Origin of the sequence: Pantoea rwandensis (assembly GCF_000759475.1) — a bacterium.
GTDB classification, from domain to species: domain Bacteria; phylum Pseudomonadota; class Gammaproteobacteria; order Enterobacterales; family Enterobacteriaceae; genus Pantoea; species Pantoea rwandensis_B.
Window position 1 is genome coordinate 3,906,808 of sequence record NZ_CP009454.1, and the last position, 230,686, is coordinate 4,137,493.

Consider the following 230,686-nt stretch of genomic DNA (forward strand, 5'->3'; position numbering starts at 1 on the left):
CGTGCTGATGCCTTCTTACGTCAACATCGGCGCTTACGTTGATGAAGGCACCATGGTTGACACCTGGGCCACCGTAGGTTCTTGTGCGCAGATCGGTAAAAATGTTCACCTGTCTGGCGGCGTCGGCATCGGCGGTGTTCTGGAGCCACTGCAGGCTAACCCAACCATCATCGAAGACAACTGCTTCATCGGCGCACGTTCTGAAATCGTTGAAGGCGTGATCGTTGAAGAAGGTTCAGTGATCTCCATGGGCGTTTACATCGGTCAGAGCACCAAAATCTACGATCGTGAAACTGGTGAAGTGCATTACGGCCGCGTGCCAGCGGGTTCAGTGGTGGTATCGGGCAACTTACCGTCTAAAGATGGTAGCTACAGCCTGTACTGCGCCGTGATTGTGAAGAAAGTGGACGCTAAAACGCTGGCGAAAACCGGCATCAACGAACTGCTGCGCACCATCGACTAAGTCAGACTTGAGTCAAAACATCCGCCAACGGGCCTGTATTCAGGCCCGTAATTTTTTCTTTACACTCTTGCCTTAACTACCTGCTTCGCGCCGCGAATTATCTGGTGCGTTTATTTTTCAAACAGTTCATAATCCGCGCCAGTTAACTCCGGTCGCGCACTGTTCATCCCGGTTTTTGTGTCTACAGTTGATTAAGTATGCCGTAAGCGTTCCGGTTGCTGCGTATCTGCCGCATCCCGAATGATGATGATAGTCCTGCGCGCTCACCCACTCTTAGATGGAATATAAACGCTATGTACGACAACCTGAAAAGCTTAGGTATCAGCTCTCCTGAAGACATCGACCGTTACAGCCTGCGTCAGGAAGCCAGCAACGACATTCTGAAAATCTATTTCCGCAAAGACAAAGGTGAATTCTTCGCCAAAAGCGTGAAATTCAAATACCCGCGTCAGCGTAAAACCGTTGTGGCCGATCACACCAGCCAGGGCTATAAAGAAGTACAGGAAATCAGCCCGAACCTGCGTTACGTGATCGATGAACTGGACCAGATCTGCCAGCGCGATCAGGTTGAAGTCGATCTGAAGCGCAAAATCCTCGCCGATCTGCGTCATCTGGAAAACGTGGTATCGAATAAGATCGCTGAAATTGAATCCGATCTGGATCAACTGACCCGCAACGGTCGTTAATTTCCCTCCGCGTTCCCAGGGCCAGCTTATGCTGGCCTTTTTTTTGCCTTGTTTCAGTTTTATCTGGGCCTGTTTCACCTATCTGAATTCATAATCCCTGGCTAGTATCGGGTTATGTCTGACTTCAGGTATAACAAAAACTATGCAATTCGCAGCCATCATCTCAGGACAGCGCGGTCTGGATGTTCATATCGCCGGTGACCTCGCGCAAAAAATTCTCTCAGGAACGCTTAAAGCCGGTGATGTTCTGCCCAGTGAAGTGGAACTGTGCAGCCACTTTGGCGTCAGCCGAACGGCCGTGCGTGAGGCGCTCAAACTGCTCTCTTCGAAGGGATTAATAGAATCGCGCCCCAAGCTCGGCACACACGTTCGCGACCGCACATACTGGAATCTGCTTGATGTGCAACTGCTGGAATGGATGCAGAGCATCGAATCTACGGCAGAGATGTATCAACAGTTTCTGGCCTTCCGTGAGGCTATCGAACCGCAGGCCGCCAGACTGGCTGCACTTCACGCCACGCAGGCTCAACGCACCGAACTTTCTCTGTTATTCCGCGAAATGATCGCTGTATGCGCGGCGAGTACATTCGATCTTGCTCGCTGGCTTGAGGCAGACAGTGCCTTTCATCGCCTGATCTTTCACTCAACGGACAACTGTTTTTACATCCCGTTCGGTAATTTGCTGGAAACCATCTTTAAATGCTTCTTTACCTGGCCTTCCAGCGCACAGGATATTTTTTTGGACGAACACCGTAAGATTTATGAAGCGATCATGATTGGTGATGCCGATGCTGCGCACAGGGCATCGATGAGTCTAATGCTTAACAGCACGCAGCCTCGGATATAACCTTCCCATCACCGATACGTGGGTGGCCGCGATAACAACCACACATCACGCAGCGCTTCTCTTTCCGCTCCGCGCGCTGCAGGGCTGGTATTGGCCGTCGATTGCGTTTCGATCGCGCGATGGATCCAACGCTGATAGCGGTCGCTGTTCAGGCTGTTATCTGTGAGCGTAAGAAGCGGAATCAAGCGCAGACTGACACGATCGCGATTTTTCCATGGCCAGGTTTTGCTGCTATCACTGAAAGGTGCCATGTAATCCAGCGCACTCAACAGCGAACCACCCTGCTGATGATAGTGCCAGAGATCGCCGGTTCCGCTTCGCTGTGACAACTGCGCAAGGCTCGTCAGTGCCTGCAAATTGAAATAGCTATAATGGAACGAGCGCGTGCGCGCCAGTTCCAGTGGCTGCGTTCCGTCCGCACGAATTTGCCCGGCGATTTTATCCTGAGCTAAAACCACCATCTGCTGAATGACCTGAGGTTGATACAAATACCACGCGATGCCCGCCACCTGAGCCGCATACCAACTGCCATGGTTATTGGGCGCATCACGCTCGCCTTGTGCCAACTGACTGTGCAATAGCCAGTCGAGATAATCGCTAAACCATGCCTGCAGTGCAGCCTGATCCTGTTGGCGCCAGCCGGGCGAATCCTGCAGTAGCTGCAGTGCATCCACTATGCGCGTGGCAAAGTAACGCCCATCCAGCACGCCGGTGTGGCGGCCCTCAGCCTTACCTGGCACGCCCTGAGCATAATTAAGATTGGGATTCATGCGGGTGGCGGGATCGATAAACCAGCTGCGAATCATCGATTGGGCTTTGGCTGCATAACGGGTTTCGCCGGAGAAATACCAGGCAAGCGCCAATGCCTGCACGTCTGCGGTGAAACGAGCCAGACGCACACCATCGCTTTGATCGTTTTTACTCGCCGGATTGACCGCACCATCACGACGTTCCCATGGCAAGCCATTGGGCTTGTCGGGATTCGGCCACCAGTAAGCACTCAGGCTGAGATAATCATGGCGGGAACCGCTGGGAGGTAACATCCCTTTCTGCGTCACGCTGGGATTGGGCTGTTTAAGCGCGCGATCGGCAGCCTGCTTGAGTTGCTGCCACGCCTGCTCAGTCTGTGGCGCAGCCTGATGATTTTGCAGCGCAGTTCGCGTCTGTTGCATCTCTTCGCCAGATAAAAAGGCCAGCGAAACGGCTTTGGCATGACAGGTCGCGGTCACCAGCAAGCCGGCCAACAGCCAGACCAGGCGCACATTCAATCGGGACATCTTCCTCTCCTGGCCATGCTAAGGGCTAGCTCTGTTCATCCAGTTGCAGCGCCACATACAGCAGCAATCGATCGTCAAAATTGCCGAGGTTCAATCCGGTCAGCTCGGAAATGCGGTTCAGGCGATACTCGAGCGTATTACGATGGATAAACAGTGCGCGTGCCGTGGCGCTTGGCTGCACGTTATGACTGAACCACGCCACCAGCGTACGCCGCAATAATCCATTATTATCATTGGCTTTGAGTTTCGCCAACGGACGCGCCAGTTCATTCGCTTGCCAGCCACCGCGTAGGCTATCCAGCAGTACGGGTAGCACCAAATCCTGATAGAAGAAGCTGCGCTGTTCCGGCATGCGCTGTTTACCCACCATCATGGTGGTGCGCGCCGTACGGTAGGAACGCGCAATACTGCCGGGACCGGTAAAGAAATTACCCAGCGCGATGCGCATTCGCACCTGCCCACTCTCTTTCATACGCTGTAATAACTGATCCACGCGACGGCGATGATCGTCTTGATCGTAACGGCCGTGGGCGTTGAGCGCCGGTTTCAACACCACCATTTCAGTGAGTGAGACGATAGCAATCAGGTTGTCACGATCCGGCGTTGTCAGTAGTGTTTGTAACTGCTGCAATTCCGACATCGCACTGTCAACGCCAAGCTGACCGCTGTCGACTTCCACCACCGCCACCACGCGCGGTTGATTGAGATCGATGCCCAGGCGCTGCGCCCACTCGCTCAACGCCGGTGAAAGCGTATCGCTACGAATCAGGTTCAGCACCAGCTCTTCGCGCAAACGGCTATCCTGCGCCAGCATGTGCAACAGCCGCGCTTGTTCCAGCATCATTTCGGCGGTCATACACACCAGTTCACCGTAATGACGCAGCGCTGCCGGCTGACCGGTCAGGCCAATTACACCGACAATCTCACCATCAATACGCAACGGCAGGTTGATGCCAGGACGCACGCCGTGCAGATGTTTCGCCACGGCCTCATCAATGTCCACTACCCTTCCCTGCGATAACACTAGCAGCGCACCTTCGTGCAATTCGCCAATACGCTCACGATCGCCGCTGCCAATAATACGGCCGCGTGCATCCATCACGTTGACATTACTGTCAATAATTTGCATGGTGCGGGCAACAATATCCTGAGCCAGTCGCGCATCGAGATGATAGGTGGCCATCAATCACTCCAGAGAAAGGGAAGAATTGACAGAATACGCATCCCACGCACGCCTGGCATTGTGCAACTGCACATAGCCGGATAGAGAATACGGGAATTGCGGTAGGCGTCACATTGCGAAACGGACATCTGCACAATGTGGACCACACTAAAATGGTGTTGATGCTAGCCAATGGCGCAGTTCTGCTGACAAAAACAAAAAAAGGCGAGCCGAAGCTCGCCTGTACTCAATTATCTAAGACTTACTGCATCAGCAGATAAAGGCTGCTGTCACCACGCTGCACGTTCAGGGCCAGCACAGACGGTTTGGTGTCGAGAATTTTGCGCAGTTCACCAAGGTTGGCAATCGCCTGCTGGTTAACGCCCATAATCACGTCACCTTTCTTCAGACCAATACGCGCTGCAGCACTGCCCGCCTTCACATTATCCACGCGCACGCCTTTCTGGCCGTTGCTGTCGATATTGCTCAGGTCGGCACCTTCAATGCCAGTGTAGATAGTGGCGGACTGCACTTTTTCCTGCGAACTCTGCTGCAGTTCAACCGTGATAGTCACCGGTTTACCGTCACGTAAAAGACCCAGCTGCAGTTTGGTGCCCACTGGCAGTGAGCCCACTTCTGCACGCAGCGCGGCAAAACTGGTCAACGGTTTGCCATTCATCGACACCACGACATCGCCGGCTTTAACACCCGCTTTTGCCGCTGCTGAGTTAGGCAGAACCTGGCTAACAAAGGCACCACGCTGGGCATCGACTTTCATCGCTTTCGCCAGCTCCGAGTTTAACTCGGTACCCATAATGCCCAGCTCGCCACGCTTAACCTGGCCATACTCGATCATCTGCGCCGTCAGGTTTTTCACCATCGCACTTGGGATAGCAAAGCCGATACCGATATTGCCGCCGTCTGGTGCCAGAATCGCGGTGTTAATCCCGATCAGCTCACCGTTCAGGTTCACCAGCGCACCACCAGAGTTACCACGGTTGATGGCGGCATCGGTCTGGATGAAGTTCTCGTAGTTCTCGACGTTGAGGCCGCTACGACCCAGTGCAGAAACAATACCGGAGGTCACCGTTTCACCGAGGCCATACGGGTTACCGATCGCGACCGTGTAATCACCGACGCGTAAGTCATCGGAGTCAGCGATCTTAATCGCCGTCAGGTTCTTCGCGTCCTGCAGTTGAATCAGAGCGATATCAGACTGCGGATCTTTACCAATCACTTTGGCGTCATAGCGACGGCCATCGCTCAGCTGCACCTGAATTTTGGTGGCGTTATCCACCACATGGTTGTTGGTGACGACATAGCCTTTATCGGCATTAATCACGACACCCGAACCGAGCGCACGGAATTTTTGCTGTTGGGTGTTGGCGCCGCCGTTGTCACCGCCCTGGCTACCATCACCGCCACCCTGGCACATTGGCGAGCTTTGGAATGGCGAACCGTCCTGGCAGAATGGCGAGTTATCACCAAAAAATTGCTGGAATTGCTGCGGCATGCGTGGGGTTTTCACCGTGGTGCTGCCTTCAACGCTAATACTCACCACGGAAGGCATCACTTTTTCCAGCATCGGCGCCAGGCTTGGCAACTGTTGGTTCGAGGAGGAAGCACTTTCCGCCGCGAAACTGACAGGGCTCAATGCCATGCCCAGACTAAGCGCCAGCGCACTTAACATTAATGTGCTTTTTTTCATTTGTCTGTGTCTCTCTAAGATTTACGGCCAGACCATTGCTGTGGTCGTGATGGTGAGATTAAGTTTTTAGCGCGAAGTTCCTAATGAAGTTTTGGGCAAAGGTAAAAATTTATTCTTCATCTTTACAAAACTCAGCTTATTCCACGGCCATCAAACGACGATACTCATCCCACGCATAATTGTCTGTCATCCCGCTGATATAGTCCTGAATCAACCGCGAACGATAATAACGCTCCCACAACAAGCGTTGATATTTATGCTCGACAATCAGTGCCCGCATCTGCTGCTGATAAGCTTTTCGATGTTTTCCTGAAAGCTTATGAAACAGTCGCGTTTCAATCGGATATTTCGGCAGAAAATCGTCGTTCATCAGCGTAGTAAATTGTTCATAATCCAGCAACATTAATGACTGATAGATTTCCAGCAGCCCTTTTATCACCCGATAGCCTTGTAATTCGAGCTGTTCAACTTCTGGATGATTAAATACCTGCTGGCGCGCCACGGTTTTAAATAATTTCAACAGACGGCCTTCATCACCGTCATCTTCCAGCAGCGCATGATTGAAATTCCCTTCAAAAATAGCCGGAAGGTTATCGACAAAACGGCGCACGGCATGGCTAACCAACACATTTTGCACGTTAACTCGTAATGACATGAAAAATTGATCGCTCAGGCTACGGCGTTTTTTCTGGTTGGCTTCCTTCCATGCCTCGCTCACTGTGCGACTGAACGCATCACCACTATTTACCGTCCCCCAGGCTTTAAGCAGAGACTTATACAAGGTCTCAACATCAAAAATGTCTTTTTCGACCGCGTCATCTAAATCGGCAATACAGTATGAGATATCGTCAGCGGCTTCCATAATCCAGGTAAGTGGATAGCGATGATGCTCTTTAATATGGGTGGCTGCGCGTAAGTCAGCCACATATTCACGTTCGGACAAATAAAAACCCGGTTTTTTCATCAGCACGCTAAATTCTGCCGGCTTATCGCCCTGCCACCATGCGGGGGCAGTATATTTTAAAATACAGGCCACCTGCGCATAGCTAAGATTGAGCTGCAGCAGCGTATGCACCAGGCGAATTGCCTGTGCATTGCCTTCGAAGTGGCACAAATCCTGACGAATCATTGCATTTAGCTGGTTAAAATCGGCGCGCTGATGCTCATCTGCCACGCCCGCCACCAGCGGGTCCACGAGTTCAAGAGGCAGGTTGTCGTCAAACCAGTCATTGATGGCGGCTTCACCAAAGTGACCAAACGGCGGATTACCCACGTCATGCAGCAGGCAGGCCATCTCAATCAGACTCTCAAACGCGCCTTCAAACTCATCCAGCCCGTAATGTGCCAGTCCGCCGCCTTGCGTTTTCAGGTATTGCAGGATCTCTTTGGTGATATAGCGCCCGGTTTGCTGCACTTCCAGCGAGTGGGTCAAACGCGAACGCACCGCTGCATTACGCTCCAGTGGAAATACCTGAGTCTTTTGTTGCAGACGGCGGATCGCGGCAGAATTGATGATGCGGCCACGGTCACTCTCAAAGTGCCGTGTAATAAAGTATTCGCCCTCAGGATCTTTGCGGCTGGTATAAGGGCGGGTGAAACTGATCTTATTTTTGAAATTGATCGGCGCCATCATTACCCCTTATTTTTTGGTGAATTCATCCTCTGCCAGCCATGGTAGACTATGCCTCACTTTTAAGCTTTACATCCATAACTACAGCGAGATTCTTTATGAAAGCAGGCATTATTGGCGCGATGGAGCAGGAAGTCACCCTGCTGCGTGACAAAATCGAAAACCGTCAGACGCTGACGCTGGCTGGTTGTGAAATTTATACCGGCACGCTGAACGGTGTTGAGGTTGCTCTGCTGAAATCAGGCATCGGTAAAACCGCGGCGGCGCTCGGCACGACCCTGCTGCTGGAGCTGTGCAAACCCGATCTGGTGATCAATACCGGCTCTGCGGGTGGTCTGGCCGCTTCACTGAAAGTGGGCGATATCGTGGTCTCCGATGAAGTGCGTTATCACGATGCCGACGTTACCGCATTTGGTTACGAACCGGGTCAGATGGCCGGTTGCCCGGCAGCCTTTGTGGCGGATGAAAAATTGATCGCCGCTGCAGAGCAGGTGATTAAGCAGCTGGATCTCAAAGCGGTGCGCGGTTTAGTGGTCAGCGGTGATGCCTTCATCAACGGTGCTGAGCCACTGGCACGCATTCGCACCACCTTCCCACAGGCGATCGCCGTGGAGATGGAGGCCACCGCCATCGGTCACGTTTGCCACCAGTTCAAGGTGCCGTTTGTTGTGGTGCGTGCAATTTCCGATGTCGCGGACAAAGAATCCCACCTGAGCTTTGATGAGTTCCTGGTTGTTGCCGCTAAGCAATCGTCGCTGATGGTGGAAAACCTGCTGGCACAACTGGCGCGTGGCTAAATATTGGCTTCTGGGGCTATTGCTGATCGGCAATAGCCTGTTTGCCGCTGCCCCGCGCGTTATCACGCTATCGCCCCATCTCACCGAACTGGCTTTCGCTGCAGGCATTACGCCGGTAGCGGTCAGCGCCTATTCAGATTTTCCGGCGCAGGCCCAACAGCTAGAGCAGGTGGCAAACTGGCAGGGCATCAACGTTGAACGCATCCTGCAACTGAAACCGGATGTGGTGCTGGCCTGGCGCGGCGGCAATCCGCAGCGGCAGATCGATCAACTGCAACGTCTGGGCATTAAAGTCGAATGGATTGATCCGCAGACCATTGATCAGATGATTGATGCGCTAGCAGCGCTCAAACCGTGGAGTCCACAGCCTCAGCAGGCGGCGGCTGCCGCACAGGCGCTGCGCCAGCAAGAGGATGATCTGCGTCAACAGTATCAACAACGCACGCCGATCCCCCTGTTTTTGCAGTTTGGTCAACAGCCGCTGTTTACTGCATCGCGTAATACGTTGCAAAACGAAGTGATCACGCTGTGTGGCGGTAAAAATATCTTTGCTGACAGTCGCGTAAGCTGGCCACAGGTGAGCCGTGAGCAAGTGCTGGCGCGTCATCCCCAGGCGATTGTGATTGGCGGTGACCGTGCGCAAGCCGCGAATATTGTGAAATTCTGGCAACCACAACTGGCGGTGCCGGTGATTGCCATTAACGATGACTGGCTGAGCCGACCGGGTCCGCGTATCCTGCTGGCAGCCAAACAGCTGTGTGCAGATTTACATCCGGCGAAAAATAGCACCAAAAAAGATTAAAGATTCGGCAAAAATTGTCGAAAATCAAAATACAAGGCACTGCGGCCACGTATGCTCGGTGCCCTTTTTGCGCAACGCGCAACTTTTGACTTCACCAGGAATTATCAATGACCAGAGCACTGCTCCTGGCCATAGGGCTCGCGATGGCTGCGCCAATTGGCGCGGCGACCTCCACCGGCTCTATTGCCGTCACGCTGACACTCTTTTCCCGCTGCGATATCTCGCGCCAAAGCGAACAAACATTGCCATCGATTGATTGTGGACGTCACTTCAGTGCACAGCCGCGCGTGACCGAAAGCGTGCTTAAACGCGATGCGAAGCGTCGTGAGACGTCACGATTAGTGACTGTTGAGTGGTAAAGTTCTGACCGCCAGAACGGCGGTCAGAAAAGGGATCAGATGCTGAAGGAAGAGCCGCAACCGCAAGTGGTTTTCGCGTTCGGGTTTGTCACGATAAAACGTGAACCCTCAAGACCTTCGGTGTAATCAACCGAACCGCCCACCAGATACTGCAGGCTCATTGGATCAACAACCAGCGCCACGCCCTGCTTTTCAATGGTCATGTCGCCGTCATTCATTTGATCGTCAAACGTAAAACCGTACTGGAAACCACTGCAACCGCCACCGGTGATGTACACGCGCAGTTTCAGCTCTGGATTTTCTTCATCCGCGATCAAATTTTTTACTTTTTTCGCTGCTGCTTCAGTGAATTGCAAAGGCAGCGCTGCTACGTCGTCACTCATGTTTTACTCCGGGTAAACGTCCAGGTCAGAAAACGACCTTAATTCCGCTATTATCTGCCAGCCGCCCAGTGCAATCAAGTACTGCGCTTGACACTGTGTGCCGCCTGCGCTGCGCTAAAGTATAGCTTTAAAAGGCTTTCGCACCTGCTTGCCTTTCTAATCAGGCGACTCTTCCCTTAGAATGGCGCCAGAATTTTTTTCCAGAACAGCAGGAGCCGAGCAATGAGTAAGTCAGAAAACCTGTATGCCGAAGCGCAACGCCTGATCCCTGGCGGTGTGAACTCCCCGGTACGTGCTTTTACCGGTGTGGGCGGTGTGCCGCTGTTCATCGAACGCGCCGACGGCGCTTATCTGTATGACGCCGATGGCAAAGCCTACATCGACTATGTCGGTTCATGGGGCCCAATGGTGCTGGGGCATAACAACGCCAATATCCGCAATGCGGTGATTGAAGCGGCATCTCGTGGTTTAAGTTTCGGTGCCCCAACCGAAATGGAAGTGAAAATGGCCGAGCTGGTGTGTGAGCTGGTGCCAAGTATGGACATGGTGCGTATGGTGAACTCCGGCACCGAAGCCACCATGAGCGCCATCCGTCTGGCCCGTGGCTTCACCCATCGCGATAAAATCATCAAATTTGAAGGCTGCTACCACGGCCACGCAGATTGCCTGCTGGTGAAAGCCGGTTCCGGCGCGTTGACCCTGGGCCAGCCAAATTCTCCGGGTGTTCCCGCTGATTTCGCTAAACACACCCTGACCTGCACCTATAACGATTTGGCGTCCGTGCGCGAAGCCTTCGAGCAGTATCCTGACGATATCGCCTGTATCATCGTTGAGCCGGTTGCCGGCAACATGAACTGCATTCCTCCGCAGCCAGACTTCCTGCCGGGCCTGCGCGCACTCTGTGATGAATTTGGCGCACTGCTAATTATCGATGAAGTGATGACCGGTTTCCGCGTGGCGCTGGGTGGTGCTCAGGCTTATTACGATGTGACGCCGGATCTGACCTGCCTCGGCAAAATCATCGGTGGCGGCATGCCGGTGGGCGCATTTGGTGGTCGTCGTGATGTGATGGCTGCACTGGCGCCAACGGGTCCGGTTTACCAGGCGGGTACGCTTTCCGGTAACCCGATTGCCATGGCGGCCGGTTTTGCTTGTCTGACGCAGATTGCTCAACCAGGCACGCACAGCACCCTGACCGACCTCACCACTCAACTGTCTGAAGGCTTGCTGGCAGCAGCAAAAGCAGAAAACATTCCGCTGGTAATCAACCACGTTGGCGGCATGTTCGGCATTTTCTTCACCGATGCCGAGAGCGTAACCTGCTATGCCGACGTGACAAAATGCGACGTTGAGCGCTTCAAGCGCTTCTTCCACCTGATGCTGGAAGAAGGCGTTTACCTCGCACCTTCTGCTTTTGAAGCAGGCTTTATGTCACTGGCACACAGCCAGGAAGATATTCAGCGCACCATTGATGCGGCACGCCGCAGCTTTGCGAAGCTGTAAGCCATTAGCGGGCGCCATGAATGGCGCCCCTACATTGATGTGCACGTCTGTCCCTTAGGCGCTGCTGCTCCGCATACACCTATTGCCGTAATTTGCGCATTTATCCTCAGCCGCCTTACAGACACCAAATGCCGTAGCTTGCGCGTTTATGCGCGACGCAACAGCCAGATAAAATACGGCGCGCCGAAGAAGGTTGCCATTAAACCTGCCGGGATCTGATCCGGGAACGCCAGCATCCTGCCGCACCAGTCTGCAAACACCATCAATCCGCCACCTAATAATCCCGCCATCAACACCTGCGGTAATGCGCGCCTGAACCCCAGCATGCGCACGATATGCGGCGCCATCAAACCGACAAAACTCAACGGGCCGATGGTCAAAGTCGCCGTGGCCGTTAACGCCGCCGCCAGCAGCAGCAGGGCCAGACGCGAACCCGTTAATGCCATCCCTGCTGAACGTGCCGTCGCACTACCCAGCGGCAGCAGTGTGAGCCAGCGGCTCGCCAGTGGCGCGAGCGCAATGAATACGATACCTACCATGGCGCTTTGCACTGCCTGCGACATATTGATGTTGTAAGTTGAACCGGAAATCCAGCTCAGCAGGCCGCCCATGCGCGGATCGCCACTCGCCATTAGCACCATCAGCAAGGTGACAAAGGCACTGTTAAGCGCCATGCCCGCGAGCAACATACGCTCCGGTGAGAAACCTCCGCGACTGGCGACCAGCATAATCACCAGCAGTGTCAGCGCCGCGCCTAATGCGCCAGCGGGCAGCAGCCACGCCACGGCGTCACCCGGCACAAAGAACATCATCACGACCACACCACAGGCCGCGCCGGAACTGATGCCTAACACTTCCGGACTTGCCATCGGGTTACCAGTGAGACGCTGAATCAACGCACCTGCCACACCCAGCATCATCCCCACGACTAACGCCGCCAGCACACGTGGTGCACGCCAGGGCAGCAGTTGATGTAGCATCTCGCCACTCACCCAGGTCCAGCTGTGTGCATCACGACCAAAGGAGATACCGATAACGCTCAGCAGCGCCAGCACCCCAAGGCCAATGACACACCACAGCACCACCTTTTGGCGTTCTGCCGGCACCTTGTCACCCATATTCATCGCCGGTGGAACCGAGCCGGTACGTAAACGCGGCAACAGCCACAGCAGAATCGGGACGCCAATCAACGCGGTGGCTGTGCCGGTGGAAACCTCACGCCAGTGGCTGGTCAGCCACAATACGCACTGATCGGCCAGCCACAGCAGTAAGGCACCAATCAGCGGAGCCAGCAGCATGCGGCTGAGTAAGCGACGCCCTCCGAGCATTTTCGCCAGCAGTGGTGCAAACAGCCCGATAAAACCGATAATCCCGGCGACGTTCACTAACTGCGCACTCAACAGAATCGCCAGAGCGAGTGCGCCGACGCGCGCAGCAGACAGTGCCAGACCGAGGTTTTTTGCTACGCCGTCATCAAGCCCCATGAGCGTCAGGGGACGCAGCAATGCCAGCGCCACGACAAAAGCCAGCAACAGACGCGGCCACAGCATGGCGACGTTGTGCCCATCCATCTGATTCAGTGCGCCGGTGCTCCACAGGAACATATTCAGCAGTTGGTCGTGATTAAAGATGGCAAAGATTTGATTCACCGAGCCGGCATACAGGCTCAGGACCAGCCCGGCGAGGATCAGCGTCACGGGTGACAGCCGTTTGCCCCAGGCCACGCCAAATACCAGGATGCCCACCAGCACTGCGCCCGCCATCGCAGCAAATTGCTGCGTCAGCTCACCGCCCGGCAAGTGCCAGAGCGTGGCGACCGTGATACCGAGCTGTGCGCCGGAAGACACACCCAACGTGGTTGGTTCCGCCAGCGGATTGCGCAGCACCTGCTGAAACAGTAAACCGGCCAATCCGAGACCTGCCCCCACCAACAGCGCCAGAGCCAGACGCGATAACAGGCTGTGATGGAAGACCACCTGTTGGATACTGTTGATGTCCGGCGCAAAGAAGGCTTGTGCCCACTGCGCCGTTGGCAGCGCGTCACGCAGATTGATAAAAGTCAGCGCCAGCGCCAGTAAAAACATGCTGCTTAGCAGCATCACAGGAAAGAGACGATGGCGCATCAGTGCGACTCCAGCGCGTGTTCCAGCACGCGGACAAATTTCAGTGCTGAATAGGTCGCGCCGTAATACCAGACGGCAGGCACACGCTTGAAGCGGCCCGCGCGGATAAACGGCAGCGCCTGCCACAGCGCAGTTTTCATCACCTGCTGCATGTCACGATCGTTATCGTGATCAAAACAGATCACCTGCACATCGCCGACATCGGCTAACCGCTCAAGCCCAACCACGGCACTGCCCCAGAAATTGGTTTCACCCTGCCAGGCGTTACTCAGGCCAAGGATTTCCATCACTTCGAGGAACAGACTGTTGGTGCCAAACGTGATGGCGTGACGGCTGTCCATCAATGACATCAGCAGCACCGGACGATCTGCCCAGGGTTTAAGACGCTCGCGCGCTGCCGCGAGCTGCTCATCCAGGAATTGCAGATGCTGTACCGCCTGCGCTTCCCGTCCCAGTCGGGCACCAAGCGCATGCAGTGATTTGCGAGCAGTACTTAACGGTTTGCCGTCCCCGCTATTCAGATCAAAGCCCATGGTCGGCGCGATGCGTTCGAGTTTATCCAATCCCGGACCGTAGCCGTTGGAGTGCAGAATTAAGGAAGGTTCGAGCTGCGTCATCAGTTCCAGATTGGGTTCGGTGCGCAGGCCGAGATCGATGGTGCTGGCGGATAGCATCGGCTCGCCAACCCAGATGTTGTAGTTACGCAAATCAGCCACACCGAGCGGCGATACACCGAGCGCCATCAGTAGCTCAACGGGTAGCCATTCCAGCGCCAGGATGCGCTGCAGATCGGGCGTTGCCGCACGCAATGGGGCTACGTTCATCAGTGGCGTCAGTGCCAGCGCCGTCAGCAAGCGACGGCGTGAAATGTCGAACATGGCGAGGCCTCAGTAAACAAAACTGACGGGAGCACCGCCTTGTGGATGGGGTAAGATGCCCATCGGAATACCGTAGATATTGCCCAGCACATCGGCCTGCATGATGACGTCAGGCCCGCCTTCCGCAATCATTTCGCCGCCTCGCAGCGCCACCAGACGGTCGCAATAACGCGCCGCCATATTGATGTCATGCAGCACGGCAATCACCGTTAACCCGCGCTCACGGCTGAGACGTTGAATCAGTGCCAGCACATCAACCTGATGGGCGATATCCAGCGCTGAAGTGGGTTCATCCAGCAGCAGGCAGCGGCTATTTTGCGCCACCAGCATCGCCAACCACGCACGCTGACGTTCGCCGCCGGACAGGCTATCGACTAGACGCCCGGCAAACGGTTTCAGTCCCACCAGCGTAATCGCTTCCTCTACGCGGTCGCGATCTTCCTGGCCATAGCGCCCAAGTGCACCGTGCCAGGGATAACGACCAATCGCCACCAGCTCACGCACCGTCATCCCTTCTGCCGCCGGTAACTGCTGCGGCAAATACGCCACCTGGCGCGCAAAATCTTTGCTGCCCCAGTTCTCCACCGCATCGCGGTTCAACAGCACCTGGCCTTCACTCGCCGCATGGTGACGCCCCAGCATTTTCAGCAAGGTGGATTTACCCGAGCCGTTGTGACCAATCAGCGCCGTCACTTTACCCGGCGCAAAGGTGAGTGAAAGTGGATGCAGCAACGTGCGCCCAGGCACGCGAAAGCTGACATTATCCAGCGTGAAGGTGGTTTCTTCGTGGTGCGGATGCTGCATGGTGATTCCTGGTTAATAAGCACAAAACCGATTTGATTCTGAAGGGGCGGCCCTGAGGCCGCCCAAAATCACAACATCTTCGTCCTGACGAATCAGAAGCGGAAGGTGGCAGTACCAACGATTTGACGTTCAGCGCCCCAGTAGCAAGCGTAATCACGGTAGCAGCTGGCAACGTATTCACGATCGAACAGGTTGTTGATATTAACACCCACAGAAGAGCCTGGCAGACCGAAACGGCCGAGGTCATATTTCAGCGCTGCGTCGACGGTGGTGTAACCCGCTACGTCGAAGTTTTGGTTTGAGTTACTGCCATTCTGCGTGTTCTCTGCATATAACCCTTTGCTTTCACCTACATAACGCACACCCGCACCCAGTGTCACACCTGACAATGCCGTTTCGTGGAAAGTGTAATCCCCCCACAGCGATGCCATGTGCTTCGGCACCTGCACTGGTGTTCTACCTTTCAGCACTGTGTCTTCAGTGTATTCGGCATCGGTATAGGTATAAGACGCCGTCATGTTGATGTTGGCGTTCAGTGCTGCCTTGGCTTCCAATTCAACACCGCGTGAACGGATTTCACCGCTCTGAATACTGGCAAACTGATGCGTTGGATCAGGATCGGCCGTAAGGTTCTTCGTTTTTGTCAGCTCATATACTGCTGCCGTCAAGACGACTGGACGATCTTTAGGTACATACTTCACACCCGCTTCATACTGTTTAGCGCGCGATGGGTCAAATGCCTGACCTCCCCAGGTTGAGCCTGAGTTAGGTATGAAAGCTTCGCTATAACTAAAGTAAGGTGCTATGCCGTTGTCGAAGACATAGTTTAGCCCTCCACGCCAGGTGAAGGCTTGATCATTTTGACGATCAACAGAACCGGCAACGCGATCATAAACGGAGGTCATAGCGTAATCGTAACGCCCCCCCAAGGTCAGCACCCAGCGGTTCCATTCCATTTGATCTTGAGCATAAAGGCCTGTTTGGCGCTGCTTATTTAGATGCTGATAAGGATCGGCATAGGGGAACGTGGTGTCATCACCATATTGCGGGTTGAAAGGGTTCAGACTATTGGCAGTACCGAATTGAGCATCAATATCATTACGCATGCGTTGGAAATCCACCCCAAGCAGCAAAGTGTGCTCAACGGCACCTGTATCAAATTTTGCCTGCGCCTGAGTATCCACGGAGAACTCATTCAGCTTCTCATCGGATAAGGCTGAGTAGCGAGTAATATTCCTGGCAGCTTCATTGTAACCAAAGCCGTAAATACTGCGATATCCGGTACGCATATCCGCATAACGCAGATTCTGGCGCACCGTCCAGGTATCGTTGAAGCTGTGTTCGAAGTTGTAGCCCACCATTTTGGTGTTACGCGAAATCTTATTGCTGTCTTCGCCTTCATCAAAGTTGGTGGGCAGTTTGTAGCTGCTGCCGTCCGGGCGGGTAATGCCGACCACGGTGCCCTGACGCGGCAACCAGCCGTAATAACCGGTTTCCGGCTCGTTCTGGAAATAGGTCAGCAAATCAAAGCGGGTATTGGCATCCGGACGCCAGCTGAACGAAGGCGCGATGGTATAACGCTTCTCTTTGTTCATATCCTGCTGCGCGTCTGCACTGCGAGCCAGACCGGTCACGCGATAGCTGTACACGCCGTCATCATCCAGCGATCCGCCGAAATCGAAGCCGGTAGAGAACAGGTTATCGGTGCCCATCTGGAACTGCACTTCACGCAGTGTTTCCTGCGTCGGGCGCTTGCTGACCAGTGACACCACGCCGCCTGGGTTGCTCTTGCCGTACAACACTGAAACCGGGCCACGCAGCAGTTCTGCACGCTCAAAGAAGTAAGGATCGATGGCAAACTCGGAGTAGTTGTCACCCTGCAGTTTCAAACCATCAAGATACTGGTTGGTGTTGGTTTCACTAAAGCCACGAATCGACAGCGCATCGATCACACTGGAGCTACCGCGGTTACCGGTCAGCACACCCGCCGTGTAATTGAACGCCCCTTTCACGCTGGTCACCGCGTGCATCGCCATCTCTTCCTGCGTCACCACCGAAACCGACTGCGGGTTTTTCTCAATGGGCGTATCCGTTTTCGTGCCGGTGGCACTGTGCTTAGCGGCAATGGTAGGAGCCGGGCCCCAGGCGCTTTCCTGCGCAACGGTGTTACCGCCATTGGCGGTCACCACCACGGTATCTTCTGCCAGCGCCTGCGCGCTCAGCGTACCCAGTGTTAAAGAAATCAATAAAGCGAGCGGACGACGGGAGGTCGCAGCACGCGCAGAACAAGGATTGAAATTTCGCGCATTCATAAAAAGGATCTCTCGAAAAAGGAAACGATGCAGGCGAATGAAAACGAGAATGATTATTAGACGCACGAATTTTAGGCGAAGTCCTGCAAGATCCGCAAGATGTAATGGCTGATGGCGGTGCGTTTGCGACCAGATCGTGCATATCCATGATCGCGAATAACAATCGTGCAGACGTAAAAAAGGGCGCCGAAGCGCCCTGTGCTTTCTGCAGCTAACTATTTGCTGCCGAACATATCTTTGATCCAGCCAGCTACGCCATCAGCATCTTTTTGCTCGTCCTGCGGCTGCTGAGGTGACTGCTGCTGCGGTTGCGACTCTTGCTGCTGTTGGATCTGCTGCTGCTGTTGCTGACACAGCGAGGCTGGATCCAACGTCCACACCGGCAGCGAACGCCAGGTGCTGCTGCCCGAACCACAGACGAAGTTACCGGCGGAATCGACATTCATCTGCGTAATATCTTCCGGCGGTGTCAACTGCAGCGGCATCGGGGCCTGGTTATCGAGATAGCGACGATAAATTTGCATCGCTCCGCTCGCACCATACAGCTTCGAGGTTTGGTTATTGTCGCGGCCCACCCAGGTGATGGCCACTTCTTTGCCATCAACGCCCGCAAACCAGCTGTCGATCAGATCATTGGTGGTACCCGTTTTACCTGCCAGATGGGCATTAGGATAACGCGCGCCCAGCGCCCGCGCCGTACCGTGATCGGCGACCTGCTGCATGCTGTACAACGTCAGATAAGCCGCCTGTGCCGGTTCGACACGCTGCGCCTGCGGGAAGCTCTGATACAGCACAGTCCCATCTTCCGCAATCACCGAGCGCACCGCAGAGAGATCTGCGCGGTTACCGCCACTGGCAATCGACTGGAATGCCTGAGCGACTTCAATCGGTGTCAGGTTCAGGGCACCCAGCAGCATCGCTGGCACCGGATTCAGCTGATCCTTCGGTACGCCGAGCTTCGTCCAGGTATCAACCACGGAATTCAGCCCTAACGTCATACCCAGATTAACCGTTGGCACGTTCATTGAGTTGGTCAGCGCATCCACTAACATCACTTTGCCACTGAAGCGCTTGTCGTCATTCATTGGTTTCCAGATCGATCCATTAGGCTGTTTCAGCGCAATAGGTTCGTCGGCAATCCAACTGTTCAGACGATAGGTATTGGGTTGGCCTAAGGCAGTGAGATAAGTCGCCGGTTTAGCCAGTGAACCGATAGAACGACGCGCCTGCAGCGCACGGTTGTAACCGGCAAACTGCGGATCGGCACCGCCCACCATCGCGCGCACTTCGCCGCTGAAGCGGTCAACCACCACCATCGCGGTTTCCAAATCCTTCAGACCGCGCTGTTTCTTCAGTGCCGGAATGCCATCTTCCACCGCTTTTTCTGCGGCATCCTGCGAAATCGGATCCAGCGTAGTGAAGATCTTCACGCCAGAGAGATCTTTCACCTTGTCGCCCAGTTTGGCCTGCAATTCGTTACGCACCATCTGCATAAACGCAGGCTGAGGCGTAATCACTCCGCCTTTCGGCTGCACGCCCAGCGGACGCGCTGACAGCATGTCGTACAGCTCCTGATCGATGACATTCTGCTGTTGCAGCAGACGCAGGACCAGGTTACGACGCTCCAGCGCCAGTTTCGGGTTGCGCCATGGGTTATAGAGTGACGCCCCTTTCACCATGCCGACCAACATCGCCTGCTGATCGAGGCTCAGCTCATCCACCGGACGACCGAAGTAATACAAACTCGCCAGCGGGAAGCCACGGATCTGATCGTTGCCTGCCTGACCGAGGTACACCTCGTTGAGATACAGCTCAAGGATGCGATCTTTGCTGTAGCGCGCATCCATGATCACCGCCATGTAAGCTTCACGCGCTTTACGCCAGAGTGAACGCTCGTTGGTAAGGAACAGGTTTTTCACCAGCTGCTGGGTCAAGGTACTGCCGCCCTGCACCGCTTTACCGGCGGTGATATTGGCAAGGAATGCACGACCAATCGAGTACGGGCTTATGCCGTCGTGTTCGTAGAAGTGGCGGTCTTCGGTCGCGATCAGCGTGCTGACCAGCAGATCCGGGAAGCCCGCGCGCGGCACGAACAGACGCTGCTCACCGTTCGGCGATTGCAGCATGGTGATCAAGCGTGGATCGAGGCGGAAGAAGCCAAAATCACGCCCGGTATCGAGGTTTTTGATCTCGCTCAGTTCGTTGTTGCTAAACGTCAGACGGGCGTTGATCTGCCCCTCTTTGCTGTCCGGGAAATCAAACGGACGACGCAGCAGATCGATGGTGTTGCCTTTGACGCTAAATTCGCCCGGACGGGTAATGCGCGACACTTCGCGATACTGCGTGCCTTCCAGCAGCGCAATCATCTCTTTTTTGTCGTACGACATCCCCGGCTCAAGGCTCACCATGCGGCCGTAAACAGCGGCAGGCAACTGCCACACTTTACCGTCGATGCGGCTGCGGATTTCAGAGTCGAGATAGATGCCCCAGGCAACCATCACTACCACAAAGACCAGGAAAAGCTTAATTAACCAGCCTAACCAACGACGTTTGCCGCGTGGCGGACGTTTTCCTTTCCCTTTACCTTTTGGTGGCACCGGTGTGCTCTCCTCATCATCTTCGTCAAAATCGTCCTGATCGATATCATCATCAAGCTCCCTGCGGCGACCCCGGCGCGCAGTGGTGCGCGGCGGCTTTGGCGCTTTTCCTTTACGCCCAATAGGTTCGCGATCGTTCCCAGACATGCTTTTATTCTCCAGGCATAGCTACGGCTGCGGCCGTTACTCTAACTGCTTTCTCGTGCTGCGCATGGCAGAACCCTCTGAATTCGATCCACAGCGTGTCACGATGAAAATTTCTTGGTGCGCCTTGTCGGTAAGGCGCTGGCCGGATCGTCGGGCCAGGGATGTTTGGGATAGCGTCCTTTCATCTCTTTTTGCACTTCTGGATACGCTCCCCGCCAGAACGCTGCAAGGTCACGGGTGATCTGCAACGGCCGGTGCGCGGGTGAGAGCAACTCCAGCACCAGCGGAATGCGGCCTTCGGCCACCGCGGGATTTTGCGCTTCCCCAAACATCTCCTGCATACGCACTGCCAACGCCGGAGGCTTTTCAGCATCGTAACGAATAGGCAGGCGACTTCCGGTCGGCACAGTGTAATGAGTTGGCAGCACAGTATCCAGCCGCTGACGTTGTGACCATGTCAGCAAATGTAATAATGCGCTGACAAGATTGACGCCCTGCAGACTCCTGAGATCGCGCACGGATCCCATCTCGGGTAACAGCCAGCGTTCAAGCGAATCGAGCAAGCTCTCATCATCCAGCGCTGGCCACGCCTCTTCCGGCAGCCAGGACGCGGCACAGTGCAAGCGCAAGCGCAGCTGTTCGGCTTCGGGGGTCCAGCCGAGTACCGAGAGCCCTTTTTCGCGGATCCAGCGCAACATCGCCGGGTGTAAAATCTCCGGTTCCGGTCGCGCCTGCGGCTGTGCTTTTAGGACCAGCGCACCCACGAGTTCCCGTTTCCAGGCGCGCAATGTCCCTTTCTCTTCATCCCATTCCACATCAATGCGCTGCGACACCAGTGCAGGACATTGCTGGCGTAACGCACTTATCTCTACCGGCAGCGCCAGTAACATGCGCGCTTCGGCGGCACTGGCGCCCTGTAACAGGGTCGGCGCGATTAACCACTCATAGCGACTCAGGCCATCCTGTTCATCCAGCATCGCGCCGATACCGTTAGCCAGCTGATAGCGTGCGCTGTCGCCTCGCCGCTGCGCCAGACGATCGGCAAAGCCTGCCACCAATAATGCGGGGAAAAGATCGGGATTGACGCGACCATCGCTGGCATTCAACCGTTGCTGCCATTGACGCGCGCGCCTTTGCCAATGCGGCTGTGGTCGATTAAGGGCATCGCGCAAATCTGCACTACCGTTGCGCGGTGGATCTTCCAGTATCGCCACCAGCAGAGCGGCACTGGCGATGGCATCGTGGCTCTGTGCCGCACACAGAATCGCCGTCAAACGCGGATCGCTGCCAAGCGTCGCCATTTTACGGCCGCGCGCGTTAAGCCTGCCGTTTTCTAATGCGCCTAAGCGCGTGAGCAAAGCCTGTGCCGCTCGCAAGCTGCGTGGCGGTGGCGCGTCCAGCCAGCAGAGCTGTGACGCATCCTGGCAACCCCATTGCAGCAAATCGATCTGCAGCGCGGCCAAATCGCTATTGAGGATTTCGGGTTCACTTTGCGCCGCTGCACGCATCGCCTGCTCCTGCGGCAGCAAATGCAGGCAAATGCCGGGTTCAAGACGCCCGGCTCGCCCGGCTCGCTGGGTCATGGAAGCCTGGCTGATGCGTTGCGTTTGCAGGCGCGTTACGCCGCTACGCATATCAAACTGTGCCGAACGCTCCAGCGCGCTATCCACCACTAAGCGGATACCTTCAATGGTGAGACTGGTTTCGGCAATGTTAGTGGCGAGCACCACTTTGCGGCGACCGGCGGGCGCAGGCAGAATCGCGCGACGCTGCGCATCCAATGAGAGCGCACCATATAAAGGAGAGAGATCCACGTCTTCACCGACGCGGGATTCCAGCTCGCGCTTCACGCGCTCAATCTCTGCCACGCCCGGCAGGAACAACAGCAGCGAACCCGACTCCTCACGCAGCAACTGCGCCACTTCTCGCGCCACCGCTTCGTCAAAACGCTGTTGCGGGTTGAGAGAGGCATAACGGCGTGTCACCGGAAAGCTGCGTCCTTCAGAGACAATAAAAGGCGCAGCAGGCAGCAGCTGACGCAACCGATCGTTATCCAGCGTTGCGGACATCAGCAGAATTTTCAGGTCATCGCGCAGCCCCTGTTGTACATCCAGCAGCAGCGCCAGTGCTAAATCGGCCTGCAGACTACGCTCATGAAACTCATCGAGGATCACCAGCGACACGCCTTCAAGCATGGGATCGCGCTGCAGCATGCGTGTCAGAATGCCTTCGGTCACCACTTCCAGTCGCGTATGGGGGCCGCAGCAGTTTTCGCCGCGCATACGGTATCCCACAGTGGCTCCGGGCTGTTCACCCAACTGATCCGCCAGGCGCTGCGCCACATTACGCGCCGCCAGACGACGCGGCTCAAGCATAATGATGCGCCCCGTCAGCACCGACTGCTGTAGCAATTGCAGCGGCAGCCAGGTCGATTTTCCCGCGCCGGTGGGTGCCGCCAGTAAAACTTGTGATGACTGAGACAATGCATCGAGCAATGCAGGCAGCACCTCACTTACCGGTAATTCACTCACACTTAACTCCCACTCTGCCTGTGCTAACATGGCGCGCATTGTAGCACTCAACGGCCACGTCACCATGTCGATACAACGTCTGTTTTTTGCCCTCGAACTGCCCGCGCCGCTCCAGCAACAGCTGGTACAGTGGCGTGCAGATCACTTTGCAGAAGAGGCAGGAAAACCGGTGGCCGCCGCCAATCTGCATCTGACGCTGGCGTTTCTGGGGGATGTCAGTGCTGAGACCTCGCAGCAGTTACAGCAGTTAGCTTCGCGCATTGTCCAGCCCGGTTTTAGCCTGGATTTGGATGATGCGGGGCACTGGCCGCGTCCTGGCGTCGTGTGGCTTGGCTGCCAACGTGCGCCGCGTGGCTTGTTGCAGTTAGCGAGCTTGCTGCGTGCGCAGGCGGCACGACACGGCTGCGCGCAGAGTGCGCAGCCTTTTCATCCGCATATCACCCTGTTGCGCCACGCCACACAAAAAGTGGCCTTACCACCGCGCGGCTTTCACTGGCGCTACGATGTCAGTGACTTTGCGCTGTTCTCATCGACTTTTAGTCAGGGACGCACCCGTTATCGGCGGCTGGCGCGCTGGCCATTGCCTTCTTCGTCAGGAGCCTGAATGCAGTTTGATCCACCGCTAAAACCCGCTCGTCTTATCGCGCGCTATAAGCGCTTTCTTGCCGATGTCGTGACACCAGAGGGTGAGACACTGACCATTCACTGCGCCAACACCGGCGCGATGACCGGCTGCGCCACACCGGGTGATACCGTGTGGTATTCCACTTCAGACAGCACCACGCGCAAGTATCCGCACAGCTGGGAACTGACCGAGACACAACAAGGCCACTGGATCTGTGTGAACACCCTCAGAGCCAATCAACTGGTGCGTGAAGCCTTAACCCTTGACGCGATTCCAGAATTGTCCGCTTACAGCCACTGCCAACCTGAAGTGAAATACGGTACGGAAAAAAGCCGAATTGACTTCCTGCTGCAAGCGGAGGGCAGATCAAACTGCTATATTGAAGTCAAGTCCGTCACCCTTTTACAGCAGGGTAAAGGCTTTTTTCCGGATGCGGTGACGGCTCGGGGACAGAAGCATCTGCGCGAACTCAGTACTATCGCGGCAGAGGGTCATCGAGCTGTTTTGTTGTTCGCCGTTCTGCATACGGGGATTGAGGACGTCTCCCCGGCGCGCCATATCGACGCACACTACGCAGAACTACTGGGACAGGCTCAACGCTGTGGAGTGGAAGTGTTGGCGTATCAGGCTCAGATTTCACCTGCTCAAATGTTACTCACTCAGCCCGTCGCCGTGACGATTAACGCAGAGTTGTAATATTTATAGCAATTTGCTGTGATAGGAATGTTCTGGCCGGTGCGCTAAATACGCTGTTCCTCACAGGCTTGTCAAGGTGCGAATATGAATAATTGCCAACCTTGACTGCTTCTGCTATTTATAGCGGCCTGTTTTTTCCCTGATGGGAATCGATATACCCCTTAATAATTCGCGTTGCAGGCAGTCGGTGGTCATTTAGCCAATGCACATGCAACCTGAAGTATGACGGGAAGGGCGTGTTATCCAGGAGAAACAACATGCAAGAAGGGCAAAACCGTAAAACATCGTCCCTGAGTATCCTCGCCATCGCTGGTGTGGAGCCGTATCAGGTGAAACCGGGCGAAGAGTATATGAACGACGCCCAACTGAGCCATTTCCGCAAGATTCTGGAAGCCTGGCGCAACCAACTTCGGGATGAAGTAGACCGCACTGTGTCACATATGCAGGACGAAGCTGCTAACTTCCCGGATCCGGTAGACCGTGCCGCACAGGAAGAAGAGTTCAGTCTGGAATTACGTAACCGCGATCGTGAGCGTAAACTGATCAAAAAGATCGAAAAAACGCTGAAGAAAGTGGATGACGACGATTTCGGCTACTGTGATTCTTGTGGTGTAGAAATTGGTATTCGTCGCCTTGAAGCGCGTCCGACCGCCGATCTCTGCATCGACTGCAAAACGCTGGCTGAAATCCGCGAGAAGCAGATGGCAGGCTAATGGCCGTGAGCAGACTGTCGCCGCACTGCCGGGAAAACCACTGTTTTCCCGACGTGCGGTGCACCTCAATATGACCGCACTCCTCTCCTCCTGCGTTGGGCGCTTCGCCCCCTCTCCTTCTGGTGATCTGCATTTTGGTTCGCTGATAGCCGCATTAGGCAGCTATCTGAGCGCACGTGCGCAACAAGGCCGCTGGCTGGTGCGCATTGAAGATATCGATCCACCACGGGAAGTGGCAGGCGCAGCCACGCGCATCCTGCAACAGCTGGAACACTATGGCCTGCATTGGGATGGCGACGTGTTATGGCAGTCGCAGCGCCATGATGCCTACCGGGAAGCGCTGAATTGGCTGCAACAGCATCGTCAAAGCTACTTCTGCACCTGCACGCGCAGTCGTATTCAGCAGCTCGGGGGCTTCTATGACGGCCACTGCCGGGAATTGCATCTCCCCGCAGAAAACGCCGCGCTGCGTTTGCGTCAGCATCGGCCGGTGTATGGCTTTGACGATCGCCTGCGTGGTCACTTAGCCGCCGAACCCTCGCTGGCGGAAGAGGACTTTATTATCCATCGTCGGGATGGGCTGTTTGCTTACAACCTGGCGGTGGTGGTGGATGACCATTTTCAGGGTGTAACGGAAATCGTTCGTGGGGCAGATTTGATCGAACCCACGGTGCGTCAAATCGCGCTCTACCAGCAGTTCGACTGGCCGGTGCCGGCATATCTGCACCTGCCACTGGCCATCAATGACGAGGGTAATAAGCTCTCGAAACAGAATCATGCGCCCGCTTTACCCGCGGGGGACGCGCGTCCATTGCTGGTGCACGCGTTGCGTTTGTTGGGTCAACCGATACTGGAGGGTTGGCAAGATGCCACCACGGAGCAATTACTGAAGCACGCAGTGGCTCGGTGGAGTATCCAACTGATCCCACAACAGAACGCGCGAATAGCGGATGAGGCGACATCGCCATTCCTAAATGGTTCGCAACAGGCTATGATTAGCCGCTGATTTATTAACACCCTTTTTATCACTGTCGAGGTGTCCCATTTTTACCCGAGTCGCAAATTTTTGCCGGAGAGTCCTCAAGCGTGACGAGGAAGCGCCTGAAGAGGTGGAAACTGAAAGTCTGATGACCGTCATTCCCCGTGAAAGCCATAACATCTCACGCAAAGATATCAGCGAAAACGCCCTTAAAGTGCTGTATCGCCTGAATAAAGCCGGTTTCGAAGCTTACCTGGTAGGCGGCGGCGTGCGCGATTTGCTGCTGGGTAAGAAGCCAAAAGACTTTGATATCACCACCAACGCCACGCCTGAGCAGATGCGTAAACTATTCCGCAACTGCCGCCTCGTGGGGCGTCGTTTTCGCCTGGCGCACGTGATGTTCGGTCCTGAAGTGATCGAAGTCGCGACCTTCCGTGGTCATCACCAGGAAGAAGCGGAAGACGATCGCAACAATTCCCAGCGCGGTCAGAACGGCATGCTGCTGCGTGATAACATTTTTGGCAGCATCGAAGATGATGCGCAGCGCCGCGATCTCACCATCAACAGTCTGTATTACAGCGTGGCGGATTTCTCCGTACGTGATTACGTGGGTGGGTTGCAGGATCTGGAAGACGGCGTGATCCGACTGATTGGCGATCCGGAAACGCGTTACCGCGAAGATCCGGTACGTATGCTGCGCGTGGTGCGTTTTGCCGCCAAGCTGGAGATGCGCATTGCCGCGGAAACTGCCGAGCCGATTCCGCGCCTGGCAACACTGCTAAATGACATCCCGCCTGCGCGTCTGTTCGAAGAATCCCTCAAACTACTGCAAGCCGGTTACGGATTCCGTACCTATCAGATGATGCGTGAGTACCATCTGTTCCAGCCGCTGTTCCCTACCCTGACGCGTGGCTTCACTGCCGAGAGCGACAGCCTGATGGAGAAAATGCTGGCGCAGGTGCTGAAGAACACCGATAACCGCATTCAGAACGATATGCGCGTCAATCCGGCCTTCCTGTTTGCCGCGATGTTCTGGTATCCGCAGCTGGAATCGGCCCAACGCATTGCGCAGGAAAGCGGACTGACCTATTACGACGCCTTTGCGCTGTCGATGAATGAAACGCTGGATGAAGCCTGCCGTGCGCTGGCAATTCCTAAGCGTATCACTACCCTGATTCGCGATATCTGGCAGCTGCAGCTGCGCATGTCGCGTCGTCATGGCAAACGCGCCTGGAAGCTGATGGAGCATCCTAAATTCCGTGCCGCTTATGATCTGCTGGCGCTGCGAGCCGATGTGGAAAACAACCGCGAACTGCAAAGCCTGACCCATTGGTGGGGCGAGTTCCAGGCGGCGGCTCCGGTCGAGCAGAAAACCATGATGAACACGCTGGGCGATGATCCGGTGGCACCGCGTCGCAAACCGCGTCGCCCGCGCCGTCGTCCAACCGGCCCACGCCGCGATACCAATAGCGCATCATGATTCGCGTTTACCTCGCATTAGGCAGTAATCTGGCCGATCCGCTGCATCAGGTTGATGCAGCGCTGGCCGCGCTTGATGCGATACCGCACACCTCGCGCGTTGCAACGTCTTCACTGTACCGCACACCACCGTACGGCCCGCCAGATCAGCCTGATTACCTGAATGCGGTGGTCGCGCTGGACACCACGCTGGAAGCTGAAGCCTTGCTCGATCATACGCAACGTATCGAGCTGGAGCATGGGCGCGTGCGCAAAGCGGAGCGCTGGGGACCGCGCACCCTCGATATCGACATCATGCTGTTTGGTCAGCAGACGATTCACACTCCACGCCTCACCGTGCCGCACTACGACATGCACAACCGCGCGTTTATGCTGGTACCGCTGCTGGAAATCGCGCCAGGCCTGCGCTTGCCCAACGGTCAGCCACTGACCGGCATCCTCGCCACGCTGGATCGCAGCACCATCCGCTTGTGGTCTGAGTAGGCAGCAATAATCGCACTACGGTCGTATCGCCTTTTCAATCAATCCAGTACACTGCGCGCATCAGAAAACTCTGGAGTGTGCGATGAAACCGACAACCATCACCCATCTACGCCAGCTCAAAGCCAGTGGCCGCAAATTTGCTACCCTGACGGCCTACGATTTTAGCTTTGCCCGCCTGTTTGCCGATGAAGGCATTCAGGTGATGCTGATTGGCGACTCCCTTGGCATGACCGTGCAAGGCCATGAAACCACATTACCTGTCACCGTGGCGGATATCGCTTATCACACCGCTGCCGTGCGCCGTGGCGCGCCGAATGCGCTGGTGATGGCCGACCTGCCGTTTATGAGTTACGCCACACCGCAGCAAACCTTTGATAACGCCGCTCAACTGATGCGTGCCGGTGCCAACATGGTGAAGCTGGAAGGCGGTGAATGGCTGGCAGACACCGTGCGTATGCTCACCGAGCGCGCCGTGCCGGTCTGTGGTCATCTGGGCCTGACGCCGCAGTCAGTGAACATCTTTGGCGGCTACAAGGTGCAGGGCCGTGATGAAGCGGGCGCTGAGCGTTTGCTGGCCGATGCACTGGCGCTGGAAGCCGCTGGAGCACAATTGATGGTGCTGGAGTGTGTGCCGGTGGCGCTGGCAGATCGCATCACCAAAGCGTTGAGCATTCCGGTCATCGGTATTGGTGCGGGTAACGTCACCGATGGACAGATTCTGGTGATGCACGATGCCTTTGGTATTACCGGCGGTCATATTCCAAAATTTGCCAAAAATTTCCTCGCGGAAACCGGCGACATTCGCGCGGCAATTCGCCAGTATATTGCCGACGTTGAGGCGGGCATCTACCCTGCCGCCGAACACAGTTTCCAGTAAATCAGGAGATTTGCAGTGCTGATTATTGAATCGCTGCCGATGCTGCGCCGAGAAATTCGTCGCTGGCGGCAGGAAGGCAAACGTATCGCGCTGGTGCCCACCATGGGTAACCTGCATGACGGCCACCTGACGTTGGTGGATGAAGCGCGCGAGCGAGCCGATATCGTGGTGGTCTCGATTTTCGTCAACCCGATGCAGTTTGAACGCGCCGATGACCTGGCGCGCTATCCTCGCACCTTACAGGATGATTGCGAAAAGCTTAATCGCCACAGCGTCGATTTGGTATTTGCCCCTGCGCCAGCGGATGTTTATCCCAAAGGGCTGGATAGCCAAACCTTCGTTGAAGTCCCCGGGTTATCATCACTGCTGGAAGGTGCCAGCCGCCCTGGTCACTTCCGCGGTGTTTCCACCATCGTGAGTAAACTGTTCAATCTGGTGCAGCCCGATATCGCCTGTTTTGGCGAGAAGGATTTCCAGCAGCTAGCCATTATTCGCAAGATGGTGGCTGATATGGGCTTCGATATCGAGATTGTTGGTGTACCGACCGTGCGCGCGCAAGATGGTTTGGCATTGAGTTCACGTAACGGCTACCTCACCAGCGAAGAGCGCGCGATCGCCGCCGGTCTGAGCCAGGTGATGAACAGCATGGCCGAGCGTCTGAATAACGGCGAGCGCCATGTCGAAGAGATTATCGAAACGGCCGAGGCCGCATTGCGTGAGAAAGGTTTCCGCCCTGATGGCCTGGCCATTTGCGATGCCGACAATCTGCAGCCGCTGACGGTAGATAGCCAGCGCGCCGTCATTCTGATGGCCGCCTGGCTGGGCAATGCGCGCCTGATCGATAATCAGCAAGTGGATCTGACGGAGTAATCTCCGTCGTTTAATCGCAGCTTAACAAGGTTATTCGTTATGATTCGTACCGTGTTACAGGGCAAACTGCACCGCGTGAAAGTCACTCAGGCAGATTTGCACTACGAAGGCTCCTGCGCCATCGACCAGGATTTTCTTGATGCGTCCGGCATTCTGCAATACGAAGCCATCGACATTTATAACGTCACCAACGGTCAGCGCTTCTCGACCTACGCGATTGCCGCTGAGCGTGGATCGAAGATCATCTCCGTCAACGGTGCCGCCGCCCGTTGTGCCTGTGAAGGTGACATCATGATCATCTGCTCGTATGTGCAGGTGGAAGATGAAGTCGCCCGTAGCTGGCAGCCCAAAGTCGCTTATTTCGAAGGGGACAACGACATGAAACGCATCGCCAAAGCGTTGCCGGTTCAGGTGGCTTGATACAACGGGGGCCATTAGGCCGCCCCCGTAAAACTTAAGTACGCAATCCGCGACCGCGCTGAATCAACGCATACACCAGTACGTAAAACACCACGATAAAGGCAATCAGCACTGACAGGGTAAACACCAGCGGCACATCATTGATGCCGAGGAAACCGTAGCGGAATCCACTGATCATATATACCACCGGGTTCAGTTTCGACACCGCCTGCCAGAACGGCGGCAGCAGCGTCAGCGAATAGAACACGCCTCCGAGATAGGTTAACGGCGTCAGCACGAAGGTGGGGATCAAGCTGATATCGTCAAAGGTACGCGCAAACACCGCATTCAGCAGGCCAGCCAGCGAGAACAGAATCGCAGTCAGCAACAGCGTCAGGGCCACCATTGACCAGGAATGCACGTGGAACGGCACAAAGAACAGTGAAATTGCTGTCACCAGAATGCCGACGCACACACCACGCGCCACACCACCACCGACATAACCAGCGATAATGATGTGCGTGGGCACCGGCGCCACCAGCAGCTCTTCAATATTACGCTGGAATTTAGCGCTGAAGAACGAAGAGGCCACGTTGGCGTAAGCGTTAGTGATCACCGCCATCATGATCAGGCCCGGCACGATGAACTGCATATAGCTGAAGCCATGCATATCGCCGATGCGTGAACCAATCAGATTACCGAAGATGATGAAATAGAGCGTCATGGTGATCACCGGTGGCACCAGCGTCTGAATCCAGATGCGGGCAAAACGGTTGATCTCCTTGGCCCAGATACTCTTAAGCGCCACCCAGTATAAATGTGTCATGCTTTCACTCCTTTACCCTGGGTCAGGCTGACGAACAGCTCTTCAAGGCGGTTCGCTTTGTTACGCATACTCAGCACCTGCACGCCCTGCGCACTCAGCTGGCTGAACACGCTGTTGAGCCCCTGCTCACGCATCACTTCCACTTCCAGCGTAGAGGTATCCACCAGACGATACTGGAAGCCTTCCAGCTGCGGCAGCGGGCTGCGCGGCGCCAGATCGAGGATGAAGGTTTCCGATTGCAGCTTCGACAGCAGGCCTTTCATCGAGGTGTTTTCCACCAGCTCACCGCTCTGAATAATGCCGATATTGCGGCACAGCATTTCTGCCTCTTCCAGGTAGTGCGTGGTGAGAATAATGGTGGTGCCTTTGATGTTGAGATCTTTCAGGAAGGTCCACATTGAACGACGCAGTTCGATATCGACGCCTGCGGTCGGTTCATCCAGAATCAGCAGTTTTGGCTCGTGCATCAGCGCACGGGCGATCATCAAACGGCGTTTCATCCCGCCCGACAGCATGCGTGCACGCTCGTTGCGTTTGCCCCATAGGTCGAGCTGGTTAAGGTATTTTTCCGCGCGCTTGTTGGCTTCAGCTCGCTCCACGCCGTAATAACCTGCCTGATTGACCACAATCTGCATCACGGTTTCAAACGGGTTAAAGTTGAACTCTTGCGGAACCAGACCCAGCTGGCGTTTCGCATTGACCACGTCTTTTTCCAGGTCATAGCCAAACACCCGCACGCTGCCGCCGGATTTATTCACCAGCGAACTGATGATGCCGATAGTGGTCGATTTACCCGCGCCGTTTGGCCCGAGCAGTGCGTAAAAATCGCCTGCCTCAACGTTGAGATCAAGCTTCTTCAGCGCCTGAACGCCGCCGGGATAGGTTTTGGTGAGCCCGGAAAGTTCCAGTGCATAAGTCATTGCGAATCCATACCCTGTTGTAGTGACATCAAAGCCCTATGAAATGATAGTGCGCTCACGCCGAGCATGCGGGGTTATTCAGAGATAACGAGTGAAAAATCAAAGATGAAGCGCTGAGCGATAACCCGCGACACTTTACCACTCTGCATGCGGCAGGGGAACGCAAGCGCAGCCCGTTAGTCAATGACTCGCGGGCTGCGCATCTTATCGCAGGCTGGCGGGATTAGCCTTGGAAGATTGTGCGGTTATTCACCGGTCGGGATAACTTTGCCAATATACGGCAGATGACGATAGCGCTGCGCGTAGTCGATACCAAAGCCGACCACGAACTCATCGGGAATGGTGAAGCCAACGTATTCCACGGTGACGTCCACTTCACGGCGCTCTGGCTTATCCAGCAAGGTGCAGATGGCCAGTGATTTTGGCTCGCGCAGGCGCAGGATCTCGCGCACTTTGCTCAGCGTATTGCCGGAATCGATGATGTCTTCCACGATCAGCACGTCTTTGCCGCGAATGTCCTCATCCAGATCTTTCAGGATTTTCACGTCGCGGGTCGATGACATACCGCTGCCATAGCTGGAGGCGGTCATAAAGTCGACTTCATGCGGGACATCGATGGCACGGCAGAGATCGGCCATAAACATAAAGGAGCCACGCAGCAGACCCACCAACACCATTTCGCTGCCGCTGCTGCGGTAGTGTTCGCTAATCTGCTTGCCCAGTTCGGCAATACGGGTTGCAATCTCCTGCTCAGAGATCATCACGTCGACGGTGTGTTTCATTGCATTCGCCTGGTTAAGGTTTTCAGAAAGCCACGAAGTCTATCATAGTCGAACCAACCTCTAACGCCGCGCACAGAACGCAAACGATACCGTGGCAAAATTTATTGCGCTGACCTTAACTACAGAAAACCCACCCGCACTCTTACCGGTATTCTCTGGAGACCCTATGGCCGCTTCATCCAGTAAAAAAACAAAGATTGGCACCCACGATCTGCATCCGGAAACGCAGATGCTTAATTACGGTTACGATCCGCGGCTATCGGAGGGCGCAGTCAAACCTCCTGTATTCCTGACTTCGACTTTTGTGTTCAACAGCGCCGAAGAGGGACAGGACTTTTTTGATTTCGTCGCCGGACGCAAGCAGCCGCCGGAGGGCAAGAGCGGTGGGCTGGTTTACTCACGCTTTAATCATCCCAACAGCGAGATTGTGGAAGATCGGTTGGCCATCTATGAACAGGCAGAAAGTGCCGCGCTGTTCTCCTCCGGAATGTCGGCCATTGCGACCACGCTGCTGGCGTTTGCGCGGCCAGGTGAAGTGATTTTGCATTCACAACCACTGTACGGCGGCACTGAAACGTTGCTAAGCAAAACGCTGCACGATTTAGAGATTAAAGCCGTGGGCTTCAGCGATGGCACCGATGAAGACAAAGTGTATGAAGCAGCCAAACTGGCGTGGCAGCGCGGTCGTGTAGCCCTGATTCTGATTGAGACGCCGGCCAACCCGACCAACAGCCTGGTGGATATTCAGCTGATGAAGCAGGTGGCAGATGTGATCACCCAGCAGCAAGGCTCGCGCCCGATTCTCGCCTGCGATAACACCTTGCTCGGCCCGCTGTTTCAACGCCCTTTGCAGCACGGTGCAGACTTGTCGCTCTACTCGCTCACCAAATATGTCGGCGGCCATTCGGATCTGATTGCCGGTGCGGTGCTGGGCAGCAAAGCGCTGGTGAGCAAGGTGCGATCGCTGCGCAGTGCCATCGGCACCCAGCTTGATCCGCACTCCAGTTGGATGATTGGACGATCGCTGGAAACGCTGTCGTTGAGGATGGAGAAAGCCGCCAGCAATGCAGATAAAGTCGCCGCGTTTTTACGCGATAACCCGCAGGTGGAAAAACTGCACTGGCTGCCCTATCTCGATGCGGATAGCTCCGCGGGAGAAACCTTCCAGCGACAATGCAGCGGCGCAGGTTCCACGTTCTCTTTTGATATCAAAGGTGGTCAGCCGGCAGCGTTTCGTTTTCTCAATGCCCTTGGGTTGTTTAAATTGGCCGTGAGCCTGGGCGGTACCGAATCACTCGCCAGCCATCCGGGCAGCACCACCCATTCCGGCGTGCCGCAGGAGGTACGCCAGCGTATTGGCATTACCGATGCCACGGTACGTTTATCGATTGGTATCGAACATGCTGATGATTTGATTGAGGATATCCGGCTGGCACTGGAAGCGGCTCAGGCCTAATTACTTGCCCGGCACGCGCACTGAGTGAATGGCGGCGTGACCACGCATCGGACAGCAGGATAAGGCTGCCCGATGTCCACGCTTGCACCCTGATGCTGAGCATTAAAATACGCCGCTTATGCCCTTGTGTTGCTCAATACCCTGCAGCGAAGCTGTTTTCGCTTCGCTGCTGTACGGCAATCACTTAGCCGACGGTAAAGCCCAGCATCATGCCGGTGTCTTCATGCTCCAGCAGATGACAATGCGCCATATAGGCGTTCTCCGCATTGGCAACGTAGTTAAAACGCACCAGCACTTCACTGCGCCAGCCGTTCACGCTCACCATATCTTTCCAGCCAGCACGATGCGGCGCTGGTGGCTTGCCGTTTTCTGACAGGATGCGGAACTGGGTGCCATGAATGTGGAACGGATGCAGCATGGCGTCGCCCTCACCAGAAATGGTCCATTTTTCCAGCTTACCCAGTTCGGCATTGAACATTGGCTTGGTCATATTAAACGCCTGGCCGTTGATTTTATTGCCGTTATGGAAATCATAAGCCGCCGTTTTTCCGTGATCCATCGGCATGCTGCCATGGTCCATCGTCATGGCGCCGCCGCTCATTTTCATGCTGCCATGATCCATCTGCATCGCCCCGCCCTTCGAGTCCATGCTGCCGTGATCCATTTTCATCCCGGCCATGGCTTGATGACCGTAACGATCCATCAGCGCCTGCATGCCTTGTTGATCCAGCTGCGGATCCATCATCAGTTGTAGCCAGCGACTTTGCACGCCTTCCACTGATGGCAGCGGCGGCAGATCCACCAGCTTATCCGGCATAGAACCACTCGCCATCACGCGCAGTGGCAGAATTTGCACCAGCGGCAAGGGTTGATCAAAGGGGGCCAGCGTCATGCCCATCTGCGTGACTGGCAGCGTCACCATGTCGAAGGTTTTGCCGTCTGAGGTATCAATCATCACTTCGAAACGCTCGCCAGGCAGCAGCGGCAGGCTATCCACTTTTACCGGCTCGGCCAGCAAACCGCCATCGCTGGCAATCACGTACATCGGGCGCTTATCACTGGTGGCGATATCCAGCGAGCGGGCATTGCAGCCGTTCAACAGACGCAGTCGCAGCCAACCGCGTGGCACCGCTTGCTGCGGATACTGCACGCCGTTGGTTAACATCATGTCACCAAACCAGCCCACCGCCGCGCGCATGATGTCGAGTTGGTAATCGATTTTTGTGCCGTCCTGGGTCAGCTGTTTATCCTGGAAGATCAGCGGCACGTCATCTTCGCCCCACTGCATCGGCAGACGCAATTTGCCGGAATCCTCGTCCTCTAACAGCACCAATCCCGCCAGCCCCTGCGCCACCTGATAGCCGGTTTTGCCATGCTGATGCGGATGGAACCAACAGGTGGCAGCCGGTTGATCGGGCGTAAAGGTCACCTGACGTGAAGCACCGGGCGCAATCAGTGCTTGCGGCCCACCATCGACATCGCCAGGAATTTCCAGACCGTGCCAGTGCAGTGTCGTTGCTTCCGCCAGCCGATTATGAATATTCACCGTAACGGCTTTCTCGCGCGGCAACCGCAGTGCCGGGCCGAGCAGACTGCCGTTATAGCCCCACGTCGGGACGGATTTGCCGTTCCATTGGCTGGTGCCACTCATCGCGGTAAGCGTGTACGCTCCGCGTGCATCGGGCTGCAAAATAGAGGGGATCGGTAACAGCGGGCGCGTAGCCGCCATTAATGAACGGCTCCACAACGGCAGCGCACCTGCCGCGCTGAGTGCGGCGGTCAACTTTAGAAAATGACGACGTTGCATATTCTTATCCTTGTCGTGAATAAGGGCACAGCGTAAACCTTTACCCTGCGGGAGGGTCAAGCCCCTTAACAGAATGCGCTGATAAAAACTGTGGGAATGCCCCATTTGGGCAAATTTAGCGGAATCCCTGCAATAACTGTGCTAACGTCAATTCATTGCCCCTTGTTGAGAATGATTATGACGAAAAGCATCAAGATCCTGCTGCTGGCGGGACTCCTTGGCTTCTCCTCCACCAGTTTTGCCCTGAGCGAATCCGAAGCAGAAGATCTGGCCGATCTGACCGCGGTGTTTGTTTACCTGAAGAACGATTGTGGCTATCAGGATCTGCCCGATGCGCAAATTCGCAAAGCGCTGGTGTTTTTTGCCCAGCAGAACCGCTGGGATCTGAGTAATTACAGCAACTACAACATGAAGTCGCTCGGCGAAGAGAGTTACAAAGATTTGAGCGGTATCGCCATTACCAATGACAAGAAGTGTAAGTCGCTGGCGCGTGACTCGCTGAGTCTGCTCGCTTACGTCAAATAGCCCGCCATCCCGCTCTGCTGCTGAAGATTTGACCGTGCAACCACGGTCATATTTCGCTATGCTTTTTCCCCTAATTTCATGGCGATGACATTCGAGGAGAGCCCCATCATGGCCCAGAATGAAATGTGGTATGAGACGCTTCATGCCGGATTTGGACAGTATTTCACGGTAGATAAACTGCTCTATCGCGACAAAACGGCGCATCAGGATCTGGTGATCTTTGAAAATGCCGCTTTTGGTCGTGTCATGGCGCTGGACGGTGTGGTGCAAACCACCGAGCGCGATGAGTTCATCTACCACGAAATGATGACCCACGTGCCAATCCTGGCGCACGGCAAGGCGAAACGCGTGCTGATCATTGGCGGTGGCGATGGCGCCATGCTGCGCGAGGTCTCACGTCACCAAACGATTGAACAGATCACCATGGTTGAGATCGATGCCGGCGTGGTGAGTTTTTGCAAGACGTATCTGCCCAATCACAGCGCCGGTGCCTATGACGATCCGCGTCTGAACCTGGTGATTGATGATGGTGTGAATTACGTCACCCAGACGCAAGATAAGTTCGACGTCATTATTTCCGATTGCACCGATCCCATCGGTCCCGGCGAAAGTCTGTTTACCTCCGAATTCTATGCGGGCTGTAAACAGGCGCTAAATCCCGGCGGAATCTTTGTGGCACAGAACGGCGTCTGTTTCCTGCAGCAGGAAGAAGCGATCAACAGCCATCGCAAACTCAGCCACTACTTCTCTGACGTCAGCTTTTATCAGGCGGCGGTCCCCACCTATTACGGCGGTATCATGACGTTTGCCTGGGCAAGCGACAACGAGACACTACGCCAGTGGGATGCAGCCACCCTGCAATCACGCTTTGACGACGCTGGCCTGCGCTGCCGCTACTACAATCCCGCGATTCATGTCGGTAGCTTTGCCTTACCGCAATATCTGCTGAATGCCTTGTCGTGTGAGGAGTGACGAAATTGCAAAAGCTGAAACTACACGGCTTCAATAATCTGACGAAGAGCCTGAGTTTTTGTATTTACGATATTTGCTACGCTAACAGCGAAGCCGAACGTGATGGCTACATCGCCTATATTGATGAGCAATATAATGCGAATCGCCTCACCGAAATCCTGACTGAAACCTGCTCTATCATTGGTGCCAACGTGCTGAACATCGCGCGTCAGGATTATGAACCGCAGGGTGCCAGCGTCACGATTCTGGTCAGCGAAGAGCCGATCAACCCGCAGGATATCGACAAATCTGAGCATCCGGGTCCGCTCCCCAATTCGGTGGTGGCGCATCTGGATAAGAGCCATATTTGCGTGCACACCTATCCAGAAAGCCATCCTGAGGGGGGATTGTGCACCTTCCGCGCCGATATCGAAGTCTCCACCTGTGGCGTGATTTCGCCGCTTAAGGCACTGAATTATCTGATTCACCAACTGGAATCTGACATCGTTACCATTGATTATCGTGTGCGTGGTTTTACCCGCGATGTGAATGGCCTAAAGCACTTTATCGATCACGAGATCAATTCGATTCAGAACTTTATGTCCGAGGATATGAAGTCGATGTACGACATGGTGGATGTGAACGTCTATCAGGAAAATATCTTTCACACCAAGATGTTACTGAAGGAGTTTGACCTGAAATATTACCTGTTCAATACCAGGCCTGAAGAGCTCAGCCCGCAGGAGCACAAGCGCATCACCAATCTGCTGTGGAAAGAGATGCGTGAAATCTACTACGGCCGCAATATTCCGGCGACGGGATTGAAGCTATCGTAGTGGGCGGCGATTAACGCCCGATGCACAGCCTGCGCAAGCAAATGTCGTTGCAGGGCTAGCACTGGGTTATATCTCTTGCTGAAGGGTCGCCATTGATGGCGACCTTGTTGCATCAGGCTGTCAGCTGCAAACCAATGCCACGCTCACGCAAAGCGCGACAAACTGCGTCGTCGAGACGCGCATCCGTCACCACATCGGTCAAACTATCAATCGGTGCGGCGCAGTATAGCGACCAGGAACCGTACTTACTGCTGTCAGCCAGCAGGATGCGGCGGCGTGCATTCGCCAGCAGATCCATCTTCAGACCGGCTTTATCTTCCGTCGGCGTGGTAATACCGCGTTCGATACTCCACGAGTTACAGCTGACAAAGGCGATATCCGGATTGATGCCGCGCAGCAGGCGTCGGCCATGCTCACCAATACAAGACTGGCTGGAGTCATCAATACGGCCACCAATAATAGTGGTTTCAATCTGCTTGAATTCAGACAGGAACAGCGCGATATGCAGGTCTGCGGTGATGACTCGCAGTTGCAGATGCGTGAGCTGGCGCGCCAGTTCCAGCATGGTGGTGCCAGCATCCAGCACGACGGAGTCACCCGACTGCACATAGCTGGCGGCAAACTGCGCGATGGCCTGCTTCTCTGCCAGATTACGCTGCATTTTTTCCAGCGTGGTCGGCTGCGCAGGAATAAAACGATTGAGCGTCACTCCGCCATGGCTGCGGCTAATGACGCCTTCCTTGTCGAGCTTGATCAGATCGCGGCGGATCGTCGCCGGTGAAGCCGAGATCGCACTCACCAGCTGTTCTACAGTGACCAGATTATGACTTTTCAGATAGTCCATAATCTGGTCGAGACGGCTTTGTCCCTTCATATTTCCCTATGCTAGCTGCATCGCGAGTTTAATGGAGATCGCCATGCTCGCAGAGTTCGCTTTACCTGTCCAGGCGATATCAAACGCCGTACCGTGGTCCGCGGAAGTACGGATAAACGGCAGGCCAGCGGTGATATTGACGCCATCATAAAAGCCTAATAATTTCAGAGGGATGTGCCCCTGGTCGTGATACATCGCCACCACCATATCGTACTGACCTTGCTGACACTGTAGGAACACCGTATCCGGCGGGCACGGGCCATAAACATCGATACCCTGCTCTTTCATCACTTTGATCGCCGGTGCCACGGTGGTGATCTCTTCGTCACCAAACAGGCCATTTTCGCCCGCATGCGGATTCACCCCGGCTACGGCAATGCGCGGCTTGTCGAAACCGACGCGGCGAAGGAAAGTATCCGCCATGCCGATCACCGTCTGGATACGATCGCCATTCAGGGTGTCGAGAAACTTACGCAGCGCGATATGCGTCGTGACGTGGATCACCTTCAGATGATCGGTGTACAGCACCATGGCGTAGTTTTTGGTGTTGGTCAGTTGCGCCAGCAGTTCGGTGTGTCCCGGATAAATGTGCCCTGCTGAGTGCAGTGCTTCTTTATTGAGTGGAGCTGTCGCGATCGCGTGCACTTCACCGGCCAGTGCCAGTTCGGTGGCGCGTTTCACACAGCGCCAGGCCAAATCACCGGCTTCTTTCTGCACCACGCCTGGTTTTAACGCTTCAGGATTGGCCAGCGGTTCATCGATAACGTTGATGATGCCCGGTGCGAAATGCGCGTCTTTGACATTATCCAGCACGCGTAATTCTGCCTGCGGCGTAATGTTCAATCCCATCACCCGACGCAGCGTGCTGGCACAGCCGACCACCACTGCCGGGATCCCCGCCAGGTCGCCTTCCGCTAACGCTTTAATGATAATCTCCGGGCTGATGCCCGCCGGATCGCCCATGGTCACCGCAATAATTTTATTCACTCGACTTCTCCTCAATGAAACGGATGGCTTCTACCAGGGTGTTTTCGTCACCAAAGCCACCCGCTTTGGTCATCACCGGCAGGTGTAATTCGCTATTTAGCAGAACCCCGTGCGGCACACAGCCCGCCACCAGGCCCTTAATCTGAAAACCACTGGCGCCGAGCGCCTGTGCGACGGCAATCGCCACGTCGCCGCCCGAAAGATACAACCCGGCAGGCAAGGCCTGGCGGCAAACGTTCTGGGTCAATTGGGCGAGGAAGTGGCAGATGCGTTCTCCCAGCTCCTGACGTGACACCTGATGTTGCTGACACAGCTGTTCAATCTCATGGCGTTGCTCTGCATGCTGTGTGGTGCGCACCACGCAGTGTGTGCCGTCGCGTAGGGCCTGTTGCATCGCCTGCTGCCACTCGACAGCCTGCGGCCACGCGGGCTGAGCAAACAGCTGACGGATATCAATATCGATAATGCGAATGTCACGTTGGGTCGCAAGGTGGGCGATTTGCTGCTGTGCGATGGCGCTCATGGAACCCACCACTGCCAGCACCGGCCTGGCCGGACGCGCCGCCAGATATTCGCCCAGGGCATCACCCAATCCGGAAGCGCCGGCCAGCAGAGGCCGTGTGGATAAACTCGCCGCCGCCGCCACGATCAGCGCAATGTCAGCATCCTGTTCGGCATCCAGCACCACCAGGCCCTGCTTACTGGCGAGCACTTGTGCCAGCTTGCCACTGCGCACCGTCGCCAAATCCAGGGTTTCACCGGCCAGATCACTCTGCATATGCAGGCGGGTTAACACATGGCTACTGGTCACCGGGGTTTTCGGGTCGCTGGCAAATTCGGTGTCCGTCAGACGCTGCAGATTGATCCATACTTCACCTTCACGCGTGGTGCGGCCCAGTTTCGGCACTGCGGGCACCACCAGCGCTAAGGTTTTTCCGCTGGCGTGTAACGCCGCTTCTATCTCTGCGCCCGGATTGCCACGTAGCGTGGAATCAATCTTTTTGAACAGCCAGCCATCCTGGGCAATCGCCTGATGCTGCTGCAATGCTAGCGTTGTACGATGCGCGGCTTCTGACGCGCTGACTGCACGGCTGTCGGTGCTGATGACCAGCACATCGGCGCTGTTAGCATCGTGTGGCGTGCGGCTATCAAACAACACATGCACCTTTGCACCCGCACGTGCCAACCCGCTGCCAGCGTCATTGGCACCGGTAAAATCATCCGCAATCACTAAGACGGGTGTTTTCCATGGCTGTGAAGTCATTCTCTTTCCTCTGCCGGCAGCTCGCCGTGTTGAGATTGATTATATTCAATCACGATTGATTATATGTGAGCAAGATCAAATTATTTGAAATCAATTTGTCCTATAAATTTAGGCACTGTAGTGACAGAACCCGCACTGAATGAGCAAAATTAATCATTTAGTACGAAAAAACCGCGATAAGGGTATGAAATGAATATCAACAGCACCGTGATCAGTGGCTTTCAGGCGCTTAATGACCTCAGCTATTTGCTGCAGGGTAAAGAAAAAGCGCTTCTGGTAACCGATAAAAATATCGAAGGCATTCCAGCGGTTCAGTCGCTGATCGCGCAGCTGAAGCAGCAGATCAGCAGTTTGAGCATTGTGAACAGCGTGCCACCCGAACCGAGCCAGCACGATGTCGCCGCCATTGTGGCCGCGTTACCCTCAACCGACATTGATCTGGTGATTGGCGTGGGCGGTGGCAGCGTGTTGGATGTCGCCAAACTGCTGTCCATTCTGTGCGTTGACGGTGCGCCGACACTGGATGCCCTGCTCGCCGGTGAGAAACCCCTGACCCGCACCACGTCACTGTTGATTCCGACGACTGCCGGTACGGGTTCCGAAGCCACACCGAACGCGATCCTGGCGATCCCAGAGAAAGAGACCAAAGTCGGCATCATTACTCCGGTGATGCTGCCCGATTATGTCGCACTGGTGCCTGAACTGACCACCAGCATGCCACCGCATATCGCCTCTTCCACCGGAATCGATGCTCTGTGTCATCTGATCGAGTGCTTTACCGCCACCGTGTCCAATCCGGTGAGTGATAACTATGCGCTGATCGGCATGAAAAAGCTGTTTGCCAGCCTTGAGACCACGATTGCCGAACCAGGCAACCTCGAAGCGCGCCTCAACATGCTGTGGGCCTCTTATTATGGTGGCGCATCGATTGCCCATGCAGGCACCCATCTGGTGCATGCGATGTCCTATCCGCTGGGCGGCAAATATCATCTGCCGCACGGTGTGGCGAACGCCATTCTGCTGGCACCCTGCATGCGCTTTGTGCGCCCCGCTGCGGTGAGCAAATTCGCGCAGGCCTACGATCTGCTGCCGGACGCCGATGCCTCACTGGATGAAGAGGCGAAATCGCACGCGCTGGTGGAGTATTTCGCCGCGCTGGTGAAACGTCTCAAACTGCCTGCCAGCCTCGAAGAACTGGGCATCGGCCCGGATCATCTGCCGTATCTGGTTGAAGCCGCGCTCGACGTGCAGCGCCTGATGAAGAATGTACCGATGAAAGTGAGCGCCGATGACGTACGAAACGTCTACCTGACGCTGTTTCCGGCTTTGAATCACTAAGGATTAATGAGGGCATCATGAGCAAGAAAATTCAGGGCGTATTAACCGCCATCGTCACCACCTTTGATAGCGAAGGTGCGTTTAATCCCGCGGCTCAGCGCCTGCAGGTACAACGTCAGCTTAGCGCCGGCAACGGTATTTTCTGTGGCGGCACCAATGGTGAGTTCTTTGTGCTCAACGAGCAGGAGAAATTAGCCGTCACCGAAACCTGTGTCGATGAAGTGAACGGCAGCGCGCCGGTTGTGGCACACATCGGTGAAATCTCCACCCGTGAAACCATCCGTCTCGGCAAGCAAGTCGCCAAACTGGGCGTGGATGCGGTTTCAGTGATCACCCCGTATTTCGTGCCGCTGAAGCAGGAAGAGTTGATTGCGCACTACCGCGCGGTAGCGGATGCGATTGAAGTGCCGCTGTATCTGTACAACATCCCTGCGCGCACCGGCAACACTTTGCAGCCGGAAACCGTGCGTGCGTTGGCTTCGCATCCCAACATCATCGGCATTAAAGACAGCGCGGGCAGCTATGAAAGTCTGAGCGGTTTCCTTAAGGCTGCCGAAGGCATGGAGAACTTCAACGTGCTGACCGGTCCAGATTCGCTGATCCATCGTGGTTTTGTCGAAGGCTGCACCGCCTGTATTTCGGGTCTCGCCAACGTGGCACCGAAAGAGATCAACGCCATTTGGGCACGTTTCCACGCGGGTGATATTGAAGGCTCGCGTCAGGCGCAGGAAAACATTACTGGCCTGCGTACCGATCTCTACAGCGTCGGTTTCCCGCCCGCTACCGTGAAGAAAGCCGTTTCACTGCTGGGTTCAGATGTGGGTAACAGCCGCTATGCGGTGAGCTTCTCTGCCGAAGAAGAGCAGAAGATCCGCCAAATCGTGAATCAGTATCTGCAGTAATGACCGATTGGGCAGCCTTTGCTGCCCGCTCCAACACCAGGATTGGGAAACGCTATGAAAGTTATCTGTACTTCACCGTCTTTCGCCAAATACGACGCTGCACCTATCAACACCCTGCAACAGCATGGTTTTGAGCTGATCACGCTGCCCGCCGATGCACCGCTCAGCGCGCTGGAACCGCATCTGGCCGAGACCGTGGCGATGATTGTTGCCTTCACCGATGTGAACGAAGCACTGCTGGCGCAAGCGCCTCAGCTGAAGATCGTGTGTAAGCATGGCGTCGGTGTCGACAACATCAATCTGGATGCCACCCGCGCACGCGGCATTTACGTCACCAATGTGCCGGATGCCAACAAACATGCCGTGGCCGATTTCGCCTTTGCCCTGATCCTCAACAGCGCGCGTCAGATCACTCAGGCCGCCATTGAAACCCGTGCCGGCAACTGGCCGCGCATCTTTGCCACCGACGTGTATGGCAAAACGCTGGGTATTATCGGCCTCGGGAATATCGGCAAACAGGTCGCGCTGCGTGCCAAAGGCTTCAATATGCGCGTGATTGCGTTCGATTTTTATCCGGATGAAAAATTTGCTGCCGAGCATGGCATCGAATTCGTCAGCCTCGATCAGTTGACCGAAAACAGCGATTTCATCACGTTGCACAAGCCGCTCACCGATAAAACCCAGAATCTGTTCGATGCTGCCCGCATCAAGCGCATGAAGAAGAGCGCTTTCCTGATCAATGCCTCACGCGGTGGCATCGTCAACGAACAAGATTTGTATCAGGCGCTGCTGGATAACGTCATCGCCGGTGCCGCTGCCGATGTCTTCGAGCAGGAACCGCTGGCGGAACATCCGCTGTTCACGCTCAGCAACTTTATCCCTACTTCGCATATCGCGGGTTACACCGACGGCGCCATCAGCGCGATTGGTGAACGCTGCGTTGCGCAGATTGTGCAGTGCATTAAACAGGGCGAGCGCCCGACAAATGTTATGAACGGGCTGGATTAATTTTCTCAAAACCCTACTTAATCCAAATTTTAATCCCCAGTCATGAATGCTGTAGCCAGTGATAAGGTCATTTACCCCCAGACGAGTGGGATAAATGATGGCCGTCAACGCCGCTATCGCACGAAGGACGCCGGGAAGGTGAAAAAATATTATGAACAACACCTCTCGCTCTACCCGCATTCGCTGGTGGATTGCTGGCCTGATGTGGCTGGCAATCGCCATTAACTATATTGACCGTACCGTACTCTCTGCGGCTGCCCCGCATTTGATCAAAGAGCTCGACATCAATCCCGAGATGATGGGCTTTATCATGGCAGCGTTTTTCTGGTCTTATGCGCTGTTGCAGATCCCGGCGGGCTGGTTCGCCGATCGCTTCGGTCAGAAAAAAGGTCTCGGTATTGCGGTGGCCTGGTGGTCAATTGCTACCATGGCTATGGGGCTGGCAACCGGCTTTAAATCACTGCTGGCGCTGCGTTTAGCGCTCGGCGTCGGTGAAGCCGCCGCGTACCCCAGCAACGCGGGTATCACCGCGCGCTGGTTCCCGGATCGCGAACGTGCCACGGTGTCAGGCCTGTTCGACAGCGCATCGAAATTTGGCGGTGCCGTTGCCATGCCGCTGATCGTGTTTATGATCGCCATGTTCGACTGGCGCATCACCTTCCTGGTGATTGGTTCACTCGGTGTGTTCTGGGTCATTGCCTGGTACTTCATTTATTCGGAAAACCCGGAAGATCACAAAGCGATCAGCCAGGAAGAAGTGCGCTTTATCCGTGATGGTCAGGCGCAGAAACACGGCGACAAAAGCGTCCGTCCGATGAAGTGGTACAAGTTGCTGCGCTACCGCAATATCTGGGCAATGTGCATTGGCTTCTTCACCATCAACTACACCTCATACTTCTTTATCACCTGGCTGCCGACCTACCTGGTGAAAGATAAAGGCATGGATTTCCTCAAAATGGGGATGGTGGCTGCACTGCCGTTGATTTGCGGCATGGTGATTGAAGTACTGGCGGGTTGGGCATCGGATCGCATGGTGCACAACAAGGTGCTGTCGCTGACCGCTACGCGCAAGCTGTTCCTGACCATTGGTCTGCTGATGGCACTGTGCATCGGTTTTGCCCCGTTCACTGACTCGGTATTTATGACCGTGCTGCTGCTGTGTATCGCTAAATCGGGCACCACCGTTGCGGCTTCTCAGGTCTGGGCGCTGCCAGGCGATGTGGCACCACAGAACAGCGTCTCCATTGTGGCTGGCCTGCAAAATACCGTTTCGAACATGGGCGGTGCCGTGGGTCCCATCATTACCGGCGCTATCGTCGGGGCGACAGGCCACTTCACCTGGGCGCTGGTGTTCTCTGCTGTATTAGTGGTTATCGGTATTGTTAACTACCTGTTCCTGATGGGTAAAGTTGAACCTATCGTGGATGAGGAACAGGCGCATCATCCACACTCCGTGGTCAGCGGCGCGTAAGTGCCAAACTCGCCGCATCGTCCTGATGCGGCGTTTCCCCTACAGAAAATAAAAAACAATTGGAGGCGACATGTCGCTGAATTCCAATGGATCACCTGCTGCATTTCAGGCAAGTAAAGCGAAAGGGAAATTTCGTTTCGTCATTCTCACGGTGCTGTCAGTTGGCATCGCCATCAACTACATCGATCGCGCCGCCATGAGTGTCGCCATGCCGTTTATGAGCCAGGAGTTGCACTTCTCGCCCACTGACAGCGGCTTATTGCTCTCGGCGTTTTTCTGGAGCTATGTGCTGTTCCAGCTGCCCGGCGGCTGGCTGGTCGATAAACTCGGTCCACGCATCACTTTTGCCGTCAGCAGCCTTGGCTGGGGTTTAGCCACCGCCGCCTGTGGCCTGGCCAGTTCTATTGCCGCACTGGTGGGCTTCCGCTTTGTGCTCGGCGCGGTAGAAGCCCCCAGTTATCCCGCCAGTTCTTCAACGGTAACACGCTGGTTCCCACGTCAGGAGCGCAGCTTCGCGGCGGCCACTTTCAACAACGGCAGTAAAATCGGCGGCACGCTGGCGATTCCGATTATCTCCTTCCTGATTGCGTTGGTCGGCTGGCGTATGACTTTCGTCATCTCCGGCGTGGTGGCGGTAGTGTGGGCGCTGGCGTGGTATTTGTGGTATCGCGATCCGCGCGATCACAAAACGGTGACGCGTGAGGAAGTGGAGTTCATTGAGGCCAATCAGGATCCACAAACCGGCGATCCAATGAGCGTGCGCCAGTTGTTGGGCCAACGTGCCGTACAGGCGATGATGGCCGGCTTCTTCTGCATTAACTTCGTTTCTTACTTCTTCTTTACCTGGTTCCCAACCTATCTGGTGGAAACCTTTCACTTGTCACTGATGAAATTCGGTCTGCTCGGCATGCTGCCTGGACTGGCGGCGATTGTGGGCGGCTGGTGTGGCGGGTTGCTGTCCGATTCACTGGTACGTCGCGGTTACTCGCTGAGCGTGGCGCGCAAGATCCCGCTGGTCGGCGGCATGCTCGGTAGCGCCACCATCGGTCTCGCGGCGTTCTCCCCCACTGTTGGCCTTGCGCTGGCAGCACTCTGCTTTGCCAACTTCGCCGCCACCTTTGCGTCTGCCGCGCTGTGGGCGCTGCCGTCAGATGTCGCGCCAAACCGCGCTAACGTTGCCACCATCGGCGGTATCCAGAACATGGCGGCCAATCTGGCCGGGATTATTTCGCCTATCCTGATCGGGGTGATCATGCAATACACGCACTCCTTTGTGATCCCACTAGAGATCGCCGGGGTGATCGGTGTTGTGGGGGCGCTGATTTACGCCTTCTGGCTGCCGCGTGTGCAGCCGATGGGCACCGAATCTGCCGCAGCACTGGAAGGCAACTTAAGGAGAGAAGTATGAATGCTCGCTGGAAGCAACGCCCGGCACAGGCGACCTGGGGGGATTTTGGTCCCGACGATCAGCTCGGTCGATTGAATCTTTTAACCGCGCAAAAGGTGCTGGAAGGCGTAGCCGAGGTAAAAACCGGACAAACTTTCTGCCTGAGTTTACCGCTCGATCTACCGGGCGGCACGGCGATGAATCCACGTCGGCCGCCGCCTCAGCTCAATGCGACACGCCGTGGCGAACATGCCAATATGACCTATCCGCTGTCGCGTGATAACCCGCTGCTCACCGATGTGATCTGTGATGATACCGTGACGCTGGCACTGCAATATTCGACACAGTGGGACAGCCTGGCACACATGGGGCAGTGGTTCGACGTCAACGGCAATGGCGAACCAGAGATGGTGTTTTACAACGGCTATAAAGCCAATGTGGATATCGTTGGGGAAACTGATTATCGCGGCGGTTGCGGCTGCGATCACGGCAGCCATTTGGGCGCGAAGAAACTCGGCATCGAAAATGTGGCGCAGCACGGCATGCAAGGCCGCGCCGTGATGATTGATATTAAACGTCACTTCGGCACCGAGCGGTTCGCCTTTGGTTATCAGCATCTGCAGCAAATTTTACAGGCAGATGGCATCGAGGTGCGCCAGGGCGACATGGTGTGTTTCCGCACCGGCATGGATGAAGCGATTCTGGCGATGCAGGGCGAGCCGGATATGACGTTTTTGAACAGCCACTTTGCGGGTCTGGATGGCAGTGATGAGCAGCTGCGCAACTGGATCGTCGAGAGCGACGTAGTGGCGCTGATTGCCGATAATCCGGCGGTGGAAATTTTACCGGCGCGCCCAATGAACGATGATTTTTATCCGTCGCATCCGCTGCATGATTTATGTCTGTTCAGATTGGGGGTGTATCTCGGCGAGCTGATGTTACTCAGTCCGCTGGCGGATTGGCTGGCGCAGCACCAGCGCCATGCGTTTCTGCTCACCGCCCCACCGTTGCGTTTACCGGGCGCGGTGGGATCGCCCGCCACGCCGGTGGCGACGGTTTAGGTTGTGAGCAGAGTTGTGGCAGATCGCTCCAAATAAAGCGATGATCAATCCAACAGGACAGAGAAGCCTCGCCCGAAGAGCAAAGCGTCCGCCACATGGATGTGGCGGTCGATCAGCATGGATGCGTGATTCCTTTGCGATCGGGCGGGGATTTTCTGGATCGAGCACCAAGCCCGGCAGCAAAAAAACAGCAACACAATTTACCAAGTGCGCATAAATGCGCACCCGACGAAAACAATACCAGGCTTGGCGTCACAGACTTTGACTACGACATGTACGTGTATCCAACTTACTTACCGGCGAGAAACTGCCGATAAGCCGCAATCACCGCCAGAAAATCTTCCACACCGCAAAACGACAGGCTCTCTTCGTCGTAATAGGTCATGCCCTCTTCCATGCCATCATCTTCCAGCGCCAGCTGGTTGGCACGGATCATCACCTCTTCTTCATCCAGCCAGATGGTGTACTCATGTCCGACACGCTGCCACTGATTGATGGTGCCCTTCACTTCCCGCGCTGCCGCTTCCACTTCATCCAGCAGGGCCAGATTATCGCTGACCTCTTCATTGAACCAGTGCCCCACCGCTTCGTGGTCCATCGACATACGTACTTTGACCTGCCCGGTCAAATCACGCAGAAATTCATACTCCATGGGTTTGCCTCGTGTAGCTAATGGCGCGACGTGCAGCACCGGTTAGGTGCATTTTGTGCGTAGCGCGCTGAATAAAGTGGGATCGCGCTCGCATTATGCCAGGTCATGCATGAGGAAAAAAGTGCACAAAAAAAGGGACGATTTTCATCGTCCCCTCTGCGTATTGCGTTTATTGATTAAACAGCGGTCTGGAAGATTACGCCGTCGGCTTTCTCAGTGTACTGACCCAGTTGGTCAAAGTTGAGATAGCGATAGGTATCAGCCGCCGTCTTATCAACCTGAACCATAAACTGCTGATACTCATCTGGCGTTGGCAGTTTACCCAGCAGGGATGCCACCGCAGCCAACTCAGCCGAAGCCAGGAACACGTTCGCGCCGGTACCCAGACGGTTCGGGAAGTTACGGGTTGACGTGGAAACCACTGTCGCACCGTCTTTCACACGCGCCTGGTTACCCATGCAAAGTGAGCAGCCTGGGATCTCAATACGCGCACCGCTCTTACCGAAGACGCTGTAGTAGCCCTCTTCCGTCAGCTGTGCGGCATCCATCTTGGTTGGTGGCGCAACCCACAGACGGGTTGGCAACTGGCCTTTATGCGCATCCAGCAGTTTACCGGCTGCACGGAAGTGACCAATGTTGGTCATGCAAGAGCCGATGAACACTTCATCGATCTTCTCGCCCTGCACATCAGACAACCAGCGTGCATCATCTGGATCGTTTGGCGCACACAGGATTGGCTCTTTGATTTCGGCCAGATCGATATCAATCACTGCCGCATACTCTGCATCCGCATCGCCTTCCAGCAGTTGCGGATCCGCCAGCCATTTCTGCATGCCTTCAACGCGGCGCTCCAGCGTACGACGATCGCCGTAACCTTCGGAGATCATCCACTTCAGCAGCACGATGTTTGAGTTGAGGTACTCAATGATCGGCTCTTTATCCAGCTTGATGGTACAGCCCGCCGCAGAACGCTCAGCAGAAGCATCGGTCAGCTCAAACGCCTGCTCCACTTTCAGTTTCGGCAGACCTTCAATTTCCAGCACGCGACCAGAGAAGATGTTTTTCTTCCCTTTCTTCTCAACGGTCAGCAGGCCTGCTTTGATGGCGTACAGCGGGATCGCATGCACCAGATCGCGCAGAGTGATGCCCGGCTGCATTTCGCCTTTGAAGCGCACCAGCACTGACTCAGGCATATCCAGTGGCATTACGCCGGTCGCAGCAGCAAATGCCACCAGACCAGAACCTGCCGGGAAGGAGATACCGATTGGGAAACGGGTGTGTGAATCGCCGCCAGTACCCACGGTATCTGGCAGCAGCATACGGTTCAGCCAGCTGTGGATAACGCCATCACCCGGACGCAGTGAGACACCGCCACGGTTCATGATGAAGTCTGGCAGAGTGTGGTGCGTGGTCACGTCAACCGGCTTAGGATAGGCTGCGGTATGACAGAATGACTGCATCACCAGGTCAGCAGAGAAGCCGAGGCATGCCAGGTCTTTCAGTTCATCACGGGTCATTGGACCGGTGGTGTCCTGAGAACCCACAGAAGTCATTTTAGGTTCACAGTAGGCACCCGGACGGATACCTTCAACGCCACAGGCACGGCCAACCATTTTCTGCGCCAGTGAGTAACCACGGGTGCTGGCAGCCGCATCTTTCGCCTGTACAAACACATCGCTGTGCGGCAGACCGAGAGCTTCGCGTGCTTTGGTGGTCAGGCCACGACCAATGATCAGTGGAATACGACCACCGGCACGGACTTCATCCAGCAGCACTTCGGTTTTCAGCTCGAAGGTCGCCAGCAGTTCGTCGGTTTCGTGATTGCGTACTTCGCCTTTGTAAGGGTAAACGTCGATGACGTCGCCCATTTCCAGACGGTCAACGTCGACTTCAATTGGCAGCGCGCCCGCATCTTCCATGGTGTTGAAGAAGATCGGTGCGATTTTACCGCCGAGGCACAGACCGCCGCCTTTTTTGTTTGGCACGTACGGAATGTCATCGCCCATGAACCACAACACCGAGTTGGTGGCGGATTTACGGGAAGAACCTGTACCCACAACATCACCGACGTAGGTCAGTGGGAAGCCTTTTTTCTGCAGTGCTTCGATCTGTTTGATCGGCCCAATGTTACCGGCATCGTCGGGTTCGATACCATCACGTGGGTTTTTCAACATCGCCAGTGCGTGCAGTGGAATATCCGGGCGAGACCATGCATCCGGTGCCGGAGAGAGGTCATCGGTGTTGGTTTCGCCGGTCACTTTAAACACGGTGGTGGTGATTTTTTCAGCCAGCTTAGGACGCTTCAGGAACCACTCTGCATCGGCCCAGGACTGGATAATTTTTTTCGCGTGGGGGTTACCCGCTTTCGCTTTCTCTTCGACATCGTAGAAGTTATCGAACATCAGCAGCGTGTGGGACAGGGCTTCAGCGGCAATCGGAGCCAGTGCTTCATCGTCAAGCGCTTCGATCAGGGCATGGATGTTGTAGCCACCCTGCATGGTGCCCAGCAGTTCAACTGCCTTTTCGCGAGTAACCAGAGGAGAGAGGGCTTCGCCCTTCGTGACAGCTGCCAGGAAACCAGCTTTTACATAAGCCGCTTCATCAACACCTGGGGGTACACGGTTGACCAATAGATCGGTCAGGAATTCTTCTTCACCCGCTGGCGGGTTTTTCAGCAGTTCAACCAGCGCGGCCATTTGGGAAGCATCTAACGGCTTAGGTACGATTCCCTGGGCAGCACGCTCGGCAACGTGCTTACGGTATTCTTCTAGCACGACGTTCTCCTCGCTCTCATTGTATAGCTTTCCGGTACACCCCTTGAGCTGTCAAACAGTAGGGTGAGGTGCCCGGTTCCGCGTCGGCCAGCATAGCAGCATTTCGGCTGATTGTTAATCTGTTTACAAAAAAGCAACATCCGTGCTTTATTTAGCAGATTTATCTGGAGATTGAGCGCGGTCACACAAAAAAGCAGGCCACCTGAGCCTGCTTTTTTGTGTTTTAGGAGCTAAAAATTAGCGATCGACCAGGGTGAATTCGCTTTCGTTGTAGCGCTCACCTTGAATGTTTTCTGGATTGAACAGCGTATCCAGGGCCTGAATATCTGCCGAATGAATGGTGAGAGCAGCCGCAGCACAGTTTTGTTCCAGATTGGCGATTTTGCTGGCACCAGGGATCGGCACAATATCCTCACCTTTCGCCAGCACCCATGCCAGCGCCAGTTGTGCTGCCGTCGCATCATAACCTGCAGCCATCTCTGAGAGCTGATTCACTAACTTCTGGTTATGCGTCTGTGCATCCTGCTGGAAACGCGGCAGGGAGCGACGAAAATCATCGTCCGCCAGCGTGGCCGCCGCCGGGAATTTGCCGGTGAGGAAACCTCGGCCTAAAGGACTGTAAGGGACAAATCCGATATTCAGCTCACGGCAGGTCGCAAGAAGCTCTTGCTCTGGATCGCGCGTCCACAGCGAGTATTCACTCTGCAGGGCGGAGATCGGATGCACCGCCTGCGCGCGGCGTAGAGTGGCGGATGAGACTTCGGATAAGCCGAGATACTTCACCTTCCCTTCACGCACCAGATCCGCCATCACGCCTACCACATCCTCTATCGGCACGGCCGGATCAAGACGATGCTGATACAGCAGTTCAATGGTTTCGACACCGAGTCGCTGGAGTGAACCTTCCACGGCGCGGCGGATATGCGCCGGTTCGCTATTGGCACCGGTAATGCGCTCCCAGCCCTCCCCATGATCGGTGATGCGGAAACCAAACTTGGTGGCGACCTTGATATCACTGCGGCCTTTGATCGCTTTAGCCAGCAACGTTTCATTGGTGAAGGGACCATAAACTTCAGCGGTATCGAGGAAATTGACACCGAGATCAAACGCGCGTGCCAGCGTATTCAACGCCTGTTTCTCATCATTCTGACCATAGGCAAAGCTCATGCCCATGCAGCCTAATCCTAACGCTGAAACCTGTAATCCCTGACTGCCTAATTGACGCTGTTGCATTGATTTATCCTCTTCGCTTACGGTGTTAATGTTATAAACCTCAGCAATCGCAGCAACAATTGTGCGATTTTCGTTGATTTAGTGAATGGAACTCAGCAATGAACAACTACCGTGCATCAATGCAGGAATTGGAGATGTTTGCCGCTATCGCGCAGCATCTGAGTTTTCGCAAAGCCGCTGAGGAGCGTAACGTGACGCCCTCCAGCCTGAGCCACGCCATGCGCAATTTTGAAGCGCGTTTAGGAGTACGGCTGTTACATCGCACCACGCGTAAGGTGGCACTGACCGAAGCCGGCGAGCGATTTTTGCTGCGCATCCAGCCTGCATTGGCCGATCTTTCACAAGCGGTGGATGAACTGAATGACTGGCGTAGCGATCCTCGTGGTGTGTTGCGCATCAGCATGCCGCGTTCCGCGGAGGCGCTGTTTTTTCAGTCCCTGATACTGCCGTTTGTGCAACGCTACCCGGAGATTACGCTAGAGATCGACAGCAATGACGCACTGGTCGATATCGTTGAGAGCGGTTTTGATGCGGGCGTGCGCTATGGCGATGTGCTGGCGCAGGATATGATCGCCCTGCCCTTTGGCAAGCCGATGCGGGCACTGGCGGTGGCCAGCCCGGCTTTTCTTGCGCAACATGGCGTTCCGCAGTTCCCGGCAGAGTTATTGCAGTTTCCCTGCATTGAAAGACGCTTTCCCAGCGGACGTCGTTATCGTTGGGAATTTTGGCAGGATGGGCGCAAACAGGAAGTGGCGGTAAAAGGCTCACTGGTGCTGGATAATAACGAGCGCATTCTGCAAGCGGCTCGCGCCGGATTAGGTATCGCCTTTTTGCATCAGGATGCCGTCCACACGGCTTTAGCCAAAGGGGAATTAGTTGAAATACTGGCTAATTATACCCAGGTTGAGGAAGGATTCTGGCTCTATTATCCCAGCAGGAAATACCTTTCCGCACCGCTCAGGCATTTTATTGACTGGATTAAAAATATTGAAAATAAATTAAGGTAACACCTAACACCTTTAACTAAAGGCGAATAATAAAACCGATAAATTTAATTGAAATTAAAGATTATTTAAACGTGAAATAAAAAGGAAATCGCGTAGACTGCCTGCGGGCGCTTGAGGCAATCTGCCTCAAGCATTATCAATTGAGGTGGGTTGTGGAAGGAGAAACTCATGCGGTCAATTTTCATCAACCGCACGAGCAGGCAACTACCCGAAACACCTAAGCAATGTTAGGGTAGTTGCTTGCTCGTGCTAATGCAAGGAGTAAGTGATTATGAAGTTATCATTCAGCAAGCTGATTATCGGCGGGCTCATGTTATTAGTGTTGTGCCTGGTGAATCGTAATACACTTTGTGAGTTACGATTTAAGATATTCGCTGCTGAATTATCTGCGGTAATGGCTTACGAAGTTAAGCAGTAAAACTTCAATAGCAGGGGTTCGCCCCTGCTATTTCCGGCAGGGCTTATGCGTTAGCTCCAGCGCCTTATTTATCTATTTAATTAAATAGAACCCGTAATAAAAAACGGCTCCATTAAGGAGCCGTTTCTTTATTTAGCACGAAAAATTATTTCTTTTTCGCTTTCGGGTTTGGCAGGTCAGTGATGCTACCTTCAAACACTTCAGCCGCCAGACCCACTGACTCATGCAAGGTTGGGTGCGCGTGAATGGTCAGTGCGATGTCTTCTGCATCACAGCCCATCTCGATCGCCAGACCGATTTCACCCAGCAGCTCGCCACCGTTGGTACCGACAATCGCACCACCGATGACACGGTGAGTCTCTTTGTCGAAGATCAGCTTAGTCATGCCGTCTGCGCAGTCAGAAGCGATTGCACGACCAGAAGCGGCCCACGGGAAGGTGGAAACTTCGTAGCTGATGCCTTTCTCTTTGGCTTCTTTCTCGGTCAGACCAACCCAGGCAACTTCTGGCTCGGTATAGGCAATAGAAGGGATCACTTTCGGGTCGAAGTAGTGCTTCAGACCAGAAATCACTTCTGCCGCCACATGGCCTTCATGCACACCTTTGTGCGCCAGCATTGGCTGACCGACGATATCGCCGATAGCGAAGATGTGCGGCACGTTGGTACGCAGTTGCTTATCGACGCGGATGAAACCACGGTCGTCCACTTCCACGCCCGCTTTGCCCGCATCCAGACCTTTGCCATTTGGCACACGGCCGATTGCTACCAGCACTGCGTCATAACGCTGTGCTTCAGCCGGGGCTTTTTTACCTTCCATTGATACGTAGATACCATCGTCTTTCGCTTCAACAGCGGTCACTTTGGTTTCCAGCATCAGGTTGAATTTCTTGCTGATGCGTTTGGTGAAGACTTTCACCACGTCTTTATCAGCAGCAGGGATAACCTGGTCGAACATCTCAACCACGTCGATCTCTGAACCCAGCGCGTTATACACGGTGGCCATTTCCAGACCGATGATGCCGCCGCCCATAACCAGCAAACGCTTAGGCACTTCTTTCAGTTCCAGCGCGTCTGTAGAGTCCCACACGCGTGGATCGTTGTGTGGAATGAAAGGCAGTTCGATTGGGCGAGAGCCGGCAGCGATGATCGCGTTATCGAAGTTGATGGTGGTTGCGCCACCCTCACCTTCCACCACCAGGGTGTTCGCGCCGGTAAATTTACCCAGACCGGTAACCACTTTCACTTTACGGCCTTTCGCCATACCGGCCAGACCGCCAGTCAGTTGAGTGATGACCTTCTCTTTCCAGGTACGAATCTTGTTGATGTCAGTTTGCGGCTGGCCAAACACGATGCCGTGCTCTTCCAGTGCTTTGGCTTCTTCGATCACTTTCGCAACATGAAGCAGCGCTTTTGACGGGATACAGCCCACGTTCAGACAAACACCACCGAGGGTGCTGTAACGCTCAACGATTACGGTTTCCAGACCTAAATCAGCGCAACGGAAGGCTGCAGAGTAACCTGCAGGACCTGCCCCAAGTACCACGACTTGAGTTTTAATCTCTGTACTCATCATGACCTCTTATTAGATTGCCGGCGGCCAGACGTAGAGCCTATCCCAGGCTCTGCATGCCCTAAATCCACCGGGACATTTCACCGCAAGAGTTTACAGAATTGTTAATAAACTGCCAACCGCGGCAACTCCGAATGCTTACAACAAGGCCGGCATTTGCCGGCCTTGGTTAACTTCACATCACCAGACGGCGAATGTCGGACAGTGTGTTGTTGATGATGGTGATAAAGCGCGCACCATCAGCACCGTCGATCACGCGGTGGTCGAAGGAGAGTGAGATTGGCATCATCAGACGCGGCTCAAACTCTTTACCGTTCCACACCGGCTCCATCGCAGACTTAGACACACCGAGGATCGCCACTTCTGGCGCATTCACGATAGGTGCGAAGTGCGTGGTGCCCAGGCCACCAAGGCTGGAGATGGTGAAGCAACCGCCCTGCATATCGCCAGCGGTCAGCTTGCCATCACGCGCTTTCTTAGAAATCGCCATCAGCTCACGCGACAGTTCAGTGATGCCTTTCTTGTTCACATCTTTGAACACTGGAACCACCAGACCATTTGGCGTATCGACCGCCACACCGATGTTGATGTATTTCTTCAGCGTCAGTCGTTGTGCATCTTCAGACAGTGAACTGTTGAAACGCGGCATCTGTTCCAGCGCAGCGGCAACGGCTTTCATGATGAACACCACAGGGGTGAACTTCACATCCAGCTTACGTTTTTCCGCTTCGGCGTTTTGCTGCTTACGGAACGCTTCCAGATCGGTGATATCGGTTTTATCGAAGTGCGTAACGTGTGGGATAACCACCCAGTTACGGCTCAGGTTAGCGCCCGAGATTTTCTGGATGCGACCCAGTTCCACTTCTTCGACTTCACCAAACTTGCTGAAGTCCACTTTCGGCCAAGGCAGCAGACCCGGCAGGCTTCCGCCGCTTGCTGCAGCAGCCGGAGCGGCTTCCGCACGTTTCACCGCATCTTTCACGTAAGACTGCACGTCTTCTTTCAGGATGCGACCTTTACGGCCAGTGCCTTTGACTTTCGCCAGATTCACACCGAACTCACGCGCCAGGCGACGGATCACCGGGGTCGCGTGAACGTAAGCGTCGTTCTCAGCAAACTCACCTTTCGCATCAGCTTTTGCTGCTGGTGCAGCGGCAGGTTTCGCTGCCGCCGGCGCTGGAGCCGCTTCCTGTTTCGCCGCAGGTGCCGCAGCAGCAGGCGCAGCGCCTTCTACTTCGAACACCATGATCAGTGAACCGGTGCTGACTTTATCGCCGGTAGACACTTTCAGCTCTTTCACGGTACCGGCGAATGGCGCAGGCACTTCCATTGACGCTTTGTCGCCTTCAACCACGATCAGTGACTGCTCAGCGGTGACTTTGTCGCCCACTTTGACCAGCACTTCGGTGACTTCAACTTCATCGCCGCCAATGTCTGGCACGTTGACGTCTTTCGCGCCACCCGCAGCAGCCGTGGCAGCAGCGGGAGCCGCTTCCTGCTTCGCGGCTGGGGCCGCAGCCGGTGCAGCACCTTCGGCTTCGAAGATCATGATCAGCGAGCCGGTATTCACTTTATCGCCAGTAGCGATTTTGATCTCTTTCACCACGCCCGCGAACGGTGCTGGCACTTCCATTGAAGCCTTATCGCCTTCAACGGTAAGCAGAGATTGTTCAGCTTCAACTTTATCGCCGACTTTCACCAGAATCTCGGTGACTTCAACTTCATCACCGCCGATATCAGGCACGTTCACTTCTTTACTTACTGCCGCAGCAGCAGGCGCCGGAGCGGCTTCGGCTTTTTTCTCTTCTGCTGCAGGGGCAGCGGCCGCGCCTTCAGCGTCGAAGATCATGATCAGTGAACCGGTATTCACTTTGTCACCGGTCGCGATCTTGATCTCTTTGACGACGCCCGCTTGTGGCGAAGGCACTTCCATTGAGGCTTTATCGCCTTCCACGGTGATCAGCGACTGTTCAGCTTCAACTTTGTCGCCCACCTTCACCAGGATTTCGGTGACTTCAACTTCGTCTGACCCGATATCCGGTACGTTAATTTCGATAGCCATTACTCTCTTACCTCTTAAGCCAGACGCGGGTTAACTTTATCGGCATCGATGCTGAATTTGGTGATCGCTTCTGCCACCACTTTCTTATCGATTTCGCCGCGTTTAGCCAGCTCACCCAGCGCTGCAACCACAACATACGATGCATCCACTTCGAAGTGGTGACGCAGGTTTTCGCGGCTGTCTGAACGACCGAAGCCATCGGTACCCAGTACGCGATAATCGCTTGAAGGTACGTAGCTGCGAACCTGTTCTGCGAACAGCTTCATGTAGTCCGTTGAGGCAACAGCTGGCGCTTCGTTCATTACCTGAGCGATGTACGGCACGCGAGGCGCTTCAGTTGGGTGCAGCATGTTCCAGCGCTCACAATCCTGGCCATCACGCGCCAGTTCAGTGAACGAGGTAACGCTGTAAACGTCAGAACCGATGCCGTAGTCTTTCGCCAGGATCTGTGCGGCTTCGCGCACGTGGCGCAGGATAGAACCTGAACCCAGCAGCTGCACTTTGCCTTTGCTACCGTCTACAGTTTCCAGCTTGTAGATACCCTTACGGATACCCTCTTCCGCACCCTGCGGCATCGCAGGCATGTGGTAGTTTTCGTTCAGCGTGGTGATGTAGTAGTAGATGTTTTCCTGCGCTTCGCCGTACATACGCACCAGACCATCTTGCATGATGACCGCAACTTCGTACGCGTAAGACGGATCGTAAGAGATACAGTTCGGGATAGTCAGCGACTGAATGTGGCTATGGCCATCTTCGTGCTGCAGACCTTCACCGTTCAGCGTCGTACGACCTGAGGTACCGCCGACCAGGAAGCCGCGCGCCTGTTGGTCGCCCGCCAGCCACATCAGATCGCCGATACGCTGGAAACCGAACATTGAGTAATAGATGTAGAACGGAATCATCGGCAGGTTGTTGGTGCTGTAAGAGGTCGCCGCCGCCAGCCAGGATGAACCTGCGCCCAGCTCGTTGATCCCTTCCTGCAGAATCTGGCCTTTCTCGTCTTCTTTATAGTAAGCAACCTGCTCACGGTCCTGCGGGGTGTATTGCTGGCCGTTCGGGCTGTAAATCCCGATCTGACGGAACAGACCTTCCATACCGAAGGTACGCGCCTCATCCGCAAGGATTGGCACCAGACGATCTTTGATCGACTTGTTCTTCAGCATCACGTTCAGGGCACGTACAAACGCGATGGTGGTGGAGATCTCTTTGTTCTGCTCTTCCAGCAACGGTTTGAACTCTTCCAGCGTTGGCATTTCCAGCTTCTCGCTGAACTCTGCCTGACGGGTTGGCAGGTAGCCACCCAGCTTCTCACGCTGACCGTGCAGGTAGTTATATTCGTCAGAACCTTTCTCGAAGGTCACATACGGCAGGCTTTCGATCTGATCGTCAGCCACTGGCACGTTGAAGCGATCACGGATGTAGCGAACGCCATCCATGTTCATCTTCTTCACCTGGTGCGCGATGTTTTTACCTTCCGCAGTGTCACCCATACCATAACCTTTGATGGTATGTGCCAGGATCAGGGTCGGCTGACCTTTGGTGTCCTGCGCTTTTTTCAGTGCCGCGTAGATTTTCTTCGGATCGTGACCACCACGGTTCAGGGCGAAGATCTCTTCGTCTGACCAGTCTTTCACCAGTGCTGCGGTCTCCGGGTATTTACCGAAGAAGTGCTCACGCACGTAAGCGCCATCACGGGATTTGAAGGTCTGGTAGTCGCCATCAACGGTTTCATTCATCAGCTGGATCAGTTTACCGCTGGTGTCCTGCTTCAGCAGTTCATCCCAACGCGCGCCCCAGATCACTTTGATCACGTTCCAGCCAGCGCCGGCAAAGATGCCTTCCAGCTCGTTGATGATTTTGCCATTACCGGTAACCGGGCCATCAAGGCGCTGCAGGTTACAGTTAATGATGAACACCAGGTTGTCCAGCTTCTCACGGGTGGCGATGGTGATCGCACCTTTAGATTCTGGCTCATCCATCTCGCCATCACCGAGGAAGGCGTAAACGGTCTGGTTAGACGTGTCTTTCAGGCCACGGTGTTCCAGATATTTCAGGAACTTCGCCTGATAGATCGCGTTCAGTGGACCCAGACCCATAGAAACGGTTGGGAACTGCCAGAAGTCAGGCATCAGTTTCGGGTGCGGGTAAGACGAGAGACCTTTACCGTGCACTTCCTGACGGAAGTTGTTCATCTGCTCTTCGGTCAGACGGCCTTCAAGGAAAGCACGTGAGTAGATGCCTGGAGAGATATGGCCCTGGAAGTAAACCAGATCGCCGCCGTCTTTATCACTGCGCGCACGGAAGAAGTGGTTGAAGCACACTTCATAAATGGTGGCAGAAGACTGGAAAGATGAGAGGTGACCACCCAGCTCCAGATCTTTCTTCGATGCACGCAGGACCGACATAATGGCGTTCCAGCGAATTGCGGAACGGATACGACGTTCAAGAGAGGTGTTGCCCGGATAGTCCGGTTCATCTTCAACAGCAATAGAGTTGATGTAGTTACTGATAGCCGACGCACCGCCAGCCACTTTCACGCCACCTTTGCGTGCTGCGTTCAATACCTGATCAAGCAGATACTGCGCGCGCTCAACACCTTCTTCACGGATGACCGATTCGATCGCCTGTAGCCAGTCACGAGTTTCGATCGGATCCACGTCATTCTGTAAACGTTCTGACATGGGGTGTGTTCCTTATCTGTGTCTAATACGTTGAATTATCAGGAGCCTGTCTGCTTGTGCTTTGCTTCTGGTTCACAGCACAAGTAAGACAGGCCCGTCGTTTATGTCCGCACGTTCGTTGCCGTGCGTTATTCCTTACGTTGCTGTAAACGACGCAGGGAGCGTTCACGACGGCTCTGCTCCCGACTTCTATCCAGCAAGATTTCCTCAATAAACGCCAGGTGACGATGGGATGCCTCGCGTGCTTGTTCTGGCTCACGAGCCACAATCGCCTCAAAGATACTGGCGCGGTGACCGCTCACTTTCGCCAGCATTTCCCGGCGAGCGTAAAGCAATTCGAAATTCTGACGGACGTTTTGTTCCAGCATAGGGCCCATGGAACGCAGCAAATGTAAAAGCACCACATTATGGGCGGCTTCTGTGACAGCGATCTGATACTTCATCACTGCATCTGCTTCGGCATCCAGATCGCCGCTATCCTGCGCCTGTTGGATGTGAACATGGCAGTCGCGGATACGCTGCAAGTCTTCATCCGTGCCACGTAGCGCCGCATAATAGGCAGCAACACCTTCCAGTGCGTGACGGGTTTCCAGCAGGTCAAACTGGGATTCTGGATGTTCGGCAAGCAGGCTGACTAAGGGATCGCTCATGCTTTGCCAGAGATTTGTTTGCACGAAGGTACCACCGCCCTGACGGCGTAGCAGCAGGCCTTTGGCTTCCAGGCTCTGAATTGCTTCGCGCAGGGATGGACGTGAGACATCAAACTGTTTCGCCAGTTCGCGCTCGGGGAGAAGCTTTTCACCTGGCTGGAGCGTCCCTTCCATAATGAGAGACTCCAACTGTTGCTCGATCGCATCGGAGAGCTTGGGTTGGCGAATTTTACTGTAAGCCATCTTCCCTTCTTATGTGAATACGTCCGGAGTAAATTGGTAATACCAATTGAAAAATGGTGCCCGTAAAGTAACAAAGTATTCACCTTGTGTCTATATGGCAGGCATCACACTTCCGGGGTATATCGCTGTTACAGCGCGCTAACTTACCGTGATAAAGGCATATATTTGCTACGTAAGTGAATTGTTAACAGATTTCACTTTTACCAAACCTTACACTGAGTTAGCCCTAAGCCTGACAGGCAAACATAAGGGAAAGCTATTCGTGTTTATTGATTTTTCATGTCAGAAATAGCGCGAGCGATACCTAGTGGATAGTGCTGCTTTTTCAGCCATCTCTCAGCACAAAAAGCAAAAGCAGGTGCAAAGCGGCGCGCTTATCACTATTCTGGTCGCCATGGTAGTTTCAGCATGCACACAGCACGCCAAATACCGTAAAGAAAAGAATACATTGCGTAAAACAGCCTTACAGTGCGCGCACTGCAGGTGCACAATAACAACATCACGAGGTTTGTATGGAACAACAGCATGGCGAATCGCTGCACCGCGGCCTGAAAAATCGCCATATTCAGCTGATTGCGCTGGGCGGTGCCGTGGGTACTGGCCTGTTTCTGGGCAGCGCATCAGTGATTAAATCGGCCGGCCCGGCCGTGATTCTCGGTTATGCAATTGCAGGATTTATTGCCTTTCTGATTATGCGCCAGTTAGGTGAAATGGTAGTGGAGGAGCCGGTCGCCGGCAGCTTCAGCCACTTCGCTTACAAATACTGGGGCAACTTTGCCGGTTTTGCCTCAGGCTGGAACTACTGGGTGCTGTACGTTTTGGTCGCGATGGCCGAACTGAGTGCCGTCGGTAAATACATCCAATTCTGGTATCCCGAATTCCCTACCTGGGCCAGTGCGGCGATCTTCTTCGTCGTCATTAACGCCATCAACCTGACCAACGTTAAAGTGTTCGGAGAAATGGAGTTCTGGTTCGCGATCATCAAGGTTGTCGCGGTTATCGGCATGATCCTGTTCGGCGGCTGGCTGCTGTTCAGCGGCAACGCCGGCCCGCAGGCCAGCGTAACCAACCTATGGAGCCAGGGTGGTTTCCTGCCACACGGTATGACCGGCCTGGTGATGATGATGGCGATCATTATGTTCTCGTTTGGTGGTCTTGAGCTGGTGGGTATCACGGCGGCTGAGGCTGACAATCCGCAAGAGAGCATCCCGAAAGCCACTAATCAGGTACTGTGGCGTATCCTGATTTTCTATATTGGTTCACTGGCGGTGTTGCTGTCATTGATGCCATGGACGCGCGTCACCGAAGAGACCAGCCCGTTCGTGCTGATCTTCCATGAATTGGGTGATGCACTGGTAGCGAATGCCCTGAACGTGGTGATCCTGACAGCCGCGCTGTCGGTCTATAACAGTTGCGTGTATTGCAACAGCCGTATGCTGTTCGGCTTAGCGCAGCAGGGCAATGCGCCAAAAGCGCTGCTCAATGTTGATAAACGCGGCGTGCCAGTTGCTACGATTCTGGTGTCTGCAGTCGCCACAGCGCTGTGCGTCCTGATCAACTACCTGATGCCGGGTGAAGCGTTTGGCCTGCTGATGTCACTGGTGGTTTCTGCGCTGGTAATCAACTGGGCGATGATCAGCCTGGCACACATGAAATTCCGCAAGAAGAAAGACCAGCAGGGTGTGACCACGCGCTTTAAAGCGGTGCTCTATCCGTTTGGTAACTGGCTCTGCCTGGCCTTCATGGCGGCAGTACTGGTGATCATGGCGATCACACCAGGTATGGCGATTTCTGTGTGGCTGATTCCTGTCTGGATCATTATCCTGGCAGTGGGTTACACCATCAAAAATAAAGTGCAAAAAGCCTAATGTATGCCCTTGCCCGGCGCGCCGTCGCCGGGCAAGCTTCTCGATCTGCCTCACACTTTTCTACGCCCACCTGTTTTGTCCATCTACGTGACCAATTGTTCCCCAGCAGGTTACTGATTTAACGCTGATAATTTCGTCTCACCTTGTCGCTGGAGACGAACAATGAAAGGCGCAGCACTCTCATTCAGAGAGAAACTGGGATACGGCATGGGCGATGCCGGATGTAATATGATCGGCGGCGCGATCATGCTTTTCCTTAACTATTTTTACACCGATGTGTTTGGCCTTGCGCCTGCGCTGGTCGGTACACTGCTACTTTCTGTTCGCGTGCTGGATGCGGTCACCGATCCGATTATGGGCGCCATCGCCGATCGTACTCAAAGCCGCTGGGGACGATTCCGCCCGTGGCTACTGTGGGTTTCCGTACCTTATGTGCTGTTCAGCGTGTTGATGTTCACCACCCCAGACTGGAGTTATGACAACAAAGTTATCTGGGCCTTTGTCACCTACTTCCTGATGTCGCTAACCTACACCGCCATCAATATTCCTTACTGCTCGCTGGGCGGTGTGATCACCAACGATCCCGGTGAGCGTGTGTCCTGCCAATCTTACCGCTTTGTGATGGTTGGCGTGGCGACACTGATTCTGTCGCTATCACTGCTACCGATGGCCGAGTGGTTTGGCGGTGACAATAAAGCGCGCGGGTATCAGATGGCGATGAGCGTGCTGGCGCTGATAGGTCTGGTGATGTTCCTGTTCTGTTTTGCCACGGTACGCGAACGGATTCGTCCAGCCGCGCCCAGTAATGATGATTTGAAGAAAGACCTGCGTGACGTCTGGAAGAACGATCAATGGGTGCGCATTCTCCTCCTCACCTTCTGCAATGTTTGTCCCGGCTTTATCCGCATGGCCGCCACCATGTATTACGTTACCTGGGTGATGGGGCAATCCACGCATTTTGCCACGCTGTTTATTAGCCTGGGTGTGATTGGCATGATGTTCGGCAGTACGCTGGCAAAAATCCTCACCGACCGCTGGTGCAAGCTGAAGGTTTTTTTCTGGACCAATATCGCGCTGGCGCTCTTCTCCTGCGGTTTCTATTGGATTGATCCTCACGCGACTGTGGCAGTAGTTGTCGCTTACTTCCTGCTTAATATCCTGCATCAAATCCCGTCGCCACTGCATTGGTCGCTGATGGCGGATGTCGATGATTATGGCGAATGGAAAACGGGGAAACGTATCACCGGCATGAGCTTTTCCGGCAATCTGTTCTTCCTGAAAGTCGGCCTGGCTGTGGCTGGCGCGATGGTCGGTTTCCTGCTCTCTATCTATGGGTATGACGCAAGCGCTCAACAGCAACAGCCTTCGGCCATCAACGGCATCATGCTGCTGTTTACCGTGATTCCCGGTGTCGGCTATCTGATCACCGCCGGTGTGGTGCGCTTGCTGAAGGTGGATCGCAAACTCATGCGCATCATTCAGGATGATCTTGCGCTACGCCGTGCCAACGCACGTGAATTATCCCCTGCCTCACTGACTGTCGCCCCGCAACCTGGAGAGATCAAATGAGCTGGCCAAATCCCTTTATTACCCAACGCGCCGATCCATTTATCCTGCGTCATGGCGCAGGCTACTACTTCGTGGCATCGGTGCCAGAGTATGACCGACTCGAAATTCGTCACGCTGACACGCTGAACGGCCTGATTGAGGCCGAAACGGTGACGGTGTGGCGTAAACCCGATACCGGACCCTTCAGTGCGTTGATTTGGGCACCCGAACTGCATCATATCAATGGGCAGTGGGTGATTTACTTTGCTGCTGCCCCAACGCGCGACATCAAAGATGGTCTGTTTCAGCATCGCATGTATGCGCTGGTGTGTGATGACAACGATCCGCTTTCCGGCCACTGGCAACCTGTTCGCCGTGTGTTTACCCCAATCGACTCTTTCTCGCTCGATGCGACGCATTTCGTGCATCAGGGCAAAAACTGGTATCTGTGGGCACAGAAGGATCCCGCTATTCCGGGCAATTCCAATCTCTATCTCGCGGAATTGCTGAATCCCTGGACGCTGAAAAGCGCACCGGTGATGCTCAGCCGGCCGGAGTATGAGTGGGAGTGCGCAGGCTTTAGCGTCAATGAGGGCCCAGCGGTTATTCAGCACGGCGATCGGCTGTTTGTCACCTATTCCGCCAGCGCAACTGATGAGAATTACTGTCTGGGAATACTCAGCATCGACATGATGGCCGATCCCCTCGACAGCACTGCCTGGCAGAAATCTGCGCGTCCAGTCTTCACCACCAGTTGGGAAAATCAACAGTATGGGCCGGGGCATAACAGCTTTACGCGGGACGAAAAAGGCAGGGATGTGCTGGTGTATCACGCACGGAATTACACTGAAATTGAAGGCGATCCGTTATGGGATCCGAACCGCCATACACGACTGAAGTACATCGAATGGCGTGAAGACGGCACACCGGATTTCGGTGTACCGCCAGCCGATCACACCAGCGTGCCGTAAATGGTCAGCAGCGCGACCACGACCACCAGCACTAACGATATCCGCTTCGCCAGCGCCACGGCCACCCGTGGCGTTTCCACTTTATCCATATGCGGATCGCGCGCCAGCGAGAACTGCGCCAGACTGGTCAACACCTGATATTGCGAACGATGCCGATCGCTTAGCGAAGCAAACCACGCAGGCAATGCCCGCTCACCGTGTCCTAACAGCGCATAAGCCACCCCCGCCAGACGCACCGGAATCCAGTCCAGCACGTGCAATATGCTGTCAACCCCAGACTGCGCACGCTCCAGAGGGGAGTGATGTTTTGCCAGCCAACTCTGCCAGGCGCGCAGGAAGGCATACCCCACCAGTAGCACAGGGCCGTAAGGCCCTCCCACCACAAACCAAAACAGTGGCGCGAGGTAAAAGCGGAAGTTAATCCAAATCAGCGCATTTTGTAGCTCACGCAAAAACTCACGCTCACTGCACTCAACGGGCACACCATGAATCAGTGTCAGTTCCGCTGCCATGGCCTGATGCGCCGCTTCATCATCGTGGCTGGCGGCTTTCAGGTAGCGATGATAGTGCAGACGCACAGAACCTGCGCCGATACACAACAAGCCCACCACAATCCAGAATGCCAGTTGTGCCACGCCAAACAGAATGCCTTTCAGGCTCCACACCAGCAGCCAGACAATCAGCATCGCGATGAGGGTCATCACTAACGTGCGCAGCAGTGAAAATCGCTGGCGTCCGCGAAACAGCGGCTCCAGACGATGATCCAGTTGCCAATGCTCACCCAATTTAAATAGGCGTTCCCAACCTAACACTAATAACAAGCTAAACAACGTCATACCTGCTCCTGCTGTTTCAGGGATTCTCCTGCCTGATAGACTCTTTATAGCGTATCCAGTCAAATGCGGGGCCTGGATCGGTTTTGCGCTGTGGCGCGATATCGCTGTGTCCGGTGATGCGTTCCAGCGTCAGCGGATAGTGCTTAAGCAACAAGGCCGTGACCTTTTTTAAGGTCTTATACTGCGCGTCGGTGTACAGCAACGTATCTGTGCCTTCCAGCTCAATGCCCATCGAGAAATCATTACAGTTTTCTCGCCCGGCAAATTGCGACACACCGGCATGCCATGCACGCTGATCAAACGAAACATACTGCACCAACTCACCATCACGACGAATCAGGCAGTGTGCCGCCACGCGCAGCTGCGCGATATCGGCAAAATAGGGGTGGGCATCCGGTGGCAAGGTCCCGGTAAACAATTGATCAATCCACGGGCCACCAAATTCACCCGGAGGCAAACTGATGTTATGAATAATCAGCAACGAGGGAATTTCATTTTCCGGTCGTTGATTAAAGTGCGGCGAGGGCACTTTGCGCGCGCTGGTGATCCAGCCATCTTCCAGTTTCATGCTCTAAATCCCAGGCAAAATCAGGCTGAGAATAACATGTTTCCCCTTTTCGGCTTGTGACTTAATGCGAACGGCGATAGTTGTTAAGGATACTAAACATTTCAGCTATCACGACTGGCAATAGGCCATAAATCAGGCTAAGGTGAGCGCAGTTAAATCCGATTAATGGAGTGGCATAAGCATGGCATCGCGTCGTTACGATCCCGATCATCGTCGTCAGGAACTGATTAAGCGTATTGAACAGGACATCCCCGAAGCCGTTGCGCGCGCACTTCAGGAGGATTTAGGTGGTGAGGTGGATGCTGACCGTGACATCACCGCCCTACTCTTGCCGGAAGATAAACAGGCCGAAGCACAGATCATCACGCGTGAACCCGGTGTTTTTTGTGGTAAACGCTGGGTACAAGAAGTGTTCATCCAACTGGGTAACAAAGTCGCGATTATCTGGCATGTTGAAGACGGCCAGCCCGTGGAGGCTGATCAGCTGCTGTTCGAATTGAAAGGCCCGGCTCGTCTGCTCTTAACCGCTGAGCGGACCGCACTGAACTTCGTACAAACGCTTTCCGGCGTAGCCACAGAAGTCAGTCATTATGTCGAGTTGCTCGATGGCAGCGAAACGCAATTGCTGGATACACGCAAAACCTTGCCAGGCCTGCGTACAGCGCTGAAATATGCCGTATTGTGCGGCGGCGGCAGTAACCATCGGCTAGGTCTTTCCGATGCCTTCCTGATCAAAGAAAACCATATTATCGCCAGCGGTTCGGTTCGCAAAGCCGTTGAGAAAGCGCTGTGGCTGGCTCCCGATGTACCGGTTGAAGTTGAGGTAGAGAGCCTGCAAGAACTGCAGGATGCGATTGATGCCGGTGCCGACATTATCATGCTGGATAACTTTAGCTTCGAGATGATGCATGAAGCCGTCCTTCTCACCGACAAACGTGCCCTGCTGGAAGTTTCCGGTAACGTCACGGAAGCAACACTGCCGCAGATAGCTAAAACGGGCGTCGACTTCGTTTCGGTGGGCGCTTTGACCAAACATGTGCGCGCCATGGATCTCTCCATGCGTTTTCGAGAACACTAATTTCCCTTCTCTTACCGCCGCCTCTGCGCGGCGGTTTGTGAGTTATCTTCCCATTTACTGTTACTTCTTCTGCAAACGCTGCGATTCATTACATCCTGCCTTCCAGCGTTAAACAGTCTCACTATCGCTTTCTGACGCCGTTTTCTACCTTAGCCGCTCCACAACCAGGAGCTGAATAATGGATAGACAACAAGGTTTTACCCTCATCGAACTGATGATAGTGATTGGCATTGTGGCCATTCTTAGTGCTATTGGCCTGCCCAGCTACCAAAATTATCTACAACGCGCCGCGCTGACTGACATGCTGCAAACCATGGTGCCTTATAAAACCGCCGTGGAACTCTGCGCAATTGAACGTGGCGGCCCCACTCAGTGCCAGGCGGGTACGGGCGGGATTCCTGCTGCCAAAGGTTCGCGCTAAGTGGCCTCGCTCAGCGTCGTGAATGGCGCAATCACCTTAACGGGTCAGGAGAGTCTTACCGGGTTGAGTGTGGAAATGACACCAATATGGAACACCACGGAAGGCACTCTGGACTGGCAACGCAGTTGCACCAGTACCAATGCCAGCCTGCGTGACAGCTGCCTTGAACAGTTCCGCTTCACCGATAAGGACACGCGCTGATGCCACAGCCCAACACCCCACTACAGATATTATGTGCACGTTACCAGGCTGTGATGCTTCAGCATGACGCGACATCACTGCGCGTCGCAGTGGCCGAGACACCCGATCCGCTGCTGCTGGAAGCCCTGCAATTCGCCAGCCAGTGCAAAGTCGAAGTCGAGTGCTGGCCTGCGGCACGACTGGAGCAACTCCTGCACAACCCTGATGACTCGGCGACGATACACGAACCGGCCGCCACCGAAACAGCGATTAATGCCGTTGAGCAGATTTTGCGTCAGGCGATCCAACGCCGTGCTTCTGACGTGCATTTTGAACCTCAGCAGCACGGGTTACGCGTCCGATTTCGTATTGATGGTGTTTTGCACAAGCTGTCACATTTGCCAGATGCACCAACGGCTGCGGTGCTTGCCAGACTGAAAATCCTCGGCGGGCTGGATATCGCCGAGCGTCGCTTGCCACAAGATGGGCAATTCACACTGAACCTTGACGATCAACAGGCCGCATTTCGCCTCTCTACTTTACCCATTAGTCACGGTGAGAAAGCCGTGGTGAGACTGCTGCAAAGTGAAAACAGCGCGATCACACTGGATAAACTCGGCATGCCGGTTGCCCAACTCCGGTTACTGAAGCACGCGCTGGCTAAACCTCAGGGACTGATACTGGTCACCGGGCCTACCGGCAGCGGTAAAACCTTCACTCTCTACAGCGGATTAAGCGCTCTGAATGTGCCGGATAAAAATGTCTGCAGTGTAGAGGATCCCGTTGAAATTCCTTTAGAGGGCATTAACCAGACGCAAATCCAACCGCGTAGCGGGCTCGATTTTAACCGTGTACTGCGGGCTCTGCTGCGACAGGATCCGGATGTGATTATGGTGGGTGAAATCCGCGATGCCGAAACGGCCAGCATTGCCGTTAAAGCGGCGCAGACCGGGCACCTGGTGCTATCAACATTGCACACCAATTCGACGGCGGAAACACTCACTCGTCTGCGACAGATGGATATTCCCGGTTACTTGCTCGGCCCGGCCTTACAGTTAGTCATCGCGCAGCGTCTGGTACGACGGCTCTGCGAGCACTGCCGCCAGCCAGCACAGGCCCTGGCACATCTGCCACACGACATTTGGCCTGGCACCTTACAAACCTGGCGCGCCCCAGGCTGTGACCACTGCTTCTCGGGCTATTACGGGCGTCTGGCGTTATTTGAGGTACTGCCGATGAGTAACAAATTACAAAACGCGATTTCAGCTGATATGCCGCTGGAGCACATTATCTCACTGGCCAGTGAAGGCGGGATGAAAACCCTGCTCGCCGCCGGGCTGGAGGCTGTGAGTCGCGGTGACACCTCCTTTGAAGAAGTTCAGCGGGTTGTGGGATTGGAGGATGGCTAATCTCTACCATTATCGCTGGCAGGCGCTGGACACCCAAGGTTCGTTACGGCAAGGAACCGCATTAGTTGCCAGTCAGGAAGTGCTCCTGCAGCAACTCTCAGATCGCGGTGTGCTGCCGGTTAGCTGGCAGCGTGGAAAATGCTGGCGCACGCGTGACTGGAAGTGGCAGCACAAAATTGACCTTATTCGTCAGTTGGCTACCTTGCTCAAGGCAGGATTGCCGCTGGCGGAGAGTTTGACCTTGCTGGCTGAGGGGCACCCGCATGCTGGCTGGCGCGAACTGCTTAATGAATTGCAACGTCGGGTCATGGCCGGAGAGCCATTTTCTTCTGCACTTCGCGCCTGGCCGCAGATCTTCCCTGCGCTGTTTCCGGCATTAATGGAAGTGGGTGAACTCACCGGTCAGCTCGATGAATGCTGTCGCCAGTTGGCGGTACAGCAAAGCAAGCAACAGCACTTGAGACAGAAAGTGGTTAAAGCTCTGCGCTATCCACTGTTTATCTTGCTGGTAACGCTGGCGGTGAGTGCGGGTATGTTGCTGTTTGTGCTGCCCGAATTTGTCTCCGTATATGCCAGTTTTGATGCCCCCCTTCCCGCCTTCACCGCCGCCGTGATGAGTCTGTCAGCGTTTTTACAACAGGCGGCGATCCCCCTGGCGCTAACGATAATGTGCATATTGTTCGGCGCAAGGTGGCTTTACCGTGGTTCCGTGCACTGGCAAATACGTGTTCATCGCTGGCTATTGCGTCTGCCGTTACTTTCAACACTCTGGCGGGGTGGTCAGCTCAGCCAGATTTACGCCGTCTTGCAATTAACGCAGCAGGCCGGACTCACTTTATTACAAAGCCTGCAAGCCGTTGAGGTCACGCTGGGATCGCCACTGTGGCGTGAAGCGATTATCGCGTTACAGCGGCATATCGCTGGCGGCTCACCACTGCATCAGGCTATGCAGCATCATCTGCTTTTCACCGCACTCTGTGCACAACTGATCCGGGTCGGTGAGGAAGCGGGGGCGCTGGATGTCATGCTGGCACGATTAGCGGAGTGGCATGAAGCACAAACGCTGATGAGGGCTGATGCACTGGCGGCTTCGCTCGAGCCCTTGATGATGATTGTGATCGGTGGAATTGTCGGGACGTTAGTGATTGCCATGTATCTGCCGGTATTTGGCTTAGGCGATGCGATTCGTTGACAGATGCGCGCGGTGCGCACCTGTCTTCAACCTTCAACCTTCAACCTTCAACCTTCAACCTTCAACCTTCAACCATCGATAATTGACCATCAGCCTTTAGCCATCAGCCATCAGCCATCAGCCATCAGCCTTTAGCCATCAGCCATCAGCCATCAGCCTTTAGCCATCAGCCATCAGCCATCAGCCATCAGCCATCAGCCATCAGCCATCAGCCATCAGCCATCAGCCATCAGCCATCAGCCATCAGCCATCAGCGCGTGAATACCCGATTTTCCTGTTCCGCCACACGAATAAACGTGGTGCGCTTTGTCAGTTCTTTAAGGCGTGCTGCCCCTACGTAAGTGCAGGCCGAACGCAGGCCGCCGAGGATATCCTTCACGGTTTCCTCCACCGGGCCACGCAGTGGCAGACGAACGGTTTTCCCTTCTGCAGCACGATACTGGGCAACACCGCCGACATGGCGTTTCATCGCGGATTCAGAGCTCATACCATAGAACAACATAAACTGTTCGCCCTGCTCTTCGACGACGTTCCCCTCGCACTCATCGTGCGCCGCCAGCATGCCGCCGAGCATGACAAAATCTGCCCCGCCGCCGAAAGCTTTCGCAATATCACCCGGCACCGAACAGCCGCCATCGCTGACGATCTGGCCGCCGAGGCCATGCGCCGCATCTGCACACTCAATCACCGCAGACAGTTGCGGGTAGCCGACGCCGGTTTTGACACGTGTAGTGCAAACAGAACCGGGACCAATACCGACTTTGACGATATCTGCGCCAGAGAGAATCAACTCCTCGACCATTTCACCGGTCACCACATTACCCGCGCAGATGGTTTTGTCTGGGAAACTTTCACGCACTCGTTGCAGGAACTCAACAAAGTGCTCGGAGTAACCATTGGCAACATCAATGCAGATGAAATTGAGCTGTGACGATAGGGCGAGAATCGCGGTGAGTTTACTGAAATCGGCTTCGGAGGTACCGGATGACACCATCACATGCCCGAGCACTGCGGCCGGTACGCGCTGGATAAATGCCTGCCAGGCTTCCACGCTGTAGTGTTTATGCACTGCAGTCAGAACATTGAAGCCCGCCAGCGCTTCGGCCATGGTGAATGTGCCCACGGTGTCCATATTGGCGGCAATCACCGGAACGCCGGTCCAGTTCAGACCTGAATGCTTGAAAGTGTAGGTGCGTTCGAGTTCAACCTCAGAACGGCTTTTCAGGGTGGAGCGTTTGGGGCGGATCAAAACATCTTTAAAGCCCAGTTTTAAATCTTCTTCAATACGCATAGCTGAGTGTCCTGGTTAGTGACGACGAACCGCAGTTCGGGTAGCGCTCACGGCTCCAGTGTCGTTATCATACGCGCCATTCGTTCCGCGACAAGACTGCGAATTTCACTTTATTTAAGCTACAATCCCTTAAATTTAGCTGAGAAAATTGATTGTGATCATGCTCTCATCTTATTGCGGCTGATGGTCGCCCAATGAAGACAATTTTGAGAGAACGCTATGCCTTTTACCGTTGCGCTCACCGGAGGAATTGGCAGTGGTAAAAGCACCATTGCCAATGCTTTCGCCGCGCTAGGCGTTGATATTATTGATGCTGATGTGATTGCACGAGAAGTGGTTGAACCTGGTTCACCCGCCCTGCAGGCGATCGTTAAACGCCATGGTGAGTCAATATTGACCGCCGAAGGAGCGTTGTATCGGGCACGGCTGCGCGAGATTATTTTTCAGCAGCCGAAAGAAAAAAACTGGCTAAATCAGCTGCTTCATCCTCTTATCAATGCCCGTACGCAGCAGCTAAAATTATTGGCAACGTCACCCTATGTGTTATGGGTGGTGCCACTATTGGTCGAAAACGGGTTACAGCATCAGGCTGACCGGGTTCTGGTGGTTGATGTGGATGAAGCTACGCAGTTGCGGCGTACTCAGCAGCGTGATGGCATCACACTTAGCCAGGCAAAAAATATTCTTGCCGCACAGGCCAGCCGCGAGCAGCGTCTGGCCTGTGCGGATGACATCATCGATAACAGTGGTACGCCCGAGCAGGCGTTGCCGCGCGTTGCTGAACTTCACCAGCGTTATTTACGCCTGGCAGCAACCGGACAGGATTAACATCATGAGTACAGTCGTTCTGTTTGAACACCCGCTGAATGAGAAGATGCGCACCTGGCTGCGCGTGGAGTCATTACTTAACCAACTGCATGAAACGGTGCCTGTGGTGAATTCCGTCTCTGCATTAGGGGTATTTCGCATCATTGGTGATCTGTTAGATATCTTTGAGCGCGGTGATATGCGTACCGAGCTATTGAAAGAGCTGGAGCGCCAGCAGCAGAAACTTCGCGCCTGGCTTGATGTGCCAGGTGTGGACGAACACACCGTCAGCAGCCTGCGTGATCGATTAAAACAGCAATCCAGCGAGCTGAATGCGGCACCACGTATGGGTCAGCAGTTGCGCGAAGATCGGTTGATTGGATTGGTACGCCAGCGATTGAGCATTCCTGGTGGCTGCTGCAGTTTTGATTTGCCGAGCCTGCATATCTGGCTGCACCAGCAGCAGTCCCAGCGGGATTCACAGGTTAACGGCTGGCTGGCGTCACTGGTTCCTCTGCGCAATAGTCTGACCATGATCCTCGATCTGGTGCGTCAGTCAGGCGTATTTCGCCATCAAACCAGCCTGAACGGTTTTTACCAGGATAATGCCGAAGGTTCGGATTTGTTGCGTCTCCAGCTCACCCTCGAAGATGCGCTGTACCCGCAGGTTTCAGGCCATAAAAGCCGTTATGCCATTCGATTCCTGCCACTGGACAGCGAGCGCGGTGAAGTGCCAGCCCGATTGAATTTTGAATTAGCGTGTTGTTGAGGTTGTTATGCAGGAAGAGATGATTACCGTACCTTGTCCCAACTGCGGTAAAGATGTGATGTGGGATGAACTGAGTCCGTGGCGCCCGTTCTGCAGCAAGCGCTGCCAGCTGATTGATTTGGGCGAATGGGCCGCTGAAGAGAAGCGTATTCCCAGCGATAGCGATCTGACCGACAGCGATGACTGGAGCGAAGAACAGCATTAATAAGAGATAAGGGGCTTACGCCCCTTCGCTTAAATTTCGTCAGCCACCAGGCGAGCGATAAGTTCGTGGTTGGCAGGAGGAAACTCTTCCGCGACTAAATCACGCTGTTCCACCCAACGCTGAGGCTGTCCTTCACGGCCGTACGGCTCACCGTTCCATCCTTCCACCAGGAAGAAGTGCAATGTGACGCGCAGATCGTCATAGCTATGATCGGCCAGACCAATCGCCTTCGCGGCTGTCACCTCAATGCCGGTCTCTTCCATCAACTCGCGTTTTAACGCTTGTTCAGCGGTTTCATCCTGTTCAATTTTTCCGCCAGGAAACTCCCATTTATTCGCCATGTAGGAGCTTGCCGCACGCTGGGCAAGGAAGATCTGACGGCTGGCATTGCGAATGATGCCCACTGCGACTTGCAGGTGTTTCATAAGCTGAATTCCGCTTTTAATTAATGAACGCTGATAGTAATGCAGTCGCCAGGCAATGTTAACTCTGTGGCGACGGCCAAAAGAAAAAGGAGCCCGAAGGCTCCTCGTTTATCAGGCCAGGCGGCCATGACACTGTTTGTATTTCTTACCGGAACCGCATGGGCACAAATCGTTGCGCCCTACTTTGCGCTCCCCACCCTGCGCAGCCAGCGCGGCGGCCGCAGCGGTTTCGTCATCAACGTGGCTCAGCTGTTGCTGCTGTGCCAGACGCTCAGCCTCTTCACGGCGTTGCTGTTCCATCGCTTCGACTTCCTCCGGCATGCGCACCTGTACTTTGCTCAGGGTGCTGATCACTTCATACTTCAGTGACTCCAGCATCGCCGCGAACATTGAGAAGGACTCGCGCTTGTATTCCTGCTTCGGATCTTTCTGCGCATAACCGCGCAGATGGATGCCCTGACGCAGATAATCCATCGCCGCCAGATGCTCTTTCCACAATGAATCCAGGGTTTGCAGCATCACGCCTTTTTCGAAGTTACGCATCATTTCAGCGCCAACCACTTCTTCTTTCGACGCATAGTTTTCATGCGCGCGGCTCATGATACGTTCACGCAGCGTTTCTTCATGCAGGTCCGGCTCTTTATCCAGCCATTCTGCAATCGGCAGATCCAGATCGAAATCGTTACGCAGGCGCTCTTCCAGACCAGGAACATCCCACATTTCTTCCAGCGACTGCGGCGGAATGTAGGTGTCGATGGTGGCTTTGAACACATCTTCACGGATGCTGTTGATGGTTTCAGACACATCAGACACGTCCAGCAGTTCATTACGCTGGCTGTAGATGGCGCGGCGCTGATCGTTCGCCACATCATCGTATTCCAGCAGCTGCTTACGGATGTCGAAGTTACGGCTTTCCACTTTACGCTGTGCGTTGGCAATCGCTTTGGTGACCCACGGATGCTCAATCGCTTCGCCTGGTTTCATGCCCAGTTTACGCATCATGTTAGATACGCGATCCGAGGCGAAGATACGCATCAATGCATCTTCCATCGACAGATAGAAACGGGATGAACCGGCATCACCCTGACGACCCGCACGGCCGCGCAACTGGTTATCGATACGGCGCGATTCGTGGCGTTCAGTACCAATGATGTGCAGACCGCCCGAAGCCAGCACCGCATCATGGCGCAGTTTCCAGGCTTCTTTGATGGCCTGAATCTGCTCTTCTGAAGGTTCATCCAGCGCTGCCACTTCGGCCTGCCAGCTGCCGCCCAACACGATATCGGTACCACGACCTGCCATGTTGGTTGCGATGGTGACTGCAGCAGGTTGACCCGCCTGTGCCACGATATCCGCTTCGCTAGCGTGGAACTTGGCGTTCAGTACGCTGTGTTTGATACCCGCGCGCGTCAGTTCGTTAGAGACCACTTCTGATTTTTCAATCGAGATGGTACCCACCAGCACCGGTTGACCGTTGGCGGTACAGGCACGGATGTCTTCGATGATCGCGTCGATCTTCTCTTTCTCGGTCATATAGACCAGGTCAGCCATATCTTTACGCACCATCGGACGGTTAGTTGGCACCACGATGGTATCGAGTTTATAGATCGAGCTGAATTCAAACGCTTCGGTATCAGCAGTACCGGTCATACCGGCCAGTTTTTCGTAAATACGGAAGTAGTTCTGGAAGGTGATGGAAGCCAGCGTCTGGTTCTCGTTCTGGATTTCCACGCCTTCTTTGGCTTCAACAGCCTGATGCAAACCATCAGACCAGCGACGGCCCTGCATGGTACGGCCGGTGTGCTCATCGACGATGATCACTTCGCCATCTTTCACGATGTAATCGACATCGCGAGTAAACAGCGCATGCGCACGCAGTGCAGCCGTCACGTGATGCATCAGCATGATGTTGGTTGGTGAGTAAAGTGACTCACCTTCTTCCATGATGCCCTGGCTCACCAGCAGCTCTTCAACTTTTACCAGACCACGCTCGCTCATGTGAGCCTGACGTGCTTTCTCATCCACCCAGAAGTCACCTTCACCCTGGAAGGTTTCAGAATCTTCCTTCTCCTGGCGCACCAGGTGAGGAATGATTTTATTCACTTTGGTGTACAGCTCAGAGCTGTCTTCGGCAGGACCGGAGATGATTAACGGCGTACGTGCTTCATCGATCAGGATGGAGTCTACCTCATCCACCAACGCGTAGTGCAGTTTACGCTGGACGCGTTCTTCCGGGCTGAACGCCATGTTGTCGCGCAGGTAGTCGAAGCCGTATTCGTTGTTAGTACCGTAGGTGATATCCGCAGCATAGGCTGCGCGTTTGGCCACCGCGGGCATGTTTGGCAGGTTGATACCGATAGACAGACCCAGGAACTCGAACAGTGCACGGTTGTTTTCGGCATCACGCTGTGCCAGGTAGTCGTTCACCGTGACCACGTGCACGCCTTTACCGCTCAGTGCGTTCAGGTAAGCCGGCAGTGTTGCCGTCAGGGTTTTACCTTCACCGGTACGCATCTCGGCGATGCAACGCTCATTCAGCACCATGCCGCCAATCAGCTGTACATCGAAGTGGCGCATACCAAACACACGTTTACTGGCTTCACGTACCGTAGCAAAGGCCTCAGGAATCAGGCTTTCAAGGCTTTCACCTTTCTTCAGGCGTTCACGGAACAGGTCGGTTTTGGCTTTCAGTTCGTCATCCGAGAGCTTGACGAAATCCGGCTCCATCTTATTGATGACATCGACAATTTTGCGCATACGGCGCAGGGTACGATCGTTACTGCTGCCAAAGACTTTGGTTAACAATTTGATTAACATGATAAATTTTTCTCAATTCAGCCGCATTCATGCGGTCTGGAAAATCTAAAACAGGATGTGGAAAATCGTTAGCTGTTAAGCAATGACAGGCCCGGCGCGGATGCCATGAATAGCAGCCTGCCAGTCAGCAGAAGTGTGAATTTGAGGTTCGCGATGACGCAGCGTTTCCTGCGGCTCTAATGCAATAGCGGGTTGAGCTGGCGATGTGAGTAGCGCCTGCAGCGAATCGATTAACGCCAGCTTTTGTGCCGCCAACGGGACTGTATGACTCTGTTCCGCTTCTGCAGGTGGCGTCATGCTAAATGAGAGGTGGCGAATGACCGTGCGAATGGCATGCTGATGCCAGTAATCGACATTGAAATTAGGTCGACGTGCACTTTCCTGCAGACGGATTAAATGATCGAAATGAACAACATTGCCGACAAACAGGCTGCTGATGGGTGAGTCTGTCGCCGTGGACTCCGCACTTTGCGCACAGGCAGGCAAGCCCAAACTGGCCGCCACCATCCCTAATAAGAGATGAGGCCAGAAGTAGCGTCTGCCTAATTGTCGCCAGCGTGAGAAAATCCCGATCACAACCTGTCCACAGTTAAATAAAGTAATGAAGCCGTTGCGGTTATCCGCGAACCTGCTCATATGAGCGCCAGATAATAGCACTTATGTGGGGCCAGGACACCAGTGATTAAAGGGCTTACGGGGGATTTCACGTTTATTTGTACAGGCTTTCGCCAGTGATAGCAGAGAATTGAGAGCGGTCTTGCAGGAATAAAAAACAGGCAATAAAAAACGGCAGCTTCCACTGACCGGAGAGGGTGTCAGGGAAACTGCCGTTTTTATGACTGACTTACGCCAGGACTAAATTTGGTGCTTTGAATGCCAGTGGCAGTTCAGCTTCGTCTTCGAAGGTTGCCCATTCCCAGGCTTCCTGCTTCGCCAATACCGCTTGCAGCAATTTATTGTTTAAAGCATGACCAGATTTGAACGCAGAGAAAGCGCCAATCACGTTGTGGCCACACATAAACAGATCGCCGATCGCGTCCAGCATTTTGTGACGAACGAACTCATCTTCAAAGCGCAGACCGTCTTCGTTGAGTACGCGGAAATCATCAAGACCAATCGCACAATCTAAGCTACCGCCCAGGCACAGGCCTTTAGACTGCAGATATTCGATTTCACGCATAAAACCAAAGGTGCGCGCACGACTGATTTGCCGAACAAACGCCTCAGCCGAGAAGTTCAACTGGTAACGCTGCGAGCTTGAGTCAATTGCCGGATGTTTGAAGTCGATAGTAAAGTCGAGTGAGAAACCGTTATAGGGTTTGATCTCGGCCCACTTATCGCCATCTTCAACACGCACCGTCTGCTTAACGCGTACGAATTTCTTCGCACTGTTCAGCTCTTCGACGCCTGCATCCATCAGCAAGTAGACAAAAGGCGCGGCACTGCCATCCATAATCGGGATTTCGGGCGCATCGACTTCAACAATGATGTTATCGATACCCAAGCCAGCCAATGCAGCATTCAGGTGTTCAACCGTCGATATACGCACGCCTTGATCATTCACCAGGCAGGTACTCAGCATGGTGTCGCGCACGTATTTTGCATCAGCCGGGAAATCAACCGGTGGATTCAAGTCAGTGCGACGATAGATGACCCCGGTATTAGCCGACGCAGGGCGTAAGGTCAGCGTGACTTTCTTGCCGGTATGTAAACCGACACCAGTCGCCTGAACAATACGTTTTAATGTCCTTTGTTTGATCATCGCATTATCTCGCAATATTACCCATCCGACCGCCAGTATAAATTACCAGCGGGCGAATACTTTAGCACAAAGAGCGGAGAATCCCAATTCTCAGGATATTCTTAGTCTGCCTGCTTACGCAGGAAGGCTGGAATATCAAGATAATCTGGCTCTTTATTGGACGATGCTGGCTGGTCGTTGACCACTTTCGCTGCCGGCTTCTGCTCCTGCGGCAACGGCGCCATGCCGTGCTGCTGGTAGCGATGATCCATCACTGGCTGCGAAGCCGGTTTGTTGGTCACCAGCGTAATTTCTGGACGTTTGTCCATGCCAATACCGGTCGCAACGACGGTCACACGCAGTTCGTCGTTCATCTCTGGGTCCAGAGAAGTACCGATTACCACGGTCGCGTTGTCAGAGGCGAAGGCGCGGATAGTGTTACCCACGGTTTCGAACTCATCCAGACGCAGGTCGAAGCCCGCCGTGATGTTGACCAGCACGCCGCGCGCACCAGACAGATCGATATCTTCCAGCAGTGGGCTGGAGATCGCCATTTCGGCTGCTTCTTCGGCACGGTCTTCACCGCACGCCACGCCGGAGCCCATCATAGCGTAACCCATTTCTGACATCACGGTACGCACGTCCGCGAAGTCAACGTTCATCAAGCCTGGGCGAGTAATCAGCTCGGCGATACCCTGCACCGCACCTTTCAGTACGTCGTTGGCTGCACCAAAGGCATCCAGCAGAGAGATACCGCGACCCAGCACTTTTAACAGCTTATCGTTCGGGATGGTGATCAGTGAATCGACATGCTTAGACAGCTCAGCGATACCCTGTTCAGCAAAAGCCATACGCTTTTTGCCTTCGAAGTTGAAGGGCTTGGTCACCACCGCAACGGTCAGGATACCCAAATCTTTTGCTACTTCTGCCACGACTGGCGCTGCACCGGTACCGGTACCGCCGCCCATGCCTGCAGCGATAAACACCATGTCTGCCCCTTCCAGTGCAGAACGCAGTGCTTCACGATCTTCCTCAGCTGAGGTACGACCCACTTCCGGGTTTGCACCCGCACCGAGACCCTTGGTGATACCGGTCCCGATCTGGATCGTCTGGCCAACCGCTGTCTTACGCAACGCTTGCGCGTCGGTGTTTACAGCGAAGAATTCTACACCTTCGATACGCTCGCGTACCATGTGCTCTACGGCGTTGCCACCGCCGCCGCCGACGCCGATGACTTTAATCACCGCGTCATTGGTTAATTCCATAGGTTCAAACATGATTTCTCTCCGTTATGTGCCTGTCGCCTGGAGATCATAAACATTGCCTGCATGATCTCCTTTTTCAAAAATTAAAACTCTTTCTTCAGCCAGCTATTGATACGTTTAAACCAGTTGCCCACTGAAGCACGTTTTTCCGTTTCTGCATCACCGTTCATGTGTGACTCTTTGCCGTAATGCAGCAGACCGACTGCAGTTGAGTAATACGGCTCCTGCGCATAATCCGTCAGGCCGGTGATGTTAAGTGGCTGACCAATACGCACCTGCGTATGGAACACACGCTGGGCGCAAGCGGCCAAACCTTCAATCTGTGCTGCGCCACCGGTCAGCACGATGCCTGCTGCCAGGTGGTGTTTCACGCCCTGCTGGCGCAGTTGCTCCTGCAGTTGCAGAATCTCGTCATTCACCAGATTCAGCAATTCGGTGTAACGCGGCTCAATCACTTCTGCCAGCGTTTGGCGTTGCAGACTGCGCGGTGGACGTCCACCGACGCTCGGCACTTCGACGTTTTCATCTTTGCCAACAATCGAACCCAGCGCACAACCATGGCGTACTTTGATCGCTTCCGCATCGGTTGGCGGTGTGCCGAAGGCATAGGCGATATCACTGGTCACCACATTCCCTGCATAAGGGATCACTTTGGTGTGACGCAGTGCGCCGCCGGTGTAAACCGCGATATCCATTGTACCGCCACCGATGTCAACAACACAGACGCCCAGCTCACGTTCATCTTCAGTCAGAACCGAGAAACTGGATGCCAGTCCGGCAAAAATCAGTTGGTCAACTTTCAGGCCGCAACGTTCCACGGCTTTAACAATATTTTTCGCCATATCATTGTGGCAGGTGATCAAGTGCACTTTCGCCTGCATACGCACGCCGGAAAGTCCCACCGGATTCTTGATGCCTTCCTGATAATCAATGGCATATTCCTGAGGAATAACATGCAGGATACGATGTTCATCGCGTACGCGTACGGATTTCGCCGTATGTACCACGTTCTCTACATCATCCTGAGTCACTTCCTCTTCCGAAATCGGAACCATCCCGATTTCGTTCTGACAACTGATATGTTTGCCCGATAAAGCAAGGTAAACCGACGAAATCTGGCAATCAGCCATCAGTTCAGCCTGGTCGATGGCGCGTTGAACGCATTTCACCACCGACTCAAGGTCATTTACGCCGCCTTTATCCATACCGCGAGACGGGCAACTGCCCACCCCAATAATGTTGACCATACCATCAGGCAGAATTTCCCCAACCAGGGCGGCTACCTTTGCGGTGCCGATTTCAAGTCCTACTACCAGTTTTCTGTCCGTTGCCTTGATCATTGTGGTTTAGCCTGTGCCTGGTTTTGTTGCTGATTACTGTCCTGTGGCTCCAGCGGGGCCGCTGCCCAGCCTACTGCGGCACCGGAGTCGTAGCGCAAATCGACATAGGTAATGCGCTTGTTCTGACTCTGGCCTTGCTGCAGCAGCTCCGGATAGAGCTCAATAAAACGGTTCAGACGCTTCATGGTGTCGCTGCGTCCCAGTTCGATGCGCACATCGTCGCTGGTCACTAACTGCCACGAGCGCCGCGCCGTCATCGACGCGACCTTCAGGGTAAACTTGCCGGCTTTGAGCACATCACTCATGGTGTGATAGCCCGCCAACACCTCTGTTTCACTGCCTTCCGGGCCATATAACATCGGCAATGTTTCTTTACCGATGTGACTGGCCGGGACGCTGAAGGAGACGCCATCGGCGTCTACCATGTGTGAGTCATTCCAGCGAGCCACCGGAACGTACTCCACCAGGTTAATCTTCAGCTCATCAGGCCACTGCTTACGCACACTGACCTGTTTGATCCAGGGTAAACGCTCAATCTGTTGCTGGATGATGTCCACGTTTTGCGACATAAACGTGCCAGGCGCACCGAGCGACAAAATGGCCTGGCGAATGTCATCATGCGTGGTGTAATGCGTTTCCCCGGTCACCACCAGCTTCGACAGCGGTAAACGCGACGCATCATTCATCCACTTCAGCACCATCAGCCCACCGGCGGCCATGATGCCCAACACAATCAGCAGGAATACGACGCCAAACAGTCGGGCACCGTTGCTACGCCCGGTGCGCGCACGCTCCTGGGGTTCGCGATTTCGTACACGTATCGCCGCCTGAGACATATCAGTCAGCCAGTTCCAGAATACGCGCCACCAGCTGCGGGAAACTGTATCCTGCCTGCTTCGCGGCCATCGGCACCAGACTGTGGCTGGTCATGCCCGGTGAGGTATTCACTTCCAGCAACTGGAATTTACCCTCAGCATCCGTCATCACATCGACACGCCCCCAGCCGCTGCATCCCAGTGCACGCCAGGCTGCCCATACTAACGTCTTCAATTCTGCTTCCTGCTCTGCACTCAAACCGCTTGGGCAGAAGTATTCAGTATCGTCAGAAATGTATTTCGCTTCATAGTCATAGAACTCGCTGGCGGTTTTTATTCTGATAGAAGGCAGAATTTCATCACCCAGAATGCCAACGGTATATTCCGCACCGCTCAGGAAGGCCTCAATCAAGACATCATTGTCGTGGCGAAACGCTTCATCCAACGCAGCAGGCAGTGCTTCTAACGTGTTCACTCGGCTGATGCCGACACTTGAACCTTCACAGCTTGGTTTCACAAACAGCGGCAGGCCGAGCGCATCGATTGCAGCCTGGGTTTGTGCATCTAAACCCAATTCCCGCTGCTGGCGCGTTAACCAAACAAATTTTCCTGATGGCAGTCCCCGGCCCTGCCACAGCAATTTGCTACGCAGTTTATCCATGGTGATCGCCGAAGCCATCACGCCGCTGCCGGTATACGGCAACTGGAGGAACTCCAGTACCGCCTGCAGCGTGCCATCTTCACCGCCACGACCATGCAGGGCGATAAAGGTTTTTTCAAAACCCTGTGCTTTGAGGTCCAGCACAGACACATCACGGGTATCCACGCCGTGTGCATCAATGCCCATCTCACGCAATCCTGCCAACACGGCACTGCCCGACATTAGCGATACATCACGCTCTGCGGAGGTTCCCCCCATCAGGACGGCGACTTTCTCAGCCATGGCGCACCTCCGTTTTCGCAGCTGGCTGCAACTCAAGCTCAGCCAGTTTGCGGGCGATTTTGCCGATATTGCCGGCGCCCTGCACGATGACCAGATCGTCACCTGACAACAACGGGGCCAGCGCTTCCGGCAACGCATCGTGCTCAGAGACCAGAATCGGGTCAACCTTGCCACGATGGCGAATCGCGCGGCACAGTGAACGGCTATCCGCGCCTGGAATCGGCGCTTCACCGGCCGGATAAACATCCAGCATCAGTAATACATCAACCTGTGACAGCACGTTAGCGAAGTCATCGAACAGATCACGAGTTCGCGTGTAACGGTGCGGCTGGAACACCATCACCAGTTTCTTATTTGGCCAGCCGGCACGGGCGGCTTTGATGGTGACGTCGACTTCCGTTGGGTGATGACCGTAATCATCTACCAGCATCGCGCTGCCTGGATTGCCATTGACCGCTGCGGTATCAAATTCGCCCAGCACATCAAAGCGGCGTCCAGTGCCCTGGAAACTCTCCAGCGCGGCCAAAATCGCGTTATCTTCAATGCCTTCTTCCGTCGCCACTGCAACAGCGGCGGCTGCGTTTAAGGCATTGTGACGACCCGGCGCATTCAGGGTCACTTTCAGCACCGGCTTGTCCTGACGAATCAGGGTAAAGTGCCCCTGCGCGCCACGTTGTTCATAGTTTTCGATGCGCACATCGGCGTCATCGCTGAAGCCGTACGTGGTGACCTGACGGCCCACGCGTGGGATCAAATCGCGGATCACCACATCATCCACACACATCACAGCACGTCCATAGAACGGCAGGTTATGCAGGAAGTTAATGAACGTCTGCTTCAGGTTCTCGAAGTCGCCCTGATAGGTGTCCATATGGTCCGCTTCGATATTGGTGACAATCGCCACCATCGGCTGCAAATGCAGGAACGACGCGTCACTCTCATCCGCTTCCGCAATCAGGTAACGACTGGTGCCCAAACGCGCATGGGTGCCCGCCGCTTTCACCAGGCCGCCATTCACGAATGTCGGATCCAGTCCACCTTCGGCATAAATACTGGTGACCATCGCTGTGGTGGTGGTTTTGCCGTGCGTACCGGCAACCGCGATACCATGACGGAAGCGCATCAGCTCAGCCAGCATCTCTGCACGGCGGATCACCGGGATACGCTGCTCGCGGGCCGCGACCAGTTCCGGATTGTCCTGTGCCACCGCTGTCGACACCACCACCACGCTCGCATCCGTCACGTTTTCCGGGCGATGGTTGAAATAAATGGTCGCACCTAACGAGGCCAGATGCTGGGTCACCGGATTAGGCGCCAGATCCGAACCGCTGATGTGATAACCTTCGTTCGCCAACACCTCGGCAATACCGCCCATGCCAGCACCACCGATGCCGACAAAGTGAATGTGCCGGACGCGACGCATCTCGGGCACAATAGAACGCAGTTTTGCCAATTGTTGTGTATTCATCTGTCTCAATTACCTGTTGATCTCATGTGTACCTGCATTCAGGTACAGCCGGTCAAACCGACCTATTGATTACTTCGCGACGCGTGCCACTTCCTGTGCAACCCGATCGGTTGCATCAGGAATCGCAACCTGGCGCGCTTTCTCAGCCATCGCCAGCAGCGTTGTGCGATCCCAGTGGCGCAACGTGTCCGCTACTGCAGTCGCGGTAAATTGCGGCTGCTCGAAAATTTTGGCTGCGCCCGCTTGCTCCAGCGGCAACGCATTCCAGTACTGCTGGCGGTCTTTATGCTGAAACGGCACAAAGATCGCCGGTAAACCTGCGGCGGCGACTTCGCTCACCGTTAAGGCGCCCGAGCGACACACCACCACATCCGCCCAGGCATAGGCCTCCGCCATATCATCGATAAACTCGGTGACCTTGTGCTGTGGCTGTCCGGCATCGCGATAAGCCTGCTGCACCATCTCCAGCGCACCTTTGCCGCTTTGATGCCAAATCGTGATGGCATCACCCAGTTCCGCGGCCACCTGCGGCACCGTTTGATTCAATATGCGTGCGCCCTGGCTTCCGCCAACTACCAGCACACGAATCGCACCGCTGCGTCCACTCAGGCGTTCAGCTGGCAGCGGCAGGGCCAACACATCGGTACGCACGGGATTGCCAACCACATCGGCTTTCGGGAATGCACCCGGAAACGCCTGCATCACTTTGGTGGCAATTTTCGCCAGCCATTTGTTGGTCAGCCCGGCAATGCCGTTCTGCTCATGCAGCACCACCGGGATACCGCAACTCCAGGCGGCTAATCCACCCGGGCCGGAAACATATCCGCCCATACCGAGTACCACGTCCGGCTGCCAACGCTTCATAATGCGACGCGCCTGGCGCCATGCATTGAAAATACGTACGGGTGCCAGTAACTGTGCTTTGACACCTTTGCCGCGCAAACCACTGATGCGGATAAAATCGATCTCAATGCCATGCTTCGGCACCAAATCCGCTTCCATTCGGTCAGCGGTTCCGAGCCAGCGCACCTGCCAGCCCTGTTCGATCAGATGGTGTGCCACCGCCAGACCAGGGAACACGTGCCCACCGGTTCCACCGGCCATCACCATCAGCCGCTTACTACTCATCGAGCACCTCGGGTAAACGCCTGCGCTTTTGCCAGACGCGTTTCATAATCAATGCGCAATAAAAACACGATGGCGGTCGACATGATGATCAGACTTGAGCCACCGTAACTGATCAGCGGCAGTGTCAGACCTTTGGTCGGCAGCATGCCTGCGGCCGCACCGACGTTAACCAGCGCCTGGAAGCTAAACCACACGCCAATTGAGCAAGCGAGGAAGCCAGAAAAGCGCTGATCGATCTCCAGAGCACGGCGACCAATCGACATCGCGCGAAAAGCCACGAAGAATACCATTAACAGCGCCAAAACCACACCGACATAACCCAACTCTTCACCAATGATGGAGAAGATAAAGTCGGTATGCGCCTCGGGCAGATACTCAAGTTTTTGCACCGAGTTACCGAGACCCTGGCCCCAGAATTCGCCACGGCCAAAAGCCATCAGAGACTGAGTCAGCTGGTAGCCGCTGCCAAAGGGATCTTCCCATGGGTTCCAGAAAGAGGTCACACGGCGCATACGATAGGGTTCAGCGATGATCAGCAGCACCACGGCAAAAATACCGGAGCCGATGATCGCCAGGAACTGCCACATTTTGGCGCCCGCGAGGAACAACATCGCCAGCGTTGTGACGAACAGCACTACCACCGTACCAAGGTCCGGTTGCGCCAGTAGCAGAACGGCCAGCACCACCATCACACCCATCGGCTTACAGAAGCCCCAGAAGTTGTTACGCACTTCTTCTACTTTGCGCACCAGATAGCTGGCGAGATAGCAAAACAGGGACAGCTTGGATAATTCAGCCGGCTGAATACGCAATGGGCCCAAGGCAATCCAACGCGATGCACCGTTAACCGAGCTGCCCACCACCAAGACAATCAGCAGCATTGCCACAGACGCCATCAGCATCACGTTGCTGTAGCGCTGCCAGAAATCCATTGGCACGCGCAATGTCACCAGCGCCATACCTACCGCCAGGGCAATATAAAAAGCGTCGCGTTTAGCGAAGTAGAACGGGTCTTCGTTAAGACGCTGGCCGACCGGCATCGACGCTGAAGTCACCATCACAAAGCCGATAATCGCCAAACCAAAGGTCAGCCACAGCAGCGTGCGGTCATACAGCACCACTGGCGCATCATCATTTTCACGGCCACCCATCACCCAATCGCGTAAACGCACGGAGAGGAAGCTGGCAATACTGGCACCCGGAATGCGCATCAGCTCAGCTCCTTCGCCAGTTGCGCGAAAATATCACCGCGCTGTTCAAAATTACGGAACTGATCGAGGCTGGCGCAGGCCGGTGACAGCAGCACCATGTCGCCCGCCTTCGCCTGAGGGGCAATCTGCTCCATGGCTTGCTGCATCGTTTCTGTGCGCGTAGCGATCTCAGGGCGCAATGCAGCCAGCGCATCGCCGTCGCGGCCAAAGCAATAGAGACGTACGTTGTCGCCCTGCAAAAAGCGCGTCAGCGAACTGAAATCAGCAGATTTGCCATCGCCGCCCATCAGCAGCCATAAGGTGCCTTTCACCTGCAAACCATTGAGTGCCGCTTCAGTGCTGCCGACGTTGGTGGCTTTGGAGTCATTGATCCAGCGCACACCGTTCGCTTCATGCACCAGCTGAAAACGGTGCGCCAGGCCAGTGAAAGTGGTTAACGCTTTCAGACTGGAAGCGCGCGGGATATTCACCGCATCTGCCAGCGCCAGCGCCGCCAGTGCGTTGGTGTAGTTGTGCTGGCCCACCAGAGTCATTTCATCAGTATTGAGCACCCTTTCGCCCTGCGCCCGCAACCAGGTGCTGCCTTGCTGCTGGGTCAGGTGATAATCACCCAGATTAATGCCAAAACTGACACATCGTGCATCAACACCACGCACGGGCATGGTCATACCATCATCGGCATTGACCACACAGACGCGGGCGTTTTCATAAATGCGCAATTTCGCCGCACGATACTGCTGCATGCCCAACGGATAGCGATCCATATGATCTTCCGTCACGTTGAGAATGGTGGCAGCCGCTGCTTGCAGACTGTAGGTGGTTTCAAGTTGGAAGCTGGAAAGTTCCAGCACATACAACTGTGCCGGAGATTTCAGCAGGGTTAGCGCCGGTAAGCCGATGTTGCCACCCACGCCAACCTGCCAACCTGCTGCACGGGCCATTTCACCCACCAGCGTGGTGACAGTGCTTTTACCGTTCGAGCCGGTGATCGCGACAATCGGAGCCTGAGCTTCACGGCAGAACAGTTCGATATCACCGACGATTTCGATACCGGCATCCGCAGCTTCACTTAATGCAGGGTGCGCCAGCGCGATGCCTGGACTGGCAACGATCAAATCAGACGCCAGCAACCAGTCGCTGTTGATACCGCCCACATAGCGTTCAACCGCCTCAGGCAACTTGTCGAGGCCAGGCGGAGACACACGGGTATCCATCACGCGAGGCGTCACGCCCTGCGCGAGGAAGAAATCAACACAGGACAGGCCAGTGATGCCGAGTCCAATGATGACGACTTTTCTGCCCCGATAGTCAGCCATGATTAACGTACCTTCAGCGTTGCCAGGCCAATCAGCACCAGCATCAGTGAAATAATCCAGAAGCGCACAATGACGCGCGGCTCCGGCCAGCCCTTCAATTCATAGTGGTGGTGAATCGGCGCCATGCGGAAAATGCGTTGGCCGCGCAGCTTGAACGATCCCACCTGCAGGATCACCGACAGCGTTTCAACCACAAACACGCCGCCCATGATCACCAGCAAAAATTCCTGGCGCAGCAGCACGGCGATGGTACCTAACGCGCCACCCAGTGCCAGTGAACCCACATCGCCCATAAAGACCTGAGCCGGGTAGGTGTTGAACCACAGGAAGCCAAGACCTGCACCGACAATCGCGGTACAGACAATCACTAATTCACCGGCATGGCGCAGATAGGGAATATGCAGATACTCAGCAAACTTCACGTTACCGGTCGCCCATGCCACCAGCGCAAAACCTGCTGCCACGAACACGGTTGGCATAATCGCCAGGCCATCCAGACCATCAGTCAGGTTGACCGCATTACCGGTGCCGACAATCACAAAGTAAGCCAGCAGCACATAGAACAATCCAAGCTGCGGCATGATGTCTTTAAAGAACGGCACCACCAACTGTGTGGCCGGTGTACCTTTACCCGCAGCGTAAAGCGCAAAAGCCACGCCAAGGGAAATCACCGACATCCAGAAGTATTTCCAGCGGGCAATCAGGCCTTTGGTGTCTTTGCGCACCACTTTGCGATAGTCATCCACAAAACCGATGATGCCGAAACCAATCAGCACCGCCAGCACGCACCACACATAAGGGTTGGATGGATACGCCCACATCAACACCGATACGGTGATGGAAGTGAGGATCATGATGCCGCCCATGGTTGGCGTACCGCGCTTACTAAAGTGCGATTCAGGACCGTCGTTACGCACCACCTGGCCTATCTGCAGCTTCTGCAGCCAGGCGATCAGGCGCGGGCCCATCCAGAGTGACAGGAACAGGGCGGTCAGCAGGCTGACAATGGCGCGAAACGTCAAATACGAGAAGACGTTAAAGCCGGAATAAAGTGCGACCAAATGTTCGGCCAGCCAGACTAGCATGTTCCTTTCTCCTGTAAGCTCTCGACGACCTGCTCCATGGCGGCGCTACGTGAGCCTTTAACCAAAATAGTGATGTCCTGATGTTGGGACAGCAATGCGCGTAAACGTTCAGTCAGCTCGGCTTTGGTGGCAAAATGCTCGCCTTTGCCGCTACTTTCACCGATCAACCGACTCAAAGTGCCGGTACTCAGAACACAATCAATACCTGCTGCCCTGGCGGCTTCACCCACCTGCTGATGGCAAGCTTCCGCTTCATCGCCCAGTTCGGCCATATCACCGACGACCATCACGCGGAACCCCGGCATATCGCCCATTACCTGTGCGGCCGCCGTCATCGAGCCGACGTTGGCGTTGTAGCTGTCATCCAGCAGCAGTTGGTTATCTGCCAGGCGTATCGGGAACAGACGGCCCGCTACGGGCTGCAGTGTTTTCAAACCGGTTTGGATCGCGCTTAGCGGGGCATCAACAGACAGTGCCAGCGCAGCAGCAGCAAGTGCATTCGCGATGTTGTGGCGGCCTGGCAGCGGCAGCGCAACATCGATATCCCCGCGCGGCGTATGCAAAGTAAACAGCGTGGCATCAGCGCGCAGCACGATTTCACTGGCACGGAATTCTGCATCCGCCATCGGCTGGGGTGAGAAGCGCCACAGCGTTTTATCGACAAACTGCGACTGCCAGTTAGCGAGGTCGTTGCTGTCCGCATTGACGATGGCAGTGCCGTGTACCGGTAGCCCGCCAAAGATTTCACCTTTGGCTTTCGCCACACCGGCCAGTGAACCAAAGCCTTCCAGATGCGCTGCAGCCAGGTTATTTACCAACGCCGTTTCGGGACGCACTAAATCGGTGGTGTACGCGATTTCGCCCTGATGATTGGCACCGAGCTCAATCACCGCGAACTCGTGTTCTGGGGTCAGACGCAGCAACGTCATCGGCACGCCGAAGTCGTTGTTCAGGTTGCCTGCGGTATACAGGGTTTCACCACACTGACGCAAAATGGCAGCGGTCATCTCTTTGACGGAGGTTTTACCGGATGAACCGGTCAGGGCTACTACACGCGCCTTCGATTGCTGGCGCACCCAGGCGCCGAGCTGACCAAAGGCGATGCGCGTATCAGCGACCACCACTTGCGGCACATCTAAAGGCAAGTGCTTACTCACCAGCAGCGCTTTGGCACCCTTGGCAATAGCATCCTGAGCAAAGTCATGCGCATCAAAACGCTCACCGACCAGTGCGACAAACAAGCTGCCATCAGCAACTTTGCGCGTGTCGCTGGTCACATCATTCAGCGTCAAATCAGCACCGTGCAGTTGACCGCCGCTGATTTCAGCCAGTGTTTTCAAAGAAACCGGAATCATGCCATCACCCCCAGTAAACGGGCGACGGTGTCGCGATCGGAGTAATCCAGACGACGGTTACCAATGATTTGATAATCTTCATGGCCTTTACCCGCCACCAGCACGATGTCATCAGCATTGGCCTGCATCACAGCGTTAGTGACCGCTTGCGCACGTCCTGCGACCACGCGGGCACGACCGGGATCGAGCAAGCCAGTCAGAATGTCATTCACAATCGCGGTCGGCTCTTCGCTGCGCGGATTGTCATCAGTGATCACCACGATGTCAGAAAACTGTTCAGCTATCGCGCCCATCAGTGGACGTTTGCCTTTGTCGCGATCGCCGCCACAGCCGAATACGCACCACAGCTTGCCTTTGCAGTGCAAGCGCGCGGCTTCCAGCGCTTTTTCCAGCGCATCAGGGGTGTGGGCATAATCCACCACCACTGTGGGTTTTTCTGGTGCCGTGAACACTTCCATACGGCCACATACCGGTTGCAGCTGTGCAGCGCTTGATACCAATGCCTCCAGCGGATAATCGAGCGTCAGCAAGGTGGCCAGTGCCAGCAGCAGATTGCTGACATTGAATGCGCCCATCAAACGGCTATCAAATTCACCGTCACCCCAGCTGGAGCTGAACTGGATGTGCGCACCGCCATCGTGATAATTCACCGCTGTGGCTTTCAGCCAGCGCCCACGACAGCCAGGCTGCAAGTTGTCATCCATGGTGACGGCAACGGCATCTGGCAGTTTTTCCAGCCAGCGGCGTCCGACCACGTCATCGGCGTTGATAATGGCTTCGCCAACCTGATGCTCAGAGAACAGCAGCCATTTGGCGGCTTCGTAGCCCTGCATATCACCGTGATAATCCAGGTGATCGCGGCTCAGATTGGTGAACACGGCAGCCGCGAAAGGCAATGCCGCCACGCGATGCTGCACCAGGCCGTGAGAAGAGACTTCCATCGCGGCCAGCGTGGCACCCTGCTCCACCAGATCATTCAATACATGTTGTACATCCACTGCGGAACCGGTGGTGTTTTCGGTGGCCACCAGTTGGCCATATAAGCCATTACCCACGGTGCCCATCACGGCACCGGTTTCACCCAGCAGATTGGCCCACTGCGCCATCAGCTGCGTGGTGGTGGTTTTTCCGTTGGTGCCGGTCACACCGATTAATTTGAGTTTTTCAGCAGGCTGCTTATAAAAGCGCCCGGCCAGTGCAGAGAGACGCTGCTGCAACTGCGCCAGGTAGATAACCGGGACGCCGTGCATCTCGCGGATATCTCCATCGCTGGCTTCGCCTTCGGCTTCGGCAATCACTGCCGCTACGCCCTGAGCAATAGCCTGCGGAATAAAACGACGTCCATCAGCATGATGGCCCGCCACGGCGATAAACAGATCGCCAGCAGCCGCAGCGCGGCTATCCAGTGTCATGTCACGGAGTGGACGCGCCGGCGCGCCCGGCACCCACGGGGCCAGTAAATCGCGCAGGTTACGATCGGTCACTTGGTTCCTCACTTCTGTTCTTCACCAACTCGTCTTTATCAATTGTCGGCAGCGCATCCGGTTCAATATTCATGGTGCGTAATACACCGCCCATGATGGCGCCAAACACCGGTGCAGAAACCGCACCACCATAATATTTGCCGGCCTGAGGATCGTTGATCACCACCACCAGCGCAAAACGAGGGCGACTGGCAGGCGCAACGCCTGCCGTGTAAGCAATGTATTTATTGACGTAGCGTCCGTCCGGTCCCACTTTTTTCGCAGTACCGGTTTTAATCGCGATGCGATAGCCCTTGATGGCGGCTTTGACCCCACCACCGCCAGGCAACGCCACGCTCTCCATCATGTGCATCACCGTTTTCACCAGGTCTTCCTGGAAAACGCGTTCACCCGCCACTGGCGGGTCAACTTTGGTGATCGACAGCGGGCGATTGATGCCGTAGCTGCCAATAGTTGCGTAGACTCGCGCTAACTGTAACGGCGTTACCATTAGCCCGTAGCCGAAAGAGAAGGTGGCCCTCTCTATGTCAGACCACCGTTGTTTTTGAGGGTATAAGCCACTACTTTCCCCGACCAGCCCCAAATTGGTCGGTTTACCCAGTCCAAAGCGCGCGTAAGTGTCTACAAGTGCTGAGGAGGGCATCGCTAACGCCAAACGTGAAACCCCGACGTTACTCGACTTCTGTAAAACCCCGGTAAGGGTCAATTCGTTGTAGCGCGCCACGTCCTTGATCTCATGACCATTGACGCGGTACGGCACGGTATTCAGTACGCTGTTCTCTTTCACCACACCACGCTGCAGCGCGGTCATCACCACCATCGGTTTCACGGTGGAGCCGGGCTCGAAGATGTCGGTAATGGCACGGTTGCGCATCACATCTTTCGGCGTGTTGGAGAGATTGTTCGGGTTGTAAGCTGGGCTGTTTGCCATCGCCAGCACTTCGCCGGTGTTCACATCCACCAGAACGGCAGTGCCTGACTCCGCCTTGTTGAAGGCTACGGCATTGTTCAATTCGCGGTAAACCAACGCCTGCAAACGCTCGTCGATACTGAGCGTCAGGTTGTGCGCCGCGCGGCTGTCCACGGAGGAGATATCTTCGATCACGCGACCATAGCGATCTTTACGCACCGTACGCTCGCCTGGCGCACCGGTCAGCCACTTGTCGAAGCTCTTTTCGATGCCCTCAATGCCCTGGCCATCAATGTTGGTAAAGCCGATCAGATGCGCAGTGACCTGACCCGCTGGATAGTAGCGGCGCGACTCTTCACGCAGATAAATGCCGGGTAACTTGAGCTTTTTGACGTACTCGCCAATGGCCGGATTCACCTGGCGCGCCAGATAGATAAAGCGCCCTTTGGGATTGGCATTCACGCGCGCGGCGAGTTGATCGAGTGGGATAGATAAGGCATCTGAGAGGGCTTTCCAGCGGCTGTCGAGTGACACACCGCCATGTTCCATCAGTTCTTTAGGGTCAGCCCAGATGGCATTCACCGGTACACTGACAGCCAATGGACGGCCAGCTCGGTCGCTGATCATGCCACGTGCAGTAGGAACAGATTGCACCCGCAGCGAACGCAAATCCCCTTCTTTCACCAGTTTATCCGGGCTGATGACCTGTAACCACGCCACGCGTGACAGCAATCCACCCAAAGCCAGTAAAATACAGCCGCACAGCAACGCAAAACGCCAGCTTATAAAGCTGGCCTTATCTTCCTGTTTTTTTAACTTCAGCGTTTTGCCTGCGCCGCTCATTGAGGTCTGCGATTCCTTATTTATCTCTGCACCACGATATTTTCCTGTGAAGGATCAACATGCTGCATCTGCAGCTTATCGGTTGCTATTCGCTCAACCCGGCTATGATCGCCGAGCGCATTCTCTTCCAAAATCAGGTTACGCCACTCGATATCGAGCGCATCACGTTCTAAAACCAACTGTTCGCGCTGCGCCGTTAACAGGCGCGTTTTGTGTGTGGTGGTGACCACTAACACCGAGGACACAAGCACCGCAATCAGTAGCAACACCGGGATCTTGCCGAATCGCAGCAGGTCACCGCCGATGACGCCAGGCAGGCTGTGTCGCTCGTTGCCAATCATGTCGCGGTCCTCTCAGCAATTCGCAGTACCGAACTGCGCGCGCGTGGGTTCTCGTTAACTTCCGCTTCGCCCGGAATCAGCTTGCCTAAGGTTTTCAACTCACGTCCGCCCAGCGCTTTAAGCTGGCTTTCGGTCATTGGAATACCCGCTGGAACTTGCGGGCCACGGCTTTGATCGCGCATAAAGCGTTTGACCAATCGATCTTCCAGCGAGTGGAAGCTGATAACCGATAAACGACCGCCAGGTGCCAGCACCGACATTGCCCCTTTCAGCGCGGTGTCGATCTCTTCCAGTTCGCTGTTGATCCAGATACGAATCGCCTGGAAGGTGCGCGTGGCCGGATGCTTAAACTTGTCTTTCACTGGCATCGCAGCAGCGATCACAGTGGCTAATTCCTTGGTGCGCGTCATTGGCTGTTCACGATTGCGCTCGACGATGGCGCGTGCGATACGTTTACCAAACTTCTCTTCACCGTAGGTCTTGATGACGAAGGCGATATCGGCTTCCTCGGCGTTCATCAGCCACTCGGCCGCAGACTGGCCCCGTGTCGGGTCCATACGCATATCCAGTGGCCCATCACGCATAAACGAGAAACCGCGCTCTGCGTCATCCAACTGCGGTGATGACACGCCAAGATCGAGCAATACGCCATCGATCTTGCCGGTGAGACCACGCGCTTCGACATACTCTGCCAGCGCCGAAAAGGGTCCGTGCACAATCGAAAAACGTGGATCCTGAATTTCAGCTGCGGCGGCTATGGCTTGCGGATCGCGATCGATCGCCAGTAACTGCCCCTTCTCGCCCAGTTGCGAAAGGATCAGACGTGAATGACCGCCGCGCCCAAAAGTGCCGTCAATGTAAATGCCGTCTTCCCTGATATTGAGGCCGTTAACCGCCTCATCCAGCAGCACTGTGGTGTGTTTAAAATTATCCTGCATAGCTATAGCGACAAGTCCTGCAACCGCTCAGATAAAGGCTCCTGAGCCGACTGTTCTGCGTCAATATCGTCCTTAACTTGTTGATACCAGGTCTGTTCATCCCACAGCTCAAACTTATTGAACTGTCCAACCAGCATCACTTCTTTGGTCAGGCTCGCATGTTGCCGTAGCGTATTCGCCAGCAACAAACGACCTGCATTATCCATCTGGCATTCACTGGCATGTCCTAACAGCAGTCGCTGCACGCGACGTTCATTCGGATTCATGCTGGATAAGCGCGCCAGTTTTTTCTCGATGATTTCCCATTCGGGCAGGGTATAAAGCAACAGACATGGCTGGTGGAGGTCAATGGTGCACACCATTTGCCCCTGAGACTCCGCGACAAGCAATTCACGATAGCGTGTTGGTACCGCCAATCGGCCTTTGCCGTCGAGATTGACTAACGTTGCTCCTCGGAACATGTCAGTCCTACCCCCCAATCACCCGTTTTCACCACTTTATCCCACTTTTTACCACGAAACGAGTTTACGGAGCCTATGAAATCCTTGTCAAGCCGCAACGACAAGTGAATATCACTCTTTACAAGGGTGAGAATTATTTAATGGAGGGCAATTAAGGGGAATGATTGGCAAAATAAGAAATTAACCTGATGAATAATGGAATAAAAATTTTCACGATTTGAAAAATGGCGAAAAATAAAGCGTTTTAATCGCAAAAGATAATTATCCCGGGATATGCGACAGCGGCTGCATTTTAGGGGATTTCTGAAAGGAAGCCCAGCACCATCGCGCCAGCTCTGCTACGCGTCACTGCTGAAGATGTAAACAAATAAGAAAATTCAGCACAGTTAATTCGTTAGGGAAAGTGGTGACTATTTACGCTTTTTTACCCCAGTCCTATGGCAGAAAAATATCTGGATGATTAATAAGTGCGGGCAGCGATCTGCCCGCGATTTCATTTCATACGTCGGCTTAATTGACCACGGCGGAATAAATTGCGGCGAATACGGGTTAATCCCGGCTTCGGTTTACGCGGTTCATCCAGCGAGGCCAAAACTAATTCCAGCACGCGCTCGGCGACATCGCGATGACGCTGCCCCACCGCCAGTACCGGGCACTCTAAAAAGTCCAGTAATTCGTGGTCGCCAAAGGTGGCGATAGCCAGATCAGTGGGCAGGCGGCCATCACGCTTCAGGGTGATATCCATCACGCCCTGAAGCAGACCGAATGAAGTGGTAAACAACGCATCCGGCATCGGATGATCTTCGAGGTATTTCTCGAACAGTGAGGCAGCCGCAGCGCGATCAAAGCTGTTGCAGTAGAGGTAATCCACCGTACGTTCATCGTCTTTCCACGCATCGCGGAAGCCCATTTCACGCAGGAAACTGACTGAAAGCTCAGGCAAGGCCCCAAGGAACAGCACGTTTTTCACCGGAAGCTGACGCAATTCAGCCGCCAGTGCATGCGCATCGTCCTGATCGGCACCGACCACACTGGTGAAGTGTTCACGATCCAGCGCGCGGTCCAACGCGATAATCGGCAGCGGATCGTTGATCCAGCGCTGATAAAACGGGTGTTCTGGCGGCAGAGAGGTCGAAACGATGATCGCATCCACCTGGCGCTGTAGCAGATGTTCAATACAGCGCATTTCATTGTCAGGCTGATCTTCCGAGCAGGCAATCAGCAGCTGATAGCCACGTTGACGAGCCTGGCGCTCCAGATAATTGGCAATGCGCGTGTAACTGGTGTTCTCAAGATCCGGGATCACCAGACCAATTGAACGCGTACGCCCGGCGCGCAGGCCTGCCGCAACAGCATTGGGGTGATAATTATGTTCACGCACCACCGCCATCACTTTTTCGACGGTTTTGTCGCTGACACGATACTGCCGCGCTTTGCCATTAATAACGTAGCTGGCCGTGGTGCGCGACACGCCCGCCAGGCGCGCAATTTCATCCAGTTTCACGATGACACCTTAATTCTGTTAAGCCAGGGCTGGGCAAATGTCCGCAGAGTAGCTATGGGTAAAACATTTGTAACATCTAACCGCAGAACACTACGCTGAGCAACCGCTTTTATCGGGCAGCACTCACAAGCGCATTAAATAAAAAAACCCGGCATTACGCCGGGTTAGCTTTGAAGCAGGATGATAACTCTGCGGAATTAACGCATCACACGATCGCCACGTGACACGCCCACAATCCCTGATCTCGCCACTTCAACGATCTCAGCAACATCGCGCACCGTGTTAAGGAAGGCGTCGAGTTTATCGCTGGTGCCTGCCAGCTGAACCGTGTACAGCGTTGGCGTCACATCGATAATCTGGCCACGGAAAATTTCCGCGCTGCGCTTCACTTCTTCACGGCCATACCCGCTTGCCTGAATCTTCACCAGCATGATTTCACGTTCAACGTAAGCACCCTGCCCTAACTCGCTGACACGTAACACGTCCACCAGCTTGTGCAGTTGCTTTTCAATCTGCTCCAGCACTTTTTCATCGCCGACCGTCTGAATGGTCATGCGTGACAGCGTGGGATCGTCGGTTGGCGCAACGGTCAGGCTTTCGATGTTGTAGCCGCGCTGTGAGAACAAGCCCACCACGCGAGACAATGCGCCGGATTCATTTTCCAGCAATACCGATAACACACGACGCATAATTAAGTCCTCTCCGTTTTGCTCAGCCACATCTCATCCATCGAACCACCGCGAATCTGCATCGGGTAAACGTGCTCGCTGCCGTCGATATTCACATCAACAAACACCAGACGCCCTTTCGCCAGGGTATCCAATGCCAGCTGCAGCTTCTCTTCTAGCTCAGCGGGGTGCGCGATGGAAATACCCACGTGTCCGTAGGCTTCGGCTAAACGCACAAAGTCAGGCAGAGATTGCATGTAGGATTGCGAGTGGCGGCCGGAATAAATCATATCCTGCCACTGTTTCACCATACCGAGGAAACCGTTGTTGAGGTTCAGTACCAGCACAGGCAAATCGTACTGCAGCGCAGTCGACAGTTCCTGGATGTTCATCTGAATACTGCCATCACCGGTCACGCAGATGACGGTTTCATCCGGCAGCGCCATTTTCACGCCCAGTGCAGCCGGTAAGCCGAAGCCCATGGTGCCAAGGCCACCGGAGTTGATCCAGCGACGCGGCTTATCAAACTGATAATAGAGCGCGGCGAACATCTGATGCTGACCGACGTCAGAGGTAACGTACGCATCCCCCTTAGTCAGACGCCAAATGGTTTCGATAACCGCTTGCGGTTTGATCTTGTCGCTGGTGCGATCAAATTCCAGACACTTACGGCTACGCCAGCCATCAATGGTCTGCCACCAGTCGCGCAGGCTATCCAGCTCTTGCTTCGCATCGCTTTGCGCCAGCAGTTCCAGCATCTGCGACAGCGTCTGCTTCGCATCACCCACAATGGGGATATCGGCGCTGACGGTTTTGGAAATCGAGGTCGGATCGACGTCGATATGCATGATGGTGGCGTTCGGGCAATATTTAGCCAGGTTGTTAGTGGTACGATCATCGAAGCGCACACCAATGCCGAAAATCAAATCGGCATTGTGCATGGTCATGTTGGCTTCGTAAGTACCGTGCATGCCCAGCATGCCTACACTCTGGCGATGCGTGCCAGGGAACACGCCGAGGCCCATCAGTGACATGGTGACCGGAATATTCAGCTGTTCAGCTAACTGCAGCAGCTCCGCCTCACAGCCTGACATAATCGCACCGCCACCGGCATAAATCACCGGCTTATGCGCGGCCAGCAGCGTTTGCAGTGCACGCTTAATCTGTCCTTTATGCCCCTGAATCGTCGGGTTATAAGAGCGCATGCTGACCGACTCAGGATAGACGTACGGCAGTTTGTTCGCTGGATTAAGAATGTCTTTTGGCAGGTCGATCACCACCGGGCCTGGGCGGCCGCTTGCTGCCAGCCAGAAGGCTTTTTTCAGCACGGTTGGGATCTCTTCGGCGTTTTTCACCAGGAAGCTGTGTTTGACCACCGGACGGGAAATCCCGACCATGTCGCACTCCTGGAACGCATCGTAGCCGATCAGTGAAGACGGCACCTGACCCGACAGAATCACCATCGGAATCGAATCCATGTAGGCCGTCGCAATACCGGTAATGGCATTGGTTGCGCCTGGACCTGAGGTGACCAGCACCACGCCGACTTCGCCGGTCGCGCGTGCCAGACCATCAGCCATATGCACTGCGCCTTGCTCGTGACGCACTAATACGTGGTCAATACCACCGACCGTTTGCAGCGCATCGTAAATGTCGAGCACTGCTCCGCCCGGATAGCCGAATACCTGCTTAACGCCCTGATCGATTAACGAACGGACGACCATTTCGGCTCCTGACAACATCTCCATTTTCTGCCTCCAGGCTTGAGGAACCGGATCCCGTGACGCGCATTGCCCCTGCGCCACTGGCACCCAGCCCCGTATTCGCCAGTTAAGATCAAAACCTTATGTTTATGCTCAGATGACAGAATTCATTTCTGCCTTCCAGGTACAGGGAATCTACTTGAGTTGATTCTTTTAAGAGTAGGTCGATTACCATAACCGCAGAAAACCCGGCCTGCAAACGACAGGACGCTGCGACAGGCTTATTTCGGCACAAAAGGCACTGACACGTGATAATCGCTCGCGAGGATTAAACTAATGCCATCCCACAACCACAGATGAAAATGCTGGTTTCATGATTATTTGCAGCGTGTTCTAAGAAATATGATTTTCATATTGCCTGGCCGGTTAGCCCACAATTTTTCCTGAATATTACTTTCTGGCGTGATTAACTTTAAAATCCGCTTCTTGCATGACATTGTGCTAAGCAACCCGCCAAATCTTGTTTTTATGATTGTACCGAAAACCCAGATAAACCCATTAAATTCAATGCATTAAAATTAATTCACTTTTATAAAAAATTTTTTAGGCTGTTTAAGCCATTATGCATGCCGCTAATTAATGCCAAAGCTCTGTATAGCGGGATATTCGCAGCAGATCACCCTTAACCTACAAAAGAAATACCCTTTCACTTAGGGTTGACTTCCCGCAGCAATCCCAGTATCAATATGTGCAGCACAAAATTTACGAGGTTTGATTCATGTTTCATTCTTTCCGCCTACTCGGTCTACTACTAAACGCATTCAGTTTGCGCGGTAGACTTGTGGGTGGAATCAATCACTGATTCGAACCTGAAGAAGTTTAAAGAACCCGCGCCGATGCGCGGGTTTTTTTATGCTCGTTACACCGGCGAAGTTGAGTTAAAGCAAAAGGAAGATGACCATGAGCCAGCAAGTTATTATTTTCGATACCACTCTGCGCGACGGCGAGCAGGCATTACAGGCCAGCCTGAGTGTTAAAGAAAAACTGCAGATCGCCCTGGCGCTGGAGCGTATGGGCGTGGATGTAATGGAAGTCGGTTTCCCTATCTCTTCGCCTGGCGATTTCGAATCGGTGCAGACCATCGCGCGCTCGGTGAAAAACAGCCGCGTTGCCGCCCTGGCTCGCTGCGTGGATAAGGATATTGATGCCGCCTACGAGGCCTTGCGTGTGGCTGAAGCATTCCGCATTCATACTTTCCTCGCCACTTCGCCAATGCATATCGCCACCAAATTGCGCAGTACGTTGCCTGATGTGATTGACCGCGCGGTAGCCTCGATTAAACGTGCCCGCAACTACACCGATGACGTTGAGTTCTCTTGCGAAGACGGCGGTCGTACACCGATTGACGATCTGTGCCGCGTGGTAGAAGCCGCGATTAACGCCGGCGCGACCACCATCAACATCCCGGATACGGTCGGCTACACCTTACCGCACGAGTACGCCAACATCTTCAGCCAGCTGCGCGAACGCGTACCGAACATCGATAAAGCCATTTTGTCCGTTCACACCCATGATGATTTAGGCATGGCAACCGGCAATGCCGTAGCAGCGGTGTTAGCGGGTGCACGTCAGGTTGAAGGCACCATCAATGGCCTGGGTGAACGTGCCGGTAACTGTGCGCTGGAAGAAGTGATCATGACGATTAAAACCCGTCAGCAGATCATGAATCTGCACACCAATATTCATCATCAGGAAATCTACCGCACCAGCCAGTTGATCAGCCAAATCTGCAACATGCCGATTCCGGCCAACAAAGCGATCGTCGGCACCGGTGCTTTCGCCCACTCTTCCGGTATCCATCAGGATGGCGTGTTGAAGAACCGCGAGAACTACGAAATCCTGACTCCGGAATCCATCGGCCTGCATAAAATCCAGTTAAACCTGACCTCACGTTCAGGCCGCGCTGCGGTAAAACATCGCATGGAAGAGATGGGCTACAAAGACTCCGACTACAACGTTGATGCTTTGTACGATGCCTTCCTGAAACTGGCCGATAAGAAAGGCCAGGTATTTGATTACGACCTGGAAGCGCTGGCCTTCATCAACAAACAGAATGAAGAGCCAGAGTATTTCCAACTGAACGAATTCAATGTGCAGACCGGTTCCAGCGTGACTGCTACCGCGTCTGTGCAGTTGGGCTGTGGCGAAGAGACCAAAGCCGATGCCGCGACCGGTAACGGCCCGGTGGATGCCGTGTATCAGGCCATCAATCGCATCACCGGCTTTGAAGCCGAGCTGGTGAACTACAAGTTGACGGCGAAAGGCCACGGCGAGAACGCGCTGGGTCAGGTTGATATCGTGGTGAACTACAACGGTCGTAAATTCCATGGCGTTGGCCTGGCGACCGATATCGTCGAATCTTCTGCCAAGGCTATGGTGAACGCCCTGAACAACATCTGGCGCGCCAAACAGGTAGAAAAAGAATTGCAGCGTAAATTTAAAGATCAGAAGGAAACGGTGTAACTATGACTCAGTCTTATCATATTGCGGTAATGCCAGGCGACGGAATCGGCCCGGAAGTGATGGCGCAGGCCATCAAAGTTCTCGATGCGATTCGCGCACGCTTCGACATGCGTATCACCACCAGCGAATATGATGTTGGCGGTATCGCCATCGATCGTCACGGTGAACCGCTGCCGCCTGCTACTGTGGCCGGTGCTGAGCAAGCCAATGCGATTCTGTTCGGCTCTGTTGGTGGTCCAAAATGGGAACACCTGCCGCCGGCGGGTCAGCCAGAGCGTGGCGCACTGTTGCCACTGCGTAAACACTTTAAGCTGTTCAGCAATCTGCGCCCCGCTTCCTTATATAAAGGTCTGGAAGCGTTTTGCCCACTGCGCAGTGACATCGCCGCACGCGGTTTCGACATCCTGTGCGTGCGTGAATTAACCGGCGGTATCTATTTCGGTCAGCCAAAAGGTCGTGAAGGTAGCGGTCCGCATGAGCGTGCATTTGATACCGAGGTGTATCATCGTTTCGAGATCGAGCGTATTGCGCGCAACGCCTTTGAAGCCGCACGCAAGCGTCGTAACAAAGTGACGTCAGTGGATAAAGCTAACGTGCTGGCAACCTCTGTGATGTGGCGTGAGATCGTCAACGAAGTGGCAAAAGATTATCCGGATGTGCAGCTGAGCCACATGTACATCGATAACGCCACCATGCAGCTGATTAAAGATCCATCACAGTTTGACGTGCTGCTCTGTTCTAACCTGTTCGGTGACATCCTGTCAGACGAATGTGCAATGATCACCGGTTCCATGGGCATGCTGCCTTCTGCCAGCATGAACGAAGAAGGTTTCGGTTTGTATGAGCCTGCGGGTGGTTCTGCGCCAGATATCGCCGGTCAGAACATTGCCAACCCGATTGCACAGATTCTCTCGTTGTCTCTGCTGTTGCGCTTTAGCCTGAATGCAGGTGAAGCCGCAGACAGTATCGAGCGTGCGGTCAGCCGTGCGCTGGAAGCGGGCCATCGTACCCGCGATTTAGCCGGTAACGGCCCAGCTGTGAGCACAGATGAAATGGGCAGCATCATTGCCGGTTTTATCGCTGAGGAAAAATAATAAAATGAAAAGCTTATACCAGAAGTTATTTGATGCACATGTCGTCCACGAAGCACCTAATGAAACCCCGTTATTGTACATCGATCGCCATCTGATCCATGAAGTGACGTCACCGCAGGCCTTCGATGGCCTGCGCGCGCACGGCCGCAAAGTGCGCCAGCCGTCGAAGACGTTCGCCACCATGGACCACAACGTTTCTACCCAGACCAAAGACATTAACGCGTCGGGTGAGATGGCGCGTATTCAGATGCAGGAGCTGATCAAGAACTGTGCTGAGTTCGGCATTCAGCTGTATGACCTGAATCACCCGTTCCAGGGCATCGTGCACGTTATCGGACCTGAACAAGGGATGACACTGCCGGGCATGACCATCGTCTGCGGCGATTCCCATACCGCAACCCACGGCGCATTCGGCTCGCTGGCATTCGGTATCGGTACCTCCGAAGTTGAACACGTGTTTGCCACCCAGACCCTGAAGCAGGGCCGTGCCAAAACCATGAAGATTGAAGTGCTGGGTGAAGCGGCACCAGGCATTACGGCCAAAGATATCGTGTTGGCGATTATCGGTAAAACCGGCAGCGCCGGCGGTACCGGTCACGTTGTCGAATTCTGTGGCCCAGCGATTGAAGCGCTGAGCATGGAAGGCCGTATGACGCTGTGTAACATGGCGATTGAAATGGGTGCGAAAGCGGGTCTGGTCGCACCGGATGACACCACTTTCGCTTACCTGAAAGACAAACAGTTCGCACCGAAAGGCGAGCAGTGGGATGAAGCCGTCGCTTACTGGCGTACGATGAAGTCCGACAGCGATGCCAAATTTGACACCATTGTCACTTTGAACGCGGCCGATATTGCTCCGCAGGTGACCTGGGGCACCAACCCAGGCCAGGTGATGGCGGTTGATCAGGCGATCCCAAATCCTCAGTCCTTTGCCGATCCGGTTGAGCGTGCTTCTGCCGAGAAAGCCTTGGCGTACATGGATTTACAGCCGGGTATCAAACTGACTGAAGTCGCTATCGACAAAGTCTTTATCGGCTCCTGCACCAACTCACGAATTGAAGATTTGCGCGCAGCGGCAGCCATCGCTAAAGGCCGTAAAGTCGCACCTGGCGTTGTTGCCATGGTCGTCCCTGGCTCAGGCCCAGTGAAGGCACAAGCCGAAGCCGAAGGTCTGGACAAAATCTTCCTGGAAGCGGGTTTTGAATGGCGTCTGCCGGGTTGCTCCATGTGTCTGGCGATGAACAATGACCGTCTGAACCCAGGCGAGCGTTGTGCCTCCACCAGTAACCGTAACTTTGAAGGTCGTCAGGGCCGTGGCGGTCGCACTCACTTAGTGAGCCCGGCGATGGCTGCAGCGGCAGCAGTAACCGGTCGTTTTGCCGACATTCGTGAATTGACTCAGGGAGCTTAAGCCATGGCGAACAAATTTACTCAACACACTGGCATTGTAGCGCCACTGGATGCCGCAAACGTCGATACCGATGCCATCATTCCAAAGCAGTTCCTGCAAAAAGTGACGCGCACCGGTTTTGGTGCGCACCTGTTCCACGACTGGCGTTTTGAAGATGATGCGGGCACCGTGCCAACCCCAGGTTTCGTGCTGAACAAGCCGGAATTTAAAGGCACCAGCATTTTGCTGGCGCGTGAAAACTTCGGCTGCGGCTCATCACGTGAGCACGCACCGTGGGCGCTGACCGACTTCGGTTTCCATGTGGTGATTGCACCAAGCTTCGCGGATATTTTCTATGGCAACAGCTTCAACAACCAGTTGCTGCCGGTGAAATTGAGCGATGAAGAAGTGGATGAGATGTTCAAACTGGTGGCCGCGCAGCCAGGCGTGACCTTTACCGTGGATCTGGAAGCGCAGACCGTCACGGCGGGTGATAAGTCTTACAGCTTTGAAATCGACAGCTTCCGCCGTCACTGCATGATTAACGGTCTCGACAGCATTGGTTTGACGCTTCAACACGAAGCGTCCATCTCCAACTACGAGACCACTCAGCCAGCATTCCTACGTTAATGCCCTTTTCGGTGCGCTTCAATGCGTACCGAAGAGATTCGCCCTGAATGCCTACCAAGTCGCCTTTGCTGGCGACTTTTTATTCATTGGGCATCACGCACGCGCGACGCCAGCCCCAGCGCCACAACCGCCATCGCTAATGCCAGCCAATACACCGATTCATGGCCAAAGCGCTCGCTCAGCGTGCCCTGTATCAATCCCGCAATAATCAAACCGGTGGATATCGAGGTGGTAAACATCGTGGTCGCCGCGCCCGCGCGTCCCGGCATGAGATCCTGAAACCACAACATGCCAATCCCGGCGACGATGCCGATAAACGCCGCGTTGAACAGCTGCAGCACCATCAATGCCGTGCGCGACTTGAACAACACCAGTCCGAGATAGAACAGGATCGCCGCCACTAGCGCTAACAGCACCAACTTGCGCTTACCAAAGCGTTTGGCATAGTGCCCAGCCAGCAGCATGATAGGAATCTCCAGCCCTGCCGCCGTCCCCATCAATAATCCCGCCAACTTTTCCGGCAGCCCCAGCGTTGAGCTGATATACAGCGGCATGTCGATGATATACATGGTGTTGCACGCCCACATCACCACGGAGGCGATAAACAGCATCCGCACCTGGCTATCTTTCCATGGGCTGAGCTGGGTCAATACCTGCTCTGGCGTCGCGGCCACGCGCGGTACCGATGGCAGAGTACGCCAAATCAACAGCATACTGAGCACGAAGATCGCCGCCGCTACGCAGAACAGCGTCACGAAGCCATAATTGAGGGCTAAGGCGAACGACAGCGGCGGGCCAATCACCCACGCCAGCGACAGTTGCGCACGCATCACTGAGCTGAACATCACCACTTCACGCGCCGACTGATCGGCATATTCCCGTGCCAGCGCAAATATCTGCGGTATTGCCACGCTGGCCAGTGCCGATAGCAACACCCCCACGCTGATCAGCGTCAGTAATGGCGATTAAAGGCAAACAGCAGCGCATTCAGTACCGCCATCAGGCAGCAAAATAGAATCAGATTGCGACGATCGCCACGATTGTCCGAACGCTTCGCCATTAGGAGGCTAATCACGATCCCAGCAATCGCGTTAATAGTAAAAAACAGCCCAACCCAAAACGGTCGCACCTGCACTTCCCGCGTCAAAAATAAACTGAGCGTGGGCGCCTGTAGAGCACCGGCGACGCCGGTCATAAACGACACCGCCATAAAAGAGAGATAAACCGGGTTGAGACGACGCTGGCGCGTTAACAGCGATTTCATGCAGAAATCCCTTTGCGGAGAAATGAGGCTAAGACAAAGAGGGTAGAAGATTTCACAGCAAAACGAAAAAAGCCAGCAGAGAAAACGCTGCTGGCGGTGAAATGCACCCTACTCAGAAAAGGCTCCACGTCGGCGGAACCGCTGGCAGAGCGCCATTCATTGCTGAATGCCTCCCGCTCTTCCATTACCTGGCAGTATGCCTCTAATATGGGGCAGGAAAAACTGAGCGATTCTGAGAAGGAGTTCCCCTTTTATGTCCTCTGCGCGACTGCAACAGCAGTTCATCCGCCTATGGCAAAGCTGCCAGGGAGTGGACCAGGAAACCACCTTAAGCGATCTGGCTGAACGGCTGCACTGTTCGCGACGCCATATGCGCAATCTGCTAAATGCCATGCAGGATGCGGGCTGGCTGATTTGGCAGGCAGAAGCCGGGCGCGGCAAGCGTTCTAGTCTGAGCTTCAATTACACCGGCTTAGCACTGCAGCAACAGCGCGCGGAAGATTTACTGGAGCAGGACCGCATCGAACAGTTGGTGCAACTGGTGGGCGATAAGAATCAGGTGCGGCAGATGATTGCGGCCCACCTCGGGCGTAGTTTTCGCCAGGGCAAGCATATCCTGCGCGTGCTCTATTACCGCCCGCTGCCCAATCTGCTGCCCGGCTCGCCGCTGCGTCGTTCGGAAACTCATCTGGCGCGACAAATCTTTAACGGCCTGACGCGAATAAATGAGGAAAAGGGGGAAATCGAAGCGGATATCGCCCACCACTGGCAACAAACCTCCCCGCTCAACTGGCGTTTCTTTTTACGACCCGCGATTCGCTTCCACCACGGCCGCGAACTGGAGATGGAAGACATCATCGCCTCACTGGAACGTGTCCGCAGTCAGCCGCTGTTCTCACATATCGATAAACTGCACTCTCCCGCGCCCTGGACACTGGATATTCATCTGACGCAGCCTGATGACTGGCTGCCCTGGCTGCTGGCCAGCGTCAGCGCCATGATCCTGCCGCGTGAGTGGCCGACGTTGCGCCATTTTGCCCGTCAACCCATCGGCACCGGCCCCTACAGTGTGGTACGCAATCAGCAGACGCAGCTGAAAATTGCCGCCTTTGATGACTATTTTGGCTATCGCGCGCTGATTGATGACGTGTCGATTTGGGTGCTGCCGGAAATCAGCGACGAGCTGGTGTATGCCGGCGTGAAGCTGCAGGGGGAAACCGCCGATGAGAAGTCAGAAGAGAGCCGTCTGGAAGAAGGCTGCTATTTCCTGCTGTTCGACCAGCGCTCAGAGCGTGGTAAGGATACCCATTTTCGCCGCTGGGTGAGCTATCTGCTCAATCCGATTGCCCTGCTCAACCATGCGGGTGTGGGCTATCAGCGCTACTGGTTCCCGGCATACGGTTTCTTACCGCGCTGGCACCATCGCCGCGATCTCACCCCGGCCGAAAAGCCTGATGGGCTAACGCAACTGACCATCAGCTGGTATAGCCATCATGTTGAGCATGAAGGTATTGCTAACGCCCTGCGCCCGTTGCTGGCTGAACAGGGTGTCGAACTGATCACGCGCGAGCTGAGTTATGAAGCATGGTTCGAAGGTGAAGGAGAGAGTGACATCTGGCTCGGCAGCGTCAACTTCACTCTGCCGCTCGACTACGCACTGTTTGCGCAGCTCTACGAATTGCCGCTCATGCATCACTGCGTTCCGATTGACTGGCACGCAGATGCACAACAGTGGCGACAGAAAGCCTTGCCTCTGGCCGAGTGGAGCAAACAGTTGGTGAACAGCGACTTTGTTCATCCGCTCTTCCATCACTGGTTAATGCTGGAAGGCCAGCGCAGTATGCGCGGTGTGCGGCTCAACACGCTCGGCTGGTTTGACTTTAAATCGGCCTGGTTTGCACCACCGGAGCTGTGACACTTTCGCGCTGTCACAGAAGTGTCTAAAATAAGCCGTTCTCAACGGGGTGCCCTGGTATCGGGCTGAGAGAAACCCGTCGAACCTGATCCGGCTCATACCGGCGTAGGGATTTGAGATGAGCGATAACTCAGATCCTTTGCGACTCAACTTTATCTTCTCCTCAAGGAGCGCAAAGTGTTAAACAAAGTCTTGCCCGTGTTGCTGTTGGTCTCTGCCCCGGTGTTAGCTGCCAAGCCTGTTCTTACTGTTTACACCTACGACTCGTTCTCTGCAGAGTGGGGCCCCGGCCCTGCCGTCAAAAAAGCCTTTGAAGCCGAGTGCGGCTGCGAACTGAACTATGTGGCGCTGGAAGATGGCGTGTCACTGCTCAACCGCGTGCGGATGGAAGGCAAAAACAGCAAAGCCGATGTGGTGCTGGGCCTCGATAACAACCTCGTGCAAGCCGCCGAAAAAACCGGCCTGTTTGCGAAAAGCACCGTCGACACCAGTAAATTGCAACTGCCTGATAGCTGGCATAACGACACCTTCGTTCCCTTCGATTACGGCTACTTCGCCTTCGTCTACGATAAAAACAAGCTGAAGAACCCACCGAAAAGCCTGAAAGAACTGGTCGAAAGCCCGGAAAAGTTGCGTGTGATCTATGAAGATCCACGCACCAGCACGCCGGGATTAGGCCTGCTGCTGTGGATGCAAAAAGTGTATGGCGATAAAGCACCTGACGCCTGGCAGAAGCTGGCACAGAAAACGGTCACCGTCACCAAGGGCTGGAGCGAAGCCTATGGCCTGTTCCTGAAAGGCGAAGGCGATCTGGTGCTGAGTTACACCACCTCTCCCGCTTATCACATCATTGAAGAGAAGAAAGATAACTACGCCGCTGCGCCGTTTAGCGAAGGCCATTATCTGCAAGTGGAAGTGGCTGCTCAGCTCGCTAGCAGCAAACAGCCGAAACTGGCGCAGCAGTTTATGCAATTTATGGTGTCGCCAGCCTTCCAGCAGACCATTCCGACTGGCAACTGGATGTATCCGGTGATCAAAAGCGATCTGCCTGCGGGTTATCAGTCGCTGACCGTTCCGGCGAATGCGCTGCAATATCGCTCAGCCGAAGTGGCCGATCATCGCGCTGACTGGATTCGCACCTGGCAACAAGCCGTTAGCCGTTAATGCCAGCCTGGTTAATTCCTGGAAGTGCCGTTGCGCTGCTATTGTGCGCAGTGGCACTGCTGGCGTTTGGTGCCTTAACGCTGGCCGCGCCCGTCACTGACTGGCGCGCCTTGCTCACTGACAGCTATCTGCATCACGTGCTGGCGTTTTCGTTTGAGCAGGCGCTGCTGTCCGCATTGTTCTCGGTGCTGCCATCAATTCTTCTGGCACGCGCGCTGTATCGCCGTCGCTTTCCAGGGCGCACGCTGCTGCTGCGTCTGTGCGCCATGACGCTGGTCTTGCCGGTTTTGGTTGCGGTATTTGGCTTGCTCAGTGTCTACGGTCGCAGCGGCTGGCTGGCTCAACTCTGCGCCTTAGCAGGACTCGACTACCACTTCTCACCCTATGGCCTGCAGGGCATTCTGCTGGCACACGTGTTCTTCAATCTGCCGCTCGCCACCCGCATGCTATTGCAGGCGCTGGAAAGTATTCCCGGCGAGCAGCGTCAGTCAGCCGCCCAGCTTGGCTTACGCGGGTGGAACCAGTTTCGTTTCGTCGAGTGGCCATGGCTGCGACGCCAGATTCTGCCCACCGCCGCACTGATTTTTATGCTGTGCTTCGCCAGCTTTGCCACCGTGCTGGCACTGGGCGGTGGACCGCGCGCCACCACGCTGGAACTGGCTATCTATCAGGCGCTGAGCTTTGATTACGATCCCAGCCGTGCAGCCCTGCTGGCACTGTTACAGCTTGGCTGTTGTCTGCTGCTGGTGCTGTTAAGCCAGCGCTTCAGCAAAGCCATCCCCACCGGCAGCCAAAATATTCGAGGCTGGCGTGATCCCCAGGATAGCTGGCATGCCCGGATCGGCGACACGCTACTGATTGTCTGTGCGCTACTGCTGTTACTGCCGCCGCTCGCTGCGGTGATCGTTGATGGCTTGCGCGGTGGTGTTGCAGGTGCGCTGCAACAACCCGCGTTATGGCAAGCGACCTTCACCTCACTGCGCATCGCCATCGGCGCCGGATTGCTGTGCGTGGTACTGACGATGATGTTGCTATGGAGCAGCCGTGAGCTACGGCAGCGCCAGCGCAATATGGCGGCACAGGCGATGGAACTGAGCGGCATGCTGATTCTGGCGATGCCAGGCATCGTGCTGGCCAGCGGCTTTTTCCTGCTGTTCACCGCCACCATCGGCCTGCCGCAGCGTGCCGATGGCTTAGTGATCTTCACCAATGCGCTGATTGCCATCCCCTATGCGATGAAAGTGCTGGAGAACCCGATGCGCGATATCAGCGCCCGTTACAGCCCGCTCTGCGCCTCACTGGGCATTGCTGGTATTCATCGCCTGAAACTGATTGAACTGCGCGCGCTGAAGCGGCCCATTGCGCAAGCGCTGGCGTTTGCCTGCGTACTGTCGATTGGTGATTTCGGCGTGGTGGCCCTGTTTGGCAGCGCCGATTTCCGTACGCTGCCATTCTATCTGTTCCAGCAAATTGGCGCTTACCGCGGCGCGGACGGTGCCGTGACGGCACTGCTGCTGTTACTGCTGTGCCTGTTACTCTTTACCCTGATGGAAAAACTGCCGGGTCGCCATGCTGACACTGAATAACCTCACTTACCTTTACCAGCATCTGCCAATGCGCTTCCGTTTTGAAGCCCAGGCGGGTGAACGTCTGGCAATCCTTGGTCCCAGCGGCGCAGGCAAAAGCACCTTGCTCAGTCTAATCGGTGGTTTTTTGCCAGTGAGCCAGGGAACCCTGATGATGAATGGCGTCGATCACACGCGCAGCGTGCCCTCTGCACGGCCAGTGTCGATGCTGTTCCAGGAGAACAATCTCTTCCCGCACCTGACAGTGCAGCAAAATATGGGGTTAGGTTTGCATCCGGGCTTGAAACTGACGCGGGAACAGCAACAACAGTTGGCCGCCATCGCTGAGCAGACCGGATTAGCGGAGATGCTGAACCGCTTGCCCGCGGAGCTTTCTGGTGGTCAACGCCAGCGTGTAGCCTTAGCACGCTGCCTGTTGCGCGATCGGCCAATCCTGCTACTGGATGAACCCTTCTCTGCGCTCGATCCGGCGCTGCGCGGTGAGATGCTGCAACTGGTGCGTTCGGTGTGCGAAAGCCGCAACATTACTTTGCTGATGGTGTCGCATAGCCTGGAAGACGCTCAGCAAATTGCGCCGCGCAGTCTGGTGGTGGTTGATGGTCGGATTTATTGGGATGGCAGCACGGCGAGCTTGATCAGTGGAGAGAGTGAAGCGGCTGCCATCCTTGGCGTGAAAAGGCCTTAAGCGAAGAACACCTTCCACAACAGATGGCGGAAGATGGGCATCATCGGGTGATACTGAATGGCGATAAATGCGGCCACGCCGATAACAGCGGCCAGCGGTGCCAGCCAGCGCAAGCGCGCCTGCGGCAGATATTTCGTTGCCCAGTCAGTGGTTTTACCACTGCGCCACCAGCGCCACATCAGCCAGCAGCCCATCCACATCAGCAACGCCACCAGCAACAGCAGCCACTTAAAATTGCCGCCTTGCGCGGCCTGCGGTACATCAATCGCCACACCGGCGAGGATACCCGGCATCAGATAAGCCGGGGGCCAGAGAATACAGCCAATCAAATTGGGCGGCAGGAATTTGCGCACCGGCAGCTCCAGCATGCCCGCCGCCAATGGAATCAACGGCCGCGTCGGGCCGACGAAGCGCCCCACCAAAATCGTAAACATGCTGTGTTCATGCAGCGCGTGCTCGGTTTTATCCAGCAGGCCCTGATACTTTTTCAGATATTTCCAGCGGTGTAATGGCCCCTGGAACTTCCAGCCGATGCCATACGAGACCCAGTCGCCAATCAGGCAACCGGCAAAACCCGCCGCCCAGGCAGGATAAAGGCCAATTTGTCCGCTGCCCACCAGAGCCCCAAGACTGGCCATTAATACGGTTCCTGGCAACAGCAATCCCACGAACGCCAGCGACTCAAGGAAGGTCACCAGCGCCACGGCCATCAGCGCGTACTCCAGCGATTGCGAAAACAGATGTTGAATCCAGGCTTCCATAACTATCCTCTGCGGAATATAGAGGCTGGATTGTCCGGAGCCAGCGCCGAACCGTCAAGGCAAGAATTGTAGAACGATGTTGACAGAGTGCTGACACTATCGCCACACGCAGGCACTGTATAAACATCCATGATATACTTCAGGCAATTCATTTCCCGGAGTTAACGTGACCGAACCGCGTGCAGGTTTTCTGCTTACCCGCCACTGGCGAGATACCCCAACCGGCAGCGAAGTGGTGCTGTGGCTGGCGACTGATGAGGGTCCACAGCGGCTGGTGCTACCGGCACAGGAGTCCGTGGCTTTCATTCCAGAAGAATTCCGCCAGCAAACCGAAACGTTGATCCGAGGCGAGCGGCATACCCGTGTGCAATCGCTCAAACTGAAAGATTTCCGCCGTCGTCCGGTGTTTGGTCTTTATTGCCGCAGCCACCGCCAGCTGCAAAACCTGGAAAAGCGGCTGCGGGAAAATGGCATCGCGCTGTATGAAGCCGATATCCGCCCGCCAGAGCGTTATTTGATGGAGCGTTTCATCACGGCACCGGTGTGGTTTAGCGGCGAGGTGCGCGGCGATAGCGTGGTCAATGCTCGTCTGAAACCGCATCCAGATTATCGCCCGCAGCTAAGATGGGTTTCGCTGGATATTGAAACCACGGAACACGGTGAGCTGTATTGCATCGGGCTGGAGGGCTGCGGTCAGCGCCAGGTTTACATGCTGGGTCCGCCCAATGGCGATGCCAGCACGCTCGATTTCGATCTCATCTATGTGGATAGCCGCCCGCAGCTGCTGGAGCAGCTCAATGCCTGGTTCGCTCGCCACGATCCTGACGTGATCATCGGCTGGAGCGTGGTGCAGTTCGATCTGCGCGTCCTGCAAAAACACGCCGACCGCTACGGCATCCCGCTGCGACTGGGCCGCCAGAACCAGGCGCTGGAGTGGCGTGAGCACGGTTTTAAACCTGGGGTATTCTTCGCACAAGCCACAGGACGATTAGTGATTGATGGCATTGAAGCGCTGAAATCGGCGTTCTGGGATTTTCCCTCTTTCAGTCTTGAGGCGGTGTCACGCCAGCTCCTCGGCGAAGGAAAAGACATCGACAACCCGTGGCAGCGCATGGAAGAGATCAACTGGCGCTTTGCCCATGACAAACCCGCGCTGGCGAAGTACAACCTGAAAGATTGCGAGCTGGTGACGCGCATTTTCCAGCATACCGCCATCATGCCATTTTTGCTGGAGCGCGCCACGGTGAACGGCCTGGCGGTCGATCGTCACGGCGGTTCGGTGGCGGCTTTTGGTCATCTTTATATTCCGCGCATGCATCGTGCAGGCTTCGTGGCACCTAACCTCGGTGAAGTCGCCCCCGAAGCCAGCCCCGGCGGTTATGTGATGGACTCACGGCCCGGACTGTATGATTCGGTGCTGGTGCTCGATTACAAAAGCCTTTATCCCTCCATTATTCGCACCTTCCTGATCGATCCCGTCGGTCTGGTGGAGGGGCTGGCGCATCCAGACGATGCCGATTCCGTGCCCGGCTTCCGTCATGCGCGCTTCTCACGCCAAACCCATTGCCTGCCAGCGATTGTGGAGCAGATTTGGCAAGGGCGTGAAGCAGCGAAACGCGACGGCAATCAACCTTTGTCACAGGCACTGAAAATCATCATGAATGCCTTTTACGGCGTGCTTGGCACCAGCGCCTGTCGCTTCTTTGATCCACGTCTTGCGTCTTCTATTACCCTGCGTGGCCACGCCATCATGCAGCAAACACGCGAGCTGATTGGAGCGGAAGGTTTCGATGTGATCTACGGCGATACCGACTCGACCTTTGTCTGGCTCAAAGGCGCGCACAGCGAGGCAGAAGCCGCCGCCATTGGTCATCGTCTGGCTAAACAGGTCAATGCGTGGTGGCAGCAACATCTGCAGCAGACTTACGGGCTAGAGAGCGCACTGGAATTAGAGTACGAAACCCATTTCAGTCGCTTCCTGATGCCGACCATTCGCGGTGCCGAGCAGGGCAGTAAAAAGCGTTACGCCGGGATGATTCGCAGCGACGGAACAGAGCGGTTGGTGTTTAAAGGGCTGGAGTCGGTGCGCACCGACTGGACGCCGCTGGCGCAGCAGTTCCAGCAAAATCTGTATGGCCGAATTTTCCGTGGCGAACCGTGGCAGGATTATATCCGCGAGACCGTGGCCCAGTTGCTGGCAGGCGAACTGGACGAATTACTGGTCTATAAAAAGCGTCTGCGCCGCCCGTTAAAAGATTACGAAAAAAACGTGCCACCCCATGTGCGCGCCGCGCGCCTCGCCGATGAGCAAAATCGGAAATTACAGCGTCCGCTGCAGCACCAAAATGGCGGGTCCATACGCTATGTGATGGCGACCGCTGGCCCGGAACCGCTGGAAGCGCGCACCACGCCGCTCGACTACGATCACTACGTCACCAGGCAGTTACAACCGGTGGCAGATGGAATTTTACCTTTCGTTGGCGATGACTTTGCTACACTTATCACCGGGCAGCTGGGGCTTTTTTGACAGGTGACGAATGCCCTGCCATCCAGTACCATAGCGCCCTTCCTGTTTCTCACCGCATAGACACCCTGACCAAACTCATGTTTGGCGGTGTTGTATTGCCTGAGTGCAGGTGAACTTCTTTATGGCATGTCAGAGAGTCGAGCTAAAAATATATGGTTTTTACACTGGGTCAGCGCTGGATTAGTGATACGGAAAGTGAACTGGGATTAGGAACGGTGGTGGCGATTGATACCCGCATGATCACCATGATGTTCCCGGCAACCGGCGAAAACCGCCTGTATGCCCGTAATGATGCTCCCGTCACCCGTGTGATTTTCAATCCGGGCGACACCATCACCAACCACGAAGGTTGGCAGATGAGCGTCGATGAAGTCCGCAACGATAACGAATTAATGACTTACATCGGCACGCGTCTCGACACCGAAGAAAGCGGCGTGGTGATGCGCGAAGTGATGCTGGACAGCAAACTGGTATTCAGTAAGCCTCAGGATCGCCTGTTCGCCGGTCAGCTCGACCGTATGGACCGTTTCTCCCTGCGCTTCCGTGCGCGTAAATACCAGAGCGAGCAGTATCGCCTGCCGATCAGCGGTCTGCGTGGCATGCGCACCAACCTGATTCCGCATCAGCTGCATATCGCCCATGATGTCGGCCGCCGTCATGCGCCACGCGTGTTGCTGGCGGATGAAGTGGGCCTGGGCAAAACCATTGAAGCCGGGATGATCATTCAGCAACAGCTGCTGGCTGGTCGTGCCGATCGCGTACTGATCGTGGTGCCGGAAACGCTCCAGCACCAGTGGCTGGTAGAGATGTTGCGCCGCTTCAACCTGCGCTTTGCCCTGTTTGATGACGACCGCTACACCGAAGCCCAGCATGACAGTGATAACGCCTTCGAAACCGAGCAGTTAATTATCTGCTCGCTAGACTTCGTGCGTCGCAATAAGCAGCGTTTGGAATTACTCGCTGATGCCGACTGGGATTTACTGGTGGTCGATGAAGCTCACCATCTGGCCTGGAGCGAAGAGGCACCCAGCCGTGAATATCAGGTAATTGAACAGCTGGCGGAAAAAACGCCTGGCGTATTGCTGCTGACGGCAACGCCGGAACAGCTGGGCCTGGAAAGTCACTTTGCCCGTTTACGTCTGCTCGATCCAAACCGCTTCCACGACTTCAGCCAGTTTGTGGCTGAGCAGCAGAATTATCGCCCGGTGGCTGATGCCGTCAGCTCATTGCTGGCCGATCAGGCGATCACCAAAGAAGAGATGAACCTGATCAATGACCTGATCGGCGAGCAGGACATCGAGCCGCTGCTGCAGGTGGCGAACAGCGATCGTGATGGCAAAGAAGATGCGCGCAAAGAGCTGGTCTCGATGTTGATGGATCGCCACGGCACCAGCCGCGTGCTGTTCCGTAACACCCGTAACGGCGTGAAGGGCTTCCCGAAACGCGAACTGCACCAGATTCGTTTGCCGCTGCCCGCGCAGTATCAAACCGCGATTAAAGTTTCCGGCATTATGGGCACGCGTAAGAGCGCAGAAGAACGCGCACGTGACATGCTGTATCCGGAAAAGATTTATCAGGAATTTGAAGGCGATAGCGGTACCTGGTGGAACTTCGACCCACGCGTAGAATGGCTGATGGGCTACCTGACCAGCAACCGTAAAGAGAAAGTGCTGGTGATTTGCGCTCAGGCCGCCACTGCGCTGCAACTGGAACAGGTGCTGCGTGAGCGTGAAGGTATTCGTGCCGCGGTGTTCCATGAAGGATTATCCATTCTGGAGCGTGACCGTGCTGCGGCATTTTTCGCTTCAGAAGAAGAAGGTGCGCAGGTGCTGCTGTGCTCGGAGATCGGTTCTGAAGGCCGCAACTTCCAGTTCGCCAGCCGCCTGGTGATGTTCGACCTGCCGTTTAACCCGGACCTGCTGGAACAGCGTATTGGTCGTCTTGACCGTATTGGCCAGATGCACGACATCCAGATTCTGGTGCCGTGGCTGGAAAAAACCGCCCAGGCGGTGCTGCTGCGCTGGTATCACGAAGGCCTGGATGCGTTTGAACATACCTGCCCGACTGGCCGCACCATCTATGACAGCGAATACAGCAAGCTGATTGAATACCTCGCCGCGCCAGAGAATCCGCAAGGGCTCGACGAGTTCATTGCAGAGAGTCGCAAACAGCACGACACGCTGAAATCGCAGTTGGAACAGGGTCGTGACCGTTTGCTTGAGCTGAACTCCAACGGCGGCGAAGCGGCGCAAGCGCTGGCGAACGCTATCGGTGAACAGGATAACGACACTGATCTGGTCAACTTCGCACTGAATCTGTTCGATATCGTCGGTATCAATCAGGAAGATCGCAGTGACAGCCTGATCGTGCTAACGCCATCCGATCATATGCTGGTGCCGGATTTCCCAGGTTTGCCGGAAGACGGCTGCACCGTGACTTTCAACCGCAACCAGGCGCTATCGCGCGAAGACACCCAATTCATCACCTGGGAACATCCGCTGATCCGTAATGGTCTCGATTTGATCCTGTCCGGTGATACCGGCAGCTGTGCATTATCACTGTTGAAAAACAAAGCGCTGCCGGTGGGTACGCTGCTGGTTGAGATGGTCTATGTGGTTGAAGCGCAGGCACCGAAAAGCCTGCAACTCACCCGCTTCCTGCCGCCAACGCCGGTGCGTTTGCTGATGGATCGTGCTGGCAACAACCTGGCAGGCAAAGTGGAGTTTGAAAGCTTTAACCGCCAGTTAAATGCCGTGAATCGCCATACCGGTAGCAAACTGGTTAACGCAGTGCAGCAGGAAGTGCACGAGATTCTGACGCAGGCCGAAAAAGTGGTGATTCCGGAAGCACAGGCGATCATCGCAGCGGCGAAAGTCGAGGCGGATGAGAAGCTGAGTGCCGAGTTGTCACGTCTTGAAGCGCTGCGAGCGGTCAACCCCAACATCCGCGATGATGAAGTTGAAGCGCTGGAAAGCAATCGCGAACAGGTGCTGGCAAGCCTCGGTGATGCGGGCTGGCGTCTGGACGCGCTGCGTCTGATTGTTGTCACGCACCAATAATTGCTGAAGGCCACTACGACATGTTGATGGAAGCCTACAATCCGCCGCTCGAACCCTGGCTACATATTCTGTATCAGGACGAGCACATTATGGTGGTCAACAAGCCAAGCGGGTTGTTGTCGGTGCCGGGCCGGCTGGAGGAGCACAAAGATAGCGTGATGACGCGTATTCAACGTGATTTCCCCCAGGCGGAATCGGTGCATCGACTGGATATGGCGACCAGCGGGGTGATCGTGGTGGCACTGAATAAAGCCGCAGAGCGCGAGTTGAAGCGGCAGTTCCGCGAGCGTGAGCCGTCAAAGTACTATGTGGCGCGCGTTTGGGGTCATCCAGCCGCGGAAGAAGGATTGATCGATCTGCCGCTGATTTGCGACTGGCCCAATCGCCCTAAGCAAATGGTGTGTTTCGAGAACGGCAAAGCGGCGCAGACGGAATATCAGGTGCTGGAGTACGAAGCCAGCCACAGTGCCCGTGTGCTGCTCAAGCCGATTACCGGGCGCTCGCATCAGCTGCGCGTGCATCTACTGGCGCTGGGTCACCCGATTTTGGGCGACCGCTTTTATGCCCATGATGAAGCGCTGGCAATGGCGTCGCGTCTGCAACTGCACGCGGAGTCATTAACCATTACCCATCCGGCGTTTGGCAATAGCATGACGTTCAAGCAGCCAGCAGATTTTTAATCTGCAGGTCATAAAAAAGGGCCGTCAATAATGACGACCCTTTCAGTTTACGCTCAATGTCTCAGACTATTTAAATCCCTTCTCTTTACGAATCAAATCGTAAGCTGCCTGAATCTCTTGCGCCTTCTGCTTCGCCATCTCCATCATTTCTGGCGGTAACCCTTTCGCCACCAGTTTGTCCGGATGGTGCTCACTCATCAGCTTGCGGTAGGCTCGTTTAATTGTGGTGCTGTCGTCACTGCTTTTTACACCCAGCACACTACAGGCATCATCCAGCGTCGGTCCGCGTTTCGCCTGTTGATAAGCACCGCCATATGAGGAGCCACCGCCACCAAATTGTTGCCCACCTTCCATCATGCGCAGGAACTGATCGAACTGTGCCCGCGAGATGCCCAGCTCTTCCGCAATCACATACAGCACCTGGCGTTCATTGGGATGCAGCGAACCATCCGCAAATGCCGCCTGAATCTGAATTTCCAGAAACATCCGAATCAGATCAAAACGGCCAAAGCAGGCACTGCGCAGTTCACGTAACTTATTACGCAGCGGATAGTCACTTTGTTTGCCTTCGCGGAAAGCGCGCTGTGCTGCCGTGCGGGCATCGCCATGCAGTTGCATACGATCCATAAATAAGGAGGCAATCTGGATATCTGCCTCGGTGACGCGCCCTTTTGACTTGGTCAAATGACCCATCACCTGAAAAGTGGTACTGAAAAACAGCGTCTGTCGCGCCTGATTATTGGCGAAATAGCCCTGTCCTTTTACGCTGCGCACTTTGTCAAACATATGACCAATGATCAGACCCAGTACAATGCCCCAGAAGCCTGCTCCGGAAAGTAAGCCGAGAGCCAGACCAATAACTTTTCCCCAGTAGCGCATAAACTCCTCAATTCGCCATGCTTGCGGCTGAAAATTGCATTATCATACCTTTCATTTACTTCAGTGCCTAACAGCAACGCGATCAGACAAGGATTAACACTGGCACAACGCCGGGCAGTAAGTTAGTCTCTGAGCCGATTGTCGGCATGATGCCCGTTCTCATGGAAATCCCGAACCGCGTATGAAAAAACAGATACCCACCCTGCTGGCAACCATGATTGGTGCAGCGCTCTACAGTCAGCAGTCATTCGCCGACGATCTGATGTCGCAATGTATGCTGGGCGTGCCGAGCTACAACCGTCCGCTGGTCAGCGGCGACACCAATTCGTTGCCTGTCACCATCAACTCTGACTCGGCCAAGGGTAACTACCCGAATGATGCGGTATTCACGGGCAATGTTGATGTGCAGCAGGGCAACAGCCGCTTACGTGCCGATGAAATGCAACTGCATCAGCGTCAGCAGGATGGACAGACAACGCCAGTGCGCACCGTGGATGCGCTGGGTAATGTGCACTATGACGACAACCAGGTCATCCTGAAAGGTCCGAAAGCCTGGTCCAATCTGAACACCAAAGACACCAACGTGTGGAACGGTGATTACCAGATGGTGGGCCGTCAGGGCCGTGGCGTCGCCGATCAGATGAAACTGCGCGGCAATAACCGTTATACCATTCTGGAAAACGGCAGCTTTACCTCCTGTTTACCGGGTTCCAACAGCTGGAGCGTCGTCGGTTCCGAAGTGATCCAGGACCGCCAGGAAGAAGTGGCGGAGATTTGGAACGCACGCTTTAAACTCGGCAATGTGCCAGTATTTTACAGCCCTTATATGCAGTTACCGATTGGCGATCGCCGTCGCTCCGGTTTCCTGATCCCGAATGCCAAGTACGGTAGTAATAACGGCTTCGAATTTATGCTGCCGTATTACTGGAACATCGCGCCGCAGGCCGATGCCACGATTACGCCGCATTACATGAGCAAACGTGGTCTGCAATTGCAGAACGAATTCCGCTATCTGACCGTGTTTGGTGCCGGTTTGATGGAACTGGATTATCTGCCTTCCGATAAGCAGTACGATAACGACAAAGCGGTGCGTGGCATCGCCGAAAATGATAACTCTGACCGTTGGCTGTTCTACTGGCAGCATGCTGGCGTTTACGAGCAACACTGGCGCTTCAACGCCAACTACACCAAGGTCAGCGACCCGTATTATTTCAACGATCTCGACTCGAAGTACTACAACTCCACTGATGGTTATGCGACGCAGAAATTCAGTTTTGGCTACGCGGATACCAACTGGGACGCCACGCTGTCGACAAAAGATTTCCAGGTATTTGGTAACACAGATTCGACTAACGTCTATCGTGCCATGCCACAGCTCGACCTGAACGCCTATCAGAACGATATTGGACCATTTGATGGCCACATCTACGCGCAGGCAGTGAAATTCACTAACGTGAATAGCAAAATGCCTGAAGCAACGCGTCTTCACATTGAGCCAACATTAAACTTACCGCTGTCTAATGGCTGGGCCAGCCTGGATACCGAAGCAAAATTCCTCGCAACGCACTATCAGCAGGACAATATTGATCGTTATAACAATAACGAAATCTCTAATATTTCCAGCAACGGTAACCAATTAGATAGCTCCGTCAACCGCACTCTGCCACAGTTCAAAGTGGATGGCCGTCTGATATTTGACCGCGATATGGATTGGGAGCCGGGTTACACGCAAACGCTGGAACCGCGTGTGCAGTACCTGTATGTCCCGTACCGTAACCAGAGCAATATCTATCCGTACGACTCGACTCTGCTGCAAACCGACTACACCGGTCTGTTCCGCGATCGTACTTATAGCGGCCTGGATCGCATCGCATCGGCTAACGAAGTCTCAACCGGCGTGACCACGCGAATTTATGATAACGATCTGGTTGAACGTTTTAACGTTTCTGTAGGTCAAATCTACTCGTTTACCCCGTCTCGTACCGGCGTAAACCAGACAAATGATGATGATGACACCGGCAGCCTGGTGTGGGCGGGTGACACCTACTGGAAAATCAGCGATCGCTGGGGCGCACGCGGCGGACTGCAGTATGACACCCGCCTCGATAACGTCGCCCAGGGCAACGCTATCCTGGAATACCGTCAGGATGCGGATCGGATGGTGCAGCTGAGCTACCGTTACAGCAGCCCGGAATATGTGGCACAAGCGTTGAACAACGCCAGCTTGCTGACGAACCCGATCTACAAAAACGGGATTTCACAAGTCGGTGCGACCGCGAGCTGGCCAATTGCTGATGCCTGGTCACTGGTCGGCGGTTATTACTACGATACCCGCAACAGTCGTCCGGCTGAACAACTGGTAGGCCTGCAGTACAGCTCGTGCTGCTACGCCATTCGTCTGGGTTACGAGCGCAAGATCAACGGCTGGGAAAACAACGACAGTAAGTACGACAACCAAATCTCATTCAACATTGAGCTACGTGGTCTGAGTTCTAACTATGGCTTAGGCACCAATGAAATGCTGCGTCAGGGCATCATCCCTTACCAGCGCGCTTTCTGATGTTGTGATATTTGACAGGCTATCCCGCAGTGCGGAAACAACAATGGATAAAGTATGAAGAACTGGAGAATGCTGATTCTTGGTGTAGCGATCACCGCTAACACTGCGTTCGCAGCCCCACAAGAGGTTGATAAAGTTGCTGCCGTCGTGAATAACGGCGTGGTACTGGAAAGTGACGTTGATAACATGATGCGCACCGTGAAATCACAGGCGCAGCAGGCTCATCAACAGTTACCTGATGACAAAACCTTGCGTCATCAGATCCTTGAGCGTCAGGTCATGGATGCCATCATTCTTCAGATGGGCGAGAAAGCCGGCTTGCAGGTCAGCGATCAGCAGTTAGATCAGGCCATTCAAAATATCGCCGCACAAAATAAGATGAGCATGGACCAGTTGCGTAGCCGCCTGGCCTATGACGGAATGAACTACAACGCTTACCGTGCGCAGATCCGTCAGGAAATGCTGATCTCTGAAGTGCGTAATAACGAAGTGCGCCGCCGTGTCACCATCCTGCCGCAGGAAGTGGATGCGCTGGCAACGCAGATTGGTTCTCAGAACACTCAGGGTACCGAACTGAACGTGAGCCAGATCTTGCTGCCGCTGTCAGAAAATCCGACGCAACAGCAGGTTGACGATCAGGAAGCGCTGGCGCGTCAATTAGTTGGTCAACTGAAAAGCGGTGCCGATTTCGGCAAAATGGCAGTGACTTACTCTGCCGATCCGCAAGCGCTGAAAGGCGGCAACATGGGTTGGGCAAAGATTGAAGAGCTGCCTACCCTGTTCTCGCAAGCGTTGAGCACCGCGAAGAAGGGTGACATTGTCGGCCCAATCCGCTCTGGCGTTGGCTTCCACATTCTGAAAGTGAACGACCTGCGCGGTGAGAGCAAAAACATCTCTGTCACCGAAGTGCATGCGCGTCACATTCTGCTGAAGCCTTCTCCGATCCTCACTGACGCGCAGGCACAAGCGAAGATCGAGCAGATTGCTGCAGATATCAAAAGTGGTAAAACCACCTTTGCCGCCGCAGCAAAACAGTTCTCTGACGATCCGGGTTCAGCCAATCAGGGCGGCGATCTCGGCTGGGCAACCCCGGAAATCTACGATCCAGCCTTCCGTGATGCGCTGCTGAAGCTGCAAAAAGGCCAGGTCAGCGAGCCGGTACACTCATCCTTCGGCTGGCATTTGATTCAGTTACTGGATACCCGCCAGGTTGATAAAACCGATGCGGCGCAGAAAGAGCGTGCTTATCGTCTGCTGTTCAACCGTAAATTTGCCGAAGAAGCACAAACCTGGATGCAGGAACAACGCGCCAGTGCTTACGTGAAGATTCTGGACAGCAATGGTCAGTAATTATCGTGTGGTGATCACCCCCGGCGAACCCGCCGGGATTGGTCCTGATCTTACCGTTCAACTGGCTCAGCTCGACTGGCCAGTTGAACTGGTGGTCTGTGCCGATGGCCATGTGCTGCGTCAGCGCGCCCAGCAACTGGGCTTACCGCTGACGCTGCGCGATTACCAACCGGGTGTTGCGGCACAAGCACAGCAGGCCGGTACGTTAACGCTGCTGCAGGTTGATACTGCGCAGCCGGTCACGCCCGGTGAATTAACCGTCGCGAATGGGCATTACGTATTGGAAACGCTGGCGCGTGCCTGCGATGGTTGCCTCAACGGTGAATTTGCCGCATTGATTACCGGACCGGTACACAAAGGCGTCATCAATGACGCCGGCATTGCGTTTACCGGTCATACCGAATTTTTCGCCGAACGCGCGGGTGGCGATCGCGTCGTGATGATGCTGGCCACCGAAGAGCTGCGTGTCGCCCTCGCGACCACGCATTTGCCGTTGAAAGATGTCGCTGACGCCATTACTCGCGACTGTCTGCATGAGGTCATTACGATTCTGCATCAGGATTTACAGCAGAAATTCGGTTTACCGCATCCCCATATCTTCGTCTGCGGCCTGAACCCGCATGCGGGCGAGAGCGGCCATATGGGCCGTGAAGAAATTGATACTATTATTCCGGCACTCGACGAACTGCGTCAGCAAGGTATTCAGCTCACCGGCCCGTTACCGGCTGATACGCTGTTCCAGCCGAAGTATTTACAGCATGCTGATGCGGTCCTGGCGATGTATCACGATCAGGGCTTACCAGTGCTAAAATTTCAGGGGTTTGGTCGCGCGGTGAATATCACCCTTGGCCTGCCCTTTATCCGGACTTCTGTCGACCATGGTACCGCGCTGGAATTAGCCGGTCAGGGCAAGGCGGAACCGGGCAGCTTTATCACGGCGCTTAATCTCGCCATCACTATGATCAAGAGCAGTAATGAATAATCGCGTCCATCAGGGGCATTTTGCCCGTAAACGTTTCGGGCAGAACTTCCTGAACGATCAGTACATTATCGACAGCATTGTCTCCGCTATTCACCCGCAGAAGGGAGAAGCGATTGTGGAGATTGGTCCCGGCCTTGGTGCCTTAACTGAACCGGTGGGCGAACGCCTTGATGAACTGACCGTTGTAGAGCTGGACCGCGATCTGGCTGCACGTTTGCAGACCCATCCGTTCCTCGGACCAAAGCTGACCATTTATCAGCAAGATGCCATGACTTTCGATTTCTCGGCGCTGGCGCAGGAGAAAGGTCAGCCACTGCGTGTCTTTGGCAACCTGCCGTACAATATTTCGACCCCGCTGATGTTCCACCTTTTCAGCTATACTGGTTCGATTAAAGACATGCACTTCATGCTGCAGAAAGAAGTGGTAAACCGTTTGGTTGCCGGACCAGGCAGTAAAGCCTATGGCCGCCTGAGCGTGATGGCGCAGTACTATTGCCAGGTGATTCCGGTGTTGGAAGTACCACCCGAATCCTTTACGCCTGCGCCAAAAGTCGATTCCGCCGTGGTGCGTTTGATGCCTTACCCAGAGCCGCCTTATCCGGTGAGCGATATTCGCCTGCTGAGCCGCATCACCACTGAAGCCTTTGGTCAACGCCGTAAAACCCTGCGTAACAGCCTTGCACATATGTTTACTGCGGGTGCGTTGGATGAACTAAACATTGATGCCTCGCTGCGTGCTGAGAATGTCACCGTGGCGCAGTATTGCCAATTGGCGAACTGGCTGGGTAATCATCAGGCTGAAACCCCGGAGAAATAAGTGTATGAGTGAACTGGCCCGCGTCTGTATTCATGTATTGAGTCAATATGTGGAATCACAATCCTTGCCCGACGAGGATCGTTACGTGTTTGCCTACACCATCACCATACGTAATCTGGGACGAAATAGCGTTCAACTGCATAGCCGCTACTGGCTTATCACCAATGGCAACGGTCGTGAGACTGAAGTTCAGGGGGAAGGTGTGGTTGGCGAGCAACCGCACATTGCCGCTGGCGGTGAGTATCAGTACACCAGCGGTGCGATTCTTGAAACCCCAATGGGCACCATGCAAGGTCACTATGTGATGATCGACGATGAAGGTGAAGAATTTCACGTCGACATTCCGGTGTTCCGACTCGCCGTGCAAACCCACATACATTAATCCCCCTCCGCCCGGCCTGTCCGGGCGGCGCGTTTTGATCGGACTGACGTAATGAGTACATACCTGATTGGCGATATTCACGGCTGTTATGACGAGCTACGTGCGCTGCTGGCGCAGGTTGATTTCGATCCGCAGCAAGACGAGCTTTGGCTCACCGGCGACTTAGTGGCGCGTGGCCCGGGTTCGCTGGATGTGCTGCGCTATGTGAAATCGCTGGGAGATTGCGTGCGACTGGTGCTCGGCAATCACGATCTGCATCTGCTGGCGGTTTATGCGGGCATCAGCCGTAACAAACCTAAAGATCGTCTGACGCCATTGTTAGAGGCGCACGACGCTGATGAACTGATCAACTGGTTACGTCGCCAGCCGCTGTTACAGGTAGATGAAGAGAAAAAGCTGTTGATGGCTCATGCGGGTATCACACCGCAGTGGGATCTCGACACGGCAAAACTCTGTGCGCGTGAAGTTGAAGCCGTACTGGCCAGCGACACCTATCCGCTGTTCCTGGATGCGATGTACGGCGACATGCCGAACAACTGGACGCCGGAATTGAGCGGATTGGCACGTCTGCGCTTCAGTACCAATGCTCTGACGCGCATGCGTTTCTGCTTCCCCAACGGTCAGTTGGATATGATTTGCAAAGAAGCCCCCAACTCTGCGCCACCGCCATTAAAACCCTGGTTCCTCGTTCCGGCCAAAATCGGCCGCGACTATACGCAGGTGTTTGGCCACTGGGCTTCGCTGGAAGGTAAAGGGACACCTGAACACATAATCGGACTGGATACCGGTTGCTGCTGGGGCGGAACGCTAACGCTGCTGCACTGGGAATCACAACGCTATTATGTGCAGGCCTCCAACCGCGAAAAGGCGATGGCAGAGAGTGCCGCCAGCGCACATCCGCCATTGAGCGACATGCATTAATAAATGCCCCGGCCAATTAACCATTGCCGCAGATCATAAACAAAAAGCCCCGCAAATTGAGCGGGGCTTTTTTTCTTTCGCCATAATCGATGGTGCTGAGATTTCCCGGTCGCCGAAATGGCGACACTACGACGATATGGCACAGTCTTCGTCAGGGGCGCATTGACGCGCACCGGGATAAACATCAACGGCGATCTAAAATCTCAAAGCAGTAGCTGTGCGAGTTTTGTGCATCGGCGTCATGAAACTCGCTAAAGGTCGATTGCCACTCATCCGGCTCGTAATCCGGGAATTGGGTGTCACCTTCGACTTCGGCATCAATGTGTGTGAGATACAAACGATCGGCACGCGCCAGCATCTGTTCGTAAATGCGACCGCCACCGATCACCATGACCTCTTCCACGTCTCCCGCCGCTTTCACTGCTTCGTCCAGTGAAGTCACCCAGGTCACGCCGTCATGGGTGCCAGGCTGGCTGCTCACCACAATATTTAAACGTCCCGGTAGCGGGCGGCCGATTGATTCAAAGGTCAGACGCCCCATAATCACCGGCTTATTCAGCGTATTACGTTTGAACCACGCCAAATCAGCAGGCAGGTTCCATGGCATGGCGTTTTCCATACCAATAATGCGATCGGCTGCCAGTGCTGCGATCAGACTAATCATGTTAAAAGACCTACAGGAAAAAAATTGGCGCCATCATACGTAAAGGCGAAAGTTTCGTCGATAGGCCGCCCCCGCTATTTGCGTAAAGCTCCTATGCGACCGCATTTTTGTTATTGGACAGAGTTTTACACCGACTTTCCCACCATACATGGAAATAGACGCCAGATTAGTCCAGCTGAACGCTACAACTCAGGGCGAAATGAGGCTTTGACGTGATGGAGTGTAAAGAAAACCGCACTGTCTGCGACAAAGAAAAACGGCTCCCGCAGGAGCCGTTGTCACTTCGATTAGAAATCGTAGCGCAGACGCACCAGGTTCATATTACCCAGTGATTTGTCGGTGCTTGAGGTGATCACGTATTCGTAGTCCACCTGGAAGCCGTAATCCAGTTTAGTGCTGATACCGACACCATTGTCGATACGTTTGTAGTTACGTCCATTGACGAACTCCAGACGGTCGCCCATGAAGTATGGCTGGATCGATTTAACCGCATACTGATCGATAGCGAATTTGTAGCCCGCGAAGTATTCAACGCCCCACGCATCATCTGCGAAGTAGTTGTTGACGTTCTTCACTGTGGTTGGGGAGAAGTTCTGGTACCAACCCGCACCGGCAGACAACGTCCAGCTATCAGGTTTCCAGCTCAGCGCGGTACCGTAGATGTTCTGGTTGTAATCTTTGTCATCGCCATTGGCCGCATTACGCATGGTGGCGCGCGTATAGTTCCACGCGGTGCCCCATGTTAAATCTTTCGTGATGTGGTAATCGATACCCAGTGAACCACCGCTCTTACGCTTATAGCGCAGGCTGTTGTTCTTCTGCAGCAGTTCATTATCTGCAAACAGATAAGATGCATAAACATCGACGTCGCCGAAGGTGTTTTTGTACTTCAGCATCTTACGTGAACGGTATGAACCGTCGTAATCGCCGTTGATACCATTGCCCGGTGCCTGAGCCAGCATGTCGTAGTCCCAGATATCGGTCTTCGCGCCAACCACATCATAGTAAACGCTGTTCTGCTGACCAAAGGTCAACTGACCCCAGGTTTTGCTTTTCAGACCGGTATACAGCTGGCGGCGCGTGGTGTTGTTCTGGCCATCGGCATAGTGGTGATCCCAACCCCACCAGGCCGGGAAGTTCACGCCCAGCTCGTAGTAGCTGACCCAGCTGATGTCATCAAACAGGTAGTAATCAGCGGAGAAACGGAAACGTGAACCGCCATCGTAGCCGTTACGTTTATACGATTGGTCACTGACACCAGCCTGATGCTGGAACTGAGGACGAATACTGCCGCCGACTTTGAAATCAAGACGACTAAGTGGATCGCCCGCCTGCGGATCCTGCTTCAGCAGGGTAATTTCCGCCTGGCTGGCGAGAGGCGCAGCAACTAATAACGCAGCCACTGCGCTGAGGGTGAAAGCACGCATTTTCATTTTTTATATCCCAGTTAAGGTGAGCGCTCTATTGATGAGCGCTCAAGATAGTACGGTGCGCTTACCGGGATCGTATTTATAAATTTGTGCGGATAATCCGAGGTGTAACCGTTATCGCATCAACTGATAAAAACTATGTCAAATCAATAGATTTTTCACACATAACCTTATTCAACCAATGATAAACAGGCGAAAAAAAACGGCTCCCGAGGAGCCGTTTTCAGTCGGTCAACTTATTGATTAACCTTTGATTTGCGCATGCATTTCCTGCACTGAAATCACTTTCTCAGTCGGGTCGGCATTCAACGCCATCGCCGTAGCAAATCCACCGTTCAGCGTGGTGTCATAATGCACTTTATATTGCAGCGCACTGCGGCGAATCAGTTTGGAATCTTCAATCGCCTGACGACCCGCGGTGGTATTGACGATGTAGGTGTACTCACCATTCTTCAGACGGTCCTGAATGTGTGGACGACCTTCATGCACCTTGTTAACCAGACGTGGGTTGATACCGGCTTCACCCAGCACCACAGCGGTACCGTGTGTGGCATCTAACTCGAAGCCAAACTTCTGCAGCTTCGCCGCCAGGTCGACGATACGTTTCTTATCACCTTCACGCACTGACAGTAGCGCACGACCGGTTTTCTTCATGTTGCTCTGCGCACCCAGCATCGCTTTGGCAAACGCCTCAGCGAAGGTACGGCCGACACCCATCACTTCACCGGTAGAACGCATCTCTGGGCCAAGAATCGGGTCAACACCCGGGAACTTGTTAAACGGCAGCACCACTTCTTTCACCGAGTAATACGGTGGAATGATTTCTTTCGTGACGCCCTGCTCAGCCAGGGTTTTACCTGCCATCACGCGCGCAGCCACTTTCGCTAAAGGTACGCCGGTCGCTTTAGACACGAATGGCACGGTACGCGCCGCACGTGGGTTCACCTCAATCAGGTAAACCTCGTTGTCCTTCACTGCGAACTGCACGTTCATCAAACCGCGTACGTTCAGCTCGAAAGCCAGTTTCTCGACCTGTTGACGCATCACGTTCTGAATTTCAGTGCTCAGCGTATAAGCCGGCAGTGAACAAGCGGAGTCACCTGAGTGAACACCAGCTTGTTCGATGTGCTCCATGATGCCGCCAATCAGTACGCGCTCACCGTCGCAAATCGCATCCACGTCGACTTCCACTGCATCATCCAGGAAGCGGTCCAGCAGTACCGGTGCATCATTGGAAACAGAAACCGCGGTCTGGAAGTAACGCTTCAGGTCGATTTCATCATAAACGATTTCCATCGCACGGCCGCCCAGCACATAAGAAGGGCGCACCACCAACGGATAACCGATACCTGCGGCTTTCTCAACGGCTTGCTCCAGCGTAGCCACGGTGGCGTTAGCCGGCTGCTTCAGGCTCAGGCGATCAACCGCCTGCTGGAAGCGCTCACGGTCTTCAGCGCGGTCAATCGCATCTGGGCTGGTACCAATCACGGGTACGCCTGCCGCTTCCAGCGCACGAGCCAGCTTCAGCGGGGTCTGGCCGCCGTACTGCACGATGACGCCTTTAGGCTTCTCGATGCGCACGATTTCCAGCACGTCTTCCAGCGTTACCGGTTCGAAGTACAAGCGGTCGGAGGTGTCGTAGTCAGTCGATACGGTCTCTGGGTTACAGTTCACCATAATGGTTTCGTAACCGTCTTCGCGCAGCGCCAGCGCCGCATGTACGCAGCAGTAATCGAACTCGATACCCTGACCGATACGGTTTGGACCGCCGCCCAGAATCATGATTTTGTCACGATCCTGGTTTGGATTCGCTTCGCACTCTTCTTCATAAGTGGAGTACATGTAAGCGGTATCGGTGGAGAATTCTGCCGCACAGGTGTCTACGCGTTTGTAGACTGGGTGCAGGTTGAACTGCTGACGCAGCTTGCGAATTTCGCTCTCTGCCACGCCTGCCAGGTTTGCCAGACGCACGTCAGCAAAGCCTTTGCGCTTCAGTGCACGCAGGAAATCGGCGTTCAGTGAGTTAACACCTTCACGCGCAACCTGCTCTTCCAGGCGCACCAGCTCTTCGATTTGCACCAGGAACCAGCGGTCAATGTTGGTCAGGTTGAACACGCCATCCACCGACATACCGGCACGGAACGCATCGGCGATGTACCAGATACGGTCAGAACCCGCATCTTTCAGCTCACGGCGGATGCGGGTCAGCGCTTCGGCATCATCCAGATCCACTTTCGGGTCGAAGCCGTTTGCACCGACTTCCAGACCGCGCAGCGCTTTCTGCATTGATTCCTGGAAGGTGCGGCCAATTGCCATCACTTCACCCACAGATTTCATCTGCGTGGTCAGGCGGTCATTGGCGCCAGCGAACTTCTCGAAGTTGAAGCGAGGAATCTTGGTCACAACGTAGTCAATTGACGGCTCAAACGACGCCGGCGTACGACCGCCGGTGATGTCATTCATCAGTTCATCAAGGGTGAAGCCCACCGCCAGTTTCGCGGCGACTTTTGCAATCGGGAAACCGGTGGCTTTGGAGGCCAGCGCTGACGAGCGCGACACACGCGGGTTCATCTCGATAACAACCAGACGACCATCTTTCGGGTTGACTGAGAACTGGACGTTAGAACCGCCGGTTTCAACACCGATTTCACGCAGTACCGCCAGCGAGGCGTTACGCATGATTTGGTATTCTTTATCCGTTAGGGTTTGCGCCGGTGCCACGGTGATCGAGTCACCGGTGTGGATACCCATCGCATCGAAGTTTTCGATTGAGCAGACGATGATGCAGTTGTCGTTTTTATCACGCACCACTTCCATCTCGTACTCTTTCCAGCCAATCAGCGACTCATCAATCAACAGCTCATTGGTAGGGGACAGATCCAGGCCACGCTCGCAAATCTCTTCGAACTCTTCGCGGTTGTAAGCGATACCGCCACCCGTCCCGCCCATGGTGAAGGAAGGACGAATGATGCACGGGAAGCCCACATCTTCAGCCACGGCCAGTGCTTCTTCCATGGTATGCGCAATACCAGAGCGAGCAGTACCCAGACCGATACTTTTCATCGCTACATCAAAGCGGCGGCGGTCTTCGGCTTTATCGATGGCGTCTGCGGTCGCACCAATCATGGTGACACCAAACTCTGCCAGTACACCCTGACGTTCCAGTTCCAGCGCGCAGTTCAGCGCTGTCTGGCCGCCCATGGTCGGCAGAACCGCATCCGGGCGCTCTTTTTCGATGATCTTACGCACCACTTCCCAGTGAATCGGCTCGATATAGGTCGCATCGGCCATTTCCGGGTCGGTCATAATGGTAGCCGGGTTGGAGTTCACCAGAATGACGCGGTAACCCTCTTCACGCAGCGCTTTACACGCCTGTGCACCGGAGTAGTCAAATTCACATGCCTGGCCGATAACGATCGGGCCAGCGCCAAGGATCAGGATGGATTTTATGTCTGTACGTTTTGGCATCGTGGGCTCCTGATTACTTCGCGTTAGAACGGTAAGCTTCGATCAGTTCGATAAAGTGATCGAACAGCGGCGCCGCATCGTGCGGGCCTGGGCTCGCTTCAGGGTGTCCCTGGAAGCTGAAGGCCGGTTTATCTGTGCGGTGAATACCTTGTACCGTCTGGTCGAACAGCGACACATGCGTGACACGCAGATTCGCTGGCAACTGGCTGTCATCAACCGCAAAACCGTGGTTCTGCGCGGTAATCATCACCACATTGTTGTCGACATCTTTGACCGGATGGTTGCCGCCGTGGTGGCCGAGTTTCATCTTGATGGTTTTCGCACCGCTTGCCAGTGCTAGCAGCTGATGGCCAAGGCAGATACCGAACACCGGAATATCGGTTTTCAGGAACGCCTGAATTGCATTGATGGCGTAGTCACACGGCTCCGGGTCACCAGGACCGTTCGACAGGAAGATGCCATCTGGATTCAGTGCCAGCACCTCTTCTGCGCTGGTTTTAGCCGGGACAACCGTCAAGCGGCAGCCACGATCCACCAGCATACGCAGGATGTTGCGCTTAGCGCCGAAGTCGTAGGCGATAACGTGGAACGGCAGCTCTGCAGCCGTTTTCTGCTCAGGCAAATCCCCTTCCAGGGTCCAGCTACCCTGCTGCCACGCGTAAGTTTCTGCGGTGGTCACTTCTTTTGCCAGATCCATTCCTTTCAAGCCCGGGAACGCCTGCGCCTTTTGCAGCGCCAGTGCCGCATCTGGATTATCACCCGCAATAATGCAGCCACTCTGTGCGCCCTTCTCACGCAGCAAACGCGTCAGTTTGCGCGTATCAATGTCGGCGATACCGACAATGTTATTGCGCTGCAAGTAAGCTGAGAGGCTTTCTTCACTGCGGAAATTGCTGGTGATTAGCGGCAGGTCGCGAATAACGAGGCCTTGAGCATGGATTTGGCTGGATTCTTCATCGGCGGCATTAACGCCAACATTGCCGATATGGGGATAAGTGAGGGTAACGATTTGGCGGGAATAGGAAGGATCAGTGAGGATTTCTTGATAACCAGTCATTGACGTGTTGAAAACGACTTCCCCCACTGCCGACCCCGTTGCCCCGATGGCCCGACCGTGGAATTGGGTTCCGTCTTCCAGAACCAAGAGCGCTGACTTAATCAAAACATCCTCCAGGGAATAAACAGTCACAATATTTGCATATTAATTCAAAATACATGCCCGAATCAATGCAAAATCCGCCTGAATGCTCGAATTTTGGCAAATTGCGCGCATTCTAATGATCGACCTTCAGCTTGTCTACCCTGAGTGGCTATTTTTTTGTATTTTTAAGGCTGTTGAATGTTAAAAAGCGAGAAAGGCGATAAAAGAGTGAGATAAGTGAGGAAAATAAACGGTTGCTAAGCGGCAATAATCGCAAACACGTGCTACCACGCATAAATTTTTGACCAAATGGTCAAAAATCGCATCTTACTGACTTCTTAATAGACATAAAGCTTTTAAAATGGCCATCACAAGACAAAACAACAACCAAGCCATCATTTTAATAAGTAAAATAAAGGGCAATGATCACATTGCCCTATTCAATCATTATCTTACCGATTGAAATAACCACATCACGATGGTTCACAACACTCACAACATCGATAAATCCAGCACATCTCGCATATCATAGAGGCCAGATTTCTTGTTCTTCAACCAACTTGCCGCCTTAACTGCGCCATTAGCAAAGGTCATGCGGCTGGAAGCCTTATGGGTAATCTCTACACGCTCGCCAATATCAGCAAACATCGCGGTATGCTCACCGACGATATCGCCCGCACGCACGGTCGCGAAACCGATGGTCTGTGCTTTACGCTCGCCGGTATGGCCTTCGCGGGCGTAGACCGCGTGCTCGTCTAAATTCCAGTTCATCGCATCGGCAATGGCTTCGCCCATCGCTAACGCTGTACCTGATGGTGCATCAACTTTATGACGGTGATGCGCTTCCACGATTTCAATATCAGCATAGTCACCCATCACTTTGGCCGCTTGCTGCAGCAGATTCAGCACCAGGTTCACTCCAACACTAAAGTTCGCGGCAAACACAATGCCAATTTCTTCCGCAGCAGCGCGAATCGCTTCTTTGCCCGCTTCATCGAAACCCGTGGTGCCGATCACCATCGCTTTTTGATGCTCACGGCAGAACGCCAGATATTCCAGCGTGCCTTCCGGGCGAGTAAAGTCGATTAGCACATCAAAATCATTGACGACTTTCAGCAAATCATCGGTAACGGTAATACCGGTTTTACCGATACCAGCCAGTTCACCTGCGTCAGCGCCCAGCAGTGAGGAACCGCTGCGTGCCAGTGCTGCGCCTAACGCGACACCTTCCGCTTGCTGCACGGCCTGAATTAAATTGCGTCCCATGCGGCCCGGCGCACCAACGATAGCAATGCGGATATCACTCATAATTATTCATTCCTGATACAAATCTATGCATGCAAAGCGTAAACAGGTTAACGGTCAGATAACAGTCACGCCACAATAAAAAAGGGATAATAAGAATTTTATGCCAGCCGCCAAACATTATCAGTAAAAGCAATCCCACCTGCTGGAAGTGGTCTTTTTGGCGACGACAGATAAAGAAAAGGCCGAACGATGTCGGCCTGATTCTGTTTCGGTAGCAAACGCTTACTGGACGTTGCGCACTTCGACACGCAACTCTTTCGGCACTTCAAACACAATGTTCTCTTCACGGCCAATCAGCTCAATCGCGGCTTCGCCGCCATACTCTTTCAAGCGCTGAATCACCTGCTGCACCAGAATATCCGGTGCCGAGGCGCCCGCCGTCACACCGATGATCTGCTTGCCTTTAACCCACTCTTCCTGAATGTCATCCGCTGAATCGATCAGCTTCGCCAGTTTCCCCGCGCGCTGTGCCAGTTCGGCCAGACGGTTGGAATTAGAGGAGTTTTTCGAGCCAACCACCAGCACCACTTCCGCATCACGCGCCAGAACACGCACGGCTTCCTGGCGGTTAGTGGTGGCGTAACAGATATCATCTTTGCGTGGGCCAATAATTGCCGGGAAGCGCTGACGCAGTGCATCAATCACATCTGACGTATCATCAACCGATAAAGTTGTCTGCGTCATGAAGCACAGATTGCCTTCGTCCTTAACGCTCAGCTTGAACACATCTTCCGGTGACTCCACCAAATACATGCCACCGTTGGGGTTGTTGTACTGCCCCATGGTGCCTTCCACTTCAGGATGTCCGGCATGACCAATCAGAATGGCTTCCACACCTTTACGGCTGGCGCGCGCCACTTCCATATGTACCTTGGTCACCAGCGGACAAGTGGCGTCAAACAGCATAGTGAGATTGCGCGCCTTCGCTTCCGCCCGCACCGCCTGAGAAACGCCGTGAGCGGAGAAGATCAGGATGGCATCGTCTGGCACTTCACTGATCTCTTCAATGAAGATCGCTCCCCGATCGCGCAGGCTACTTACCACGTAGCGGTTATGTACCACTTCGTGACGCACGTAGATCGGTGCACCGTACATCTCCAGCGCGCGCTCCACAATACTGATGGCGCGATCCACGCCTGCACAGAAACCGCGAGGGTTAGCTAACAGGATTTGCATCGCTGGCCTCCAGCACCGGGTCAATCTCCAGCACTTCAATTTCAAACTGAATGCGCTGGCCGGCCAACGGATGGTTAAAATCAACGGTGATAGAGTCACCGGAAATTTCACGGATCACACCCGGCATCTCGCTGCCACCTCTGCCGCTGAACAGCATGATGGAACCGACTTCAGGTTCGCCAGCATCTTTAAAGTCACGGCGCGAAAAGTACTGAACCAGGTCCGGACTGGTGCCACCAAAGGCATCTTCCGGTGCCAGCGTAAAGGCATGCTTATCGCCGACTTTACGTCCTAACAGTTCCTGTTCCAATGCACCCGACAAGCTGCCATCTCCCAGACGGAACAGCGCTGGTTTGCCGTTGGCGCGTGTGGATTCCGCTGTTGAGCCATCTTCCAGCTTCAGCGTGAAATGCACCAGCAACGCGCTATCGCGCTGTACGGACTCAGTCATTTGTTACCCTTTCTCTTTGACCTGTTTGTCTTTCGGCGTGAGGAATCCTTCCAGCACCACCAAGGCCGCACCAATACAGATGCCGCAGTCAGCGATGTTGAAGGTGGCAAAATGCCAGTCACCAACGTAGAAGTCGATGAAATCCACCACGAAGCCGTGATATGCACGGTCAAACAGGTTACCCAACGCCCCGCCGATAATCAGCGCGTAGGCAATATTGGTTAATTTGTTACTTGCACGGTTGCGATACATCATCACCACTAGCGCGACCACAATCGCAATCGCGATGCCGGCAAAGAACCAACGCTGCCAGCCACCTTTATCCGCCAGGAAGCTGAACGCCGCGCCATAGTTGTGCGCGTAGAACAGATTCAGGAACGGTATCAGCGGCTGTGTTTCATGCAGCATCATGTTGTTCATGATCCACTGCTTGCTGGCGAAATCGACCACGATCACCACCAGCACCAGCCACAACCAGCGCAATCCGGTAGAGCAGAGTTTACTCATCAGGCAAATTTCCGCACTTCACCGTTGCCGGCTACGTTGGTGTAACAACGTCCACAGACCGCAGCATGCTCCGGATTCTGGCCAACGTCAGTAGTGTAATGCCAGCAACGCGGACATTTCTCGCCTTCTGCTTTATGCAGTGCGATTTTCAGACCTTTCAGTACTTCGCTCTGCTGCGCTTCATCGCTGGCAGTGGCGTAATCCGCCACCGTCGCGCCGGAAGTCAGCAAGACAAAACGCAACTCATCGCCCAGCGCCTGCAGTTTAGCGGCCAGTTCAGCATCCGCGTAAAGCGTTACTGCGGCTTCCAGTGCGCCACCGATACGTTTATCGCTGCGCGCTTGCTCGATCACTTTGTTGACTTCGCCGCGCACTTTCAGCAGCTCATCCCAGTAGGCGTCATTCAGTGCTTCGTTATCCGCCAGACCAAACAGGCCTTCATACCACTCTTCAGTGAATACGTATTTAGCACGTTCACCCGGCAGGTAGCCCCAGATTTCATCAGCAGTGAAGGACATGATTGGCGCCATCCAGCGCACCAGCGCTTCAACGATGTGCCACAGCGCGGTCTGGCAACTACGACGCGCGAGGCTGTCACCTTTCGCGGTGTACTGACGATCTTTGATCACATCAAGATAGAACGAGCCCATTTCGATGGAGCAGAAGTGCATCAGACGCTGCACCACTTCATGGAAATCGTAGTTCTCGTAAGACTGGACGATGTCTTGCTGTGCAGCCAGCGCACGGCCAACCGCCCAGCGATCGACCACCACCATCTCTTCGGGTTTCACGCAATCGGTCGCCGGGTTGAAGCCCGCGAGGTTTGCCAGCAGGAAGCGCGCGGTGTTACGGATACGGCGATAACTGTCAGCGGCACGCTTCAGGATCTCATCGGACACCGCCATTTCACCGGAGTAATCGGTTGAGGCGACCCACAGACGCAAGATATCCGCGCCCAGTTTGTCCATCACATCCTGCGGAGCCACGGTGTTGCCGATGGATTTCGACATCTTGCGGCCCTGACCGTCCACGGTGAAACCGTGCGTCAGTACCTGACGATAAGGCGCTTTGCCTTTCATCGCCGTCGAAATCATCAGCGAAGACATGAACCAGCCACGATGCTGATCTGAACCTTCCAGATACATATCCGGCGCATGGCCGCCAAATTCTGGGCGCGCATCGACCACGGAGTAGCTGGTTGAGCCTGAATCGAACCACACATCCAGTGTATCCGGCACTTTGACGTAGTTGTCAGCGTCGTCGCCCATCAGATCGCGCGGGTCGAGATCCCACCATGCCTGAATGCCATCCTGCTCTACGCACTTCGCGACTTTTTCCATCAGCTCCAGCGTATCCGGATGCAGCTGCTCGGTCTCTTTGTGCACGAACAGCGCCATCGGCACGCCCCAGGTACGCTGACGTGAGATACACCAGTCTGGACGGTTCGCCACCATCGCTTCGATACGCGCCTGGCCCCAATCCGGGATCCATTGCACGCCTTTGATCTCTTTCAGCGACTGCGCTCGCAGGCCTTTCTGATCCATGCTGATGAACCACTGAGGGGTAGCACGGAAGATGATCGGGGTTTTGTGGCGCCAGCAGTGCGGATAGCTATGCAGCAGTTTTTCAACGTGCAGCAGTGCGCCTTTCTCTTTCAGCAGCTCAACGATCATGTCGTTGGCTTTAAACACGTTTACGCCGTCCAGCGTTGGATAGGTGCCTGGCAGGTACGCGCCATCTGGACCGACAGGGTTAGCGGTTTCCAGACCGTATTTCTGGCCGATCACATAGTCATCCGGGCCGTGTCCAGGTGCGGTATGCACTGCACCGGTACCCGCTTCCAGCGTAACGTGCTCGCCCAATACGACTTTTGACTGGATCTGCTCAAGGAACGGATGCTGGAACAGCTGCAGCTCAAGTGCTGCACCGTTGCATTCGCCCAGTACCGTCCACTCAGCGATGCCCGCGCGCTTCATCACGCTCTCAACCATCTCTTTGGCGAGGATCAAGCTGCGGCCTTCGATTTGCAGCAGCTGATATTCAAATTCTGGATGCAGTGAGATGCCACGGTTGGCCGGCATGGTCCACGGGGTGGTGGTCCAGATAACCAGAGAAACCGGGCCTTCAGAGGCTGCAACGCCAAACTTAGCGCGTACCGCATCAGCATCAACGGCGTTAAACATCACATCGATGGAAGGGGAGGTTTTGTCGTAGTACTCCACTTCCGCTTCAGCCAGTGCTGAACGGCAATCCATGCACCAGTGCACCGGTTTGGCGCCTTTGTGCAGGTGGCCGTTGCCAATAATTTTACTCAGCGCACGAATGATGTTGGCTTCAGTTTTGAAGTCCATAGTCAGGTACGGACGATCCCAGTCACCCAGTACGCCCAAACGGATAAAGTCTTTCTTCTGGCCTTCAACCTGCTCAGCAGCATAGTTACGGCAGGCGGCACGGAATTCCGCAGCGGAGACTTTCTCGCCCGGTTTACCGATCATCTGCTCAACTTTGTGCTCAATCGGCAAGCCGTGGCAGTCCCAACCGGGTACATACGGCGAGTCGTATCCCGCCATGCCTTTCGACTTAACGATAATGTCTTTCAGAATCTTGTTAACGGAGTGACCTATATGAATGCTGCCGTTCGCGTACGGAGGGCCATCATGCAAAATAAAGGTTTTTTTCCCTTTTTTGGCTTCGCGGATGATGCCGTACAGGTTGTCATCAGTCCAACGTTGCAGCATTCCCGGTTCGCGTTTGGCCAGATCGCCACGCATCGGGAACCCCGTTTCCGGCAAATTCAGGGTAGATTTATAGTCACTCATCAGATTCTCGGTTCCGTATTTCGGTCATTAAGCCGGTGCGTTAAGCCCAAAAAATTGGCGGGCCGTCACCACATCTTTCGCAATTTGTTCTTTCAACGCGTCCAGCGAAGCGAAACGCTGTTCGTCGCGAATCTTCTGTTTCAGCACCACCTCAATGTGGTGGCCATAAAGATTCATATGTGTGTCAAGCAGGTGAACTTCAAGCTGCTGACGCAGACCTTTTACCGTCGGACGTGTGCCAATGTTGGCCACGCCAGCGATGGGCTTGTCGCCCAGGCCTAACACTTCTACCGCAAACACCCCTTTCACCGGCGTTACTGTGCGGCGTAATGGAATGTTAGCGGTGGGGAAACCAATGGTGCGCCCCAGTGCATCACCGTGCACCACGCGCCCTGAAATGCTGAATGGATGGCCCAGCAGCGCTTCTGCCTGCGCAAAATCATCCTGTGCCAGTGCCTGACGTACCGCCGTGCTACTGATACGCGCACCGCCATCACAATAGGTCTGGGTGCTGATGACGTCGAAGCCATACTCGACACCGGCTTTCTGTAATAACAGGAAATCCCCCTGGCGACCAGCGCCAAAGCGGAAATCATCACCCACTGCGAGAAACTTCACGTTGAGTTTATCGACCAGCAGTTCAGCGATAAAACTTTGTGCGGAGTGTGCCGCAAAACGGCGATCAAAGCGGACGCAGAGCACCGCATCAACACCTGCCTGTTCGAGATACTTCAGCTTCTCGCGCAAACGCGTCAGGCGTGCCGGGGCTTTGTCACCGGCAAACAATTCAAGTGGTTGCGGTTCAAACAGCATCACCACCACCGGCAGATTGCGTTGACGTCCTTCAGCAATCAACTCCGCCATCAATGCCTGGTGGCCGCGATGTACGCCGTCAAAATTGCCAATGGTCAGGACGCAGCCGCGATGCTGCTCTTTCAGATTATAAATACCGCGGATAAACTTCATGGCTGACTCAAACCGGTGGAAATCGGCGGATTATACCCTTGAATGGCCTTCAGGTTAACCCGTCTGCGTGCCTTTCCTGCGTATGGTGCAGCTTAATGCGCACGCAACCCATTGCTCAGGCAGGTAATGAAGATTTTTAATGCGAAATACTGTATTCAGCGACGTGTTGCTGGTAGAATCCTGCGCCATCAATTACGTAATCAAGCGCCGTTGCTAAAACGACGCTTATTTGCACAAATCCATTGACAAAAGAAGGCGCAAAAGGCATAGTCCTCGGCCTTTGATTTGTCCATATAGATCACATTTGGGAGTTGGACCTTGGCTAATATCAAATCAGCTAAGAAACGCGCCGTAACATCTGAGAAACGTCGCAAGCATAACGCAAGCAACCGTTCAATGATGCGTACTTTCATCAAGAAAGTATACGCGGCTATCGCAACAGGCGACAAAGCTGCTGCGCAGAACGCATTCAACGAAATGCAACCAATCGTGGACCGTCAGGCTGCTAAAGGTCTGATCCACAAAAACAAAGCTGCACGCCATAAAGCAAACCTGGCTGCACAGATCACCAAACTGGCTTAATCGCCTGTTAGGTTATCGCTTTGTCGAAAGAACCGGCGCTTAGCCGGTTTTTTTATGCCTGCGATTTATGCTCTTCCCGTAAAGCCTTTTCCAGATGCGCATGAATGCGCACCCGACGACACCTTGTAAGGTCACCATTTATGGCGACCACAAGTTACCGTTTCTTAACGCAACTTCACTCGCAACAGTGTATAGCCAATCACTGCTGACAGTAGCGATCCACTCAGAATTCCCAGTTTCGAGAATGTCACCAGCTGCTCATGCGCGGCATCGAAGGCCAGCGAGCTGATAAATATCGACATGGTGAAGCCAATACCACAAAGCACACCTATCGCCATGATATCGCGAATGGTGGTACCGCCTGGCAACACTGCCAGCCGCCATTTCACCGCCAGCCAGCAGAACAGCGTGATGCCCAACGGCTTCCCAATCAGCAGCCCCAGAATGATGCCCAGCGGCTCTGGTGACAGCACATCGCCGAAGGTAATGCCACTCAGTGAAATCCCGGCATTAGCGAAGGCAAACAGCGGCAGGATCAGCCAGTTCACCCAAGGCATCAGACCGTGTGCCAGGTGCTCCGCAGGTGAATGCCCTTCTTTCTCTTCTAATGGCACAAAGAAACCGACCACTACGCCTGCCAACGTGGCATGCACGCCTGATTTCAGCACCGCCGTCCACAATACGATGCCCACTAACATATACACCGCGATGTTGCGTACACCACAGCGATTAAGGATAGCCAGCACAACAATTGCGCCTGCTGCCACGCTGAGCGACAGCACGGAAAGATCGCTGGTGTAGAACAGCGCAATAATCACGATAGCGCCGAGATCATCGATGATCGCCAGTGCCATCAAAAATACTTTCAACGCCGTTGGCACTCGGCTGCCCAGCAGTGCCAGCACGCCAAGCGCAAAGGCAATGTCGGTGGCGGTGGGGATCGCCCAACCGTTGCGTGCAATCGGATCGCCATGGTTAAAGAACAGGAAGATCAGTGCGGGCGCGACCATACCGCCCAGCGCCGCAATCACCGGGAAGATAGCCCGGTCACGGCTTGCCAGTTCGCCAGTAATCAACTCACGCTTCACTTCCAGGCCTATTACCAGGAAAAACAGCGCCATCATGGCATCGTTAATCCACAGCAACAGGTTTTTGCTGATATCCAGCGCACCAAAGCGAATCTGTACCGGTTCGGCGAGGAAAGATTGATAGCCACCGGCGGTAGACGGATTGTTGGCGAGAATCATCGCAGCGACCGCTGCCAGAATTAGCACGATACCGGTACTGGCATCGCTCTCAATGAAGCTCTTCAGTAAGCTTCGAAGACTACGGGGTTTGTTCACAACTCCTCCTGAGTAGGGACATGTCGCCCGGTAGTTTAGCGGCGGAATCATCTGGTTAAAAGCAGCTTATGGCTCGTTCATCGTACGATAAAGCCCTACAACTTAGCCTAGACCCTAGCCGAACCTTTCACTGCGCTTATTTTGATGACACCACAGGCGAACATAGCACAGAGATGAGGTGCACAATTAAAATCCTGCCTTGTGGCATTACAGCCATAAAAAAAGCGGAGAGTCGCCTCTCCGCTTTAGGGTGAACCATTGACCCGATTAGCGGGTCAGATCGTCAAAGAACTTTTTCACACCGTCGAAGAAGCTTTTGGAGCGCGGGCTGTTTTTCTCACCCGTTGGGCCACCAAAGCTCTCTTCCAGCTCACGCAACAGCGCTTTCTGTTTGTCGTTGAGGCTAACTGGGGTTTCCACCACCACACGACACAGCAGATCGCCCACCGCGCCACCGCGCACTGACTTCACGCCTTTACCGCGCATGCGGAACAGCTTGCCGGTTTGCGTTTCAGACGGCACTTTCAGCTTCACGCGACCATCAAGGGTAGGCACTTCGATCTCGCCGCCCAATGCTGCCATCGCGAAGTTGATCGGCACTTCACAGTACAGGTTGTTATCTTCACGCTCGAAGATCGGGTGTTTCTTCACCGAGACCTGAACGTACAGATCGCCCGCTGGCGCACCGTGTTCACCCGCTTCACCTTCGCCGCTCAGACGAATGCGATCGCCGGTATCCACGCCTGCCGGGATTTTCACCGACAAGGTTTTCTGGCGTTCAACGCGGCCATGACCATGACAGGCATTGCACGGATCTTTGATCACCGAGCCACGACCGTGACAGGTCGGACACGCCTGCTGTACGGTAAAGAAGCCCTGACGCATCTGCACCTGGCCTGCACCGTGACAGGTCGAACAGGTTTGCGGCTGAGTACCCGCTTTCGCCCCGCTACCGTGGCAGACATCACACTCTTCCAGGGTTGGAATGCGGATCTCTTTGGTCACGCCGCGTACCGCTTCTTCCAGCGACAGCTCCATGTTGTAGCGTAAATCGGCGCCACGGGCAGCACGCTGACGGCGTCCACCACCAAAAATATCGCCAAATACGTCGCCAAAGATATCGCTGAAGTCAGCACCGCCGCCGCCAAAGCCGCCGCCACCGAATCCACCACCGCCCATGCCACCCTGTTCGAAGGCTGCATGGCCGTACTGGTCATAGGCCGCACGCTTTTGCGCATCGGTCAGGACTTCGTAGGCTTCTTTAATCTCTTTAAACTTAGCTTCGGCTTCTTTATTGTCCGGGTTACGGTCCGGATGGTATTTCATCGCCAGGCGCTTGTAAGCCTTTTTGATTTCACGCTCATCTGCGGATTTAGAGACGCCTAAGATCTCGTAAAAATCACTCTTAGCCATTTTGTTCTGCCCTTAACATGATCGCACGGGCGTGGAGAGATCTCCTACGCCCGTGCTGGTTTCAACGGCTGTCAGGCCAGCCGTCGCGCCCGGTCAGGGGCAATTATTTTTTATCTTTAACTTCTTCGAATTCAGCGTCGACAACATCGTCATCTTTCTTTGCTGAAGCGTCGCCAGCATCTGCTGCGCCCGCCTGGCCTTGCTGCTGCGCCAGTTCCATCAGTTTGCCAGACACTTCCATCAGAGCCTGCATTTTGGCTTCGATTTCTGCTTTATCTTCGCCTTTCAGCGCGGTGTTCAGCTCGGTCAACGCAGACTCAATCGGTGCTTTGTCGTCAGCAGACAGTTTGTCACCGGCTTCATCCAACTGCTTACGGGTGCTGTGCGCAATCTGGTCACCCTGGTTGCGCGTCTGCACCAGCTCTTCGAACTTACGGTCAGACTCGGCATTCGCTTCTGCATCACGCACCATTTTTTCGATCTCTTCTTCGTTCAGGCCTGAAGAAGCTTTGATGGTGATCTTCTGCTCTTTACCGCTGTTCTTGTCCTTCGCAGACACGTGCAGGATACCATCGGCATCGATATCGAAGGTCACTTCGATCTGCGGCATACCGCGCGGTGCAGCCTGAATACCGTCGAGGTTGAACTGGCCCAGAGATTTGTTATCACCTGAACGCTTACGCTCACCCTGCAGCACGTGAATGGTCACGGCAGACTGGTTATCTTCAGCGGTTGAGAACACCTGGCTGTGCTTAGTTGGGATGGTGGTGTTCTTGCTGATCAGCGCAGTCATCACGCCACCCATGGTTTCGATACCCAGTGACAGTGGCGTTACGTCCAACAGCAGAACGTCCTTCACTTCACCTGCCAGCACGCCGCCCTGAACCGCAGCACCCACAGCAACCGCTTCATCTGGGTTCACATCTTTACGTGGCTCTTTACCAAAGAACTCAGTCACTTTGGCCTGAACCATTGGCATACGTGTCTGACCACCGACGAGGATTACGTCGTTGATGTCAGAAACAGACAGACCTGCATCTTGCAGCGCAACTTTCAGTGGCTCGATAGAACGGGTCACCAGATCTTCAACCAGTGATTCCAGCTTCGCACGGGTCACTTTGATGTTCAGGTGCTTAGGACCGGTTGCATCTGCAGTGATGTATGGCAAGTTAACGTCGGTCTGCTGTGCAGAAGACAGTTCAATCTTCGCTTTTTCAGCCGCTTCTTTCAGACGCTGCATTGCCAGTGGATCGTTATGCAGATCGATACCCTGGTCTTTCTTGAACTCTGCTACCAGGTAGTTGATCAGACGGCTGTCGAAGTCTTCACCACCGAGGTGAGTATCACCATTGGTCGCCAGCACTTCGAAGGTTTTTTCGCCATCAACTTCATCGATTTCGATGATAGAGATATCGAAAGTACCACCACCCAGGTCATATACCGCGATAGTGCGGTTGCCCTGACCTTTGTCCAGACCGTAAGCCAGTGCAGCTGCGGTAGGTTCGTTGATGATACGTTTTACGTCCAGACCCGCGATACGGCCGGCATCTTTGGTTGCCTGACGCTGTGCATCGTTGAAGTAAGCTGGAACAGTGATAACCGCTTCGGTTACCGCTTCACCGAGGAAATCTTCCGCGGTTTTCTTCATCTTTTTCAGCACTTCAGCAGAGATCTGCGGTGGTGCCATTTTCTGGTCTTTCACGTTCAACCATGCGTCACCGTTATCAGAACCGATGATTTTGTACGGCATGATTTTGATATCACGCTGCACTTCTTCGTCCTGGAAACGACGGCCAATCAGGCGCTTGATCGCGAACAGGGTGTTCTGCGGGTTAGTCACCGCCTGACGTTTAGCCGGCTGACCGACCAGAGTTTCGCCATCTTGTGTATATGCAATGATTGACGGTGTGGTGCGATCGCCTTCGGCGTTTTCAAGCACACGTGCTTTACCACCATCCATAACCGCAACACATGAGTTGGTTGTACCCAAGTCAATACCAATAATCTTACCCATCTAAACGTCTCCCACTTAAATTCTTTGTCAATTAGCGTTGTTAGCAGATGTGCGGTCAAACTGACCCTTTTCAACTGCTGTAACAGGCTTTTTTTGCTGCCTGCCATCACTCGATGACAACTAAATGGGGCCGCTTCAGAGCGCATCAAGGGTTAAAACTAAAATATTTTTAAAAAAATGCGGAAAAGAAAAAGGCGCTTACGCGCCTTGAGTTAAACATTTACCTGATTGAGCAGTGTCGATCGCTGTTTTTCGCTCTGTAGCCAGAGGCCGACCAGCAAACCAATCAACGCCAGCGCCAACACATACCAGGCGGGTGCCATCGGCGTGAATTGCATCATTAGCGTCACGCTAATGGGTGTCAGACCGCCGAAAATCGCATAGGCCACATTGTATGAGAAGGAGATGCCGGTGAAACGCACCGCCGCCGGGAACGCTTTAACCATCACAAAAGGCACCACACCCACCACGCCAACGCTCAATCCCGCCAGTCCATACCAGACAAACAGCATCTCCGGCGCACCTCCCAGTTGGTGGAAGAAGTTCCAGCTGAAGATGGCCAGCAGTATGGAGCCGCCAATCAACGTACGGGCCGCACCGAAGCGATCCACAACCCAGCCCGCGATGACGCAGCCGATCAGCAACATAACGGTGGCGACGCTGTTGGCCTGCAGACTCAATGCTGCGGGGATGCCATGCTGTTTCTGCATCAGCGTGGGCGCCATCAGAATCACCACCACGATGCAGGCCGAGAGCAACCAGGTCAGCAGCATCGAAATCACAATGCCGCGCTTATGGCTGGCAAGGATGGTTTGCAGCGGCAGCTTGTCAGACAGCGCTTTACGCTGCTGCATCTGCTTAAACACCGGCGTTTCGTGCAGCCAGCGGCGCAGATACATCGCCAGCAAGCCGAATAAGCCACCGAGGAAAAACGGAATGCGCCAGCCGTGATCGCGAATCGCAGCCGGTGAAAGTGTGGTGTTCAGCACCGTCGCCACTAGCGAACCCAGCAAAATGCCCGCGGTTAAACCCGCTGTCAGCGTGCCACAGGCAAAACCAATACGTTTTTCCGGCACATGTTCAGCCACGAAGACCCACGCACCCGGCACCTCGCCACCAATCGCGGCGCCCTGCAGCACGCGCATCAGCAACATCAAAATCGGCGCTGCGATGCCAATGCTGGCATAAGTCGGCAGTGCGCCCATTGCCAGCGTGGGTAACGCCATTAACAGAATGCTCAGACTAAACATCTTCTTGCGCCCAACTTTGTCACCAAAGTGCGCCATGATGATGCCGCCCAGCGGACGCGCCAGATAACCTGCGGCGAAAATCGCGAAGGTCTGTACCTGACGCAACCACTCTGGGATATCCGGTGGGAAAAATAGCTCGCCGATTACGGCGGCGAAGAAAACGAAGATGATGAAGTCGTAGAATTCCAGTGCCCCGCCGAGGGCGGCCAGCGACAGGGTTTTATAATCCTGGCCGTTGAGACGGCGCGTTGTATGTGCATCCATAGTCGTGCGGTATCCAGAGACAAAGTCAGTGTGGTTGTAAAGCTGGAGTTACTATACCGTCAATATTTCGCCACACCAGTATCGCTGAATTTTATGCCTGAAAACGGCGATTTTCAGACGTTTGTCTCACGCCTTGCACTTTTAGGACGAAATGCTGCTACCACTTCGGGATCGGTTTCCACGTAGGGCCCTTCCAGCAACTGTAAACAATAAGGTACAGCAGCAAAAATACCCGGCACTTTCACTGCACCATCTTCTGCTTTCAGCCCTTCCAGTGTCTCTTTGATGGATTTGGGCTGACCCGGCAGATTGAGGATCAGCGACTGTTTGCGGATCACCCCCACCTGACGCGAAAGGATCGCAGTCGGCACAAACTGCAGGCTGATTTGACGCATCTGTTCGCCAAAACCCGGCATCTCACGATCGGCGACTGCCAGGGTAGCATCGGGCGTAACATCGCGGCGCGCAGGGCCGGTTCCGCCGGTGGTCAGTACCAGATTGCAGAACAGTTCATCGACCAGTTCACAGATCGCCTGTTCAATCATCGGCTGCTCATCGGGTACTAAACGGGTTTCGATTTCAAACGGGGTAGTCAGCGCGGCGGCGAGCCAGCTTTCCAGCGCCGGAATGCCTTGATCCTGATAAATGCCATTAGCAGCACGATCGGAAACGGAAATTAATCCAATACGCAAAGTATCCATTGAGTTATCGCTGTGGTTGACCGCAAGGCGGCAAATAAAGAGGGATGCAAAGAGGATAATACAAAGCGGAGTCGAGGGAAAAGCGTAAAACCGTGGCGACAGCTGCCGCCACGGTAAATCACCTTACAGCAGTTCGGCGATCATCTTCTCAAGTTTGCCCTGATCGATGGCAAAGTTGCGGATACCTTCAGCCAGTTTGGTCACGGCCATTGGATCCTGGTTGTGCTGCCAGAAGAACTCAGCTTCGGTCATTTTCGCAGGGCGCGCTTTGACTTCACCGGTATAGCTCAGCTTGCGCTCAACCGCACCTTCGCTCTCTGCCAGCTCTTTCAGCAGGCCCGGAGAGATGGTCAGACGGTCACAGCCGGCCAGTTCGATGATTTCACCGATGTTACGGAAGCTGGCACCCATTACCACAGTTTCATAACCGTGCTGTTTGTAATAGTTGTAGATTTCCGCCACCGACACCACGCCTGGATCTTCATGCGCAGCGTACTCTTTCTTATCGGTGTTCTGCTTGTACCAGTCGAGGATACGGCCTACGAATGGCGAGATCAGGAACACGCCTGCTTCCGCACATGCACGCGCCTGCGCGAAAGAGAACAGCAGAGTCAGGTTACAGTTGATGCCTTCTTTTTCCAGCTGCTCAGCAGCACGGATGCCCTGCCAGGTTGAAGCCAGTTTGATCAGGATACGGTCGTTGCTGATGCCCGCATCGTTGTACAGCTTGATCAGGCTACGTGCCTTCGCGATGCTCGCTTCGGTGTCGTAGGAGAGACGTGCGTCAACTTCGGTAGAGATACGGCCTGGGATCAGTTTCAGAATTTCCAGACCAATGTTGACGGCCAGCTTGTCAGAAACCAGTGCCAGCTGCTCTTCTTTGTTGCTGCTCTGCTGACGTGCCCAGGTAATGGCTTCGTCAATCAGTTTGCGGTATTCAGGGATTTGAGCGGCGTTGAGGATCAAAGAAGGGTTGGTGGTCGCATCTTGCGGCTGATAAAGCTTCATCGCCGCGATATCACCGGTGTCGGCGACCACAGTAGTCAGCTGACGCAAGGAAGTAAGTTTGTCCGTCATGGTTCTCTTTCTCTTAGGTTGACTGTCAGGGTGTAAAAGGCTGTTGGGATAATATCACGCACAATTCAGTGCGCAACATCACGAAGTGCCTCATTACGATAGCGCTAACAAATGGGAGCGATTTGCCGATCCGTGCAGCTTTTTTGCTACACTCGTCGCAACTTAATTCCCATCAATCCCCTGTGAACAGGCGGGTCAACAAGGACAAACACGATGCTGATGGTTATCTCGCCAGCGAAGACACTGGATTTTGAAAGCCCGCTGGCGACACAGCGCTTTACGCAGTCAACACTGTTAGAAAAATCACAACAGCTGATCGATGTTGCGCGCGATCTTTCACCGGCGCAGATCAGTTCACTGATGGGCATCAGCGACAAACTGGCGCATCTGAATGCCGATCGCTTTAACCAGTGGCAGCCGCCCTTCACGCTCGACAATGCCCGACAGGCAATTCTGGCGTTTAAAGGCGATGTGTACACCGGTTTGCAGGCTGAGACGTTCAGTGATGCAGATTTCGATTTTGCCCAGCAGCACCTGCGCATGCTGTCCGGTTTATACGGCGTGCTGCGTCCGCTGGATTTGATGCAGCCTTACCGCCTGGAAATGGGCATCAAGCTGGCCAACCCGGCGGCAAAAGACCTCTACGGTTTCTGGGGTGATTTACTGACGCAGAAGCTGAATGACGCGATGGCCGAGCAAGGCGATGAGGTGCTGATCAACCTCGCATCCGATGAGTACTTCAAAGCGGTGAAGCCGAAGCAACTGAACGGTGAGTTGATCAAGCCGGTGTTCCTCGATGAGAAAAACGGCAAGTTTAAGGTGATCAGTTTTTACGCCAAGAAAGCGCGTGGCCTGATGAGCCGCTATGTGATTCAGAACCGCCTGAGCAAGCCCGAGCAGCTGAAACAGTTTGATGTCGATGGCTACTTCTTTGCGGCTGACGAGAGCAAGGGTAACGAGTTGGTGTTTAAGCGCCGCGAGCAGAAATAAAAAAAGGTCGCCAACAGGGCGTAATGCCGATCAGTTAAGACAAAAATGATCGGTTGAACGATCCAACAGTTCTGCAAGAATCCGTAATCTCTCAGGGATTACGGATTTTTTTATGCTTCTCAGTCAGGCTCTCGATATTGTTCATAACTTTACTCCTCAGGAGTTCTCGACGCTTTCTGATCTCCTTTCTCCTGAACTTATTGACGAGTGTCTCGCGGATACCGGGACAGTAACGTTACGTAAGCGCAGGTTGTCGATGGAAATGATGGTCTGGGCAGTGACGGGCATGGCACTTTTTCGCTCCCATTCGATGACTCAGCTCGTCTCACACCTGGATATCCTTCTGCCGGGGAAAAGGCCCTTTGTTGCGCCCAGCGCGGTTGTGCAGGCCCGGCAGCGATTTGGAGAAGATGTTATCCGGTTAATGTTTGAGAAAACGCAGCGCCTGTGGTTTGAAAAGACACCGCTGTCGCACTGGAACGGACTGACTCTGATGGCGGTGGATGGCACCGTATGGCGTACCCCTGACACACCAGAGAATGATGCCGCCTTCGGGCGAACGGCCAATATTAATAAGTGCTCTGAGTGGCCGCAGGTGCGAATGGTCTGTCAGATGGAAGTCACCAGTCACCTGCTGTCAGCAGCAGCGTTCGACAGCGTCTCAGCTGTCGGCGAAGCCGATCTTGCCGCTCAGCTTATCCCACAGACCCCCGACCACTCTCTGACCCTCTTTGATAAAGGTTTTTATGCGCTGGGTCTGCTGCACGCCTGGCAGTCAGCGGGAACGGAAAGACACTGGATGCTGCCGCTGCGCAAAGGAGCACAGTACCGTGTAATCCGTAGCTTAGGGGCCGGGCAGGCGTTGGTGGAATTACAGCTGTCGCCGCAGGCGAAGAAAAAATGGCAGGGTGCTGCGGACACGCTGACGGCAAGGCTTATCAGCAAAGAACTCAACGGAAAAACGGTTCAAATCCTGACATCCATGTGCGATCCCCTGAGGTATCCCAAAGCAGATGTCGTGGATTTATACGGCCATCGCTGGGAAATAGAGCATGGGTTCCGCGAGATGAAACAACACCTGCTGAATAATGAGCTGACGCTGAGAAGCAAAAAGCCAGAACTTGTGCGTCAGGAGCTGTGGGGCGTGGTCCTAGCCTATAACCTTCTGAGGTTCATGATGGCGCAGATGGCGTACAGCCTGAAAGGCGTGGAACCTTATCAGATGAGTTTTAAGCAGTCCGCACTGTATCTGAGAAGTCATCTGAGCCTGCTACCGGGCATCTCACCGGGAAAAATACCGCGGATAATGGAAGAGGTAATGGCGATGGCGCCAGGGCTGGTGCTGCCAGAAAGAAGAGTGCGGCATTACCCAAGGGCGGTAAAAAAGAAGCCGCAACGTTATCCGTTGCGGCCTCCATTAAGATCTTAACTGACAAGCATTACGCCAACAGGGCGACCTTCCTCTCTTTGACGCGCATCAATGCGCGCCTGTTTGCATCACTTCAGCAAAAACTTACGCAGCTCAGCAAAGTCTGCCGTCATATTATGCGACAGCAGTGGCAGCTCAGCGCGCTCTGCCAGTTCTTTCGGCAACGGCAGTTCCTGACCCAAAATCTCATCCACGCTCTCTTTGAACTTGGCCGGATGCGCAGTGCCGAGGAACAGACCGAATTCGCCTTCCTGCAGGTTGTCACGCAGCATGCGATAGGCAATCGCCGCGTGCGGCTCAGAGATATAGCCAATTTCCGCCAGCTCACGCATGGTAGCTTTGGTGGTCTCATCCGATACCGCGCCAGACACCAGATCGGTCAGGCGCCAGGTTTTACGACGGAACAGCTCTTCCACGCGCGGCCAGTTATTCGGCTGGCTGACATCCATGGCGTTCGACAGGGTTGCCACTGTCGCATTCGGTAGCCATTCACCGTTGCCCAGGAAGCGTGGCACGGTGTCGTTGGCGTTGGTTGCCGCGATAAAGCGCTTGATCGGTAATCCGAGTGATTTCGCCAGCAGACCCGCGGTCAGGTCACCAAAGTTACCGCTTGGCACGGAGACCACCAGCTGATTGCGCTGCTCTTGTGGCAGTTGCGCCACCGCTTCGAAGTAGTAGCAAATCTGCGCCAGCAAGCGGCTGATGTTGATGGAGTTAGCCGAGTTCAGGCCAATCGCTTTCTTCAGCTCTTCGTCATCAAACGCCTGCTTCACCAGCGCCTGGCAGGCATCGAAATCGCCTTCCACCGCGATGGTTTCAATATTGCCGCCCAGCGTACAGAACAGTTTTTCCTGCAGCGGGCTGATCTTGCCCTGCGGATAGAGGATAACGACGCGCACGTTTTCCATGCCGTAGAAGGCATGGGCCACCGCGGCACCGGTGTCGCCGGAGGTCGCGGTCAGAATGGTGATTTGCTCATCAGCGCCCGACACATAAGAGAGCATCTGCGCCATGAAACGACCGCCGAAGTCTTTGAATGCCAGCGTTGGGCCGTGGAACAGTTCGAGGCAGGCCACATCGTCACTGACTTTCGCCACTGGCGCCGGGAAGGCAAAGGCGTTTTTCACGCGCTCAGCCAGCTGGTGCGCGGCAATCTCATCGCCAATATAAGCTGAGAGAATTTTGCTGCTGCGGCTGACGAAATCCATCTCCAGCATCGCATCGATGTCGGTCAGTTCGAATTCCGGCAGTTCGAGCGGGAAGAACAGCCCTTGCTGCGAGCCGAGGCCCTGTTTAACGGCCTGAGCAAAACTAACCTGCTCGTTGTGATCCTTAAGGTTGTAGAGTTTCATGCGTTATCCCAAGTTACGTGCGCCAGCCGTATCAAGACGGCAGATATGGACGAAGCCTTCATCGTTCTGCAGATAGTGCTGGCTCAGCCAGTCTGCCATCCGCTGTGCCGTTGCCATCTCGTTGCAAACGGCGAAAAGTGTCGGACCGGAGCCCGAAATACCGCAAGCCAACGCGCCGATATCGGCAGCCGCCTGGCGCGCCTCAGCGAAGCCCGGCAGCAGTTTGGTGCGGTAAGGTTCTGCAATCACATCCTGCATCAGTTTAGCTGCCAGCAGCGGCTGGCGGGTATGACAGGCGTGAATAAAGCCCGCCAGCAGACGGCCATGCTTGATGGCATCGTCTTTGCGGTACTGCGCAGGCAGAATCGCGCGTGCTTCAGCGGTTGAGACTTTAATGCCTGGGTAGGCCATCACCCACAGCCAGTCATCAAAGCACGGCACATCCTGTGAGATGATACCGTTCTCTTCAATCATCAGCTGCACACCGCCGAGGAAGCAAGGCGCAACGTTATCAAAGTGCACGCTGCCCGAAATACGCCCTTCCAGCTCGCCCATTAAGGCCAGCAGCTCGGTATCGTTCAACGGCTTGCCGCAGAACTCGTTCATCGCCATCAAACCGGCCACCACCGAGCAGGCGCTGGAACCCAGACCTGAACCGATCGGCATATTCTTTTCCAGCGTCATCGCGAAAGGCACTTCTTTGCCAATCGCCTGGCAGAAACGTTCCCAGCACTGATAAACGATGTTCTCTTGCGGATTGGTTGGCAGCTTGCTGACAAAGCGCCCGGAGTTCACCAGGCTGAAGCTGTCGGCCGCTTCTACCGATACGCAGTCACCCAACAGGGTGCCATCCACCGGCGAAACCGCCGCGCCCAGCACATCAAAGCCGACGCTGACGTTACCTATTGAGGCCGGTGCATAAATTTTTACCATCATCAAACTCCCAACTTCCACGACAGTGTACGCAGCAAGTCGGCAAACACGCCGGCCGCTGTGACATCATTCCCCGCGCCGTATCCACGCAGAACCAGCGGGATCGGCTGATAATAGCGGCTGTAAAACGCCAGCGCGTTCTCGCCGTTCTTCACTTTGTACAGCGGATCGTTGCCGTCCACCGCATCGATTTTCACTTTGCAGACGCCGCCTTCTTCAATGGCGCCGACGAAGCGTAACACTTTACCTTCATCACGCGCTTTGGCAACGCGGGCGGCAAAAGCATCATCCAGTTCCGGCAGGCGCGCCATAAACTGCTCAACGTCAGCGATGTCGGTGAGTTCAGCGGGCAGCAGCGGCTCAATCTCGATATCGCTCAGCTCCAGTTGATGGCCCGCTTCACGCGCCAGAATCAGCAGTTTACGCGCCACATCGGTACCTGAGAGGTCGTCACGCGGATCCGGTTCGGTAAAGCCCATCTCACGGGCTGTTTTGGTGGCTTCGGATAACGATACGCCCTCATCCAGTTTACCGAAGATAAAGGAGAGCGAACCGGAGAGGATACCGGAGAATTTGATCAGCTCATCACCCGCATTCAGCAAGTTTTGCAGGTTTTCGATCACCGGCAGACCCGCACCGACGTTGGTGTCGTACAGGAACTTACGACGCGATTTCGCCGCGGCCGCACGCATCTGCTGGTAGTAATTCCACGACGAGGTATTGGCCTTTTTGTTCGGCGTCACCACGTGGAAACCTTCAGCGAGGAAGTCAGCATATTGATCGGCCACCGCCTGGCTGGAAGTACAGTCCACAATCACCGGGTTCAGCAGGTGATACTCCTTCACCAGACGCATCAGGCGACCGAGATTGAACGGCTCTTTGGCTTCGCTCAGTGCGCCTTTCCAGTTGCTGAGATCGATGCCGTGCACGTTGGTTAACAGCGCACGCGAATTGGCGATACCGCACACGCGCAGATCGATATGTTTCTCTTTCAGCCACGCCTGCTGACGATGCAGCTGCTCCAGCAACGCCGCGCCGACACCACCCACGCCCACGACGAACACTTCGATCACCTGATCGGTGGCGAACAGCATCTGATGCACCACGCGCACGCCAGTGGTGACTTCATCATTGCTTACCACCACCGAGATGGAACGCTCGGAAGAGCCCTGCGCAATCGCCACAATATTGATGTTGGCGCGTGCCAGTGCCGAGAAGAATTTGGCGGAGATGCCGCGCAAGGTGCGCATGCCATCGCCGACCACGGAAATCACCGCCAACTGCTCCAGCACATCGAGTGGATCCAGCAGGCCATCTTTCAGCTCCAGATAGAACTCCTCTTCCAATACACGGCGCGCGCGCGCCTGCTCACTCTGCGGCACGCAGAAACTGATACTGTATTCAGAAGAGGATTGGGTGATCAGCACCACTGAGATGCCGGTGCGCGACATCGCAGCAAACACGCGTGCTGCCATACCGACCATGCCTTTCATGCCCGGACCGGAGACGTTAAACATCGCCATATTATTCAGGTTGGTGATGCCTTTCACCGGGTTCTCATCCAGCTCGCCTTCGCCACCGATTAAGGTGCCGGGCGCTTGCGGGTTAGCGGTATTTTTGATCAGGCAAGGAATCTGGAACTGAGCAATCGGGGCAATGGTGCGCGGATGCAGGACTTTCGCGCCGAAATAAGACAGCTCCATCGCTTCCTGGTAGGACATCGACTTCAGCAGTCGCGCATCCGGCACCTGACGCGGGTCGCAAGTATAGACGCCGTCTACGTCAGTCCAGATTTCACAGCAGTCCGCACGTAAGCATGCCGCCAGCACTGCTGCCGAGTAATCAGAGCCATTACGGCCCAGCACCACCAGTTCGCCCTTCTCGTTTCCGGCGGTGAATCCCGCCATCAGGATCATGTGATCGGCAGGGATCTGGCTGGCCGCGATGCGACGGGTTGATTCGGCGATATCCACAGTGGATTCAAGGTAATGACCGACAGCCAGCAGTTTCTCCACCGGGTCGATCACCGTGACTTTGTGGCCGCGCGCCTGCAGCAGCGCTTCCATGATGGCGATAGAGAGCTTCTCACCACGACAGATAATGCCGGCATTCACCGCATCCGGGCACTGGCCCAGCAGGCTGATGCCGTGCAGCACCTGTTTCAGCTGGGCAAATTCCAGTTCAATGCGGGTTTTCAGGCCATCATAATCGAAGCCCGGCTGCGCCTCCGCCAGGCCCTGCAGCAGGTCGGCAAAAATCCGTTCGGCATCGCTGATATTCGTCAGTGCGTCCTGGCCGCTAATGGTTTTCTCAATCATCGCCACCAGATGATTGGTGATTTTCGCTGGCGCAGAGAGCACGGTAGCAACCTGTCCCTGTTGCGCGTTGCTTTCCAGAATATCTGCCACGCGGAGAAAACGTTCCGCATTGGCTACTGAGGTTCCGCCGAATTTCAGCACTCGCATGATTGAAGCTCTCCTGAATTTTTGCCGAAAAAAAAGCCCGCACTGTTTAGGTGCGGGCTTTTTTCTTTGTTTTTCCTGTATGCGTCAGCCCGCACCGTTACCTGTGGTAATGGTGGTGGTAATAATAATTGTGGTGTTCAGGCTGTGATTACGCATTGAGATTTTTTCTGTCTGTCTTTGTCTTGTCCGTCTGCCTTCCAGAAGTAAAGCAAAGCGCACGTTAAGTCAACGAATTTGTCTTAGCCGCGATTTTAAGGCGACTGCGCAGAGTTCGGTTTCTGCGCGTAAATCATATTGGGATCGTTCAACTGATCGCTCGGTTTCCCGATCAGTCACTATTAAAATCGATATTCACCGATTATTTATCTATAAGTTTTTTTTCTACATCATGTAGCAGGCGATGCAGCATGGCGCTATCGCGCTGTTCCAGCAGGCCAATACGCTGATCGATCCAGTCTGCCATTTTGGCATCGTCGCTCACCTCCAGTTTCACCAGCAGTTGGTGGAAGCGCTCGCGCAGCGCCTGCAGTTGGTGTTCGTTCGCCACCTCTTTCACTTCTGCCGCGACCTGATTTAGCGCCGACAGCTGATAGCAGTACACCATCACCGCCTGTCCGAGGTTGAGTGAAGGGTAATCATTGGCCATCGGAATGCCGGTCAGCAGATCGACCTGATCCAGCTCTTCATTGGTTAAGCCGCTGTCCTCACGACCAAACACCAGCGCGATTCGGCTCAGCCACTGGCGCTTCTCTTGCAGAATGGTTTCGACTTGCGCCGGCGTGGCGTAGTAGCGGAACTTCGCACGACTGCGGGCGGTGGTGGCGACCGAGAAATCGACATCGGCCAGCGCCTCACTCAGCGTGGCGTAGGTTTTGACATTATCAAGAATCTCACCGGCACCGTGCGCAACACGACGCGCAGCCGGGTCTTGCCAGGCATCGCTGGCAACAATACGCAGTTCGCTAAAACCCATGGTTTTCATGGCACGAGCGGCCGCGCCGATATTTTCCGGACGGGCGGGTGAGACAAGGATCAGGGGGAAATGCATGATTTTTCCATCGAACTGTTAACAACTCGCCCTATGTTGGCACGCAGTGGCAAAAATACCAACCGCACGGACAAGAGAAAATAAGATGTTAAGGATGTTAAAAGAGGATAAAAGCGATGGGGAGAAGATATTGTGGGATATAACTAAAATTTCCACGCTTAATTAATATAAATCTATTGTTTTTCATATTATTAAAATATTATTTCCTGCAGGTTTTAGTTTTACCGTTATGCAGCCAAAATGTAGCAAAAATGCTGCTTTTTGTGAGCTAAGCTGGCATTCCTGGAGAAGTTTTTCATAAAAGTGTTAACGTGCTACACTTGCATTTGATATAAGTCAACGAAGCGTTGTTTTTATGCTTATCGGTTGTTGTTGGTGCTGTTAGGTTGCTGTTAATAAGGTTAGGATAAGCGCCAGTCCGATACCCACGGGGCACGCAAATATTCATCCTGACTGGCTGAGCTAACACTGAAGTTGACATAGATGGATGGTGTATTCCGAAGATTATTTCGTACACCGGTTGCGTAAGGCACGCTGTTTTGATGAACAGCAAACGCAGCCATCGTACGCCCTGTTTTCGATTTGTTGGCAAATTTTAGGTAGCGAAACATGCAGACCCCGCACATTCTTATCGTTGAAGACGAACTGGTCACGCGTAACACCCTCAAAAGTATTTTTGAGGCGGAAGGTTACGTGGTCTATGAAGCCACCGACGGCGCCGAGATGCATCAGGTTTTGACGGAAAATGACGTCAATCTGGTGATCATGGATATCAACCTGCCAGGCAAAAACGGTTTGCTGCTGGCACGCGAATTGCGTGAACAAGCAAACGTTGCGCTGATGTTCCTGACAGGTCGTGATAACGAAGTGGATAAAATCCTCGGCCTGGAGATTGGCGCCGATGATTACATCACTAAACCGTTTAACCCACGTGAGCTGACGATTCGTGCACGCAACCTGTTATCGCGCACCATGAATCTGGCGATGCCAAGCGAAGAACGTCGCGCGGTTGAAAGCTATCGCTTTAACGGCTGGGAGCTGGATATTAACAGCCGCTCACTGATCAGCCCGAACGGTGAACAGTACAAGCTGCCACGCAGTGAGTTCCGCGCGATGCTGCACTTCTGCGAAAACCCGGGCAAGATTCAAACCCGTGGCGATCTGCTGAAGAAGATGACGGGGCGTGAGCTGAAGCCGCATGACCGCACCGTGGATGTCACCATCCGCCGCATTCGTAAGCATTTTGAATCCACCCCGGATACACCAGAAATCATCGCCACCATTCATGGCGAAGGTTACCGCTTCTGTGGTGAATTGCAGGATTAAGTTTGCTGCAGTTAAAGAAAAACGCCCATCAGGGCGTTTTTTTATGCCTCAATGCCACGGCATGATTGGCACAGCGCTCAGCGCGTTCTTCGGCGAACCGTCCACCACTTTATCTGAGTAGCTTAAGTAAACCAGCGCATGGCGTTTCTGGTCAAAGAAGCGTACCACCTGCAATTTCTTAAACACCAAAGAAGTGCGCTTTTGGAACACAACTTCACCCTGCGCCTTGCCTTGTGCAATTTTATCGCTAAGCTCTACAGGCCCAACCTGCTGGCAGGAGATAGCCGCGTCGGAAGTATCTTCCGCCAGACCTAATCCGCCCTTGATCCCACCGGTTTTCGCCCGGCTGATATAACAGGTTACATTTTTTACGTCGGGGTCGTCGAAGGCTTCCACCACGATCTTATGGTCGGGGCCAAACATCTTGAAAACCGTGTCTACTGAGCCGATCTCCTCGGCCTGTAAGCCCGCGCTGAAGATAGAAGTTGCAAGCGTGATTATAAGAAAGCGAGTTATTGTCATTGAGTTACCATTGGCAATCGAATAGATGAGAATGTAATGTACTGTCAATCGAACCCGGAACCAAACCTAAACGGGTGATAACCCGCATTGATTTAGCACAGCAGATTAATCATCAGCCCCCACGCGTTTGTGCATTTCGTGCTATTATTCGACGACTTCATAGTTGCGCCACCAGAGAGTTATGAGGATGTTTTATGGACCAAGCCGGTATCATTCGCGATTTGCTTGTCTGGCTGGAGAGCCATCTGGATCAACCCCTTTCACTCGATAATGTTGCTTTGAAAGCGGGCTACTCCAAGTGGCACCTGCAGCGCATGTTCAAGGAAGTGACGAGCCACGCCATCGGTGCTTACATCCGCGCGCGTCGTCTGTCGAAAGCCGCTGTGGCTCTGCGCCTCACCAGCCGCCCAATCCTCGACATCGCTTTACAATATCGCTTCGATTCGCAGCAGACTTTCACCCGCGCGTTTAAAAAGCAGTTCAATCAAACGCCCGCCTGGTATCGTCGCTCATCGGAATGGAACTCCTTCGGCATTCGTCCGCCGATTCGTCTGGACGATCACCACATGCCTGAGGCCACGTTTGTCACGCTGCCGGAAACGGTGCTGGTCGGGCAAACGCAGAGTTACACCTGTACGCTGGAGCAAATTTCCAGCTACCGTGACGAAATGCGTATCCACTTCTGGAAGCAGTTCCTGCTGGAAACCGATACCGTGCCGCCGGTGCTGTACGGTCTGCATCAGGTACGTGCCAGCCATGAAAAGGATGATGAGCAGGAGATTCTCTACACCACGGCAGTGCCTGCCGATCAACAGGCATTGAGCATGCAGTCGAATCAAAATGTGATTCTCGAAGCCGGGGATTACGTGCAGTTCACCTATAACGGTGCGCGCAGCGCGTTGGGTGAATTTATTTTGCTGCTGTACGGCACTTGCATGCCAACGCTGGGGCTGGTGCGTCGTCAGGGTCAGGATATCGAGCGCTTCTTTACCCACGGTGGTAAGAAACGCAGCGAGCCGCCAACGGAAATCCGTTGCGAATATCTGATTCCGATTCGTCCGCAGCAGAGTCGCTGATATGAAAATGCCGTCATGATGACGGCATTTTTTTGGCTTCAATCACGGCAGGTCGTCATAAATGACGACCCTACGATTTAACCGCGTGCGCGTTGATCACGAACCCGCAATTTGGCAGAGTGCGTATTCATCACACCCCCACGAATTTGTAGGGTACGCATTCATGCGCACCGAAACCGGATGACAATTAACGCTGCAACTCATCCAGCGCAGGGGCATCCAGATGCGACACATCGCCTGCCGTCTCGACCACCCAACCTGCTGCCAGCCACGCGCTCTGTTGATGGTCCACGCGTGAAATAGAGCAGTTGCGCAGACGCAAACGACGTTCCGCGTGCGCCGGTAAACCGAGTAGCGTGCTGACTAACACGCCCAGAGCCATACCGTGACTGACAATCAGCGGACGGCTGCCCGCTGGCAGTTCGAGCAACGCGTTCAGCGCTTCGTGCATGCGCGTCGCCATCTCTAGCATCGATTCACCGCCAGGGATGCGGCCGTCCTGAGTGCCGTCCACCAGCGTTTTACGCCAGCTCTCCTCTTCCGGCGTTAAGCCATCAAGGGGGCGCTGTTCGAGACAGCCCATATTCAGCTCACGCAAACGTGCATCAACCGTGACCGTACAACCACAGGCATCCGCGATGATCTCGGCGGTGCGGCGCGTGCGGCCTAAATCGCTGGCAATCACATGGGTAATCCCCTGCGATTTCATCCGTTCGCCCACTTGTTGGGCCTGTTGCTCACCTTTTTCCGTCAGCGGACTGTCGGATTGACCTTGAATGCGTCGGGCCGCATTCCATACCGTTTCGCCGTGACGAACAAGATAGACCTGTAGCATGCTTAATTTCCGTTATACTGCGACAAATTTGCCTTGAGGGTTCAAACAATTATGTACCACGTTGTCGCAGCCACCATCAACCCGGCAAAAATTCGCGCGATTGCTCAGGCGTTCAACGACGTCTTTGGTGAAGGATCCTGCCATATTGAAGGGGTCGAGGTCGAGAGCGGCGTTGCCGCACAGCCGTTAAGCGATGTCGAAACGCGAACTGGCGCACGTACACGCGTGGCGAATGCGCGTTTGCAGCGTCCTGAATCTGACTACTGGGTAGCGATTGAAGCCGGTATCGAAGGCGATTGTGCTTTTGCATGGATGGTGATTGAAAACGCCCAGCAGCGCGGCGAATCACGCTCCGCCAGCTTCACCTTGCCGCCGATTGTCATGGAGGGATTAGCCGCCGGACACGAACTCGGTCACGAGATGGCGCGCTTAACCGGCGTTGATAATATTAAGCAGAAAGGTGGTGCCATCGGTGCGTTTACCAACGGCCTGCTCAGCCGCTCCAGCGTTTACCATCAGGCGCTGATACTGGCACTCTGCCCGTTCACCCATCCGCTGTATCAGCAATAATTAATGGCGGCCTAAGCGCGCTTCCAGCCAGCGTTTCAGCTCGGGAGGCGCCTCTTTCAGACTGTTGGAGCCACGCGTAATGGTGGCGATACCGACACCCAGCTCATTCTTCAGCTCACGCTGGCTCATGTCGCCGTTCATCAGCTCTTCAATAATGCGCAGGCGTGTGCCAAACGCTTCACGTTCATCGGGCGTCATCATCAGTTGCAGCAAAGGCAACGACACACCGTCCGCGAAAGCGTTCTGCATTAAATCGATAAAACGCAGCCAGTTATCTTCAACAGGCTGAGCCGCATCCGGCTGGGAGGAAAGAGGTTGGCTCATGAAGGGCTTCCGTACTCATTAGCGAGTACGGAAGCATAGCACAGCTAGTAACGGCGATTCCACTCGCCATCGGCGAGAATCTTATCCGGCTTGCCCATGAAGTAACGGTAGTAGGCATCATAGGCCAGTACGTTTTTCACGTAGCCGCGCGTTTCCGAGAACGGGATGGTTTCGATAAACGCCACCGCATCCAGTTTGCCGCCGCTGTTGTTCAACCAGCTGCGCACCCTGCCCGGCCCGGCATTATACGCCGCCGAGGAGAAGATACGGTTCTGATCGAACTGCTGATAGACGTACTCCAGATACTGCGTACCAATCTGGATATTGGTCTGCGGATCCAGCAGCTGGCTGCTGTTCACATAGCCGGGGATGTTATACATCTTCACGGTATGCGCTGCTGTCGCTGGCATCACCTGCATCAAACCGCTGGCACCGACCGGTGAACGCGCTTTCGGATTCCACGCGCTCTCCTGGCGGGAGATCGCCATAGCATAGCTCTGCGGAATACCTTTATCGCTGGTGTATTGCTGATACAGATTGCGCCATGCCAGCGGGAAGCGCTCTTTCAGGCTATCCCACATTTTCGCGGTAATAGTGGCCTGCACACTGAGATCCCACCAGTCCTGCTCGTTGGCGTAACGCGCCAGCATCTGCTGCTGCGAATGGGTTTTGCTGGAGATTAGATTGGCCCACTCACTGCGCGCCAGGTTATCCAGCCCCCAATACATCAGCTCACGCACGCGCGCCAGTTCGGGCCCCTGCACCACCGAGCTGTCTGCCGCCGGGGCCTGGTCGATCTGCAATGGATATTCCACGCCGAGACGTTGCGCCGCCACCATCGGGTAGAAACCACGAGCCTGCATCAGCTTACGCAGAATCTCATCGGCTTCTTCTTTGCGCCCCTGAGAAATCAGCAGATCGGCCTGCCAGTATTGCCACTCATCTTTCTCTTTGGCTTCAACCGGTAAACGCGCGATCCAGGTGTTCAGTCCTCGGCGATCGTTCTGACTCAACGCCAGCCGCACGCGACGTTCCACCAGCGCAGTGGATTCACTGTTCATCACCACTGCATCACGCCAGCGCGCCTGCTCGGAAGTCAGATCCGCGCCCATCATGCGCCACACCACGGTTTCCTTCAGATCCTGCTCTTCCGCCGGGCTCATTTTCTGCGCCTGCACCAGTTGCGGGATCATCATGCGCGCATTATCCATGTCTTCACGCGCGACGCGGGCAAAGGCATAACTGGTGGCCATACGAGTGAAATCGGTCGGACCGAGGCTACTGGCAAACGTGGTGACGGTTTGCGGATTTTGCTGCAGCGCAATCAGCGCGCTGGAGGTGGTCTGGTAATCCGCGGGCAACATTTTGGCCAGGTAATTGACCAGACTGTCGTTGCCGGCTTTCATCGCCAGGCGAATACGTTCGAGAATGGTAATCGGCGACATCTGTCCGGACGCTTGCCACACCGAGAACAGCTGATCGCAATCATTCGGTAACGCGGAACCGCGTAGCCAGATCGATTTCGCGCCATCAAACGCTACCTGCTGTTGGCCGGTAGCCCACTTGGCGTAATACCAGTTACAGCGCGCCTGCACCGGTTTTGGCTCATCCGGGCTGAAGCTCAATACGCCCTGCCAGTCCTGACGATGTGCCAGCACGTTGACGAAGCGTGTCGAGAGCGAACGCGCCGGTGGCAGCGTTGGATATTGCTGAATGAAATTCTTCACCGCCAGCGGCGTCTCTTGATCGAGATCCTGCGCCAGCAAACGGTATTGCAGATACGGATAGAGCGGATAATCCTGCAGCGTTGGCATCAGCTGCGAGACCTGGTCCATTTGATTGTTATCCCAGGCTTGTTTGATTTGCGCATAGCGCTGTCTTTGTTGATCCAGCGAGTCGGCCCACACGCTGCTGGCCGTGCTGACCAGACAGATCCCTATCATCCAGTTACGCCACTTCTCCACTCTGCTCTCCTCTCTGCTGCGATCCAGCTCATGCCAGACTTAACTCATGCTAACCAGGCCAACGGTCTCTTGCCATGTTCTTCACAAAATTTACGCAGGCGCACCGTGATTGCACACCGTCTGCGCTGTGACTGTGCAAATTATCATCACAAAATCTTATGTCATATCAATTAGCTACAACTATTCATTTACTTACAAAAATGGCACGCGCTTTGCTCTGTTGAATTCCATCTTGTATACCAGTTGGAATTCACTCATGGCAGCAACCTTCGGATACACGCTTCAGGATTGGCAACACCGCTACCAGCAGGACCCACAGTGCATCAGCACCTTGTTGGCAGCACACCTCGACGCCATCGACCAGCAGGATAACGCCTGGCTGTATGTCGCTTCGCCCGCTCAATTGCAGGCTCAAATTGAACCTTTGCTGGCCAGCTACCTGCGCAATCCCGCTGCACTGCCGCTGTTTGGCGTGCCGTTTGCGGTGAAAGACAATATCGATGTGGCAGGCTGGCCGACCAGTGCCGCCTGCCCGGCCTTAACCTACACGGCTGAAACTGATGCCTTTGTGGTCGCACAGCTCAAAGCAGCCGGTGCGGTGGTGATCGGCAAAACCAACCTCGACCAGTATGCAACAGGTTTAGTCGGCACGCGTTCTCCGTTTGGCGCAGTCAGCAACACCTTTAACCCCGAGTATGTTAGCGGCGGTTCCAGCTCCGGTTCTGCTTCGGTGCTGGCGCGCGGCCTGGTGGGCTTCTCGCTGGGCACCGATACCGCCGGTTCCGGTCGCGTCCCGGCAGGTTTTAACAACATCGTCGGTCTTAAACCGACCAAAGGCTGGTTCTCGGCCAGCGGCGTCGTGCCTGCTTGCCGTTTGAATGACACCATCTCCGTCTTCGCCCTGACCGTAGAAGATGCCTTCGCCGTTGCCACCGCTGCAGGCGGTTACGATGCCGGAGATGCCTACTCGCGCAGCAATCCGCACACCGCGCCTGCCAGCTTCAAGGCTCAACCTGATTTCGCCATTCCCGCCACGCCTGAATTCTTTGGTGATAAGCAGGCCGAAGCGGCGTGGTTGAGTGCCCTGGAGCAACTGCAAGCGGGCGGCGCGACGCTGCATCCGATCGACTTCACCGCATTCCACCAGCTGGCGGAACAGCTTTATTACGGCCCGTGGGTTGCCGAGCGCACTGTCGCTGTCGGTGAGATGATCAATCACCCGGAAGAGATGGACCCGGTGGTGTACGGCATTGTCAGCAGTGGCCTGAAATACACCGCCGTCGAGGCTTACCAGGCGGAATACCTGCGCGCTGAGCTGACGCGTCAAATCCAGCAAACCCTGGCGCAGTTTGATGCGGTCGTGGTACCGACCTCGCCGACCATTCACACGCTGGAAGAGATGAAGCAGGAGCCGGTGCACTACAACTCGCAGTTTGGCACCTACACCAACTTCACTAACCTCGCTGATCTCAGCGCGCTGGCGCTGCCTGGCCCGTTCCGCGCTGATGGCCTGCCTGCTGGCATTACGCTGATTGCACCGGCCTGGCAAGATCGCGCGTTAGCAGGCTTCGGCATTCAGTGGCAGCAGCAGATGGCGCTGACGTTAGGCGCTACCGGCAAAGCTCAGCCCTCTCAACACAGTGCCTTCCCGCTCTCTGCCGATCACGTACGCGTGGCAGTCGTCGGTGCGCACCTCACCGGCATGCCGCTGAATTTCCAGCTCACCACCCGCAACGCCGTGTTGGTAGAGGAGACGCAAACCGCCAGCCACTACCGTCTGTTTGCGCTGCTCGATGGCCCCATTAAGAAGCCCGGCCTGCTGCGCGGCGACAGCGGTGCCGCTATCACCGTGGAACTGTGGGATATCCCGCTGGCACGCTTTGGCGAATTCGTGGCGGAAATCCCGGCACCGCTCGGCATTGGCTCACTGACGCTGGCTGATGGCCGCGTGGTGAAAGGCTTTATCTGTGAACCGGCGGTGCTGTCGCAGGCGCTGGAAATTACCGAATTCGGCGGCTGGCGCAACTGGCTGGCCTCTCAGGGGAGTAAATAACCATGTTCAGCACCGTACTGATCGCTAACCGTGGCGAAATCGCCTGCCGTGCGATTCGCACCCTGAAACGTCTTGGTGTGAAGAGCGTCGCCGTTTACTCCGATGCCGACCGTAACGCGCGCCATGTCAAAGAAGCCGATGTGGCGATCGCGCTGAGTGGCGATAAAGCCAGCGACAGCTATCTGCGCATCGATAAGATTCTGGCCGCCGCCAAAGAGACCGGCGCGGAAGCCATCTGGCCAGGCTACGGCTTCCTCTCCGAAAGCCTGCCGTTTGCCGCCGCCTGTGAAGAAGCGGGGATTGCTTTTGTTGGCCCGACGGCGCAGCAGATTGGCGAGTTTGGCCTGAAGCACCGCGCGCGTGAACTGGCGGCCAGCGCAGGTGTGCCGATGACGCCTGGCACACCGCTGCTCAACTCGCTGGAAGAGGCGCTCAGCGCGGCAGAAAACATCGGTTATCCGGTGATGCTAAAAAGCACGGCGGGCGGCGGCGGTATTGGCTTAACCCGCTGTGACGACGCCGATGCGCTGCACAATGCGTGGGAGAGCGTACGTCGTCTCGGCGAACAATTCTTCAGTGATGCAGGCGTGTTCCTGGAGCGCTTTGTTGACCGCGCGCGCCATGTTGAAGTGCAGATTTTTGGTGACGGCAGCGGCAAAGTGATCGCCCTCGGTGAGCGTGACTGCTCATTGCAGCGTCGCAACCAGAAAGTGGTGGAAGAGACCCCGGCACCGAACCTGCCGCAGGCGACGCGTGAGGCGCTGCTCTCTTCGGCCGTGCGTCTGGGCGAGCTAGTGAGCTATCGCAGCGCCGGTACCGTGGAATACATCTACGACGCCGCACAGGATGCGTTCTACTTCCTCGAAGTGAACACCCGCTTGCAGGTTGAGCATCCGGTGACGGAGTGTGTCACCGGGCTCGATCTGGTGGAGTGCATGCTGCAAGTCGCCGCCGGTGATGCCATCGACTGGGCGCGACTGCAACAGGCCCCCAAAGGCGCATCGATTGAAGTGCGTATCTACGCCGAAGATCCACTGAAAAACTTCCAGCCAAGTCCCGGCACCCTGACCGGCGTCAGTTTCCCGGATGGCGTGCGCGTCGATGGCTGGATCGATACCGGCACCGAAGTCTCAGCGTTTTACGATCCGATGATTGCCAAACTGATCGTTCACGCCGACACGCGTGAGGCGGCGCTGGCGAAAATGCAGCAGGCGCTGGATGCCACGCAGCTGCACGGCATCGCCACCAACCTCGATTATCTGCGCCAGATTGTTGCCACCGAAGCGTTCAGCAGCGGCAAAGTCTGGACGCGTTTCCTCGACAGTTTTACGCCGTCTGCCAGCGTGATTGAAGTGCTGCAACCGGGTACCCTCAGCAGCATTCAGGATTTCCCTGGCCGTCTCGGCTATTGGGATATTGGCGTGCCGCCTTCTGGTCCGATGGATGACTTCGCTTTCCGCCTCGCAAACCGCATTGTCGGCAACCACGACAGCGCCGCCGGGTTGGAATTCACTCTGCAAGGCCCGACGCTGCGTTTCCACAGCGAGGCGGTGATTGCCCTGACCGGAGCCGATTGCCCGGCAGAACTGGATGGCGCCAGCCTCAATTACTGGCAGCCGATCAGCGTGAAAGCAGGCCAGACGCTGGCGTTAGGCCGTGCTCAAAGCGGCTGTCGCACCTATTTAGCGGTTCGCAACGGCTTCGACGTGCCGGAATACCTTGGCAGCCGTTCCACCTTCTCACTCGGCCAGTTTGGTGGTCATGCCGGACGCACCTTGCGCGTCGCGGATATGCTGCCGATCTCTCAGCCACGGCTGGCTGCCTGCACCACGCCCGCGCCGGTCAGTGAGCCACAAGCGCTCGATCACGCGCTGGTGCCGCACTATGGCACCGAATGGCGCATCGGCGTGCTGTACGGCCCGCACGGCGCGCCCGACTTCTTCACACAATCCGCGATTGATGAGTTCTTCGCCAGCGACTGGCAGGTGCACTACAACTCCAACCGTCTTGGCGTGCGCTTAGTGGGACCCAAACCGACCTGGACGCGTGCCAACGGCGGCGAAGCCGGGCTGCACCCTTCTAACGTGCACGACTGCGAATACGCGATTGGCGCGGTGAACTTTACCGGTGACTTCCCGGTGATCCTGACCCATGACGGCCCGAGCCTCGGTGGCTTCGTCTGTCCGGTGACGATTGCCAAAGCAGAGCTGTGGAAAGTTGGTCAGGTGAAACCAGGCGACCGCATTCGCTTCCATCCGATCAGCGCTGACGAAGCGGTGGCGCTGGAGAAAGCGCAGGCGCACAGCGTGGAAACTCTGCGCAGCACTCATGCGCCTGCTTTTGAGGTGCCCTCACTGGCCGCCAGCGATATTGGCTCCGCCACCTTGCTCGCCGCCTTACCTGCTACGGCTGCCACACCAGCGGCGGTTTATCGCCAGGCCGGGGATAAATACGTGCTGATTGAGTATGGCGATAACGTGCTGGATCTGGCGCTGCGTCTGCGTGTGCACCTGTTGATGAATGCGCTTCGCGAACGCGCGGTGCCCGGCGTGGAAGAGTTATCGCCCGGTGTGCGTTCATTGCAGGTGCGCTATGACAGCCTGATCCTCAGCCAGAAACAGCTGATGAATCTGCTGCTGGAACTGGAAGCCGGACTCGGTGATGTCAGCCAGCTGAAGGTGCCGTCACGGATTGTCTGGATGCCAATGGCGTTTGAAGACAGCGCCACACTCGGTGCCGTCGAGCGTTACAAAGAAACCGTGCGGGCCAGTGCGCCCTGGCTGCCAAACAACGTCGATTTTATCCAGCGTATTAATGGGCTGGAGAGTCGTGAAGCGGTGCGCGATACCCTTTTCGATGCCAGTTATCTGATCCTCGGCCTGGGTGATGTCTACCTCGGCGCACCGTGCGCAGTACCGATCGATCCACGCCATCGCCTGCTCAGTTCCAAATACAGCCCGGCACGTACCTTTACCGCCGAAGGCACGGTTGGTATTGGCGGGATGTACATGTGCATCTACGGCATGGATTCCCCAGGTGGCTATCAACTGGTGGGCCGCACGCTGCCAATCTGGAACAAATTCCTCAAGAACGACCAGTTCGCGGCGGATGAGCCTTGGCTGCTGCACTTCTTCGATCAGGTGCGCTTCTATCCGGTGACCGAAGATGAACTCACTCAGCTACGCGATGACTTCCGCGAAGGTCGCGCCACGGTACGCATCGAAGAAACCCTGTTTGATTTCGCTGCCCACCAGCAATTCCTCGCTGAACACGCCGACTCGATTGCCGAATTCCGTCAGCGCCAGTCAGCCGCTTTCGAACAGGAAGTGACGCTGTGGGCGCAGGAAGAGCAGAACGCGCCGCTGACCAGTGAAGAGACGCTGATGGCCCCGGAAGCCGACGAAGATGCACTGGCGGTGTGTGCCGATATGAACGGCAACATCTGGAAAGTGCTGGTGCAGCCAGGTGACGCGGTGGAAGCCGGTCAGACGCTGATCATCGTTGAAGCAATGAAAATGGAACTGGCGATTGTCGCGCCGCAGGCCGGCACGGTGAAACGCATCGCCTGCCAGGCAGGACGTCCGGTGAGTCCGGGCGACACCCTGCTGTGGCTGGAATAAGGAGCTGGTATGAATCAAAGCCCACGTAGCAAAGGCCGCCCGGAAGCACTGGCGGAGAAGGTTTATCAGGCACTGAAACAAGACATTTTTGAGTTTCGTTTGATGCCCGGTGACCGCTTTAGCGAAAACGAAATCGCCGATCGGCTCGACGTGAGCCGCACGCCGGTGCGTCAGGCGCTGTTCTGGCTGGAGCGCGAGGGCTATGTCGAAGTGTGGTTCCGCAGCGGCTGGCAGGTGAAGCCGTTCGACTTCGAATACTTCGAGGAACTGTACGACTTCCGCACCGTGTTGGAGCGCGAAGCCGTGCGCCGCCTGTGCGCGCTGCCACCGCTGGCCTGTGCGGAGATCCTGACCGAACTGAAAGGCTTCTGGATCGATGCGCCACGCCTTGAGGATGGCAAAGCGGTGTCGGCGCACGATGAAGCCTTTCACATGGCGCTGGTGGCCGCCGCTGGCAATCAGGAGATGGCACGCATCCACGCCGAACTGACCGAAAAAATCCGCATCATCCGTCGTCTCGACTTTACCCGTGACGACCGGGTAGATGCGACATACCGCGAACACGCTCAGATTTTACGGGCGATTTTCCAGCAAAAAACCGAGGAGGCACAACGCATTTTAACCGACCACATCGCTGTCAGTAAGGCAGAGGTCAGAAAGATCACATTGCATATGTTACAGCAGGCCCGGCTTCAACCCATTGAATAAAAACACTAACACATTTAGAGGGTTAACGATGAAAAGACGTTCGTTGCTAAAAGCTTTTGCGCTCTCCGCCACTGTGGCCAGTTTGGGCTTTACCTTTGGTGCCCAGGCCGCTGATACCATCAAAGTCGGCATCATGTCGTCGCTTTCCGGCACCATGGCGATCTCCGAGACGCCGCTGAAAGACGTGGCCCTGATGACCATTGATGAAATCAACGCCAAAGGCGGCGTGCTGGGCAAAAAGCTGGAACCGGTGGTGGTCGATCCGGCATCTAACTGGCCGCTGTTCGCGGAAAAAGCGCGCCAGCTGTTAACGCAGGATAAAGTCGCGGCAGTATTCGGTTGCTGGACCTCGGTCTCACGTAAGTCGGTGCTGCCGGTGTTTGAAGAGCTGAACGGCCTGCTGTTCTATCCCGTGCAGTATGAAGGCGAAGAGATGTCGCCAAACGTGTTTTATACCGGTGCCGCCCCTAACCAGCAGGCGATTCCGGCGGTGGAATATCTGATGAGCGAAGACGGCGGCAGCGCCAAGCGCTTCTTCCTGCTGGGTACCGATTACGTCTACCCGCGCACCACCAACAAGATCCTGCGCGCCTTCCTGCACACCAAAGGCATTCAGGATAAAGACATTGAAGAGGTCTACACGCCGTTTGGCTACAGCGATTATCAGACCATCGTTTCTAACATCAAGAAGTTCTCCGCCGGTGGCAAAACTGCAGTGATCTCCACCATCAATGGTGACTCCAACGTGCCTTTCTACAAAGAGCTGGCTAACCAGGGCATCAAAGCCACGGATATTCCGGTAATCGCCTTCTCTGTTGGCGAGGAAGAACTGCGCGGGATTGATACCAAACCGCTGGTGGGTCAGTTAGCCGCATGGAACTACTTCGAATCGGTGGATAACCCAACTAACGCGAAATTCGTGGCGGATTACCGTGCTTATGCCAAAGCGCACAACCTGCCGAACGCAGGCACCGTGGTGACCAATGACCCGATGGAAGCAACCTATGTCGGTATCCATATGTGGGCGCAGGCGGTAGAAAAAGCGGGTACCACCGATGTGGACAAAGTGCGTGCGGCGATGGCCGGACAGACCTTTAAAGCACCGGACGGCTTCACGCTGACCATGGATAAAACCAACCACCATCTGCATAAACCAGTGATGATCGGTGAAGTGGAAGAGAACGGTCAGTTCAACGTGGTGTGGCAGACCGATAAGCCAATCCGCGCTCAGCCCTGGAGCCCGTATATCGCTGGTAATGATAAGAAGCCGGATTATCCAGTGAAATCGACGAAGTAATGCCGTGGTCGCCTTCAAGGGCGACCCTACAAACTTCGCTCGGATAATGTCGGGGCGTCATTCATGACGTAATGACGCTCACTTAAGCCAATGAGTCCGTATTTAACCCGGCGTTCATGAATGCGTTCCCTATGAAAAGGCACCGGACAATGTAGGGTCGTCAATTAGGGTGGCCCTGCAAACTTCGCTCGGACAACATGGGGCCGTCGTTCATGGTGACCCTGCAAACTTTGCCCGGACAACGTAGGGTCGTCATTCATGGCGACCGTTTTCAACACTGCACCACCGTAACAGGACGATAACCATGATCCTCCGCCGTTATCTTTGCTGTCTGCTGCTGCTCCTGCCGTGGCTCGCCCAGGCGGGCGATGGCGCTGATTTCGCCGCCGCCAGCCGCACTGAACAGGCCAATCTGCTGCAACAGTGGGCGGCCACTCCGCAAGCCAGCCGCTTGCCGCTGCTGCAGGCGCTGCGTAACGAAAGCATGGTCATCGACCAAAATAAACAGCCATTCAGCAAGCAGGATGACAAACTCATCCCGCTGGACAGCGCACAACAGCCGACGGGTGAGACCAAAAAGCTGTTTATGAACAACCGGCTGCGCGTGTTAATCGCCAGCGCCCTCGCCGCCCACCAGCTGGTGAGCGATGATCCGGCTATCCGCCTGCGTGCCGCACAACAGTTGCAAAACGATGGAGCGGCCGATCAGTTGCCGCTGATCGAACAGCGCTTCGCCGTGGAAAAAGACACTCAGGTTCACGCCGTGCTCGCCATGGCCGCCGCCAACCTGCAACTGGCCAGCCCGGATGCCGCCGTACGCCTCAAAGCCGTCACGCTGCTCGGTGAATCCAGCGATCCTAATATGCAGGCCAGCCTCAATCGCTTAACGCAGGCCAGCAACGAACCCGATGCGCAGGTGCGCGCCGCGGCCACGGAGAGCCTGCAACAAATCAAACATCGCCTGATGTGGGGCGATCTGTTCGGTCAGGCGTTTACCGGCCTGTCACTCGGCTCGATCCTGCTGCTGGCCGCGCTGGGTCTGGCGATCACTTACGGCCTGCTTGGCGTGATCAACATGGCGCACGGTGAGATGCTGATGCTCGGCGCTTACGCCACCTGGTTTGTACAAAACCTGTTCCAGCAGTTCGCACCGCAGTGGCTGGCGTGGTATCCGCTGCTGGCGCTGCCTGTGGCATTCCTGATCACCGCAAGCATTGGCATGCTGCTGGAGCGCACCATCATTCGCCATTTATACGGCCGCCCGCTGGAAACCCTGCTCGCCACCTGGGGCATCAGTCTGATGCTGATCCAACTGGTGCGCATGCTGTTTGGCGCACAGAACCTGGAAGTGGCTAACCCAAGCTGGCTGTCTGGCGGCTGGCAAGTGCTGCCTAATCTGGTGCTGCCGTACAACCGTATTGCGGTGATCCTGTTTGTGTTTGCGGTACTCGGCCTGACCTGGCTGCTGCTCAATAAAACGCGTCTGGGCCTGAGCGTGCGCGCCGTGACGCAAAACCGTGCCATGGCCGATTGCTGCGGCGTACCAACCGGGCGCATCGATATGCTGGCGTTTGGTCTGGGTTCCGGCATTGCCGGACTGGGCGGCGTGGCGCTGTCGCAGCTCGGTAACGTCGGCCCGGAACTCGGCCAGGGTTACATCATCGACTCCTTCCTGGTGGTGGTGCTGGGCGGCGTAGGCCAACTGGCGGGCACGGTAGTCGCCGCCTTTGGTCTGGGCATCCTCAACAAAGTGCTGGAACCGCAGATTGGTGCGGTGCTGGGTAAAATCCTCATCCTCGTGCTGATCGTGCTGTTCATTCAGAAACGTCCACAGGGCCTGTTTGCCTTCAAAGGGAGGGTAATAGACTGATGAGCCAACCCCTGACGTTAACGCTGACGCGCAAAGCGCCGCGCCTCAGCATCAGCCTCGGAATCCTGATCACCGTGCTGCTGTTGGTGCTGCCGTTCTGCGCTCTGCTACCGGCCACACATCCGCTGGCGATCTCCACCTACACGCTGACCTTGATCGGCAAAATCCTCTGCTATGCGATTGTCGCGGTGGCGCTGGATCTTGTGTGGGGTTACGCCGGATTGCTGTCTCTTGGACACGGTCTGTTCTTCGCATTGGGCGGCTATGCGATGGGCATGTACCTGATGCGCCAGGCATCGGGCGAGGGCTTACCAGCCTTTATGTCGTTCCTGTCGTGGAATGAGCTGCCGTGGTTCTGGGCGGGTACCCAGCACTTTGCCTGGGCGCTGTGTCTGATCATGCTGGTGCCGGGTTTGCTGGCGCTGGTGTTCGGCTACTTCGCCTTCCGCTCAAAAATCAAAGGCGTTTACTTCTCGATCATGACGCAGGCGCTGACCTACGCAGGCATGCTGCTGTTCTTCCGTAATGAAACTGGCTTTGGCGGTAACAACGGTTTTACCGGCTTCACCACCCTGCTCGGCTTTAACGTGACCGCCACCGGCACGCGTATTGGACTGTTCGTCGCCACCGTGCTGCTGTTGTTAATCAGCCTTGGCATTGGCTTCGCACTGGCGCGCAGCAAATTTGGCAGGGTGCTCACCGCCGTGCGTGATGCCGAAAACCGTTTAATGTTTGTCGGTTACGACCCCAAAGGCTTCAAGCTGTTTGTCTGGACGCTGTCGGCGGTGTTATGTGGTCTTGCGGGTGCGCTGTATGTGCCGCAGGTCGGCATTATCAATCCCAGTGAAATGTCGCCGACCAACTCGATTGAGGCGGCTATCTGGGTGGCACTCGGCGGGCGCGGCACCTTAATTGGCCCGCTTTTAGGGGCCGCTATTGTAAACGGAGCCAAAAGCTGGTTCACCGTGGCCTTCCCGGAATATTGGCTGTTCTTCCTCGGCCTGATGTTTATCCTCGTCACGCTGTTCCTGCCGCGTGGTGTGATTGGCCTGCTGCGCCGGAGGCGTGATGACTGAGCAACTGTTTACCCAACCCCATCCCGCCGATCGCCATCGCGATCAGAGCGATCCGGTGCTGCAACTGGAGAAGATCAACGTCTCCTTTGACGGCTTCCGCGCACTCACCGATCTTTCGCTGAAGATCGGCGTCGGCGAGCTGCGTTGTGTGATCGGCCCCAACGGCGCGGGCAAAACCACGCTGATGGATGTGATCACCGGCAAAACCCGTCCCGACAACGGGCAAGTGATCTATGACCAGGACACCGATCTCACCCGCATGTCGTCGGTGGAGATCGCTCGGGCCGGCATTGGCCGCAAGTTCCAGAAACCCACGGTGTTTGAAGCCTTAACGGTGTTTGAGAATCTGGAAATCGCGCTGAAAAACGATAAGTCGGTGTGGGCTAGCCTGCGCGCACGACTCAACGGCGAACAGCAGGATCGCATCGATGAGGTGCTAAAACTGCTGCGGCTGAGCGGTGAACGCCAGCGCAAAGCGGGCTTGTTGTCGCACGGTCAGAAGCAGTTTCTCGAAATAGGCATGTTGTTAGTGCAGGACCCGCATCTGCTACTGCTCGACGAACCCGCGGCGGGTATGACCGACGCGGAAACCGAGTACACCGCCGAGCTGTTCCGCAGTCTGGCAGGCAAGCATTCGCTGATGGTGGTGGAACACGACATGGGTTTTGTCGAGACTATTGCCGATCACGTCACGGTGCTGCATCAGGGCCAGGTGCTGGCAGAGGGATCGTTACGCGAAGTGCAGGCGAACGATCGGGTCATCGACGTTTATCTAGGGCGCTAAGATGCTGCAAGTATCCGAACTGAATCAATATTATGGCGGCAGCCATATTTTGCGCGGTCTTTCGTTTGAGACGAAACCGGGCGAAATTACCTGCCTGCTGGGCCGCAACGGCGTGGGCAAAACCACGCTACTGAAATGCCTGATGGGGCTAATCCCGGCAAAGTCTGGCGAGATTCGCTGGCAGGATAAGGTGATCAACAGCCGTAAGCCGCATCAGCGTGTGCAAGCGGGTATTGCTTATGTGCCGCAGGGCCGCGAAATTTTCCCGCGCCTGACGGTGGAGGAGAATCTGCTGATGGGGCTGGCACGCTTCTCGGGATCGCAGTCCAAATCCGTGCCCGAGGAGATTTACCAGCTGTTCCCGGTGCTGCGCGAAATGAAGGCCCGACGCGGCGGCGATCTGTCCGGTGGGCAACAGCAGCAGCTGGCAATCGGTCGTGCTTTGGCATGTAAGCCGCAGCTGTTGATCCTTGACGAGCCGACCGAAGGGATCCAGCCATCAGTGATCAAAGAGATCGGCGCGGTGATCCGCCAGTTAGCCCAGCGCGGTGATATGGCGATCCTGCTGGTTGAGCAGTTTTACGATTTCGCCGCCGAGTTGGCCGATCAGTATCTGGTGATGTCGCGAGGTGAGATCGTGCAACGCGGCGCGGGATCAAATATGGAAGCAGAAGGCGTGCGCGGGCTTGTGGCAATTTAACTATAGGGTGCGCATTCATACACACATGGATGGAGGGTGCCATAAATGGCGTCATGCTCTTCAGTTGTGTGACGGCTGATAACGCAGTCTGGTGCTGTTAAGGGGCTGGCGGCACAAAGGGCCGCCTGTGATTACAGAATGCCGGTCTCCACGCTGAAGTGGCGTTTCTCGCCGGGTGCCAGCTCAACCAGGGTGCCAGCGCGCTGCGCCGCCTTAAATCCTTCTGGCCGACAAGTTGAGGGCAGTACGTAAGCCGCGACCTGCTGATCGTGATTGTGCAGCAACCAGCGTGTGGCGTGGGGGAACTGTCGGCTATCGAAGCGCGTCATCAAGGCATAGCCTTCTGGGGCATGCAGTTCGAACTGCACCTCATTGCCGTACTGCGGCAGATTATCGGCAAAGAACACGATCTCAGGATCGCACATTTCGGGTTGATCTAACGGCTGAAATGCCTGGGGATCGTGCGCCAGCCGATCGTTATACGCGGTCCACTGCGGCGTGGGCTTCACATGTGCCGGGATCGAGGTGCGTAGCTTGAACGCATCCTGCGGGATCGACTGCTTAAAACGCCCATGTGTCTGCCAGGCACTGTTCAAATGGCACATGTACTGTAAAGGCATCGGCGCCCCCGCCAGATTCGTCACGTTCATGTCGATCTGTAAACGCGGCGTGTTGGCCTGCACGCGCACCGCAGGCGCCGCCAGATAGTGATGCCCAAAACCTTTCACATACTCGGTTTCCCCTTCGAGAGAAACGCGATCCTGCTCCAGCACGATCCACGCGCTGTCCATACGCGCGCAGGCCATTTCACCGTGCAGCGGATGATCGTCATCCGGCGCCGGACAGCCATTCGCCAGCAAACCAGAATGGAAGGCAAAACAGCCGTAGGTATCGATAATCGAACTGCCCAGCAGCGGCTGTTTAAAGCTGTGTCCCATGGTGAGGGAATGCCCATCAAAGGTCGCATCCCACACCATTTGACCGTAAAACGGCAGCACAATCACCGTGCCGCGCTGGTTGCTGATACGCACCGCTTCGACACCCGCCGGATAGCGAAACAACTCGACGTGGAAATACTCATTGTGCAACAGCGTGCTGGGCGTTTCATGAAACTGTTCACGTCTCAGCGGTAATCGGGTTTTCATGGCATCTCCTCAACCAAACGACCAGCCTGAATGGCCTGATTTTTATGGCGCAGCTCGCCCCAGAAATAGAACCCTACCCAGGCAAAGCACAACAGCGAGACACCAAATGCCAGCTGCATCGATCCCAGATGATCAGAGGCGAATCCCTGTATAGCCGGGATAAACGCCGCACCCACAATCGACATCACGATAAACGCGCCTGCCACTTCGGTATACTTGTTATCCACCGTAGCTAACGTGCCCGCATAGATGGTGGCCCAGCAAGGGCCAAACAGCACGCTGACAAACACTGCCGCGTATACAGCGGTAAAGTTTGGCACAAACATCACCCACGCGAGGGTGATCACACCCAGAATCGAGTAGGCAATCAGCACTTTTTCCGCACGGAAGCGCGTCATCAGGAAGTTGGCGACAAACTTGCCGATAAAGAAGCAGATAAAGCTGTAAATCATAAAGTTAGAGGCGTGACGTTCGTTTGTTGCCCCCAGCGTCAATGCCAGACGAATGGTGAAGGACCACACCGCCACCTGCATCCCGACATAGAGGAATTGCGCCACGATGCCACGTTTAAAGTGACGATTACCCGCCAGATAGCGGAAGGTTTCACCCAGCGAGGGCAACGACTTCTCACTGGATTCCGGCTTGCAACGTGGATAGCGAGTGAAGAGAAACAGCAGCATCACCACCACTAACACCATCACCAGATATTTGTAAGGTTCCAGCGTGTGCTCCAGCATGCTAAGACGGAAAGCGTGGGCCTGCTCGGCGTTCATGCCCGCCATCTGCGCATGCAGGCTTTCACCATCCTGAAACACCAGATATTTACCCAGCACGATGCCCATCAGCGCACCGATAGGATAGAACGTCTGGCTGATGTTAAGGCGTAGCGTGGCGTGATCGCGGTGGCCAATCATCGAGCTATAGGTATTCGCCGCCGTTTCGAGGAAGCTAAGACCAATGGCGATGGCGAAGATCGCCGCGAGGAACATGGTGTAAGTCGCCATATGTGACGCCGGATAGAACAGCACGCAACCGACGATATACAGCACCAGTCCCATCAAAATCGCCAGCTTGTAAGTGGCTTTACGGATCACCAGCGAGGCGGGAATCGCGATCAGGAAGTAGCCACCGTAAAACGCACTCTGCACCAGGGCACTGGCAAAATCGCTCAGCGCAAACACTCTTTTGAATTGCGTAATCAGGATATCGTTTAAGCTCGCGGCACAACCCCACAATGGGAACAGGCACGAGAGCAAAATGAACTGAAACAGTGGCGTCTTATTCAGATAGCCGTCAGGTTGCTGAACAATGTTCTGTTGCATGACTCGACCTCAGTTTAGGTTGAGAAAACGCTGGAAGGTTTCCGCGTCAGGATAGGAGCGCTGCGTGCCACGGCCGGTCACGCTGCACGCGGCATAAGCCGAGGCTTGCGACATTGCGGCCGCGATATCGCCGGTTTTTACCAGCTCGTGGGCAAAACAGCCGATAAAGGCATCACCCGCGCCGCTGGTATCCACCGCCTGCACTGCCGTTGGTGCCACATGATGCAGATGGTCGCCGGACATCCACAGTGAACCGCGTCCACCCAGGGTGATAATCAGGTTCTTCAGACCGCGCTTGAGTAACACCTGCCCCGCCCGTTTCACCTCATCATCCGTGCCCACCGGCATACCGGTGAGAATCTCCAGTTCGGTTTCATTGGGCATAAAGAAGTCACATTTGCAGGCGTAGTCGATATCCAGATTCGCCACCGCCGGTGCCGGATTGAGAATCACTTTGATGCCGTGTTGACGTGCAAAATCAATCGCGTAGTAGACGGTTTCCAGAGGAATTTCGAGTTGCAGGATGATCAGCTGGCAGGCTTTCAGCGCCTCGGCTGCCGCATCAATATCGGCGGGTTTGAGCTGCTGGTTGGCGCCTTTGATGATGAGAATGCGGTTCTGCGATTGCTCATCGACAAAGATCGGTGCCACGCCGCTGGAGGTGCCCGGCGCGGTGGTGACAAATTGGGTATCGACGCCCTGCTGCTTGAGGTTCGCTACCGTGTTCGGCGCAAACAGGTCGTCGCCCACTTTGCTGACCATCATCACGCTGGCACCCATTTTCGCGGCGGCCACCGCCTGATTCGCCCCTTTGCCACCACAGCCGATGGCGAAATCAGGCGCTTCCAGTGTTTCGCCCACTTTCGGCATCTGATTGGTATAGGTAATAAGGTCCACCATATTCGACCCAATAACCGCGATATCCATTGTTTACTCCCCGGTGAATTTTTTAGCTTTTAAATGTTATTTAAATCACATTAGCAGGTATAAAAAGTGATCTGTGTGACAAAATTCACATCCTGAGCAGCACGTTAAAACGATTTGTTCAACAACAGAGGCAATAGATATGTGATTATTTTAACAAAACCACATCAGCGCCGTTGACGCTTTCAGCGCGGTGTGGGAAGTTTGCGGGGCGATCTCATTACAGGTAATATTGAAAAATTGCCGGCTGGAAAAGTCGCAAATCATTAAAATATGAGAGATTTACCGCGAAATTTCGGTGGCGCTTCTGCCACGCCGACGGGTAAAACCTTTCTTCCTCAGGATAGTCATTACACAGAGATGCTCATGGAAACCCGGCGCGAAGAACGTATTCACAAGCTGGCGCAAGCACTGAAGCGCACCGATAAGCTGCACCTGAAGGATGCGGCGCAACTGTTGGGCGTCTCGGAGATGACCATTCGTCGCGATCTGACCGAGCCAGCCTCTACGGTGGTCCTGTTGGGGGGGTATATTGTCAGCGATCCGAAAAGCCATGCCGGGCACTATTTCGTCTCCGATCAGCACGGGCAAAATGCCGCACGCAAACAGCGCCTGGCGCAGGCCGCAGCCAGTTTGATCAGTGAAAATGACACGGTGTTTTTCGACTGTGGCACTACCCTGCCTTATATCGTGGATGCCATTCCGGACACGCTCGCGTTTACCGCGATTTGCTGCGCCATGAACACCTTCCTCGCGCTGAAAGAGAAACCCGCCTGTAATGTGATATTGAGTGGCGGCGAGTTTCATGCCGATAACGCGCTGTTTACGCCGATTGGCGCTCACTCGATCCTCGACGATCTCTGCCCGACGCTGGCCTTTATCTCCGCCGCGGGGATCGATCAGGAACAGGGCGCAACCTGCTATAACATCAATGAGTTAGCGATGAAACATCACGCCATGCTGCGTTCGCGCACGCGCGTGTTGGTGGCGGACAGCAGCAAATTTGGCAAAGTGCTGCCCGCGCGCATTGGCGAGCTACGTCGTTTTGATTTACTGGTGAGTGATAGCGCGCCAGAACCGGCGATGAAGAGCTGGCTGGCGCAACAGAATATCCCGCTGCGCCTGCCTTAAGATCAGGCTTTGCGGTCGATCACCGCATCGCCGTCGCGCAGACGGCGCAGGTTATCGCAGATCCCTTTGATAATTCCCTTCATTGAGACATCGGTGACGCCGCCAATATGCGGCGTCGCGATCACGTTATAGCGGAACACCGGATCTTGTGGATCGGGTGGCTCCTGCCAGAACACGTCCAGCCCGGCGCCAGCCAATTTTTTTGTCTCCAGCGCTGCCAGAAACGCCTGCTTCTCGATCAGGCCACCGCGACCCAGGTTGATCAGGAAACTGTCTGGTTTCATCTGCGCCAGCGCATCGGCATTAATGATGTTATGCGTCGTAGCATTGTCAGGCAGGCTGAGCACGACAAAATCGACCTGCTGCAACAGTTCCGGCAGCTGCGCCATATTGCCGACCCAGTCGAGTTGATGTTGGCGCGCAAAAGCTTCATCCGCTTCACGTTTTACCCCGATCATACGCATGCCAAACGGAGCCAGTCGCTTCGCCAAAGCTTTGCCGATGCCGCCCAGCCCCACCAGTCCCAAGGTTTTGCCCATCAGACCTAAGCCAATGGGTTGACCCAGCCTCTGCTGTGCCAGGCAATCGGCGATCTCATGCTGACGACGTGCCAGGCCAATCATCATCCAAATCCCCAACTCCGCCACCGAATCGGCATTACCGGAATGATCGGAGGGAACGTTCGCCACCATAATGCCGGCCTTTTTGGCCGCTTCAAGATCGACACCTTCCAGCCCGACACCCGCCTGCTGCACCAGCTTCAGGCGATCGGCCGTGGCGATCAATCGGGCATCCACCCGGCACATACCAGGAATTAGCGCATCAAAACCGGCCAGACTCTCCGCCGCATGGCCCGCCGAGGCAATAAACTCCATATCCGGTAACGTCTGACGAATGGCCGGAATTAATCCGCCCCAGGCATGTTCATCCGCAGCAATCAGCACTCTCATCGAACCCCCTCCGTTTTCCAGGCAAAAAAGCAGCATAGCGACTGTTGAGTGAGAATCAATCAGTTATGGGCGCTCCTGAAGATTCAACGCCATGCGGCTGTGATTGCCAGGTGAAAACGGCTAAACTTCAGCATCTGAGGTTCCACCATTCACAGACCAGAGGCTCATTACAACGTGGCTCAATTCGTCTATAGCATGCATCGCGTCGGCAAAGTGGTTCCGCCGAAGCGTCACATTCTGAAGAACATCTCTCTTAGCTTCTTCCCTGGCGCCAAAATCGGTGTACTCGGCCTGAACGGCGCGGGTAAATCCACCCTGCTGCGCATCATGGCCGGTATTGATACCGATATCGAAGGGGAAGCACGCCCACAGCCGGGCATCAAAGTCGGCTATCTGCCGCAGGAACCCAAACTCAACCCAGAGCACACCGTGCGTGAATCTGTGGAAGAGGCGGTTTCTGAAGTGGTTGGTGCACTGAAACGTCTCGACGAAGTGTACGCACTGTATGCCGATCCTGATGCCGATTTCGATAAACTGGCTGCCGAACAAGGTCGTCTGGAAGAAGTGATCCAGGCGCACGATGGCCATAACCTCGACACCCAGCTGAACCGTGCTGCTGATGCGATGCGTCTGCCAGACTGGGATGCCAAAATTGGCAACCTGTCCGGTGGTGAGCGTCGCCGCGTCGCGCTGTGCCGTCTTCTGCTGGAAAAGCCAGACATGCTGCTGCTCGACGAACCGACCAACCACCTGGATGCAGAATCCGTGGCCTGGCTGGAACGTTTCCTGCACGACTTCGAAGGCACCGTGGTGGCGATCACGCACGACCGTTACTTCCTCGACAACGTGGCAGGCTGGATTCTGGAGCTGGACCGCGGTGAAGGTATTCCGTGGGAAGGCAACTACTCTTCCTGGCTGGAGCAGAAAGATCAGCGTCTGGCGCAGGAAGCTTCTTCTGAAGCGGCACGTCGTAAGTCGATTGAGAAAGAGCTGGAGTGGGTTCGTCAAGGCGCGAAAGGCCGTCAGTCTAAGGGCAAAGCCCGTCTGGCGCGTTTCGAAGAGCTGAACAACACCGAATACCAGAAACGTAACGAAACCAACGAATTGTTCATTCCACCAGGTGCGCGCCTCGGCGACAAAGTGCTGGAAGTGACCAACCTGAGCAAATCGTATGGCGACCGCGTACTGATCGACGATCTGACCTTCTCGGTGCCGAAAGGCGCGATTGTCGGCATCATCGGCCCGAACGGTGCCGGTAAATCGACCCTGTTCCGCATGATGTCCGGTCAGGAACAGCCCGATTCTGGCACCATCGAGCTGGGCGAAACCGTCAAGCTGGCGTCTGTGGACCAGTTCCGTGACGCGATGGACAATTCGAAAACCGTGTTTGAAGAAGTGTCAGGTGGTCAGGACATTATGCGCGTCGGCAACGTTGAGATGCCGAGCCGTGCCTATGTTGGTCGCTTTAACTTCAAAGGCACCGATCAAGGCAAACGCGTTGGCGAGCTGTCCGGTGGTGAGCGTGGTCGTCTGCACCTCGCGAAACTGCTGCAAGTTGGCGGCAACCTGTTGCTGCTCGATGAACCGACCAACGATCTGGACATCGAAACCCTGCGCGCGCTGGAAAACGCCCTGCTGGAGTTCCCAGGCTGTGCCATGGTGATCTCGCATGACCGTTGGTTCCTCGACCGTATCGCCACCCACATCATCGATTATCAGGATGAAGGTAAGGTGGAGTTCTTCGAAGGTAACTTTACCGAGTACGAAGAGTACAAGAAACGCATCCTCGGCGCTGACGCGCTGGAGCCAAAGCGTATCAAGTACAAGCGTATGGCGAAGTAATTGTCATGATGTGAAAAAGGCGCCGATTGGCGCCTTTATTATTGCTGTAAGGTTAAGCCCCCAGCATCTGCTTCACCAGCTCAACGCAGCGCAGGAAGCGCGTATCGTAGTCATCCTCTTTCACATGGACGAACTCAATGTTGTTTTCACGCAACATGGTCACCAGCATCGACTGAAACTCGCGGCGATCCATCGAACTGCCCAGGCTGCGCAAACCGTCTGCCACCCACGGTACGTTGTTTTCCAGCAGAATCACCAGATCGAAACGGTACTCATCGATCAGCGCCTGCACAAACGGGTGCTCGCGCCCTTCATACTTGAGGCAAAACGCCTGCGTAGTGACAAAGTCGGTATCAATAAACGCCACTTTGCTGGCGTATTTCACTGCGAAATCAATGTACTGTGCCTGACCCAGCGCAATCTTATCGTAGTCAGAATACTGCAATGCCATCTCATCGCCACCGAGGTGCGAGAAGACATAATCGCGGCCATATTCCCAGGCACTGGTGGTGTTAAAGATATTCGCCAGCTTGTTCACCAACGTGGATTTGCCACTGGATTCACCGCCGAGGATCGCCACAGTGCGCACAAAGAACGGCTTCACTTCAGTCGGAATGTATTCCCAGTAACGGAACGGATCCTGACGAATCTGCCCGCCGCTGATGTTCATAAAGGATCGATTGGGATCGATCACCACCGTCGAAATACCGAGATGCTGTTGGTACATTGCCGCATCAGCTTCTTCACTGGTGTAAATACAATCCGGCTCAATGCCCTGCTCGGAGAGGAATTTCTTCACCCCTTCGCTCCACACATCCCAGCCGTGCGGATAGGGTTCAATTCCCTCTTCATCAAACGAGTGGATGCGGATGTTCTTCTGGTATTTGAAGGTCTGCAATAGCCAGCGCAGGCGATCGCTCACGGTCGGCTGCTGCGACATGGCGCTGTTTTCAAACAGCTCACGATCGCGCGGATCGTCATGGCCCATGATGATGTGCAGCTCATCCACCTGGCTGCAGGCGCGCTGGATCAGATAGATGTGGCCGGTGTGCAGTGGGTAGAACTTACCGAACACCACGCCAACAGTTTTGTCACGACGGGGGAATTCCAGCCCGAGAAAACGGTGCAGCGCTTCCAGCTTCTGAGCGCTTGGGCTTTTGATTTTGGCATTCAGCAGCTGGCTTAAATAGCCTTTGGTCATCCCGCTGGCATCTGCAACCTGCTGCAGCGTGTGACCCTGCTGGCGTATGGCGGTTTTCAGGTAGTCGAACGATGACATTTGGTGCCTCCTGCATGGGAAATAATGGGATGGGGTATGCGCTGGCCCTCACCCCGGCCCTCTCCAGTTTACGTGAGAGGGAAAAGTCTGTGCGGTACGTTTATCAAGATGCGCATGAATGCGCACGCTACATTGACGGTGAATGGCGGGGGCGGCATGTATGCCGCCCGGCGAAATTACAGCTCGTCCAATATCGCCAGTGCATCCGCCAGCTTCTTGGCGCTGTACACTTTCATGCCGTCGATGGCCTTTTTCGGTGCATTGCCCGCCGGCACAATCGCGCGCTTGAAACCGTGCTTGGCGGCTTCGGAAATGCGCTCTTGACCGCTGGGCACCGGACGAATTTCACCGGCCAGCCCTACTTCACCGAAGATCACCAAATCCTGCGGCAGTGGGCGGTCACGCAAGCTCGATACCATCGCCAGCAGCAGCGCGAGGTCAGCACTGGTTTCGGTGACTTTCACACCACCGACCACATTGACGAACACATCCTGATCCGCCATTTGTAAACCACCGTGCCGGTGCAGAACAGCCAGCAAAATCGCCAGACGGTTTTGCTCCAGGCCAACTGCGACACGACGCGGGTTGCCCATCATTGAGTGATCCACCAGCGCCTGAATCTCCACCAGCAGCGGGCGCGAACCTTCCCACACCACCATGACCGAACTGCCAGAGGTGACTTCATCGCCGCGTGACAGGAAAATGGCTGACGGGTTGCTGATTTCACGCATGCCCTGCTCGGTCATGGCAAACACGCCCAATTCGTTCACCGCACCGAAGCGGTTTTTGTGACTGCGCAGCGTGCGGAAACGGGAATCGGCATCGCCATCCAGCATCACTGAACAGTCGATGCAGTGTTCCAGCACTTTTGGCCCGGCCAGCGAGCCATCTTTGGTGACGTGGCCGACCATCACAATCGCTACGCCGCGTGTTTTAGCGAAGCGCGTCAGGTAAGCGGCCGTTTCACGCACCTGCGCTACGCTCCCAGGCGAAGACTGGATATCCGCCATGTGCATCACCTGGATGGAGTCGATTACCATCAGTTTCGGCTGTTCCTGCTCGGCGATCAGACAGATCTGCTCGATACTGGTTTCCGACAACATATTCAGGTTTTCAGTGGGTAATCCCAGACGATGGGCGCGCATTGCGACCTGTTGCAGTGACTCTTCACCGGTGACATACAGGGTTTTCATCCCTTCGGACAGCTTGCACATCACCTGCAACAGCAGCGTCGATTTACCGGCTCCCGGATTACCACCGATCAGTATCGCGCTGCCTGGCACCACGCCGCCGCCCAGCACGCGATCAAACTCTTTGAAGCTGGTGGAGAAACGCGGCACGGCTTCGAGGCTGATTTCGGACAGCTTCTGCACCCGGCTGGGTCCCGCGCTACCGGCATAGCCACTCAGACGCTCGTTACGCGCTGCCGCAGGCGAGGCGGCAATACGCACCTCGGTGATGGTGTTCCACGCGTTGCAGGCGCTACATTGCCCCTGCCAGCGTGGATAATCTGCGCCGCACTCGTTACAAACGAAGGCGCGTTTTGCCGCTTTGGCCAAATCAAATCCTCAGTTAACGCTCTTCGTGAATCAGGCTGCCGGTCAGGATGCAGAACACACCCATTAAATCGGCATGGCGGATAATGATCGACGCCTGCTCATTCACTTTGGGTTTAGCGTGGTAAGCGATACCCAACCCCGCCGCTTTGATCATCGGCAGATCGTTAGCGCCATCGCCAATCGCGACAGTTTGTTCTGGCGCAATGTCATGGCGTTCGGCGAGATTTTTCAGGGTATCGGCTTTAAATTGCGCATCGACAATCTGCCCCAGCACTTCGCCCGTCAGCTTGCCATCGCGCATTTCCAGCTCGTTGGCGACGGCCGCAGCCAGATGCAGTGTCTGACGCAAATGGTCGGCATAGTAGGTGAATCCACCGGAGGCAATCGCCACCTGCCAGCCCAGCGCCTGCAGTTTATGCACCAGCGTGGTCAGGCCAGGCATCAGTGGCAGCGTATCGCGCACCTGCTTGAGGATGTTGGCATCAGCACCCGCCAGTTTTGCCACGCGCTCACGCAAGCTGGCTTTAAAGTCCAGCTCACCGCGCATCGCACGTTCGGTGACTTCTGACACCTGCTCGCCGCAGCCCGCCAGTTTGGCAATCTCGTCGATGCATTCAATCTGAATGGCGGTGGAATCCATGTCCATCACCAGCAATCCTGGGGTTTTCAGATGCGGGATCTTGCCAAGCGGCGCCACATCAAACCCCGCATCGTGCGCCAGTTTGGTCGCACGTGGCGTCAGTGAACCGGCCAGACGAACCACCTGATACTCATCGACATTCCAGGCGCTGACGATCACCATCGCCGCACCCAGCAGATGCTGATAATCGGTCAGTTTTTGTTTATCGAGTCCGCGCCCATACAGCAACCAGCCAGTCCGACCGGCACGGTAATCCAGCGGCATCACTTCATCACCGCTGAGAGAGAGGGGGAGACCCGGCCAGAGTGAAACATCGGCGGGCAGATCGCACCAGGTAAGACGATTTGGCATTACAGCTCCTGTAGGGACAACAAAACCACGCAAGAGGCTACCTTGTCTGCGCGGGTTCTGGCAACATAATTGCCAGCCTTTCTGCTGTTACGTCACACGGGTTTCTGATGGTTAAAACCGCACTGAAATTTCGCCTGCATCGCACGGTGATTGTTCTTATCTCGCTGGCCCTGTTAGTGGTGCTGATGCAAGGGGCATCCTGGTTCAGTCTCGGCCATCAAATGGCACGCTCTGAGCAGGTGGAAGAACTGGCGCACACGCTGACGCGTCAGGTGGCGTTTAGCCTGAAACCGCTGATGGACAACAGCGACGACAACCGTACGCAAATCGAAGCCATCCTTAATCAGATGACCGATAACAGCCGCATTCTGGATGCCTCAGTCTATGCCGACGACGGCAGTCTGGTGGCACACAGCGGTGAAAGCATTAATGTGCGCGATCGCCTGGCGCTGGATGGTAAACGCGCCGGCAGCTACTTTAACCACCAAATCGTGCAGCCGCTGGAAGGCAAAGAGGGGCCGCAAGGCTTCTTACGCGTGACGCTGGATACCCATGTGCTGGTCACCGAATCACGTCAGGTGGATAACACCACCAACATTCTGCGTTTGATGATGCTGCTGGCGCTGGCGATTGGCATCATCCTCACTCGTACGCTGCTGCGCGACCGTCGTACCCGCTGGCAGCAATCACCGTTCCTGCTCACCGCCAGCCGCGCGGTGAAAGAGGATAAGGAACGAGAGGAAGAAGAAGCGGCCACCACCTCAGAGAATGAAAAAAGCCCTTAAGCCATTTTATGGATGGTCTCATCCAGCGTATCCAATTGCTGCAATGCTTGCGTGGCGATACGCTGGAAATTGGCGCTAAACATTTCGTCATCCGCAACCGCCTGCCAGTATGTTTTCGCCATTCCACAAGCAGTTCGCCACACTTCACTCGGTAATGAGATATCTAACTTTAATGCCAGTTCATCACGCATATGCCCCTGCGAGTTAGGTGCCAGTGCCATTGGCAGCATGTCGTAGGCAGGTGTCAGATTGAATGTTTCCCGGTCGGTGAAGAAAGATAAATTCCCTGCGTGCATATCACTGTTACCAATCAGGCGACCAAATGCCCATTGCAAAGTGCCACGCTGTAGGGTGACATCATCAATGCGCTGCTGATGGTGCAGTTCACGCAGCGCAGCAGGCCAGTGTTGTTGATGACCAACAAACTCTGCGCTGACGGCCTCAAGTGAACTCATCTCGCGTCGACCACGCTCACCGATGCGATCAAAACGCTGTACTTCAAGAAATAGCTGCTCTTTACCTGCAATCAATTGGCTTTGCGCCGCCGTCACGCCTGCGGCTTGAAGATGCTGCAATGCCAGATGTTCCGCACGGAGCAAATCACGCCAGCGCTGCGCATTATCGCTGTGGCGCGACACAGTGAATTTCACCAGACAGTGACGATCGCCATTCGCTGTCGTGGCATAGCAGAGAAATTTCGGTTGCTCGCCGCCCGCTGATGACCCTGGCTCATCGCCATTTAGCGCATGCAGTGCTCGCTGCGGGTAAGATGACGCTTTCTCTTCTTCACTGATGGCGCGCGGTGCTTCCTGCTCTAACCAACGCTGATAGGTGCGCTCACCGATGATGAATGCGCCCGGCATGTCGACGCCGCCGCTTGCCAGCGCCATTAAGCACTGATCGTCACTCCACAGACGAATGTCGTCATTTAATCCCAATGGATAAGCATTCTCTATGCCCCACTGACGACCAATAAAACCTTGCGGGCGCATATCCTGTAAAAACCACGGCAACCCTTCGTAAAAGTGGCCTCGCCCCTGCTCATCGTTATGCAGGCAACTGCCCTGCGGCCAGGTCGGTAACAAAGTGCCTGCGGGCTGCGCCTGGCCATGTGCAGAGATGCGATACAGCGGGAAGTGGTCTTCACCGCGAATCGGACGGAGCAAAGCATAACGCGACGCACGGGCTCTGCCCCATTTCACTATTTGGGGTTGTTGCCGTAATTGCCGCGACAACGTCGCCTGACTGATGCCAGAGCGTTGCAGTAAATCGGCTGCACCGAGCGGTCCCGCCAGCAGCAAATTTTGCAGATCGACCATTGTCGTTCACCCTATCAGCGCCTGATGAATAGATTCATGAATAGATTTATGCATAGATTTTATCATAAAAAAAGCCCGCACAGCGGGCTTCTTCGAATCATCACAACGTTAACGGTGAATAGATACTTTTAACGTTGTGTCAGCAACGCCTGCAGCTCAGCCAGCGTCTTCACCTGCCAGGTTGGCGTGATGGGTTCCGGCAGTGGACGCGTGCCGTGATCGATCCAGCAGGTTTTTAGCCCGGCATTCATCCCGCCCAGAATGTCAGACTCAGGTGTATCCCCGACCATCAACACGCGGCTGCGATCCGGGTTGCCGAGCAACGCCAGCGTGTGGTCGAAAATCGCCACGTCCGGCTTCGGTACGCCGACCTGCTCAGAGATCACCAGCTCATCAAAGAACTCGCGGAAACCGGTACGTTCCAGACGCGCCTGCTGTAAGGCGGTAAAACCGTTGGTGATGATGGCGATCTTCACTTTGCCTTTTAGCGTATTTAACAGCTCGGCAGCGCCCTCCAGCGGCAGGCAGATCTCCGCCATCGCGCTGAGAAAATCGCTGTTCAGCACTTCAGGCGCGACGCTGAGTTTCTCACCCCACAAGGTGAAACGACGTGTTTGCAGCTGCAAGGCTGAAATGGTGCCGTTTTGATAATCGACCCACAGCGGTTTGTTAATCGCCTGATAATCGGCGTAATCTTGATCGCTAAAGTGCACGTCATAGCTAGCAAACATTCGCTGTAAACCGGCGTAGGCGTCAAAATGAAAAAGTGTGTCATCCGCATCAAACAGGATGCAGTCCCAGTCGTTTAACATAGTGTCCCTTTTTACAGAGTTAGCGCCATGATAATGGCATCTTCACGGCCGTTGGCGGTGGGATAGTAGTTGGGTCGAACGCTGACCTGATGGAAATCCAGTTGCTCATACAGCGCAATCGCCGGGTGATTCGAGGCTCGCACCTCAAGCCACAGCGTCATCACATCGCGCTTTTCCAGCTCAGCAATCAAATGTTGCAGCAGCTGGCGCGCATAGCCGCGGCGCTGAAAATCGGGATCGACCGCAATGTTGAACAGCGAGGCTTCATCCAGCACCACTTGCGTAATGGCGAACCCTGCCAGTTTACCCTCGGCTTCCAGACGATAATTCACAAAACGTTCGCCCTGATTGCTGGCAAACGTCTGCTCGCTCCACGGAAACGCGTGGCTGCGACGCTCAATCGCCAGCAGCTGCGGCTGGTCTTCAGGGATGACTAAAGAGATGGCTGTCATGGTTACACATCTGTTGCCACAGGGCGCGTTTTGCCGCACCGCTGCTGATTAATTCGTTGAAAACGGCGGTGGAAAAGGTGATGCCGTTAAAGGTGTATTCGCTCTCGACGCCCAGCAACCAACCGGCACAATCCACCTGATCAGGCAGCATCGGCAGCTGTTCCGGCGTCAGCGTCATCACCTGCGAAGGCTGAATATTCAGGGCTCGCAGGACATCGCGAATTAAGGGTTCCTGCAGCGCGGGGGCATGTTCAGCCACCATCACCAGACGGGTGTCCGGGGCCAGCGTCACGGCAATTTCGCCCTGCAGCACGCGCGGACGCCGCAATTGATACTGCGTAATCCCCATTTGCTGTAGAAGCCAGTCGCGCCTTGTGCTCATGCTATTACCCGTTATGCTGCCAGAATGCGACGCTATGCTAGCAAACCCATCGAACATGCGCCAACAAAGCACTATAATCCCCGCTCTGATTTAACAGGAGCGTTCCATGTCTGCTTTTACCCCGGCCAGCGAAGTCATTCTGCGCCACAGTGATGAATTTACCGCCCGCCATGTTTTGTTTGCTGGCGACCTGCAGGATGACCTGCCCGCCCAGCTGGAAACCGCATCAACACGCGTGCACACCCAGCAGTACCATCACTGGCAGAACCTGAGCCGTCGCCTCGGTGAACGTGCGGTTTACAGCATGGTGGCCACTGCCGCCGATGTTGAAGGCTGCGATACGCTGGTTTATTTCTGGACGAAGAACAAGCCAGAAGCGCAGTTCCAGCTGCAAAACCTGCTGTCGCTGATGCCGGTCGGCTGCGATATCTTTGTGGTCGGTGAAAACCGCAGTGGCGTGCGCAGTGCAGAAGGCATGCTGGAAGACTGGACGAAACTGGAAAAAGTCGACAGTGCGCGTCGTTGCGGTCTCTATCATGGTCGTCTGGATACACAGCCAACCTTTGATGCCAGCAGCTACGGCAATACTTACATGATCGAGCACCTCACCATCCACACGTTGCCGGGTGTATTCAGCCGCGATGGCCTGGATATTGGTAGCGATCTGCTGCTCTCCACGCTGGAGCCGCACTTCCGTGGCAAAGTGTTGGATATCGGCTGTGGCAGCGGCGTGCTCGCCACCGTGATGGCACAAATCTCTCCACGCATCCGTTTGTGGCTGTGTGATGTGCATGCTGCTGCCATCGAAGCCAGTAAACTGACGCTGGCCGCCAACGAACTGGAAGGGGAAGTGTTCGCCAGTAACGTCTTCTCGGATGTCACTGGCCGTTTCGATATGATCATTTCTAATCCACCGTTCCATGACGGCCTGCAAACCAGCCTCGATGCGGCCAACACGCTGATTCGTGGTGCCTTAAAGCATCTGAACAGCGGCGGTGAACTGCGTATTGTGGCTAACGCCTTCCTGCCCTATCCGCAGATTCTGGATGAGACCTTCGGTAACCACGAAGTGCTGGCGCAGACCGGACGCTTTAAGGTCTACCGTGCCGTGTACGGACGCGGCGCCAAAGCGCGTAAATAACCCATTTTGCGCTTCCCGACGGTGAAAATGTTGTTTTTTGCAGCAATCGTTTCATCGTCGTGAAATATGTATTGACGCAAAGAGTAAAATCTCTAGAATGCGCCTCCGTGGTTAGCAATACTTTAGAGTGTTGCAGGGTACGCGACGGTGGCGGAATTGGTAGACGCGCTAGCTTCAGGTGTTAGTGTCCTTACGGACGTGAGGGTTCAAGTCCCTCCCCTCGCACCAATAATCACAAAGTTTATATCATAGCACTGAGCGATGGTGGCGGAATTGGTAGACGCGCTAGCTTCAGGTGTTAGTGTTCTTACGGACGTGAGGGTTCAAGTCCCTCCCTTCGCACCAATGCGATGGTATAAACAATAAAGACAACACAATGCGATGGTGGCGGAATTGGTAGACGCGCTAGCTTCAGGTGTTAGTGTTCTTACGGACGTGAGGGTTCAAGTCCCTCCCTTCGCACCACGTTGTCTTACTTTCCTGGCAGTACATTCCCAACGTTGAATTAAACGAAACAATCACGCGCTAAGCGTGTTTTGTCGTTTCTGCCGTTCGGAAGAAACGGCATCAGATAATGTGGAAGTTCACCGTAACGGCCGCAGCGCCCCCGGCCAATGCCAGGCAAGAAGGCAGCAGCAGATAGTGACGCAGACGATGATGGAACAGCATCACTACCGTCAGCAACAGTGCCACAATCATCACCACGCGCCACTGGCTGAAACTCGGCTCCCACAGCGCGAAAATCGGTAAAGCAGCACAGGGCAACAAGACTCCCCAACCGCTGTCCAGCCGCTTACCCATCATCCAGCTCACGCCCCATAAGCCGCAGGCAGCCATCATCGCCATGATCATCGCGCAACCCTCAAATGATAAATATTCGTATTATCATATGACAATATTTCTCATCTTGCAGCGAATTTTTTATCGCGGGATGCGTTGGATGACAGATTTACTGGAAAATGCTAAATTGCCGCCGATAACTATTTCGATAACACGTCAATAACGTGCTCACTATCCGATTTGCGGGAGTATTTCCCACGGGTAGCGCTTTGATATTTCAGGGCTGTGAAGAGTAATAATAATGAAATTACAATCTTATGATGAGTTGAAACACAGCAAATATCGGCTTTCGCTGATGCTCTTTTTGTTTTTAAATGTCGCCGTTTCGCTTTTTTGCCTGATGCCTTTTTTAGGCACAGACAGCCCGGTAAGCTCGCTGCCAGTAGGCATTGTCGCGGCTTTCAGCCTGACGTTACTGACCGTTTGTCTGATGATGCCAAAACGGAAATTACCGCTATTAAATCCTGTTGCCATGATATTAGGTGCGCTCTGGGCATGGCACATTAACCACAGATACCATCAGGTTTTTTATTTTGATGGCAGCTTTTTAATAATCAGCTTGTTAAGCGTATTTTTTATCAGTGCCATTGCGCTCAGTGATTATTTGATCGCATTTTGTTTACACATTACGCCCCCCGTATTAACCGTATTGTTATTAGATGATGGCCAGCATTTAATGATGATCATTTTTACGATTACGCTGCCGTTGATTGGTTTCTCGCTGCACCATTTAATGCGCCGCCGTTTTGATACTTTTACCCGACGACTGGTTAGCCAGCTGTATGAGGAAAAAGAGAGTTTTAGCGATTTGAGTATGCTGGATCCGCTCACCGGTTTGTATAACCGCCGCGGCCTGAAAAATCGCCTCGACACCATTCTGGAAAACCACGCGGGCAGCCATTACGTACTGCTGCTGGATATTGACCACTTCAAAGCCTACAACGACAACTACGGTCATGCGATGGGCGATCAGGCGCTGGCGCGGGTGTCGGTTGCCATTCGCGATGCCGTGCGTTCACGCGATGTCGTCACACGTTATGGCGGTGAAGAGTTTCTGGTGCTGATGACCAACGTTAACGCATCGATTGCGATGAAGCTGGCGGAGCGCATTCGTCAGTACGTAGTGGACCTCGAAATCCCGCATCGCTTTAATGAAAAGGTCTCCACCCACGTCACCATCAGTGCCGGAATCGCACCTATTTTTGGCGATGAGTTTGACCAGGCGGTGGCAAATGCTGACCGCGCGTTATACGTCGCGAAAAATCAGGGGCGTAACACCATACTCGCCTGGGAAGATTTGCCGAAGCTGACGCAAGTCAGTAATGACCTGATTTAACCGGTTAATGAGCGAAGCCATTTATCACAAAGCGGCATCGGCTGCTGATAAGTGGCTGCGTCCCCTTTCTTCGCTTGATGACATCTTGTTCGCATTGACAGTAACGATTATCATTTGTCTCACGATTCCCGTTATCACTCAGGACCGGCATGACCATCATCACGCGTCAGGATCATCGCTTTAGCGACCATCCTCTGATCTTTATGCAGAGCGACCGCAGCTTAGCGAGCGCACTGGAAGATCTGATGCGTGATCAACGCAGCTACATGCTGGATAACGTCAAACTCGGCCAGGCCGCTCCCGCAGGGACCTTGACGCTGGCCGAGTGGTCCACACCGCTTCACTATCGCCGCCTGACACAACGCTATAGCGATTATCTCTATCGCAATCACCCTGATGTGCAACATGAAGCCAAACCGCTGCAGTCACTTTGGGCACAATGGTATTTTGGCTTACTGCTGGCCCCGCTGATGCTGATGTTGCTGCAGGAGCCGCGGGCATTGAAATGCGCCCCCCATCTGATTCATGTGGAATTTCATGAAAACGGCCATCCCTGTGCTTTCTGGATAGATGTGCAGGAAGATGAAGAGGCGCGTTACCTGAGTGCACAGCAGCGCATTGACCGCCTGATTCAGCAATGCCTGATCCCGGCTGTCAACGGCATGACGCAGCACGGTGATATCAACGCCAAACTCATCTGGAACAACATGGGTTATTCGTTTTACTGGTTCCTCGGTGAACTGAAAGGCCAGTTATCCGCGCCCGTCATCACTCAGCTGGAACAGGCATTGTTCTTCACCCAGACGCTGCTGGATGGCAGCGACAATCCGCTTTATCGCACCATGATCCCGCGTCATGGCGAGATGGAACGTCGCAGTTGCTGCCAGCGCTATCGCATTCCGGACGTGGAACGCTGTGGTAACTGCACGTTAAAAGTGGTTTAACCTGCGTGCATTCTGTTACAGATTCTCTTTTTATCCCGTTTACACTTTTCCCCCCTTGTGGCAGCTTTTAGGCTCTGTTTTTACCGGAGAAAAAAATGAGCCTGGAGTCGGTACGGCACTTCTTTGCCGAACATGCACCGGATATCGACATCATCGAGATGCCGGAGAGCACCGCCACGGTAGAACTGGCCGCACGCGTCCATGGCGTGATGCCGGGGCAAATCGCCAAAACCCTGTCGTTAAAAGTGAAAGATGCCGTTGTACTGATTGTGACGCGCGGTGATGCCCGTCTCGACAACCGCAAGCTGAAAGCCGCACTCGGCGCTAAGGCACGCATGCTGAGTGTGGATGAGGTGGTGAACTGGACCGGGCATCCGGTGGGTGGCGTATGCCCTTTTGGCCTGGAAAATCCCCTGACCGTTTACTGTGATGTGACCCTGCGCGGTTTTGATGAAGTGCTGCCCGCAGCAGGTTCGATTCACAGTGCTGTGCGCATTTCGCCGCAGCGTATGGCTGAACTGACTGCGGCGAAATGGATCGACGTCTGCGAGGCGCTTTAACGCTGTTCGCGCGCGACCGCACCGGATATTTCAATACCCCGCGTCTCTCGCCCAAAGGCGACAAACACGCAAATCAGCACCGCTACCGTACCGGCAACGATCGCCATTCCCAGGCCGTAGTTGCCGCCGTGGGCCTCGGCAATGCGAGACTGCAAGGTCGCATTGACCGAGGCAATCAGATTACCCAATTGGTAAACGAAGCCAGGCAGCACCGCACGCGCATTTGCGGGTACCAGCTCGGTGAGATAGGTCGGCACCACGCCCCACGCGCCCTGCACCATAAACTGCATCAGGAACGCGCCAATCCCAATCATCCATGATCCGCTGGAGAACGCCCACAGCGGCAACACCGGCAGCGCAAGGAAGGAGGCAAGGATAATCGCTTTCTTACGGCCAATACGTTCTGACAGCGCACCAAAGGTAATCCCACCCAGCATCGCCGCAATGTTATAGCTGATGGCGATGATGCTCACCGTGTGCGGATCAAACTGATGCTGCACTTTCAGGAAGGTAGGATAGAGATCCTGGGTGCCATGACTGAAGAAATTAAAGCACGCCATCAGTAGCACCATATAGATGCAGATTTTCCAGTGCTGACGAATAATCGGCAGCAGCGCCGTGCTCTCTTTACGTTCGCGTGCGGCCAGCCAGACCGGGGATTCCGGCACTTTAAAATAGATAAACGGCAGCAACAGAATCGGCAATGCGCCAATCAGGAACATGCCGCGCCAGCCTACCGACTCGAAAAACAGTCCGAAAATGATCGATGCCAGCAGGTAGCCACAAGGGTAGCCCGCCTGGAAGATGCCGGACATCAGCCCACGCGAGCGATCCGGAATGGTTTCCATTGCCAGTGACGATGCCACGCCCCAGATGCCGCCCATCGCCACGCCGTAAATCACGCGGAAGGCGAGGAAGGCGGTGAAGTTCGGTGACCATGCAGAGAGCAGCTCAAACAGTGAGAACATCACGATATTGAGCATCAGAATCGGGCGGCGGCCATACTTCTCAGCCAGACGGCCAAAAATCAGCGCGCCAATCGGTCGAACCGCCAGCGTGAGCATAATGGCAACAGAAACATCGGAGACGCTGGTGTTGAAATACTGGGCAAGATCGCTGAGTACAAACACCAGGATAAAGAAGTCGAACGCATCCAGCGTCCAGCTGGCGAAACTGGCAAACGCCACGTTTCGCTGGGTCGCAGTCCAGTTGAACATAGGGGTATCCTGTCTGATTAGCTTCCGGTTCATTGACCAGAATTTATTGGAACGTTATCCGGCGAATGATTTCGCTGGTTATTATTGTGTTAACTATTTGTATATAGCATGTCAGAAAGGAGGGCTGCGGCGGGGAATTGTCAGGGAGTGATTCGCGGTGTAAGGAAGCATGTCATCGAGTGAAACATTGCACCGCCGTACAGCAGTGCAATCTGAAAGGGCAAATTCCTGGCGGCATGGCAGGAAGACCGGTGCGACTCAGTGTGCCGCACGCATTTATGGGCAATCAGCGCTGCAGTTGATTAAACGCCTTCTCAATCATCTCCAGCAGCAACGGATTGTTGACGTTCTGCATCACATGCACCAATGCCCCGGTCTGCTCCGGCACGCCAATGTCCAGGCGCAGTGGCGATCGATACCGCCAGCTCTTGCCGCGCGTTGCGCCAGCGCGTAACTCAATATCGACAAAGTAATCCACCCCATCCGCCACGCGCTGATTCAATAGCCAGGCAATCACCAGCGCATCGTGGATCCAGCAGCCTGGCAGATGGCGGGTGCGAATCGAGTAATCAATCCACGGGCGCAACGTTTCACGGACAAATTGCGGTAACGGATGGTCGTTGGTCGTCAGACGATTAAGATCCTGATGGGTCATCAATGTTTGTGTCGTGGCGTCCATCGGCACCAGCGTGATGGCTGCGCCGCTGTGCAGCACCTGATGCGCCGCTTCGGGATCCAGACCAAAGTTGGTGTCTTTGATGTAATCATCTAAAGCGAACACACCGCCCATAATCACAATTTCTGCCACGGATTCCGCCATCTGTGGATAGCGCTGCAGCGCCTGCGCCACGTTGGTCAGAGGACCGATCGCCACCAGAGTAAATTCGCCGGGATTATCGCAAATCAGCTGGCCCATCACGCCTGCGGCATCATTGCCATCTGCCGCGAGCAACTGCGGCTTACGCACGCCCCGCCACAGTTCAGCGAGGTTCGCGTCCTTGACGCCATCGAGGCGTGCGCGCCAGGGGGCGGGGTCTTCGCGGAGTGCCTGCAACGCGCCCTGCACAACGGGAACATTGAGTCCTAATCGCTGGAGTAAATCTTTGGCAACCTGCGCCCCTAACGCACTCGGCGTGTTACCAGTGACAGTGGTAATCAGTTCAACCGACAGCGAAGGTGATGCCAACGCCAGTGCCAGCGCAAGGCCGTCATCGGTATTCGCCCCTGCAATTCCATTTCCCGGATCACAATCAATAATCAGTCTTTTCATGATGTTATAGGTTTATTTTTGTTGAGTAAGCAGGCAGCCGCAGGACTCACCGATTTCAAGATAGTGAGGGAACTCTGCCAGTTGGGCCTCGCCATCCCCATTTTTCAGCATGGCGATAGCGCTGCGTGCCATTTCCCGTAGCGGTTGACGTACGGTTGTCAATGTCGGGACATGGAATGCGGATTGATCGGTGCCGTTAAAGCACACCAGGGCGACATCCTGCGGCACGCGCAAACCGTGTTCAGAGAGCGCGCGGATACAGCCAATCGCCTGGCCTTCATTGCTGGTAAACAGCGCGCGCGGCACCTTTCCGCTGGCAAGCATACGTTTTGTGGCGTCATAACCGCCTTGTCGCGAGTAGCTGGCAGGGAAAATCAGGGTTTCATCGACCTGCAGGCCTTTCTCTGCCATGGCATCGCGCCAGCCCTGAATACGATCCTGGGCATTCAGCATCTCCAGCGGACCGCTGATCATGCCAACCTGTTGATAACCGTGGCTGAGCAGATGTTCTGTCACCTGACGCGAGGCCTCGCGCTCATTCACCCGCAACATGCTCACGCCGGGACGTGGGTCAACGCGATCCAGCATCACCAGCGGTGTACCACTGGCCTGAATCACATCTATGTATGGGTGGCGGTCGACACTGGTATAAAACAGGCCATCCACCTGACGATTCAGCAAGCCCTGAATCAGTTCCAGCTCACGCTTGCGATCATCTCCGGCATCCCCCAGCAGCATCACGTGGCCGTGATCCAGTGATTCCTGCAGCAGCATATGCGCCATTGAGGCCACGAAGGGGTTACTGATGTTCGGCACCACCAGGCCAAAGGTTTTGGTGCTGCCGGAGGCCAATGCACGCGCCACTGCATTCGGTCGATAACCCGTCTGTTTAATCGCTTCCAGCACGCGCAACCGCGTGGCTTCCGCCACCGGGCGCGGTCCGTTGTTAATCACGTAGCTCACGACCGCCACTGAGGTGCCGGCGGCTTTCGCCACATCGCTACGTGTTACATTTCCGCCTGGGGATTTCGCCAATGCTCTTGCCTCTGCATGAATGCCATTGGCCGGCATAACCGGCCAATGGCACTGTTTCACTTACAGCGTGTTGCGCGTCAGATCGCATCTTCCGGTAGATTCAGATCGCGCCCACGCGTTTCCGGTGCCACAAACGTGGTCAGAAAACCGATGGTCGCCATCGCCGAGAAGTACACGGCAATCGCCCACCAGTGTCCGGTGAACGATAACAGCGCCGCAGCCACCAAAGGTGCTGTCCCTCCAGAAAGGATAGACCCCAGTTCTTTCGCCACCGCCATCTTGGTGTAACGGTGTTTGACACCAAACATTTCCACACCCCACGCGGCCTGCACCCCAAAAATACCGAGCGAGGCCAGCGCCATGCCGACAACCATCACCGGGATCACAATCGCCGGGTCACGGCTGTCCATCAGGCTGAATGCCGGCCAGGCATAAATCATCAGCAGCAGACAGAAACCACGATAGGTGATACGGCGGCCAAAGCGGTCAGACATCCAACCGGCAAACGGAATAATCAGGAAACCCAGCAGCGAGGCAATAAACACCGCCGTCGTTGGCACCGACTTATCGAGCATCAGCACTTTCGCGACATAACCGACGATAAAGCCCTGCGCCAGATAGGAAGGACCGTTTTCGCCGATTCGTAAGCCGACCATCGTCCAGAACGCACAGCTGCGCTGCCAGAAACTGCGGGTATCAACCTCGGCGGCGGCATGCTGCAATGTGGCGCTACGCTCTGCCTGCAGTTGCGCCTGCTGGCGCTCAAACACCGGGGTTTCACGCAGATGACGACGCAGCCATAACGCGACCACGGCAATCAGCACGCTGCTGAGAAACGGAATACGCCATCCCCAATCCAGCAAGGTTTGTTTATCCATCTGAATCACGGCAAGCCACACCAGCGAGGCGATCAGCGTGCCACTATTCGAGCCGAGGGCGATCACGGAAGAGACCAGACCGCGACGCGCAACCGGGGCATACTCGCCCAGCATCACGGTGCCACCAGACAGTTCTGCACCAGCGCCCAACCCTTGGGTAAAGCGCAACAGCACCAGACAAGCGGGTGCCCAGACGCCGATCGTGGCGTAAGAAGGGATGAGACCAATCAAGGTTGTCGATGCGCCCATCAGGATGATGGTAGCGATCATCACGGTTTTGCGGCCTTTCCGGTCACCGATCCAGCCAAACAGCAGCGCACCAATTGGGCGTGCAATAAACCCGACGGACCAGGTGGCAAAACTGGAGAGCAGCGCCATAGTGGGTGTGGCATTGGGGAAAAACACATCGCCAAAGATGATGCCTGCTGCCAGGCCATAGAGCGCGAAATCCGCATACTCCATTGCCGTGCCGAGCCAGCAAGAGAAGGTGGCGCGCCAGAAATCTTTGCGGCCAGAAGAGGTTTCCAGACGCATGTCAGCAGCTGAAGAGGTGCTCAGTGAAGTTTGTTGCGAAACGGACTGATGTACCGTCATGACCTTTTCCCTGAAATAGGTGAAAACAGCAAACGCCCTTCCGTGGGACGGTTCCCTTGCAACAAGCGGAACTCCCCGGTGACGACGTTCAGTAGGCAAACCTGGATGAAAGTCAAAGAACTCCCTGGTGTTGGAATTCACTCATTCGCCTGTTCTCGTCGATGTTTTTTTCATCGATCGCATTAGTAAGGCAAATGTAACCACGTCATCTCAAGGCCAACTTTGTCTCTGGCACCGTGAGTTATCACTGTGGACACAGTTTATCTACGCGCGTAGATGAATCAAGTGATAAAAGTGAAAATAATTAATTTATCTTCACTATAACTCGGGATTAGAAAGCAAAAATGGCGTTAATTCATAACATTACAGCTCATGCAAACCAACAGCAGCGCATTAACCTCAATGTAATTAACGAGCGTTGCTTATCATTAGCTGAGTTGTGGCTGATCCTTCATCGCGCTTTTTTTCGCACAAATCAGTTAAGCTTTGATGACAATTGCGAATTAATCTTAAAACCCTTTCGCCAGTGCAGTTCAGCTATCACCTGCATTACACTGGGTAAAAATCACACAGGGCGCCTATGACCATCATCCTCATGCGACACGGTAAACCTGACCATCCGGTCAGCGGGCGCTTTACTGCGCGAGCGCTGGCCGACTGGTGTGAGGGCTATGACCAGGCGGACATTTGCGACTCACCGCCGCCGCGCAGTATGGCCATCGCGCGAATGGCCCGCGTGATCGCCTCCAGCCCGCTACCCCGCGCGCGTTCCTCACTCACGCGTCTCGGCCTGCAACCGCATGAGGTGGATGAGGTCTTCAGTGAAGTGGCCATGCCGCTGCTGCCGTTCGAACGCCTGCACCTGCCGCTGACCGTTTGGCTCGCCCTTTTGCGCCTGTTATGGTTATGCGGTTACGCCGGGCATGTGGAATCGTTGACCCATGCCCGAGCACGGGCGCGTCAGGCGGCAGATAAGTTGGTCACGTTATCAAAACAGGGAACGGTGTTGCTGGTGGGGCACGGCATCATGAACAAAATGATCGCCCGGGAACTGCGTAAACGCGGCTGGCAGGCGGAAAAACATGCCAGCAGCCGCCACTGGAGCAGCGCGATTTACCATCGCCCGTTTATTTAACCCTGATACGCCCAATCAAACATTGCGAGCAGGTGCCTGACGATCGCTGCCACAAGGAGATACCCCGCCGTCAGTTCAACTGGAAGTAACTCAGCACCTCACAGCCTTTTCCGGCGTTCGGGGTCGCTATCACCTTCATTTGCAGCAAATCAATCACGCTCAATGATCCATCGCCTTCATTGGCAATCAGCAGCGTTCGATTATCCGCACTGAAACAGCCATCCATCGGTTTGTTGCCGACCGGAACATCTCCCAACGGATTGAGTAAATCATCAAACAGTGTGATGAGCGGCTCCTGATCGCCAATCGCCACCAAACGCTCGCCGTTGGCGCTAAAGCGCACGACCTGGCAGGGCTGTTGATGGGCCGTGAGTTTAATGCGCTGGCGAATACGATGACTTTGGCGATCGACCACATACAGTAACGGTGCGTCGGCCGCGCTAGCGACCAGATAAGGATGCTTCGGCGAGGCCGCGATACCGGAGATCGGCCCCGGCAGCAGAATATTGTCAATGATGCGCCCTTCTGCCTCGCACAGATCCACCACCGTGATGCTGGCGTCTTCTTCGTTCTCTGTGAACAATTTACGCCCGCTGGGTGAAAGCGTCAGACGATGCGCATTGTGCGACGGCAGCTTAATGATTTTCTCCACCCTATCGGTAACGGGATCGATGACTGCCACAGCCGCACTGTTTTCACAGCAGAGGTAGACTTTGCCATCACGGCCCAATTGGCCACTGTGGGGCGACTGCAACGGAGATAAATCGATAAAACCGCTGATCTGGCGTTTGCGTAGATCGATCACCGCCACTTTGTGACCAGGATGGGGATTGTCGCCATGAATGCCGTCACCATAGATCGGCACATAGGCTTTCTCTTGCTCAGGTAACATCAGTAACTCATGCGGACGCGGCGGAAACGCATTCAGCTCCTGTTGCACGGCAAAGGTGTCGGGATCGAGAAACAGAACTCGATTCCCCTGCTTATCGACCGCCAGTAATCCACGGTTGTGTGGCTGCATAGTGCCTCCTTTGTGTTAACCACCTCGTCTAAGCGTAGTTAACCTGCATCAGGAAGGGGCAAATCCCTGTCAGGCCAGCGAAAAATGTAGCCGATTTAAACCATTTGAATGCGGGGATTTTTTATCTAACCCGCAGCCAGCGCCAAGGCTAAGTTATTTTATTAGGAATAGTCCTAACGACGATTAATTATAAAATCAGTCGGCCAGTCAATTATTTTTGGGAAATTTTACGCTTAACGGATCCTTCATTTTCCGGTTTATCTGAAAGCAAAAAAAAGTAATAGCCTCTAAGACCAGAATGCTTTATTAAGCTGATGTGAGTACTTTTTACACACAGCCGTGAGGAAACATAAGAGCGCATAAGCTGCCAGCATCAGGGAATCCTTGCCACCATAATCACAATAATCAGGTGCACCATGAATAAAAAACGTCTCCAGCCAGCGCTCGCGCTCTGGCAGAACTGGAAAAGAATCGCTTTTACCAGCCAGACATTACTGCAGAAAAAACAGCATACTGCGCTCTGCGCGCCGGAGTACGATCCTGGCGAAGAGGACAATATCGTGTTGTTTTCTGGCGAAAAGTCGCTGCCAGAAATACCGAAAAAAGTGTGGATGTATTGGGATAGTGAATATTTACCGAAATCTATGATGTTAAATATTCAAAAGCTGCGCAAAGATAATCCTGATCACGATATCTATTTGCTCAATCGATTAACGGTAAAAGAAGTTTTACCTGATTTTATTTTCACCTCAACATTATTAAGCGAACAGCAAAAAAGCGAAGTCATTCGTCTGGAACTGCTGTTGCGCTACGGCGGTATTGCCATTGATTGCAGCACGCTGTTATTTGAAGATCTCTCATGGGTGCATCGTGCCCATCAAGAGCGCTGCATGGATGTGATTGGTTATTATCGTGAAAATTCCACCGTCAATTATCTGGCGCCAGTGATTGAAAACTGGTTCCTGGCGGCGGCACCGAATAACCCGTTTATTCGTGAATGGCAGAAGCAGTACGCCCCCATCAAACATCTGGGTGAGCAGAATTATTTCAACGAGCTCAACAAGCGCGATGACTATGCACTCCTGACCCAGAAAATTGACCAACCGCAGCAGCAGTTGGGTTCACTGGCACAACAGGCGGCGATGCGGGAATATCGTCGGGTGAATCTCTATCTGCGCAAGTGTGAAGCCAACGCTTACTATTATCAGCGTTTGAGCGGCTGGAAAAGCGAGGCGTTTGCACATGCTATCCTGTTCAACCAGCGTCCTATGACGCCACCACCGGTGATTAAACTCAGCGGTAACGAACAGATGCACCTCGACTTCAACCTGCGTTTAGGCAATTACAACCGCAGCAGCCTGCTGGGTGAGATGATGCAGCCGCATGCGGCGATAGCGTTGGCTTCACCCATCAACAAAGCGCGCGCGTAGCCAGTGGATAAAGGTGGTCACCGCCCGTGGCACTTGTGCTGCATACGGGCGCACCACCCACAGCCTATCGGCAAAAGCATCCACGGTTTGCCACTGCGGCAGAACCTGTTGCAACGTGCCCGATTTCAGCGCCGCCGCGGCGCTGAAATCGGGCAGCATGGCAATGCCCAATCCTTGCAGCGCGGCATCGCGGATTGATTCGCTGTTATTGGTAGCAAAATTACCCTGAATTTTTACCTGCACGGATTCACTGCCGCCACTCACCGGGCGGAAACGCCATTGTGGCGATTCCAGACCACGCGGATAGTAGAGGCAGTTATGTTGCTGCAACGATTCTGGCACCTGAGGCACACCGTTTTGCGCCAGATAAGCCGGCGAGGCCACTAACAGCGCGCGCGTCTCACACAGCGGCAACGCCACATGGGTTTCGGGCAATGTCTGGCTATGGCGAATGGCGAGATCAAATCCTTCACTGCCTAACGACACTAAGCGATCGGTAACATCCAGCTGCAGCCGCACCTGCGGATACTCTCGCAAAAAATCACCGATAATTGGCACCAGCTGCTGACGTGCAAACGCCACCGGCGCGCTGACACGCACCAGGCCGCGGACTGGCCCGGCCTCATCGCGCACGCTGAAAAAACTTTGGGCGATGCGTGCGAAAGGATCGCGCAACTCATCCACCAGCTTCTCGCCCGCCGAGGTCAGACGCACGCTGCGCGTGGTGCGCTGCACCAGTGACACCCCCGCCATCTCTTCCAGCTCTTTAATCTTTTGGCTCATGGCCGCTTTGCTGACATCTAATCGTTCAGCTGCACGAGTAAAACTGCCCAGTTCAGCCAGCACCGTTAGCCAGTGCAAATGCACCCAGAGTGCATCAGTTTTGATTTCTTTCATATGGATTGTTCAAAATAATAAATAATCATTTCAACCAGCGCGCTTTTTCTTTCCTGCAGCAAGCGGCAGCATAAAGCCACATCCTACTCTTATCTTGTGAGCAAAAACGAGGGTTTATTTATGCCGTTACTGACTTTTGATGTGATTCAGGGCCGTTCTGAATCAGAAATTCGTACCTTGCTGGACGCCGCGCACCGCGCGGTATTAAGCGCGTTCAAAGTCCCCGCGCGGGATCGCTATCAGATTGTTCATGAGAATAAACGCTATCAAATGGAGTTTCAGGATACCGGGCTGGGTTTCGAGCGGACCGATAACCTGGTGATGGTGCGCGTGTACACCAGCCCAAGAAGTGAAGAACAGAAAACGCTATTCATGGCAGAGTTAGCGCGCGAGTTGCAGGAAAATTGTGGCGTGCAGGGCAACGATCTGATGATCAGTTTTATCACTAACAGCAAAGGCGACTGGAGCTTTGCCGACGGCGAAGCGCAGTATCTGACTGGCAAGCTCTGATCCCTCCTCGCCCCTCGCTGGCAGCGGCGCGTGCGTTGCTGCCAGGTCAAACCATAGTCAATCTAAACCTGCCTTAAACGGATCGGAGCCCACCGCACAATTCTGTGTGGTTATGTTGCAGCACTGTGACAGCCCATATAAATTGACGCATAACCCCCAAAGAGGGCCGAGGGCGCAGGGATGGCGTCACTATTTTATGTGAGGATCAAACCTTGTCCGAGTTGGTTTCGGTTGTACTCTTTTTAGCGGCAATCGCCGTTTACTCCTGTAAAGCCGGGCGAAATAAATTCTGGTTTATCCTGATCTTAGTGCTGCTCACGCTGTTTATCGTGCTCAATGCCACGCTGTTCGCCAGCAACTATTTTACCGGCGATGGCATCACCGATGCGGTGCTGTATACCCTGACCAACAGCCTGACAGGTGCCGGCGTCAGTAAATATGTGGTGCCCGCTATTGGATTAATCATTGGCCTGTTTTTGCTGTTTTGCCTGCTTTCCTGGCTGCTACGCCGCCGTAAACGGCCGCATCATTTAGGCTGGAGTTTACTGGCTATCGCCTGCGCTGCAGGTTCGGTGCAAACCACACCTGCTTTTCGTCAGGTGAAGGATCTTATTGCCTCACATTCACGTCTGGCCGACTCTGATTTCGATAACTATTATAAGACGCCCAATAAAACCATTCCCGATCCCAAACTCAACCTGGTGTACATCTACGGTGAGAGCCTTGAACGCACCTATTTTGATCAAGATGCTTTCCCCGGACTCGCGCCGGAACTGAGTCGCGAAAAAGACCAGAGCATCGATTTCAGTGAAACCGAGCAGTTACCAAGCACCGATTACACCATTGCTGGCATGGTCGCTTCTCAATGCGGTATCCCACTGTTTGCCCCTTTTGATGGTAACGCTTCGGCCTCGCTTTCCAGCTTTTACCCGCAGAATATTTGCCTCGGCGATATCCTGAAGAATTCCGGTTATGAAAACTGGTTTATCCAGGGCGCAGACTTACGTTTTGCTGGCAAAGATACCTTCCTGCTGTCACACGGCTTTTCGCCCGCACATATGTACGGCTCGCAAGAGCTCATCAGCCGCGTCGCCGATCCCAGTTACCGCAACAACTGGGGTTTTTACGATGATACGGTGATGGATGAAGTGTTTGAGAAATACGAAGCGCTTTCACGTCAGCAAAAACGTTTTGCCTTGTTCACCCTGACGGTGGACACCCATCACCCTGACGGATTTATCTCGCGCAGCTGTCAGCGCAAAAGCTACAGCTACGATGGTAAACCGAACCAATCCTTCAGTGCGGTGGCCTGCTCACAAGAGCATGTCGCGCGTTTGATTGCGCGCATCAAAGCGTCACCCTGGTTTAAAAACACCATCATCGTCGTCAGTTCGGATCATCTGGCCATGAATAACACCGCGCATCAGTACCTGATCAAGCAGCCGCGCCGCGATCTGTTTATGGTGATTCGTGGTGACCAGCCACAAGCGGAAGTGCTGGATGGCAAACGCAGTACCCTGGACAACGGTGCGACGGTGCTGGATATTCTGGGTGGTGATAAGGCGATTGGACTCGGCCGCAGCGGCCTCTCTTCGACGTCTTTATCGGCGCAGTTTGAAGACATGGCGCAAAAAGTGACCGCATGGAAAGCCGATATCATCCAGCTGTGGAATTTCCCCAGCAAGCTCGATGCGTTTACTGTCGACCAGCAAAAAAACACCTTCAGCTTCTCCGGCTCTACCTTTAAATTGCCTATTCTATTTCGCATTGGGCAAGATCGCGTCGAGCCACTGCCAGAAGGCGAATATTCGGCACCGCTGCGCTACCAGCTCGCAGACTTTACCGCTTCTGATAAATTTGTCTGGGTCGATCGCTGCTTCAAGATGGGCCGTTTATGGCAGCCCGATTTGGCACTCTCTAGCGATCTCTGTGTCGCCATGGGTCAAATGGGGGCAAAACCGACGGTAACGCGCATCGATAAACCGCAGTGGAAGGGCAAAGCGCAATTCCCGAAAGCCGAGGTGAGTGCCGCGACTTATCAACTCAACGAGCAGCAGATTCGCGTGGAAGATAATGCGATTCGCTATAACGCCGACAGCTTCCTGCTGACTGTGCCAGGCGCTCCCGACAGCGTGAAGCGTTTCACAGGAATATCTCGCCCCGAAAGCTGGGGACGTTGGTCAAATGCGAATCTGGCACCTGAAGTGAATATCGAATATGTCGAACCTTTACCGTCTCGCTTTGATGTGCAGATCACCGCACGCGCTTTTGGACCCAATGCGCATCGACTGATTCCAGTTCGCGTCGGTGATGAAGAGCAGATGCTGAATCTGGGCGATGATTTCTCGACCACCACACTGCATTTCAGCAACCCCAACGGCAGTCACAACCTGATTATTGCGCCACCTGAGCCGCAACTCTCTAACGTCGGCAATATTACCGGGCAGGATCCGCGCAAATTGGGCATTGGTATGGTGGAGATAAAAATTATTCCACATCCGTAAAATTAAGCCATTCCCCCACCCATGCAGGCCTGCCAACGCGCAGGCCTTTTTTATTAGTTGTTTTCGTTACTTATTGTAAGCATTGATTTTTTTCGAGATACCGCGCAAAATCCATTTCATTACATTGTGAAACTATCACCTACTGGATAGGCTTTCATTTTCACGGAAGGACACCAGAGGAATGAAAGGATGATACTGACCATGATTAACACGCATAAAGCCTATAAAGCGTTACAGGATGCAGGCGTCGCCGATAGACAGGCTGAGGTAATGGTGGAGATTTTTGCTGATATGCAGCAGGAAAATGCCTTAACCAAATTTGACTTGTCACAGGCGACAGAAAGCTTGATCCGGGCGCAAAGCGCGACAAATAACCGACTCGATGCTCTCGAAGGCCGCTTAGACCAATTTCAAAACGAGGTTACATTACAATTTCACGCGGTGAATCAGCGTTTTGAAGCGCTCGAAAAAAGTATCGATGAGCGGTTTGATAAAGTTGATAAAAGGTTCGATAAAATCGATGAGCGGTTCGCAAGAATCGATGAAAAGTTTGAGAAGATTGATGAGAAATTCGCAAAAATCGATGAGAAATTTGAAAAAATCGATGAGAAATTTGAAAGAATCGATGAGAAATTTGAAAAAATTGACGAACGGTTCAATCAGCAAGACATTAAAATCAACGCGTTAGACCAACGGATGCAGATTGGTTTTACCGAGTTAAAACAAGACAACATCTGGATCAGACGCGTTCTGCTCACTATCGCCACCGCATTAATTGCCATGACGACAAAATATCTCTTAAACAGCTGAGCCAGGCGGGCAGCCCGGCCCTTCACAGCCTTAACGCAGCGCTTCCAGTTTCATGCGCTGCGTCCCTTCTGCATTGAAATTCTCCGCTGCCAGCCAGCGTTCGAATGCCTGCTTAAGCGGCGGCCATTCGCCATCAATAATCGAGAACCAGCAGGTATCACGACTGCGCCCTTTATAAACAATCGCCTGGCGAAATAGGCCTTCAAACTGGAATCCCAGCCGCAATGCCGCTTTGCGTGAAGGTAAATTACAGCTGTCGCATTTCCATTCGTATCGACGATAGCCCAACTGTTCAATGGCATAACGCATCAGCAGATAGTGCGCTTCTGTTGCCATAGAGGTTTGCTTGAGCAGCGGTGAAAATGCCACATGCCCCACTTCCACCACACCGTGCGCGGTGTCGATGCGCATCAATGCCAATGTGCCCACCGCACGCTGACTGCGCAGGTCAATCACCGCAAAATGCATCGGATCCTTACCCTGCTCAATCTTGCGCGCATAAGCCAGATACTCCGCCTCACTGGTAAAGGGCTCAGCAAACATATAAGTCCAGTCACCGCCATCAATGGCCAGCGCATAGGCGGCGTAGAGATCGCGACCGTGGCGTTCCGCACTTAAAGGTTCCAGACGGCAGTACTGGCCGTTGAAAGTCTCATAAGAGGGCCAGCTGCGCGGTTGCCAATCTGGCAATGGTGCACCGACTGGTTGTCCGTAGGCGTTGGTGTGTTGCGTCATGGTTCCGTTCCTTTGTCAGTGAAAGCGTAATGAGCAGCGTGCCACTTTTCCGGCGCATTAAAAAGCACCCGAGAGGATGAATCTGAAGGAGGAGGGATTTGCAGGAAGCGTGGCAGCCTGACGGCCGCCACACAAAGGGAGAGATTAACCCTTAAAGAAGATGTCGCCAGATTTACCCATCACAATCTTGCCGCTGTCGTCGGTGATCAGGATGTAGTTGGCATTGATATAAGCCCAGTGTGTACCAGGCTGCGGTGCTGGCAGGTGGCGTGGCTGCCACTCCACAATGGTGTACTGCTTTTTACGATACTCATCGGGTACTACATCACCGACTTTGTACTCTTTGTAGTCGATAATGATGGTATTCAGATCGTAATTATTTTGCCCGGCAGGGGCATCTTGCATCCCGTTCTGCGATGGGCGAATCGGTGCCACATCGCCGCTGGATTCCGCTGGTTCGTTGCTGGCCGGGGCATCCACTGCCGGAGCCTGAGTTTGTGCGTCGGGTGCGGTCTGCTGCACCTGAGGTGGCGGTGGTACGTTATCCGTTTGCTCGCCTTCAGCCAGTGCGGCTGGAGTCAGGCTCAAAGCGCCCAGAAAAATTCCTGCAGAAAGAAGGGTGACGTGTGTCCTGCGCATTGGTGATTTCCACTCTGGTTAATTATTAACTGTCCAATTTACTGACAAGTGCAGCACGCAGAAGGTTCCCCCGGCGCGCTTTGCGCGTCAAATTTCGCTGCACAGCATACCTCAGCAAAAGCGATTTTTGGCGCAGTAAAATTGCAAGCAACCATGTTCGTTACTCTGCCTGGTTCTTCTGCGCCAGATCCATCAACAGAGCAATGCCCAGATAGTTGCTCCAGTTAAAGGCATTTTGCAGCACCACAATCGCATTGCCATTTTGTTTATCAAAACCGATAAAGCTGGAGTAGCCGCCAATATAGCCCACCTGATAGGTGATTTTCTGCTGACCGTAGGTGTCCGTGACCCAGGCAATATTTTGAGACTGGTTGCCATGCTGTTCATAGCCTTGATTAACCTGAGCAAAAGCGGCATTGATGGGGGCGCTGGCGTCATTGTGTAAATGCGCATCCAGATAGCGGATTAAATCACGTGCGTTGCTATACAAACTGGCGGCGGCCACCATGTTATTGCTGAATGCCCAATCCGGCGTCAACTCACCACGCGGAATCAGCTTTGGCTGATCGCCCGCATGGCCCAGCGCACGGATCGGATAGCCGCGCAGGCTTTGCGGTGTGAAGCTGCTGCTGGTCATGCCCAGGGGCTGGAAAAGATTGCGTTGCGCCAGGCTTTCGATGCCCTGATGCAGGCGATGCTTCAGAATATAGCCGAGCAGCGCATATCCCAGATTGGAATACTGCGCCACGGGTTTTGCTGGTGCGTCAAAATCAGCCAGATAGCTCAGCACGGCATCGCTATCGAGGTTGCCGTAAAAATTCTCACCACTGCGCAGATACGCCATAAATTTCATAAACATCGGCAAATCCATATCCTGACGCGGCAGGCCAGAGGTGTGCGTGACCAGTTGCAGCAGCGTGATGCGTTTTGCATCTTCACTGAGCGGCACTTCCGGCGGCAGCAACGTAGCAAGCGTATCGTTCCAGTGCAGCTCGCCGCGATCCACCAGCTCAATGATCACCTCCGCCGTTATGCCTTTACTGAGCGATCCAAGCGCAAACAACGTATCGGGTGTGATCGGATAACGGTGTACCGCATCAGTCACGCCAAAACTATAAAACTGCGCAGGCTGGCGCTGATGGATAATCGCAATACTGATGCCCGACACCTGCTTTTGCTGCATGTAATGCCGCACGATGTCATCGACGTTTTCATTAAAGGTCGCATGGGAGAGATAGACTTTATCGCCGACTGGCGCAGAGGTTTGTGACAGCGTGCCACAGGCGCTCAGCAATAGACTGCAGCACAACAGCAGCAAAAGCGGAATGATGCGCCGCATCATTCAGGAATCCTGGTAAAAGTTTTCATAACAATTGATTTATATAATATTTTTTATTTTTAGCAAAACGTGCGATGGGTGTTTGTGGCGAAATATAACACAGATGGGGGTAATCGCCACCTGCCAGAAACAGGTGGCGGCTGGGAATTATTGATTCACCGGAATCACCGATCCTTGATAGTGCTGGTTGATATATTCGGCAGTTTGCTTTGACTCCAGATCTTTGGCTAATTCAAGAATCCGCGGGTCATGTGCCAGTTTTGGCGTGGTCACCAGTACATTGGCATACGGATTATCTTTCGCTTGCTCCAGGGCTAGCGCATCTTTCGATGGCACTAGCCCTGCCTGCAACGCGTAGTTACCGTTGATGATTGCCAGCTGTGCATCATCCAGTGCACGCGGCAGTTGTGGCGCTTCGATTTCAATGATTTTCAGATGGTGTGGGTTGTCACTGATATCCGCTGTCGTGACCAGCGAATGGGATGGACTGCCCTTGAGTTTGATCAAACCGCTGTCCTGCAACAGATACAGCGCACGGCTTAAATTAGTGACATTATTGGGCACCGCGACCTGCGCGCCATCAGTCAGATCTTTTAGGGATTTCACTTTATGCGAGTAAATGCCTAACGGCTCAATATGCACCGTCGCCACCACGGAAAATTTCTCCCCCAGGGCTTTTTCTTGATCGCGCAAATAAGGCACATGCTGGAAATAATTCGCATCAACATCGCCGCGCGCTAACAGTTCATTGGCGTTGAGATTGCCGTTGAGCTCAATCACTTTCAGGTCGAGCTTTTTATCGGTTTGTTTGATGTGGTTGAGGATTTCACTGTGTGGCACCGGATCGGCCGCCACACGCAAAGCCGCTGCCGAAGCAGAGGTGCTGAACATCGAGAACAGTGCCAGCGTGGCTATCACCTTTTTTGTCATATGTTTTCCTTACTTTTATGATGTTTGAACCGTGTTCTGGGCGTCGGTGTAGTAACGCGCTGCCACGTCGCGATGCGATCGCAAACGCCCTTTGAGATAGTTCCAGCCCACTTCACGCAGCAGCGGATTATTGGGGTCGCTGGTCGGCCCACGCGCTTCAGCCGCGAGCGGCGCGGGTAATTGATAAATCGGCACTTCGGCATCCAACTGCGCCCCCAGGAAAAAGGCGATGGAAACTCGCTCCTTCTGTGCAGGTGGTGACAGCACGCGATGTACCGTTGCGCGCAGATAGCCATTGGTTGCAATCTCTAGCAGTTCACCGATGTTCACCACAAATGCACCCGATTTTGGCAACGCATCCACCCAGTTTTCTGGCGTCACTTCCACCTGTAATCCGCGCTGTTCATCCTGCAGCAGAAATGTCAGGAAGCCAGAATCTTTATGCGCACCTACGCCCTGTTGGCTGGCATTGCTCGCCTGCCCGGGGTAGCGAATCAGCTTCACATGTTCATTGGGATGCGAACCGTACAGCGCATCAAACGCATCCGCCGGCAACGACAGTGATTTGGCGAACGCGCGCAACAGGCGCAGTGCGACATCCGTCATTGCCTGCTGCCAGGCGTGGATCACCGGCCTTAGCTGCGGCAGCGCCTCTGGCCATAGATTTGGTCCCTGCAGACGCTTCCAGGCGGGATCGCCGTCTTGCAACGTTAATGCCACGCGTTCCGCGCCAATATCGAACTGCTCACGCTGATCGCGCTGTTCACGGGTGTATTCCACACCAGCCCGGTTGTAGCCGCGGAAATGTGGCGAGTGGATCATTGAGACGCGTTGCTTCTCCTCATCCGGCAGGGCAAAAAATGCCTGAGTGATGCTTTGCACGTTCTGCAGCAACTGTGGATTGATGCCATGATTGATCAGGTAGAAAAAACCGACATCACGCGCCGTGGTGCGCAGTTCAGCGAGATAAGGCGACTGTTCAGCATCCGGGAGTTCCAGCAGCGCCAAATCCAGCACCGGCAATGTTTCCGCCATAAAATTTGCTCCTTAACGCAGTAAAATTCTGCGTTTACGCTGCCATTGGCGTCCCATTCCAGCCAATACTGTTGCGCAATATGTTATGGCGAATGATTTTTAGGAAAGCTTCAGCAATCGATATGCAAAAAGCGGTAAATCCGTGCCGCTTCCCGCTATAATCGCGCCGTCAAAACTTTGCCTACCCGCACCACACAGGAGATGCCGTATGAACCAAGGCCCGTTAACCGAGAAAGAACTGAACTGGCTGGAAGATATGCTGGAGAAATACGGCAATGAACAGTCGGTGGTGGATACCTCCGAGCTGGATGGCATGCTGACGGCTCTGCTCTCCGGCCCGAACGATATCGAACCGAGCGAGTGGCTGGTGGCGATGTGGGGTGACAAGAAGCACATTCCAAAATGGTCCAGCGAGCGTGAAATGGATCGTTTTATGGCGCTGATTTTCCAGCACTTCAACGACATTGCCGAACGTCTGGCGGAGTTCCCGGATCAGTTTGATCCGCTGTTTGGCATGCAGGAAATGGAAGGTCAGGAGTTCACCGTAGTGGAAGACTGGTGTTATGGCTATCTGCGCGGCGTGGCGTTAGATCAAGACTGGGATCAGCTGCCAGAGAGCCTGCAACCGGCGATGGAAGCCATTAAGCTGCACGGTAGCGAAGCGCAGTTGGCAACGCGCGAAGCGTTCTCGCCAGAGGAGTTTGAAGCCAGCATTGACGCCATTCGCCCAGCGGCGCTGGAACTGCATGAATACTGGCAGGAACAGCGCATGGCGCAGCCGGATCCAGAACCTCAGCTGCCACACTTCGCGGGCGAGAAAACCGGCCGTAACGATCCCTGCCCGTGTGGTAGCGGTAAGAAGTACAAGCAGTGTTGCGGTAAATAACGCCACATCACCGTAAGAGGGCGTCAGGTCGCGCCCTCTCCTCAATCTGCTTTCAATGTTGCAATTTCACTGAACCCAACTCACGTCGTATACGGCCCTCAGGCTGTCTCGTGCGGGCTTTTCGCAAAATCTCCCACATATTAAGAGGCAGGCTTCACCTCCGTGACCAGGGTCGGCAATTGCCATGCACCGCCAGCGCGAATCGCACGGCACATGCCGGTGGTGGCATCACTACTCTGGACGAAATCTTTGCCATCCCATACCCAGGCCGCTGTGCTCCAGCAGTCGCCAATACCGCGTCCTTTCTGTGCCTCAGAAATCACACCCTGGCTGTAATCGGAACCGGAATCGGTGATCAGCTGCGGTTTACCCTGTAATGCACGATCCATCAGCCAGTAGCCATAGCCTTCGTTATAGGCGCCGCGCCAGCATAGCGCGGCAATCAGCACATGCGCGTCATCCACTGGCGTTAATGTGAGTGGCTCAGCGCCTTCTTCGGGTTGATCATCCGTAGGGTCCAGATTATCGCAGCTGTCGTCATCGGTCAGTGAAGCAATCAGCTTCGGCTTGAGCAACGCCAGTTCATCCGCACTCAACGGACGCGGTGCGGCTTTTTCGACGTTGACCTGCTGGATCACCGGCATCGCCACTGCTGCGGGAACACTGTTTTCAGGCTTATTGCCTTTGCGCACCAGTGCGCCCGGCGTACTCAGACGGCCCTGCGCATAGTCCATCTTCAGCAGCGTGGCAAAGGCACCATTACTGGAAAGCTCGAACGGCTCTTCGCCCCCGCGAAACTCCACTTTGCCACTGCCTTTGATCGCATTAATCAGCGCCAGCGTTTGAGCGTCGGTTAGCGTCCACTCATCGTTCTCCGCTTTGGTGACCTCGCCCTGGGCGTGATCATCAATCCACAGCGCCAGTGCATCCACTTGCTTAGAGTCATCATCGCCAGTATCAGCCAGCACCACACGGCCGTGGGTCGGTGCATTGGGCCCGCCCTCACGCGTAAGCAGTACTGAGCCCCCTGCGCCCTCTTCAGCGCTGTAGCCTGCAGCCCGGCAGGTCAACGTATTGTCACAGGCGAGTTCCCAGTCTTTATGGCTAAAGGAGACGCCGTCTTCATCTGCCAGCAATGGCGCGCTCAAACTGGTGAGCAGTGCGAACGCCAGCAGCAATCGGGTTTTCATGCCATCACTCCATAACGGTAAAGGTGGCTAGTGTGATGATTTTTAGGGCGCGGGAGAAGTGAATTTTTTGCGCTGATAGCCAGTCTACAGTGACGCTACAATTTGCTGGCGTAGCCACTGTTGGGCGGGATCACGATGGAGCCGTTGATGCCACAGCATTAAAATATCAAAGCCGGGAATCTCCAGTGGTGGAGTGAAGACGTGAAGATGTACGGCACTGCGCACCAGCCGCTCGGGTAGCACAGCGACCAAATCACTGTTCGCCAGCGCTTCCAGCATAAACAGGAAATGCGGAACCGACAGAACGACACGACGCGAGCGTCCCAATTTTGCCAGCGCGTTATCAGTTGCGGCACTGAACCCGCCACCATCAGGCGAGATCAGCACAAATTCCAGCTGACAGAACTGATCCAGCGTCGGTGCCTGCTGTAACTGTGGATGGTCTCGCCGACCCGCCAGCACGTAGCGCTCACTGAACAACTTGCGCTGATGCAGGTTCGCTGGCGCGTTGTCACCGGTATGGAACACCACATCCAGCGCTCCTTTCTCCAGTTGTAGAGCAATCTGCGGCGGGTTAAGCGCGAAGACCGCCATCCGGCTTTGTGGCGCGGCCTCGCGAATGTTGTTGAGCGCGGGCAGCACCAGGGCTGTGGACATGTAATCGGTGGCGGCTATACGCCAGGTGTCTTCAGCATGGGTCGGATTAAAGGCCTCCGGCGGAGCAACGGCACGCGTTAATCCCTCCAATGCCTTTCTTAGCGGTTCACGCAGACCTTCAGCGCGCGCAGTGGGCAACATACCGCGCGGCCCCGGCAACAGCAGAGGATCATCGAATACCGTGCGCAACCTGGCCAGCTGTGCACTCACCGAGGGTTGCGATAAATTCAGCCGCTGCGCCGCGCGCGTTACGTTCAACTCCTGCAGCAGAACATCCAGTGTCCGCAGCAGATTCAAATCCAGCGCATTGATATTCACTGTGACTATACCTGCGATATGAGCAATTGATTTCTACTATATCCAGCGGCGTCATAACCTGCAGCTGTTTTCAACTCACAGGACTCAGCCATGAATGTACTGATTGTGTATGCCCATCCAGAGCCGCGTTCACTGAGCGGTTCGTTGAAAGATTTCGCCGTCAATCACCTCCAGCAAGCAGGCCATCAGGTGCAAGTATCTGACCTCTATGCCATGCAGTGGAAAGCTCAGCTTGATGCTGCAGATACACTGGCGCCACTGGTGGGCGCACACTATGACGCCACACTGGATTCCCGTTGCGCTTTTGACCAACAGCTACAGGCTGCCGATATTGCCGCAGAGCAGGAGAAACTGCGCTGGGCCGATACGGTGATTTTCCAGTTTCCGCTGTGGTGGTTCAGCATGCCCGCCATCATGAAAGGCTGGTTTGACCGGGTTTATGCTAATGGATTTGCTTACGGTGTCGGCGAACACAATGAACAGCACTGGGGGGATCGTTACGGCGAAGGCAATATGACAGGCAAACGCGCGATGCTGGTGGTGACCACCGGCGGCTGGGAATCACATTATAGCCCGCGCGGTATCAATGGGCCGATTGATCAACTGTTGTTCCCGATTCAGCACGGCATGCTGTTCTATCCCGGCTTCAGCGTGTTGCCGCCTCTGGTGTTTTATCGTGTACAGAAATCCGCGCAGGAACGCTTTGCTGGCTGGTGCGATACCCTGGCCACGCGGCTGGATACGCTGGCGGACACGGCACCGATTGCCTTTCGTCAGCAAAATGGCGGCGACTATGCAATTCCCGCGTTAACGCTGAAAGATACGTTAGCGAAAGGAAAAAGTGGTTTTGCTGTGCATGTGAAATGATTAAGCGGCGTTGGCGCTACTCATACAGCCAACGCCCTGCCTTGGCAGATTCAATCAGCATGCTCAGGGTAAAATCAGGCACCACAGGGACTTCACGCTTGTTGAAGGGATTCAGGATCTGCGCCAGTGACGGTTCGTCCGGATAGTAGGTATCAATTAAAAAACCGCCACGATCTACCGCGAATTCGCTGAAGAACTCGTCCATCAACGCCTGCGCTTCTTCACGCTCGAAGTTCAGATCGGTATCGATATCAATCTGCGGCGTGAGTGTTTTTTGTTTAAACAGATAGACACCGTCGTAGCGGCGCACTAATTCGTAGATACGCTGGTCGATTTCGTCGGTCATCACCTACCCTCCTGTTAAACCAGCGGCTATTCTGCCATGCAATCTCATCTGCCAGGTAGCGCAAATGATAGCACTGTGCCGCTCTGCTTCATGCGCTGCCAATAAACCGTCGTTCCATGGCTTGAAACCGCGCAGCCAATTGGCTTCCGCCAGAAAAAACATTAAATTACATAAAGATAAACAATAAAATTCATTCAATGACTCCTTCAATGTTGATAGCCCGCACCTGAGCGCGATGCGGGCTAATAACTTTCTGGTCATCATGGATGATTTACCAGCCTCACACGGTCACCGGAAGAAAGGTGGCGGCTGCCAGGACGTGTTGTTTATTCACGTGATCGACAGGAGATTTTTTACAGGCGCGGGAGGGGGGACTGCACAAACTGCAGGTAAAGGGTTTTTTGATGTTCTCGGTGATCACCACATATCCTCCCTGGCAGATTCTGCACGTTGTGCGGGAAATAATACCGCAATCAATAAAGCGTAATAAGGTCCAGGCGCGTGTTAGCCCTAATATTGGTTTTTCATGGCTTTGAGCAGCACACTGTTCCAGATAGAGTCGGTAAGATTTCATCAATACGTTAATTGGCGGCCCTTTTTCCGTCAATTTTAAATACAGATAGATGTTATAAAACATCGATGCGTGAATATTTTGCTCCCATGACACAAACCAATCTTCTGAGAAAGGCAGCATACCTTTTGGCGGAGGTACTCCTCGTAACGCTTTATATAAGCGTAATAATCGTCGGCGGCTTAGAGATGTCTCAGATTCTAAAACCTGCATACGTGCGCCGAGCGAAATCAACTCCATAGCGATATGATCATCAAGCATTTCCTGCAACAAATTCTTCTCACTCATTCTGATCACCTCAATCTGTTGTTACGAGATCTTTATTGAGCGAATTCAGTAAATCCGTCGACAAGATAATGCCCGTGTGAATGTTCTGTAGTGCCTCAATTCGTGATTCTTTCGTGAGATTCTCAATCAAGAATTCATCATCAATGCGTAAGCGGCAAATGAATTGATTGGTCGAGGCCAACTTCATCAATTGGGGTAACGTCAGAACTTTAAGATTATCGATGGTCGCTTCCGATAACCCAAGACGGAAGCCTGCTGCAAACTTATCCTGTCTAATTAATTGTTGCGCCAGTAAAAGGTAAGATAAATTCAAATCGTGGATATGCGGAAGATACTCATCAAAGTCAGACATTGATAACACCTTGTGTTTATCGTGCGGAGCACGGGTTCAATAAGAGAGGAATATCTATTCCCATGTGATGCTAATCATCGTGTGATCGTGAGTTAAACGTTTTTGCCAGCGACGCGAAAACCACTGATCAACGATTGAGTCGCATCCAGCAATGAAAAAATGATATCCATCAGAAATTCCCGTAACAATACCGCAGAAAAGACTGACTGAGGAAATCTCTTTAAGATCATGATTAACAAAGATAATAAGATTATTAATTCTTATTAATTATCAAGTTCATCCGTTAGCGAATCCTGAGTTGCTTCAAACCTTTAGATCGCTTCATCATAATCCAGACGACTGCGCAAACGTTTTAATGCCAGACTGTGAAGCTGGCTCACCCGTGTTTCTGAAATATTGAGAAACAGAGCGATTTCGCGCATAGTGAGATCATGATGATAATAAAACTGTAAGATGACTCTTTCTCGCTTCGGCATAAAACGTAAGTATTGCGTAATAAGCTGAATCAAATCTTGCTGGATTGAATGATGCAAAGGGTTTAACAAAGCATGTTCATCGTTGGCCTGTTCCCATAAATCGGCATAATGCTCTCGCAGTTCATCAATCGAGTGAAGCTGGCTATTATATTTATCTTCCAGCATCTGATGGAAACCCCGCAGTGGCACCCCCATTCGCTCGGCAATATCCCGTTCACTCGCGCTCGAGCCTTTCTCCTGTTCAACAATCTTGATAATTGCAGAAATTTGACGCGAATGCGTTCTGACACGACGCGGTACCCAATCACGCCCGCGCAGTTCATCAATTAACGCCCAACGCACACATTGTGTCACCCAGGCGCTGAGGGCAACGCCTTTCTTCTCGTCAAAGCTGTCAACGGCGGCAATAAATCCCATTGCACCTGCTTGAATGAGATCATCGAATTCTACGCTATTTGGTAGCCTTTTTTTCAGGCGCAACACTTCCTCTCTCACCAGAAAATGATATGTCGACCACAACTCACTTTTATCATCAATTCCGGATGTTGTGTATAACACATCCATATTAACCACCCTGTAACCGTCTTTAAACTGATTATCGGGCGAGTGCTATTGTTTAAATAGTGCGATAAGATTTCAATACCAATGCTATTTAATCTCTTTCATTCGTCAATGAGTAGCGCGTTAAAATATCTCTCTCAACTGAGTCTTTTGTACCGATATGAGATAAAGCCAGCCCCCTTCGTTTGTCAACAGCAAAATCCCGTTGATGCCAATGCTCTGCTCGTCTGATGCTGAGATAATTTTCCTATTCTCTCTCTCACTTGCACGACCGCACTCACGATTTCCTGCTTCACCACCCTGTCCTGATTCACCTAACACGATCCGGCACCGAAATGCAGATCCTCAAAGACACAAGGGCGATGGCTTCCTGTCAGCATCAGCGAAGCATGTTCACGTATTCAGGATGCTGATTTCCCGAGAAAAAAACCCGCCATGAACCGCGATAACACCCTGCAGTAGCGAGCATTTCCGTGCTGTCTCAAGTCAATCAGGTGTAGCAGAGTGGGCTGAGCCTGCGGCATCAATCAGTACCTCACCTTGCTAACATTTAGCGTGCCATTTTCGACCTCCCGCTATGGGGCTACCTGGCTGGTTCGCCTTTTTTCAGATGAAAAATACTAATCATTATTACGCTAACAACTTACGAGTAGCGGTTATTAGCATTGTTAATTATCAATAAAAAATAACCACTTAATTTTAGCGGTTTACCTATCATAAAAAACCTTAATGATTAAGGGGCTTTTCAACATTTTTCAGGAAAATAATCGCAGGAAAGTGCTGAAAATCTGGCACTCTTTAGCTGAAAAATGGGAACGGTGACCGCAAAAATAACATTAACAACCGACCCGCTCTTTACCCTAATTGATAGACAACTTCTTTATGCCCAACACAATCCTACTTGGACAGGCAGCCAGATTAGACAGACGTACTCGTATACTAAGCCGGACGCTGGATAATATGTCCGTGACGTTGCCCGCCAGCGCCGCGCGCTGCCTGTATGCACTCGCGGAGGCGCAAGGCGAAGTGCTGACGCATGAACAGTTGATGGAGATTGGCTGGCGCCGTGACGGTTATGCCGCAACCGATAACAGCGTACGCGTGATGATTAACAAGTTACGCCGTGCATTCATGTCGCTGGAGCTTGAACAGCAGATTAACCTGCTGGCCGTCACGCGCAGCGGTTACCGCTTAATCATTAATGTCCCACCAGCCGTCGATCACTCCGTTCCTGTGGCGATGCCCCTGGCGCCGCCTGCTCGTGGCACGCTGACCTGGCGACGCGTAACAGGCATCACTGCCGCCGGTATCACCGCCGGGTATCTGGTGGCATTGTTGGTACAACATTTCTTTCTGCTCACACCAAAACCGATCGATTTTGTCAGCTGGCATGGCCCGGCGATTCCGGATGGCAGCAGCGTCTGGGTGCCGAAAGGACATCATACGCAACACGCATTGATTGAAACCACACTGCGCACCTATCGCCGTTATGTGCTTGATGCGAACCCGGACAAACCCGCGGCAAGAGTGCTGTATGTCACGCTCAGCTCCGCCAACAATCCGCAACATCAGGGCGTAATTGCCTGCCAACAACCCTTTGAGGAGGCGAAAAATGCGTGCGAGTCCTTCTATTTTCGCCTCAATTAAATCCCCGTGGCTCTGGCTGTTTGTCGGCGGCTTTGTGCTGGCGTTTAGCGGCGTGATCGGGCGCTGGCTGGCCACCAGCGCGCAGCAGTCCCAGTGCCGGTTTCCACTGGCGTTTTATGACATCAAAAGTGAGCGTGAATGGGTGCTGACGCAGGGGATTTACCGCAGCTATCACGATGGCTTCAGTGAGGGGCATTTAACCTATCTCGGCACGCTTTCTCGTTTTATGGATGGGCAACTTATCGCACCTGCCACCCCGATTCATCGTGCGGTGTGGTTTAACGGCGAGTTCAACCACAACCTGCTGAAAATCACCGTCACGCAACACAGCCGTGGCCTGGGCGATAAAAGCCGCGACGAGGACGTGCAAAAGTATGTCTTCCCGCATTGGCAAGCAGGCGATGTCAGCGTGATTGCGCTTTATCTCTTTAATGGCCGCGTGCTGGCCTCCGGCACAGAGAGCGTGGCGCGTAATGTCTGCATCAGGTAGCCAGAAATTTAGCGCAGCGCTTCTGACAACGGCTCAAGGCGCTCGAACAAGTGTGATGTAAAGGGTAAGACTGGTATCGCCCATCAGGAACTTCATACCTATCCCCTAACGTCAGAGAGAAAGCAGGTGCCGGTATTCTGCGGCCAGATTCTCAGTAGTTAGCGCAACGTGCGTATGGCCTGGCTGATTAGATGAAAATCGGCGCGCCGTGCGAGCGGTGACGGTGTTGAGTCATCAGTCAACAATTGGGTATTGAGTGCGGCAAGGATTATGCTTTCGAAATGAGTATTGCTGTTGATTATGGAGGCGTTACTGCTGAATGTCAGACACAAAAAAAGCCGCTCGTAAGCGACTTAATTTTGCATCAATCGATGGTGCCGAAGGTCGGACTCGAACCGACATGTATCTCTACGGTTGATTTTGAATCAACTGCGTCTACCGATTTCGCCACTTCGGCACTGAAGAGGATGCGGAAAACGTTGGCGATTATACCGTTACGCGCAGAGTGCGCAACACTAATCGACAGCGCTGTGCGCTAAGCGTTGAAAAAACCAGCACTTCGCCATTTATGTGGCGCAAACGCGGCAGCTCGAGCGCCCTTTCGGCGCTTTCCTGTACAAATGCCAGAACATTCCCAAACTCCCTCTACTTCGGAACTTTCCGTGCTTACGCCTATCTTAACCAAAACTGACAACGTCAGATGTATAAAACAAAGAGGTTGAGATGAACAAAGCAGCACAACGCATCATTTTGGGATTGGGTATCGCGGCGGCAATGGCGGCAGGCAGTGCGTCGGCAGCGAGTTGGCAGGATCAGCTGAGCAGCGCGGCATCGCAGCTGTCTCAGCAAAACAGCGGTTCTACCACCACCAGCAGCACGCAGAACGGCGGTCTGTCGCTCTCTTCGCTGAGCGGTTTACTGAATGGCGGTGACAAAGCGGTTAGCTCCAACAGCATGACCAACGCCGCAGGCGTCATGTCCTACTGCGTACAGCACAACGTGGTGGATAACAATGTGGCATCGGTGAAAGATCAGGTACTGAGCAAGCTTGGTTTGAGTAGCCCTGCCGCACAAGAGCAGAAAACCGATTATCAGCAGGGTCTGCAAGGCTTGCTGAACACCGGCAACGGTCAGCAGCTGAATCTGCAGAGTCTGAGCAACTCGCCGATGGGTGAGAAACTGAAGACCAAGGCCTGTGACGTGGTGCTTAAACAAGGCAAGAAATATATCGGCATGTAATTCACGCCCTACTTCGGGTTGCAGGTGCGTTGGCGGCTTTCTTTCCCCCGCATCGCTTACTGAGTAAGTGCATCGGGCGTCTCTCGATAGCCGCCGTACTGCATGCGGAATGATAGTGGGTGAAGTGACCATGAATAAGACGCGAGCTGTCCCTCGCATCTTATTTAGTCTTGATGGGGGGCGCAATAAATTGCGCCGCCACGGGCCATTAATCCATCAGCTCATCAACCCTTTAGTTTCTTCTACCACCCTGCCCAGCACATCCACCGCCTGTTCAAACGATCGAATATTGGTGTAGCCGATCACCAGTCCGTAGCGTTTCTGGGTTTGCGTATACCAGCCTGAAAGCGGCAACACGCGCAGCTGATGACGCTGCCAAATCTCCGCCAGCGCCACATCCTGAATGCCTCGCCGCAGGAAGGCCACGATATGCATGCCGCCATCAGTGAGTTCAAAGTCAAACAGCTGCGGGAAACAGTGCTGTAGCGCATCCAGCATCATGCGGCGGCGCTGCTGGTAGAGAACCCGCATCTTCTTGATATGACGATAGAAGTGCCCTTCACTGAGGAACTGTGCGAGGATTTTCTGCGGTAACAACGGCATACCGGTTTCGAGGATTTCACCCAGCTCGCGGAAGCGTTCAATGGTCTGTTGCGGCATCACCAGATAACCCACGCGCATCGCGGGCATCATGGTTTTGCTGAAAGTGCCGGTATAGATCACCCGATCGTGCACATCAAGGCTTTTTAGCGCCGGGATCACTTTGCGCGTGTAGTGAAACTCGCCGTCGTAATCATCCTCAATGATCCAGCTGCTGTTCTGCTGCGCCCACTCCAGCAATTGATGCTTACGGGGTAGTGATAACGTCACCGCAAGCGGGCTCTGATGGGTTGGCGTGACCACCGCAAAGCGTGCGTCTGAGTGATAACGCTGGAGGAAATCCACGTCGAGGCCTTCCCGATCCACCGGCACATAGTGCAGATTCGGTGCGATGCGCTTTAACAGTTTCTGCCCAAAGAAATAGCCCGGGTCTTCAAACAGGACTTTGTCGTGAGGATGGGCCAGCACGGCCAGGATGAGGCGCAGGTTGGCACGATAACCGGTGGTGATAAAAATCTGCTCCGGCTGGCAGTTAAGCCCGCGCGAAATATTGAGATAGCTGGCAATCGCCTCACGCAATGGCTGGTAGCCCATAATGGCGGGCATGATCATTTCATCGGGCCGCAACGTTCGCGCCGCCTTTCCGGAGATCAGCAGCCACTTCTTGTGCGGGAACTCATCCAGTGCCGGAATACCCAGCCGCAGCTCGCCTTTGCTTTCAATCACCGGATGTTCGAGCGGTGTGGAAGGTGGCGCCGTGGTGACCACGGTGGCTTCACCGAGATTCAGTGCGGGGTTCACGCGCGTGCCCTTCGCGCCCTGGCTGACAAAATACCCCTCTCCAATGAGGATCTCGTAGGCGGCCTCCACGGTTTTGCGCGCGACTTGCAGCTCACTGGCTAACACGCGGATCGCCGGCACCCGGTCGCCCGGCTTTAAGCGCCCTTCCAGGATCTGCTGCCGATAGCGAGCGTAGATTTCTTTGTAACCCATCTGTCTTCCTTCATCACGATGCGGAGCACATAAATGCGCTCTGGAGAGTGAGCGCAGGATTCAGCAGCATAACCATGTCCTACCTGTTTTCCCCTATATTGACCCTTTTCCCTTCGACATAGAAGTTTAAGATGTCCCCATCAACCCGACAACCGCTTGCAGGCTGCTATGAAGATTGTTCATTACCAAACGCCCACGGAGCTGGCCTGCTGCTATGCATTGATGCGCGAACTGCGTTTCAAACTGAAGGATGAAGCTGCGTTTGTGGCGCAGGCACAGCGTCAGCAATTACAGGGCTACCAACTGGCGGATATCGAACAGGATGGTCAACCGGTGGCGCTGGCGGGCTATCGCCTGCTGGAAAACTTTATTCATGGCCGTTTTTGCTACATCGATGATTTGGTGACCTGCACCAACACGCGCAGCCAGGGTTTGGGGGCCGCACTACTGCACGGTCTGGCGCAGCATGCACGGGAACAAGGCTGTGGCCGCATCGTGCTCGACACCGCGCTGAGCAATCAACGGGCACAACAATTTTATCAACGCGTCGGTTACCACGCGTTGGGACTGCATTTTTATCGCGATCTCGCTGAGGGAGAAAATTCATGAAACTGCTGCATATTCAGGTCAGCCCGGATCTGGCCGGATCGGCCTCACGTAACGCCTCGGCGCGTTTGGTGGAGAAGCTTCGCGCCCAGCATAGCGATCTCGAAGAGACGGTACTGGATCTGGCGCAGCATCCGTTGCCGCACCTGGATGCCTTCACCATTGGCGCGTTCTTTACCCGCCCGGAGGATCGTAACGATGCACAGCGTACCGCCATTCAGACTTCCGAAAAAATGGTGGATCAGCTGTTCGCCTGCGACACCCTGGTTATCTCGTCGCCGATGTGGAACCTCGGTTTGCCGTCGGTGCTGAAAGCCTGGTTCGATCATATCACTCGCGCCGGACGCACCTTCGCGTTTACACCGCAAGGCACCAAAGTCGGTCTGGTGAACGGCAAAAAGGTGTACAGCGTGGTCGCCAGCGGCAGTGTGTTTGCCCACGGCCCGTTTGTGCAGGATGACCAGTTCACCCCTTACATCCGCGTGGCACTGGAATACATCGGCATCACCGATGTGGAATTTATCCGCGTGGACGGTACGCACGATCCCGTTAGCCGCGACACCGCATTACCCCAGGCTCTGCAAGCTATTGACCGCTTATTTTGAATGAGGAAAACATCATGACTTCACGCGTTAATCATTTTAAAACCGCGCCAGCACTGGCCAAATCCATGTCTGATTTCTCTAACACCGTGGCGAATACCGCGCTGGAGAAGTCACTGAAACACTTGATCGATATCCGTGCTTCGCAGTTGAATCACTGTGCCTTCTGCCTCGACATGCATGTGAAGCAGGCGAAAATTGACGGCGAGCGCGAACTGCGTCTTCATCACGTTTCTATCTGGCGTGAATCTCCACTGTTCAGCGCTCGCGAGAAAGTGGCTTTTGCCCTGACCGAAGCCCTGACCCGCATTGGCGAACACGGCGTGGATGAAGCGCTGTACGGTGAAGTGCGTGAACATTTCTCTGAAAGCGAAATCAGTGAGCTGACCTTTAAGATCGCTGCCATCAACACCTGGAACCGCCTGATGATTTTGTCACAGATGGCACCGGGTGCATTGGACAGCGCTTACGGGCTGGATCGTGCTGATTTGCGTTAATTTTTACCGCCAGTAGCCCGTGCTGCTGGCGTTGTCATGTTCATCTGCGCTGCCTGAGGCTATAGTGAGATTTTGCACCACACAGGACAGCGCGCATGAAAGGCATCAATATTGCGATTTACTTCGATCCCGACCTGATTCACATCAGCGTTCACCAACAGGATGACAGCTATCTCAGCCACCACTTCAGCTACGATGACAGCGTGATTGAAGAGATTTACCAGTGGCTGGAGCAGTTCACGCCTAATCGCACCCACATTTGCCTGATTGAGCACGATACTGCCGACATCCTCGCCGATGAGCTGGTGGATAACGGCTATCACGTCCATCAGGTGACGCAGCACGATCTCCTGAACTGGTTTGCCAGCGAGCCTCCCGCAGAACCCGATGGTTCGCCAGTGCGCGCCCTGCTGCGCTATCTGGAAAACGAAAACCCATCTGAATACCAGTCCCGTACTCCGCAGATCGAAGCCTTAATGGATATGCTGGATGAGCTGGACGATCTGGAAGGCGTGGACGAAGTCGAGGATGAGGACAACCTGCCGGATGACGTACTGCGCTTAATGAAGCAGAAGAAAATCACCGCCAACCAAGCCGCTGAGCGTTTGCTGCCCGACGTCAATGAACGTATTCGCGAGCACCTGATAAGCTATCCTGAGCTGATGACGCCCGAGCTGCTGGAAGATTTCTTCCCGGAGTTGCTGGAAGCGTTAGAAACGCCAAAACATTGATGCATTTTGCACACGCGCGCTAAATCGTGCCGCGACGCACCTTGACGGTGTGTCGCGCTGCCATTGGAACTCGGGGAAAATCATGCTGGAACTGTTTAAAGCCATCGGGCTGGGATTGGTGGTGCTGTTGCCGCTGGCCAATCCGCTGACCACGGTGGCGCTGTTTCTCGGACTGGCGGGAGACATGAATTTCCAGGAACGCAATCGTCAGGCGATGCAGGCCTCGATCTACGTGTTCCTGATTATGATGGTGGCGTGGTACGCCGGGAATGCGGTGTTGCACACCTTTGGCATCTCGATTCCTGGACTGCGTATGGCGGGTGGATTGATCGTCGCCTTTATCGGTTTTCGCATGTTGTTTCCGGCAAAACCGGTCGGTCACTCCGTCGAAGCCCGGCATAAACAGGATGAAATCGACGCCACTGATGCAAATCGTGAATCGGTGAATATTGCGTTTGTGCCGCTGGCGATGCCCAGCACGGCGGGTCCGGGCACCATCGCGATGATCATCAGTTCGGCCTCTACGGTGAAATCGGGCGTTGATTTTCCAGCGTGGGTTGTCGCGGTCGCGCCGGTGCTGACCTTCTTATCGGTGGCCGTGATTTTGTGGATTTCGCTGCGCAGTTCGGGTGCCATCATGAAGCTGGTGGGTAAAGGCGGAATTGAAGCCATTTCGCGATTGATGGGCTTTTTGCTGGTGTGTATGGGCGTACAGTTTGTGATTAACGGCGTATTAGAAGTGGTGAGGACTTTTCATGTGTGAAAGTGCGGCCCGAAGGCCGCACCCGATTTACTCTGCTTTCAACGTCTTGCGCACATCCGCGACCTGATCTTTGGTCACGGCTGGGGCATTGTTACTCCAGCCCTGACGGATAAAGGTCGCCAGCTGCGCCACTTCATCATCCGTCAAACGCTTGCCAAAGCCCGGCATCGCGAGGGTTGACGGCGCCTTCTCGGTCGATGGCTGCTGCGCACCGGCGAGAATGGTGTGGATCAAGCCGGTAGGATCGTTGGCATTCACAATGGTGGCCTGATCCAGCTCCGGGAAGATACCTGGCGCGCCTTTACCGGTCACGAAGTGACAGGCACCGCAGTTATCGATGTACAGACGCTCACCTTCCGTCAGGTTTTTCGCTGCGGTCAGTTTGGCTTCCGTGGCCTGCTGCTTCTGCACGTTGTACGCCTGCAGCGGTGGGTTGCCACCGATGAATTTCAGATAAGACGCAATGGCTTTCAGATCGGCATCCGTCATGTGCGAGCTGGAGTGCTCAATCACTGACTTCATCTCTCCGCCCACTGCGGCTTTGTCGTTACGACCGGTTTGCAGGTAATCGACGATCTCCTGCTCACTCCAGCGCGGTAAGCCACGCAGCGACGGCACATCCCAGTTGTTCAGGCTACCACCAGCGAGGAATTTGTCGTCACCGCTGTCCAGCGCCTTCTCGTTCATACCTAGGCCGCGCGGCGTATGGCAACTGCCGCAGTGACCGAGACTTTCTACGATATAAGCACCGCGATTCACTTCTTCCGACGCGCCGCCAATCGGCTGGAACGGCTTATCAGAAGTGAATGCCCAGTTCCAGAAACGCATACCCCAGCGCTGACTGAATGGGAAGCTCAGTTTGGTCTCTTCCGGCTGCTCGCTGCTCGGCTTCACGCCCTTCATGAAGTA

At 54.6% G+C, this 230,686-nt stretch carries 199 protein-coding genes, 4 tRNA genes, 2 pseudogenes, 1 riboswitch and 1 other annotated feature (2 of these 207 running past the window's edge); of the genes and pseudogenes, 95 read left to right on the forward strand and 110 right to left on the reverse strand.

The window, feature by feature from the left end:
* The 3 genes from dapD to LH22_RS17990 form a co-directional block, all read left to right on the forward strand.
* A protein-coding gene (gene dapD / locus LH22_RS17980) for a 2,3,4,5-tetrahydropyridine-2,6-dicarboxylate N-succinyltransferase (RefSeq protein WP_038648942.1) crosses the window boundary here: on the forward strand, window positions 1–463 show its 3' portion. It extends 362 nt beyond the left edge of the window; the window shows 463 of its 825 coding nt (coding positions 363–825); the start codon falls outside the window, past its left edge; the stop codon is at window positions 461–463.
* A 293-nt stretch (window positions 464–756) separates the two neighbouring features.
* Window positions 757–1,149, forward strand: a complete 393-nt coding sequence (locus LH22_RS17985; protein ID WP_034829501.1) for a DUF3461 family protein — start codon at window positions 757–759, stop codon at window positions 1,147–1,149.
* Window positions 1,150–1,291: 142 nt separating this feature from the next.
* Window positions 1,292–1,996, forward strand: a complete 705-nt coding sequence (locus tag LH22_RS17990; protein WP_038648944.1) for a FadR/GntR family transcriptional regulator — start codon at window positions 1,292–1,294, stop codon at window positions 1,994–1,996.
* Window positions 1,997–2,004: 8 nt separating this feature from the next.
* Here the strand turns inward: LH22_RS17990 and LH22_RS17995 are convergent, their stop codons facing one another.
* The 4 genes from LH22_RS17995 to dgt all read right to left on the reverse strand — a co-directional run bounded on the left by LH22_RS17995 (window position 2,005) and on the right by dgt (window position 7,773).
* Entirely contained in the window at window positions 2,005–3,273 is a 1,269-nt protein-coding gene (locus tag LH22_RS17995; protein WP_038648946.1) for an alginate lyase family protein, read from the reverse strand.
* Between the two features lie 25 nt (window positions 3,274–3,298).
* A complete protein-coding gene (locus tag LH22_RS18000) occupies window positions 3,299–4,456 on the reverse strand; it encodes a CdaR family transcriptional regulator (RefSeq protein WP_038648948.1) in 1,158 nt (385 codons plus the stop codon).
* Between the two features lie 241 nt (window positions 4,457–4,697).
* Window positions 4,698–6,143, reverse strand: coding sequence for a serine endoprotease DegP (gene degP / locus LH22_RS18005; protein ID WP_038648951.1), 1,446 nt, complete (start codon window positions 6,141–6,143; stop codon window positions 4,698–4,700).
* Window positions 6,144–6,279: 136 nt separating this feature from the next.
* Entirely contained in the window at window positions 6,280–7,773 is a 1,494-nt protein-coding gene (dgt, locus tag LH22_RS18010; RefSeq protein WP_038648953.1) for a dGTPase, read from the reverse strand.
* Between the two features lie 98 nt (window positions 7,774–7,871).
* Between dgt and mtnN the strand changes: the two genes are divergently transcribed.
* The 3 genes from mtnN to LH22_RS18025 all read left to right on the forward strand — a co-directional run bounded on the left by mtnN (window position 7,872) and on the right by LH22_RS18025 (window position 9,731).
* A complete protein-coding gene (mtnN, locus tag LH22_RS18015; RefSeq protein WP_038648956.1) occupies window positions 7,872–8,570 on the forward strand; it encodes a 5'-methylthioadenosine/S-adenosylhomocysteine nucleosidase in 699 nt (232 codons plus the stop codon).
* Window positions 8,563–9,372, forward strand: a complete 810-nt coding sequence (gene btuF / locus LH22_RS18020) for a vitamin B12 ABC transporter substrate-binding protein BtuF (RefSeq protein ID WP_038648958.1) — start codon at window positions 8,563–8,565, stop codon at window positions 9,370–9,372. Before mtnN ends, btuF begins: the two co-directional genes overlap by 8 nt.
* A gap of 107 nt (window positions 9,373–9,479) precedes the next feature.
* Complete coding sequence (locus tag LH22_RS18025; protein ID WP_038648961.1) at window positions 9,480–9,731, forward strand: hypothetical protein; 252 nt, start codon at window positions 9,480–9,482, stop codon at window positions 9,729–9,731.
* A gap of 35 nt (window positions 9,732–9,766) precedes the next feature.
* Here the strand turns inward: LH22_RS18025 and erpA are convergent, their stop codons facing one another.
* On the reverse strand, window positions 9,767–10,114 hold the full coding sequence (gene erpA, locus LH22_RS18030; RefSeq protein ID WP_034829523.1) for an iron-sulfur cluster insertion protein ErpA: 348 nt from the start codon (window positions 10,112–10,114) through the stop codon (window positions 9,767–9,769).
* 222 nt (window positions 10,115–10,336) lie between these two features.
* Between erpA and hemL the strand changes: the two genes are divergently transcribed.
* Complete coding sequence (gene hemL, locus LH22_RS18035) at window positions 10,337–11,617, forward strand: glutamate-1-semialdehyde 2,1-aminomutase (protein ID WP_038648963.1); 1,281 nt, start codon at window positions 10,337–10,339, stop codon at window positions 11,615–11,617.
* A gap of 146 nt (window positions 11,618–11,763) precedes the next feature.
* Here hemL and fhuB read toward each other — a convergent pair whose 3' ends face one another.
* From fhuB to hrpB, 6 genes are all read right to left on the reverse strand, one after another.
* Window positions 11,764–13,740: a Fe(3+)-hydroxamate ABC transporter permease FhuB gene (fhuB, locus tag LH22_RS18040; RefSeq protein ID WP_038648966.1), complete on the reverse strand. Its 1,977-nt coding sequence runs from the start codon at window positions 13,738–13,740 to the stop codon at window positions 11,764–11,766.
* Window positions 13,740–14,618, reverse strand: a complete 879-nt coding sequence (fhuD, locus tag LH22_RS18045; protein WP_038648968.1) for a Fe(3+)-hydroxamate ABC transporter substrate-binding protein FhuD — start codon at window positions 14,616–14,618, stop codon at window positions 13,740–13,742. Before fhuD ends, fhuB begins: the two co-directional genes overlap by 1 nt.
* Window positions 14,619–14,627: 9 nt before the next feature.
* On the reverse strand, window positions 14,628–15,422 hold the full coding sequence (gene fhuC, locus LH22_RS18050) for a Fe3+-hydroxamate ABC transporter ATP-binding protein FhuC (protein WP_038648971.1): 795 nt from the start codon (window positions 15,420–15,422) through the stop codon (window positions 14,628–14,630).
* 92 nt (window positions 15,423–15,514) lie between these two features.
* Window positions 15,515–17,734: a ferrichrome porin FhuA gene (gene fhuA, locus LH22_RS18055; RefSeq protein WP_038648974.1), complete on the reverse strand. Its 2,220-nt coding sequence runs from the start codon at window positions 17,732–17,734 to the stop codon at window positions 15,515–15,517.
* A gap of 215 nt (window positions 17,735–17,949) precedes the next feature.
* Window positions 17,950–20,478: a bifunctional glycosyl transferase/transpeptidase gene (gene mrcB, locus LH22_RS18060; protein ID WP_038648976.1), complete on the reverse strand. Its 2,529-nt coding sequence runs from the start codon at window positions 20,476–20,478 to the stop codon at window positions 17,950–17,952.
* A 98-nt stretch (window positions 20,479–20,576) separates the two neighbouring features.
* Entirely contained in the window at window positions 20,577–23,048 is a 2,472-nt protein-coding gene (gene hrpB / locus LH22_RS18065; protein ID WP_038648978.1) for an ATP-dependent helicase HrpB, read from the reverse strand.
* A gap of 25 nt (window positions 23,049–23,073) precedes the next feature.
* Here hrpB and thpR point away from each other — a divergent pair, with 25 nt between their 5' ends.
* From thpR to panD, 9 genes are all read left to right on the forward strand, one after another.
* Complete coding sequence (gene thpR, locus LH22_RS18070) at window positions 23,074–23,613, forward strand: RNA 2',3'-cyclic phosphodiesterase (protein WP_038648981.1); 540 nt, start codon at window positions 23,074–23,076, stop codon at window positions 23,611–23,613.
* A complete protein-coding gene (gene sfsA / locus LH22_RS18075) occupies window positions 23,614–24,330 on the forward strand; it encodes a DNA/RNA nuclease SfsA (RefSeq protein ID WP_038648983.1) in 717 nt (238 codons plus the stop codon).
* Between the two features lie 257 nt (window positions 24,331–24,587).
* Window positions 24,588–25,043, forward strand: a complete 456-nt coding sequence (gene dksA / locus LH22_RS18080; RefSeq protein ID WP_034829547.1) for an RNA polymerase-binding protein DksA — start codon at window positions 24,588–24,590, stop codon at window positions 25,041–25,043.
* A gap of 70 nt (window positions 25,044–25,113) precedes the next feature.
* Window positions 25,114–26,049: a tRNA glutamyl-Q(34) synthetase GluQRS gene (gene gluQRS / locus LH22_RS18085; protein ID WP_038648985.1), complete on the forward strand. Its 936-nt coding sequence runs from the start codon at window positions 25,114–25,116 to the stop codon at window positions 26,047–26,049.
* Between the two features lie 37 nt (window positions 26,050–26,086).
* Entirely contained in the window at window positions 26,087–27,502 is a 1,416-nt protein-coding gene (pcnB, locus tag LH22_RS18090; protein ID WP_205625007.1) for a polynucleotide adenylyltransferase PcnB, read from the forward strand.
* Window positions 27,499–27,984, forward strand: a complete 486-nt coding sequence (folK, locus tag LH22_RS18095) for a 2-amino-4-hydroxy-6-hydroxymethyldihydropteridine diphosphokinase (protein WP_038648988.1) — start codon at window positions 27,499–27,501, stop codon at window positions 27,982–27,984. Before pcnB ends, folK begins: the two co-directional genes overlap by 4 nt.
* 82 nt (window positions 27,985–28,066) lie before the next feature.
* Window positions 28,067–28,861, forward strand: coding sequence for a 3-methyl-2-oxobutanoate hydroxymethyltransferase (gene panB, locus LH22_RS18100; protein ID WP_038648991.1), 795 nt, complete (start codon window positions 28,067–28,069; stop codon window positions 28,859–28,861).
* A gap of 15 nt (window positions 28,862–28,876) precedes the next feature.
* Window positions 28,877–29,731, forward strand: coding sequence for a pantoate--beta-alanine ligase (gene panC / locus LH22_RS18105; protein WP_038648994.1), 855 nt, complete (start codon window positions 28,877–28,879; stop codon window positions 29,729–29,731).
* Between the two features lie 39 nt (window positions 29,732–29,770).
* Window positions 29,771–30,151, forward strand: coding sequence for an aspartate 1-decarboxylase (gene panD, locus LH22_RS18110; protein WP_038648996.1), 381 nt, complete (start codon window positions 29,771–29,773; stop codon window positions 30,149–30,151).
* Between the two features lie 34 nt (window positions 30,152–30,185).
* Here panD and LH22_RS18115 read toward each other — a convergent pair whose 3' ends face one another.
* The 3 genes from LH22_RS18115 to hpt form a co-directional block, all read right to left on the reverse strand.
* Window positions 30,186–30,956, reverse strand: coding sequence for an ABC transporter permease (locus LH22_RS18115; protein WP_034829563.1), 771 nt, complete (start codon window positions 30,954–30,956; stop codon window positions 30,186–30,188).
* Window positions 30,953–31,876 (reverse strand): ABC transporter ATP-binding protein, encoded by a 924-nt coding sequence (locus LH22_RS18120; protein WP_034829565.1) that lies wholly within the window; start codon window positions 31,874–31,876, stop codon window positions 30,953–30,955. Before LH22_RS18120 ends, LH22_RS18115 begins: the two co-directional genes overlap by 4 nt.
* Before the next feature lie 245 nt (window positions 31,877–32,121).
* On the reverse strand, window positions 32,122–32,658 hold the full coding sequence (gene hpt / locus LH22_RS18125) for a hypoxanthine phosphoribosyltransferase (RefSeq protein WP_034829567.1): 537 nt from the start codon (window positions 32,656–32,658) through the stop codon (window positions 32,122–32,124).
* Window positions 32,659–32,824: 166 nt separating this feature from the next.
* Here hpt and LH22_RS18130 point away from each other — a divergent pair, with 166 nt between their 5' ends.
* Complete coding sequence (locus LH22_RS18130; protein WP_038648998.1) at window positions 32,825–34,114, forward strand: cystathionine gamma-synthase family protein; 1,290 nt, start codon at window positions 32,825–32,827, stop codon at window positions 34,112–34,114.
* 184 nt (window positions 34,115–34,298) lie between these two features.
* Here the strand turns inward: LH22_RS18130 and cueO are convergent, their stop codons facing one another.
* Window positions 34,299–35,921: a multicopper oxidase CueO gene (cueO, locus tag LH22_RS18135; RefSeq protein WP_038649001.1), complete on the reverse strand. Its 1,623-nt coding sequence runs from the start codon at window positions 35,919–35,921 to the stop codon at window positions 34,299–34,301.
* 177 nt (window positions 35,922–36,098) lie between these two features.
* Between cueO and LH22_RS18140 the strand changes: the two genes are divergently transcribed.
* The 3 genes from LH22_RS18140 to speD all read left to right on the forward strand — a co-directional run bounded on the left by LH22_RS18140 (window position 36,099) and on the right by speD (window position 38,233).
* Complete coding sequence (locus LH22_RS18140) at window positions 36,099–36,446, forward strand: YacC family pilotin-like protein (protein WP_007888732.1); 348 nt, start codon at window positions 36,099–36,101, stop codon at window positions 36,444–36,446.
* Window positions 36,447–36,554: 108 nt separating this feature from the next.
* Window positions 36,555–37,418: a polyamine aminopropyltransferase gene (speE, locus tag LH22_RS18145; protein WP_038649005.1), complete on the forward strand. Its 864-nt coding sequence runs from the start codon at window positions 36,555–36,557 to the stop codon at window positions 37,416–37,418.
* A 5-nt stretch (window positions 37,419–37,423) separates the two neighbouring features.
* Window positions 37,424–38,233: an adenosylmethionine decarboxylase gene (gene speD / locus LH22_RS18150; RefSeq protein WP_038649007.1), complete on the forward strand. Its 810-nt coding sequence runs from the start codon at window positions 37,424–37,426 to the stop codon at window positions 38,231–38,233.
* A 112-nt stretch (window positions 38,234–38,345) separates the two neighbouring features.
* On the opposite strand, the gene LH22_RS18155 is transcribed toward speD, so the two are convergent.
* The 3 genes from LH22_RS18155 to dtnK are packed head-to-tail and all read right to left on the reverse strand — an operon-like array spanning window position 38,346 to window position 41,358.
* Window positions 38,346–39,107 (reverse strand): DeoR/GlpR family DNA-binding transcription regulator, encoded by a 762-nt coding sequence (locus LH22_RS18155; RefSeq protein WP_038649008.1) that lies wholly within the window; start codon window positions 39,105–39,107, stop codon window positions 38,346–38,348.
* A gap of 6 nt (window positions 39,108–39,113) precedes the next feature.
* Window positions 39,114–40,094: a D-threonate 4-phosphate dehydrogenase gene (locus LH22_RS18160; protein WP_034829583.1), complete on the reverse strand. Its 981-nt coding sequence runs from the start codon at window positions 40,092–40,094 to the stop codon at window positions 39,114–39,116.
* Window positions 40,087–41,358 (reverse strand): D-threonate kinase, encoded by a 1,272-nt coding sequence (dtnK, locus tag LH22_RS18165; RefSeq protein ID WP_038649011.1) that lies wholly within the window; start codon window positions 41,356–41,358, stop codon window positions 40,087–40,089. Before dtnK ends, LH22_RS18160 begins: the two co-directional genes overlap by 8 nt.
* 189 nt (window positions 41,359–41,547) lie before the next feature.
* Between dtnK and LH22_RS18170 the strand changes: the two genes are divergently transcribed.
* From LH22_RS18170 to LH22_RS18195, 6 genes are all read left to right on the forward strand, one after another.
* A complete protein-coding gene (locus LH22_RS18170; RefSeq protein ID WP_038649013.1) occupies window positions 41,548–42,696 on the forward strand; it encodes an iron-containing alcohol dehydrogenase in 1,149 nt (382 codons plus the stop codon).
* A 17-nt stretch (window positions 42,697–42,713) separates the two neighbouring features.
* On the forward strand, window positions 42,714–43,598 hold the full coding sequence (locus tag LH22_RS18175) for a dihydrodipicolinate synthase family protein (RefSeq protein WP_038649016.1): 885 nt from the start codon (window positions 42,714–42,716) through the stop codon (window positions 43,596–43,598).
* Between the two features lie 54 nt (window positions 43,599–43,652).
* Complete coding sequence (locus LH22_RS18180; RefSeq protein WP_038649018.1) at window positions 43,653–44,606, forward strand: phosphoglycerate dehydrogenase; 954 nt, start codon at window positions 43,653–43,655, stop codon at window positions 44,604–44,606.
* A gap of 151 nt (window positions 44,607–44,757) precedes the next feature.
* On the forward strand, window positions 44,758–46,077 hold the full coding sequence (locus LH22_RS18185; RefSeq protein ID WP_038649020.1) for an MFS transporter: 1,320 nt from the start codon (window positions 44,758–44,760) through the stop codon (window positions 46,075–46,077).
* A 70-nt stretch (window positions 46,078–46,147) separates the two neighbouring features.
* On the forward strand, window positions 46,148–47,485 hold the full coding sequence (locus LH22_RS18190) for an MFS transporter (protein ID WP_038649022.1): 1,338 nt from the start codon (window positions 46,148–46,150) through the stop codon (window positions 47,483–47,485).
* On the forward strand, window positions 47,482–48,525 hold the full coding sequence (locus LH22_RS18195; protein WP_038649025.1) for a cyclase family protein: 1,044 nt from the start codon (window positions 47,482–47,484) through the stop codon (window positions 48,523–48,525). The genes LH22_RS18190 and LH22_RS18195 overlap by 4 nt, the downstream gene beginning before the upstream one ends.
* A 289-nt stretch (window positions 48,526–48,814) precedes the next feature.
* Here LH22_RS18195 and yacL read toward each other — a convergent pair whose 3' ends face one another.
* The 3 genes from yacL to LH22_RS18210 all read right to left on the reverse strand — a co-directional run bounded on the left by yacL (window position 48,815) and on the right by LH22_RS18210 (window position 53,184).
* Window positions 48,815–49,177: a protein YacL gene (gene yacL / locus LH22_RS18200; protein WP_038649027.1), complete on the reverse strand. Its 363-nt coding sequence runs from the start codon at window positions 49,175–49,177 to the stop codon at window positions 48,815–48,817.
* Between the two features lie 176 nt (window positions 49,178–49,353).
* Window positions 49,354–51,951: a bifunctional aconitate hydratase 2/2-methylisocitrate dehydratase gene (acnB, locus tag LH22_RS18205; protein WP_071845632.1), complete on the reverse strand. Its 2,598-nt coding sequence runs from the start codon at window positions 51,949–51,951 to the stop codon at window positions 49,354–49,356.
* A gap of 237 nt (window positions 51,952–52,188) precedes the next feature.
* On the reverse strand, window positions 52,189–53,184 hold the full coding sequence (locus LH22_RS18210; RefSeq protein WP_038649032.1) for an aldo/keto reductase: 996 nt from the start codon (window positions 53,182–53,184) through the stop codon (window positions 52,189–52,191).
* Between the two features lie 98 nt (window positions 53,185–53,282).
* On the opposite strand from LH22_RS18210, the gene LH22_RS18215 reads away from it, so the two are divergent.
* Both LH22_RS18215 and LH22_RS21050 read left to right on the forward strand, forming a co-directional pair.
* Window positions 53,283–54,191: a LysR family transcriptional regulator gene (locus tag LH22_RS18215; protein WP_038649034.1), complete on the forward strand. Its 909-nt coding sequence runs from the start codon at window positions 53,283–53,285 to the stop codon at window positions 54,189–54,191.
* A 271-nt stretch (window positions 54,192–54,462) separates the two neighbouring features.
* On the forward strand, window positions 54,463–54,609 hold the full coding sequence (locus tag LH22_RS21050) for a Hok/Gef family protein (protein ID WP_139810742.1): 147 nt from the start codon (window positions 54,463–54,465) through the stop codon (window positions 54,607–54,609).
* A 145-nt stretch (window positions 54,610–54,754) separates the two neighbouring features.
* Here the strand turns inward: LH22_RS21050 and lpdA are convergent, their stop codons facing one another.
* The 4 genes from lpdA to pdhR all read right to left on the reverse strand — a co-directional run bounded on the left by lpdA (window position 54,755) and on the right by pdhR (window position 61,815).
* A complete protein-coding gene (gene lpdA / locus LH22_RS18220) occupies window positions 54,755–56,179 on the reverse strand; it encodes a dihydrolipoyl dehydrogenase (protein WP_038650261.1) in 1,425 nt (474 codons plus the stop codon).
* Window positions 56,180–56,354: 175 nt separating this feature from the next.
* Complete coding sequence (gene aceF, locus LH22_RS18225; protein WP_038649037.1) at window positions 56,355–58,241, reverse strand: pyruvate dehydrogenase complex dihydrolipoyllysine-residue acetyltransferase; 1,887 nt, start codon at window positions 58,239–58,241, stop codon at window positions 56,355–56,357.
* A 14-nt stretch (window positions 58,242–58,255) separates the two neighbouring features.
* Window positions 58,256–60,922, reverse strand: coding sequence for a pyruvate dehydrogenase (acetyl-transferring), homodimeric type (aceE, locus tag LH22_RS18230; protein ID WP_034829620.1), 2,667 nt, complete (start codon window positions 60,920–60,922; stop codon window positions 58,256–58,258).
* Between the two features lie 128 nt (window positions 60,923–61,050).
* Window positions 61,051–61,815 (reverse strand): pyruvate dehydrogenase complex transcriptional repressor PdhR, encoded by a 765-nt coding sequence (gene pdhR, locus LH22_RS18235; protein ID WP_034829622.1) that lies wholly within the window; start codon window positions 61,813–61,815, stop codon window positions 61,051–61,053.
* Between the two features lie 512 nt (window positions 61,816–62,327).
* On the opposite strand from pdhR, the gene aroP reads away from it, so the two are divergent.
* The 3 genes from aroP to LH22_RS18250 all read left to right on the forward strand — a co-directional run bounded on the left by aroP (window position 62,328) and on the right by LH22_RS18250 (window position 66,202).
* Window positions 62,328–63,683: an aromatic amino acid transporter AroP gene (aroP, locus tag LH22_RS18240; protein WP_038649040.1), complete on the forward strand. Its 1,356-nt coding sequence runs from the start codon at window positions 62,328–62,330 to the stop codon at window positions 63,681–63,683.
* A 162-nt stretch (window positions 63,684–63,845) separates the two neighbouring features.
* A complete protein-coding gene (locus LH22_RS18245; protein ID WP_038649042.1) occupies window positions 63,846–65,252 on the forward strand; it encodes a glycoside-pentoside-hexuronide (GPH):cation symporter in 1,407 nt (468 codons plus the stop codon).
* Complete coding sequence (locus tag LH22_RS18250; protein ID WP_038649044.1) at window positions 65,249–66,202, forward strand: glycoside hydrolase family 43 protein; 954 nt, start codon at window positions 65,249–65,251, stop codon at window positions 66,200–66,202. Before LH22_RS18245 ends, LH22_RS18250 begins: the two co-directional genes overlap by 4 nt.
* Here the strand turns inward: LH22_RS18250 and ampE are convergent.
* Both ampE and ampD read right to left on the reverse strand, forming a co-directional pair.
* The gene (gene ampE / locus LH22_RS18255) at window positions 66,184–67,038 is read right to left on the reverse strand and encodes a beta-lactamase regulator AmpE (RefSeq protein WP_034829634.1); all 855 of its coding nucleotides are present in this window, start codon (window positions 67,036–67,038) and stop codon (window positions 66,184–66,186) included. The genes LH22_RS18250 and ampE overlap by 19 nt on opposite strands.
* Before the next feature lie 16 nt (window positions 67,039–67,054).
* On the reverse strand, window positions 67,055–67,606 hold the full coding sequence (ampD, locus tag LH22_RS18260; RefSeq protein ID WP_038649046.1) for a 1,6-anhydro-N-acetylmuramyl-L-alanine amidase AmpD: 552 nt from the start codon (window positions 67,604–67,606) through the stop codon (window positions 67,055–67,057).
* 181 nt (window positions 67,607–67,787) lie between these two features.
* Here ampD and nadC point away from each other — a divergent pair, with 181 nt between their 5' ends.
* The 4 genes and pseudogenes from nadC to hofC all read left to right on the forward strand — a co-directional run bounded on the left by nadC (window position 67,788) and on the right by hofC (window position 71,886).
* Window positions 67,788–68,684, forward strand: coding sequence for a carboxylating nicotinate-nucleotide diphosphorylase (nadC, locus tag LH22_RS18265; protein WP_038649048.1), 897 nt, complete (start codon window positions 67,788–67,790; stop codon window positions 68,682–68,684).
* 178 nt (window positions 68,685–68,862) lie between these two features.
* A pseudogene (gene ppdD, locus LH22_RS20995) lies at window positions 68,863–69,306 on the forward strand (prepilin peptidase-dependent pilin).
* A complete protein-coding gene (gene gspE, locus LH22_RS18275; protein WP_038649051.1) occupies window positions 69,306–70,694 on the forward strand; it encodes a type II secretion system protein GspE in 1,389 nt (462 codons plus the stop codon). The pseudogene ppdD and the gene gspE overlap by 1 nt, the downstream one beginning before the upstream one ends.
* Window positions 70,687–71,886, forward strand: a complete 1,200-nt coding sequence (gene hofC, locus LH22_RS18280; protein WP_038649054.1) for a protein transport protein HofC — start codon at window positions 70,687–70,689, stop codon at window positions 71,884–71,886. Before gspE ends, hofC begins: the two co-directional genes overlap by 8 nt.
* Before the next feature lie 250 nt (window positions 71,887–72,136).
* Here the strand turns inward: hofC and LH22_RS18285 are convergent, their stop codons facing one another.
* Window positions 72,137–73,177 carry a GMP reductase gene (locus LH22_RS18285; RefSeq protein WP_038649056.1) on the reverse strand — a complete coding sequence of 347 codons (1,041 nt, stop codon included), beginning with the start codon at window positions 73,175–73,177 and terminating at the stop codon, window positions 72,137–72,139.
* Window positions 73,178–73,396: 219 nt separating this feature from the next.
* Here LH22_RS18285 and coaE point away from each other — a divergent pair, with 219 nt between their 5' ends.
* From coaE to yacG, 3 genes are read left to right on the forward strand one after another with little or no spacing between them, the layout of a single operon-like run.
* The gene (gene coaE / locus LH22_RS18290; RefSeq protein WP_038649058.1) at window positions 73,397–74,005 is read left to right on the forward strand and encodes a dephospho-CoA kinase; all 609 of its coding nucleotides are present in this window, start codon (window positions 73,397–73,399) and stop codon (window positions 74,003–74,005) included.
* Window positions 74,006–74,009: 4 nt separating this feature from the next.
* The gene (gene zapD, locus LH22_RS18295; protein WP_034829657.1) at window positions 74,010–74,753 is read left to right on the forward strand and encodes a cell division protein ZapD; all 744 of its coding nucleotides are present in this window, start codon (window positions 74,010–74,012) and stop codon (window positions 74,751–74,753) included.
* 7 nt (window positions 74,754–74,760) lie between these two features.
* Window positions 74,761–74,958 carry a DNA gyrase inhibitor YacG gene (yacG, locus tag LH22_RS18300; RefSeq protein WP_034829659.1) on the forward strand — a complete coding sequence of 66 codons (198 nt, stop codon included), beginning with the start codon at window positions 74,761–74,763 and terminating at the stop codon, window positions 74,956–74,958.
* A 29-nt stretch (window positions 74,959–74,987) separates the two neighbouring features.
* Here yacG and mutT read toward each other — a convergent pair whose 3' ends face one another.
* The 22 genes from mutT to ilvI all read right to left on the reverse strand — a co-directional run bounded on the left by mutT (window position 74,988) and on the right by ilvI (window position 100,764).
* Window positions 74,988–75,383 (reverse strand): 8-oxo-dGTP diphosphatase MutT, encoded by a 396-nt coding sequence (gene mutT, locus LH22_RS18305; RefSeq protein ID WP_034829661.1) that lies wholly within the window; start codon window positions 75,381–75,383, stop codon window positions 74,988–74,990.
* 111 nt (window positions 75,384–75,494) lie between these two features.
* Window positions 75,495–78,200: a preprotein translocase subunit SecA gene (secA, locus tag LH22_RS18310; protein ID WP_038649061.1), complete on the reverse strand. Its 2,706-nt coding sequence runs from the start codon at window positions 78,198–78,200 to the stop codon at window positions 75,495–75,497.
* Window positions 78,201–78,275: 75 nt separating this feature from the next.
* Entirely contained in the window at window positions 78,276–78,776 is a 501-nt protein-coding gene (gene secM, locus LH22_RS18315) for a secA translation cis-regulator SecM (protein ID WP_038650264.1), read from the reverse strand.
* Between the two features lie 268 nt (window positions 78,777–79,044).
* A complete protein-coding gene (gene lpxC / locus LH22_RS18320; RefSeq protein WP_038649062.1) occupies window positions 79,045–79,962 on the reverse strand; it encodes a UDP-3-O-acyl-N-acetylglucosamine deacetylase in 918 nt (305 codons plus the stop codon).
* A gap of 101 nt (window positions 79,963–80,063) precedes the next feature.
* On the reverse strand, window positions 80,064–81,218 hold the full coding sequence (gene ftsZ, locus LH22_RS18325) for a cell division protein FtsZ (RefSeq protein ID WP_034829667.1): 1,155 nt from the start codon (window positions 81,216–81,218) through the stop codon (window positions 80,064–80,066).
* A gap of 71 nt (window positions 81,219–81,289) precedes the next feature.
* On the reverse strand, window positions 81,290–82,546 hold the full coding sequence (ftsA, locus tag LH22_RS18330; protein WP_013507861.1) for a cell division protein FtsA: 1,257 nt from the start codon (window positions 82,544–82,546) through the stop codon (window positions 81,290–81,292).
* Window positions 82,543–83,382, reverse strand: a complete 840-nt coding sequence (gene ftsQ / locus LH22_RS18335) for a cell division protein FtsQ (protein WP_038649065.1) — start codon at window positions 83,380–83,382, stop codon at window positions 82,543–82,545. The genes ftsA and ftsQ overlap by 4 nt, the downstream gene beginning before the upstream one ends.
* Before the next feature lies 1 nt (window position 83,383).
* Window positions 83,384–84,304 (reverse strand): D-alanine--D-alanine ligase, encoded by a 921-nt coding sequence (locus LH22_RS18340; RefSeq protein WP_038649068.1) that lies wholly within the window; start codon window positions 84,302–84,304, stop codon window positions 83,384–83,386.
* Entirely contained in the window at window positions 84,297–85,772 is a 1,476-nt protein-coding gene (murC, locus tag LH22_RS18345) for a UDP-N-acetylmuramate--L-alanine ligase (protein ID WP_038649070.1), read from the reverse strand. Before murC ends, LH22_RS18340 begins: the two co-directional genes overlap by 8 nt.
* Window positions 85,773–85,841: 69 nt before the next feature.
* Window positions 85,842–86,900 carry an undecaprenyldiphospho-muramoylpentapeptide beta-N-acetylglucosaminyltransferase gene (gene murG, locus LH22_RS18350; RefSeq protein WP_038649073.1) on the reverse strand — a complete coding sequence of 353 codons (1,059 nt, stop codon included), beginning with the start codon at window positions 86,898–86,900 and terminating at the stop codon, window positions 85,842–85,844.
* Window positions 86,897–88,111 (reverse strand): cell division protein FtsW, encoded by a 1,215-nt coding sequence (ftsW, locus tag LH22_RS18355; protein ID WP_038649075.1) that lies wholly within the window; start codon window positions 88,109–88,111, stop codon window positions 86,897–86,899. Before ftsW ends, murG begins: the two co-directional genes overlap by 4 nt.
* Entirely contained in the window at window positions 88,111–89,427 is a 1,317-nt protein-coding gene (gene murD / locus LH22_RS18360; protein ID WP_038649076.1) for a UDP-N-acetylmuramoyl-L-alanine--D-glutamate ligase, read from the reverse strand. The genes ftsW and murD overlap by 1 nt, the downstream gene beginning before the upstream one ends.
* A gap of 2 nt (window positions 89,428–89,429) precedes the next feature.
* Window positions 89,430–90,512: a phospho-N-acetylmuramoyl-pentapeptide-transferase gene (gene mraY / locus LH22_RS18365; RefSeq protein ID WP_034829683.1), complete on the reverse strand. Its 1,083-nt coding sequence runs from the start codon at window positions 90,510–90,512 to the stop codon at window positions 89,430–89,432.
* The gene (gene murF, locus LH22_RS18370) at window positions 90,506–91,867 is read right to left on the reverse strand and encodes a UDP-N-acetylmuramoyl-tripeptide--D-alanyl-D-alanine ligase (RefSeq protein ID WP_038649077.1); all 1,362 of its coding nucleotides are present in this window, start codon (window positions 91,865–91,867) and stop codon (window positions 90,506–90,508) included. Before murF ends, mraY begins: the two co-directional genes overlap by 7 nt.
* Entirely contained in the window at window positions 91,864–93,351 is a 1,488-nt protein-coding gene (murE, locus tag LH22_RS18375; RefSeq protein WP_038649078.1) for a UDP-N-acetylmuramoyl-L-alanyl-D-glutamate--2,6-diaminopimelate ligase, read from the reverse strand. The genes murF and murE overlap by 4 nt, the downstream gene beginning before the upstream one ends.
* On the reverse strand, window positions 93,338–95,104 hold the full coding sequence (locus LH22_RS18380; RefSeq protein ID WP_038649080.1) for a peptidoglycan glycosyltransferase FtsI: 1,767 nt from the start codon (window positions 95,102–95,104) through the stop codon (window positions 93,338–93,340). The genes murE and LH22_RS18380 overlap by 14 nt, the downstream gene beginning before the upstream one ends.
* Before the next feature lie 20 nt (window positions 95,105–95,124).
* Entirely contained in the window at window positions 95,125–95,445 is a 321-nt protein-coding gene (ftsL, locus tag LH22_RS18385) for a cell division protein FtsL (RefSeq protein ID WP_034825986.1), read from the reverse strand.
* On the reverse strand, window positions 95,442–96,383 hold the full coding sequence (gene rsmH / locus LH22_RS18390; RefSeq protein WP_034825988.1) for a 16S rRNA (cytosine(1402)-N(4))-methyltransferase RsmH: 942 nt from the start codon (window positions 96,381–96,383) through the stop codon (window positions 95,442–95,444). Before rsmH ends, ftsL begins: the two co-directional genes overlap by 4 nt.
* Window positions 96,384–96,385: 2 nt before the next feature.
* Complete coding sequence (gene mraZ, locus LH22_RS18395) at window positions 96,386–96,844, reverse strand: division/cell wall cluster transcriptional repressor MraZ (protein ID WP_038649082.1); 459 nt, start codon at window positions 96,842–96,844, stop codon at window positions 96,386–96,388.
* Between the two features lie 493 nt (window positions 96,845–97,337).
* Window positions 97,338–98,348, reverse strand: coding sequence for a catabolite repressor/activator (gene cra, locus LH22_RS18400; RefSeq protein ID WP_038649083.1), 1,011 nt, complete (start codon window positions 98,346–98,348; stop codon window positions 97,338–97,340).
* A 197-nt stretch (window positions 98,349–98,545) separates the two neighbouring features.
* On the reverse strand, window positions 98,546–99,037 hold the full coding sequence (ilvN, locus tag LH22_RS18405; protein WP_034825997.1) for an acetolactate synthase small subunit: 492 nt from the start codon (window positions 99,035–99,037) through the stop codon (window positions 98,546–98,548).
* 2 nt (window positions 99,038–99,039) lie between these two features.
* Complete coding sequence (ilvI, locus tag LH22_RS18410) at window positions 99,040–100,764, reverse strand: acetolactate synthase 3 large subunit (protein ID WP_034825999.1); 1,725 nt, start codon at window positions 100,762–100,764, stop codon at window positions 99,040–99,042.
* A gap of 733 nt (window positions 100,765–101,497) precedes the next feature.
* Between ilvI and leuL the strand changes: the two genes are divergently transcribed.
* The 5 genes from leuL (at window position 101,498) to leuD (ending at window position 106,356) form a co-directional block, all read left to right on the forward strand.
* The gene (leuL, locus tag LH22_RS21055) at window positions 101,498–101,581 is read left to right on the forward strand and encodes a leu operon leader peptide (protein WP_101749442.1); all 84 of its coding nucleotides are present in this window, start codon (window positions 101,498–101,500) and stop codon (window positions 101,579–101,581) included.
* A gap of 98 nt (window positions 101,582–101,679) precedes the next feature.
* A complete protein-coding gene (leuA, locus tag LH22_RS18415; protein ID WP_038649086.1) occupies window positions 101,680–103,242 on the forward strand; it encodes a 2-isopropylmalate synthase in 1,563 nt (520 codons plus the stop codon).
* Window positions 103,243–103,244: 2 nt separating this feature from the next.
* Entirely contained in the window at window positions 103,245–104,336 is a 1,092-nt protein-coding gene (gene leuB, locus LH22_RS18420) for a 3-isopropylmalate dehydrogenase (RefSeq protein WP_038649089.1), read from the forward strand.
* A gap of 4 nt (window positions 104,337–104,340) precedes the next feature.
* The gene (gene leuC, locus LH22_RS18425; RefSeq protein ID WP_034826009.1) at window positions 104,341–105,747 is read left to right on the forward strand and encodes a 3-isopropylmalate dehydratase large subunit; all 1,407 of its coding nucleotides are present in this window, start codon (window positions 104,341–104,343) and stop codon (window positions 105,745–105,747) included.
* Between the two features lie 3 nt (window positions 105,748–105,750).
* Complete coding sequence (leuD, locus tag LH22_RS18430) at window positions 105,751–106,356, forward strand: 3-isopropylmalate dehydratase small subunit (RefSeq protein ID WP_038649091.1); 606 nt, start codon at window positions 105,751–105,753, stop codon at window positions 106,354–106,356.
* A gap of 83 nt (window positions 106,357–106,439) precedes the next feature.
* On the opposite strand, the pseudogene LH22_RS18435 reads toward leuD, so the two are convergent.
* A pseudogene (locus LH22_RS18435) lies at window positions 106,440–107,620 on the reverse strand (MFS transporter).
* A gap of 253 nt (window positions 107,621–107,873) precedes the next feature.
* Between LH22_RS18435 and sgrR the strand changes: the two are divergent.
* The 4 genes from sgrR (at window position 107,874) to thiQ (ending at window position 112,970) form a co-directional block, all read left to right on the forward strand.
* A complete protein-coding gene (gene sgrR, locus LH22_RS18445; protein WP_038649095.1) occupies window positions 107,874–109,535 on the forward strand; it encodes an HTH-type transcriptional regulator SgrR in 1,662 nt (553 codons plus the stop codon).
* Window positions 109,536–109,570: 35 nt separating this feature from the next.
* A riboswitch (TPP riboswitch) is annotated at window positions 109,571–109,665 on the forward strand.
* A gap of 47 nt (window positions 109,666–109,712) precedes the next feature.
* A complete protein-coding gene (gene thiB / locus LH22_RS18450; RefSeq protein WP_038649098.1) occupies window positions 109,713–110,699 on the forward strand; it encodes a thiamine ABC transporter substrate binding subunit in 987 nt (328 codons plus the stop codon).
* The gene (thiP, locus tag LH22_RS18455) at window positions 110,699–112,285 is read left to right on the forward strand and encodes a thiamine/thiamine pyrophosphate ABC transporter permease ThiP (protein WP_038649100.1); all 1,587 of its coding nucleotides are present in this window, start codon (window positions 110,699–110,701) and stop codon (window positions 112,283–112,285) included. Before thiB ends, thiP begins: the two co-directional genes overlap by 1 nt.
* On the forward strand, window positions 112,269–112,970 hold the full coding sequence (gene thiQ / locus LH22_RS18460) for a thiamine ABC transporter ATP-binding protein ThiQ (RefSeq protein ID WP_038649103.1): 702 nt from the start codon (window positions 112,269–112,271) through the stop codon (window positions 112,968–112,970). Before thiP ends, thiQ begins: the two co-directional genes overlap by 17 nt.
* Here thiQ and LH22_RS18465 read toward each other — a convergent pair.
* The gene (locus LH22_RS18465; protein ID WP_038649105.1) at window positions 112,967–113,731 is read right to left on the reverse strand and encodes a DedA family protein; all 765 of its coding nucleotides are present in this window, start codon (window positions 113,729–113,731) and stop codon (window positions 112,967–112,969) included. The two genes, thiQ and LH22_RS18465, sit on opposite strands and share 4 nt — an antisense overlap.
* 166 nt (window positions 113,732–113,897) lie before the next feature.
* Here LH22_RS18465 and polB point away from each other — a divergent pair, with 166 nt between their 5' ends.
* The 3 genes from polB to rluA all read left to right on the forward strand — a co-directional run bounded on the left by polB (window position 113,898) and on the right by rluA (window position 119,997).
* The gene (gene polB, locus LH22_RS18470) at window positions 113,898–116,258 is read left to right on the forward strand and encodes a DNA polymerase II (protein ID WP_038649109.1); all 2,361 of its coding nucleotides are present in this window, start codon (window positions 113,898–113,900) and stop codon (window positions 116,256–116,258) included.
* A gap of 152 nt (window positions 116,259–116,410) precedes the next feature.
* Complete coding sequence (rapA, locus tag LH22_RS18475) at window positions 116,411–119,317, forward strand: RNA polymerase-associated protein RapA (RefSeq protein ID WP_038649113.1); 2,907 nt, start codon at window positions 116,411–116,413, stop codon at window positions 119,315–119,317.
* 20 nt (window positions 119,318–119,337) lie between these two features.
* Window positions 119,338–119,997 (forward strand): bifunctional tRNA pseudouridine(32) synthase/23S rRNA pseudouridine(746) synthase RluA, encoded by a 660-nt coding sequence (gene rluA / locus LH22_RS18480; RefSeq protein ID WP_038649115.1) that lies wholly within the window; start codon window positions 119,338–119,340, stop codon window positions 119,995–119,997.
* A gap of 66 nt (window positions 119,998–120,063) precedes the next feature.
* Here the strand turns inward: rluA and djlA are convergent, their stop codons facing one another.
* Window positions 120,064–120,876, reverse strand: coding sequence for a co-chaperone DjlA (gene djlA, locus LH22_RS18485; protein ID WP_034826068.1), 813 nt, complete (start codon window positions 120,874–120,876; stop codon window positions 120,064–120,066).
* Window positions 120,877–121,057: 181 nt separating this feature from the next.
* Here djlA and lptD point away from each other — a divergent pair, with 181 nt between their 5' ends.
* The 6 genes from lptD to apaH are packed head-to-tail and all read left to right on the forward strand — an operon-like array spanning window position 121,058 to window position 127,888.
* Window positions 121,058–123,436 (forward strand): LPS assembly protein LptD, encoded by a 2,379-nt coding sequence (gene lptD / locus LH22_RS18490; RefSeq protein WP_038649118.1) that lies wholly within the window; start codon window positions 121,058–121,060, stop codon window positions 123,434–123,436.
* Window positions 123,437–123,490: 54 nt separating this feature from the next.
* Entirely contained in the window at window positions 123,491–124,786 is a 1,296-nt protein-coding gene (gene surA, locus LH22_RS18495; protein ID WP_038649120.1) for a peptidylprolyl isomerase SurA, read from the forward strand.
* A complete protein-coding gene (gene pdxA, locus LH22_RS18500) occupies window positions 124,776–125,768 on the forward strand; it encodes a 4-hydroxythreonine-4-phosphate dehydrogenase PdxA (RefSeq protein WP_038649123.1) in 993 nt (330 codons plus the stop codon). Before surA ends, pdxA begins: the two co-directional genes overlap by 11 nt.
* On the forward strand, window positions 125,761–126,585 hold the full coding sequence (gene rsmA, locus LH22_RS18505) for a 16S rRNA (adenine(1518)-N(6)/adenine(1519)-N(6))-dimethyltransferase RsmA (RefSeq protein WP_034826076.1): 825 nt from the start codon (window positions 125,761–125,763) through the stop codon (window positions 126,583–126,585). The genes pdxA and rsmA overlap by 8 nt, the downstream gene beginning before the upstream one ends.
* Window positions 126,586–126,589: 4 nt before the next feature.
* Entirely contained in the window at window positions 126,590–126,967 is a 378-nt protein-coding gene (gene apaG / locus LH22_RS18510) for a Co2+/Mg2+ efflux protein ApaG (RefSeq protein ID WP_034826077.1), read from the forward strand.
* Window positions 126,968–127,018: 51 nt separating this feature from the next.
* Window positions 127,019–127,888, forward strand: coding sequence for a bis(5'-nucleosyl)-tetraphosphatase (symmetrical) ApaH (gene apaH, locus LH22_RS18515; protein WP_038649126.1), 870 nt, complete (start codon window positions 127,019–127,021; stop codon window positions 127,886–127,888).
* A 184-nt stretch (window positions 127,889–128,072) separates the two neighbouring features.
* Here apaH and folA read toward each other — a convergent pair whose 3' ends face one another.
* From folA to ribF, 10 genes are all read right to left on the reverse strand, one after another.
* Entirely contained in the window at window positions 128,073–128,552 is a 480-nt protein-coding gene (gene folA, locus LH22_RS18520) for a type 3 dihydrofolate reductase (protein WP_038649129.1), read from the reverse strand.
* 287 nt (window positions 128,553–128,839) lie between these two features.
* Window positions 128,840–129,985: a porin gene (locus tag LH22_RS18525; RefSeq protein WP_038649132.1), complete on the reverse strand. Its 1,146-nt coding sequence runs from the start codon at window positions 129,983–129,985 to the stop codon at window positions 128,840–128,842.
* A gap of 240 nt (window positions 129,986–130,225) precedes the next feature.
* Window positions 130,226–133,450 carry a carbamoyl-phosphate synthase large subunit gene (carB, locus tag LH22_RS18530; protein WP_038649136.1) on the reverse strand — a complete coding sequence of 1,075 codons (3,225 nt, stop codon included), beginning with the start codon at window positions 133,448–133,450 and terminating at the stop codon, window positions 130,226–130,228.
* A 13-nt stretch (window positions 133,451–133,463) separates the two neighbouring features.
* Window positions 133,464–134,612 carry a glutamine-hydrolyzing carbamoyl-phosphate synthase small subunit gene (gene carA / locus LH22_RS18535; protein ID WP_038649138.1) on the reverse strand — a complete coding sequence of 383 codons (1,149 nt, stop codon included), beginning with the start codon at window positions 134,610–134,612 and terminating at the stop codon, window positions 133,464–133,466.
* Between the two features lie 471 nt (window positions 134,613–135,083).
* Complete coding sequence (gene dapB, locus LH22_RS18540) at window positions 135,084–135,899, reverse strand: 4-hydroxy-tetrahydrodipicolinate reductase (RefSeq protein ID WP_038649141.1); 816 nt, start codon at window positions 135,897–135,899, stop codon at window positions 135,084–135,086.
* Window positions 135,900–136,121: 222 nt separating this feature from the next.
* Window positions 136,122–137,075: a 4-hydroxy-3-methylbut-2-enyl diphosphate reductase gene (gene ispH, locus LH22_RS18545; protein WP_034826097.1), complete on the reverse strand. Its 954-nt coding sequence runs from the start codon at window positions 137,073–137,075 to the stop codon at window positions 136,122–136,124.
* Window positions 137,056–137,526 carry an FKBP-type peptidyl-prolyl cis-trans isomerase gene (fkpB, locus tag LH22_RS18550; protein WP_034826099.1) on the reverse strand — a complete coding sequence of 157 codons (471 nt, stop codon included), beginning with the start codon at window positions 137,524–137,526 and terminating at the stop codon, window positions 137,056–137,058. Before fkpB ends, ispH begins: the two co-directional genes overlap by 20 nt.
* A 3-nt stretch (window positions 137,527–137,529) precedes the next feature.
* Window positions 137,530–138,033 carry a signal peptidase II gene (lspA, locus tag LH22_RS18555; RefSeq protein ID WP_038649144.1) on the reverse strand — a complete coding sequence of 168 codons (504 nt, stop codon included), beginning with the start codon at window positions 138,031–138,033 and terminating at the stop codon, window positions 137,530–137,532.
* Entirely contained in the window at window positions 138,033–140,852 is a 2,820-nt protein-coding gene (gene ileS, locus LH22_RS18560) for an isoleucine--tRNA ligase (protein WP_038649147.1), read from the reverse strand. The genes lspA and ileS overlap by 1 nt, the downstream gene beginning before the upstream one ends.
* A gap of 27 nt (window positions 140,853–140,879) precedes the next feature.
* On the reverse strand, window positions 140,880–141,818 hold the full coding sequence (ribF, locus tag LH22_RS18565) for a bifunctional riboflavin kinase/FAD synthetase (RefSeq protein WP_034826105.1): 939 nt from the start codon (window positions 141,816–141,818) through the stop codon (window positions 140,880–140,882).
* 318 nt (window positions 141,819–142,136) lie between these two features.
* Here ribF and rpsT point away from each other — a divergent pair, with 318 nt between their 5' ends.
* Entirely contained in the window at window positions 142,137–142,400 is a 264-nt protein-coding gene (rpsT, locus tag LH22_RS18570; protein ID WP_034826107.1) for a 30S ribosomal protein S20, read from the forward strand.
* Between the two features lie 164 nt (window positions 142,401–142,564).
* Here the strand turns inward: rpsT and nhaA are convergent, their stop codons facing one another.
* The 6 genes from nhaA to tal all read right to left on the reverse strand — a co-directional run bounded on the left by nhaA (window position 142,565) and on the right by tal (window position 150,462).
* Window positions 142,565–143,743, reverse strand: coding sequence for a Na+/H+ antiporter NhaA (gene nhaA, locus LH22_RS18575; protein ID WP_038649150.1), 1,179 nt, complete (start codon window positions 143,741–143,743; stop codon window positions 142,565–142,567).
* Window positions 143,744–144,010: 267 nt separating this feature from the next.
* Entirely contained in the window at window positions 144,011–145,156 is a 1,146-nt protein-coding gene (dnaJ, locus tag LH22_RS18580) for a molecular chaperone DnaJ (protein ID WP_034826114.1), read from the reverse strand.
* Window positions 145,157–145,259: 103 nt separating this feature from the next.
* On the reverse strand, window positions 145,260–147,170 hold the full coding sequence (gene dnaK / locus LH22_RS18585; protein ID WP_038649153.1) for a molecular chaperone DnaK: 1,911 nt from the start codon (window positions 147,168–147,170) through the stop codon (window positions 145,260–145,262).
* A 212-nt stretch (window positions 147,171–147,382) separates the two neighbouring features.
* A complete protein-coding gene (locus LH22_RS18590; RefSeq protein ID WP_038649156.1) occupies window positions 147,383–148,684 on the reverse strand; it encodes an MFS transporter in 1,302 nt (433 codons plus the stop codon).
* Between the two features lie 113 nt (window positions 148,685–148,797).
* Window positions 148,798–149,385, reverse strand: a complete 588-nt coding sequence (gene mog, locus LH22_RS18595) for a molybdopterin adenylyltransferase (protein ID WP_038649159.1) — start codon at window positions 149,383–149,385, stop codon at window positions 148,798–148,800.
* A 123-nt stretch (window positions 149,386–149,508) separates the two neighbouring features.
* Window positions 149,509–150,462 (reverse strand): transaldolase, encoded by a 954-nt coding sequence (tal, locus tag LH22_RS18600; RefSeq protein ID WP_034826122.1) that lies wholly within the window; start codon window positions 150,460–150,462, stop codon window positions 149,509–149,511.
* Window positions 150,463–150,675: 213 nt separating this feature from the next.
* Here tal and yaaA point away from each other — a divergent pair, with 213 nt between their 5' ends.
* Together yaaA and LH22_RS18610 are read left to right on the forward strand one after the other, a co-directional pair.
* The gene (yaaA, locus tag LH22_RS18605) at window positions 150,676–151,452 is read left to right on the forward strand and encodes a peroxide stress protein YaaA (RefSeq protein ID WP_038649162.1); all 777 of its coding nucleotides are present in this window, start codon (window positions 150,676–150,678) and stop codon (window positions 151,450–151,452) included.
* Between the two features lie 112 nt (window positions 151,453–151,564).
* A complete protein-coding gene (locus tag LH22_RS18610) occupies window positions 151,565–152,881 on the forward strand; it encodes an IS4 family transposase (RefSeq protein WP_038644489.1) in 1,317 nt (438 codons plus the stop codon).
* A gap of 68 nt (window positions 152,882–152,949) precedes the next feature.
* Here LH22_RS18610 and thrC read toward each other — a convergent pair whose 3' ends face one another.
* The 5 genes from thrC to LH22_RS18630 all read right to left on the reverse strand — a co-directional run bounded on the left by thrC (window position 152,950) and on the right by LH22_RS18630 (window position 158,679).
* A complete protein-coding gene (gene thrC / locus LH22_RS18615) occupies window positions 152,950–154,233 on the reverse strand; it encodes a threonine synthase (RefSeq protein WP_038649165.1) in 1,284 nt (427 codons plus the stop codon).
* Window positions 154,234–154,236: 3 nt separating this feature from the next.
* Entirely contained in the window at window positions 154,237–155,166 is a 930-nt protein-coding gene (gene thrB, locus LH22_RS18620; protein ID WP_038650267.1) for a homoserine kinase, read from the reverse strand.
* A gap of 2 nt (window positions 155,167–155,168) precedes the next feature.
* Window positions 155,169–157,631, reverse strand: coding sequence for a bifunctional aspartate kinase/homoserine dehydrogenase I (gene thrA, locus LH22_RS18625; RefSeq protein WP_038649169.1), 2,463 nt, complete (start codon window positions 157,629–157,631; stop codon window positions 155,169–155,171).
* Window positions 157,632–157,657: 26 nt separating this feature from the next.
* Window positions 157,658–157,780: a sequence feature (Thr leader region), on the reverse strand.
* Window positions 157,716–157,787 carry a thr operon leader peptide gene (gene thrL, locus LH22_RS20815; RefSeq protein WP_128601299.1) on the reverse strand — a complete coding sequence of 24 codons (72 nt, stop codon included), beginning with the start codon at window positions 157,785–157,787 and terminating at the stop codon, window positions 157,716–157,718. Its footprint overlaps the feature before it by 65 nt.
* 202 nt (window positions 157,788–157,989) lie before the next feature.
* Complete coding sequence (locus LH22_RS18630) at window positions 157,990–158,679, reverse strand: tRNA/rRNA methyltransferase (protein WP_038649173.1); 690 nt, start codon at window positions 158,677–158,679, stop codon at window positions 157,990–157,992.
* A 609-nt stretch (window positions 158,680–159,288) separates the two neighbouring features.
* Between LH22_RS18630 and arcA the strand changes: the two genes are divergently transcribed.
* Window positions 159,289–160,005 carry a two-component system response regulator ArcA gene (gene arcA / locus LH22_RS18635; RefSeq protein ID WP_034826183.1) on the forward strand — a complete coding sequence of 239 codons (717 nt, stop codon included), beginning with the start codon at window positions 159,289–159,291 and terminating at the stop codon, window positions 160,003–160,005.
* Between the two features lie 48 nt (window positions 160,006–160,053).
* On the opposite strand, the gene creA is transcribed toward arcA, so the two are convergent.
* Window positions 160,054–160,527 (reverse strand): protein CreA, encoded by a 474-nt coding sequence (gene creA / locus LH22_RS18640; RefSeq protein WP_038649176.1) that lies wholly within the window; start codon window positions 160,525–160,527, stop codon window positions 160,054–160,056.
* Window positions 160,528–160,721: 194 nt separating this feature from the next.
* Here creA and robA point away from each other — a divergent pair, with 194 nt between their 5' ends.
* Window positions 160,722–161,603, forward strand: a complete 882-nt coding sequence (gene robA / locus LH22_RS18645; RefSeq protein ID WP_038649179.1) for an MDR efflux pump AcrAB transcriptional activator RobA — start codon at window positions 160,722–160,724, stop codon at window positions 161,601–161,603.
* A 187-nt stretch (window positions 161,604–161,790) separates the two neighbouring features.
* On the opposite strand, the gene gpmB is transcribed toward robA, so the two are convergent.
* Window positions 161,791–162,438: a 2,3-diphosphoglycerate-dependent phosphoglycerate mutase GpmB gene (gene gpmB, locus LH22_RS18650; protein ID WP_038649182.1), complete on the reverse strand. Its 648-nt coding sequence runs from the start codon at window positions 162,436–162,438 to the stop codon at window positions 161,791–161,793.
* 51 nt (window positions 162,439–162,489) lie between these two features.
* Between gpmB and yjjX the strand changes: the two genes are divergently transcribed.
* Window positions 162,490–163,008, forward strand: coding sequence for an inosine/xanthosine triphosphatase (gene yjjX, locus LH22_RS18655; RefSeq protein ID WP_038649184.1), 519 nt, complete (start codon window positions 162,490–162,492; stop codon window positions 163,006–163,008).
* Here yjjX and trpR read toward each other — a convergent pair whose 3' ends face one another.
* Together trpR and sltY are read right to left on the reverse strand one after the other, a co-directional pair.
* Window positions 163,009–163,332: a trp operon repressor gene (trpR, locus tag LH22_RS18660; protein WP_038649187.1), complete on the reverse strand. Its 324-nt coding sequence runs from the start codon at window positions 163,330–163,332 to the stop codon at window positions 163,009–163,011. It lies immediately after the preceding gene.
* 44 nt (window positions 163,333–163,376) lie between these two features.
* Window positions 163,377–165,296 (reverse strand): murein transglycosylase, encoded by a 1,920-nt coding sequence (gene sltY / locus LH22_RS18665; RefSeq protein WP_038649189.1) that lies wholly within the window; start codon window positions 165,294–165,296, stop codon window positions 163,377–163,379.
* 256 nt (window positions 165,297–165,552) lie between these two features.
* Between sltY and atzF the strand changes: the two genes are divergently transcribed.
* The 8 genes from atzF (at window position 165,553) to urtE (ending at window position 177,404) form a co-directional block, all read left to right on the forward strand.
* On the forward strand, window positions 165,553–167,349 hold the full coding sequence (atzF, locus tag LH22_RS18670; RefSeq protein ID WP_038650270.1) for an allophanate hydrolase: 1,797 nt from the start codon (window positions 165,553–165,555) through the stop codon (window positions 167,347–167,349).
* 2 nt (window positions 167,350–167,351) lie between these two features.
* Window positions 167,352–170,969 (forward strand): urea carboxylase, encoded by a 3,618-nt coding sequence (gene uca, locus LH22_RS18675; RefSeq protein WP_038649192.1) that lies wholly within the window; start codon window positions 167,352–167,354, stop codon window positions 170,967–170,969.
* Between the two features lie 9 nt (window positions 170,970–170,978).
* The gene (locus LH22_RS18680) at window positions 170,979–171,677 is read left to right on the forward strand and encodes a GntR family transcriptional regulator (RefSeq protein WP_038649195.1); all 699 of its coding nucleotides are present in this window, start codon (window positions 170,979–170,981) and stop codon (window positions 171,675–171,677) included.
* A 28-nt stretch (window positions 171,678–171,705) separates the two neighbouring features.
* Entirely contained in the window at window positions 171,706–172,974 is a 1,269-nt protein-coding gene (urtA, locus tag LH22_RS18685) for an urea ABC transporter substrate-binding protein (protein ID WP_034826208.1), read from the forward strand.
* Between the two features lie 304 nt (window positions 172,975–173,278).
* A complete protein-coding gene (gene urtB / locus LH22_RS18690; protein ID WP_038649198.1) occupies window positions 173,279–174,844 on the forward strand; it encodes an urea ABC transporter permease subunit UrtB in 1,566 nt (521 codons plus the stop codon).
* Window positions 174,844–175,920 carry an urea ABC transporter permease subunit UrtC gene (urtC, locus tag LH22_RS18695; protein ID WP_038649201.1) on the forward strand — a complete coding sequence of 359 codons (1,077 nt, stop codon included), beginning with the start codon at window positions 174,844–174,846 and terminating at the stop codon, window positions 175,918–175,920. Before urtB ends, urtC begins: the two co-directional genes overlap by 1 nt.
* A complete protein-coding gene (urtD, locus tag LH22_RS18700) occupies window positions 175,913–176,704 on the forward strand; it encodes an urea ABC transporter ATP-binding protein UrtD (RefSeq protein WP_034826215.1) in 792 nt (263 codons plus the stop codon). The genes urtC and urtD overlap by 8 nt, the downstream gene beginning before the upstream one ends.
* Before the next feature lies 1 nt (window position 176,705).
* Window positions 176,706–177,404 carry an urea ABC transporter ATP-binding subunit UrtE gene (gene urtE, locus LH22_RS18705; protein ID WP_038649204.1) on the forward strand — a complete coding sequence of 233 codons (699 nt, stop codon included), beginning with the start codon at window positions 176,706–176,708 and terminating at the stop codon, window positions 177,402–177,404.
* Window positions 177,405–177,535: 131 nt separating this feature from the next.
* On the opposite strand, the gene LH22_RS18710 is transcribed toward urtE, so the two are convergent.
* Genes LH22_RS18710 through rbsK form a run of 3 tightly spaced genes read right to left on the reverse strand, consistent with a single transcriptional unit; the run spans window position 177,536 to window position 180,798 of the window.
* Entirely contained in the window at window positions 177,536–178,549 is a 1,014-nt protein-coding gene (locus tag LH22_RS18710; protein WP_038649206.1) for an aldose 1-epimerase family protein, read from the reverse strand.
* Entirely contained in the window at window positions 178,546–179,871 is a 1,326-nt protein-coding gene (gene fucP / locus LH22_RS18715) for an L-fucose:H+ symporter permease (RefSeq protein ID WP_038649209.1), read from the reverse strand. Before fucP ends, LH22_RS18710 begins: the two co-directional genes overlap by 4 nt.
* A 9-nt stretch (window positions 179,872–179,880) precedes the next feature.
* On the reverse strand, window positions 179,881–180,798 hold the full coding sequence (rbsK, locus tag LH22_RS18720) for a ribokinase (protein ID WP_038649212.1): 918 nt from the start codon (window positions 180,796–180,798) through the stop codon (window positions 179,881–179,883).
* Window positions 180,799–181,161: 363 nt separating this feature from the next.
* On the opposite strand from rbsK, the gene deoR reads away from it, so the two are divergent.
* Window positions 181,162–181,926, forward strand: a complete 765-nt coding sequence (gene deoR, locus LH22_RS18725) for a DNA-binding transcriptional repressor DeoR (RefSeq protein ID WP_038649214.1) — start codon at window positions 181,162–181,164, stop codon at window positions 181,924–181,926.
* 2 nt (window positions 181,927–181,928) lie between these two features.
* Here the strand turns inward: deoR and LH22_RS18730 are convergent, their stop codons facing one another.
* Window positions 181,929–182,876: a 2-hydroxyacid dehydrogenase gene (locus tag LH22_RS18730; RefSeq protein ID WP_038649217.1), complete on the reverse strand. Its 948-nt coding sequence runs from the start codon at window positions 182,874–182,876 to the stop codon at window positions 181,929–181,931.
* 174 nt (window positions 182,877–183,050) lie between these two features.
* On the opposite strand from LH22_RS18730, the gene ettA reads away from it, so the two are divergent.
* Complete coding sequence (gene ettA / locus LH22_RS18735) at window positions 183,051–184,718, forward strand: energy-dependent translational throttle protein EttA (protein ID WP_071845633.1); 1,668 nt, start codon at window positions 183,051–183,053, stop codon at window positions 184,716–184,718.
* 52 nt (window positions 184,719–184,770) lie between these two features.
* Here the strand turns inward: ettA and nadR are convergent, their stop codons facing one another.
* The 3 genes from nadR to serB all read right to left on the reverse strand — a co-directional run bounded on the left by nadR (window position 184,771) and on the right by serB (window position 188,547).
* Window positions 184,771–185,997, reverse strand: coding sequence for a multifunctional transcriptional regulator/nicotinamide-nucleotide adenylyltransferase/ribosylnicotinamide kinase NadR (gene nadR, locus LH22_RS18740; RefSeq protein WP_038649223.1), 1,227 nt, complete (start codon window positions 185,995–185,997; stop codon window positions 184,771–184,773).
* A 176-nt stretch (window positions 185,998–186,173) separates the two neighbouring features.
* On the reverse strand, window positions 186,174–187,556 hold the full coding sequence (gene radA, locus LH22_RS18745; protein WP_038649226.1) for a DNA repair protein RadA: 1,383 nt from the start codon (window positions 187,554–187,556) through the stop codon (window positions 186,174–186,176).
* Between the two features lie 13 nt (window positions 187,557–187,569).
* Window positions 187,570–188,547, reverse strand: coding sequence for a phosphoserine phosphatase (serB, locus tag LH22_RS18750; protein WP_038649229.1), 978 nt, complete (start codon window positions 188,545–188,547; stop codon window positions 187,570–187,572).
* Window positions 188,548–188,654: 107 nt separating this feature from the next.
* Between serB and LH22_RS18755 the strand changes: the two genes are divergently transcribed.
* Window positions 188,655–189,332, forward strand: coding sequence for a YtjB family periplasmic protein (locus LH22_RS18755; protein ID WP_038649232.1), 678 nt, complete (start codon window positions 188,655–188,657; stop codon window positions 189,330–189,332).
* Here LH22_RS18755 and yjjJ read toward each other — a convergent pair.
* The 4 genes from yjjJ to LH22_RS18775 all read right to left on the reverse strand — a co-directional run bounded on the left by yjjJ (window position 189,329) and on the right by LH22_RS18775 (window position 192,297).
* Window positions 189,329–190,651: a type II toxin-antitoxin system HipA family toxin YjjJ gene (yjjJ, locus tag LH22_RS18760; protein ID WP_038649235.1), complete on the reverse strand. Its 1,323-nt coding sequence runs from the start codon at window positions 190,649–190,651 to the stop codon at window positions 189,329–189,331. The two genes, LH22_RS18755 and yjjJ, sit on opposite strands and share 4 nt — an antisense overlap.
* Window positions 190,652–190,779: 128 nt before the next feature.
* Window positions 190,780–191,463, reverse strand: a complete 684-nt coding sequence (gene yjjG / locus LH22_RS18765) for a pyrimidine 5'-nucleotidase (protein ID WP_038649238.1) — start codon at window positions 191,461–191,463, stop codon at window positions 190,780–190,782.
* 11 nt (window positions 191,464–191,474) lie between these two features.
* Complete coding sequence (gene rimI, locus LH22_RS18770) at window positions 191,475–191,915, reverse strand: ribosomal protein S18-alanine N-acetyltransferase (protein ID WP_038649241.1); 441 nt, start codon at window positions 191,913–191,915, stop codon at window positions 191,475–191,477.
* On the reverse strand, window positions 191,887–192,297 hold the full coding sequence (locus LH22_RS18775; protein WP_038649244.1) for a DNA polymerase III subunit psi: 411 nt from the start codon (window positions 192,295–192,297) through the stop codon (window positions 191,887–191,889). Before LH22_RS18775 ends, rimI begins: the two co-directional genes overlap by 29 nt.
* A 106-nt stretch (window positions 192,298–192,403) precedes the next feature.
* Here LH22_RS18775 and rsmC point away from each other — a divergent pair, with 106 nt between their 5' ends.
* From rsmC to LH22_RS18795, 4 genes are all read left to right on the forward strand, one after another.
* Window positions 192,404–193,438, forward strand: coding sequence for a 16S rRNA (guanine(1207)-N(2))-methyltransferase RsmC (rsmC, locus tag LH22_RS18780; RefSeq protein ID WP_038649247.1), 1,035 nt, complete (start codon window positions 192,404–192,406; stop codon window positions 193,436–193,438).
* Window positions 193,439–193,579: 141 nt separating this feature from the next.
* Window positions 193,580–193,666, forward strand: a tRNA-Leu gene (locus LH22_RS18785).
* 30 nt (window positions 193,667–193,696) lie between these two features.
* A tRNA-Leu gene (locus LH22_RS18790) sits at window positions 193,697–193,783 on the forward strand.
* A gap of 33 nt (window positions 193,784–193,816) precedes the next feature.
* Window positions 193,817–193,903 (forward strand) — tRNA-Leu (locus tag LH22_RS18795).
* Window positions 193,904–194,005: 102 nt separating this feature from the next.
* Here LH22_RS18795 and LH22_RS18800 read toward each other — a convergent pair.
* The gene (locus LH22_RS18800; protein ID WP_034826266.1) at window positions 194,006–194,290 is read right to left on the reverse strand and encodes a DUF1435 domain-containing protein; all 285 of its coding nucleotides are present in this window, start codon (window positions 194,288–194,290) and stop codon (window positions 194,006–194,008) included.
* Between the two features lie 229 nt (window positions 194,291–194,519).
* Between LH22_RS18800 and LH22_RS18805 the strand changes: the two genes are divergently transcribed.
* The 3 genes from LH22_RS18805 to LH22_RS18815 all read left to right on the forward strand — a co-directional run bounded on the left by LH22_RS18805 (window position 194,520) and on the right by LH22_RS18815 (window position 197,118).
* Window positions 194,520–195,614 (forward strand): GGDEF domain-containing protein, encoded by a 1,095-nt coding sequence (locus tag LH22_RS18805; protein WP_038649250.1) that lies wholly within the window; start codon window positions 194,520–194,522, stop codon window positions 195,612–195,614.
* Between the two features lie 149 nt (window positions 195,615–195,763).
* Window positions 195,764–196,558, forward strand: coding sequence for a siderophore-iron reductase FhuF (gene fhuF / locus LH22_RS18810; protein ID WP_038649253.1), 795 nt, complete (start codon window positions 195,764–195,766; stop codon window positions 196,556–196,558).
* A 95-nt stretch (window positions 196,559–196,653) separates the two neighbouring features.
* Window positions 196,654–197,118 carry a YbaK/EbsC family protein gene (locus tag LH22_RS18815; RefSeq protein ID WP_038649256.1) on the forward strand — a complete coding sequence of 155 codons (465 nt, stop codon included), beginning with the start codon at window positions 196,654–196,656 and terminating at the stop codon, window positions 197,116–197,118.
* Here LH22_RS18815 and LH22_RS18820 read toward each other — a convergent pair.
* The 4 genes from LH22_RS18820 to LH22_RS18835 all read right to left on the reverse strand — a co-directional run bounded on the left by LH22_RS18820 (window position 197,115) and on the right by LH22_RS18835 (window position 202,112).
* Window positions 197,115–198,368, reverse strand: a complete 1,254-nt coding sequence (locus tag LH22_RS18820) for an MFS transporter (RefSeq protein WP_182057222.1) — start codon at window positions 198,366–198,368, stop codon at window positions 197,115–197,117. The two genes, LH22_RS18815 and LH22_RS18820, sit on opposite strands and share 4 nt — an antisense overlap.
* Window positions 198,369–198,621: 253 nt before the next feature.
* Window positions 198,622–199,605 (reverse strand): nucleoside hydrolase, encoded by a 984-nt coding sequence (locus tag LH22_RS18825; protein ID WP_038649259.1) that lies wholly within the window; start codon window positions 199,603–199,605, stop codon window positions 198,622–198,624.
* Between the two features lie 12 nt (window positions 199,606–199,617).
* Window positions 199,618–200,640, reverse strand: coding sequence for a LacI family DNA-binding transcriptional regulator (locus tag LH22_RS18830; RefSeq protein ID WP_038649262.1), 1,023 nt, complete (start codon window positions 200,638–200,640; stop codon window positions 199,618–199,620).
* A gap of 77 nt (window positions 200,641–200,717) precedes the next feature.
* Entirely contained in the window at window positions 200,718–202,112 is a 1,395-nt protein-coding gene (locus LH22_RS18835; protein ID WP_038649265.1) for an MFS transporter, read from the reverse strand.
* A 580-nt stretch (window positions 202,113–202,692) separates the two neighbouring features.
* On the opposite strand from LH22_RS18835, the gene LH22_RS18840 reads away from it, so the two are divergent.
* Window positions 202,693–203,247 carry a histidine phosphatase family protein gene (locus LH22_RS18840; protein WP_038649268.1) on the forward strand — a complete coding sequence of 185 codons (555 nt, stop codon included), beginning with the start codon at window positions 202,693–202,695 and terminating at the stop codon, window positions 203,245–203,247.
* A gap of 70 nt (window positions 203,248–203,317) precedes the next feature.
* Here LH22_RS18840 and LH22_RS18845 read toward each other — a convergent pair whose 3' ends face one another.
* Window positions 203,318–204,268, reverse strand: a complete 951-nt coding sequence (locus LH22_RS18845; protein WP_038649273.1) for a YncE family protein — start codon at window positions 204,266–204,268, stop codon at window positions 203,318–203,320.
* 416 nt (window positions 204,269–204,684) lie between these two features.
* On the opposite strand from LH22_RS18845, the gene LH22_RS18850 reads away from it, so the two are divergent.
* Window positions 204,685–205,698, forward strand: coding sequence for a glycosyltransferase family 32 protein (locus LH22_RS18850; protein ID WP_038649276.1), 1,014 nt, complete (start codon window positions 204,685–204,687; stop codon window positions 205,696–205,698).
* Here the strand turns inward: LH22_RS18850 and LH22_RS18855 are convergent.
* On the reverse strand, window positions 205,672–206,595 hold the full coding sequence (locus LH22_RS18855) for a LysR family transcriptional regulator (protein WP_038649279.1): 924 nt from the start codon (window positions 206,593–206,595) through the stop codon (window positions 205,672–205,674). The two genes, LH22_RS18850 and LH22_RS18855, sit on opposite strands and share 27 nt — an antisense overlap.
* A 120-nt stretch (window positions 206,596–206,715) precedes the next feature.
* Here LH22_RS18855 and LH22_RS18860 point away from each other — a divergent pair, with 120 nt between their 5' ends.
* From LH22_RS18860 to LH22_RS18870, 3 genes are all read left to right on the forward strand, one after another.
* A complete protein-coding gene (locus LH22_RS18860) occupies window positions 206,716–207,105 on the forward strand; it encodes a tautomerase family protein (RefSeq protein WP_038649282.1) in 390 nt (129 codons plus the stop codon).
* A gap of 212 nt (window positions 207,106–207,317) precedes the next feature.
* Window positions 207,318–209,609, forward strand: coding sequence for a phosphatidylglycerol--membrane-oligosaccharide glycerophosphotransferase (gene opgB, locus LH22_RS18865; protein ID WP_038649284.1), 2,292 nt, complete (start codon window positions 207,318–207,320; stop codon window positions 209,607–209,609).
* A gap of 201 nt (window positions 209,610–209,810) precedes the next feature.
* Window positions 209,811–210,419 carry a hypothetical protein gene (locus LH22_RS18870; protein ID WP_156102807.1) on the forward strand — a complete coding sequence of 203 codons (609 nt, stop codon included), beginning with the start codon at window positions 209,811–209,813 and terminating at the stop codon, window positions 210,417–210,419.
* Window positions 210,420–210,449: 30 nt separating this feature from the next.
* Here LH22_RS18870 and LH22_RS18875 read toward each other — a convergent pair whose 3' ends face one another.
* The 5 genes from LH22_RS18875 to LH22_RS18895 all read right to left on the reverse strand — a co-directional run bounded on the left by LH22_RS18875 (window position 210,450) and on the right by LH22_RS18895 (window position 215,097).
* The gene (locus LH22_RS18875; RefSeq protein ID WP_038649290.1) at window positions 210,450–211,154 is read right to left on the reverse strand and encodes a GNAT family N-acetyltransferase; all 705 of its coding nucleotides are present in this window, start codon (window positions 211,152–211,154) and stop codon (window positions 210,450–210,452) included.
* A 144-nt stretch (window positions 211,155–211,298) separates the two neighbouring features.
* The gene (locus tag LH22_RS18880) at window positions 211,299–211,793 is read right to left on the reverse strand and encodes an RcnB family protein (protein WP_034826295.1); all 495 of its coding nucleotides are present in this window, start codon (window positions 211,791–211,793) and stop codon (window positions 211,299–211,301) included.
* A 160-nt stretch (window positions 211,794–211,953) separates the two neighbouring features.
* On the reverse strand, window positions 211,954–213,135 hold the full coding sequence (locus tag LH22_RS18885) for a serine hydrolase domain-containing protein (RefSeq protein ID WP_052059453.1): 1,182 nt from the start codon (window positions 213,133–213,135) through the stop codon (window positions 211,954–211,956).
* A 144-nt stretch (window positions 213,136–213,279) separates the two neighbouring features.
* Complete coding sequence (locus LH22_RS18890) at window positions 213,280–214,062, reverse strand: MetQ/NlpA family ABC transporter substrate-binding protein (protein WP_052059456.1); 783 nt, start codon at window positions 214,060–214,062, stop codon at window positions 213,280–213,282.
* A gap of 15 nt (window positions 214,063–214,077) precedes the next feature.
* On the reverse strand, window positions 214,078–215,097 hold the full coding sequence (locus LH22_RS18895) for an isopenicillin N synthase family dioxygenase (RefSeq protein WP_038649293.1): 1,020 nt from the start codon (window positions 215,095–215,097) through the stop codon (window positions 214,078–214,080).
* A gap of 208 nt (window positions 215,098–215,305) precedes the next feature.
* Between LH22_RS18895 and LH22_RS18900 the strand changes: the two genes are divergently transcribed.
* On the forward strand, window positions 215,306–215,983 hold the full coding sequence (locus LH22_RS18900; protein WP_038649296.1) for a YecA family protein: 678 nt from the start codon (window positions 215,306–215,308) through the stop codon (window positions 215,981–215,983).
* A gap of 140 nt (window positions 215,984–216,123) precedes the next feature.
* Here LH22_RS18900 and LH22_RS18905 read toward each other — a convergent pair whose 3' ends face one another.
* The gene (locus LH22_RS18905) at window positions 216,124–217,173 is read right to left on the reverse strand and encodes a DUF1176 domain-containing protein (protein ID WP_038649299.1); all 1,050 of its coding nucleotides are present in this window, start codon (window positions 217,171–217,173) and stop codon (window positions 216,124–216,126) included.
* A gap of 84 nt (window positions 217,174–217,257) precedes the next feature.
* Window positions 217,258–218,148, reverse strand: coding sequence for a LysR family transcriptional regulator (locus tag LH22_RS18910; protein WP_038649302.1), 891 nt, complete (start codon window positions 218,146–218,148; stop codon window positions 217,258–217,260).
* A 90-nt stretch (window positions 218,149–218,238) separates the two neighbouring features.
* On the opposite strand from LH22_RS18910, the gene LH22_RS18915 reads away from it, so the two are divergent.
* The gene (locus LH22_RS18915) at window positions 218,239–219,015 is read left to right on the forward strand and encodes an NAD(P)H-dependent oxidoreductase (RefSeq protein ID WP_038649304.1); all 777 of its coding nucleotides are present in this window, start codon (window positions 218,239–218,241) and stop codon (window positions 219,013–219,015) included.
* 16 nt (window positions 219,016–219,031) lie between these two features.
* Here the strand turns inward: LH22_RS18915 and LH22_RS18920 are convergent, their stop codons facing one another.
* The 4 genes from LH22_RS18920 to fliA form a co-directional block, all read right to left on the reverse strand.
* Window positions 219,032–219,361: a DUF1493 family protein gene (locus LH22_RS18920; RefSeq protein WP_081946746.1), complete on the reverse strand. Its 330-nt coding sequence runs from the start codon at window positions 219,359–219,361 to the stop codon at window positions 219,032–219,034.
* 280 nt (window positions 219,362–219,641) lie between these two features.
* Window positions 219,642–220,220, reverse strand: coding sequence for a flagellar transcriptional regulator FlhC (gene flhC / locus LH22_RS18925; RefSeq protein ID WP_038649310.1), 579 nt, complete (start codon window positions 220,218–220,220; stop codon window positions 219,642–219,644).
* Window positions 220,221–220,230: 10 nt separating this feature from the next.
* Entirely contained in the window at window positions 220,231–220,572 is a 342-nt protein-coding gene (flhD, locus tag LH22_RS18930) for a flagellar transcriptional regulator FlhD (protein WP_038649313.1), read from the reverse strand.
* Between the two features lie 311 nt (window positions 220,573–220,883).
* A complete protein-coding gene (fliA, locus tag LH22_RS18935) occupies window positions 220,884–221,612 on the reverse strand; it encodes an RNA polymerase sigma factor FliA (protein WP_038649315.1) in 729 nt (242 codons plus the stop codon).
* 957 nt (window positions 221,613–222,569) lie between these two features.
* Between fliA and LH22_RS18940 the strand changes: the two genes are divergently transcribed.
* Together LH22_RS18940 and LH22_RS18945 are read left to right on the forward strand one after the other, a co-directional pair.
* Window positions 222,570–223,256, forward strand: a complete 687-nt coding sequence (locus LH22_RS18940; RefSeq protein ID WP_052059458.1) for a winged helix-turn-helix domain-containing protein — start codon at window positions 222,570–222,572, stop codon at window positions 223,254–223,256.
* Window positions 223,222–223,746 carry a hypothetical protein gene (locus LH22_RS18945; RefSeq protein WP_038649317.1) on the forward strand — a complete coding sequence of 175 codons (525 nt, stop codon included), beginning with the start codon at window positions 223,222–223,224 and terminating at the stop codon, window positions 223,744–223,746. The genes LH22_RS18940 and LH22_RS18945 overlap by 35 nt, the downstream gene beginning before the upstream one ends.
* A 372-nt stretch (window positions 223,747–224,118) precedes the next feature.
* Here LH22_RS18945 and LH22_RS18950 read toward each other — a convergent pair.
* Window positions 224,119–224,203, reverse strand: a tRNA-Leu gene (locus tag LH22_RS18950).
* 266 nt (window positions 224,204–224,469) lie between these two features.
* On the opposite strand from LH22_RS18950, the gene LH22_RS18955 reads away from it, so the two are divergent.
* Window positions 224,470–224,985 carry a DUF2501 domain-containing protein gene (locus LH22_RS18955; RefSeq protein ID WP_038649319.1) on the forward strand — a complete coding sequence of 172 codons (516 nt, stop codon included), beginning with the start codon at window positions 224,470–224,472 and terminating at the stop codon, window positions 224,983–224,985.
* A 216-nt stretch (window positions 224,986–225,201) separates the two neighbouring features.
* Here the strand turns inward: LH22_RS18955 and LH22_RS18960 are convergent, their stop codons facing one another.
* The gene (locus LH22_RS18960) at window positions 225,202–226,578 is read right to left on the reverse strand and encodes a PLP-dependent aminotransferase family protein (protein WP_038649322.1); all 1,377 of its coding nucleotides are present in this window, start codon (window positions 226,576–226,578) and stop codon (window positions 225,202–225,204) included.
* 168 nt (window positions 226,579–226,746) lie between these two features.
* Between LH22_RS18960 and LH22_RS18965 the strand changes: the two genes are divergently transcribed.
* From LH22_RS18965 to LH22_RS18985, 5 genes are all read left to right on the forward strand, one after another.
* Window positions 226,747–227,187, forward strand: a complete 441-nt coding sequence (locus LH22_RS18965) for a GNAT family N-acetyltransferase (protein WP_038649325.1) — start codon at window positions 226,747–226,749, stop codon at window positions 227,185–227,187.
* A complete protein-coding gene (locus tag LH22_RS18970) occupies window positions 227,184–227,789 on the forward strand; it encodes an FMN-dependent NADH-azoreductase (RefSeq protein ID WP_038649328.1) in 606 nt (201 codons plus the stop codon). The genes LH22_RS18965 and LH22_RS18970 overlap by 4 nt, the downstream gene beginning before the upstream one ends.
* 14 nt (window positions 227,790–227,803) lie before the next feature.
* Entirely contained in the window at window positions 227,804–228,283 is a 480-nt protein-coding gene (locus tag LH22_RS18975) for a carboxymuconolactone decarboxylase family protein (protein WP_038649331.1), read from the forward strand.
* Window positions 228,284–228,378: 95 nt separating this feature from the next.
* Complete coding sequence (locus LH22_RS18980; RefSeq protein ID WP_034826425.1) at window positions 228,379–229,014, forward strand: hypothetical protein; 636 nt, start codon at window positions 228,379–228,381, stop codon at window positions 229,012–229,014.
* Window positions 229,015–229,096: 82 nt separating this feature from the next.
* On the forward strand, window positions 229,097–229,777 hold the full coding sequence (locus LH22_RS18985) for a MarC family NAAT transporter (RefSeq protein WP_038649333.1): 681 nt from the start codon (window positions 229,097–229,099) through the stop codon (window positions 229,775–229,777).
* Window positions 229,778–229,804: 27 nt separating this feature from the next.
* On the opposite strand, the gene LH22_RS18990 is transcribed toward LH22_RS18985, so the two are convergent.
* A protein-coding gene (locus LH22_RS18990) for a c-type cytochrome (RefSeq protein WP_038649336.1) crosses the window boundary here: on the reverse strand, window positions 229,805–230,686 show its 3' portion. The gene runs 375 nt beyond the window's last position; the window shows 882 of its 1,257 coding nt (coding positions 376–1,257); its start codon lies beyond the right edge, outside the window — the gene reads right to left on this strand; the stop codon is at window positions 229,805–229,807.

Excerpts from the sequence above, each read along its gene's own strand:
- LH22_RS17985 (WP_034829501.1), top strand. The coding sequence starts at position 757 with ATGTACGACAACCTGAAAAGCTTAGGTATCAGCTCTCCTGAAGACATC.
- LH22_RS17990 (WP_038648944.1), top strand. The coding sequence starts at position 1,292 with ATGCAATTCGCAGCCATCATCTCAGGACAGCGCGGTCTGGATGTTCAT.
- LH22_RS17995 (WP_038648946.1), bottom strand. The coding sequence starts at position 3,273 with ATGTCCCGATTGAATGTGCGCCTGGTCTGGCTGTTGGCCGGCTTGCTG.
- LH22_RS18000 (WP_038648948.1), bottom strand. The coding sequence starts at position 4,456 with ATGGCCACCTATCATCTCGATGCGCGACTGGCTCAGGATATTGTTGCC.
- degP (WP_038648951.1), bottom strand. The coding sequence starts at position 6,143 with ATGAAAAAAAGCACATTAATGTTAAGTGCGCTGGCGCTTAGTCTGGGC.
- dgt (WP_038648953.1), bottom strand. The coding sequence starts at position 7,773 with ATGGCGCCGATCAATTTCAAAAATAAGATCAGTTTCACCCGCCCTTAT.
- mtnN (WP_038648956.1), top strand. The coding sequence starts at position 7,872 with ATGAAAGCAGGCATTATTGGCGCGATGGAGCAGGAAGTCACCCTGCTG.
- LH22_RS18025 (WP_038648961.1), top strand. The coding sequence starts at position 9,480 with ATGACCAGAGCACTGCTCCTGGCCATAGGGCTCGCGATGGCTGCGCCA.
- erpA (WP_034829523.1), bottom strand. The coding sequence starts at position 10,114 with ATGAGTGACGACGTAGCAGCGCTGCCTTTGCAATTCACTGAAGCAGCA.
- hemL (WP_038648963.1), top strand. The coding sequence starts at position 10,337 with ATGAGTAAGTCAGAAAACCTGTATGCCGAAGCGCAACGCCTGATCCCT.
- fhuB (WP_038648966.1), bottom strand. The coding sequence starts at position 13,740 with ATGCGCCATCGTCTCTTTCCTGTGATGCTGCTAAGCAGCATGTTTTTA.
- fhuD (WP_038648968.1), bottom strand. The coding sequence starts at position 14,618 with ATGTTCGACATTTCACGCCGTCGCTTGCTGACGGCGCTGGCACTGACG.
- fhuC (WP_038648971.1), bottom strand. The coding sequence starts at position 15,422 with ATGCAGCATCCGCACCACGAAGAAACCACCTTCACGCTGGATAATGTC.
- fhuA (WP_038648974.1), bottom strand. The coding sequence starts at position 17,734 with ATGAATGCGCGAAATTTCAATCCTTGTTCTGCGCGTGCTGCGACCTCC.
- mrcB (WP_038648976.1), bottom strand. The coding sequence starts at position 20,478 with ATGTCTGGGAACGATCGCGAACCTATTGGGCGTAAAGGAAAAGCGCCA.
- hrpB (WP_038648978.1), bottom strand. The coding sequence starts at position 23,048 with ATGCGCGCCATGTTAGCACAGGCAGAGTGGGAGTTAAGTGTGAGTGAA.
- thpR (WP_038648981.1), top strand. The coding sequence starts at position 23,074 with ATGTCGATACAACGTCTGTTTTTTGCCCTCGAACTGCCCGCGCCGCTC.
- sfsA (WP_038648983.1), top strand. The coding sequence starts at position 23,614 with ATGCAGTTTGATCCACCGCTAAAACCCGCTCGTCTTATCGCGCGCTAT.
- dksA (WP_034829547.1), top strand. The coding sequence starts at position 24,588 with ATGCAAGAAGGGCAAAACCGTAAAACATCGTCCCTGAGTATCCTCGCC.
- gluQRS (WP_038648985.1), top strand. The coding sequence starts at position 25,114 with ATGACCGCACTCCTCTCCTCCTGCGTTGGGCGCTTCGCCCCCTCTCCT.
- folK (WP_038648988.1), top strand. The coding sequence starts at position 27,499 with ATGATTCGCGTTTACCTCGCATTAGGCAGTAATCTGGCCGATCCGCTG.
- panB (WP_038648991.1), top strand. The coding sequence starts at position 28,067 with ATGAAACCGACAACCATCACCCATCTACGCCAGCTCAAAGCCAGTGGC.
- panD (WP_038648996.1), top strand. The coding sequence starts at position 29,771 with ATGATTCGTACCGTGTTACAGGGCAAACTGCACCGCGTGAAAGTCACT.
- LH22_RS18115 (WP_034829563.1), bottom strand. The coding sequence starts at position 30,956 with ATGACACATTTATACTGGGTGGCGCTTAAGAGTATCTGGGCCAAGGAG.
- LH22_RS18120 (WP_034829565.1), bottom strand. The coding sequence starts at position 31,876 with ATGACTTATGCACTGGAACTTTCCGGGCTCACCAAAACCTATCCCGGC.
- hpt (WP_034829567.1), bottom strand. The coding sequence starts at position 32,658 with ATGAAACACACCGTCGACGTGATGATCTCTGAGCAGGAGATTGCAACC.
- LH22_RS18130 (WP_038648998.1), top strand. The coding sequence starts at position 32,825 with ATGGCCGCTTCATCCAGTAAAAAAACAAAGATTGGCACCCACGATCTG.
- cueO (WP_038649001.1), bottom strand. The coding sequence starts at position 35,921 with ATGCAACGTCGTCATTTTCTAAAGTTGACCGCCGCACTCAGCGCGGCA.
- LH22_RS18140 (WP_007888732.1), top strand. The coding sequence starts at position 36,099 with ATGACGAAAAGCATCAAGATCCTGCTGCTGGCGGGACTCCTTGGCTTC.
- speE (WP_038649005.1), top strand. The coding sequence starts at position 36,555 with ATGGCCCAGAATGAAATGTGGTATGAGACGCTTCATGCCGGATTTGGA.
- LH22_RS18155 (WP_038649008.1), bottom strand. The coding sequence starts at position 39,107 with ATGAAGGGACAAAGCCGTCTCGACCAGATTATGGACTATCTGAAAAGT.
- dtnK (WP_038649011.1), bottom strand. The coding sequence starts at position 41,358 with ATGACTTCACAGCCATGGAAAACACCCGTCTTAGTGATTGCGGATGAT.
- LH22_RS18170 (WP_038649013.1), top strand. The coding sequence starts at position 41,548 with ATGAATATCAACAGCACCGTGATCAGTGGCTTTCAGGCGCTTAATGAC.
- LH22_RS18175 (WP_038649016.1), top strand. The coding sequence starts at position 42,714 with ATGAGCAAGAAAATTCAGGGCGTATTAACCGCCATCGTCACCACCTTT.
- LH22_RS18180 (WP_038649018.1), top strand. The coding sequence starts at position 43,653 with ATGAAAGTTATCTGTACTTCACCGTCTTTCGCCAAATACGACGCTGCA.
- LH22_RS18185 (WP_038649020.1), top strand. The coding sequence starts at position 44,758 with ATGAACAACACCTCTCGCTCTACCCGCATTCGCTGGTGGATTGCTGGC.
- LH22_RS18190 (WP_038649022.1), top strand. The coding sequence starts at position 46,148 with ATGTCGCTGAATTCCAATGGATCACCTGCTGCATTTCAGGCAAGTAAA.
- LH22_RS18195 (WP_038649025.1), top strand. The coding sequence starts at position 47,482 with ATGAATGCTCGCTGGAAGCAACGCCCGGCACAGGCGACCTGGGGGGAT.
- yacL (WP_038649027.1), bottom strand. The coding sequence starts at position 49,177 with ATGGAGTATGAATTTCTGCGTGATTTGACCGGGCAGGTCAAAGTACGT.
- LH22_RS18210 (WP_038649032.1), bottom strand. The coding sequence starts at position 53,184 with ATGCAACAGCGTCAATTAGGCAGTCAGGGATTACAGGTTTCAGCGTTA.
- LH22_RS18215 (WP_038649034.1), top strand. The coding sequence starts at position 53,283 with ATGAACAACTACCGTGCATCAATGCAGGAATTGGAGATGTTTGCCGCT.
- LH22_RS21050 (WP_139810742.1), top strand. The coding sequence starts at position 54,463 with ATGAAGTTATCATTCAGCAAGCTGATTATCGGCGGGCTCATGTTATTA.
- lpdA (WP_038650261.1), bottom strand. The coding sequence starts at position 56,179 with ATGAGTACAGAGATTAAAACTCAAGTCGTGGTACTTGGGGCAGGTCCT.
- aceF (WP_038649037.1), bottom strand. The coding sequence starts at position 58,241 with ATGGCTATCGAAATTAACGTACCGGATATCGGGTCAGACGAAGTTGAA.
- aceE (WP_034829620.1), bottom strand. The coding sequence starts at position 60,922 with ATGTCAGAACGTTTACAGAATGACGTGGATCCGATCGAAACTCGTGAC.
- pdhR (WP_034829622.1), bottom strand. The coding sequence starts at position 61,815 with ATGGCTTACAGTAAAATTCGCCAACCCAAGCTCTCCGATGCGATCGAG.
- aroP (WP_038649040.1), top strand. The coding sequence starts at position 62,328 with ATGGAACAACAGCATGGCGAATCGCTGCACCGCGGCCTGAAAAATCGC.
- LH22_RS18245 (WP_038649042.1), top strand. The coding sequence starts at position 63,846 with ATGAAAGGCGCAGCACTCTCATTCAGAGAGAAACTGGGATACGGCATG.
- LH22_RS18250 (WP_038649044.1), top strand. The coding sequence starts at position 65,249 with ATGAGCTGGCCAAATCCCTTTATTACCCAACGCGCCGATCCATTTATC.
- ampE (WP_034829634.1), bottom strand. The coding sequence starts at position 67,038 with ATGACGTTGTTTAGCTTGTTATTAGTGTTAGGTTGGGAACGCCTATTT.
- ampD (WP_038649046.1), bottom strand. The coding sequence starts at position 67,606 with ATGAAACTGGAAGATGGCTGGATCACCAGCGCGCGCAAAGTGCCCTCG.
- nadC (WP_038649048.1), top strand. The coding sequence starts at position 67,788 with ATGGCATCGCGTCGTTACGATCCCGATCATCGTCGTCAGGAACTGATT.
- gspE (WP_038649051.1), top strand. The coding sequence starts at position 69,306 with ATGCCACAGCCCAACACCCCACTACAGATATTATGTGCACGTTACCAG.
- hofC (WP_038649054.1), top strand. The coding sequence starts at position 70,687 with ATGGCTAATCTCTACCATTATCGCTGGCAGGCGCTGGACACCCAAGGT.
- LH22_RS18285 (WP_038649056.1), bottom strand. The coding sequence starts at position 73,177 with ATGCGTATTGAAGAAGATTTAAAACTGGGCTTTAAAGATGTTTTGATC.
- coaE (WP_038649058.1), top strand. The coding sequence starts at position 73,397 with ATGCCTTTTACCGTTGCGCTCACCGGAGGAATTGGCAGTGGTAAAAGC.
- zapD (WP_034829657.1), top strand. The coding sequence starts at position 74,010 with ATGAGTACAGTCGTTCTGTTTGAACACCCGCTGAATGAGAAGATGCGC.
- yacG (WP_034829659.1), top strand. The coding sequence starts at position 74,761 with ATGCAGGAAGAGATGATTACCGTACCTTGTCCCAACTGCGGTAAAGAT.
- mutT (WP_034829661.1), bottom strand. The coding sequence starts at position 75,383 with ATGAAACACCTGCAAGTCGCAGTGGGCATCATTCGCAATGCCAGCCGT.
- secA (WP_038649061.1), bottom strand. The coding sequence starts at position 78,200 with ATGTTAATCAAATTGTTAACCAAAGTCTTTGGCAGCAGTAACGATCGT.
- lpxC (WP_038649062.1), bottom strand. The coding sequence starts at position 79,962 with ATGATCAAACAAAGGACATTAAAACGTATTGTTCAGGCGACTGGTGTC.
- ftsZ (WP_034829667.1), bottom strand. The coding sequence starts at position 81,218 with ATGTTTGAACCTATGGAATTAACCAATGACGCGGTGATTAAAGTCATC.
- ftsA (WP_013507861.1), bottom strand. The coding sequence starts at position 82,546 with ATGATCAAGGCAACGGACAGAAAACTGGTAGTAGGACTTGAAATCGGC.
- ftsQ (WP_038649065.1), bottom strand. The coding sequence starts at position 83,382 with ATGTCTCAGGCGGCGATACGTGTACGAAATCGCGAACCCCAGGAGCGT.
- LH22_RS18340 (WP_038649068.1), bottom strand. The coding sequence starts at position 84,304 with ATGGCTGAGAAAGTCGCCGTCCTGATGGGGGGAACCTCCGCAGAGCGT.
- murC (WP_038649070.1), bottom strand. The coding sequence starts at position 85,772 with ATGAATACACAACAATTGGCAAAACTGCGTTCTATTGTGCCCGAGATG.
- murG (WP_038649073.1), bottom strand. The coding sequence starts at position 86,900 with ATGAGTAGTAAGCGGCTGATGGTGATGGCCGGTGGAACCGGTGGGCAC.
- ftsW (WP_038649075.1), bottom strand. The coding sequence starts at position 88,111 with ATGCGCATTCCGGGTGCCAGTATTGCCAGCTTCCTCTCCGTGCGTTTA.
- murD (WP_038649076.1), bottom strand. The coding sequence starts at position 89,427 with ATGGCTGACTATCGGGGCAGAAAAGTCGTCATCATTGGACTCGGCATC.
- mraY (WP_034829683.1), bottom strand. The coding sequence starts at position 90,512 with ATGCTAGTCTGGCTGGCCGAACATTTGGTCGCACTTTATTCCGGCTTT.
- murF (WP_038649077.1), bottom strand. The coding sequence starts at position 91,867 with ATGATTCCGGTTTCTTTGAAAACACTGGCTGAAATCAGCGGCGGTCAA.
- LH22_RS18380 (WP_038649080.1), bottom strand. The coding sequence starts at position 95,104 with ATGAGCGGCGCAGGCAAAACGCTGAAGTTAAAAAAACAGGAAGATAAG.
- ftsL (WP_034825986.1), bottom strand. The coding sequence starts at position 95,445 with ATGATTGGCAACGAGCGACACAGCCTGCCTGGCGTCATCGGCGGTGAC.
- rsmH (WP_034825988.1), bottom strand. The coding sequence starts at position 96,383 with ATGCAGGATAATTTTAAACACACCACAGTGCTGCTGGATGAGGCGGTT.
- mraZ (WP_038649082.1), bottom strand. The coding sequence starts at position 96,844 with ATGTTCCGAGGAGCAACGTTAGTCAATCTCGACGGCAAAGGCCGATTG.
- ilvN (WP_034825997.1), bottom strand. The coding sequence starts at position 99,037 with ATGCGTCGTGTGTTATCGGTATTGCTGGAAAATGAATCCGGCGCATTG.
- ilvI (WP_034825999.1), bottom strand. The coding sequence starts at position 100,764 with ATGGAGATGTTGTCAGGAGCCGAAATGGTCGTCCGTTCGTTAATCGAT.
- leuL (WP_101749442.1), top strand. The coding sequence starts at position 101,498 with ATGTTTCATTCTTTCCGCCTACTCGGTCTACTACTAAACGCATTCAGT.
- leuA (WP_038649086.1), top strand. The coding sequence starts at position 101,680 with ATGAGCCAGCAAGTTATTATTTTCGATACCACTCTGCGCGACGGCGAG.
- leuB (WP_038649089.1), top strand. The coding sequence starts at position 103,245 with ATGACTCAGTCTTATCATATTGCGGTAATGCCAGGCGACGGAATCGGC.
- leuC (WP_034826009.1), top strand. The coding sequence starts at position 104,341 with ATGAAAAGCTTATACCAGAAGTTATTTGATGCACATGTCGTCCACGAA.
- leuD (WP_038649091.1), top strand. The coding sequence starts at position 105,751 with ATGGCGAACAAATTTACTCAACACACTGGCATTGTAGCGCCACTGGAT.
- sgrR (WP_038649095.1), top strand. The coding sequence starts at position 107,874 with ATGTCCTCTGCGCGACTGCAACAGCAGTTCATCCGCCTATGGCAAAGC.
- thiP (WP_038649100.1), top strand. The coding sequence starts at position 110,699 with ATGCCAGCCTGGTTAATTCCTGGAAGTGCCGTTGCGCTGCTATTGTGC.
- thiQ (WP_038649103.1), top strand. The coding sequence starts at position 112,269 with ATGCTGACACTGAATAACCTCACTTACCTTTACCAGCATCTGCCAATG.
- LH22_RS18465 (WP_038649105.1), bottom strand. The coding sequence starts at position 113,731 with ATGGAAGCCTGGATTCAACATCTGTTTTCGCAATCGCTGGAGTACGCG.
- rapA (WP_038649113.1), top strand. The coding sequence starts at position 116,411 with ATGGTTTTTACACTGGGTCAGCGCTGGATTAGTGATACGGAAAGTGAA.
- rluA (WP_038649115.1), top strand. The coding sequence starts at position 119,338 with ATGTTGATGGAAGCCTACAATCCGCCGCTCGAACCCTGGCTACATATT.
- djlA (WP_034826068.1), bottom strand. The coding sequence starts at position 120,876 with ATGCGCTACTGGGGAAAAGTTATTGGTCTGGCTCTCGGCTTACTTTCC.
- lptD (WP_038649118.1), top strand. The coding sequence starts at position 121,058 with ATGAAAAAACAGATACCCACCCTGCTGGCAACCATGATTGGTGCAGCG.
- surA (WP_038649120.1), top strand. The coding sequence starts at position 123,491 with ATGAAGAACTGGAGAATGCTGATTCTTGGTGTAGCGATCACCGCTAAC.
- pdxA (WP_038649123.1), top strand. The coding sequence starts at position 124,776 with ATGGTCAGTAATTATCGTGTGGTGATCACCCCCGGCGAACCCGCCGGG.
- rsmA (WP_034826076.1), top strand. The coding sequence starts at position 125,761 with ATGAATAATCGCGTCCATCAGGGGCATTTTGCCCGTAAACGTTTCGGG.
- apaG (WP_034826077.1), top strand. The coding sequence starts at position 126,590 with ATGAGTGAACTGGCCCGCGTCTGTATTCATGTATTGAGTCAATATGTG.
- apaH (WP_038649126.1), top strand. The coding sequence starts at position 127,019 with ATGAGTACATACCTGATTGGCGATATTCACGGCTGTTATGACGAGCTA.
- folA (WP_038649129.1), bottom strand. The coding sequence starts at position 128,552 with ATGATTAGTCTGATCGCAGCACTGGCAGCCGATCGCATTATTGGTATG.
- LH22_RS18525 (WP_038649132.1), bottom strand. The coding sequence starts at position 129,985 with ATGAAAATGCGTGCTTTCACCCTCAGCGCAGTGGCTGCGTTATTAGTT.
- carB (WP_038649136.1), bottom strand. The coding sequence starts at position 133,450 with ATGCCAAAACGTACAGACATAAAATCCATCCTGATCCTTGGCGCTGGC.
- dapB (WP_038649141.1), bottom strand. The coding sequence starts at position 135,899 with ATGAGTGATATCCGCATTGCTATCGTTGGTGCGCCGGGCCGCATGGGA.
- ispH (WP_034826097.1), bottom strand. The coding sequence starts at position 137,075 with ATGCAAATCCTGTTAGCTAACCCTCGCGGTTTCTGTGCAGGCGTGGAT.
- fkpB (WP_034826099.1), bottom strand. The coding sequence starts at position 137,526 with ATGACTGAGTCCGTACAGCGCGATAGCGCGTTGCTGGTGCATTTCACG.
- lspA (WP_038649144.1), bottom strand. The coding sequence starts at position 138,033 with ATGAGTAAACTCTGCTCTACCGGATTGCGCTGGTTGTGGCTGGTGCTG.
- ileS (WP_038649147.1), bottom strand. The coding sequence starts at position 140,852 with ATGAGTGACTATAAATCTACCCTGAATTTGCCGGAAACGGGGTTCCCG.
- ribF (WP_034826105.1), bottom strand. The coding sequence starts at position 141,818 with ATGAAGTTTATCCGCGGTATTTATAATCTGAAAGAGCAGCATCGCGGC.
- dnaJ (WP_034826114.1), bottom strand. The coding sequence starts at position 145,156 with ATGGCTAAGAGTGATTTTTACGAGATCTTAGGCGTCTCTAAATCCGCA.
- dnaK (WP_038649153.1), bottom strand. The coding sequence starts at position 147,170 with ATGGGTAAGATTATTGGTATTGACTTGGGTACAACCAACTCATGTGTT.
- LH22_RS18590 (WP_038649156.1), bottom strand. The coding sequence starts at position 148,684 with ATGGATGCACATACAACGCGCCGTCTCAACGGCCAGGATTATAAAACC.
- mog (WP_038649159.1), bottom strand. The coding sequence starts at position 149,385 with ATGGATACTTTGCGTATTGGATTAATTTCCGTTTCCGATCGTGCTGCT.
- tal (WP_034826122.1), bottom strand. The coding sequence starts at position 150,462 with ATGACGGACAAACTTACTTCCTTGCGTCAGCTGACTACTGTGGTCGCC.
- yaaA (WP_038649162.1), top strand. The coding sequence starts at position 150,676 with ATGCTGATGGTTATCTCGCCAGCGAAGACACTGGATTTTGAAAGCCCG.
- LH22_RS18610 (WP_038644489.1), top strand. The coding sequence starts at position 151,565 with ATGCTTCTCAGTCAGGCTCTCGATATTGTTCATAACTTTACTCCTCAG.
- thrC (WP_038649165.1), bottom strand. The coding sequence starts at position 154,233 with ATGAAACTCTACAACCTTAAGGATCACAACGAGCAGGTTAGTTTTGCT.
- thrB (WP_038650267.1), bottom strand. The coding sequence starts at position 155,166 with ATGGTAAAAATTTATGCACCGGCCTCAATAGGTAACGTCAGCGTCGGC.
- thrA (WP_038649169.1), bottom strand. The coding sequence starts at position 157,631 with ATGCGAGTGCTGAAATTCGGCGGAACCTCAGTAGCCAATGCGGAACGT.
- LH22_RS18630 (WP_038649173.1), bottom strand. The coding sequence starts at position 158,679 with ATGCATTTCCCCCTGATCCTTGTCTCACCCGCCCGTCCGGAAAATATC.
- arcA (WP_034826183.1), top strand. The coding sequence starts at position 159,289 with ATGCAGACCCCGCACATTCTTATCGTTGAAGACGAACTGGTCACGCGT.
- creA (WP_038649176.1), bottom strand. The coding sequence starts at position 160,527 with ATGACAATAACTCGCTTTCTTATAATCACGCTTGCAACTTCTATCTTC.
- robA (WP_038649179.1), top strand. The coding sequence starts at position 160,722 with ATGGACCAAGCCGGTATCATTCGCGATTTGCTTGTCTGGCTGGAGAGC.
- gpmB (WP_038649182.1), bottom strand. The coding sequence starts at position 162,438 with ATGCTACAGGTCTATCTTGTTCGTCACGGCGAAACGGTATGGAATGCG.
- yjjX (WP_038649184.1), top strand. The coding sequence starts at position 162,490 with ATGTACCACGTTGTCGCAGCCACCATCAACCCGGCAAAAATTCGCGCG.
- trpR (WP_038649187.1), bottom strand. The coding sequence starts at position 163,332 with ATGAGCCAACCTCTTTCCTCCCAGCCGGATGCGGCTCAGCCTGTTGAA.
- atzF (WP_038650270.1), top strand. The coding sequence starts at position 165,553 with ATGGCAGCAACCTTCGGATACACGCTTCAGGATTGGCAACACCGCTAC.
- uca (WP_038649192.1), top strand. The coding sequence starts at position 167,352 with ATGTTCAGCACCGTACTGATCGCTAACCGTGGCGAAATCGCCTGCCGT.
- LH22_RS18680 (WP_038649195.1), top strand. The coding sequence starts at position 170,979 with ATGAATCAAAGCCCACGTAGCAAAGGCCGCCCGGAAGCACTGGCGGAG.
- urtA (WP_034826208.1), top strand. The coding sequence starts at position 171,706 with ATGAAAAGACGTTCGTTGCTAAAAGCTTTTGCGCTCTCCGCCACTGTG.
- urtB (WP_038649198.1), top strand. The coding sequence starts at position 173,279 with ATGATCCTCCGCCGTTATCTTTGCTGTCTGCTGCTGCTCCTGCCGTGG.
- urtC (WP_038649201.1), top strand. The coding sequence starts at position 174,844 with ATGAGCCAACCCCTGACGTTAACGCTGACGCGCAAAGCGCCGCGCCTC.
- urtD (WP_034826215.1), top strand. The coding sequence starts at position 175,913 with ATGACTGAGCAACTGTTTACCCAACCCCATCCCGCCGATCGCCATCGC.
- urtE (WP_038649204.1), top strand. The coding sequence starts at position 176,706 with ATGCTGCAAGTATCCGAACTGAATCAATATTATGGCGGCAGCCATATT.
- LH22_RS18710 (WP_038649206.1), bottom strand. The coding sequence starts at position 178,549 with ATGAAAACCCGATTACCGCTGAGACGTGAACAGTTTCATGAAACGCCC.
- fucP (WP_038649209.1), bottom strand. The coding sequence starts at position 179,871 with ATGCAACAGAACATTGTTCAGCAACCTGACGGCTATCTGAATAAGACG.
- rbsK (WP_038649212.1), bottom strand. The coding sequence starts at position 180,798 with ATGGATATCGCGGTTATTGGGTCGAATATGGTGGACCTTATTACCTAT.
- deoR (WP_038649214.1), top strand. The coding sequence starts at position 181,162 with ATGGAAACCCGGCGCGAAGAACGTATTCACAAGCTGGCGCAAGCACTG.
- LH22_RS18730 (WP_038649217.1), bottom strand. The coding sequence starts at position 182,876 with ATGAGAGTGCTGATTGCTGCGGATGAACATGCCTGGGGCGGATTAATT.
- nadR (WP_038649223.1), bottom strand. The coding sequence starts at position 185,997 with ATGTCATCGTTCGACTACCTGAAAACCGCCATACGCCAGCAGGGTCAC.
- serB (WP_038649229.1), bottom strand. The coding sequence starts at position 188,547 with ATGCCAAATCGTCTTACCTGGTGCGATCTGCCCGCCGATGTTTCACTC.
- LH22_RS18755 (WP_038649232.1), top strand. The coding sequence starts at position 188,655 with ATGGTTAAAACCGCACTGAAATTTCGCCTGCATCGCACGGTGATTGTT.
- yjjJ (WP_038649235.1), bottom strand. The coding sequence starts at position 190,651 with ATGGTCGATCTGCAAAATTTGCTGCTGGCGGGACCGCTCGGTGCAGCC.
- yjjG (WP_038649238.1), bottom strand. The coding sequence starts at position 191,463 with ATGTTAAACGACTGGGACTGCATCCTGTTTGATGCGGATGACACACTT.
- rimI (WP_038649241.1), bottom strand. The coding sequence starts at position 191,915 with ATGACAGCCATCTCTTTAGTCATCCCTGAAGACCAGCCGCAGCTGCTG.
- LH22_RS18775 (WP_038649244.1), bottom strand. The coding sequence starts at position 192,297 with ATGAGCACAAGGCGCGACTGGCTTCTACAGCAAATGGGGATTACGCAG.
- rsmC (WP_038649247.1), top strand. The coding sequence starts at position 192,404 with ATGTCTGCTTTTACCCCGGCCAGCGAAGTCATTCTGCGCCACAGTGAT.
- LH22_RS18800 (WP_034826266.1), bottom strand. The coding sequence starts at position 194,290 with ATGATCATGGCGATGATGGCTGCCTGCGGCTTATGGGGCGTGAGCTGG.
- LH22_RS18805 (WP_038649250.1), top strand. The coding sequence starts at position 194,520 with ATGAAATTACAATCTTATGATGAGTTGAAACACAGCAAATATCGGCTT.
- fhuF (WP_038649253.1), top strand. The coding sequence starts at position 195,764 with ATGACCATCATCACGCGTCAGGATCATCGCTTTAGCGACCATCCTCTG.
- LH22_RS18815 (WP_038649256.1), top strand. The coding sequence starts at position 196,654 with ATGAGCCTGGAGTCGGTACGGCACTTCTTTGCCGAACATGCACCGGAT.
- LH22_RS18820 (WP_182057222.1), bottom strand. The coding sequence starts at position 198,368 with ATGAACCGGAAGCTAATCAGACAGGATACCCCTATGTTCAACTGGACT.
- LH22_RS18825 (WP_038649259.1), bottom strand. The coding sequence starts at position 199,605 with ATGAAAAGACTGATTATTGATTGTGATCCGGGAAATGGAATTGCAGGG.
- LH22_RS18835 (WP_038649265.1), bottom strand. The coding sequence starts at position 202,112 with ATGACGGTACATCAGTCCGTTTCGCAACAAACTTCACTGAGCACCTCT.
- LH22_RS18840 (WP_038649268.1), top strand. The coding sequence starts at position 202,693 with ATGACCATCATCCTCATGCGACACGGTAAACCTGACCATCCGGTCAGC.
- LH22_RS18845 (WP_038649273.1), bottom strand. The coding sequence starts at position 204,268 with ATGCAGCCACACAACCGTGGATTACTGGCGGTCGATAAGCAGGGGAAT.
- LH22_RS18850 (WP_038649276.1), top strand. The coding sequence starts at position 204,685 with ATGAATAAAAAACGTCTCCAGCCAGCGCTCGCGCTCTGGCAGAACTGG.
- LH22_RS18855 (WP_038649279.1), bottom strand. The coding sequence starts at position 206,595 with ATGAAAGAAATCAAAACTGATGCACTCTGGGTGCATTTGCACTGGCTA.
- LH22_RS18860 (WP_038649282.1), top strand. The coding sequence starts at position 206,716 with ATGCCGTTACTGACTTTTGATGTGATTCAGGGCCGTTCTGAATCAGAA.
- LH22_RS18870 (WP_156102807.1), top strand. The coding sequence starts at position 209,811 with ATGATTAACACGCATAAAGCCTATAAAGCGTTACAGGATGCAGGCGTC.
- LH22_RS18875 (WP_038649290.1), bottom strand. The coding sequence starts at position 211,154 with ATGACGCAACACACCAACGCCTACGGACAACCAGTCGGTGCACCATTG.
- LH22_RS18880 (WP_034826295.1), bottom strand. The coding sequence starts at position 211,793 with ATGCGCAGGACACACGTCACCCTTCTTTCTGCAGGAATTTTTCTGGGC.
- LH22_RS18885 (WP_052059453.1), bottom strand. The coding sequence starts at position 213,135 with ATGATGCGGCGCATCATTCCGCTTTTGCTGCTGTTGTGCTGCAGTCTA.
- LH22_RS18890 (WP_052059456.1), bottom strand. The coding sequence starts at position 214,062 with ATGACAAAAAAGGTGATAGCCACGCTGGCACTGTTCTCGATGTTCAGC.
- LH22_RS18895 (WP_038649293.1), bottom strand. The coding sequence starts at position 215,097 with ATGGCGGAAACATTGCCGGTGCTGGATTTGGCGCTGCTGGAACTCCCG.
- LH22_RS18900 (WP_038649296.1), top strand. The coding sequence starts at position 215,306 with ATGAACCAAGGCCCGTTAACCGAGAAAGAACTGAACTGGCTGGAAGAT.
- LH22_RS18905 (WP_038649299.1), bottom strand. The coding sequence starts at position 217,173 with ATGAAAACCCGATTGCTGCTGGCGTTCGCACTGCTCACCAGTTTGAGC.
- LH22_RS18915 (WP_038649304.1), top strand. The coding sequence starts at position 218,239 with ATGAATGTACTGATTGTGTATGCCCATCCAGAGCCGCGTTCACTGAGC.
- LH22_RS18920 (WP_081946746.1), bottom strand. The coding sequence starts at position 219,361 with ATGACCGACGAAATCGACCAGCGTATCTACGAATTAGTGCGCCGCTAC.
- flhC (WP_038649310.1), bottom strand. The coding sequence starts at position 220,220 with ATGAGTGAGAAGAATTTGTTGCAGGAAATGCTTGATGATCATATCGCT.
- flhD (WP_038649313.1), bottom strand. The coding sequence starts at position 220,572 with ATGTCTGACTTTGATGAGTATCTTCCGCATATCCACGATTTGAATTTA.
- fliA (WP_038649315.1), bottom strand. The coding sequence starts at position 221,612 with ATGGATGTGTTATACACAACATCCGGAATTGATGATAAAAGTGAGTTG.
- LH22_RS18940 (WP_052059458.1), top strand. The coding sequence starts at position 222,570 with ATGTCCGTGACGTTGCCCGCCAGCGCCGCGCGCTGCCTGTATGCACTC.
- LH22_RS18945 (WP_038649317.1), top strand. The coding sequence starts at position 223,222 with ATGCGTGCGAGTCCTTCTATTTTCGCCTCAATTAAATCCCCGTGGCTC.
- LH22_RS18955 (WP_038649319.1), top strand. The coding sequence starts at position 224,470 with ATGAACAAAGCAGCACAACGCATCATTTTGGGATTGGGTATCGCGGCG.
- LH22_RS18960 (WP_038649322.1), bottom strand. The coding sequence starts at position 226,578 with ATGGGTTACAAAGAAATCTACGCTCGCTATCGGCAGCAGATCCTGGAA.
- LH22_RS18965 (WP_038649325.1), top strand. The coding sequence starts at position 226,747 with ATGAAGATTGTTCATTACCAAACGCCCACGGAGCTGGCCTGCTGCTAT.
- LH22_RS18970 (WP_038649328.1), top strand. The coding sequence starts at position 227,184 with ATGAAACTGCTGCATATTCAGGTCAGCCCGGATCTGGCCGGATCGGCC.
- LH22_RS18975 (WP_038649331.1), top strand. The coding sequence starts at position 227,804 with ATGACTTCACGCGTTAATCATTTTAAAACCGCGCCAGCACTGGCCAAA.
- LH22_RS18980 (WP_034826425.1), top strand. The coding sequence starts at position 228,379 with ATGAAAGGCATCAATATTGCGATTTACTTCGATCCCGACCTGATTCAC.
- LH22_RS18985 (WP_038649333.1), top strand. The coding sequence starts at position 229,097 with ATGCTGGAACTGTTTAAAGCCATCGGGCTGGGATTGGTGGTGCTGTTG.